The organism is Kitasatospora sp. SC0581 (genome assembly GCF_048159585.1).
GTDB lineage: Bacteria > Actinomycetota > Actinomycetes > Streptomycetales > Streptomycetaceae > Kitasatospora.
Genome location: NZ_JBLRWA010000001.1, coordinates 284,322 through 511,399 on the forward strand (window position 1 = coordinate 284,322; position 227,078 = coordinate 511,399).

193 protein-coding genes and 2 pseudogenes (2 of these 195 cut by a window edge) are annotated in these 227,078 nt (G+C 74.7%); 82 read left to right on the plus strand and 113 right to left on the minus strand.

Annotation, left to right across the window (positions count from 1 at the left end; genetic code table 11):
* From ACLWS4_RS01220 to ACLWS4_RS01235, 4 genes are all read right to left on the minus strand, one after another.
* Positions 1-896: the 5' portion of a pyridoxal phosphate-dependent decarboxylase family protein gene (locus ACLWS4_RS01220; RefSeq protein ID WP_234348391.1), read on the minus strand. 619 nt of this gene lie to the left of the window's left edge; only the first 896 of its 1,515 coding nucleotides appear in the window; its start codon is at positions 894-896; the stop codon falls past the left edge of the window.
* Positions 893-2,326, minus strand: coding sequence for a diaminobutyrate--2-oxoglutarate transaminase (locus ACLWS4_RS01225; protein ID WP_416873078.1), 1,434 nt, complete (start codon positions 2,324-2,326; stop codon positions 893-895). Before ACLWS4_RS01225 ends, ACLWS4_RS01220 begins: the two co-directional genes overlap by 4 nt.
* 222 nt (positions 2,327-2,548) lie before the next feature.
* Positions 2,549-3,280 (minus strand): response regulator, encoded by a 732-nt coding sequence (locus tag ACLWS4_RS01230; RefSeq protein WP_416873079.1) that lies wholly within the window; start codon positions 3,278-3,280, stop codon positions 2,549-2,551.
* Positions 3,277-5,073 carry an ATP-binding protein gene (locus ACLWS4_RS01235; RefSeq protein ID WP_416873080.1) on the minus strand — a complete coding sequence of 599 codons (1,797 nt, stop codon included), beginning with the start codon at positions 5,071-5,073 and terminating at the stop codon, positions 3,277-3,279. The genes ACLWS4_RS01230 and ACLWS4_RS01235 overlap by 4 nt, the downstream gene beginning before the upstream one ends.
* Before the next feature lie 224 nt (positions 5,074-5,297).
* On the opposite strand from ACLWS4_RS01235, the gene ACLWS4_RS01240 reads away from it, so the two are divergent.
* A complete protein-coding gene (locus ACLWS4_RS01240; RefSeq protein ID WP_416873081.1) occupies positions 5,298-6,749 on the plus strand; it encodes a cation:dicarboxylate symporter family transporter in 1,452 nt (483 codons plus the stop codon).
* A 135-nt stretch (positions 6,750-6,884) separates the two neighbouring features.
* On the opposite strand, the gene ACLWS4_RS01245 is transcribed toward ACLWS4_RS01240, so the two are convergent.
* Positions 6,885-7,895 (minus strand): hypothetical protein, encoded by a 1,011-nt coding sequence (locus ACLWS4_RS01245; RefSeq protein ID WP_416873082.1) that lies wholly within the window; start codon positions 7,893-7,895, stop codon positions 6,885-6,887.
* A 104-nt stretch (positions 7,896-7,999) separates the two neighbouring features.
* Entirely contained in the window at positions 8,000-8,572 is a 573-nt protein-coding gene (locus tag ACLWS4_RS01250; RefSeq protein WP_416873083.1) for an RNA polymerase sigma factor, read from the minus strand.
* A gap of 332 nt (positions 8,573-8,904) precedes the next feature.
* Between ACLWS4_RS01250 and ACLWS4_RS01255 the strand changes: the two genes are divergently transcribed.
* Positions 8,905-9,276, plus strand: a complete 372-nt coding sequence (locus ACLWS4_RS01255) for a hypothetical protein (protein WP_117491060.1) — start codon at positions 8,905-8,907, stop codon at positions 9,274-9,276.
* 145 nt (positions 9,277-9,421) lie between these two features.
* On the opposite strand, the gene ACLWS4_RS01260 is transcribed toward ACLWS4_RS01255, so the two are convergent.
* The 7 genes from ACLWS4_RS01260 to ACLWS4_RS01290 form a co-directional block, all read right to left on the minus strand.
* Positions 9,422-9,994: a GTP-binding protein gene (locus ACLWS4_RS01260; RefSeq protein ID WP_416873084.1), complete on the minus strand. Its 573-nt coding sequence runs from the start codon at positions 9,992-9,994 to the stop codon at positions 9,422-9,424.
* Between the two features lie 115 nt (positions 9,995-10,109).
* Positions 10,110-10,457, minus strand: a complete 348-nt coding sequence (locus tag ACLWS4_RS01265) for a DUF742 domain-containing protein (protein ID WP_049651866.1) — start codon at positions 10,455-10,457, stop codon at positions 10,110-10,112.
* Between the two features lie 125 nt (positions 10,458-10,582).
* Positions 10,583-10,993, minus strand: coding sequence for a roadblock/LC7 domain-containing protein (locus ACLWS4_RS01270; protein ID WP_375873391.1), 411 nt, complete (start codon positions 10,991-10,993; stop codon positions 10,583-10,585).
* Positions 10,990-13,935, minus strand: coding sequence for a nitrate- and nitrite sensing domain-containing protein (locus tag ACLWS4_RS01275; RefSeq protein WP_416873085.1), 2,946 nt, complete (start codon positions 13,933-13,935; stop codon positions 10,990-10,992). Before ACLWS4_RS01275 ends, ACLWS4_RS01270 begins: the two co-directional genes overlap by 4 nt.
* Positions 13,936-14,022: 87 nt before the next feature.
* Positions 14,023-14,916 carry an MHYT domain-containing protein gene (locus tag ACLWS4_RS01280; protein ID WP_117491058.1) on the minus strand — a complete coding sequence of 298 codons (894 nt, stop codon included), beginning with the start codon at positions 14,914-14,916 and terminating at the stop codon, positions 14,023-14,025.
* A gap of 339 nt (positions 14,917-15,255) precedes the next feature.
* Positions 15,256-16,662 (minus strand): cytochrome P450, encoded by a 1,407-nt coding sequence (locus tag ACLWS4_RS01285; protein WP_416873086.1) that lies wholly within the window; start codon positions 16,660-16,662, stop codon positions 15,256-15,258.
* Positions 16,663-16,785: 123 nt separating this feature from the next.
* Positions 16,786-17,853 (minus strand): RNA ligase (ATP), encoded by a 1,068-nt coding sequence (locus tag ACLWS4_RS01290; RefSeq protein ID WP_416873087.1) that lies wholly within the window; start codon positions 17,851-17,853, stop codon positions 16,786-16,788.
* Between the two features lie 363 nt (positions 17,854-18,216).
* On the opposite strand from ACLWS4_RS01290, the gene modA reads away from it, so the two are divergent.
* The 3 genes from modA (at position 18,217) to ACLWS4_RS01305 (ending at position 21,204) form a co-directional block, all read left to right on the plus strand.
* Positions 18,217-19,065: a molybdate ABC transporter substrate-binding protein gene (modA, locus tag ACLWS4_RS01295; RefSeq protein WP_416873088.1), complete on the plus strand. Its 849-nt coding sequence runs from the start codon at positions 18,217-18,219 to the stop codon at positions 19,063-19,065.
* Positions 19,066-19,157: 92 nt separating this feature from the next.
* Positions 19,158-20,003: an ABC transporter permease gene (locus ACLWS4_RS01300; RefSeq protein ID WP_416873290.1), complete on the plus strand. Its 846-nt coding sequence runs from the start codon at positions 19,158-19,160 to the stop codon at positions 20,001-20,003.
* Between the two features lie 124 nt (positions 20,004-20,127).
* The gene (locus ACLWS4_RS01305) at positions 20,128-21,204 is read left to right on the plus strand and encodes an ABC transporter ATP-binding protein (RefSeq protein WP_375873385.1); all 1,077 of its coding nucleotides are present in this window, start codon (positions 20,128-20,130) and stop codon (positions 21,202-21,204) included.
* A gap of 31 nt (positions 21,205-21,235) precedes the next feature.
* Here the strand turns inward: ACLWS4_RS01305 and ACLWS4_RS01310 are convergent, their stop codons facing one another.
* Together ACLWS4_RS01310 and ACLWS4_RS01315 are read right to left on the minus strand one after the other, a co-directional pair.
* Positions 21,236-21,895, minus strand: coding sequence for a response regulator (locus tag ACLWS4_RS01310; RefSeq protein WP_416873089.1), 660 nt, complete (start codon positions 21,893-21,895; stop codon positions 21,236-21,238).
* A gap of 44 nt (positions 21,896-21,939) precedes the next feature.
* Positions 21,940-23,256: a sensor histidine kinase gene (locus ACLWS4_RS01315; protein ID WP_416873090.1), complete on the minus strand. Its 1,317-nt coding sequence runs from the start codon at positions 23,254-23,256 to the stop codon at positions 21,940-21,942.
* Positions 23,257-23,454: 198 nt separating this feature from the next.
* Between ACLWS4_RS01315 and ACLWS4_RS01320 the strand changes: the two genes are divergently transcribed.
* From ACLWS4_RS01320 to ACLWS4_RS01330, 3 genes are read left to right on the plus strand one after another with little or no spacing between them, the layout of a single operon-like run.
* On the plus strand, positions 23,455-24,378 hold the full coding sequence (locus tag ACLWS4_RS01320; protein WP_416873091.1) for an ATP-binding cassette domain-containing protein: 924 nt from the start codon (positions 23,455-23,457) through the stop codon (positions 24,376-24,378).
* The gene (locus tag ACLWS4_RS01325; RefSeq protein ID WP_049649726.1) at positions 24,375-25,139 is read left to right on the plus strand and encodes an ABC transporter permease; all 765 of its coding nucleotides are present in this window, start codon (positions 24,375-24,377) and stop codon (positions 25,137-25,139) included. Before ACLWS4_RS01320 ends, ACLWS4_RS01325 begins: the two co-directional genes overlap by 4 nt.
* A gap of 30 nt (positions 25,140-25,169) precedes the next feature.
* Positions 25,170-25,913 carry a hypothetical protein gene (locus ACLWS4_RS01330; protein ID WP_375873381.1) on the plus strand — a complete coding sequence of 248 codons (744 nt, stop codon included), beginning with the start codon at positions 25,170-25,172 and terminating at the stop codon, positions 25,911-25,913.
* 129 nt (positions 25,914-26,042) lie between these two features.
* Here ACLWS4_RS01330 and ACLWS4_RS01335 read toward each other — a convergent pair whose 3' ends face one another.
* Together ACLWS4_RS01335 and ACLWS4_RS01340 are read right to left on the minus strand one after the other, a co-directional pair.
* On the minus strand, positions 26,043-26,741 hold the full coding sequence (locus tag ACLWS4_RS01335) for a peptidyl-tRNA hydrolase (protein ID WP_049649724.1): 699 nt from the start codon (positions 26,739-26,741) through the stop codon (positions 26,043-26,045).
* A 129-nt stretch (positions 26,742-26,870) separates the two neighbouring features.
* The gene (locus ACLWS4_RS01340; protein WP_143204631.1) at positions 26,871-27,800 is read right to left on the minus strand and encodes a hypothetical protein; all 930 of its coding nucleotides are present in this window, start codon (positions 27,798-27,800) and stop codon (positions 26,871-26,873) included.
* A gap of 125 nt (positions 27,801-27,925) precedes the next feature.
* On the opposite strand from ACLWS4_RS01340, the gene ACLWS4_RS01345 reads away from it, so the two are divergent.
* Both ACLWS4_RS01345 and ACLWS4_RS01350 read left to right on the plus strand, forming a co-directional pair.
* Positions 27,926-28,297 (plus strand): YbjQ family protein, encoded by a 372-nt coding sequence (locus tag ACLWS4_RS01345; RefSeq protein WP_049649739.1) that lies wholly within the window; start codon positions 27,926-27,928, stop codon positions 28,295-28,297.
* 66 nt (positions 28,298-28,363) lie between these two features.
* Positions 28,364-29,572 (plus strand): NAD(P)-binding domain-containing protein, encoded by a 1,209-nt coding sequence (locus ACLWS4_RS01350; protein ID WP_416873092.1) that lies wholly within the window; start codon positions 28,364-28,366, stop codon positions 29,570-29,572.
* Positions 29,573-29,611: 39 nt separating this feature from the next.
* Here ACLWS4_RS01350 and paaE read toward each other — a convergent pair whose 3' ends face one another.
* The 8 genes from paaE to ACLWS4_RS01390 form a co-directional block, all read right to left on the minus strand.
* Positions 29,612-30,790 (minus strand): 1,2-phenylacetyl-CoA epoxidase subunit PaaE, encoded by a 1,179-nt coding sequence (paaE, locus tag ACLWS4_RS01355; RefSeq protein ID WP_416873093.1) that lies wholly within the window; start codon positions 30,788-30,790, stop codon positions 29,612-29,614.
* Entirely contained in the window at positions 30,791-31,378 is a 588-nt protein-coding gene (gene paaD, locus ACLWS4_RS01360; RefSeq protein WP_416873291.1) for a 1,2-phenylacetyl-CoA epoxidase subunit PaaD, read from the minus strand. It abuts the gene before it with no gap.
* A 56-nt stretch (positions 31,379-31,434) separates the two neighbouring features.
* Complete coding sequence (gene paaC, locus ACLWS4_RS01365) at positions 31,435-32,358, minus strand: 1,2-phenylacetyl-CoA epoxidase subunit PaaC (RefSeq protein WP_416873094.1); 924 nt, start codon at positions 32,356-32,358, stop codon at positions 31,435-31,437.
* 13 nt (positions 32,359-32,371) lie between these two features.
* Positions 32,372-32,638 (minus strand): 1,2-phenylacetyl-CoA epoxidase subunit PaaB, encoded by a 267-nt coding sequence (gene paaB, locus ACLWS4_RS01370; RefSeq protein ID WP_220450137.1) that lies wholly within the window; start codon positions 32,636-32,638, stop codon positions 32,372-32,374.
* 83 nt (positions 32,639-32,721) lie between these two features.
* Positions 32,722-33,732 (minus strand): 1,2-phenylacetyl-CoA epoxidase subunit PaaA, encoded by a 1,011-nt coding sequence (gene paaA, locus ACLWS4_RS01375; protein ID WP_416873292.1) that lies wholly within the window; start codon positions 33,730-33,732, stop codon positions 32,722-32,724.
* A gap of 331 nt (positions 33,733-34,063) precedes the next feature.
* A complete protein-coding gene (locus ACLWS4_RS01380) occupies positions 34,064-35,344 on the minus strand; it encodes a M20 family metallopeptidase (RefSeq protein WP_416873095.1) in 1,281 nt (426 codons plus the stop codon).
* 1,263 nt (positions 35,345-36,607) lie between these two features.
* Positions 36,608-37,267, minus strand: a complete 660-nt coding sequence (locus ACLWS4_RS01385; RefSeq protein ID WP_049649719.1) for a response regulator — start codon at positions 37,265-37,267, stop codon at positions 36,608-36,610.
* Positions 37,264-38,766, minus strand: a complete 1,503-nt coding sequence (locus ACLWS4_RS01390; RefSeq protein ID WP_416873096.1) for a sensor histidine kinase — start codon at positions 38,764-38,766, stop codon at positions 37,264-37,266. Before ACLWS4_RS01390 ends, ACLWS4_RS01385 begins: the two co-directional genes overlap by 4 nt.
* Before the next feature lie 197 nt (positions 38,767-38,963).
* Here ACLWS4_RS01390 and ACLWS4_RS01395 point away from each other — a divergent pair, with 197 nt between their 5' ends.
* The 5 genes from ACLWS4_RS01395 (at position 38,964) to ACLWS4_RS01415 (ending at position 43,112) form a co-directional block, all read left to right on the plus strand.
* Positions 38,964-39,827: a class I SAM-dependent methyltransferase gene (locus tag ACLWS4_RS01395; RefSeq protein ID WP_416873097.1), complete on the plus strand. Its 864-nt coding sequence runs from the start codon at positions 38,964-38,966 to the stop codon at positions 39,825-39,827.
* Between the two features lie 49 nt (positions 39,828-39,876).
* Positions 39,877-40,179 (plus strand): GNAT family N-acetyltransferase, encoded by a 303-nt coding sequence (locus ACLWS4_RS01400; RefSeq protein ID WP_049649718.1) that lies wholly within the window; start codon positions 39,877-39,879, stop codon positions 40,177-40,179.
* Positions 40,180-40,419: 240 nt separating this feature from the next.
* Positions 40,420-41,433: an aldo/keto reductase gene (locus tag ACLWS4_RS01405; RefSeq protein WP_255357395.1), complete on the plus strand. Its 1,014-nt coding sequence runs from the start codon at positions 40,420-40,422 to the stop codon at positions 41,431-41,433.
* 60 nt (positions 41,434-41,493) lie between these two features.
* A complete protein-coding gene (locus ACLWS4_RS01410; protein ID WP_049649716.1) occupies positions 41,494-42,081 on the plus strand; it encodes a TetR family transcriptional regulator in 588 nt (195 codons plus the stop codon).
* A 107-nt stretch (positions 42,082-42,188) separates the two neighbouring features.
* Positions 42,189-43,112: an ADP-ribosylglycohydrolase family protein gene (locus ACLWS4_RS01415; protein ID WP_416873098.1), complete on the plus strand. Its 924-nt coding sequence runs from the start codon at positions 42,189-42,191 to the stop codon at positions 43,110-43,112.
* Between the two features lie 101 nt (positions 43,113-43,213).
* On the opposite strand, the gene ACLWS4_RS01420 is transcribed toward ACLWS4_RS01415, so the two are convergent.
* Both ACLWS4_RS01420 and ACLWS4_RS01425 read right to left on the minus strand, forming a co-directional pair.
* Positions 43,214-43,477, minus strand: a complete 264-nt coding sequence (locus ACLWS4_RS01420; protein WP_063780048.1) for a GlsB/YeaQ/YmgE family stress response membrane protein — start codon at positions 43,475-43,477, stop codon at positions 43,214-43,216.
* Positions 43,478-43,685: 208 nt separating this feature from the next.
* Complete coding sequence (locus ACLWS4_RS01425; RefSeq protein WP_117491020.1) at positions 43,686-43,952, minus strand: GlsB/YeaQ/YmgE family stress response membrane protein; 267 nt, start codon at positions 43,950-43,952, stop codon at positions 43,686-43,688.
* Positions 43,953-44,198: 246 nt separating this feature from the next.
* Here ACLWS4_RS01425 and ACLWS4_RS01430 point away from each other — a divergent pair, with 246 nt between their 5' ends.
* Positions 44,199-45,443 carry a glycosyltransferase gene (locus ACLWS4_RS01430; RefSeq protein WP_416873099.1) on the plus strand — a complete coding sequence of 415 codons (1,245 nt, stop codon included), beginning with the start codon at positions 44,199-44,201 and terminating at the stop codon, positions 45,441-45,443.
* Between the two features lie 65 nt (positions 45,444-45,508).
* Here the strand turns inward: ACLWS4_RS01430 and ACLWS4_RS01435 are convergent, their stop codons facing one another.
* From ACLWS4_RS01435 to ACLWS4_RS01450, 4 genes are all read right to left on the minus strand, one after another.
* Positions 45,509-47,065, minus strand: a complete 1,557-nt coding sequence (locus ACLWS4_RS01435) for an NCS1 family nucleobase:cation symporter-1 (protein WP_416873100.1) — start codon at positions 47,063-47,065, stop codon at positions 45,509-45,511.
* A gap of 63 nt (positions 47,066-47,128) precedes the next feature.
* Positions 47,129-48,142 carry a TIGR03842 family LLM class F420-dependent oxidoreductase gene (locus ACLWS4_RS01440; protein WP_416873101.1) on the minus strand — a complete coding sequence of 338 codons (1,014 nt, stop codon included), beginning with the start codon at positions 48,140-48,142 and terminating at the stop codon, positions 47,129-47,131.
* 193 nt (positions 48,143-48,335) lie between these two features.
* A complete protein-coding gene (hydA, locus tag ACLWS4_RS01445; RefSeq protein WP_416873102.1) occupies positions 48,336-49,784 on the minus strand; it encodes a dihydropyrimidinase in 1,449 nt (482 codons plus the stop codon).
* Between the two features lie 11 nt (positions 49,785-49,795).
* Positions 49,796-50,638: a nitrilase-related carbon-nitrogen hydrolase gene (locus ACLWS4_RS01450; RefSeq protein ID WP_380448988.1), complete on the minus strand. Its 843-nt coding sequence runs from the start codon at positions 50,636-50,638 to the stop codon at positions 49,796-49,798.
* Between the two features lie 430 nt (positions 50,639-51,068).
* Here ACLWS4_RS01450 and ACLWS4_RS01455 point away from each other — a divergent pair, with 430 nt between their 5' ends.
* The 10 genes from ACLWS4_RS01455 to ACLWS4_RS01500 all read left to right on the plus strand — a co-directional run bounded on the left by ACLWS4_RS01455 (position 51,069) and on the right by ACLWS4_RS01500 (position 62,775).
* Positions 51,069-54,197, plus strand: a complete 3,129-nt coding sequence (locus ACLWS4_RS01455) for a hypothetical protein (RefSeq protein WP_416873103.1) — start codon at positions 51,069-51,071, stop codon at positions 54,195-54,197.
* 145 nt (positions 54,198-54,342) lie between these two features.
* A complete protein-coding gene (locus ACLWS4_RS01460; RefSeq protein WP_107086570.1) occupies positions 54,343-54,420 on the plus strand; it encodes a putative leader peptide in 78 nt (25 codons plus the stop codon).
* 192 nt (positions 54,421-54,612) lie between these two features.
* Positions 54,613-55,203, plus strand: a complete 591-nt coding sequence (locus tag ACLWS4_RS01465) for a cysteine dioxygenase (RefSeq protein ID WP_387820191.1) — start codon at positions 54,613-54,615, stop codon at positions 55,201-55,203.
* Positions 55,197-55,583 (plus strand): rhodanese-like domain-containing protein, encoded by a 387-nt coding sequence (locus tag ACLWS4_RS01470; protein ID WP_049657033.1) that lies wholly within the window; start codon positions 55,197-55,199, stop codon positions 55,581-55,583. Before ACLWS4_RS01465 ends, ACLWS4_RS01470 begins: the two co-directional genes overlap by 7 nt.
* A gap of 215 nt (positions 55,584-55,798) precedes the next feature.
* Positions 55,799-57,013, plus strand: a complete 1,215-nt coding sequence (locus tag ACLWS4_RS01475; protein WP_416873104.1) for an ATP-binding cassette domain-containing protein — start codon at positions 55,799-55,801, stop codon at positions 57,011-57,013.
* A complete protein-coding gene (locus ACLWS4_RS01480) occupies positions 57,003-57,671 on the plus strand; it encodes an ABC transporter permease (protein WP_049657035.1) in 669 nt (222 codons plus the stop codon). The genes ACLWS4_RS01475 and ACLWS4_RS01480 overlap by 11 nt, the downstream gene beginning before the upstream one ends.
* Positions 57,668-58,345, plus strand: a complete 678-nt coding sequence (locus tag ACLWS4_RS01485) for an ABC transporter permease (protein ID WP_049657036.1) — start codon at positions 57,668-57,670, stop codon at positions 58,343-58,345. Before ACLWS4_RS01480 ends, ACLWS4_RS01485 begins: the two co-directional genes overlap by 4 nt.
* A 44-nt stretch (positions 58,346-58,389) precedes the next feature.
* Positions 58,390-59,337: an ABC transporter substrate-binding protein gene (locus tag ACLWS4_RS01490; RefSeq protein ID WP_416873105.1), complete on the plus strand. Its 948-nt coding sequence runs from the start codon at positions 58,390-58,392 to the stop codon at positions 59,335-59,337.
* 213 nt (positions 59,338-59,550) lie between these two features.
* On the plus strand, positions 59,551-60,126 hold the full coding sequence (locus tag ACLWS4_RS01495; protein ID WP_416873106.1) for a hypothetical protein: 576 nt from the start codon (positions 59,551-59,553) through the stop codon (positions 60,124-60,126).
* Positions 60,127-60,717: 591 nt separating this feature from the next.
* Positions 60,718-62,775: a glycosyl hydrolase family 18 protein gene (locus ACLWS4_RS01500; RefSeq protein ID WP_416873107.1), complete on the plus strand. Its 2,058-nt coding sequence runs from the start codon at positions 60,718-60,720 to the stop codon at positions 62,773-62,775.
* A 164-nt stretch (positions 62,776-62,939) separates the two neighbouring features.
* Here the strand turns inward: ACLWS4_RS01500 and ACLWS4_RS01505 are convergent, their stop codons facing one another.
* The 5 genes from ACLWS4_RS01505 to ACLWS4_RS01525 form a co-directional block, all read right to left on the minus strand.
* A complete protein-coding gene (locus tag ACLWS4_RS01505; RefSeq protein WP_416873108.1) occupies positions 62,940-64,241 on the minus strand; it encodes a multidrug effflux MFS transporter in 1,302 nt (433 codons plus the stop codon).
* 285 nt (positions 64,242-64,526) lie between these two features.
* Complete coding sequence (locus tag ACLWS4_RS01510; RefSeq protein WP_049657923.1) at positions 64,527-65,009, minus strand: hypothetical protein; 483 nt, start codon at positions 65,007-65,009, stop codon at positions 64,527-64,529.
* A gap of 414 nt (positions 65,010-65,423) precedes the next feature.
* Positions 65,424-66,302 carry an alkaline phosphatase family protein gene (locus ACLWS4_RS01515; protein ID WP_416873109.1) on the minus strand — a complete coding sequence of 293 codons (879 nt, stop codon included), beginning with the start codon at positions 66,300-66,302 and terminating at the stop codon, positions 65,424-65,426.
* A 318-nt stretch (positions 66,303-66,620) separates the two neighbouring features.
* Positions 66,621-66,998, minus strand: coding sequence for a hypothetical protein (locus ACLWS4_RS01520; RefSeq protein ID WP_049652263.1), 378 nt, complete (start codon positions 66,996-66,998; stop codon positions 66,621-66,623).
* A 75-nt stretch (positions 66,999-67,073) separates the two neighbouring features.
* Entirely contained in the window at positions 67,074-68,261 is a 1,188-nt protein-coding gene (locus ACLWS4_RS01525; protein ID WP_049652265.1) for an acyl-CoA dehydrogenase family protein, read from the minus strand.
* Positions 68,262-68,361: 100 nt separating this feature from the next.
* Between ACLWS4_RS01525 and ACLWS4_RS01530 the strand changes: the two genes are divergently transcribed.
* Together ACLWS4_RS01530 and ACLWS4_RS01535 are read left to right on the plus strand one after the other, a co-directional pair.
* A complete protein-coding gene (locus ACLWS4_RS01530; RefSeq protein WP_416873110.1) occupies positions 68,362-68,901 on the plus strand; it encodes a GNAT family N-acetyltransferase in 540 nt (179 codons plus the stop codon).
* A gap of 89 nt (positions 68,902-68,990) precedes the next feature.
* Positions 68,991-69,317, plus strand: coding sequence for a hypothetical protein (locus tag ACLWS4_RS01535; protein WP_416873111.1), 327 nt, complete (start codon positions 68,991-68,993; stop codon positions 69,315-69,317).
* A gap of 79 nt (positions 69,318-69,396) precedes the next feature.
* Here ACLWS4_RS01535 and ACLWS4_RS01540 read toward each other — a convergent pair whose 3' ends face one another.
* Both ACLWS4_RS01540 and ACLWS4_RS01545 read right to left on the minus strand, forming a co-directional pair.
* Entirely contained in the window at positions 69,397-69,705 is a 309-nt protein-coding gene (locus tag ACLWS4_RS01540) for an AzlD domain-containing protein (RefSeq protein WP_369808302.1), read from the minus strand.
* Positions 69,705-70,469 (minus strand): AzlC family ABC transporter permease, encoded by a 765-nt coding sequence (locus tag ACLWS4_RS01545; protein WP_416873112.1) that lies wholly within the window; start codon positions 70,467-70,469, stop codon positions 69,705-69,707. The genes ACLWS4_RS01540 and ACLWS4_RS01545 overlap by 1 nt, the downstream gene beginning before the upstream one ends.
* Positions 70,470-70,643: 174 nt before the next feature.
* Here ACLWS4_RS01545 and ACLWS4_RS01550 point away from each other — a divergent pair, with 174 nt between their 5' ends.
* A complete protein-coding gene (locus ACLWS4_RS01550; RefSeq protein WP_416873113.1) occupies positions 70,644-71,282 on the plus strand; it encodes a helix-turn-helix domain-containing protein in 639 nt (212 codons plus the stop codon).
* 33 nt (positions 71,283-71,315) lie between these two features.
* On the opposite strand, the gene ACLWS4_RS01555 is transcribed toward ACLWS4_RS01550, so the two are convergent.
* Positions 71,316-73,322 (minus strand): cholesterol oxidase substrate-binding domain-containing protein, encoded by a 2,007-nt coding sequence (locus tag ACLWS4_RS01555; protein WP_416873114.1) that lies wholly within the window; start codon positions 73,320-73,322, stop codon positions 71,316-71,318.
* 366 nt (positions 73,323-73,688) lie between these two features.
* Between ACLWS4_RS01555 and ACLWS4_RS01560 the strand changes: the two genes are divergently transcribed.
* Both ACLWS4_RS01560 and ACLWS4_RS01565 read left to right on the plus strand, forming a co-directional pair.
* A complete protein-coding gene (locus ACLWS4_RS01560) occupies positions 73,689-74,444 on the plus strand; it encodes a carbon-nitrogen hydrolase family protein (protein WP_416873115.1) in 756 nt (251 codons plus the stop codon).
* Positions 74,445-74,578: 134 nt separating this feature from the next.
* Positions 74,579-75,985, plus strand: coding sequence for a class II fumarate hydratase (locus ACLWS4_RS01565; protein WP_074004214.1), 1,407 nt, complete (start codon positions 74,579-74,581; stop codon positions 75,983-75,985).
* Positions 75,986-76,116: 131 nt separating this feature from the next.
* Here ACLWS4_RS01565 and ACLWS4_RS01570 read toward each other — a convergent pair whose 3' ends face one another.
* A complete protein-coding gene (locus tag ACLWS4_RS01570) occupies positions 76,117-76,590 on the minus strand; it encodes an SPW repeat protein (protein ID WP_310593178.1) in 474 nt (157 codons plus the stop codon).
* A 184-nt stretch (positions 76,591-76,774) separates the two neighbouring features.
* Here ACLWS4_RS01570 and ACLWS4_RS01575 point away from each other — a divergent pair, with 184 nt between their 5' ends.
* Both ACLWS4_RS01575 and ACLWS4_RS01580 read left to right on the plus strand, forming a co-directional pair.
* The gene (locus ACLWS4_RS01575; protein ID WP_049652276.1) at positions 76,775-77,323 is read left to right on the plus strand and encodes a PadR family transcriptional regulator; all 549 of its coding nucleotides are present in this window, start codon (positions 76,775-76,777) and stop codon (positions 77,321-77,323) included.
* Between the two features lie 91 nt (positions 77,324-77,414).
* Positions 77,415-79,130, plus strand: coding sequence for an acyl-CoA dehydrogenase family protein (locus ACLWS4_RS01580; RefSeq protein WP_416873116.1), 1,716 nt, complete (start codon positions 77,415-77,417; stop codon positions 79,128-79,130).
* Between the two features lie 116 nt (positions 79,131-79,246).
* On the opposite strand, the gene ACLWS4_RS01585 is transcribed toward ACLWS4_RS01580, so the two are convergent.
* The 4 genes from ACLWS4_RS01585 to ACLWS4_RS01600 all read right to left on the minus strand — a co-directional run bounded on the left by ACLWS4_RS01585 (position 79,247) and on the right by ACLWS4_RS01600 (position 81,720).
* Positions 79,247-79,957 carry a response regulator gene (locus ACLWS4_RS01585; RefSeq protein WP_234348413.1) on the minus strand — a complete coding sequence of 237 codons (711 nt, stop codon included), beginning with the start codon at positions 79,955-79,957 and terminating at the stop codon, positions 79,247-79,249.
* A gap of 239 nt (positions 79,958-80,196) precedes the next feature.
* Positions 80,197-80,862, minus strand: coding sequence for a hypothetical protein (locus ACLWS4_RS01590; RefSeq protein ID WP_416873117.1), 666 nt, complete (start codon positions 80,860-80,862; stop codon positions 80,197-80,199).
* Between the two features lie 46 nt (positions 80,863-80,908).
* Positions 80,909-81,319, minus strand: coding sequence for a hypothetical protein (locus tag ACLWS4_RS01595; RefSeq protein WP_074004210.1), 411 nt, complete (start codon positions 81,317-81,319; stop codon positions 80,909-80,911).
* A complete protein-coding gene (locus ACLWS4_RS01600; protein WP_416873118.1) occupies positions 81,316-81,720 on the minus strand; it encodes a hypothetical protein in 405 nt (134 codons plus the stop codon). Before ACLWS4_RS01600 ends, ACLWS4_RS01595 begins: the two co-directional genes overlap by 4 nt.
* Positions 81,721-82,084: 364 nt before the next feature.
* Between ACLWS4_RS01600 and ACLWS4_RS01605 the strand changes: the two genes are divergently transcribed.
* The 5 genes from ACLWS4_RS01605 (at position 82,085) to fahA (ending at position 88,364) form a co-directional block, all read left to right on the plus strand.
* Positions 82,085-83,449, plus strand: coding sequence for a phosphoribosyltransferase family protein (locus ACLWS4_RS01605; protein WP_416873119.1), 1,365 nt, complete (start codon positions 82,085-82,087; stop codon positions 83,447-83,449).
* 229 nt (positions 83,450-83,678) lie between these two features.
* The gene (hppD, locus tag ACLWS4_RS01610) at positions 83,679-84,893 is read left to right on the plus strand and encodes a 4-hydroxyphenylpyruvate dioxygenase (protein WP_049659944.1); all 1,215 of its coding nucleotides are present in this window, start codon (positions 83,679-83,681) and stop codon (positions 84,891-84,893) included.
* A gap of 140 nt (positions 84,894-85,033) precedes the next feature.
* Entirely contained in the window at positions 85,034-86,236 is a 1,203-nt protein-coding gene (locus tag ACLWS4_RS01615) for a homogentisate 1,2-dioxygenase (protein WP_049659946.1), read from the plus strand.
* Complete coding sequence (locus tag ACLWS4_RS01620) at positions 86,233-87,144, plus strand: hypothetical protein (protein ID WP_416873120.1); 912 nt, start codon at positions 86,233-86,235, stop codon at positions 87,142-87,144. Before ACLWS4_RS01615 ends, ACLWS4_RS01620 begins: the two co-directional genes overlap by 4 nt.
* Positions 87,141-88,364: a fumarylacetoacetase gene (gene fahA, locus ACLWS4_RS01625; protein ID WP_380775786.1), complete on the plus strand. Its 1,224-nt coding sequence runs from the start codon at positions 87,141-87,143 to the stop codon at positions 88,362-88,364. Before ACLWS4_RS01620 ends, fahA begins: the two co-directional genes overlap by 4 nt.
* A 90-nt stretch (positions 88,365-88,454) precedes the next feature.
* Here fahA and ACLWS4_RS01630 read toward each other — a convergent pair whose 3' ends face one another.
* Positions 88,455-89,225 (minus strand): SDR family oxidoreductase, encoded by a 771-nt coding sequence (locus ACLWS4_RS01630; protein WP_380737517.1) that lies wholly within the window; start codon positions 89,223-89,225, stop codon positions 88,455-88,457.
* 101 nt (positions 89,226-89,326) lie between these two features.
* Here ACLWS4_RS01630 and ACLWS4_RS01635 point away from each other — a divergent pair, with 101 nt between their 5' ends.
* The 5 genes from ACLWS4_RS01635 (at position 89,327) to ACLWS4_RS01655 (ending at position 95,821) form a co-directional block, all read left to right on the plus strand.
* Positions 89,327-89,980, plus strand: a complete 654-nt coding sequence (locus ACLWS4_RS01635) for a TetR/AcrR family transcriptional regulator (protein WP_049659275.1) — start codon at positions 89,327-89,329, stop codon at positions 89,978-89,980.
* A gap of 149 nt (positions 89,981-90,129) precedes the next feature.
* The gene (locus ACLWS4_RS01640) at positions 90,130-91,212 is read left to right on the plus strand and encodes an enoyl-CoA hydratase/isomerase family protein (RefSeq protein WP_416873121.1); all 1,083 of its coding nucleotides are present in this window, start codon (positions 90,130-90,132) and stop codon (positions 91,210-91,212) included.
* A 44-nt stretch (positions 91,213-91,256) separates the two neighbouring features.
* On the plus strand, positions 91,257-91,922 hold the full coding sequence (locus ACLWS4_RS01645) for a GntR family transcriptional regulator (protein WP_049652728.1): 666 nt from the start codon (positions 91,257-91,259) through the stop codon (positions 91,920-91,922).
* Between the two features lie 193 nt (positions 91,923-92,115).
* On the plus strand, positions 92,116-94,842 hold the full coding sequence (aceE, locus tag ACLWS4_RS01650; protein WP_416873122.1) for a pyruvate dehydrogenase (acetyl-transferring), homodimeric type: 2,727 nt from the start codon (positions 92,116-92,118) through the stop codon (positions 94,840-94,842).
* Between the two features lie 193 nt (positions 94,843-95,035).
* Positions 95,036-95,821, plus strand: coding sequence for an enoyl-CoA hydratase (locus ACLWS4_RS01655; protein WP_074004199.1), 786 nt, complete (start codon positions 95,036-95,038; stop codon positions 95,819-95,821).
* A 113-nt stretch (positions 95,822-95,934) separates the two neighbouring features.
* Here ACLWS4_RS01655 and ACLWS4_RS01660 read toward each other — a convergent pair whose 3' ends face one another.
* Positions 95,935-97,836 carry an NAD-binding protein gene (locus ACLWS4_RS01660; RefSeq protein WP_416873123.1) on the minus strand — a complete coding sequence of 634 codons (1,902 nt, stop codon included), beginning with the start codon at positions 97,834-97,836 and terminating at the stop codon, positions 95,935-95,937.
* Positions 97,837-98,009: 173 nt separating this feature from the next.
* Here ACLWS4_RS01660 and ACLWS4_RS01665 point away from each other — a divergent pair, with 173 nt between their 5' ends.
* On the plus strand, positions 98,010-98,609 hold the full coding sequence (locus ACLWS4_RS01665) for an HdeD family acid-resistance protein (RefSeq protein WP_416873124.1): 600 nt from the start codon (positions 98,010-98,012) through the stop codon (positions 98,607-98,609).
* Positions 98,610-98,694: 85 nt separating this feature from the next.
* Here the strand turns inward: ACLWS4_RS01665 and ACLWS4_RS01670 are convergent, their stop codons facing one another.
* The 3 genes from ACLWS4_RS01670 to ACLWS4_RS01680 are packed head-to-tail and all read right to left on the minus strand — an operon-like array spanning position 98,695 to position 101,504.
* Positions 98,695-99,330 (minus strand): DUF6461 domain-containing protein, encoded by a 636-nt coding sequence (locus ACLWS4_RS01670; protein WP_416873125.1) that lies wholly within the window; start codon positions 99,328-99,330, stop codon positions 98,695-98,697.
* 46 nt (positions 99,331-99,376) lie between these two features.
* Positions 99,377-100,852 carry a CoA transferase gene (locus ACLWS4_RS01675; RefSeq protein ID WP_416873126.1) on the minus strand — a complete coding sequence of 492 codons (1,476 nt, stop codon included), beginning with the start codon at positions 100,850-100,852 and terminating at the stop codon, positions 99,377-99,379.
* A gap of 22 nt (positions 100,853-100,874) precedes the next feature.
* Positions 100,875-101,504, minus strand: a complete 630-nt coding sequence (locus ACLWS4_RS01680) for a LysE family translocator (RefSeq protein WP_074004196.1) — start codon at positions 101,502-101,504, stop codon at positions 100,875-100,877.
* Positions 101,505-101,756: 252 nt separating this feature from the next.
* On the opposite strand from ACLWS4_RS01680, the gene ACLWS4_RS01685 reads away from it, so the two are divergent.
* Together ACLWS4_RS01685 and ACLWS4_RS01690 are read left to right on the plus strand one after the other, a co-directional pair.
* Positions 101,757-102,215: an Lrp/AsnC family transcriptional regulator gene (locus ACLWS4_RS01685; protein WP_049652743.1), complete on the plus strand. Its 459-nt coding sequence runs from the start codon at positions 101,757-101,759 to the stop codon at positions 102,213-102,215.
* Positions 102,216-102,273: 58 nt separating this feature from the next.
* Positions 102,274-102,981 (plus strand): N-acyl homoserine lactonase family protein, encoded by a 708-nt coding sequence (locus ACLWS4_RS01690; protein ID WP_388044697.1) that lies wholly within the window; start codon positions 102,274-102,276, stop codon positions 102,979-102,981.
* A gap of 100 nt (positions 102,982-103,081) precedes the next feature.
* Here ACLWS4_RS01690 and ACLWS4_RS01695 read toward each other — a convergent pair whose 3' ends face one another.
* Entirely contained in the window at positions 103,082-104,311 is a 1,230-nt protein-coding gene (locus ACLWS4_RS01695; RefSeq protein WP_074004426.1) for a cytochrome P450, read from the minus strand.
* A gap of 794 nt (positions 104,312-105,105) precedes the next feature.
* Here ACLWS4_RS01695 and ACLWS4_RS01700 point away from each other — a divergent pair.
* Positions 105,106-106,038, plus strand: coding sequence for a hypothetical protein (locus ACLWS4_RS01700; protein ID WP_416873127.1), 933 nt, complete (start codon positions 105,106-105,108; stop codon positions 106,036-106,038).
* 327 nt (positions 106,039-106,365) lie between these two features.
* Here ACLWS4_RS01700 and ACLWS4_RS01705 read toward each other — a convergent pair whose 3' ends face one another.
* Entirely contained in the window at positions 106,366-106,632 is a 267-nt protein-coding gene (locus tag ACLWS4_RS01705) for a zf-HC2 domain-containing protein (RefSeq protein WP_416873128.1), read from the minus strand.
* Between the two features lie 16 nt (positions 106,633-106,648).
* Between ACLWS4_RS01705 and ACLWS4_RS01710 the strand changes: the two genes are divergently transcribed.
* The 4 genes from ACLWS4_RS01710 to ACLWS4_RS01725 all read left to right on the plus strand — a co-directional run bounded on the left by ACLWS4_RS01710 (position 106,649) and on the right by ACLWS4_RS01725 (position 111,385).
* Positions 106,649-107,251, plus strand: a complete 603-nt coding sequence (locus ACLWS4_RS01710; RefSeq protein WP_074004192.1) for a sigma-70 family RNA polymerase sigma factor — start codon at positions 106,649-106,651, stop codon at positions 107,249-107,251.
* 259 nt (positions 107,252-107,510) lie between these two features.
* Positions 107,511-108,884 carry an MFS transporter gene (locus ACLWS4_RS01715; RefSeq protein ID WP_416873129.1) on the plus strand — a complete coding sequence of 458 codons (1,374 nt, stop codon included), beginning with the start codon at positions 107,511-107,513 and terminating at the stop codon, positions 108,882-108,884.
* Between the two features lie 85 nt (positions 108,885-108,969).
* Positions 108,970-110,301 carry a cytochrome P450 family protein gene (locus tag ACLWS4_RS01720; protein ID WP_416873130.1) on the plus strand — a complete coding sequence of 444 codons (1,332 nt, stop codon included), beginning with the start codon at positions 108,970-108,972 and terminating at the stop codon, positions 110,299-110,301.
* A 94-nt stretch (positions 110,302-110,395) separates the two neighbouring features.
* Complete coding sequence (locus ACLWS4_RS01725; protein ID WP_416873131.1) at positions 110,396-111,385, plus strand: L-tyrosine/L-tryptophan isonitrile synthase family protein; 990 nt, start codon at positions 110,396-110,398, stop codon at positions 111,383-111,385.
* 32 nt (positions 111,386-111,417) lie between these two features.
* Here ACLWS4_RS01725 and ACLWS4_RS01730 read toward each other — a convergent pair whose 3' ends face one another.
* The 3 genes from ACLWS4_RS01730 to ACLWS4_RS01740 are packed head-to-tail and all read right to left on the minus strand — an operon-like array spanning position 111,418 to position 114,413.
* Positions 111,418-112,224, minus strand: coding sequence for an ABC transporter ATP-binding protein (locus tag ACLWS4_RS01730; RefSeq protein WP_380775763.1), 807 nt, complete (start codon positions 112,222-112,224; stop codon positions 111,418-111,420).
* Positions 112,221-113,309: a FecCD family ABC transporter permease gene (locus tag ACLWS4_RS01735; protein ID WP_416873132.1), complete on the minus strand. Its 1,089-nt coding sequence runs from the start codon at positions 113,307-113,309 to the stop codon at positions 112,221-112,223. The genes ACLWS4_RS01730 and ACLWS4_RS01735 overlap by 4 nt, the downstream gene beginning before the upstream one ends.
* A gap of 3 nt (positions 113,310-113,312) precedes the next feature.
* Entirely contained in the window at positions 113,313-114,413 is a 1,101-nt protein-coding gene (locus ACLWS4_RS01740; RefSeq protein ID WP_416873133.1) for an ABC transporter substrate-binding protein, read from the minus strand.
* 260 nt (positions 114,414-114,673) lie between these two features.
* Between ACLWS4_RS01740 and ACLWS4_RS01745 the strand changes: the two genes are divergently transcribed.
* Positions 114,674-115,504 carry a helical backbone metal receptor gene (locus ACLWS4_RS01745; RefSeq protein ID WP_416873134.1) on the plus strand — a complete coding sequence of 277 codons (831 nt, stop codon included), beginning with the start codon at positions 114,674-114,676 and terminating at the stop codon, positions 115,502-115,504.
* A gap of 118 nt (positions 115,505-115,622) precedes the next feature.
* Here the strand turns inward: ACLWS4_RS01745 and ACLWS4_RS01750 are convergent, their stop codons facing one another.
* The 3 genes from ACLWS4_RS01750 to ACLWS4_RS01760 form a co-directional block, all read right to left on the minus strand.
* Positions 115,623-118,025, minus strand: a complete 2,403-nt coding sequence (locus tag ACLWS4_RS01750) for a hypothetical protein (RefSeq protein WP_416873135.1) — start codon at positions 118,023-118,025, stop codon at positions 115,623-115,625.
* A 330-nt stretch (positions 118,026-118,355) separates the two neighbouring features.
* On the minus strand, positions 118,356-119,942 hold the full coding sequence (locus tag ACLWS4_RS01755; protein ID WP_416873293.1) for a lipase maturation factor family protein: 1,587 nt from the start codon (positions 119,940-119,942) through the stop codon (positions 118,356-118,358).
* A 256-nt stretch (positions 119,943-120,198) separates the two neighbouring features.
* Positions 120,199-121,272, minus strand: a complete 1,074-nt coding sequence (locus ACLWS4_RS01760) for a GAF domain-containing protein (RefSeq protein WP_079272425.1) — start codon at positions 121,270-121,272, stop codon at positions 120,199-120,201.
* A gap of 467 nt (positions 121,273-121,739) precedes the next feature.
* On the opposite strand from ACLWS4_RS01760, the gene ACLWS4_RS01765 reads away from it, so the two are divergent.
* Together ACLWS4_RS01765 and ACLWS4_RS01770 are read left to right on the plus strand one after the other, a co-directional pair.
* Positions 121,740-123,017, plus strand: coding sequence for an acyl-CoA dehydrogenase family protein (locus ACLWS4_RS01765; protein ID WP_063780157.1), 1,278 nt, complete (start codon positions 121,740-121,742; stop codon positions 123,015-123,017).
* 489 nt (positions 123,018-123,506) lie between these two features.
* A complete protein-coding gene (locus ACLWS4_RS01770; protein ID WP_416873136.1) occupies positions 123,507-125,306 on the plus strand; it encodes a sensor histidine kinase in 1,800 nt (599 codons plus the stop codon).
* Between the two features lie 124 nt (positions 125,307-125,430).
* On the opposite strand, the gene ACLWS4_RS01775 is transcribed toward ACLWS4_RS01770, so the two are convergent.
* From ACLWS4_RS01775 to ACLWS4_RS01810, 8 genes are all read right to left on the minus strand, one after another.
* Positions 125,431-125,889 (minus strand): MarR family winged helix-turn-helix transcriptional regulator, encoded by a 459-nt coding sequence (locus ACLWS4_RS01775; RefSeq protein ID WP_049660429.1) that lies wholly within the window; start codon positions 125,887-125,889, stop codon positions 125,431-125,433.
* 325 nt (positions 125,890-126,214) lie between these two features.
* Positions 126,215-128,128, minus strand: coding sequence for a hypothetical protein (locus ACLWS4_RS01780; protein ID WP_416873137.1), 1,914 nt, complete (start codon positions 128,126-128,128; stop codon positions 126,215-126,217).
* On the minus strand, positions 128,125-131,730 hold the full coding sequence (locus ACLWS4_RS01785; protein ID WP_416873138.1) for a vWA domain-containing protein: 3,606 nt from the start codon (positions 131,728-131,730) through the stop codon (positions 128,125-128,127). The genes ACLWS4_RS01780 and ACLWS4_RS01785 overlap by 4 nt, the downstream gene beginning before the upstream one ends.
* Positions 131,731-131,734: 4 nt before the next feature.
* On the minus strand, positions 131,735-132,898 hold the full coding sequence (locus ACLWS4_RS01790) for an ATP-binding protein (RefSeq protein ID WP_049659767.1): 1,164 nt from the start codon (positions 132,896-132,898) through the stop codon (positions 131,735-131,737).
* A complete protein-coding gene (locus ACLWS4_RS01795; RefSeq protein WP_416873139.1) occupies positions 132,895-137,997 on the minus strand; it encodes a hypothetical protein in 5,103 nt (1,700 codons plus the stop codon). The genes ACLWS4_RS01790 and ACLWS4_RS01795 overlap by 4 nt, the downstream gene beginning before the upstream one ends.
* Complete coding sequence (locus ACLWS4_RS01800) at positions 137,994-138,851, minus strand: DUF4132 domain-containing protein (protein ID WP_049658519.1); 858 nt, start codon at positions 138,849-138,851, stop codon at positions 137,994-137,996. Before ACLWS4_RS01800 ends, ACLWS4_RS01795 begins: the two co-directional genes overlap by 4 nt.
* A 257-nt stretch (positions 138,852-139,108) precedes the next feature.
* Positions 139,109-139,891, minus strand: coding sequence for an ABC transporter ATP-binding protein (locus ACLWS4_RS01805; RefSeq protein ID WP_049658517.1), 783 nt, complete (start codon positions 139,889-139,891; stop codon positions 139,109-139,111).
* A gap of 27 nt (positions 139,892-139,918) precedes the next feature.
* Positions 139,919-140,947: an ABC transporter substrate-binding protein gene (locus ACLWS4_RS01810; protein WP_074004181.1), complete on the minus strand. Its 1,029-nt coding sequence runs from the start codon at positions 140,945-140,947 to the stop codon at positions 139,919-139,921.
* Between the two features lie 107 nt (positions 140,948-141,054).
* Here ACLWS4_RS01810 and fhuB point away from each other — a divergent pair, with 107 nt between their 5' ends.
* Together fhuB and fes are read left to right on the plus strand one after the other, a co-directional pair.
* Entirely contained in the window at positions 141,055-143,247 is a 2,193-nt protein-coding gene (gene fhuB / locus ACLWS4_RS01815) for a Fe(3+)-hydroxamate ABC transporter permease FhuB (protein ID WP_387966626.1), read from the plus strand.
* Positions 143,244-144,377 (plus strand): enterochelin esterase, encoded by a 1,134-nt coding sequence (gene fes / locus ACLWS4_RS01820; RefSeq protein WP_416873140.1) that lies wholly within the window; start codon positions 143,244-143,246, stop codon positions 144,375-144,377. Before fhuB ends, fes begins: the two co-directional genes overlap by 4 nt.
* 295 nt (positions 144,378-144,672) lie before the next feature.
* Here fes and ACLWS4_RS01825 read toward each other — a convergent pair whose 3' ends face one another.
* Genes ACLWS4_RS01825 through ACLWS4_RS01835 form a run of 3 tightly spaced genes read right to left on the minus strand, consistent with a single transcriptional unit; the run spans position 144,673 to position 153,586 of the window.
* A complete protein-coding gene (locus ACLWS4_RS01825; RefSeq protein WP_375874448.1) occupies positions 144,673-146,079 on the minus strand; it encodes a DHA2 family efflux MFS transporter permease subunit in 1,407 nt (468 codons plus the stop codon).
* A complete protein-coding gene (locus ACLWS4_RS01830; RefSeq protein WP_049656914.1) occupies positions 146,076-146,261 on the minus strand; it encodes an MbtH family protein in 186 nt (61 codons plus the stop codon). The genes ACLWS4_RS01825 and ACLWS4_RS01830 overlap by 4 nt, the downstream gene beginning before the upstream one ends.
* Positions 146,258-153,586, minus strand: a complete 7,329-nt coding sequence (locus ACLWS4_RS01835) for an amino acid adenylation domain-containing protein (RefSeq protein ID WP_416873141.1) — start codon at positions 153,584-153,586, stop codon at positions 146,258-146,260. Before ACLWS4_RS01835 ends, ACLWS4_RS01830 begins: the two co-directional genes overlap by 4 nt.
* 63 nt (positions 153,587-153,649) lie before the next feature.
* Here ACLWS4_RS01835 and ACLWS4_RS01840 point away from each other — a divergent pair, with 63 nt between their 5' ends.
* Complete coding sequence (locus ACLWS4_RS01840) at positions 153,650-154,936, plus strand: amidohydrolase (protein ID WP_416873142.1); 1,287 nt, start codon at positions 153,650-153,652, stop codon at positions 154,934-154,936.
* Positions 154,937-155,055: 119 nt separating this feature from the next.
* Here the strand turns inward: ACLWS4_RS01840 and ACLWS4_RS01845 are convergent, their stop codons facing one another.
* From ACLWS4_RS01845 to ACLWS4_RS01870, 6 genes and pseudogenes are all read right to left on the minus strand, one after another.
* Complete coding sequence (locus ACLWS4_RS01845) at positions 155,056-155,790, minus strand: AMP-binding protein (RefSeq protein WP_416873143.1); 735 nt, start codon at positions 155,788-155,790, stop codon at positions 155,056-155,058.
* A 119-nt stretch (positions 155,791-155,909) separates the two neighbouring features.
* The gene (locus ACLWS4_RS01850) at positions 155,910-156,143 is read right to left on the minus strand and encodes a phosphopantetheine-binding protein (RefSeq protein WP_416873144.1); all 234 of its coding nucleotides are present in this window, start codon (positions 156,141-156,143) and stop codon (positions 155,910-155,912) included.
* 116 nt (positions 156,144-156,259) lie between these two features.
* Positions 156,260-156,877, minus strand: a pseudogene (locus ACLWS4_RS01855) (isochorismatase family protein); the annotation flags it as partial.
* Between the two features lie 51 nt (positions 156,878-156,928).
* On the minus strand, positions 156,929-158,608 hold the full coding sequence (locus ACLWS4_RS01860) for a (2,3-dihydroxybenzoyl)adenylate synthase (protein ID WP_416873145.1): 1,680 nt from the start codon (positions 158,606-158,608) through the stop codon (positions 156,929-156,931).
* The gene (gene dhbC, locus ACLWS4_RS01865; protein WP_387820589.1) at positions 158,605-159,816 is read right to left on the minus strand and encodes an isochorismate synthase DhbC; all 1,212 of its coding nucleotides are present in this window, start codon (positions 159,814-159,816) and stop codon (positions 158,605-158,607) included. The genes ACLWS4_RS01860 and dhbC overlap by 4 nt, the downstream gene beginning before the upstream one ends.
* A 97-nt stretch (positions 159,817-159,913) precedes the next feature.
* Positions 159,914-160,729 carry a 2,3-dihydro-2,3-dihydroxybenzoate dehydrogenase gene (locus tag ACLWS4_RS01870; protein WP_375874454.1) on the minus strand — a complete coding sequence of 272 codons (816 nt, stop codon included), beginning with the start codon at positions 160,727-160,729 and terminating at the stop codon, positions 159,914-159,916.
* Between the two features lie 262 nt (positions 160,730-160,991).
* Here ACLWS4_RS01870 and pepN point away from each other — a divergent pair, with 262 nt between their 5' ends.
* Positions 160,992-163,481 (plus strand): aminopeptidase N, encoded by a 2,490-nt coding sequence (gene pepN, locus ACLWS4_RS01875; protein WP_416873146.1) that lies wholly within the window; start codon positions 160,992-160,994, stop codon positions 163,479-163,481.
* Between the two features lie 159 nt (positions 163,482-163,640).
* Here the strand turns inward: pepN and ACLWS4_RS01880 are convergent, their stop codons facing one another.
* Entirely contained in the window at positions 163,641-164,897 is a 1,257-nt protein-coding gene (locus ACLWS4_RS01880; protein ID WP_416873147.1) for a CapA family protein, read from the minus strand.
* A 344-nt stretch (positions 164,898-165,241) separates the two neighbouring features.
* On the opposite strand from ACLWS4_RS01880, the gene ACLWS4_RS01885 reads away from it, so the two are divergent.
* The 4 genes from ACLWS4_RS01885 to ACLWS4_RS01900 all read left to right on the plus strand — a co-directional run bounded on the left by ACLWS4_RS01885 (position 165,242) and on the right by ACLWS4_RS01900 (position 169,230).
* Complete coding sequence (locus tag ACLWS4_RS01885; RefSeq protein WP_063780131.1) at positions 165,242-166,030, plus strand: universal stress protein; 789 nt, start codon at positions 165,242-165,244, stop codon at positions 166,028-166,030.
* Between the two features lie 158 nt (positions 166,031-166,188).
* Entirely contained in the window at positions 166,189-167,409 is a 1,221-nt protein-coding gene (locus tag ACLWS4_RS01890) for a M48 family metallopeptidase (protein ID WP_117490767.1), read from the plus strand.
* A 30-nt stretch (positions 167,410-167,439) separates the two neighbouring features.
* Positions 167,440-167,862 carry a MarR family winged helix-turn-helix transcriptional regulator gene (locus ACLWS4_RS01895; RefSeq protein ID WP_049651037.1) on the plus strand — a complete coding sequence of 141 codons (423 nt, stop codon included), beginning with the start codon at positions 167,440-167,442 and terminating at the stop codon, positions 167,860-167,862.
* A gap of 231 nt (positions 167,863-168,093) precedes the next feature.
* Positions 168,094-169,230 (plus strand): PP2C family protein-serine/threonine phosphatase, encoded by a 1,137-nt coding sequence (locus tag ACLWS4_RS01900; RefSeq protein WP_049651038.1) that lies wholly within the window; start codon positions 168,094-168,096, stop codon positions 169,228-169,230.
* Positions 169,231-169,677: 447 nt separating this feature from the next.
* Here ACLWS4_RS01900 and ACLWS4_RS01905 read toward each other — a convergent pair whose 3' ends face one another.
* Positions 169,678-170,451, minus strand: a complete 774-nt coding sequence (locus ACLWS4_RS01905) for a GNAT family N-acetyltransferase (protein WP_049651039.1) — start codon at positions 170,449-170,451, stop codon at positions 169,678-169,680.
* Positions 170,452-170,674: 223 nt separating this feature from the next.
* Positions 170,675-171,037: pseudogene (locus ACLWS4_RS01910) on the minus strand (MerR family transcriptional regulator); the annotation flags it as partial.
* A 181-nt stretch (positions 171,038-171,218) separates the two neighbouring features.
* Between ACLWS4_RS01910 and ACLWS4_RS01915 the strand changes: the two are divergent.
* Complete coding sequence (locus ACLWS4_RS01915; RefSeq protein WP_416873148.1) at positions 171,219-172,097, plus strand: NAD(P)-binding domain-containing protein; 879 nt, start codon at positions 171,219-171,221, stop codon at positions 172,095-172,097.
* Between the two features lie 88 nt (positions 172,098-172,185).
* On the opposite strand, the gene ACLWS4_RS01920 is transcribed toward ACLWS4_RS01915, so the two are convergent.
* The 3 genes from ACLWS4_RS01920 to ACLWS4_RS01930 all read right to left on the minus strand — a co-directional run bounded on the left by ACLWS4_RS01920 (position 172,186) and on the right by ACLWS4_RS01930 (position 175,070).
* Complete coding sequence (locus ACLWS4_RS01920; protein ID WP_049651041.1) at positions 172,186-172,974, minus strand: SDR family NAD(P)-dependent oxidoreductase; 789 nt, start codon at positions 172,972-172,974, stop codon at positions 172,186-172,188.
* Between the two features lie 206 nt (positions 172,975-173,180).
* The gene (locus ACLWS4_RS01925; RefSeq protein ID WP_049651042.1) at positions 173,181-173,912 is read right to left on the minus strand and encodes an MIP family channel protein; all 732 of its coding nucleotides are present in this window, start codon (positions 173,910-173,912) and stop codon (positions 173,181-173,183) included.
* Between the two features lie 231 nt (positions 173,913-174,143).
* Complete coding sequence (locus ACLWS4_RS01930) at positions 174,144-175,070, minus strand: NADP-dependent oxidoreductase (RefSeq protein ID WP_416873149.1); 927 nt, start codon at positions 175,068-175,070, stop codon at positions 174,144-174,146.
* Between the two features lie 149 nt (positions 175,071-175,219).
* Between ACLWS4_RS01930 and ACLWS4_RS01935 the strand changes: the two genes are divergently transcribed.
* On the plus strand, positions 175,220-176,656 hold the full coding sequence (locus ACLWS4_RS01935) for a LuxR C-terminal-related transcriptional regulator (RefSeq protein WP_416873150.1): 1,437 nt from the start codon (positions 175,220-175,222) through the stop codon (positions 176,654-176,656).
* 31 nt (positions 176,657-176,687) lie between these two features.
* The gene (locus tag ACLWS4_RS01940) at positions 176,688-177,134 is read left to right on the plus strand and encodes a protein-tyrosine phosphatase family protein (RefSeq protein ID WP_074004169.1); all 447 of its coding nucleotides are present in this window, start codon (positions 176,688-176,690) and stop codon (positions 177,132-177,134) included.
* 139 nt (positions 177,135-177,273) lie between these two features.
* Here ACLWS4_RS01940 and ACLWS4_RS01945 read toward each other — a convergent pair whose 3' ends face one another.
* Positions 177,274-178,170 carry an NmrA/HSCARG family protein gene (locus ACLWS4_RS01945; protein ID WP_416873151.1) on the minus strand — a complete coding sequence of 299 codons (897 nt, stop codon included), beginning with the start codon at positions 178,168-178,170 and terminating at the stop codon, positions 177,274-177,276.
* Between the two features lie 68 nt (positions 178,171-178,238).
* On the opposite strand from ACLWS4_RS01945, the gene ACLWS4_RS01950 reads away from it, so the two are divergent.
* Positions 178,239-178,736, plus strand: coding sequence for a MarR family winged helix-turn-helix transcriptional regulator (locus tag ACLWS4_RS01950; protein WP_416873152.1), 498 nt, complete (start codon positions 178,239-178,241; stop codon positions 178,734-178,736).
* Positions 178,737-178,746: 10 nt separating this feature from the next.
* Here the strand turns inward: ACLWS4_RS01950 and ACLWS4_RS01955 are convergent, their stop codons facing one another.
* From ACLWS4_RS01955 to ACLWS4_RS02005, 11 genes are all read right to left on the minus strand, one after another.
* Positions 178,747-180,000, minus strand: a complete 1,254-nt coding sequence (locus tag ACLWS4_RS01955; protein WP_416873153.1) for a PQQ-binding-like beta-propeller repeat protein — start codon at positions 179,998-180,000, stop codon at positions 178,747-178,749.
* 81 nt (positions 180,001-180,081) lie between these two features.
* Entirely contained in the window at positions 180,082-181,080 is a 999-nt protein-coding gene (locus ACLWS4_RS01960) for an urease accessory protein UreD (RefSeq protein WP_416873154.1), read from the minus strand.
* The gene (gene ureG, locus ACLWS4_RS01965) at positions 181,077-181,697 is read right to left on the minus strand and encodes an urease accessory protein UreG (protein WP_049651049.1); all 621 of its coding nucleotides are present in this window, start codon (positions 181,695-181,697) and stop codon (positions 181,077-181,079) included. The genes ACLWS4_RS01960 and ureG overlap by 4 nt, the downstream gene beginning before the upstream one ends.
* 52 nt (positions 181,698-181,749) lie before the next feature.
* Entirely contained in the window at positions 181,750-182,475 is a 726-nt protein-coding gene (locus ACLWS4_RS01970) for an urease accessory protein UreF (protein ID WP_416873294.1), read from the minus strand.
* A gap of 44 nt (positions 182,476-182,519) precedes the next feature.
* Entirely contained in the window at positions 182,520-184,244 is a 1,725-nt protein-coding gene (gene ureC, locus ACLWS4_RS01975) for an urease subunit alpha (protein ID WP_416873155.1), read from the minus strand.
* Positions 184,244-184,681, minus strand: coding sequence for an urease subunit beta (locus ACLWS4_RS01980; protein ID WP_063780133.1), 438 nt, complete (start codon positions 184,679-184,681; stop codon positions 184,244-184,246). The genes ureC and ACLWS4_RS01980 overlap by 1 nt, the downstream gene beginning before the upstream one ends.
* Before the next feature lie 23 nt (positions 184,682-184,704).
* Positions 184,705-185,586 carry a cobalamin biosynthesis protein CbiX gene (locus tag ACLWS4_RS01985; protein ID WP_416873156.1) on the minus strand — a complete coding sequence of 294 codons (882 nt, stop codon included), beginning with the start codon at positions 185,584-185,586 and terminating at the stop codon, positions 184,705-184,707.
* A gap of 3 nt (positions 185,587-185,589) precedes the next feature.
* A complete protein-coding gene (locus ACLWS4_RS01990) occupies positions 185,590-185,895 on the minus strand; it encodes an urease subunit gamma (RefSeq protein WP_117490737.1) in 306 nt (101 codons plus the stop codon).
* Between the two features lie 113 nt (positions 185,896-186,008).
* Positions 186,009-186,947 carry an urea transporter gene (locus ACLWS4_RS01995; RefSeq protein ID WP_416873157.1) on the minus strand — a complete coding sequence of 313 codons (939 nt, stop codon included), beginning with the start codon at positions 186,945-186,947 and terminating at the stop codon, positions 186,009-186,011.
* A gap of 264 nt (positions 186,948-187,211) precedes the next feature.
* Positions 187,212-188,042 (minus strand): alpha/beta hydrolase, encoded by an 831-nt coding sequence (locus ACLWS4_RS02000; protein WP_416873158.1) that lies wholly within the window; start codon positions 188,040-188,042, stop codon positions 187,212-187,214.
* Between the two features lie 99 nt (positions 188,043-188,141).
* Complete coding sequence (locus tag ACLWS4_RS02005; protein WP_416873159.1) at positions 188,142-188,903, minus strand: alpha/beta fold hydrolase; 762 nt, start codon at positions 188,901-188,903, stop codon at positions 188,142-188,144.
* A 122-nt stretch (positions 188,904-189,025) separates the two neighbouring features.
* On the opposite strand from ACLWS4_RS02005, the gene ACLWS4_RS02010 reads away from it, so the two are divergent.
* Positions 189,026-189,559 (plus strand): SigE family RNA polymerase sigma factor, encoded by a 534-nt coding sequence (locus ACLWS4_RS02010; protein ID WP_074004160.1) that lies wholly within the window; start codon positions 189,026-189,028, stop codon positions 189,557-189,559.
* 8 nt (positions 189,560-189,567) lie between these two features.
* The gene (locus ACLWS4_RS02015; RefSeq protein ID WP_375874470.1) at positions 189,568-190,518 is read left to right on the plus strand and encodes a hypothetical protein; all 951 of its coding nucleotides are present in this window, start codon (positions 189,568-189,570) and stop codon (positions 190,516-190,518) included.
* A gap of 55 nt (positions 190,519-190,573) precedes the next feature.
* Here ACLWS4_RS02015 and ACLWS4_RS02020 read toward each other — a convergent pair whose 3' ends face one another.
* The gene (locus tag ACLWS4_RS02020; protein ID WP_416873160.1) at positions 190,574-191,794 is read right to left on the minus strand and encodes a glycosyltransferase; all 1,221 of its coding nucleotides are present in this window, start codon (positions 191,792-191,794) and stop codon (positions 190,574-190,576) included.
* A gap of 210 nt (positions 191,795-192,004) precedes the next feature.
* On the opposite strand from ACLWS4_RS02020, the gene ACLWS4_RS02025 reads away from it, so the two are divergent.
* Positions 192,005-192,808: a nucleotidyltransferase family protein gene (locus ACLWS4_RS02025; protein WP_416873161.1), complete on the plus strand. Its 804-nt coding sequence runs from the start codon at positions 192,005-192,007 to the stop codon at positions 192,806-192,808.
* A gap of 45 nt (positions 192,809-192,853) precedes the next feature.
* Here ACLWS4_RS02025 and ACLWS4_RS02030 read toward each other — a convergent pair whose 3' ends face one another.
* Positions 192,854-193,360 carry a hypothetical protein gene (locus ACLWS4_RS02030; RefSeq protein WP_416873162.1) on the minus strand — a complete coding sequence of 169 codons (507 nt, stop codon included), beginning with the start codon at positions 193,358-193,360 and terminating at the stop codon, positions 192,854-192,856.
* Between the two features lie 172 nt (positions 193,361-193,532).
* On the opposite strand from ACLWS4_RS02030, the gene ACLWS4_RS02035 reads away from it, so the two are divergent.
* The 3 genes from ACLWS4_RS02035 (at position 193,533) to ACLWS4_RS02045 (ending at position 196,092) form a co-directional block, all read left to right on the plus strand.
* Complete coding sequence (locus tag ACLWS4_RS02035) at positions 193,533-194,198, plus strand: DedA family protein (protein ID WP_049654396.1); 666 nt, start codon at positions 193,533-193,535, stop codon at positions 194,196-194,198.
* A 95-nt stretch (positions 194,199-194,293) separates the two neighbouring features.
* Positions 194,294-195,457, plus strand: coding sequence for a sensor histidine kinase (locus ACLWS4_RS02040; RefSeq protein ID WP_416873163.1), 1,164 nt, complete (start codon positions 194,294-194,296; stop codon positions 195,455-195,457).
* Complete coding sequence (locus tag ACLWS4_RS02045; RefSeq protein WP_049654400.1) at positions 195,448-196,092, plus strand: response regulator transcription factor; 645 nt, start codon at positions 195,448-195,450, stop codon at positions 196,090-196,092. Before ACLWS4_RS02040 ends, ACLWS4_RS02045 begins: the two co-directional genes overlap by 10 nt.
* 16 nt (positions 196,093-196,108) lie before the next feature.
* Here the strand turns inward: ACLWS4_RS02045 and ACLWS4_RS02050 are convergent, their stop codons facing one another.
* Together ACLWS4_RS02050 and ACLWS4_RS02055 are read right to left on the minus strand one after the other, a co-directional pair.
* On the minus strand, positions 196,109-197,935 hold the full coding sequence (locus tag ACLWS4_RS02050) for an ABC transporter ATP-binding protein (protein WP_053112194.1): 1,827 nt from the start codon (positions 197,933-197,935) through the stop codon (positions 196,109-196,111).
* A gap of 234 nt (positions 197,936-198,169) precedes the next feature.
* On the minus strand, positions 198,170-198,301 hold the full coding sequence (locus ACLWS4_RS02055; protein WP_255357445.1) for a hypothetical protein: 132 nt from the start codon (positions 198,299-198,301) through the stop codon (positions 198,170-198,172).
* Between the two features lie 879 nt (positions 198,302-199,180).
* Between ACLWS4_RS02055 and ACLWS4_RS02060 the strand changes: the two genes are divergently transcribed.
* The 5 genes from ACLWS4_RS02060 to ACLWS4_RS02080 all read left to right on the plus strand — a co-directional run bounded on the left by ACLWS4_RS02060 (position 199,181) and on the right by ACLWS4_RS02080 (position 205,044).
* Positions 199,181-202,111 (plus strand): nitrate- and nitrite sensing domain-containing protein, encoded by a 2,931-nt coding sequence (locus tag ACLWS4_RS02060; RefSeq protein WP_416873164.1) that lies wholly within the window; start codon positions 199,181-199,183, stop codon positions 202,109-202,111.
* Positions 202,111-202,584: a roadblock/LC7 domain-containing protein gene (locus ACLWS4_RS02065; protein ID WP_416873165.1), complete on the plus strand. Its 474-nt coding sequence runs from the start codon at positions 202,111-202,113 to the stop codon at positions 202,582-202,584. The genes ACLWS4_RS02060 and ACLWS4_RS02065 overlap by 1 nt, the downstream gene beginning before the upstream one ends.
* 5 nt (positions 202,585-202,589) lie before the next feature.
* Positions 202,590-203,177, plus strand: a complete 588-nt coding sequence (locus tag ACLWS4_RS02070; RefSeq protein ID WP_380740981.1) for a DUF742 domain-containing protein — start codon at positions 202,590-202,592, stop codon at positions 203,175-203,177.
* Positions 203,178-203,179: 2 nt separating this feature from the next.
* Complete coding sequence (locus tag ACLWS4_RS02075; protein WP_049654460.1) at positions 203,180-203,770, plus strand: GTP-binding protein; 591 nt, start codon at positions 203,180-203,182, stop codon at positions 203,768-203,770.
* A 140-nt stretch (positions 203,771-203,910) separates the two neighbouring features.
* On the plus strand, positions 203,911-205,044 hold the full coding sequence (locus ACLWS4_RS02080) for an FAD-dependent monooxygenase (protein ID WP_416873166.1): 1,134 nt from the start codon (positions 203,911-203,913) through the stop codon (positions 205,042-205,044).
* A gap of 12 nt (positions 205,045-205,056) precedes the next feature.
* Here ACLWS4_RS02080 and ACLWS4_RS02085 read toward each other — a convergent pair whose 3' ends face one another.
* From ACLWS4_RS02085 to ACLWS4_RS02105, 5 genes are all read right to left on the minus strand, one after another.
* A complete protein-coding gene (locus tag ACLWS4_RS02085) occupies positions 205,057-205,707 on the minus strand; it encodes a DUF4328 domain-containing protein (protein ID WP_416873167.1) in 651 nt (216 codons plus the stop codon).
* Between the two features lie 30 nt (positions 205,708-205,737).
* Positions 205,738-206,946, minus strand: coding sequence for a transferase (locus tag ACLWS4_RS02090; protein ID WP_416873168.1), 1,209 nt, complete (start codon positions 206,944-206,946; stop codon positions 205,738-205,740).
* A 172-nt stretch (positions 206,947-207,118) separates the two neighbouring features.
* Positions 207,119-207,937 carry a serine hydrolase gene (locus ACLWS4_RS02095; RefSeq protein ID WP_380779363.1) on the minus strand — a complete coding sequence of 273 codons (819 nt, stop codon included), beginning with the start codon at positions 207,935-207,937 and terminating at the stop codon, positions 207,119-207,121.
* 84 nt (positions 207,938-208,021) lie between these two features.
* Complete coding sequence (locus ACLWS4_RS02100; protein WP_117490708.1) at positions 208,022-208,678, minus strand: DUF1707 SHOCT-like domain-containing protein; 657 nt, start codon at positions 208,676-208,678, stop codon at positions 208,022-208,024.
* 126 nt (positions 208,679-208,804) lie between these two features.
* On the minus strand, positions 208,805-210,208 hold the full coding sequence (locus ACLWS4_RS02105) for a cytochrome P450 (protein ID WP_416873169.1): 1,404 nt from the start codon (positions 210,206-210,208) through the stop codon (positions 208,805-208,807).
* 300 nt (positions 210,209-210,508) lie between these two features.
* Here ACLWS4_RS02105 and ACLWS4_RS02110 point away from each other — a divergent pair, with 300 nt between their 5' ends.
* Positions 210,509-212,221, plus strand: coding sequence for a hypothetical protein (locus tag ACLWS4_RS02110; protein WP_416873170.1), 1,713 nt, complete (start codon positions 210,509-210,511; stop codon positions 212,219-212,221).
* Between the two features lie 120 nt (positions 212,222-212,341).
* Here ACLWS4_RS02110 and ACLWS4_RS02115 read toward each other — a convergent pair whose 3' ends face one another.
* Complete coding sequence (locus tag ACLWS4_RS02115) at positions 212,342-212,623, minus strand: hypothetical protein (protein ID WP_049654447.1); 282 nt, start codon at positions 212,621-212,623, stop codon at positions 212,342-212,344.
* A 229-nt stretch (positions 212,624-212,852) separates the two neighbouring features.
* On the minus strand, positions 212,853-213,458 hold the full coding sequence (locus ACLWS4_RS02120; protein ID WP_416873171.1) for a TetR/AcrR family transcriptional regulator: 606 nt from the start codon (positions 213,456-213,458) through the stop codon (positions 212,853-212,855).
* Positions 213,459-213,699: 241 nt separating this feature from the next.
* Between ACLWS4_RS02120 and ACLWS4_RS02125 the strand changes: the two genes are divergently transcribed.
* On the plus strand, positions 213,700-214,848 hold the full coding sequence (locus ACLWS4_RS02125) for an MFS transporter (protein WP_416873295.1): 1,149 nt from the start codon (positions 213,700-213,702) through the stop codon (positions 214,846-214,848).
* Positions 214,849-214,913: 65 nt separating this feature from the next.
* Positions 214,914-215,303, plus strand: coding sequence for a nuclear transport factor 2 family protein (locus ACLWS4_RS02130; RefSeq protein WP_049655217.1), 390 nt, complete (start codon positions 214,914-214,916; stop codon positions 215,301-215,303).
* A 512-nt stretch (positions 215,304-215,815) separates the two neighbouring features.
* Here ACLWS4_RS02130 and ACLWS4_RS02135 read toward each other — a convergent pair.
* The 5 genes from ACLWS4_RS02135 to ACLWS4_RS02155 form a co-directional block, all read right to left on the minus strand.
* Positions 215,816-216,835 carry a phosphotransferase gene (locus tag ACLWS4_RS02135; protein WP_416873172.1) on the minus strand — a complete coding sequence of 340 codons (1,020 nt, stop codon included), beginning with the start codon at positions 216,833-216,835 and terminating at the stop codon, positions 215,816-215,818.
* Positions 216,836-216,869: 34 nt separating this feature from the next.
* Positions 216,870-217,319: a nuclear transport factor 2 family protein gene (locus ACLWS4_RS02140; protein ID WP_375874486.1), complete on the minus strand. Its 450-nt coding sequence runs from the start codon at positions 217,317-217,319 to the stop codon at positions 216,870-216,872.
* A 146-nt stretch (positions 217,320-217,465) separates the two neighbouring features.
* Complete coding sequence (locus ACLWS4_RS02145; protein ID WP_416873173.1) at positions 217,466-218,233, minus strand: HAD hydrolase family protein; 768 nt, start codon at positions 218,231-218,233, stop codon at positions 217,466-217,468.
* Positions 218,234-218,310: 77 nt separating this feature from the next.
* Positions 218,311-218,883 (minus strand): hypothetical protein, encoded by a 573-nt coding sequence (locus ACLWS4_RS02150; RefSeq protein WP_416873174.1) that lies wholly within the window; start codon positions 218,881-218,883, stop codon positions 218,311-218,313.
* A 130-nt stretch (positions 218,884-219,013) separates the two neighbouring features.
* The gene (locus ACLWS4_RS02155) at positions 219,014-219,553 is read right to left on the minus strand and encodes a CGNR zinc finger domain-containing protein (protein WP_416873175.1); all 540 of its coding nucleotides are present in this window, start codon (positions 219,551-219,553) and stop codon (positions 219,014-219,016) included.
* Between the two features lie 26 nt (positions 219,554-219,579).
* Between ACLWS4_RS02155 and ACLWS4_RS02160 the strand changes: the two genes are divergently transcribed.
* Positions 219,580-220,947, plus strand: coding sequence for an MFS transporter (locus tag ACLWS4_RS02160; protein ID WP_416873176.1), 1,368 nt, complete (start codon positions 219,580-219,582; stop codon positions 220,945-220,947).
* Between the two features lie 9 nt (positions 220,948-220,956).
* Positions 220,957-221,922 carry a DUF2510 domain-containing protein gene (locus tag ACLWS4_RS02165; RefSeq protein WP_416873177.1) on the plus strand — a complete coding sequence of 322 codons (966 nt, stop codon included), beginning with the start codon at positions 220,957-220,959 and terminating at the stop codon, positions 221,920-221,922.
* Between the two features lie 204 nt (positions 221,923-222,126).
* Here ACLWS4_RS02165 and ACLWS4_RS02170 read toward each other — a convergent pair whose 3' ends face one another.
* From ACLWS4_RS02170 to ACLWS4_RS02190, 5 genes are all read right to left on the minus strand, one after another.
* The gene (locus ACLWS4_RS02170; protein ID WP_416873178.1) at positions 222,127-222,615 is read right to left on the minus strand and encodes a hypothetical protein; all 489 of its coding nucleotides are present in this window, start codon (positions 222,613-222,615) and stop codon (positions 222,127-222,129) included.
* Positions 222,612-223,157: a hypothetical protein gene (locus ACLWS4_RS02175; RefSeq protein WP_416873179.1), complete on the minus strand. Its 546-nt coding sequence runs from the start codon at positions 223,155-223,157 to the stop codon at positions 222,612-222,614. The genes ACLWS4_RS02170 and ACLWS4_RS02175 overlap by 4 nt, the downstream gene beginning before the upstream one ends.
* Positions 223,158-223,293: 136 nt before the next feature.
* On the minus strand, positions 223,294-224,844 hold the full coding sequence (locus tag ACLWS4_RS02180; protein WP_416873180.1) for a hypothetical protein: 1,551 nt from the start codon (positions 224,842-224,844) through the stop codon (positions 223,294-223,296).
* Between the two features lie 79 nt (positions 224,845-224,923).
* Positions 224,924-225,739, minus strand: a complete 816-nt coding sequence (locus ACLWS4_RS02185) for a leucyl/phenylalanyl-tRNA--protein transferase (RefSeq protein WP_416873181.1) — start codon at positions 225,737-225,739, stop codon at positions 224,924-224,926.
* Positions 225,736-227,078 carry the end of an amino acid adenylation domain-containing protein gene (locus ACLWS4_RS02190; protein WP_416873182.1) on the minus strand. 2,182 nt of this gene lie beyond the right edge of the window, so only the last 1,343 of its 3,525 coding nucleotides appear in the window; its start codon lies beyond the right edge, outside the window; its stop codon occupies positions 225,736-225,738. The genes ACLWS4_RS02185 and ACLWS4_RS02190 overlap by 4 nt, the downstream gene beginning before the upstream one ends.

The following is a 227,078-nucleotide window of genomic DNA, read 5'->3' on the forward strand; positions in this document are numbered from 1 at the left end:
GGGGCGAGCCGGTCGGAGAGCAGCGCCCCACCGCCGTACGCGGCGTCCACGTGCAGCCAGGCGCCGTAGCGTCCGGCGAGGTCGGCGGCGGCGGAGAGCGGGTCGACGGCTCCGGTGTCGGTGGTGCCCGCGGTGGCGACCACGGCGATCGGGGTCCGTCCGGCCCAGCTGGCCTCGGCCATCGCCCGTTCCAGTTCGTCCTCCCGCATCCGCAGCCCGCGGTCGACCGCGACGGGGATGACGGCCCGCTCGCCGAGGCCGAGCAGGGCGGCGGCGCGCTGGACGGAGAAGTGCGCGGCCTCGGAGGCGAGGATGCAGGGCCGGACGCCGGCCGGGATGCCGTCGAGCTCCACGATGCCGTCGAGCTTCTGGTCCCGCGCCAGCATGAGCCCCATGAGGTTGGACTCGGTGCCGCCGGAGGTGAGGACGCCGGCGGCGCGCTGCGGGTCGTAGCCGACGAGCCCGGCGATCTCGGCGAGCAGCGTGCTCTCCAGGGCGGTGGCGGCGGGGGCCTGGTCCCAGGAGTCCTGGGAGGGGTTGAGGGCGCTGACCGCGAGGTCCGCCGCGGCGGCGACGGCCAGCGGCGGGCAGTGCAGGTGCGCGGCGCAGGCCGGGTCCGCGGGGTCGGCGGCGCCGTAGGCGAGCAGTTGGGTGAGCCGGGCGAGCGCGCCGGGTCCGTCGTCGGTGGCCAGGGCCTCGTCGACGAGTGCGGCGATCTCGGCCGGGCTGCCCGCCGGCACCGGTCCGGAGCGCATGGCGGCGCCCGTCTCCAGGGAGTCGAGGACGGTGGCCAGCAGCGGTCCGAGCGCGCCAGGACCGGCCGCGCCGCCCGCCAGGGCGTCGGTGGCGGCGCCGTCCCGGGGGAGCCCGACGGGGCCGGATCCGGGCCCGCTCACCGGTTGCCCCGCACCGTCGGCGCGCCCGCCGAACCATTCGCCGAACCGCCCGTCAGCCCGCCCGTGGACGCCGCCGCGATCGCCTCCGCCAGCCGCTCCAGCACCGCCGCCACCTGCTCGTCGGTGATGGTGAGCGGCGGGAGCAGTCGCAGCACCGCGTCGTGGCGCCCGCCGAGCTCGACGATCAGCCCCCGCGCCAGGCACGCCTCCCGGACCCGCACCGCGAGCGCCGGGTCGGCCGGCCGGGCGCCGCACGCGTCGGGCTCGGCCGCCGGGTCGACCAGTTCGACCCCGAGCATCAGCCCCCGGCCGCGCACGTCGCCGATCACCGGCAGTTCGGCCGCGAGTTCGCGCAGCCGGGCCGCCATCCGCTCGCCGACGACGGCGGCCCGCTCGACCAGCCCGTTCGCCGCGACGTGGCGCAGCGTCGCGGCCCCGGCGGCCATGGCGAGGGTGTTGCCGCGGAAGGTGCCGGTGTGGGCGCCGGGCCGCCAGCCGTCGTAGTCCTCGCGGTAGACGACGACGGCGAGCGGCAGGCTGCCGCCGATGGCCTTGGAGAGGACCATCGCGTCCGGGACGATGCCGCTGTGCTCGATCGCCCACATCGCGCCGGTGCGGCCGACTCCGGTCTGCACCTCGTCGACGATCAGCGGGATGCCGCGCTCGGCGGTGATCCGGCGCATCGCGCGCAGCCAGCCGTCGGGCGCGGGGACGACCCCGCCCTCGCCCTGGACGGCTTCCAGGATCATCGCGGCGGGCGCGACCACACCGCCCGAGGGGTCGTCCAGCAGCCGCTCCACGTAGGTCGCGGCGAGGTCCGCGCCCGCCTCGCCGCCGACCCCGAACGGGCAGCGGTAGCCGTACGGGTAGGGCAGCCGGGCGACCTCGCCGCCGCTCGGCAGCGGCTCCTTGACCGCGACGTTGCCGGTGAGCGCGAGGGCGCCGGCGGTCATGCCGTGGTAGGCGCCGGTGAAGGCGAGCGCGCCGGAGCGGCCGGTGGCGGTCTGCATCAGCTTGAGCGCGGCCTCGACGGCGTCCGTCCCGGCCGGTCCGCAGAAGTGCACCCGGGCGCGGGCGGCGAACTCGGCGGGCAGGCTCTCGAAGAGCGCGCTGGTGAAGTCGTCCTTCTCGGCGGTGGCGAGGTCGAGCAGGTGCAGCGGGGCGCCGCTGTCGAGGGTGCGGCGGATCGCCTCCAGCACCACCGGGTGGTTGTGGCCGAGGGCGAGCGTGCCGGCGCCGGAGAGGCAGTCCAGGTAGCGCCGCCCGTCGGCGCCCTCGACGGTCATGCCGTGGGCGCGGACCGGGACGATCGGGAAGGAGCGGGCGTATGTTCTGGCTGCGGACTCGCGGACGCGCTGACGGCGCAGGATGGCTTCACCGGCGGCCGGGGCTCCGGAGGCGGCCTGGACGGGTACGGCAGCGAGCGACACGAGAAACCCCCAGGGGAAGTTAGGTAAGCCTAACTTTACTGCCCTTGACCTGGCTGAATGCCCTCGGGGTCCCAGAACCACCCGAGTGAGTGAACCTCCCCCGGTTCCTCCAACGAGCCCCGCGCGGAAAGGTCACGGCCCGGCCCGCACCGGCCGAACCCGACGGTCGGGCCCCGCCCCGCAGGTCCGGTGCCTCAGACCCGGCTCCTCGGGCCCCGCCCCTCAGGCCCGGTGCCGCCACCGGTAGCAGAGCTCCGGCCGCCCGACGCTCCCGTACTGCGGCTCCCGCATCGCGCACCCGGTCTCCACCAGGTGCTCCAGGTAGCGCCGCGCGGTGATCCGGGAGACCCCGGCCGCCGCGCCCGCGGCCGCCGCCGACAACCCGGTGGCCGCCTCGCGCAGGACCGAGGCGACGGTGTCCAGGGTGGGCGCGCTCAGCCCCTTGGGCAGGGTGCTGCGCTCCGGCGTACGGAGCAGGGCGAACGCCTGGTCGACCTCCTCCTGCCCGGTCGCCTCCCCGCTGCGCCCGAGGCTGTCGCGGTAGCGGGCGTAGCGCTCCAGCCGGTCGTGCAGGGCGGCCGCGCTGAACGGCTTCAGCAGGTACTGCACGACGCCCGCGGAGACCGCCTGCCGGACCATCGCGAGGTCGCGGGCCGAGGTCACCGCGATGACGTCGGTGCTGTGGCCGGCCGCGCGCAGCGTACGGCAGAGCTGGAGCCCGTGGCCGTCCGGCAGGTAGAGGTCGAGCAGGGTGAGGTCGACGGGCGTCCCGGCGGCGCGGGCCCGGTCCAGGAAGCGCAGCGCGTCGGCGCAGCTGTGGACCGTCCCGGCGGCGTGGAAGCCGGGCTCCCGCCGGACGTAGAGGGTGTGCGCGGCGGCGGCCACCGGGTCGTCCTCGACCACCAGGACGGAGATCCCCGCCCCGGCGGCGGCTGTGTGGGCGGTGCCGTTCACGCCAGGGCCCCTTCCCGCTCCCGACCGCCCGGCCGTCCGGCCAGCGGCAGCCGCACCGTGAGCACCGCGCCGCGCTCCCGTCCGACCTCGACGGTGCCGCCGTTGCGCCGGGCGGTCTGGGCGACCAGCGCCAGCCCGAGCCCGTGCCCGTGCCCGTGCCCGTCCTGCTTGGTGCTCCAGCCCCGCCGGAAGACGTCCTCGACCGCGCCCGGGTCGATCCCCGCGCCGGTGTCGGCGACCCGCAGCAGCAGGCAGTCGCCGGGCACCCCTGCGCCGTCACCGCCATCGCCGTCATCGCCGCCGTCGCGACCTTCGCCGTCGCCGCCGGTGCAGTCCCGACCGCCGCAGTCCCGACCGCCGGCGATCCGCGCCGTGACGGTGACCTCCGGCGGGACGGGGCTCTCGGCCGCGCCGGCGATGGCGGCGTCCACGGCGTTGTCGATCAGGTTGCCGAGGACGGTGATCAGGTCCCGCGCGGAGAGGCCGGGCGGCAGCACCCCGTCGTCGATCCGGCTGTCCTCGGTGAGCGTCAACTCCACGCCCCGTTCGGCGGCTTGGGCGGCCTTGCCGAGCAGCAGCGCGGCCAGCACCGGCTCGCCCACCGCCGCGACCACCCGGTCGGTGAGCTGCTGGGCGAGTTCGAGCTCTGCGGTGGCGAACTCCACCGCCTGTTCGTGGCGGCCGAGTTCGATCAGCGAGACCACCGCGTGCAACCGGTTGGCGGCTTCGTGAGCCTGCGCGCCGAGCGCCTCGGTGAAGCACCGCACCGAGTCCAACTCCCAGCTGAGCGCCTGGAGTTCGGTGTGGTCCCGAAGGGTCACCACCCGGCCGAGGCCGGGGCCGGTGCCGATGGTGGAGGTGTTCAGCACCACGACGCGCTCGGCGGTCAGGTGCACCTCGTCCCGGACGGGCTCCTCCCCCAGCACGGCCGCCACCAGCGCCTCCGGCAGGCCCAGTTCCACCACCGGTCGACCATCCAGGTCGCCGGTCAGACCGAGCAGTTCACGGGCGGCGTCGTTGCACAGCACCACCCGGTGCGAGCGGTCCAGCAGGACCAGTCCCTCGCGCACCGCGTGCAGGGTCGCCTGGTGGTACTCGTAGAGGTGGCTCAGCTGGTCCGGCCCCATCCCGTGGGTGTGCCGCCGCAGCCGGGAGTTGGCGAGGTAGGTGCCGACGCCGCCGACCGCGAGCGCGGCGACCGCCACCCCGACCAGGGCGAGCAGCGGACCGCTCAGCTGCGCGGAGATCGACTCCACCGTGAGGCCCGCGCTGACCAGCGCGACCACCCGGTGCCGCTCGTCCCACACCGGGGCGACCACCCGCACGGACGGGCCGAGCGTGCCGGTGTACGTCTCGCTGCGGGTCTGCCCGGCGAGCGCCCAGTCGATGTGCCCCAGGTAGGTCCGGCCGATCTGCTCGGGCAGCGGGTGGGTCCAGCGCACGCCGTCGGTGTCCATGACGGTGATGAAGGAGACCCCGGTGTCGGCCCGCACCTGCTCGACGTACGGCTGGAGCGCCGCGGTCGGGTCGGGGGCGCCGACGGCGGCCCGGACGGACGGCGAGTCGGCGACGGCGTGCGCGACCGCGGTGACCTGGCGACGGGCGGCGTCCTCGGCGCGGTCGGCGGTGAAGAGGTACGCGAGCACCGCGCCACCGGCCACCACGGCGGCGACGATCACCACCTGGACGACGAACAGCTGCCCGGCCAGGCTGCGGACCAGCCGCCGGGGACCGCGGCCCGTCGGCCGGTGCGAACGGCGGCGCGGGGCGGTGGGGGCGGTGCGCTCGGACATGCCTGCCAGTGTGCACCACGCCCCCGGGCGCCCCCGAGGGCCGTCCGGCCCGCACCGTTCGCGGGCCAGGCCTCCGGGCCGGACAGCCGGGTCGGACATCCGGGCCGCCCGCGCCGTTCATGAACTCTATGAACGCAAACGTGACCTCCGTCACCTCGGAGCCCATAGTCAGAGCGGCCCATCCCCCCGGGGGCCACCAGGACTGCACGGCAAGGGAGCCGCAGATGTCGATCACTGGAGCCGCCGCGGCGGCGGGACCCAGACGCAAGGACCGGACCCACTACCTCTACATCGCCGTGATCGCCGCGGTGGTCGCGGGTGTGGTGGTCGGCCTGGCCGCCCCCGGTTTCGCCGTGGAGCTGAAGCCGATCGGCACGGGCTTCGTCAACCTGATCAAGATGATGATCAGCCCGGTGATCTTCTGCACCATCGTCCTGGGCATCGGCTCGGTGACCAAGGCCGCGAAGGTCGGCAAGGTCGGCGGCCTCGCCCTCGGCTACTTCCTCGCCATGTCGACCGTCGCGCTGGCCATCGGCATGGTCGTCGGCAACCTGCTGGAGCCCGGCGGCGGCCTGCACCTGACCGCCGCGCTCGCCAAGTCCGGCCACGCCCAGGCGGCCGCCGGCGGCGCCCAGTCGACCGCCGACTTCCTGCTCGGGATGATCCCCGAGACGCTGTTCTCCGCCCTGACCCAGGGCAAGGTGCTCCAGACCCTGCTGGTCGCCCTGCTCACCGGCTTCGCCCTCCAGGCGATGGGCCCGGCCGGCGCGCCGGTGCTGCGCGGCATCGAGCACGTGCAGCGGCTGGTCTTCCGGGTCATGTCGATGATCATGTGGGTCGCGCCGGTCGGCGCCTTCGGTGCGATGGCCGCCGTGGTCGGCGCCACCGGCACCGCCGCACTGAAGAGCCTGGCCGTCATCATGATCGGCTTCTACGTCACCTGCGTGCTCTTCGTCGTCGTGGTGCTGGGCACGCTGCTGCGCCTGGTCGCCGGGGTCAACGTGTTCGCGCTGCTGAAGTACCTCGGCCGCGAGTTCCTGCTGATCCTCTCCACCTCCTCCTCCGAGAGCGCGCTGCCCCGCCTGATCGCCAAGATGGAGCACCTGGGCGTCAGCCGCCCGGTCGTCGGCATCACCGTGCCGACCGGCTACAGCTTCAACCTCGACGGCACCGCCATCTACCTGACCATGTCGTCGATCTTCATCTCCGAGGCGATGGACAAGCCGATGTCGCTCGGCGAACAGCTCTCGCTGCTGGTCTTCATGGTGATCGCGAGCAAGGGCGCGGCCGGGGTCACCGGCGCCGGCCTGGCCACCCTCGCGGGCGGGCTCCAGTCGCACAAGCCCGCGCTGGTGGACGGGGTCGGCCTGATCGTCGGCATCGACCGCTTCATGTCGGAGGCCCGCGCGCTCACCAACTTCGCGGGCAACGCCGTCGCGACCGTGCTGATCGGGCACTGGACCGGCGAGATCGACGCCGAGCGCGCCCGGCGGGTGCTGGCCGGTGAGCTGCCGTTCGACGAGCTGACGCTGGTCGACTCCCACGGTGCGACCTCCGGTCCCGCCGCGTCGGACGGCTCCACGGCCGACGCCTCCGAGGCCGCTCCCGAGACCGCCCCCGAGGCTGTCCCCACCCGGGGCACCGCCACCCAGGGCGCGGCCACCGCCGGGGTCTGACCCCGGCAGCGACCCCCGCACTCCCCCGGTCCGGCGCCCCCACCAACCCCCGGAAACGGCGCCGGACCGGGGGTCCTCGTTTTCCCGTCCGGCCGACGGTCCCGGTCGGGCCCGGACAGGTACCCGGCCCGCTCGTCACAGGTCCTGCGAGCCGCTGACCACCCAGGACACCCCGCCGGCCGGGTCCTCCAGCACGACGTGCAGATGGTGCAGCCCGGCCGACGGCTCCTGCCAGGTGAAACAGCGCATCCGGTCCACCAGCGCGTTCACCTCGCCCCGGTCCACCCCGCCTGCCCCGTCCGGACCGTCCAGGCCGTCCAGGCCGTCCGCCCCGGCCATCGCGGCCAGCGCCCGCCACAGCCCCAGCCTCCCGTGCGCGCAGCCCTGCGCCCGCTCCAGGGCGGCGGACCGCACCAGCGCCGGGTAGACGAGCGCGAACGGCAGGTACCCGCCGACCACCCGCCGGTCGCGGGCCAGCAGGGCGGCCGCCGCCGGGGCCTGGCCGCGGACGCAGGCCGTCTCCGCCCACGGCGCGAGCGCGCCCAGCCCCTCCAGGGCCCGGGTGACCGGCGGCCCGTCCGGCCGTCCGGCCGACCGCGCCACCGGCGGCAGCTCCACCTCGCCCAGGCCCTCCCGGCTGGCCGGCAGGGTCAGCAGCGCACTGCGCGCGCCCCCGCCGGGCAGGTACTCGCGTACCCGGGCCGCCTCGTCCCAGCCCGCCGCCTCCCACGGCTCCAGGCGCAGCGGCACGCCCTCCAGGTCGGGCTCGGCCCCGTACGAGAGGTCCTCGCCGAGCAGCGCCCGGGTGTGCGCGACCAGCCGTCGCACCGGGACCGGACCGAGCAGCGGGGCCAGCCGCAGCCAGGAGTGCCGGGTCGCCAGCACCTCCCAGAGCGGGCCGGCGTCGTGGTCGGCCACTCCGGCGGACGTCCCCGCGCCGCCGTCCCGGTCGAACAGCCGGACGGCCAGCTCGGGCGGCGCCGCGTAGGCGATCAGGTGGCCGAGCGGCGCCGTCAGCACGGCCGCGGCCTCCTCGCCCGCCTCCGCCACGGCGGCCGCGCGGCCCTGCCGGTAGGCGGCGAGCAGCTCGGGCCAGCGGCCGTCCTCGGCCAGTGCGCGCAGGCGGCCGTGCTGGTGGATGATCACGATTCGCAGGGTACGGGCCGGGGCGGCGCATCAGCTGACTTGCCGTCAGCTCGGTGCGTCGGGGCGGCGCTCGTACGCCCGCCGCCCCGCGCACCGCCACACCCTCAGCTCCGCTCGTGCTCCCGCTCGCGCTCCTGTTCGCACCCCCGCTCCTGCTCGCGTTCGCCCCCCGCCTCCCGCTCGCGTTCGCGTTCCCGCTGGAGGACGGCGCGCAGTCGGCCGTGGGCGCGGCGCCGGGTGACGGCCAGTGTGCTGCGGTGCAGCCCGAGCAATTCGGCGGCCTCGTCGACGCTGTAGCCGTCGAGGTCCACCAGCGCCACCGCGCGGGCCTGCTTGACGGTCAGGAAGCCCAGCAGGCGGACCACCTCCCAGCGCGCCTGCAACTCGGCCATCCCGCCGGACCGGGGGTCGGACTCCCCCCGATCCCGCTCGACGGCGTCGCCCACCTCCGGCACCTCGGGCATCGACACCCGCCGGCGCTCCCGGCGCCACTGGTCGCGCAGGATGTTCACCATCGTGGTGAACGCGTAGGCGTACGGCTGCGGATGACCGAGGAAGCGCTCCGGCCGGCGGGCGATCCGCAGGTACGCCTCGTGGACGACGTCCCCGGCGCCGACCGGACCGCCGGCGAGGGAGGCCGCCGCAAGCTGGAGTCTGGGCAGGAGATCCGTGAACACCCGGTTGAATTCGGCCGATTGACCGCTACTCCCACTCGGACCGAAGCCCTCTTCCCGTCCGCCGCCCGCATTTCGACCGCTGCAATCCACCATGCCGCTCTCCCCGGAAATCGGCACCCCGAGCACCCGGTCCGCCCTGGCCACAGGGGTCTTGAGCCGACCGAATGACTTGTGACACAGGTCACATCATAGTTCGTCGTCTCACTGTGCGCAGTCATTCGTGTGCACCATGTCACCAACCGCACAGGAAGCGGGACTTCACCTCCGCGCGGACACCCCGGCGACCGGGGACGGCTCCGCCCGACGAGAACCCCTGAGCAAGGAGAACCACCGTGCGAGGTTGCATCGCCAGGAAGATCGCCACGTTCGGGCTGGCCGCCACGGCCGCCCTCGGCGTGCTCGGGACCACCGCCCTGCCGGCCGCCGCGGCGACGGTCCGGACCCAGGCCATCACCCCCGAGACCGACACGGACTGGAACACCGTCGAGACCGCGACCTACCGCTGCGTCATCACCGCCGACTACGGCTGGCGCTGGGAGGGGACCTGCAACGTCTACTCCGGACGACTGCGCACCATCACCTACTGTGCCGACGGCTCGTCGAGCACCGGCCTGTGGATCGGCGCGCGGCCGCAGGCCTGGGCGGTCTGGGGCAACTGCCCCGGGTCCAGCTGGACCCGGATCGTGTTCCAGTGGCACAGCTGAACCGCCGGACCCGGAACCGCTGAGAGTCGACGGGTGACAGATGACAGCTGACAGATTTCGAAATCTGTCAGCTGTCATCTGTTAGTTGTGAGTTGTCAGCTGTCATCCGCACGCCGTCCGCCCGCCGACACCTCCCGCCGCCGCCTCAGCCCACCGGAGAGACGTCCGCGAGCAGCCGGGCGGCGTGCACCCGGCCCGCGTGCTCGACCAGGTTGATCAGCACCTCCTTGCCCGAGGCCCGGTGGCGCGCATCGCACAACAGCACCGGCGTACCCGCGTCCAGGTCCAGCGCGCGGGCGACCTCCTCCGGCCTGAACTCCCGTGTCCCGGCGAAACGGTTCACCGCGACCACGAAGGGGATGCCCCGGTGCTCGAAGAAGTCGACGGCCGGGAAGCAGTCGGTCAGCCGGCGGGTGTCGGCGAGCACCACCGCACCGAGCGCCCCCTGGGCCAGCTCGTCCCAGAGGAACCAGAACCGGTCCTGCCCCGGGGTGCCGAACAGGTAGACCGCCAGCCCGTCGCGGATGGTGATCCGACCGAAGTCCATCGCCACCGTGGTCGTCGACTTCCGCTCCACGCCGTCGAGGTCGTCCACCTCCCGCCCGGCCTCGGTCAGTCGCTCCTCGGTGCGCAGCGGCCGGATCTCGCTGACCGCACCGACCAGCGTCGTCTTGCCGACCCCGAAGCCGCCCGCCACCAGGATCTTGAGCGCCAGCACGGCGTCGTCGGGATCATCGGCATCGAACGGGTCCGACCCGCCGTACGGACCGGACCGGCCGTACGGATCGGACGGGGCGGACGATACCGACGGATCAGGCAGGTCGGACGGGTGGTCAGAGTGCACGGAGTCCACGGATGACCTCCTGGAGGATGCGCTCGTCGGGGAGCAGGGCGGGCGGGACGGGACGGCGGACCCGGATGAGCCCGGCCGCCAGCAGGTCGCCGAGCAGCACCCGCACGACGCCCACCGGCAGGTCGAGCTCGGCGGCCAGCTCGGCCACGGACAGCGGGGTGCCCCGGCACAGCGCGAGGATGCGCGCCTGTTCCGGGCCGACCGGCGGCTCGGGCGCGTCCGGTACGAGCGCCGGGTCGGGGAGTTCGGCGACCACCACGGCGATCAGGTCGAAGCGCTGCTCCCCGGCCCCGGTGCGCCCCCTGGTCATCGCGTACGGGCGGACCAGCGGCCCGGCGTCGTCGTCGTACCAGCGGGCCCGGTGGGCGGCCGCGAGCGGATTGCGGGGGTGACCGTCGGGTTCGGCCCTCGGGTGCTCGGGATGTCGCCCCCGGGACGGGTGGGGCACCGGAGTCACCGGCCGCCCACCGTCCGCGGCGGGGTGCTCAGGTGCTCCCCGACCCGGCGGACCAGCCTGGCCATCTCGTAGGCGACCAGGCCGAGGTCGGCCCGGGCCGTGGTGAACACGGCGAGGCAGGTGCCCTCCCCGGCCGCCGCGACCAGCAGGTAGCCGCCCTCCAACTCGACCATGGTCTGGCGGACTTCACCCGCGCCGAAGTGCCGGCCGGCGCCCTTGGCCAGGCTGTGGAAGCCGGAGGCGACGGCCGCCAGATGCTCCCCGTCCTCCCGCGCCAGACCGGCCGAGGTGCCCATGGCCAGGCCGTCGGCGGAGAGCATCACGGCGAAGCGGAGCTCGGGGGCGCGCTGGACCAGCTCGTCGAGGAGCCAGTTCAGCTCCCCCGCGCGGTGGGTGGTGGCGATCACGGACGCTCTCCTTCGGGTCGGGACGGGGGTTGGGGGTGGCGCGCCCGCGGCGGCCGCGGAGCGTCGGCGGGCTGCCCGTCCCGCCGACCCTCCGGGTGCAGACCGCGCGCCCATCCGTTCTGGAAGGCCGACATCGTCGCCCGCGCCTCCTCCGGGCTGCGGCCCGCAGCGCCGAAGCCGTCGCCGGACCCGGGGCCGGCCGAGGCCACGGCTGCAGTGGCGGCGGCCGTACGACGACTGTGCGCGGTCGGACGGGCCGGGCCCTCGCGCAGCTGCGGTGCGAGGCTCGCCTGGCGGGTCCGGCGCGGCAACTCCTCGGGGCCCGAATCGACTTGGGGACCGTCCGGTCGTTGACTGTCCGGACGTTGACTGTCCGGACGGGGACCGCGCGAGCCTGGTCCGGGCACCGGCTCCGAACGGCGTTCCGTACGGTACGGCTCCGCGCCGTACGGCTGCGACGGCCCGGACTGCGGACGGGCGGCCGCACCCGCGCCCCCGTCCGCAGCCGGACCGGCCACCCGGGCACCGGAGGCCCGGTAGGGGGTACGGCGCACCGGCCCGGGGTCACTGCCCCGGGCACCGAACGGCAGCAGCGCCCCACCCTCCGGCGGCGGCCCACCCGCCGCCGGAAGCCCGTCACTTGCCCTGTCCCGCGGGTGCTCCCGGCGCCTCGGATCGCCGCTCAGGGCGCCGCCCGGGACACCGCTGGGACCGCCCGTCGGCTCCCCCGCGTGACCGTGCACCGGCGTGAACTCCCGCTCCGGGCCACCGTGCTGTGCCCGCTCGGCGAACACCGGCTCCGTCGGCCCCGCCCCAACCGCCACGCCGCCCGGCGCCGCCGCGCGCGGCAGGGGCGGCACTGGCTCGAAGCCGTACCGCGCCTCCTCCGCCCCCACCTCCGCCTCCACTTCGGCCGTATCGTCGGCCGTCTCGTCGGCCAGCAGCGTGGTCGGCAGCAGGACCACCGCCGTGGTGCCGCCGTACGCGGAGGTCACCAGCGAGACCTTGACGTCCTGCCGCCGGGCGAGCCGGCTGACCACGAACAGGCCGAGCCGGTCGCTGTCGAAGAGGTCGCTCTGCTCGGCGGCGGCGATCCGGCGGTTGGCCGAGGCCAGCACCTCCGGCCCCATGCCGAGGCCGCGGTCCTCGATCTCCAACGCGAAGCCGTTGCCGACCCGTTCGCCCCGGATGTGCACCCGGGTGTGCGGCGGGGAGAACCCGGTGGCGTTCTCGACGAGTTCGGCCACCAGGTGGGTGAGGTCGGCGACGGCGTGGCCGACCACCGCGGCCCGTGGCAGCGGGTGGACCTCGACCCGGGCGTACTCCTCGACCTCCGAGACGGCCGCGCGCACCACGTCCACCAGCGGGACGGGCCGACGCCAGCCCCGCCCGGGAGCGGCCCCGGAGAGGATGATCAGGCCCTCGGCGTGGCGGCGCATCCGGGTGGTGAGGTGGTCCAAGCGGAACAGGTCGGCCAGCTCGGACGGGTCGTCGGTGCGGCGCTCCATCGCGTCCAGCAGGGTGAGTTGGCGGTGCACCAGGACCTGGCTGCGGCGCGCGAGGTTGACGAACACACCGGAGACCCCGGAGAGCACCTCGGCCCGCTCGACCGCCGCCGTCACGGCCGCCCGCTGGACGGTGCCCAGCGCCCGCTGCACCTGGCCGATCTCGTCGCCCCGCCCCACCGGCCGGGGCGCCTCGGCCTCGATGTCCACCTCCTCCCCCGCACGCAACTTCCGTATGGTCGCCGGAAGTTTGCGCCCGGCCAGCTCAAGTGCCGAGTTGCGCAGGCCGATCAGATCGGTGACCAGCCCGCGCCCGATCTGCACCGAGATCACCAACGAGGCCACCACGCCGACCAGTCCGAGCAGCACCGCCATCCCCGCCGGGGTGAACAGGCCCAGGGCGTACGGGTCCTGGCGCTCGGCGGCGAGCCGTCCGGCCTGGTCCTCGACGGTCCGCAGGCCGCCGGCCACATTGCCCGCGACCATCGCCCACCGGTCGGCCGGCACCGCCGCGACCGCCGTCCGGCCGTCGGCGGCCGTCCGCACCCTGTCCTCGTACCCGGCCAGCTCGCGGTGGTCCTGGCCACCGGTGACGGCGAGCAGCGCCGCCCGGTCGGCGGGGCGCAGCTCGGCGGCGGCGCCCCGCTCGAACTCGCGCCGGGCGAAGGCCGCGCCGGCGAACTCCCGCAGCTGGTCGTCGCCGAGCCCGCCGGACAGCTGGGCGGCGCGCAGCAGGGCGTCCTCCCGGGCGAGCAGTTCCCGGGACCGGGCCAGCTCCAGCAGCACCCGCGCGTCGGCGGCCACCTGGCGGTCCTGGAGCGGCGCGACGGCACCGGCGGCGGCGAGCGCCCGGTCCACCGCCTCGCCGTACGCGGCGTACGCCTCGGGCCAGCCGACGCTCCTGGCCAGGACCCGGTCGCGCAGGACGGGCAGGGCAGCGAGGGAGCCGCCGAGCGCGTCCAGCCGGGCGGCCGCGTCCCCACCCAGGCCCTGGGCGTCGGCACGGTTGTAGCCCCGGTCGGGGCGGCGGGGGTCCGGGAACAGCGGAGTGAGCGCCCGGTCGGTGGCCGCCGCCGCCTCGCGCAGGGCGCTCTCCCGGACGGCGCTGGGGGCGGCCACCGGGGCGGCCAGCAGCTGACCGACGGCCGTGCGTTCGGCTTGCAGCCCGGCGACCGTCTCCGCGACCGGCGTGAGCAGCGTGCGCTGGGCGTCGCGCTGGCGCATCAGGCCCCAGACGCCCTGGGCGGTGGTGACGGTGGCGAACCCCCACAGGGCAATGACGGAGACGACCGGAACCATCAGCAGGGCGATGATCCGGGCGCGGACGGTCCGGGGGCGCAGGCCGCGCAGCCACGGGCCGGGCCGCGGTGGACGGGCGGGCGGCCCGGCATGGGCACCCCGACGGGCACCGGGGGCGGTACCGCGGTCTTCTCGCATGGGTGAGGAGCCTTTCGGGCAGGGAGAGGCTGGAGGACGGAGGCAGGTGGCCGGGGGCAGGCGGGCGGGGGCTGGAGGGGGCGCGGCTCAGGCGGCGCGGCCGTGCCGTTCGCCGTCGCGCCCCTCGCCGCCGCGCCGCCCGGCCTCGGCCGGGGCGAGCTCCTGCCGGGCGGGCTCGGGGTACGGGGACTCGGGGTACGGGGGCCCGGCAGGCAGCTCCTCGGTGGCCAACTCGCCGGCCTCCCGGTAGCCGGCCCGTTCCTGGGCGGTCGGCGAGAGCGCGACGAAGGCCGAGGCGAGGAAGAGGAACGAGCCGAGGCCGACGGCGAGCGGGAAGACGAACTCCATCGGGCTGACCCCGCCGAGGCCGGTCCGGGTCGGTTCCAACCGGACGTGGACGGCGGCCATGCCGGTGTAGTGCATGCAGCTGACGGCGAGGCCCATGGCCATCGCGGCGGCCGCGGCCGCGTACACGTTGCGGATGGTGACGGCGGCCCAGAGCGCGGCGGTGGCGGCGCCGACCGCGACCAGCACGGACAGCGCGACCGTCCCGGCGTCGTAGTGCAGCCCGCCGTGCATCCGGAGGGCGGCCATGCCCAGGTAGTGCATCGCGGCGACGCCGAGACCGGTGGTGACGCCGCCGGACAGCAGGGAGAGGCCGCGGTGCCGGCCGTAGCAGACCACGGTCAGGCCGAGACCGGTGACCAGCACCGCGACCACGAGGCTGAGGACGGTCAGCGGCACGTTGTAGCGCAGCTCGGTGCCGTCGACGGTGAAGCCGAACATGGCGACGAAGTGCATGGTCCAGATCCCGGAGCCGATCGCGGCGGCGGCCGTGACCAGCCAGTTCCGCCGGGCCGGGCCGCTCGCGGCCAGCCCGCGCAGCGTGCAGCGCAGCCCGAGGGCCGCGCCGGCACAGGCCATCAGGTACGAGAGGGCGGGGGTCAGCCAGCCGAAGCTGAGGTGGTTGATGGTGCCCATGGGACCTCCGGTCGACCGGTCGGGCCCGGAGGCGGTACGCGGTGCGCCCGGGCTCCCCGGGCCGGGCGGACTGCATACGAAGGCATATGCCAACCGCATGTGCGCTTCCGGCCTGGGGTGCGTGGGACGCTATCGAGGGGCCGGAATCGGTCAGACAAAGATCTGAAAAGCTGCCCGCGAGGCCCGGGTGATGTGTTCGAATGCTCCGGTCGTCTGCCCAGCGGACGGCGCACAGATGACAACAGACAGATAACAGAGTTTGAAATCTGTCATCTGTCCGCTGTCCGCTGTCTGTTGTTCGTTGTTCGCTGTTCGTTGTTCGCTGAACCCCGTCAGCCGTCAGCCGTCAGCCGTCACCCGGATCCGCATCGGGCTCGCCGCCCGCAGCGTGATCCCCTGGGCGAGCGCCACCCTCCGGTCCACCGCCTCCACCTCGAAGTCCCGCAGCAGCACCCCCAGCGCCAGCACCGCCTCCAGCATCGAGAAGTGCTGCCCGATGCAGGCCCGCGGCCCGCCCCCGAACGGGAACCAGGCGTAGCGGTGCCGGGCCCGCTCCGCCTCCGGCAGGAACCGGTCCGGGTCGAAGCGCTCCGGATCCTCCCAGTGGTCCGGGTGCCGGTGGGTGACCAGCGGCGCGACGACGACCTGTGCCCCCGCCGGGATCACGTACCCGTCGATGACGGTCTCCTCGACCGCCCGCCGCCCGCCCAGGGCCGCCGACGGATAGAGCCGCATCGCCTCCTTCAGCACCCGGGTGATGTACGGGAGCGCGTCCAGGTCCGCCGCCGTCGGCGCGCGCCCGGCCAGGACGGTCCGCGCCTCCTGGCGGGCGAGCCGCCGCTGCTCGGGGTGCTTGGCCAGCAGGTGCAGCGCGAAGGCCAGCGCGGTGGCCGTGGTCTCGTGCCCGGCGAGCAGGAACACCAGGACCTGGTCCCGGAGTTCGGCCGGGTCCAGCCGCTCGCCGTGGTCGTCGCGGGCCCGGCCGAGCAGGGTGAGCAGGTCGTCCGCGCCCTCGTCTCCGCCGCCCCGCGCGGCCCGTTCGGCGATGATCCGGTCGCAGACCCCGTACAGCGCCCGCTGGGCCTCGGCACCGCGCCGGTTGGCCGGCGTCGGCCAGGTGCGCGGGAGGCGGACCGGGGCGTAGCCGCGCTCCTTCACGTACTCGCCGAGCACCGGGAAGCTGCGGTGGACCACCGCTATCGCCTCCTCCACGTCGGCGCCGAAGAGGATGCGCGCGACCGCCCGCAGCGCGAACCGGGACGTCTCGTCCGCCGCGTCCACCACCCCGCCGGGCACCGCCCGCCACCGCTCGGCGAGCGACTGCGCCTCCTGCGCGAGCGCGTCCGCGTAGCCGTCCACCCGGCGCCGGGTGAACAGCGGCTGCACCATTCGGCGTTGGCGCTGGTACTCGGCGTCCTGGCTGGTCAGCAGCCCGTTGCCGACGCTGCTCCGGAGCTCGTCGTAGAACGGGTCCTCCTTGCGGAAGTTGGCCGCCTCGCCCGCCAGCACCTGGCGGACGCCCTCCGGCGAGAACACCCCGTAGAAGTCGGCCCGCAGCCCGGGCGGCCCGGCCTGGAAGCGCACCACGTCGCCGTGGTCGCGGCGGGCCGCGAGGTAGCTGCGCAGCGGGCGGCGGGTGAGGTCGAACAGCGATCCGACCAGCGGGTTCCCGGCCGGCACGGGTATCGCGGAGGTGGGGGCGGGCACGAGGCCGGGGTCGGGAACGGGGAGGACTTCGGTGGCCATCGGCACTCCTTCTGTACGGGGACTCGCCCGCCGCCTCTACCGACGGGCGGTCAGCACCGAGAGGAGCCGCACCCGGACCGGTCGGCCGGGCCGACCTGCCCGGCCACCGGATCCGGGCCCGTCTCACTCGTACTCGGTGCCCCCCTTGCGGGTCAGGTAAGCCTCGCTGACCACCTTGGCGATCGCCCGCCCGCCGAGCACCGGGCTCCAGCGCTCGGTGACCGGCCGCATCACCACGCCCTCGCGCAGGTGCAGTTCACGCCCGGAGACGGTCTCCCGGCCCCGGGCGAACCCCAGCACGGTCTCCGGATCGAACGGTCCGCGCCATAGCTCGGGCACCAACGGCAGTTCCCCGTCCAGCAGTTCGGCTGCCGAAAGCCAGTTCAGCTGCCCGTCCACGAGGGCCGACACGTCGAACGCGGCGTATCCGGGCCGCTCGGTGCGCGCCGAGGCGCCGTAGCCCAGGTCCTGCACGCCCTCACCGAAGACCTCGCCGAAGATGCCGACCCGCTCGGCCCCGAGGCGCTCCGCCAACCGGGCCGCCACCGCCGGGATGTCGTACGCGCGCACCGCCCGCCAGTAGAGGTTGCGCGCGTCCTCGGCCAGCGCCAGCCCCTGCGCACCGATGCCCTTGGACGACACCCGCACCTCGCCGGTGACGGCGGTGTACGTGACCAGGCAGCAGCTGCCGTGCAGCTTCTCGGTCAGCACGACCGGCTCGCCCGGCGCGAAGGCCTCGGGGTAGCGCTTGAGGTTCTCGATGTCCACCCAGGGCAGCAGGTCCGGCGCGCTGACCACGTCACCGCTCATCGACGTCGGCACCGGCGGCTGCCACTTGACGACCCCGAGCAGCTCGGCGAAGTCCTCGCCGCGCTCGGCCGCGGCGGCCAGGTCGGTGCCGGCGAGCGCGGCGGGCCAGCAGACGACGCCCTGGGACAGCTCGCCGCGCAGCCGCACCGCCTTCACCCGGTTCGCCCGGGCGCCGGCCAGCTTGCCGGTCAGGCCCAGCTCTGCGATCAACTCATCCGGGAGGACGGACTGTTCGGGGATGTAGACGGCGTGGTCCCCGGTCCGGTACGCGCCTTTCGCGACCACCGCCCGGTAGAGGCCGACCTGGGCGAGCTCCAGGGCATCGGCGTTCGGGTGCTCCAGGATGACCAGCTTCTCGGCGGTGACGCGCAGCGTGGACATGGACGGACTCCTCCCCTTGGTTCGGCCCCGGCCGTGTGTCCAACCGGCCCGGCCGTGCGTACGGACGGCGACCACTCTGGCCGTTCGACCACCCACGGCGCGACGCAATTACCACACGCCGCTCGCCAGCGCCCCCACCGGCCCACCGTCCCCACCGGCCTGACCGCCTCACCGTCCTCACCGCGCCCCGCGAGTCCCGGTTGAGCCATCCCACAGCAGCCCCGAGACCCGCCCGGCCCCCAGCTGTGCGAACCGACAGGGGATTTATCGCTCGCATATGCGGCACTATGATCGCCGTAATGGCCGCACCTGCGGCTCGTCCCTCGCGCCCCTCCCGGCGCGCACCCTGGAGGGGAAGCACCGATGAGCACCCGTACGCCCACCGCCCGCAGGCTCGCCGTCGCCACCGCCGCGGTCCTCGTCCTCGGGCTCGGAGTCAGCGCCTGCGGCAGCGACGGCGGCAAGTCCTCCGGTTCCTCGGCCTCTTCGAGCACCTCCGCGAACGCCTCCGCCGCGGGCAGCAGCGTCCCGAAGGCCTCCGGCACCATCACCGTCTTCGCCGCCGCCTCGCTCAAGGAGACCTTCACCGAGCTCGGCAAGAAGTTCGAGGCCGCCAACCCGGGCGCCAAGGTCACCTTCAACTTCGGCGGCAGCTCCAGCCTCGCCACCAGCATCAACTCCGGTGCCCCGGCGGACGTGTTCGCCGCCGCCAGCCCGGCCACCATGAAGACCGTGACGGACGCGGGCGGCGCCAACGGGCAGCCGACGACCTTCGTCCGGAACACGCTCACCATCGCCGTCCCCAAGGGCAACCCCAAGCACATCGCGGGCCTCAAGGACCTCACCGCCTCCGGCGTGAAGGTCGCGCTGTGCGCGAAGGAGGTGCCGTGCGGCGCCGCCGCCCAGACCGCGCTCAAGGCGGCGGGCGTCGACCTCACCCCGGTCACCCTGGAGCAGGACGTCAAGGGCGCGCTCACCAAGGTCGAACTCGGCGAGGTCGACGCGTCCCTGGTGTACCGGACCGATGTGCAGGCCGATGCTGCGAAGATCGACGGCGTGGACTTCCCCGAGGCCGACAAGGCCGTGAACGACTACCCGATCGCCGCGCTCGCCAAGGCACCGAACAAGGACGGCGCCGCCGCCTTCGTCGCGTACGTCCAGTCGCCCGAGGCCAAGCAGGTGCTGACCGCGGCGGGCTTCCAGGCACCGTGAGCGAGCGCACCACCGGCCCCGGGGACGGCTCCGGACGCGACTCCGGTCGGAACCGCACCGTCGGCGGCGGCGCGGCGGAAGCCGAGAAGGCCCTGCCGCGCCGCGACCCACGAAACCGCGACCCACGAAGTCGCGCCCCGCGAAACCGACGCCCGCGGACGCACCGCGCCCCGGTCGCCCTGCTGCTCCCGGCGCTGCTCGGGTTGGCGTTCCTGGTCCTGCCGCTGGTCGGCCTGCTGATCCGGGCGCCCTGGAGCGACCTGTCCGAGCAGCTCACCAGCACCGCCGTCTGGGACGCGCTGCGCCTGTCGCTGATCAGCGCGACCGCGGCCACCGCCGTGTCGCTGGTCCTGGGCGTCCCGCTGGCCTGGCTGCTCGCCCGCACCGAGCTGCCGGGCCGGCGGGTGATCCGGGCGCTGGTCACCCTGCCGCTGGTGCTGCCGCCGGTGGTCGGCGGTGTGGCGCTGCTGCTGGTGCTCGGGCGGCGCGGCATCGTCGGCTCCTGGCTGGACTCGGCCTTCGGCATCACGCTGCCGTTCACCACCACCGGGGTCGTGATCGCCGAGGCGTTCGTGGCGATGCCGTTCCTGGTGATCAGCGTCGAGGGCGCGCTGCGGGCCGCCGACCCCCGCTACGAGGAGGCCGCCGCGACCCTGGGCGCCTCGCGACTGACCGCGTTCCGGCGGGTCACCCTGCCGCTGATCGCGCCGGGGATCGCCGCCGGGGCCGTCCTGGCCTGGGCCCGGGCGCTCGGCGAGTTCGGTGCGACGATCACCTTCGCGGGCAACTTCCCGGGCCGCACCCAGACCATGCCGCTGGCCGTCTACCTGGCCATGGAGTCGGACCCACAGGCGGCGATCGCGCTGTCGCTGGTGCTGCTGGTGGTCTCCGTCGCCGTCCTGGTCGGCCTGCGCGACCGCTGGCTGTCGACGCCGTGACCCCGCCCGCCCGCGCCGTCCCGACCACCCGCACCATCCCGAGCGCACGCACCCTCCCCTCCCCACCTGCCATCCCGGACACGCTGAACGCAGCAGACGCACTGGACACCTGGACGCCGCCCCGATGAGCACCGAAAGCCGCCCCGGCCCCGCCCTGGACGCCCGCCTGCGGGTCGAGCGCGCCGCGTTCGCCCTCGACCTCGCGCTGACCGCCGCCCCCGGCGAGGTGGTGGCGCTGCTCGGCCCCAACGGCGCCGGGAAGTCCACCGCCCTGCGCGCCCTCGCCGGGCTGCTCCCGCTCACCGGCGGCCACCTGCGCCTGGACGGCCGCCTCCTGGAGGACCCGGCGCAGCGCGTGCACACCCCGGCCGAGGAGCGGCCGGTCGGCGTGGTGTTCCAGGACTACCTGCTGTTCCCGCACCTGAGCGCGCTCGACAACGTCGCCTTCGGCCCGCGCTGCCAGGGCCGCCCCAAGCGGGAGGCACGGGCCGAGGCGGCCGACTGGCTGGAGCGGATGGGCCTGGCCGACCACGCCACAGTCCGCCCCGGCCGGCTCTCCGGCGGCCAGGCCCAGCGGGTGGCGCTCGCCCGAGCCCTCGCCGTACGCCCCCGGCTGCTCCTGCTGGACGAGCCGCTGGCCGCCCTGGACGCCCGCACCCGGCTCGACGTACGCGCCCAACTTCGGCGCCATCTGGCGGAGTTCGAGGCAGTGGCGGTGCTGGTGACGCACGACCCGCTGGACGCCATGGTGCTGGCCGACCGACTGGTGGTGATCGAGGACGGGCACGAGGTGCAGTCCGGCAGCCCGGCGGAGGTCGCCCGGCGCCCGCGCACCGACTACATCGCCAGGCTGGTCGGACTGAACCTGTACCAGGGCCGGGCCGAGGGCTCCCGGGTCACGCTCCCGGACGGCACGGTGCTGGCCACCACCGAGGAGCTGGACGGTCCGGCCTTCGTCGCCTTCCCGCCCTCCGCCGTGACGCTGTACCGGGAGCGTCCGCGGACCAGCGCGCGCAACCTCTGGCAGGCCGAGGTCACCGGGCTCGACCTGCACGGCGACCAGGTCCGCGTCGAACTCGCCGGCGACCTGCCGATGGCCGCCGACCTGACCCCGGCCGCCGTCGCGGAGCTGGAGCTGGCGCCCGGCGTCGCGGTCTGGGCCTCGGTCAAGGCCGCCCAGACCCACGCCTACCCGGCCTGAGTGGCCCTTTCTGACGCATCGTCAGACCGCGTCACTCCGAGGGCTCGACGAACCCCGACTCGTACGCCGCGATCACCGCCTGGGTGCGGTCCCGCGCCCCCAGCTTCGCCAGCACGCTGCTGACGTGCGTCTTCACCGTCTGCACGCCGAGGAACAGCCGCTCGGCGATCTCCCCGTTGCTCAGGCCCCGCGCGACCAGCCGCAGCACCTCCGCCTCGCGCCCGGTCAGCGCCGCCCGCTCCATGGCGGCCCGGGCGGTCGGGTTGCCGTGCCCGGCCGCCAGCCGGCGGATCGCGGCCGGGAACAGCAGCGACTCGCCCGCCGCCACCAGCCGTACCGCGTGGGCGATCTCGGCCGGGCGGGTGCGCTTGAGCAGGAAGCCGTCGGCGCCCGCGCGCAACGCCTGGTAGACGTAGTCGTCGTTCTCGAAGGTGGTCACGACCAGGATCCTCGGCGGACGCTCCCCCGGTGCACCGGGGCGCAGCAGCTCGCGGGTGGCCGCCAAGCCGTCCAGCACGGGCATCCGGACGTCCATCAGCACCACGTGCGGGCGCAGCGTGCGGGCCAGCGCAACCGCTTCCGCGCCGTCGGCCGCCTCGCCGACCACCCGCAGGTCCCCCTGCGCCTCCAGGACGGCCCGCAGGCCGGCCCGGACCAGTTCCTCGTCGTCGGCGAGCAGGATCTCCGTCATCCCCGCGGCTCCTCCGGCCGGGCCTCGCGTCACAGGATCGTTCGTCACGAGCCCAAGCGTAGGGGCAGCCGGACGGTCAGCACCCACTCCCCTCCGCCCTCCTGCGACACCCCCGCCGCCGCCTCCCCGCCGAGCAACGTGGCGCGCTCGCGGATGCCGCGCAGCCCCTTGCCGCCCTTGTGCGTCGCGCCCCGGCCCGCACCGCCCGCCGGAGGCCGTGCCGAACCGGCCGGACCGGCAGGCCCGGCCGCGCCGACCGCCGAACGCCCGGCGCCGGGCAGCCGGTTGGCACAGCGCAGCTCCAACTGCCCTTCCCGTACGGCGATCCGGATGTCGACCGGTTCGCCTGGCGCGTACTTGAGCGCGTTGGTGACACCCTCCTGGACGATCCGGTACGACTCGCGGGAGAGCACCCCGGGCAGCGTGCCGGGGGGCACCTCCATCCGCGCCTCCACCGGGCTGCCGGCCGCCCGGGCGGTGTCGAACAGCGCGGGCAGCTGGTCGATCCCGGGCTGTTCGGTGGCCACGCCGTTCGCCCCGGCCGGGGTCTCGCGCAGCAGCACGAGGGTGCGTTCGAGGTCCTCCATGGCCTGTCGGCCGGTCTCCTCGATGACTTCGAGCGCCTTGGCGACGAAGGCCGGGTCCCCGACCTCGCGCGCCGCGCCCGCCTGAAGGACCGTCACCGTCAGTGCGTGGCCGATCGAATCGTGCAACTCCCGGGCCAACCGGTTGCGTTCCAGCAGGCGTTCGGCCCGCAGCTCCACCTCCGCCAGCCGCTCGGTCGGAGACGGGCCCAACAGCCGTACGGCCATGGCGAGTTGGAGGCGCCCGGCGAGGACCAGGAACCAGCCGAAACCGAGTACCAGCAGCGGGGCGAACGGGAGGTACCAGAGCGCGTCCGGACCGGTCAGCCGGTCGTAGCACGCGACGGAGCCGAAGGAGAGCACGAACCCGGCCACCGAGCCGAGCGCGACCCGGCCGATCAGCCAGCCCGCCGTCCGCCGCCGGTCGGCCCAGGTGCGGGAGGGCTCGGCGGCGATGTCCTCCTCACGGTCGGGCACCAGCAGCAGCCGCGCCTGCACCCCCTCCGCCCGCCGAGCCGCCGGGATGAGCGCGAGCGCCGCGAGCAGCACGCAGTCCACCAGTACGCTCGCCGTGAGGATCTCGCCGAGGCCCTTCCGGTACGTCCCCGGATAGATCATCAGCACCACGCCCGCGAAGATCCACCCCACCAGCAGGTGCAGCAGCCGCGCGTACGTGACACCGGCCGCCAGCGGCGCGACGAGCCTGGACACCGCACTTCCCGGCACGGAGCCTCCGGACACCGCGCTCGCGCTCCTCAGCGCTGCGATCTTGGACATTGCGCCATCCTGCCAGGTCGCCCCCGGCCCCCGGATCCCGCGCCGGTCGCCCGCGTCCTCCCTCCTGGGAGGGAGGCGGCTCCCCGCCCCGGCGGGATCCGCCGCACCGGCCCGCTCCGGTCGAATGGAGCCACCGACCGGGGCAGCGACAGCGGGCACCGGCGGAGACCACCGACGACGAGACGAGGGGAGCGGGCCGTGATCGAGATCCAGGGCCTGACCAAGGAGTACGACGGCCGGCGCGTCGTCGACGACCTGACCTTCGAGGTCCGACCCGGCGTGGTGACCGGCTTCCTCGGCCCGAACGGCGCCGGCAAGAGCACCACCATGCGCCTGGTCCTCGGCCTCGACCGGCCGACCGCCGGACACGCCCTGGTCGACGGCCGCCCGTACGCCGAACTCCCCGCCCCGCTGCGGACGGTGGGCGCACTGCTGGACGCCCAGGCGATGCACGGCGGCCGGACCGCGCACGGCCACCTGCGCTGGCTCGCCGCAAGCAACGGGCTGCCGGCCCGCCGGGTCGACGAGGTGCTCGGCCAGGTCGGCCTGGCGGACGCGGCCGGACGGCGGATCCGGGGCTTCTCGCTCGGCATGCGCCAGCGCCTCGGGGTGGCCGCCGCCCTGCTCGGCGACCCGCCGGTGCTGCTGCTGGACGAACCCGTCAACGGCCTGGACCCGGAGGGCATCCGCTGGATCCGCACCCTGCTGCGCGACCTGGCCGCCGAAGGCCGGGCGGTGCTGGTCTCCTCCCACCTGATGACCGAAATGGCGCTCACCGCCGACCACTTGGTGGTGATCGGGCGCGGGAGACTGCTCGCCGACGCCGCCACCTCCGAGTTCATCGACCGCCACGGCCGGACCCGGATCAGGGTCCGCGCCGTCGCCCCCCCCAAGCTCGCCGCCCTGCTCGGCGGCCCCGGCCACGACCACGGACTCGACGCCACCGAAGTCGACGGCGGCGCCTGGGAGGTGAGCGGCGCCGAACCCGAGCGGATCGCCGCGCTCGCCGCCGCCAACGGGGTGGTGCTGTACGAGATCGCCATCCAACAAGACTCGCTGGAAGAGGCGTTCATGCGGATGACCGCCGACAGCGTCGAGTACCGCGCGGAGGCCTCCGCATGACCACACCGGTTGCCGGCTCCGCGCACGTCCTGCACGTCCTGCGCGCCGAGCGGATCAAGCTCACCACCCTCCGCTCGCTCTGGATCACCCCGCTGCTCGCCCTGCTGCTGACCGCCGGGGTCACCACGGCCATCGGCGCGGCCATCGGCGGCAAGGACCACAGCATCACCGACGACCCGAGCGTCGGGGTCTTCTACGGGCTCAACTTCGGCCAGGCGGCCCTTGCCTGCTTCGGCATCCTGCTGATCGGGCAGGAGTTCAACACCCGCATGATCAACGTGTCGCTCACCGCCGTCCCGCGCCGCAACCGGCTGTACGGCGCCAAGTTGGCGCTCGGCGCGCTCGTCGGCCTCGCCGTCGGCGCCGTCGGCACGGCGGGTGCCTTCGCCGGCTACGCGGCCACCGCCCCGGGCGCCTGGGACGGGCCGGCCCTCCTGCGCAGCGCCGTCGCCGGCGTGCTCTACCAGACGCTGCTGGTGGTGCTCTGCCTCGGAGCGACCGCGCTGCTGGGCAACCTCACCGCCGCCATGGGACTGCTGGTGCCGACCGTTTTCCTGCTCTCGCCACTGCTCGGCGGAGTGCCCGGGATCCGCCGGGTCGTCCAGTTCCTGCCCGACCGGGCCGGCCAGTACGCCCTGCGGTACGCCGACGACCCGCAGGTCGCGTACGGGCACTGGACCGGGCTGCTAATCATGGCGCTCTGGACGGCGCTGGCGGCGTACGGCGGCCTGCGCGCGCTGCGCCGCATCGGCGCCAAGTGACCTCGGACGAACGGGAAACGAGAGAAAACCATGAGCACGCTCGCCGGCGCCCTGCGCGCCGAACGCGTCAAGTTCACCACCCTGCCCTCGCAGTGGGCGGCCCCGCTGGTCGCCCTGGCACTGACCGTCGGCGTCACGGCCGCCGTCAGCGCCGCCTACGGGGCGAAGGACCACACGCCCGCCCCGGACCCGGCCAACGGGATCTTCTACGGGCTGCTCTTCGGCCACGTCGCGGTGGCCTGCCTCGGCATCCTGCTGATCGGGCAGGAGTTCAACACCCGCATGATCGGCACCTCGCTCACCGCCGTCCCCCGGCGCGGGCGGCTGTACGGCGCCAAGCTCGCGCTCGGCGCCGGGCTGGGCCTGCTGCTCGGCCTGGCCTCGACGGCGGGCTCGTTCCTGGCCGTCGGCACCACCGTCGGCCTGGACCTCTCCACCCCGGGCCTGGCCCGCAGCTTCCTGGCCGGCGTGCTGTACCACCCGATGATGGTGCTGCTCTGCCTCGGACTGACCGCGATGCTGGGCAACTTCAGCGCCGCGCTCGGCCTGCTGACCCCGATGGTGTTCCTGGGCACCACCTGGCTGGCCGCCATCCCCGGTGTCCGGGAACTCGGCCAGTTCCTGCCCGACCGGGCCGGCCTCTACGCGACGCGCACCCAGACCGAACCGGGCATCCACTACGGCCACTGGACCGGGCTGCTGATCATGGCGCTCTGGACGGCCCTGGCGGCCTACGGCGGACTCCGGGCGATGCGGCGGTACCAGCACAGCTGACGGACGACAGCCGACAGCAAACTGCGAACAGATGACAGATGACAGATGACAGATTTCGAAATCTGTCATCTGTTCGCTGTCGTCTGTTAGCTGTTCGCCGTCGGCTGTCCGCTGTCGTCTGTCAGCCCGTCACCGCAGCGCCGGGTGCTCCGCGATCACCGTGCAGCTCCCGGGCGCGATCTCGGTGAAGCCCGCGTCCTGGACCACCGGCAGCCCGCTGCGGACGAGCTCCTCCCACGCCTCCGGCGAGGCGGTCCGGACCGCGAGCGCGAAGCCGGCCTCGGCCCACTCCTTGCGCTGCGCCTCGTCCAGCCGCCACCACGCGAGCTGGGCGGCGTGCCCGGTCTGCGCCATCGTCTTGCCCGCGCTCATCTCCAGCTCGGGGTTGAGCCACAGCACCGGCAGCCCCGGCTCGGGCGCGCCGACCTCGGCCGTCTCCTCGAGGTCCGTCCCGGACACCTGGAGCTTGGCGAGTTCCTTCGGCCAGCCGTCCAGCGGGACCGGCGGGAACACCCGCACCTCGGCCTCCCGCCCGTGCACCGTGACGCCCGGCAGCTCACCGGCCCGGCGCCACTCCCCGCCCCGGGCCCGCCGGACCACCTTGCGGATCCGGGCGTCCTCCCAGGCCTCGACCCGCTCCGCCCACTCGCCGCCCGCCTCGGTCACCCGAGGGTCGGCGAGCAGGGTGAGCACCGCCCGCGCCGAGGTCTCCAGCGCGTCCGTCCGGCCCGGCGGAGTGGCCCGCTCCAGCCGGACGACCAGCGGCAGCACGTACTGCGGCCGCTCGTCGCGGTCCTCGCGCGACGGGGCGTCGCCGGGGTCGGCCACCGGAGCGGGGGCCGGGGTAAGGGGAGTCGGGGCGTCGGAAGGAGAAGTCACCCGTCCAGGATGCCAGCCCCGCCCCGACCGACTCGGCCCGCCCCGTCCGCCCCGGTGGTCACTCCGGCACTCGCGCCGTCAGCGCCGGTAGCCGCGCTGCGGGTCCCGCTCCTCCGCGTCCTCGTACATCAGGAACCAGCCCTCCGGGTGGGTGGCCGCGAGCAGCATCTCGGTGCGCTGCTCCGCCGCAAGCTCCGGATCGCCCTCGTCCGGCCCGTAGACCCCGAACAGCTCGTCCTGGCAGCCGTCCCAGTCGTAGTCGTACAGGTCGGCCGGGAGGTCGCCCATCATGTCCGCCACCGACTCGGGTTGCGCACCGAGCAGCGCCCGGGCGTCCACCAGGGCCATCCGCAGCGCGATGTCCTCGGCCAGGCAGCGCGGCAGCGGCCACTCGCCGAGCGCGAGGTCGTCGGCGAGGTCGTCGAAGGCCCGGGCCATCGCGCGGCGCCAGCCCCGGTGCATCCGCCAGGTGCGTTCGGGAAGCCGGGCGAAGACCGTCCAGTCCACGTCATCGCTGTCGGCGACCGCCTCGTCCCCGTGCTCGTCGAGGTCGTCGTACGCGGCGTCGGCCAGGCCGATCAGCTGGGCGTGGAGCAGGCAGGCCGTGCGCGGGGTGAGCGTCCAGTCCGCGCCCGCGCCGCCCTCCTCCTCGTCGCCCTCCAGCGGGAACAGGTCGGCGAAGTCCGGTGTGAAGTCCTCCGTGACGCTGATCTCCAGCGTGCCGCCGATCGCCTCCACCCCGGGGATGGCGGCCACCAGCCGGTCCGGATGCAGCAGCGCGCCGAGCGCCGCGTTGGCGTCCTCGGCGACCTCGCGCAGCAGTTCGCGGCGCTGCCCGGCCGGGTCGACGCCCCCGAAGTCCAGCTCCTCGACGGCCCTGATCGCGGCCGCGCGCAGGGCCGGCCAGTCGGTGATCCGCAGGCCCAGCACTACCGTCGCCTCGATCTCCTGCGCGCCGGAGTCCTCCGCCGCGCCCGGCCCCTGTGGATGATCACTTCGCTCGCCCATGGGGCTAACGGTACGGCCTTTCGGTCGCCCGATCACCGGTCCGGACCAGCTTCCGGGAGCCTTCTCGGCCACCGCCCGGCCCCGCCGCTGTCACTCGGACGCAGGAGTTTGGCAGGATGAGCCGCATGGCTGACATCAACGAGTACGGCGGCGGGCAGGGCCCGAACGCCGACGTCCTGGTCGTGACCACCAACGACATCCCCGGTTACCGGGTCGACCACGTGATCGGCGAGGTCTTCGGGCTGACCGTCCGCAGCCGCCACGTCGGCAGCCAGATCGGTGCCGGTCTGAAGTCACTGGTCGGCGGCGAGCTGCGCGGTCTGACGAAGACCCTGGTCGAGAGCCGCAACGAGGCGATGCAGCGGCTGATCGAGCAGACCAAGGCGCGCGGCGGCAACGCCGTCCTGATGATGCGCTTCGACGTCACGGAGGCGGCCGCCGTGGGTACCGAGGTCTGCGCCTACGGCACCGCCGCGGTCATCTCCCCGGTCTCCTGACGTTCCTCCTGTGACATTCCCCTCCTGACCGGGGAACACCCGCCGACCCCCCGATGTTTCCCGGGCGTGACTGTTTACGGTGCAACGAACAGCGTTCCGGAACGGGTGGACGTCCTGGTGGTGGGCGCCGGACAGGCAGGTCTGTCCGCCGCCTACCACCTGCACCGCCGCGGCTTCGCCCGTCACCGGACGGGCCTCGACGGCGGCTTCGTCGTCCTCGACGCCAACGCCGTCCCCGGCGGTGCCTGGGCGTACCGCTCGCCGTCCCTGCGGATGGCCACCGTGCACGGCGTCCACGACCTCCCGGACGCCGAACTCCCGCCGCCGGACCCTGACGCCCCCGCGCGCGAGGTGGTGCCGGAGTACTTCACGGCGTACGAGGCGCAGCACGCGCTCCCGGTCGTACGCCCGGTCGCGGTGCGCGCCGTACGCGCCGAGTCCGAGCGCCCGGACTCCCGGCTGCTGGTCGAGACCGACCGCGGCACCTGGTCCACCCGCGCGCTGATCAACGCCACCGGCACCTGGACCCGCCCGTTCCTCCCGCACTACCCGGGCCGCTTCGCGGGCCGCCAGCTGCACTACGCCGAGTACCGCGGCCCCGAGGAGTTCACGGGCAAGCGGGTGCTGGTGGTGGGCGGCGGCGCCTCGGCGGTCCAGGTGCTGTCGGAGGTCGCCGCGGTCGGCGAGACGGTGTGGGTCACCCGCTCCGAGCCCGTCTACCACGACGGGCCGTTCACCCCCGAGTACGGGCGCGCGGTGGTCGCCAAGGTCGAGGAGCGGGTCCGGCAGGGGCTGCCGCCACGCAGCGTGGTGAGCGTGACCGGGCTCGGCCCGTCCGTCGCCTACCGGCGCGCCGAGGAACTGGGCGCGCTGCACCGCCGACCGATGTTCGACCGCCTGACCGAGCACGGGGTCGCCTGGGGCGACGAGGAGCTGACCGTGGACGCGATCGTCTGGGCGACCGGCTTCCGGCCCGAGGTCGGGCACCTCGCTCCGCTCGGGCTGCGCTCCCCCGGCGGCGGCATCGCGCTCACCGGCACCCGGGCCACCGCCGACCCCCGCGTCCACCTGGTCGGCTACGGCCCGTCCGCCAGCACCGTCGGCGCCAACCGGGCCGGGCGGGCGGCCGTCAACGACCTCGTCAAGCTGCTCGGGGACCCGGCGCCCGGGCGGCCGACGATCACCGGCCCGACGGTCGCGAGCCCGACGATCTCCGGCCCGAGGGTAGGGAGCCCGGAGCCCGGTGACCCGGTCATGGAGCCCGCCACCGTCTGAGGCTCCGCGATCGTGGTCCGGTCGGCGGTGGTGGCCCGCTCAGCGGTCGTAGTCCACGGTCACCCGGTCGGTGACCGGGCGGGCCTGGCAGGTGAGGACGTAGCCGGCGGCCAGCTCCTTCTCCTCCAGCGCGAAGTTGCGGCGCATCTCCACCTCGCCCTCGGTGACCAGGGCGCGGCAGGTGCCGCACACTCCGCCCTTGCAGGCGAACGGCAGGTCGGGGCGGGAGCGCTGGGCGCCGTCCAGGATCGAGCGGTCGCGCGGGAGGCAGAGCGTGCTGCCGCGGCCGTCGAGGACGACGGTGACCTCGCTCCGCGGGCCCGACACGCCGTCGGCGGAGCCGTCGGACGAGCCGTCCGTCCGGTCCCAGTCCTCGTCGCGCTCCGGGAGCGGCTCGTCCTCGGCGTGGAACAGCTCCTGGTGCACCCGCTCGCCCGGCACGTCCAGCTCGGCGAGCAGGTCCTTCGCCCCCACGACCATGCCGAACGGGCCGCACAGCCACCAGTGCCCGACGCTTCCTACGTCCACCAGCGCCGCCAGCAGCGCGCGTACCCGCTCCGGGTCCAGCCGGCCGCTGAGCAGTTCGGCGTCCCTGGTCTCCCGGGAGAGCACGTGGACCAGCTGGAAGCGGTCGAGGTAGCGGTCCTTCAGGTCGGCCAGCTCGTCCGCGAACATCACGCTGTCACTGCGCCGGTTGCCGTAGAGCAGGGTGACGGTGGAGCTGTGGTCGGCCGCGAGCACGGAGCCGGCGATCGACAGCATCGGTGTGATCCCGGAGCCGGCCGCGAGCAGCACGTGGTCGGCCGGGACGCCGAGCTCGGGGGTGAACAGGCCGGACGGCGTCAGCACCTCCACCTCCTCGCCCGGCTTCGCCTCGCGCACCAGCCAGCGTGAGAACAGCCCGCCGGGCACCTCCCGGACGGCGATCCGCAGCGGCCCGCCGACCGGGGCGCAGATCGAGTACGAGCGGCGCTCGTCGGTGCCGTCCACCAGCTTGCGCAGGGTCAGGGTCTGCCCGGGGCGGAAGGCGTACTCCTCCGCCAGCCCGACCGGCACCGCGAAGGTCACCGCGACGGCGTCCTCGCAGAGCCGCTCGACCCGGTCGATCCGCAGCCGGTGGAACGTCGGGCGGCGAGCGGGGCGGATGCCGGTCCCCTCGGCGTCGGGGGCGGACCCGGCGGCGGAGGACGCGGGAGCGGCGGAGGAAGCGGCGGGCATTCAGATCTCCTTGACGCGTTCGAACGGCTCGCGGCAGGCCCGGCAGCGCCAGAGCGCCTTGCAGGCGGTGGAACCGAAGCGGGACAGCTCCTCCGTGTCGGCGTCGCCGCAGCGCGGGCACGGCACGGGGGGCGCGGCGGCGGTCCTCGGCGCTGCCAGAGTGGTGGGCGCGGTCGCGGTTCCGGTGCGGGTGGGGCCGAGGGTGAGCGCCACCGGTCCGGCCGCGGCGACGGCGGCGGTCGGGCGCGGCGGGGCGATGCCCGCCTCGGCGAGCTTGCGACGGCCCTCGGCGGTGATCAGGTCGGTGGACCACGGCGGGTCCAACCGCAGCCGCACCCGGACGTCCGGGTACCCGGCCGCGCGCAGCCGACGGTCCACGTCGGCGGCCATCTCGGCGACGGCGGGGCAGCCCGAGTAGGTCGGGGTCAGCCAGGCGGTCACCGTGCCGCTGCCGCCGTCCACCCCGACCTCGGCGAGGACGCCCAGGTCGGCCAGGGTGAGCATGGGCAGCTCCGGGTCCGGCACAGCCGCGGCGACCGCCCAGGCCAGCTCGCGGGCCGTCGGGTCCGCGGTGCCCGTCCCGACCATCCCGCCCGTCGGCTCCGCGGTGCCCGTCGGCCCCGGGCCCGTCACGACGTCGCCGGTCACCACGTCGCCCCCGGGTGGGCGCGGGCCAGCACCTGGAACTCGGCGAGCAGCGGGCCGAGCGCCTCGGTGTGCACACCGTCCCGGCCGGCCAGGCCGAGGACGGTGGCCAGCGGCGGTACGTCCGGCACGGTCAGCCCGGCCTCGGCGAGAACGGCGCCGAGCGAGCGCAGCACCGGTTCGCGCAGGGCCGCCGGGTCGACGCCCGCCCGCAGCTCCACCGGGTGCGCCGTGAACAGCTCCTCCAGCAGCGGCCAGACCGCGTCCACCCCGGCCTGCATCCGCCCGGCGGAGTACGGCGTGCCGTCGCCCAGGCGCAGGGTCCAGGCGGTGGCGTACTCCCGGTGGTAGGCCAGCTCCTTGACGCCCCGGGCGGCGACCGCGGCCAGCACCGGGTCGGGGTGCGCGCTCAGCGCCTCGTAGAGGGCGCCGCGCGCGGTGGCGAACAGCAGCAGCCGGGCGATCGAGTAGGCGAAGTCGCCGTTCGGGGCCTCCACCAGGCGGACGTTGCGGAACTCGTGCTCCTCCCGCCAGTACGCCAGGTCGTCCTCGGTGCGGCCGGTGCCGTCCGCCTGACCGGCCCGGGTGAGCAGCAGGCGGGCCTGGCCGAGCAGGTCGAGGCCCAGGTTGGCCAGCGCGACCTCCTCCTCCAGCTCGGGCGCCCGGGTGCACCACTCGATCAGCCGCTGCGCGAGGACCAGGGCATCGTCGCCCAGCATCTGGCAGTAGGCGGCGAGGTCGGCGCCGTCCAGACCGGGGGGCAGCGCGGTGTCCACGCCGAGCAGGGGATCGGCGAAGCCCGTCCCGTACGCCCAGCGGCCCTCGCCCTCGGGGCCGGGGGCGGCGTCGGCGAGGCTGAGGTAGACGTGGTCGTCCTGGCCGGTGCCGGCGGTGGAGGTGGTGGAGGTGGTGTGGTCGTGCACGGTGGCTCCCCCGTCAGATGTGCGGGACATCCTCGGGGATGTCGTAGAAGGTCGGGTGGCGGTAGACCTTGTCGCCGCTGGGCTCGAAGAACGGGTCGCGCTCGTCCGGGGTGGAGGCGGTGATCGCGTCCGAGCGGACCACCCAGAGGCTCACGCCCTCGTTGCGGCGGGTGTAGAGGTCGCGGGCGGCGAGCAGGGCCATCCGGTCGTCGGCGGCGTGCAGCGAGCCGACGTGGACGTGGTTCAGCCCGCGCCGGGGACGCACGAACACCTCGTACAGCGGCCAGCCGGCCTTGGAGCCGGCTTTGGAACCGGCCTCGGGCCCGGCCTCGGACCCGGACGGGGAGCCAAGCTGGGGGTCGGTCACTTTCCGTTCTCCTGTTCGGTCACATCGGTGGCTTCGGTGGCTTCGGTGGCTTCCGTGGGCCCGGCGGCCTCGGCCGCGCGCTTGGCCGCGTAGGCGACGGCCGCCTCGCGCACCCAGGCACCGTCCTCGTGGGCGGTGCGGCGGCGTTCGACCCGCTGGGCGTTGCAGGGGCCCTGGCCGTGGATGACCCTGGTCAGCTCGGACCAGTCCGGCTCGCCGAAGTCCCAGCCACCGCGCTCCTCGTTCCAGCGCAGCTCGGGGTCCGGGAGGGTGACGCCCAGGTGCTCGGCCTGCGGGACGGTCATGTCGACGAAGCGCCGGCGCAGCTCGTCGTTGCTGTGCCGCTTGATCCGCCAGGCCATCGAGCGGGCGGTGTTCGGCGAGTCGGCGTCCGAGGGGCCGAACATCATCAGCGACGGCCACCACCAGCGGTCCACCGCGTCCTGGACCATCCGGCGCTGGGCCTCGGTGCCGCGCATCAGCGTCATCAGGAGCTCGTAGCCCTGGCGCTGGTGGAAGGACTCCTCCTTGCAGATCCGCACCATCGCGCGGGCGTACGGACCGTAGCTGCAGCGGCAGAGCGGGACCTGGTTGCAGATCGCGGCGCCGTCCACCAGCCAGCCGATCACGCCGACGTCGGCGAAGGTGAGAGTCGGGTAGTTGAAGATCGAGGAGTACTTCTGGCGGCCGGAGATCAGCTTCTCGGTGAGCTCGGCGCGGTCGACGCCCAGGGTCTCGGCGGCGGCGTAGAGGTAGAGGCCGTGGCCGGCCTCGTCCTGGGCCTTGGCGAGCAGGATGGCCTTGCGGCGCAGGGACGGGGCCCGGGTCAGCCAGTTGCCCTCGGGCTGCATGCCGATGATCTCGGAGTGGGCGTGCTGGGCGATCTGGCGGATCAGGGTGGCCCGGTAGGCGTCGGGCATCCAGTCCCTGGGCTCGATCCGCTGCTCGGCGGCGACGACCGCCTCGAACCGGTCCTCCAGCGTCTGCGCGGGGACCGTCTCGGCCACCTCTGCTGTCACCACAGTCCCCTCTCGTCTCCTGCCCGGAGGCCGCCTGGAGCATCGGCCAACCGACTGACCGTTCGGTCGGTACCATTCTGCGCGGAGGGGCTGAGGGATGGCAAGGTGCGCAACAGATAACAGCTGACAGATTCTGAAATCTGTCAGCTGTTATCCGTCGGCTGTCTTCTGTTCTCTGTTCGCTGCTCTATGTTCGCTGCTCTACGTCCGCCGTCCGCCGGCCGCTGTCCGCTGTCCGCCGTTCTACGTTCGCCGCCACCGACTGCCGGGGGCCGGCGACCGGCGACCGGCTCCCGGCCGTCAGCGGCTCACCACCGGCTCAGCCCTCCGCGCGGTCGCGCAGTCGCGGCAGCGGCACCGCGAGCAGCGCCGCCAGCAGGGCGATCCGGGGAGCGATCTGGTCGACCCGGATGTGCTCGTGCCGGGCGTGGGCCCCGGCGCCCACCGCGCCGAAGCCGTCCAGGGTCGGAAGCCCGCGCGAGCCCGGCAGGTTGGTGTCCCCCGCCCCGCCCGCCGGAGCGCCATCCAACTGCTGCCCGAGCACCGCGGCGAGCGAACGCACGTGCCGCAACAGCGGGTTGCCGGTCCGCTCGGGCCAGGCCGGACGGCTGGACAGCACCTCCGTACGGACCCGGGCGCCCGGACGCAGCGCGGTGAGCCGGGCGAGGTTGTCCAGCGTACGGCGCTGCGCCTCGACCGTGGCGAAGCGCAGCCCCAGCTCGGCCTCGGCCCGGCCGGCGACCACGTTGGCGCGCGAACCACCGCTGATCCGACCGGCGTTGAGCTCGGTGCCGGGCTGACCGGCGAGGTCGCGCACCAGCACGAGTTGGTCCACCAGCTCGTCGACCGCGGACACCCCGTCGTGGGCGTCGTTGCCCGCGTGCGCCTCGCGGCCGGTCACGGTGAGCCGCACCCGGGTGCTGCCGCGCCGCGCGGTCTTCAACCGACCGTCGGGGTGCGGCGGTTCGAGGCCCAGGACCGCGGCGGCTCCGCGCAGCTGGCGCTCGACCAGGCGGCGTCCGTCGGGGCTGCCCACCTCCTCGTCGGAGACCACGACCAGGCGGACGGTCCGGTGCGGGCGCTCACCCAGGTCCGCGAGCAGCGACAACGCCCCCTCCAGGATGGCGAGTCCGCCCTTCATGTCGACCACGCCGGGCCCGGTGAGCCGACCGTCCTCCTCAGTCACCGGCCAGTCCGCGAGGGTGCCGACCGGCCACACGGTGTCGTGGTGCCCGACGATCAGCAGGTGCGGCAGGGACTCGTCCCGACCCTCCCACTCCAGTACGAGGTGGTCGCCGGCCGGTCCGGGTTCACGCCGGGCGGTGGCACCGGTGGCACAGAAGCCGGCCGCCAACTCCTCGGCGAGCGCGTCGAGTCTGGGGGCGTCCCCACTGGGCGACTCGATCCGCGCCAGGTCGACGCAGCGACGCCGGACGGCCCCGGCGAGGGTGCGGGCCCGGGTGCTGAGCGCCTGCGGCACACCGGGCAGCGCCGTGGTGACGGCGGCGGCCCCGTGGGAGGCGGTGGCGGCCGGGCCCGTCGCGGGCTTCGCGACGACGTTATTCGCCACGACGTTCTTCGTCACGGGGCTCTTCGTCACGGGGCTCTTCGTCACGGGGCTCTTCGCCGCCGCGGTCTTCGCGACGACCGGTTTGGTGAGGGCTGATTTCGTGAGGGCTGACTTGGCGGCTGCGGTCGTGGTGACGGCCACCTTGGCCACGACGGTCTTCGCGGCACCGGACGCGGCCGCAGTGGCCTGGACCGAAGCGGCGGGAAGCGCAGGGGCCGAGACCGTAGTGCCCGGATCCGCAGCGGCAGTTGCGGTGCCGGCGGCGGTGCCGTTGGTGGTGGTAGCGGTGGCTGCGGCGGTAGCGGCGGCGGCGGTCGCAGTGGCCGTGGCGGCGGCAAGGGCCTCACCGTCGGTGGCGGCCGGGACGGCGACCGACGTCGGGGCGGGTTCCGCGGCGGCGCCCGGTGCGGCGGGCGACCCGACGATCTGGGGACTCAACGCTCGCCTCCGCGGCCGCCGCCGGTATACAGCGGCCGTGCCGGCCGACCGCTCCCGCCCGGGTACCAGGCCCGGCCGGACCGCACCGGCCGACCGGGATGATGAGCGGCCCACCGAATCGGCCTGTCTGGCCCAAGTACGGTGGAACGGTTGGGCGGCGTGCTTGGCATGTGCGTCCTCCTCGCTCGATCCGGTGGCCCCGGTCCGCCCGGAGCCCCGTGGACGGCGGCTTCGTGGCGGTGGGCGCAGTGGCCGGACCGCCGCAGGGAAGCCGAGATGTGAGCCTAGAAGAACCGTTCGGTTTCCTGCGAGGTGGCCCTGTTCCCAGCGTGCCGGTACCGGGCCCCGCTTCGGACAACACCCGTCCGCTTTCGGCGCGGGCGCTCGGCGCGCGGGCCTGGATCGGCGCGCGGACGCGGTCGCCGGATCGCGCCCATCTCCACCATGGACCCGCCGCCCGAGTTCGGCAGCGCAAACGGCCAAGGCACGGCATTTCCACGCCGGATGGGTGACAGCGGCTCAGCACGCGATACGAACCGGGAGCACGCGGCGGCTCATGGAAGCCCGCTTCGACGTCCGCCCCGACTCCGGAGGAACGTCCCGGGAACGCCCGGGTGAACACCGGCCGATGCCGTGCCCCGATGTGCCCCACCGAGCCCCGCCGAGCCCCGCCGAGCCCCGACGTGCTTCGGCTGCAACCCGTGGCACGACGGGGCGGCACCCCGGAACAGCGGGACAGCGCCCGGATATGCGCGTGCGCGAACGTTCGCGACCGTACCCGCGGGTGCACGACCGATCGGCACCCGGGCACCCCGGCACCCGAACCCGGGCCCGGCCGATCCCAGCCGTCCGTCCTCAGCCGCCGTCGCCCATCAGCCCGGCGTCGCGTGCGAGCAGCGCCGCCTGGACCCGGTTGGCGACTCCGAGCCCGGTCAGGATCCGACTGACGTGTGCCTTGACCGTGCTCTCGCGCATCCCGAGCACACCGGCGATCTCGGCATTGGAGAGCCCGTCGGCGAGTTCGCGCAGTACGTCCGTCTCCCGCGGGGTGAGTCCGGCGGCCCGGCTGCGGGCGGCCACCGACCGGGGCGCCCCGACCCGGTGGTAGCGGTCGATCAGCCGCCGAGCGGCCGCCGGGTGCAGCATCCCCTGGCCGCCGGCGACGACATGGACGGCCCGGGCGATCTCCGCGGGCGGGGTGTCCTTCAGCAGGAAGCCGTCCGCCCCGGCCGCGAGCGCCTGGTACACGTACTCGTCCAGGTCGAAGGTGGTGAGGGCGATGACCCGCGGACCGTCGGGGAGTTCGCGCAGCCGCCGGGTGGCGGCGATCCCGTCGAGCCGGGGCATCCGGATGTCCATCAGCGCGACGTCGATCCGCCGACCGGCGGCGAGCTCGACGGCCTGCAGCCCATCGGCGGCCTCGGCGACCACGGTGAGCTCCGGGTCCTGGGCCAGGAGGTCGACCAGGCCGAGACGGACCAGCGCGTCGTCGTCGACCACCATTGTTCGGATCATGCGGCGTCCTTCGGCTGCGGCTTCGGTTCCTGCTCAACGTGCTTCGCCCGCGTCGGTTGCGTCGCTTGCGTCGATTGGTTCGGCTGCGTCGGTTCCTCCGGTTCCTCCGGTTGCTTCGGTGGCTCCGACTGCTTCACTCCTCGCGCCCCCTGCGCCCCTTCCTGCGATTGCCGCGCCCCTGGCGTCCCCTTCCCCCGCTCCGGCCGCGGCGACGCCCGCCCGGGGTGCGCCACCGCACGCGCCGACTGTGGATCCGGACCGTCGCCACGGAGCCGGGCGGAAGCCTCGTCCGGCACCGCCTGCGGCGGGCGGTCCGGCGCGGGTAACCGGGCGGAGAGCCGGAAGCCGCCGCCACCGTCCGGACCGGCGTCGAAGTGGCCGCCGAGGGCGCCGACCCGTTCGGCCAGCCCCACCAGCCCGTACCCACCACCGGTGCCCGGCCCGCCCAACGGCGCCTCGCCCGGGCCGTTGCGGACCTCGACCGTCGTCGCCGGCGCCCCGTAGCCGACCCGGACGGTGACGGGCGCAGCGTGCGCGTGCTTGCGGGCGTTGGTCAGCGCCTCCTGCACCAGCCGGTGCACGGCCAGCCGGTGGGTGGTCGGGATGGTCTCCGGCTCCCCGGAGAGGGTGAGTTCGACCCGTTGGCCGGCCTGGGTCGCCTCGCCGACGAGCTCGGTGAGGTCGCGCAGCGCGGGCGCCGGGACGCGCCCGGCCTCGACGGGCACGGACGGCTCGCCTCCCGTGGCGGGCGGGGCCGACGGGTCGGCCCGCAGCGCGCCCAGGACGTCGCGCAGGTCGTCGAGCGACCGGGCGGCGGTGGTGCGCAGCAGTTCGAGGCGGTGGGTGAGCCGGTCGGGGTCGTCGGCGACGGTGCCGGCCCTGGCCTGGTCGCGCAACACCCCGGCGTGCAGGACCAGGAGGCTGAGCCGATGGGCCAGCACGTCGTGCATCTCCCGGGCGATCCGGGCCCGTTCGGCGGACCGGGCCTGCTCGGCGCGCAGCTCGCGCTCGCGGCGCAGCGCGTCGACCTGCTCGTGCAGGGTGCGGATCAGCACCCGTCTGCCCCGCAGCCACAGGCCGACCGCCATCGTGGCGGCCTGGACCAGGAGTTGGGACCCGGCGGTACCCGCCCGGCCGACCAGTGAGTCCACACCCACCGCACTGGCCACCGCGATGACCGAGCCGCCCGCCATCGCCAGGCCCGGCCGGCCGAGGTAGGCGAGGTGGAAGACGCTGAACAGGCCGGGGACGGCCCGGTTGAACAGCCCGCCCGTGAGCACCGGCAGCACGGCCGAGGCCACCGGGTGGCGGCGGGCGAAGAAGAGCGAGACCGCGGCGAGCGCGGCGACGACCGTGCGCGGCAGGCGCAGCGGACCGTCGGTCTGCGTCCACTGGGCGAAGGCCTCCTCGATGGTCAGGCCGAGCAGGCCGAGCAGCAGCAACGTGTCCGTCCCGGCCCGGTGGTCCGGCCCGTACCAGCCGAGCACACTCCGGCGCATGGTGCTCCTCCTTTCCGCTCTCCTCGGCCCGAAAGCCTTCCGTACGTCCACCCTTGGGCACCTCGGGCTCGATGCTAGGGGCGCTCGGCCGCGGAGCGCCTCTGTCTTCCGGGTAACCGCACCCTCGACTTTCGTCGGGGGTCGGCGCCGCTGACCGGCCGATTCGCGGCGGCTCCGCCCTGCCTAGCGTCGACGGCATGACCAACGAACGGCTCCACCACCGTCCGGACTCCCCTTCTCCCCTGTACAGTTCACCCGCCGGTGGCGACCACCTGCTGTTCCTCGCCGAGGCCCTGCGCACCTTCCACGACACCGGCGCGCTGGCCCCGAGCGGCCCGGAGCTGGTGAACGCGCTGGTGGTACCGGTCACCAGCCGCCCGAACCGTCCGATCTCGGTGCTGGAGGTCGGCGCCGGCACCGGCGTGGTCACCCGCCGACTGGCCCAAGTGCTGCGCCCGGGCGACCGGTTGCACGTCGTCGAGGCCAACCCGCGGTTCGCCGAACGGCTGCGGGAGGACCCGGTCCTCGCCGCACGCCACCCCGGGGTCGGCCTGCGACTGTCCGCCTGCCGGGTCGAGGAGCTGCCGGAGTGCCGTCGACCGGCGCTGGAAGGGGCCCGGGCGGAGGACCGCGGGCAGCGGTACGACGTGATCGTGTCCGGGCTGCCGTTCACCAACTTCGAGCCCGCACAGGTGCGCGACATCCTCGACCTCTACCTGCGGCTGCTGGCGCCCGGCGGCGAGCTGACGTACTTCGGGTACCTCGGCACGACGACGGCGCGCAGCCTCACCTCCGGCCCCCGCCGGGGCGCCCGCCACCGGGCGGTGGTCCGGCTGCTGCGGCGGTTCGAGCAGGCGTACGGGCTGGGCGAGCGCACGGTGTGGCGCAATGTGCCGCCCGCCCGCGCCTGCCTGCTGCGGTCGCCGGGCGGCCGCGAGACCTGGGCACCGGCCGGGAGCCCCGCCGTCGAGCCCGCGGTCGAACCGGCGCCCCCGAGCACGACGACCACGACGGACACGGCAACCGGATCGGCGGGCGGGGCGGCCCCGGTCCCCCGATGATGGACCGGGGCCGGGCCCGGCTCCGACTCTCCCGCAGTGAGGAGCCGCGATGACCATCTCGGTACGTGACGTGGAAGCCCGGAACCGCTTCGAGGCCTGGGAGGACGGCAAGCCGGCGGGCTTCGCCGAGTACCTGCGCAGCGACCAGCTGGTGGTCTATCCGCACACCGTGGTCGAGCCCGCCTTCGAGGGCCGGGGCATCGGCAGCGCGCTGGCCCGCGCCGCCCTGGACGACGCCCGCGCCCGCGGCCTGTCCGTGCTGGCCACCTGCCCCTTCATCAAGGGCTGGATGCTCCGCCACCCCGAGTACACCGACCTCGCGTACGAGAACCGGAGCCGGGTCGCCGACTGATGTCGGCTTCGGTGCGGGCGTCTGTCTCCATGCCGCAGTCGCCCGCCCGTCCGACCGACCGCATGTCCGCCCGCCCGTCCGCCCGTCCGCCGAACAAATGACAGTCGACAGATTTCAACTTTCAGATAACAGACGACAGCGAACAGATTTTGAAATCTGTTCGCCGTCGTGTCACAGTGAGACCCGGGTCACCCTGCTCCTGCCCCTTCCGGCACCGCACCCGCCCCCTTGGAGTCACCCGTGTCCTCCCACACCCGCCCCGCCCGGCGCACCCTCGGCACCACCGGACCGGTCACCTCGGCCCTCGGCCTCGGCTGCATGGGCATGTCCGACCTGTACGGCCCGGCCGACGAGGCCGAGAGCATCGCCACCATCCACGCCGCCCTCGACGCCGGGGTCACCCTCCTCGACACCGGCGACTTCTACGGCATGGGCCACAACGAGCTGCTGATCCACGAGGCGCTGCGCGGCCGCGACCGCGAGAGCGTGCAGATCAGCGTGAAGTTCGGCGCCCAGCGCGGCCCCGACGGCCAGTGGCTCGGCTACGACGCGAGCCCCGCCGCCACCAAGACGGCGCTCGCCTACACCCTGCGCCGCCTCCGCACCGACCACGTCGACGTCTACCGCCCGGCCCGCCTGGACCCGGGCGTCCCGGTCGAGGAGACCGTCGGCGCCATCGCCGACCTGGTGCAGGCCGGCTACGTCCGCCACATCGGGCTCTCCGAGGTCGGCGCCGACACCCTGCGCCGGGCCGCCGCCGTCCACCCGATCAGCGACCTCCAGATCGAGTACTCGCTGCTCTCCCGCTCGATCGAGGCCGCCGTCCTGCCCGCCGCCCGCGAGCTCGGCATCGGCATCACCGCGTACGGCGTGCTCTCCCGCGGCCTGCTCGGCGGCCACTGGGACCGGGAACGGGCCCTCGCCGGGACCGACTTCCGCAGCCACAGCCCGCGCTTCCAGGGCGAGAACCTGGCCCACAACCTGGCACTGGTCGAGGCCCTGCGCGAGATCGCCGTCGCACGGGGCGCCACCGTCGCCCAGGTCGCCATCGCCTGGGTGGCCTCCCGCGGTCAGGACGTCGTCCCGCTGGTCGGGGCCCGCCGCCGGGACCGCCTGACCGAGGCCCTCGGCGCCCTCGACGTCGCGCTGACCGAGGCCGACCTCGCCGCCGTCGAGGCCGCCGTACCCGCCGGCTCCGCCGCCGGTGACCGGTACGCTGCCGCACAGATGGCCCACCTGGACAGCGAGCGCTGACCGCACCACCGGCGCCATCGCCGCACGACCCGACCGCACGACCTAAGGACGGACCTCCCCGTGACCACGGACACCACACTCACCGCCGAGCAGATCCTGAGCGCGGCGGAGGATGTCCTCCGGCGGTTCGGCCCGGCCAAGGCCACCGTCGTGGACGTCGCCCGCATCCTCGGCGTCAGCCACAGCAGCGTCTACCGCCACTTCCCCAGCAAGGCCGCGCTGCGCGAAGCGGTCACCCAGCGCTGGCTCGACCAGGCGCACCACGAGCTGTCGACCGTCTCCAACGAGGGCGGCCCCGCCTCCGAGCGGCTGCAGCGGTGGCTGACGGCGCTGTTCACGGCCAAGCGGAAGAAGGCGCTGGACGACCCGGAGCTGTTCGCCACCTACATGGTGCTGGTCGAGGAGAACAGCGGCCTGGTGGACACCCACGTCGACACCCTGGTCGACCAGATCTCGCGGATGGTGGCGGAGGGCATCGAGACCAAGGAATTCAAGCTCGCCCACATCCGCAACACCGCCCGCGCCGTCTTCGACGCGACCGGCCCCTTCCACGACCCGGCCTACGCGTCCACCTGGTCCACCCCCGACGTCGACGACCGGTTCGACGCCGTCTGGAAGCTCGTCCTCGGTGGCCTGAAGGCGAAGTGACGAACCGTCAGCAAATGTGGCGCCGGCGAGCGGAGGAATAACCGCTCGCCGGCGCCCCGCCCGTCCGGCAGACTGCCGCACACAGTTGATCTCACACGGAGGATGACATGCGTGCGGCCCGCCCGGTCCTGGACAGCCTGGAAGGACTCGCCCTCGGCGACGCCTTCGGCGACCGGTGGTTCTCGGTCCCGCTGGACGAGGCGCCCGCCGCGCTCGCCGCCCGGCTGGTCCGGCCCGCGCCCTGGCACTGGACCGACGACACCGCCATGGCGCTCGTGCTGGTCCGCCACCTGCTCGACGCGGGCGAGGTCCGACCGGACGCGCTCGCCCGGGAGTTCGCCGCCGAGTACGCCCGCGAGTACGGGCGCAAGTACGGCCCGTCGATGCACCGGGTCCTGCGCGGGATCGGCGCCGGCGGGGACTGGCGCGCCATCACCTCGGCCCAGTTCGAAGGCCAGGGCTCGCACGGGAACGGCGCCGCGATGCGGGTCGCGCCGCTGGGCGCCTGGTTCGCCGAGGACCTCGACGCGGTGGTCCGGCAGGCCGAACTGCAGGCGCTCACCACCCACTTCCACCCGGAGGCTGTCGCCGGTGCGGTGGCGGTCGCGCTCGCGGCTGCGCTGGCGGTCCGCAGCCGGGGCGGAAACCCGCCCGGCCGGGCCGAGTTGCTGACCGAGATCGCCGGACGGCTGCCGGACAGCGAGGTCCGCTCCGGGCTCCGGATCGCCGCCCGGATGCCCGAGCACACCAGCGTCCGGCACGCCGCCACCGTGCTCGGCTCGGGAGCGCTGATCTCCGCCGCGGACACAGTGCCGTTCGCCCTCTGGTCCGCGGCCGGGCACCTGGACTCGCTGCCGGAGACCGTCTGGAACACCCTGGAGGGCTGGGGCGACAAGGACACCGCCTGCGCCATCGCCGCCGGTGTGACCGCCGCCCGGACCGGGCTCGCGGACGTGCCGCCCGGTTGGCTCGCCGCGCGCGAGCCGCTTCCGGGCTGGGTCGCCGAGGCGTCCCGGACCGCCGACCGGTAACCGGGCGGTGCCGGGTGCTGACCGCCCGGCTTCAAAGCCCGGCGGTCAGCACCGAACCATCAGCGCCGAGCCATCAGCATCGAGCCGTCAGCACCAGATGGTCAGCGCCGGGCGAGGAAGCGGAGCACCTTGTAGCCGAAGAGCAGGACCATGGCGCCGCCGATCGCCGACACCCAGGTCGTGACGTCGAGGAAGCTCACCTTCACCGTCCCGTGCATCCAGTGCGAGACGATCCAGGTGCCGATGTAGGAGCCGGTGATGCCGATCAGGGTGCTGCCGATCAGGCCGCGCTCCCCCCTCGACATCGCCATCCTGGCCAGTGTCCCCGACACCAGGCCCAGCACGATCCACGCCATCCAGCTCATCCGCCGCCCCTTGCGTCATCGGTGTGGCGACCCCGTCGAGCCCCCGGGTCCCGTTCGGAAGGACGTACGAGGGCCTCGCACCGTTCCAGCACCGGCAAGGACCGGTTCGAACCGGCCATCCGGGCGCCGTCGTACCGGTCGGCGGAACTCCCCTCCCCCGGCACGCCCCGCCGTCTCCCGGACGCCGGGGCCGCACCGAACCATTCCGTCAGCGGCGCGAGTTGCCGAACAGCAGCCGGTAGGCGATCAGCAGCACCAGGGCGCCGCCGATCGCCGACACCCAGGTCGCCGCGTCGAAGAAGTGCGCGGAGATCGAGCGGTGCATGAAGTGCGATGCGATCCAGCCGCCGACGAAGGAGCCGGCGATGCCGATCAGGGTGGTCACGATCAGGCCGCCCGGGTCCTTCCCCGGCAGCAGCAGCTTGGCCAGCGCACCGGCCAGCAGGCCCAGCACGATCCACGCGACGATGCTCATCCGGCATCCCTTCCCGTCCAAGGCGCGACGGCCCCGTCCCGTCCGCTCTGCCCGCAAGGACGCCACCGCCCGCCGCCCGGTTCCGCCACCCGCGTCGGCCGCCCCGGTCGGCCACCCGCGCAGCACCGTCCGAACCCGGCGGACGAACCCAGCGGACGGGACCGGCCGACGACACCGGCCGCCCAGGCCGGACCGCCCGCGCGTGGCGCCCTTCCCGCGCGCCGCCCGCGCCGAAATACTGCGGCCATGCGCATCCTGATCGCCACCGCCGGCTCCCGGGGCGACGTGGCCCCCTTCACCGGGCTCGGCGTCCGGCTGCGGGCGGCCGGGCATCAGGTGGCCGTCGCCACCCACGACACCTTCGCCGAGTCGGTACGGGCCGCCGGGCTGGAGTTCCGCCCACTGCCGGTCGACCCGCGCACCGAACTCGCCTCCGCCGAGGGCCGGCGCCTGCTGCGGGCCGGCAGCGGACCGGGCGCCGTCCTGCAACTCCTGCGGCTCGGCCGGAGGTTCATGCCCGCACTCGGCGACGGCATCGCCGACGCCACGGCGCTCGGGACCGACCTGCTGCTGACCACCAGCACCACCAGCGCACTCGGCCAGGTAGCCGCCGAGGCGGCCGGCATCCCCAGCATCGGGCTGTACCTCCAACCCCTCGCCCCCACCCGGGAGTTCGCGCCCGCCGTCACCGGCACCCGATCGCTCGGCCGGTCCGGCAACCTGCTGGCGGGACACGCCGTCCAGGCCGCGACCGACCAGCTGTTCGTCCCGGCCGTCCGCGGGCTGCGCCGTCGGCTCGGCCTGCCGCCGCTCGGCATCGCCCGGGCCCGCCGCAACCACCCCGTCCTGCACGGCTTCTCGCCACTGGTGGTGCCCCGACCCGCCGACTGGCGCCCCCGACTGGAGGTGGCGGGCTACTGGTGGCCGGCCGACCGGCCGGACTGGCAGCCCCCGGCCCGGCTGCTCGACTTCCTGGCCGCCGGGCCGCCGCCGGTCTTCGTCGGCTTCGGCAGCCTGGTCGTCCCCGACGCCGAGCGGCTGACCGCGACCGTCCTCGCCGCCGCCCGCGCCGCCCGGGTGCGCCTCCTGCTCCAGTCGGGGTGGAGCAGACTGGCCGCCGAGGACTCGGACTCCGTCCTGACCGTCGGCGACACCCCGCACGAATGGCTCTTCCCCCGCACCGCCGCCGTGGTCCACCACGCGGGTGCCGGCACCACGGCCGCCGCCCTCCGCTCCGGGACCCCCGCCGTCCCCGTGCCCGCCCAGCTCGACGCACCGTTCTGGTCCGCCCGACTGGCCCGGCTCGGCGTCTCCCCCGGCCCCGTCCCCCTGCGCGGCCTCACCCCCGCCCGCCTCGCCACCTCCCTCCGCCTGACGCTCGACGACCCCCGCTACCGCACCCGCGCCCGAGCCGTCGCCACCGCCCTGGCCGCCGAGGACGGCGCGGCCAAGGTCCTCGCCGCCGTCGAACGGGTTTCAGCGAACAGCTGACAGCTGACAACTTTCGAAATCTGTCAGCTGTTCGCTGTCGCCCGTCAGTCGTTCGCCCTCTCCCGTCAGCCCTCCCTCTCCTCCCCGCTCCCCCTCCCGAACACCCCGCTCAGCCCCAGGTACACCACGGCCGCCGCCGTCAGCCCGACGGCCCAGCCGTAGTCGGCGAGCGGCTTGAGGACGGGGATCAGGCCGTCCGCCGGGAAGGGGCCCTGCTTCGCACCGTCGGCGTCGACGGTGGAGTACGAGCCGCCGACGGCCAGCACGCCGCCCACCAGCAGCGCCGTCACGGCCCGCCAGTTCCAGCCGGCCGCATACCAGTACGCCCCGCCCGGGCGGTACAGCTCGGCGAGCCGGAGGCGGGTGCGGCGCAGGGCCCAGTAGTCGGCGATCAGCACTCCGCCGACCGTGCCGAGCAGCCCGCCGACCACACCGAGCCAGGTGAAGATGTACACGTGCGGGTCGGAGATCAGCCGCCACGGGAGGATCACGATCCCGACCACCCCCGTGATCAGCGCCCCGGTCCGGAAGGTGACGAAGCGGGGCAGCAGGTTGGCGAGGTCGTACGCGGGCGACACCACATTGGCGGCGATGTTCACCGACAGCGTCGCGACCAGCACGGTCAGCAGCGCGAACAGGATGCCGACCGGGTTCTCCATCTTGGCGGCCAGCTGGATCGGGTCCCACACCGGGGCCCCGTAGACCGCCTCGGAGCCCGAGGTGACCAGCACGGACAGGAATGCGAAGAGCGTCATCGTGGTCGGCAGGCCGAGCGCCTGCCCGCGTATCTGGGCCCGCTGGCTGCCGCCGAAGCGGGTGAAGTCGGGGATGTTCAGCGAGAGGGTGGACCAGAACCCGATCATGCCCATCAGCGCGGGGAAGAAGACCTTCCAGAAGCCGCCGCCCCACCCCAGTCTGGACGGCTGGTCGAGCAGCGGCCCGAGCCCGCCCGCCTTGACGGTGATCCACACCAGCAGCGCGAGCGCGCCGACGATGACGAACGGCGCCGCCCAGTTCTCGAACCGCCGCAGCGCCTCCATCCCCCGCGCGATGATGGCCATCTCGATCAGCCAGAACAGCAGGAACGAGAGCCACTGCGTCCACGGGTAGCCGCCGAACTCACCGGCCGTGCGCCAGGATTCGCCGAACAGCTTGCCCGCCAGCAGGAAGATGCCCTCGCCGCCGATCCAGGTCTGGATCCCGAACCAGGCGCAGGCCACCGCCGCCCGCAGCAGGGCGGGCAGGTTGGCGCCGCGCAGCCCGAAGGCGGCCCGGGCGAAGACCGGGAACGGGATGCCGTACTTGGTGCCGGCGTGCCCGGTGAGCAGCATCGGGACCAGCACGAGGAGGTTGGCGAGCGCGATCGTCAGCACCGCCTGCTTCCAGTCCATGCCGAGCGTGACCAGGCCCGAAGCCAGGGTCCAGGACGGGATGTTGTGGGCCATGCCGACCCAGAGTGCGAGGAAGTTGTACGTGGTCCAGGTACGCCGTGCCACCGGGACCGGCCGCAGGTCGTCGCTGGTGAAGCCGTTGGGAGGCAAGTCCCCGGCGGCCGGGTCGAGTTCAACCCGGCCGTCGGGGTGGTGCCACTGTCTGCCGTCACTGGTCGCGGTTCCGGGCATGGGCAACTCCCGTCCGCCGCGGGCGGATCCGCGGCTGAGCTCGGGTGGGGGCGCCGGGCGGGGTCACAGGTGCGGGATGACGTCCGTCCCGTACGCGTCGATGGTGGTCTCGATGGCGTCGTGCATGGCGTAGACGGCGAACTGGTCGACGCCGAGCGAGCGGAGCTCCGCCAGTCGGGCCCGCTGCGCCTCCACCGGGCCGATCAGGCAGAAGCGGTCGATGATCCCGTCCGGGACGAAGGCCGTGTCCGGGTTCCCGGCCCGCCCGTGGTGGCTGTAGTCGTAGCCCTGCCGGTCCTTGATGTAGTCGGTGAGCGCCTCCGGTACCAGGTCGGAGTGCTCGCCGTAGTGGCTGACCAGGTCGGCGACGTGGTTGCCGACCATCCCGCCGAACCAGCGGCACTGCTCCCGGGCGTGGGCGAGCGCCTCGGGCGAGTCGTCGGCGGTGACGTAGGCCGGGGCAGCGACGCAGATGGTGATCGACTCCGGATCCCGGCCGGCCTCGACGGCGGCGGCCCGCACCGCCTTGACCATGAACTCGGTGAGGTAGGGGTCTGCCAACTGCAGGATGAAGCCGTCGGCCTGACGCCCGGTCAGGTTCAACGCCTTCGGCCCGTACGCCCCCATCCAGATCGGCAGGGAGGCGCCGGCGCGGACCCACGGCAGGTGCATCTCACTGCCGTCCACCTCGGCGGTGCGCCCCTCGGCCAACTCCTTGATGGCGCGCATGGCTTCGGAGAGCCGGGCGAGGGTGGCGGGGCTCCGCCCGGCGACCCGCATGGCGGAGTCGCCGCGGCCGATGCCGCAGACGGTCCGGTTGCCGTACATGTCGTTGAGGGTGGCGAACGTGGAGGCGGTCACCTCCCAGGTGCGGGTGGAGGGGTTGGTGACCATCGGGCCGACGGTCATCCGCTCCGTCTCGGCGAGGATCCGGCTGTAGATGACGAAGGGCTCCTGCCACAGCACGCAGGAGTCGAAGGTCCAGCCGTGGCTGAACCCGGCCCGCTCGGCGCGGATCATCCGGTCGATGAGCAGCCGGGCGGGCGGGTCGGTCTGGAGGACGAGGCCGATGTCCATGAGGGGCTCCAGGTAAGGGTTTTGACCGCCGCCACCCGGCCGTCGACCGGATCGGTCGCCCCGGTCGAAGGGCCGGGCCGGCAGCCGGGCGGGCGGGCGGGCGGGCGGGCGACCGGACGGCCGGCAGACCGGGCGGCGGCGGGTGGACGTCGAGGAACGGGAGGAACGGGAGGGGCGGGAATCGGGAGAGGGATCAGACCAGGTACTGGCAGGTGTCCCGGCGCAGGAAGGTGCCGTGGCCGGCCCGGCCGCGCCAGTCGCCGTCGTCCAGCACGACGGTGCCGCGCGACACCACCGTCCGCACCCGGCCGGTGAGTCGACGGCCCTCGTAGGCCGAGTAGTCCACGTTCATGTGGTGGGTCGCGGCGGAGACGGTCTGCACCGCGGTGGGGTCGTAGACCACCAGGTCAGCGTCGGCACCCGGGGCGATGGTGCCCTTGCGCGGGTGCAGGCCGAACATCCGGGCCGGGGTGGTGCAGGCGATCTCGACCCAGCGGCGCCGGCTGATGTGCCCGTCCACCACGGCCTGGTGGAGCAGGTCCATCCGGTTCTCGACGCCCGGCAGGCCGTTGGGGATCTTCGAGAAGTCGCCCCGGCCCAGCTCCTTCTGGCCGACGAAGCAGAACGGGCAGTGGTCGGTGGAGACCACCTGGAGGTCGTTGGTGCGCAGCCCGCGCCAGAGCGCCTCCTGGTGCTCGCGCGGTCTGAGCGGCGTGCTGCACACGTACTTGGCGCCCTCGAAGCCGTCGGCGCCCTCCTCGGCGAGGTTGTCGGTGGAGAGGAAGAGGTACTGCGGGCAGGTCTCGCCGAAGACGTTGAGGCCGGCGTCCCGGGCCCCGACGAGTTCGGCGAGCGCGGCGGCTGCGGAGACGTGCACCACGTAGAGCGGGCTGCCGGCCACCTGGGCGAGCTTGATCGCCCGGTGGGTGGCCTCGGCCTCCAGCAGTTCGCGCCGGACCTCGCCGTGGTAGCGGGGTGCGGTCCTCCCGGCGGCGAGCGCCTGTTCGACCAGGATGTCGATGGCGATGCCGTTCTCCGCGTGCATCATGATCAGCCCGCCGTTGGCGGCGCCGCGCTGCATGGCCCGCAGGATGCGGCCGTCGTCGCTGTAGAAAACGCCGGGGTAGGCCATGAAGAGCTTGAAGGAGGTGGACTCGCCGGAGTCCACGAGGGTGTCCATCTCCTTGAGCACGGCGTCGTTGACGTCGGAGACGATGGTGTGGAAGGCGTAGTCGATCGCGCAGTTGCCCTCGGCCTTGGCGTGCCAGGTGTCCAGGCCCTCGCGCAGCGAGCCGCCGACCGACTGGACGGCGAAGTCCACGATGGTGGTGGTGCCGCCCCAGGCCGCGGCGCGGGTGCCGGTCTCGAAGGTGTCGGAGGCCGCGGTGCCGCCGAACGGCAGCTCCATGTGGGTGTGGGCGTCGACCCCGCCCGGGATGACGTAGTGGCCGGTGGCGTCGATGACGGTGTCGGCGGTCCAGGCCTCGGCGGCGGAGCCGCCGGTGGTGGCCAGGGCGGCGACGCGCTCGCCCTCGATCAGGACGTCGGCGTGGAGTTCCTCGGTGGCGGTGATGACGAGGCCGCCGCGGACGACGGTGCGCTGGTGCGGGTCGCGGGTGGCCCTCACGTCGTTGGTGGTCATCGCGCTGCTCCTCAGGCCTCGGCGAGCGGCCCGTAGGCGTCGGGCCGGCGGTCCCGGTAGAACGCCCACTGCTGGCGGACCTGTTCGATCAGGCCGAGGTCGAGGTCGCGGACGACGAGTTCCTCCTCCTTGTCGGAGGCGACGTCGCCGACGAACTGCCCGCGCGGGTCGACGAAGTAGGAGGTGCCGTAGAAGTCGTTGTCGCCGTACTCCTCGGTGCCGACGCGGTTGATCGCGGCGACGAAGTACTCGTTGGCGACGGCGGCGGCGGGCTGTTCGAGCTGCCAGAGGTAGGCGGACAGGCCGCGGCTGGTGGCGGAGGGGTTGTAGACGATCTGCGCGCCGGCCAGGCCCAGGGCGCGCCAGCCCTCGGGGAAGTGGCGGTCGTAGCAGATGTACACGCCGACCTTGCCGACGGCGGTGTCGAACACGGGCCAGCCGAGGTTGCCGGGCTTGAAGTAGTACTTCTCCCAGAAGCCCTTGACCTGCGGGATGTGGTGCTTGCGGTACTTGCCGAGGTAGCTGCCGTCGGCGTCGATGACGGCGGCGGTGTTGTAGTAGACGCCGGCCTGTTCCTCCTCGTAGACCGGGACGACCATCACCAGCCCGAGCTCGCGGGCGAGCTCCCGCATCCGGCGCACGGTCGGGCCGTCGGGGACGGCCTCGGCCCAGCGGTAGTGCTCGGCTTCCTGGACCTGACAGAAGTACGGGGAGTTGAAGACCTCCTGGAAGCCGATGATCTTCGCTCCCTGGGCGGCGGCCTCGCGGGCGTACCGCTCGTGGAGCGCGATCATGCTCTCCTGGTCACCCGTCCAGCGGGTCTGGACGAGCGCGGCCCGGACGATCTGCGACATGGTTACCTCCGCAACTCCGCGGCCCGGCCGTGCGGTCGGGCCCGCGGTCTGAGGGTTGACGGGGCGGGTCTCGCCTGCGGGTCCGCTCGGGAAACCGCAGGGTCTACGTGCGTAGAAAGCGATCTGTAGACGGTAGGCCCGGCCTCGGTGGCCTGACAATACGTCGGTGGAAACGCGTCTGGGGTGATCTTGTTGCGCGGACACGCGGATGGTCCCGGGTGGGATGAAAAGCTGATCTACCCCACGCGTCGCCTTCTTACTCGTTCGAGTGAAACCGGACACCCTGGGTGCGCAATCGGCGATGGTGGGGTAAGACCCGCGTGGACATCGCGGTGGATCACTACGGATCGTCAGTCATCGGTGGTTTCCTACGAGTTCAGCGTCCCGGTCACGGGGGATCGGGGCGGCCAAGCGGGGGGTGACGATGGTGGTGGCGGATTCCGCGACGGAGACGGCGGCGGCGAAGGAAGCGGCGGAGGCGACGGGTACGGCAGATAGCGCGGCGGGCGGAGGCCCGGCGGCGCGGCCGCCCGCCCTGCCCGCCTGGGCCGGCCTGCTGCTCGCCCTCGGCGCCCTGCTGCCGGTCCTCCTCGGCGGGCTGCTGTTCCGTCATCAGGCGCCGCGCGTACGGGACGTCGCCCTCCAGCTCGCCGGTTCCCGTGCGGCCGCCGAGGCCGTGGTCGGCGGCCGTGCCGCGGACCACCTGGCCGCGCTGCGCGCCGACGGCTGGCTGATCGGCGGCTACGGGCTGACGTTGCTCGCCGCCGCGCTGCTCGGCGGGTACGTGCTCGGGCCGGCCCGACGGCGGCTGTCGGCCGTCGCGGTCGGCGGCGCCGGGCTGCTCGCGGCCTGCTGCGACCTGGGCGAGGACGCGCTGCTGCGCGCCGGGCTGGACGGCCTCCACCCAGGTGCGGGCGGTTCCGACACCCCCTTCGCCGTCGCCACCGCGCTCGCCACCGTCAAGTGGCTGCTGCTCCTGCCCGCCGGGGTGCTCGCGGCGGGCATCCTGCTGGTGACCGCCACCCGCGCGGTGCGCGGGCTCCGGCCGTCGCGGGCGGGCGCGAAGGCCCGCGGCACCGACTCCCCCGACCGTCCGGCGCTGATCCCGCCCTGGCCGATCGCCGCCCGGCGCGGCGCCACGGCACCCGCCGCCGAAGCGCCGGACGCCCCGAACACGCCCGTCCGGCACGCCCACTGGCGCGACGCCGCCCGGGTGCCGCCCGGCCGCGAACCCGCCGAACTCGGCTTCTGCGCCTCCGGCGGCGGCATCCGCTCCGCCTGCGTCACCCTCGGCGCGCTCCAGTCGCTGCGGCCGTGGCTGAAACGGGCCCGCTACCTGGTCTCCGTCTCGGGCGGCGGCTACACCGTCGGCGCGCTCCAGCTCGCGCTCAGCGACTCCGCGCCCGGCAGCCCGGTGCGCGCCGTCTCGGGTCTGACGGCCGACACCGTGATGGAGCCCGGGTCCCCCGAGGAGGACCACCTCCGCCGGCACGGCAAGTACATCGCCGACGGCGCGGGCGAATGGCTGGTCGCCCTCGGGACGCTGCTGCGCGGGGTGCTGTCCGCCCTCACCCTGCTGCTGGCCGCCGTCCTGACGCTCGGCCTCGGGCTCAGCCGCTTCTACCGGGCCGTGCCGCTCACCGACCTGAGCCGCCTGGCGGCGGCCGGGCTGCGCCACGCCGGCGCCGTACCGGGGCCGTTGGAGCTCCGGGCACCGGCGCTCGCCGCCTTCGGCCTCCTGCTGGCCTCGGCCACCGGGTGCTGGCTGCTCTGGCTGCTGGCCTTCCCCTCGCTCGGCTGGCAGGCGCTGCTGCCACGGGCGCTGCGCAGGGCCAATCTCGGCCTGCTCGCCCTGGCCGCCCTGCTGGCCGTCGGGGTGCTGGTGGTACCGGGGCTGGCCTGGGGCGCGGTGCGGCTCCAGCAGGCGCTGGCGGCGGGGCCGCAGCTCACCGGCGCGGGGCTCGGCCTGACCGTGGCACTCAGCTACCTGGCGCTGCTGCTCGGCATACTCTGGCGCGACCGCCGGACACCCGGTCGGGGTGCCACCACACCGGGCGCGGCGGGCCGGCCCCGTGTCAGCGGCGCCAGCCTCCCGCAGACCCTCGTGGTCTGCTCCGCCCTCCTGGCGCTGACGGCGGGTGCGCTGCTGGCCCTCGGCTGGGCGGTCGCCACCGGCTACGCCTGGCCGACGGCCGTCCAGGTGCTGCTGCCCCTGGTGCTCGGCGCGGTCGGGCTGAACCTCGACCAGACCTGGGTGAGCCTGCACCCGTTCTACCGGCTGCGGCTGGCCTCGGCATTCGCGGTCCGGCGGGCCACCGAGGGCGGCCGGTCGGTGGCCCGCCCGTACCACTTCTTCCGGGAGCAGACGTGGCTGAGCCACTACGGCGCCCGGCACCCCGACTTCCCTCAGGTGATCTTCTCGGCGGCGGCCAACCTGTCGGGCAACTCCCGTACTCCACCGGGCCGTCCGGCGGCCTCCTTCTCGCTCTCCTACGACTACGTGGGCGGCCCGGACATCGGGTACGCGCGCACCGACCTGCTGGAGCGGCGCACCAGTGCGCACATCGCCCGGGACCTCACCGTGCAGTCGGCGATGGCCGTCTCCGGCGCGGCCTTCTCCTCCGCGATGGGGCGGGAATCCCGCGTCTACCAGCGGCTGTTCGCGGTGACCAACGCCCGCCTCGGGACGTGGCTGCCCAACCCGGCGGTGCTCGGCCCCGACTGGTCCGGTCCGCCGGACTGGCGCCGCCCCGCGCAGCCCGCCGTCCGCCGCCTCCCGTACCAACTGCGGGAGCTGATCGGGCGGTTCCCGCCCGACGACCGCTTCCTGCTCACCACCGACGGCGGCCACTACGAGAACCTCGGGCTGGTCGAGCTGCTGCGGCACCGGGTGCGGACGGTGGTCTGCATCGACGCCAGCGGCGACGCGGGGTACGCCACCAACCTGGCCGCCGCGATCACCCTGGCCCGCGAGGAGCTGGGCGTCGCCATCACCCTGCACGAGCCCGAGCTGCTGATCCCGGGCACCGCCGCCGACCGGCCCGCCGAGGGTGACGACGCGGACGGCCGCACGGACGACGGCGTGCAGGGCCGCGCGGGCCGCCGGCCGCCGCTGCGCGGGCTCGCGGCGCAGCTCTCCGCCCGGCTCTCGGCCCGGGCGGTGGTCACCGGGGACATCCGCTACCCGGACCTGGACGAGGGGCCCGGGGCCGTCCGGCACGGCCGGCTGATCCTCCTCCAGGCGGTACTGACCCCCGGGATGCCGTACGAGCTGCACGCCTACGCGATGGCGAACCGGGCCTTCCCGAACGACCGCACCAGCGACCAGTGGTTCGACCACCAGCAGTTCGACGCCTACCAGACGCTCGGCCGCCACCTGGGAGAACAGGCCGCGCCGCTGATCGAGCAGGCACTGGCCGACCAGGCGAGGGCCGACCAGACACCGGCCGGACCGGCCCCGGGCCCCACCGGGTCGGTGCCCGCACAGCCGACGCGCGACACCGACCCGGCACCGTCCGCCACGGCTCCCCCGCCACCGCGCCGCCCGGCCGAGGAGTAGCCGGGAGGCGACCGACGGATGCTCGCAGGGTGCTCGGCGAGCGGGCGACGGGTAGCCGACCGGTCCGTCGGTCGCCGGGAACGGACGGCGGCGGACGGTCGGCCCGGCTTGACTTCCTCCGCTTCGCTCGGGAAAGATCCGGCGCATGGACTCCGGCGCCACTCTGGTATGCCGCCTGCACGTCGATCTGCGACGCCAGGCGAGTTCCATCTGTGCCTGTTGACCTTGTTCTCCCCCGCCGGTCCCGCTCTGTGACGTCTGCCAGGGCCCGCGCCGCGCACCCGCACCCGCAGTCCTGACCCCGCCCAGCCCCGGCGCACCCTTGCGTGCCGGGCCGCCCCGTCGGCCCGCGCCCTCCACCGCCGGACACCGGGCGCTTTCCACCGACGTTCCCGCCGCACCCGAGGACGCCCTCATGACTCTGAGCCCGAGCCCGAGCATCAGCCCCGAAACCCAGCCGACCGTAAACCCCGACAACACCCGCCCCGCCGCCGCAAGCCCCACGAGCACCCCCGAGCCACCACCGACGCCGCCCGCCGGGGGCACCCCCGCGCCGCTCACCCCCAGCACCCTGCGGACCATCGTCCGCGAACTGGCCGAGCGGCCCGAGGAGTGGATCCACCACGTCCGCCTCTCCACCGAGGAGCGCTGGTACCGGCGGCTGGCCGCGGACGACGACCACGAGGTGTGGCTGATCAGCTGGCTGCCCGGCCAGTCCACCGGCTTCCACGACCACGGCGGCTCGCGCGGCGCCTTCGCCGTCGCCCTCGGCGAGTTGGAGGAGCTGTCCCTCGGCGGGCCCGAACAGGGCCTGCTGATCCGCCGGATCCCGGCCGGCACCGCCCGCGCCTTCGGCCCCGAGTACGTGCACGACGTGCGCAACACCGCCGTCGGCCCCGCCGTCACCCTGCACGCCTACTCGCCGCCGCTGAGTTCGATGGCGCACTACGACCTGCGGGCCGGCGGGCTCGTCCGCACCTCCGAGGAAGGACCTGAACAGTGGTGACCACGATCGACGACCTGGTGGAGCGGGCCCGGGAGGGCGTCCACCGACCGCGCGCCCGCGAGGCGTACCAGGCCCAGCTGGACGGCGCGCTGCTGGTGGACATCCGTCCGGCGGCGCAGCGGGCGGCCGAGGGGGAGATCCCCGGCTCGCTGATCATCGAGCGCAACGTGCTGGAGTGGCGGCTCGATCCGACGGGCAGTCACCGGATTCCCGAGGCCTCGGGCTACGACGTCGAGGTGGTCGTGGTCTGCTCCGAGGGCTACGCCTCCAGCCTGGCCGCGGCCTCCCTGCGCGAGCTGGGACTGCACCGGGCGACCGACCTGGACGGCGGTTTCGTCGGCTGGGCGGCCGCCGGCCTGCCGACCCGTCAGGGCGGCTGAGCCTGCGGTCGCACCGCGTGCCGGGGCGGTAAATCAGGGACAGGAGATGATGCAGGTCATAGTGTGATCAGAGTTTCCGCTGGTCCAAAGCCGGGCAACCACGCGGGCGGAAGTACGCCCGGGCGCTTGAAACCGCCGCCACCGAACGACCCTGACCGAACGACCGAACGACCCAGGCGCCGCCTTTCCGGGGCGCCCTGACGAGGAAACTCCACGTGATCAGATTCGAGGGCGCGGGAATGCGCCACCCCGACGGCACCATCGCCGTCGAGGGACTGGACCTGGAGGTCCCGACCGGTCGGATAACCGTCCTGGTCGGACCGTCCGGCTGCGGGAAGACCACCCTGCTGCGCATGGTCAACCGGATGGTCGAGCCCACTTCGGGCCGGGTCCTGCTGGACGACACGGACGTCGCGAAGCTGGAACCCGCCAAGCTGCGCCGCGGCATCGGGTACGTGATCCAGCAGGCCGGGCTCTTCCCGCACCGCAAGGTGATCGACAACATCGCCACCGTCCCCTACCTGCTCGGCTGGGACCGGAAGAAGGCCCGCGCCCGCGCCGCCGAACTGCTCGAACTGGTCGGGCTCGCGCCCGAGACCGCCAAGCGGTACCCGTTCCAGCTGTCCGGCGGCCAGCAGCAGCGGGTCGGCGTGGCGCGCGCGCTGGCCGCCGACCCGCCGGTGCTGCTGATGGACGAGCCGTTCAGCGCGGTCGACCCGGTGGTGCGGGCCGGGCTCCAGGAGGAGCTGCTGCGGCTCCAGTCCGAGCTGCACAAGACGGTGCTGTTCGTCACCCACGACATCGAGGAGGCCGTCCGGCTCGGCGACCAGGTGGTGGTGCTGCGCGAACACGGCCGGATCGCCCAACTGGCCGACCCGCACACCCTGCTCACCACCCCCGCCGACGAGGGCGTGGCCGCCTTCCTCGGGCGCGACCGGGGCCTGCGCGGCCTCGCCCTGCGCCCCGCGAGCGGCGTCCGGATCCGCCCGGTGGGCGACGGACTCCGGTACGGCGGCTGGGAGTTGGCCCTGGACGACGGGCGCCGCCCGATCGGCTGGATCGACCGCGACGCCGTCACCGCCGAGCTGCACCCGGCGGCCGCCTTCCGCCCGGACGCCGACACCCTGCGCACGGCGCTGGACGCCGCCGTCCTCTCCCCCGCCGGGGTCGCGGTCGCGCTGGACGCCGAGGGCCGGGTCACCGGCACCGCGAGCCGCGAGGCCGTCCTCGCCGCCCTGCGGCCCGACGCCTCCGGCCCGCTGGCCGCCGGTCCGCCTGCCACTGGTCCGTCTGCCACCGGTTCGCCGGCCGCTGATGCGCCCGTCCGCACCGACAAGCCCCCGGCCGCCGGCGGCCACCCGGGCGGGGCATCCGACCCGGACGGAACGGGCGGCACGGGCAGCACGGACGGAGCCGACGGTGGACGATGAACCGATCGTCCGCTGGTACTGGATCGGCGACCACCTCGGCTACCTGGGCCACCTGCTCGCCGACCATGCCGTGATCGCCCTCGTCCCCGTGCTCATCGGCCTGCTGCTGGCCGTCCCGCTCGGCCTGGCCTGCGCCCGCTACCCCCGGCTGTACCAGCCGCTCTCCGCCGTGTTCAACATCGTCTACGCGCTGCCCTCGCTGGCCGTGTTCGTGGTGCTGATCCCGTACACCGGCCTCGCCACCCAGGCGACGGTGATGATCCCGCTCACCTTCTACGCCCTCGCCGTGCTGCTGCCGACCACCGTGGACGGGCTGCGCGCCGTCCCGGACTCCGTCCGGCAGGCCGCCACCGCGATGGGGTACGGGCCGTGGCACCGGCTGACCTCGGTCGAGCTGCCCGCCGCCGTGCCGTACCTGATCGCCGGACTGCGGGTCGCGGCGGTGTCCAGCATCTCGCTGGCCAGCGTCGGCGCGCTGGTCGGTCGCGGCGGGCTCGGCTACCTGTTCGTCGACGGCTTCCAGCGCACCTTCCCGACCCCGATCCTGGCCGGCATCGTGCTGATCGCCGTCCTCGCGCTGGCCGTCGACCTGGTGCTGGTGGCCGCCCGGCGGCTGCTCGCGCCCTGGGCCGTCCGGGAGAAGGGAGCGGGCTCGTGAACTGGCTGAACTGGCTGAGCGACTTCTTCACCGACCCGGACCACCTCAGCGGGCCGGACTCGATCGTGCACCGGGTCTCCGAGCACCTGCTGCTCTCCGGCGCGGCCTTGCTGTTCGCGGCGCTGCTCGCCGTCCCGCTCGGGCTGCTGATCGGCTACACCGGGCGCGGCGTCACCGTGGTGACCGCGCTCGCGGGCGCCGCCCGCGCCCTGCCCACCCTCGGCCTGGTGACGCTGGCGGTGCTGCTCGCCGGGGTCGGCGACACCGCCGTACTGGTCCCGCTGGTCGCGCTCGCCGCGCCGCCGCTGCTGGTGGCCGCCGTCGAGGGGGTGCGCGGCACCGACCCGGACGTCCGGGACGCGGCGCGCGGCATCGGGCTGACCCACCCCCAGGTGCTGTGGCAGGTCTGCCTGCCCTCGGCCGCCCCGACCCTGCTGGCGGGCTTCCGCACCGCGACCGTGCAGGTGATCGCGACCGCCACGGTGGCCGCCTACGTCGGGCTGGGCGGCCTCGGCCGCTACGTCATCGACGGGCTGGCGACCCGCAAGTACGCCGTGACCGTGGGTGGCGCGCTGCTGGTGGTCCTGCTCGCGGTCGTCGCCCAGCTGTTCTTCGCCCTGCTCGCCCGGTTCGCGCTCCCGCCCGGGGTGCGCGCCCAGCAGCGGCCCCGCTGACTCCGTTCCCCCTCCCCTCCCGTTCCGGAAGGACATCTGTCACCATGTCGACAATCAACCGAAGCCGCCGCGTCGCCGCCCTCGGCACCCTCGGCACCCTCGCCGCGCTCACCCTCGGCGCCACCGCCTGCGGTTCCTCCGGCGGCAACCCGCTCGACGGGGGTTCGAGCGCCTCGGCCACCACGGGAGGCGCGGGCGGGTCCGGCTCGACCGTGGTGGTCGGCTCGGCCAACTTCCCGGAGAACGTCCTGCTCGGGTCGATCTACTCGCAGGCGCTCAAGGCCAAGGGCGTGAAGGTCCAGGAGAAGTTCAACATCGGCAGCCGCGAGGTGCTCTACGGGCAGTTGCAGAGCGGCAACCTCACCGTCCTGCCGGAGTACAACGGCTCGCTGCTCGCCTACCTGGACGCCAAGTCCACCGCCGTCACCACCCAGGACGTGAACGCGGAGCTCGCCAAGACGCTGCCCGCCACGCTGGGCATCCTCGAGTCCTCCCCGGCCGAGGACAAGGACTCGCTCAGCGTCACCCAGGAGACGGCCGACAAGGACAACCTCAAGACCATCGCCGACCTCGCCGCCAAGGCCGGCGAGTACACCATCGGCGGGCCGCCGGAGTTCAAGAGCCGCCGCGAGCAGCAGCTCAAGGACGTCTACGGGCTGACCTTCAAGGAGTGGAAGCCCACCGGCGACGCCACCGCGAACGCGCTCAAGGACGGCAGCATCCAGGTCGGCAACGTGTTCACCACCGACCCGAAGATCGTCCAGTACAAGCTGGTCCCGCTGGCCGACCCGAAGAACATCTTCGGCTCCCAGAACGTCACCCCGCTGGTCAACAAGGCGGGCGTGGACGCGACCGCGACGGCGGCGCTCAACGCGGTGTCGGCCAAGCTCGACACGGCCGGGCTGGTGGCGCTGATGAAGCGAGTGTCGGTGGACAAGGAGGACCCGTCGGCGGTCGCCAAGGACTGGCTGAAGTCCAACGGCCTCGGCTGACGGCGATTCGGCCCGGCGGCCGTGGAGCGTGAACGCGGCGGCCCGGAGGAAGCTCCTCCGGGCCGCCGTCCGCCGTTCCGGAGGCACCGTCCCGGGGCTTTCCGGGTGCGCTCGCGTGTGCGCTCACAGGTGCGTTCCAGGTGCTCTCCAGGTGCTTTCCGGCCACTGAAGGGACCTTCCCTTCTGCGGCGCGAACATGACAGTCTGGGCGCCATGCGCACTCGTCTCCTCGCCGCCACCCTCACGGCACTCGCCGCGGTGAGCCTCGCTGCCTGCTCCAGCTCCGGATCGGACTCGGGCAAGGCCACCTCCGCGGCCGGCTCCCCCACCGCCCCCGCCGCCTCGGCCACCGCGCCCTCCGACGCCGCCACGCCCGCGGCGACGACGCCCGCGGCCCCCGGGTCCGACCCGGCCGCCCCCACGGCCGGCGGCGGCACCGGCGCGCCCGCCCCTGACGCCGGCGCCTCGGGAGCCCCCGCACCGTCCAAGCCCGCGCCGCCCGCCGACGCCGGACTGCCCGCCAAGCCGGGCACCGACGTGACGGCCAAGCTCGTCTCCGCGCTGGACGCGATCGACCCAGCGATCGTCGGCGGCAAGCCGGACCAGGCCATGGACCGGGCGCGCAACCAGTGCCAGTCGATGTACCAGTTCCCCAAGGACAAGCAGAAGCTGGCGGACCTGGCCAACCAGCGCTTCACCTCCGCCGACCACCCGCAGGGCTTCGGGCCGGACACCGCCACGAAGATCAACGACGCGCTGCTCGCCACGCTCTGCCCGCCGTCCCGCTGACCTGCCGATCCGCTGGTCCGCTGGTCCGCAGCACCATGATCCGCCCGGTGTCCTGAGCGCCGGGCTGCCGTGGCCGCGCCCCTTTCCGGGTGCGCGGCCACGGTCTTCTCGTTTCCGGTGCCCCCACCGCCGCCCGGCGTCGCCCCCTCACCGCCGCCCGGAGCGTCCGACGCCCTCCCCCCGGCGGGCCCCACCGGCGGCCCACCCGTCCCGACGCCGGTCCGCCACCCTTCCGTCGCGCGGGCCGTGTGCTGACGAACTGTTAGGACTCTTGACAGACCAGTGGTCTAGTCCAAACATAAGCATGTCGATCCGACCGGGATGCACTGTGGGGGTGTGACCACCGGCGGCTGAGGCACTGCCATGCCCTGCCATGCTCCGCTCCACCCCCGCTCCGTACGGCGCGCGCTTCCGCACGCCGCCCGCGTCCACGCGAGTCGGTGGGCCTTCGCACGCCCGCACTCCCCCGCACTTCCCCGTACTCCCGGTTCCGACCCGGTCCCGGGGCCGCCGCCGACCCCACACGGCCGCCCCACCCGGACCGACCGCACCTCCCCAACGTCCTGCCCCACCAAGTCTGTTGGAGAATCCATGCGCCTCCGCCGAACAGTCCAGGCCGTGTTGACGGCCTGCGCCACGCTGGCCGCCTCGGCCGGCCTGGTCGCCGCCGGGACGAGCTCCGCCCAGGCCGCCACCCCGCTCCCCAGCCGGGTCTTCGCCCCCTACTTCGAGTCCTGGACCGGCCAGAGCCCGGCCCAGCTGGCCGCGCAGTCCGGTGCCAAGCACCTGACCATGGCGTTCCTCCAGGCCGCCACCAAGGGCTCCTGCACGCCGTACTGGAACGGCGACACCTCCAAGCCGGTGTCCTCCTCCACGTTCGGTGCGGACATCGCGACCATCCGCGCCAACGGCGGGGACGTGATCCCGTCCTTCGGCGGCTACACCGCCGACAACACCGGCACCGAGATCGCCGACAGCTGCACCGACGTCAACCAGATCGCGGCCGCCTTCCAGAACGTGATCACCACCTACGACGTCAGCCGGATCGACCTCGACATCGAGGACAACTCGCTGACCAACACCGCCGGGATCGACCGCCGCAACAAGGCCATCAAGCTCGTGCAGGACTGGGCCGCCGCCAACGGGCGGAACATCCAGTTCTCCTACACGCTGCCCACCACCACCTCCGGGCTGGCCAGCAGCGGTCTCGCGGTGCTGAAGAACGCGGTCAGCAACAACGCGCGGATCGATGTCGTCAACATGATGACCTTCGACTACTACGACAACGCCGCCCACGACATGGCGGCCGACACCCAGACCTCCGCGCAAGGCCTCTACAACCAGCTCGCCAAGCTCTACCCGTCCAAGACCCCCGCCCAGCTGTGGGGTTCGATCGGGATCACCGAGATGATCGGTGTCGACGACTTCGGTCCGGCCGAGACCTTCACCCTGGCCAACGCCACCACCGTGTACAACTGGGCGGTCTCCAAGGGCATCAACACGCTGTCCTTCTGGGCTCTCCAGCGCGACAACGGCGGCTGCCCGGGCACGGCCGGCAACGACAACTGCTCCGGGATCGCCCAGAACACCTGGGACTTCACCCACGTCTTCGCGCCGTTCACCAGCGGCTCGACGGTGAGCAACGACTTCTCGGTGTCGGCCAGCCCGAACTCCGCCACGGTCGCGGCCGGTTCATCCACCTCGGCCACCATCGCGACGGCCGTGACGGCGGGCTCCGCGCAGAGCGTCAACCTCACGGTCAGCGGCGCCCCGGCCGGCGTCACCGCCACCGTCACCCCCGGCAGCGTCACCGCCGGCAACAGCGCCACGCTGAACATCTCCACCACCTCCTCGGTGACGCCCGGGAGTTACCCGATCACGGTCACCGGCTCGGCGGCCTCCGGCAGCCACACCGGCACCTTCACCCTGACCGTCACCGGCACCCAGCCCGGCAATGACTTCTCGGTCGCCGTGAACCCGAACTCCGGTACGGTCGCTGCTGGTTCGTCCGTCTCGGCGACCATCTCGACGGCGGTCACCGCCGGCTCGGCGCAGAACCTCAACCTCGCGGTCGTCAGCCAGCCCGTCCCCGGCATCACCGCCACCATCACCCCCGGCAGCGTCACCGCCGGCAACAGCGCCACCCTGAACATCTCCACCAGCTCGGCCGTGACTCCGGGCACCTACCCGCTGGGCATCAGCGCCACCGGGGCCTCCGGCAACCACATCGCGTCCTACACGCTGACCGTCACCGGGACCACGCCGACCACCGGCCTGGTCAACGGCGACCTGGAGAGCGGCAGCCTGGCCCCGTGGACCTGCCAGAGCGGCGGCGCCGTGGTCTCCACCCCGGTCCACTCCGGCACCAAGGCCCTCCAGGCCGCGGCCACCGCCGCCCAGACCGGCGAGTGCGCGCAGACCGTCACGCTGAAGCCCAACACCAGCTACACCCTGAGCGGTTGGGTGCAGGGCAACTACGCCTACATCGGTGTCAACGGCGGCGCCACCGCCAGCGCGTGGGCCAACTCCTCCGGCTGGACCAAGGTGTCCGTCCCCTTCACCACCGGCGCCAACGGCACCGTCTCCGTGTACCTGCACGGCTGGTACGGCCAGGGCAACGTGTACGGGGATGACTTCTCCATCGCCTGAGGCCGCCCTGGGTGGTGAATGACGATTGACGAGTAACGGATAACGGATGACAGCTGACAGATTTCAACATCTGTCAGCTGTCATCTGTCTTCTGTTCGCTGTTACCCGTTCGCTGTCATCCGTCCGCCGTCAGTCGTCCGGCCGCGACCTGCCGCCCGTTCCCGTCAGCCCTCCACCGCCGCCCGCATCCGCTCCGGTCGGCACAGCGCCAGGTAGACCACCGTCGCGAGCACCCCGCAGACCAGGACCACCAGCGCCAGCAGCACCGCCGACGGCTGACCGCCGAGGCTGCTCAGCGGCGCGACCACCGCGGCGCACAGGAAGTTGCCCGTCCCGAGCAGCGCCGACGCCGTACCCGCCACCTGCGGCTCGACCAGGCCGAGCGCCTGGGCGGCGGTGTTCGGCAGCAGCACGCCCAGGCTGCCCATCATCACGAACAGCGGCGGGCAGAACCCGGCCAGCCCGAAGTCCCACACCGTGGTCAGCAGCACCAGCGCCACCCCGGCGGCGACCGCCGCCGCGAGGCTGCCCAGCATCAGCACCCGCTGCGTGAAGCGCGGCGCCAGCACGCGCCCGTTCACCTGGGTCATCACCACGATCGCGAACGAGTTCAGCCCGAACAGCAGGCTGTAGGTCTGCGGCGAGACCTGGTACACGTGCTGGAGCACCGTCGACGACCCGCTGATGTAGCCGAACAGCGCCCCGAAGGCGAGGGAGCTGGTCAGCGCCAGCCCGAGGAACGGCAGGTTGCCCAGCAGCCGTCCCATCGTCCGCAGGGTCGCGCCCACCCCGCCGCGGTCCCGGGTCTCCGGCGGCAGCGTCTCGCGCAGCACCCCGAACGAGACCAGGGTGAGCAGCAGCCCGAGCGCCGTCAGCACACCGAAGGTGCCGCGCCACGAGGTGAACCGCATCAGCTGCGCGCCGATGATCGGCGCGAGGATCGGCGCCAGCCCGGATATCAGGGCGATCGAGGCGAGGAAGCGCAGCAGCGCGACGCCTTGGAAGCGGTCCCGGGAGACGGCGCGTCCGATCACCAGCCCGGCGGACCCGGCCGCGCCCTGGACGAAGCGGGCCGCGATCAGCACGGCCAGGTTCGGCGCGAACACGCACACCACGCTGGACAGGGTGTAGAGGACGAGCCCGGCGAGCAGCGGCACCCGGCGCCCGTAGCGGTCGCTGAGCGGCCCGAAGAGCAGCTGCCCGGCGGCGACCCCGAACATCGAGAAGGTCAGGGTGAGCTGGACGGCGGCCGGCTGGGCGACCAGGTCGTCGGCGATCGCGGGCAGGCCCGGCAGGTAGAGGTCGGTGGTGAGCGGACCGAGCGCGGTGAGGCCGCCGAGGGCGGCGATCACGGCCCAGCCGGGACGGGTCTGGCCGGTGGCGGGTGCGGCGACGGATGCGGGGGCGGCGGTGGTGGCGGCAGCGGTCGACGTGTCGTCGGTGGGGCCGACGGTCGGGCCGGGCATGGTTCTCCTTACGGACGGGCGACGTGGGGTTCGTTCGCGCTCCGTCCTACCGCAGCACGGTCCGGTTCCGACAGCGGGGGTACGTGCTGTCCGGCTGCGGGGGTGCGCCGGGCGGATCGCCGGGCGCCCGTTTCCGGCCCGCACACGGCGACGGCCCGCCCGCACCTTCCGGTGCCCGGCGGGCCGTTCCGTTCCCCGGTCGCGGCGACCAGGAGTGCTCAGAGGTGTTCAGGGGTGTTCAGGGATTCCCGGGAATGGTCAGGAGTACTCGGGTGCCCGCCGGACTCAACGCTTGGCGACGTGCTCGGCGCGCAGCGCCGCCTGCACCGCCGCGCCGTCCTGCCACGCGTAGAGCTGGTTGCCGGTCAGCGCCACGTTGTAGTACCCGCAGGTGCCGATGACCTTGGTCGCGACGCCCTCGGGGAACCAGCCGGCCTTGAGCGACTCCGGCACCGGGTGCGCGCTCTTGCCCGGCTGCCCGGCGGTGCAGCCGACGGGCAGCCGCTCCTCCGGGAGGGTGGCGCGCAGCAGGCGGTCGTCGCCCCTGGTGGACATCAGGTACTTCACCCCGGAGGCGTTGTCGGGCAGCCAGGTCGGCATCGACCGGCGGTCGGCCTTGGCCTGGGTGCCGGTCTCGTACGAGCCCTGTTGCTGGTGGTGCTCGTCGTACCAGTCGGACACCCGCGGGCCGATTGCCACGGCCGCCACGGCGACGGCCATGCCGGTACCAGCGACTCCCAGCGCGACCTTGCTCACGATGCCCTTCATGCCCGGCTGTCCTCTCCGTGTCGTGACCGGTGCGGCCGTCGCCGACCGCTCGTCTCCGCCGCCGGCGGCCGCTCAGGTCCGCGTCGCCGGCCCGGTCGGCGTGCTCCACCGTCCGGTGCAACCATCGTGGCCCGTCCCGACCCGTCGGATCGTCACCACCAGGTCGCGATCTTGTCTCCAACCCACGGGGTACCTTCTCCACCTTCAGGCGTATGTCCTTCGGCAGGGACCCTGAGGCCCGCAGGTCCGGGGCCCCGCGGACTCGGAGGCATGCCGCTCCGGCGCCCAGGCCGGCACGCCCGGGTCGAGCGCGGCCCGAGCCCCGGTCGAGCCTCGCTCAAGCCCGGCGCCGCCGCAGCCCGGCCTGCTGCACCCGGGGGCACCGGTACCCCCGGATCGCGGACCGCCCGTCGCTCAGACCGCCGCCGGTACCGGCCTGGCCAGCGGGAACGGGCGGCCGTCGAGGGTCCAGTGCGGGTCGATCGGGCGCAGCAGGGAGGCGTACACCTGCGCGGCGACGTCCGGGTGGCGGATCTCGCCGGTGGGCGGGCCGGCCGGGATGCCGTGCCCGGCGCAGGCGACCCAGGCTGTCCGCTCCTCGACCGTACGGCCGCCGTGGCCGCCGGCGTCCACGTGCCCGTGGTCGGTGACGACGATGACCGTCCACTGCTCCTCGGCGTAGGTCGCCCGGCCGCGGACCGCGTCGAGGAGGCGGCCGAGGCGCTCGTCGGCGGTGCGCATGGACGCCCGGTACTCGTCGCCGCAGCCCAGGAAGTGGGCGGTCTCGTCGACGGCGCCGAGGTAGACGAAGGAGGCCTCGGGGTCGGCGGCGCCGAGGACGTGGACGGCCTCCTGGACGACCTCCTCGTCCACCGCCTCCCAGGCCTCGGGGGTGTCCTCGGCGGGGGCCACGTAGGAGAGCCGGCCGGGGGCGCGGAACAGCGGGCCGCCGGACTCGTTGATCATCAGCGGGTCCCAGCCGGCCGCGACGAAGGTGCGGCGCCGGTCGCCCCGGGCGAGGCGGGTGGCAAAGTCGGGGAACACGTCGAGCCGGTTGCCGCCCAGGTGGTTGCCCCAGACCCCGTGCTTGGCGGGCTCGACCCCGGTCACGATGGTGGTCCAGCACGGCCCGGACATGGTGGGCGTGCCGTCCGCGACGGTGACCGGCACCAGGAACCCGGCCGCGGCGACCTCCTCCAGGCGCGGCATCGGCACCTGCGCCAGGTAGTCGTGGCGGACACCGTCGATCCCGACGACGAGCACGCGGGGGCGGGGCCACTGGGCAGCGGACATGGGGCGTTCCTTTCGGTCGTGCGCACCCGGCCGCGCCCGCCGAGGGCGCCGCCGACCGCGCCATGCTCCACCGACCGCCGTACCGGTCGGCGTCACCTCATCGAACGCCGGGTGTCCACGAGGTGTCGGAAGAGCGCCGGGAAGCCGCCGGGGCGGTCCGCGGCCGACGGGGACCGTACGGAACGGGCCGCCCCGCCGACCGTGCCGACGCCGCGGGCTCCGGGCGGCGGGCTCCGGGCGACTGGGCGGCAGGCGGGGAGGCGACAGATCGGCGCTACGGACGGCGGGGCAGGTCGGGGCTGCCGGCGGCGGGGCGGGTCACGACTGCGGGCGGAACTCGTGGACCACCTCGATGCGGCCGACGATGTGCCGGTTGAACTCGGCCAACTCCTCGGCGGGCACCCAGAGTTCGAGGATCGTCCGGCCGCCCGCCCGCTGGACGGGGTAGCGGGCGAGGAAGGCGGTGTCGACCTCGAAGCGGGTGACGTAGCCGACGCCGGAGGCGGGCACGTTCCAGTCCCGGGCGATCCGGATCGCGTAGTCCTCGTTGAGGACGGGGTAGAAGATCGGCTGCTCGGGCAGGCGGGGCGGCCAGGCGCGCCGGTCGGCGGCCTCGACCAGGGCCAGCTCCTCCGGGCCGGTGGGGCGCCAGAGGGTGGTGGTCGGGGGCCGCGTCGGGACGTACTGGCTGGTCATGGCAGGGACGGTAGCCGGGCCGCGACGGGCCCGGCCACCGGTTTTCCCGGGCCGGGAAGGGCGGGCGGCGGCCCGTCAGCGGTAGGCGGACTCGCCGGTGATGGCCTCGCCGAGGACCAGGGTGTGGATCTCACTGGTGCCCTCGTAGGTGAGCACCGACTCCAGGTTGTTGGCGTGCCGCAGCACCGGGTACTCGGTGGTGATGCCATTGGCGCCGAGGACGGTCCGGGCGCTGCGGGCGATCTCCAGCGCGGTGCGGACGTTGTTGAGCTTGCCGAAGCTGATGTGCGGCGGGCGGGCCGCGCCCTGCTCCTTGAGCCGGCCGATCCGCAGCGCGACCAGGTAGGCCTTCTCGACCTCCAGCATCATCTCGACCAGCTTCTGCTGGGTCAGCTGGAAGCCCGCGATCGGGCGGTCGAACTGGATCCGGCTCTTGGCGTAGTCCAGGGCGGCGGTGTAGCAGTCGCGGGCGGCTCCGACGGTGCCCCAGAGGATGCCGTAGCGGGCCTCGTTGAGGGAGGAGAGCGGGCCGCGCAGGCCGACCACCCCGGGCAGCACGGCGTCGGCGGGCAGCACCACCTCGTCGAAGGCCAGCTCGCTGGTGACGGAGGCCCGCAGTGAGAGCTTGCCGTGCACGTCGGTGGCGGTCAGGCCGCGGGTGCCGCGCTCGACCAGGAAGCCGCGCACGCCCTCCTCGGTCTGCGCCCAGACCACGGCGACGTCGGCGATGCTGCCGTTGGTGATCCACATCTTGCTGCCGGACAGCACCCAGTCACCGCCCTCACCGCCCTTGCGCACCGCCCGGGTCCGCATGTTGGCGGGGTCGGAGCCGAAGTCCGGCTCGGTGAGGCCGAAGCAGCCGATCAGTTCACCGGCGGCCATGCCGGGCAGCCAGCGCTGCTTCTGCTCCTCGGAGCCGAAGGCGTGGATCGAGCGCATGGCGAGCGAGCCCTGGACGGAGACGAAGCTGCGCAGCCCGGAGTCGGCCGCCTCCAGCTCCATGCAGGCCACCCCGTACGCCACCGCGTCGGCGCCCGCGCAGCCGTAGCCGTCGAGGTGCATGCCGAGCACGCCCAGGGCGCCGAGCTCGGGGGCCAGCTCGCGGACCGGGAAGACCCCGCGCTCGAACCAGTCGCCGATGTGCGGGCGGATGTGCTCCTCGGTGAACCGGCGGACGGTGTCGCGGATCAGCCGCTCCTCGTCCGAGAGCAGGTCGCCGACGGCGAGCAGGTCGGACGGGTCGATCCGGGTCGGCTTCGTCATCGAAGCTCCTTGTACTCTCGGCGGAATACCAGCGGAATACCGGCGAGTATCGCGCACCCGGCCGAGCGGTGGGCGGGCGCGAACGAGTGAGGATGGCGACATGTCCGACGGTGCGTACATGATCGGCGAGGTGACGGCCCAGGAGCTGGACGACTCGGCGGAGGAGTTCGCCGGGCTCCTGGTGGAGACCGTGCACGGCGGCGCCTCGATCGGGTTCCTCGCCCCGCTGGCGCCCGCCGAGGCCAGGACGTGGTGGCGGGCGCTCGGCCCGGACCTCGCGGCCGGCCGGCTGGTGCTGTGGACCGCCCGGAACCGGGCCGACGGACGGCTGGCCGGCACGGTGCAGCTGCGGCCCGCCACCACCGCGAACGGCCGCCACCGGGGCGAGGTGGCCAAGCTGATGGTGCACCCCGCCGATCGCGGGCACCGGCTGGCGGGACGGCTGCTGACGGCCCTGGAAGAACGGGCGGTGGAGCTGGGCATCCGGCTGCTGGTACTGGACACCGAGACCGGGAGCCCGGCGGAGCGGCTCTACGAGGGGGCGGGCTGGACCCGGGTCGGCTCGGTGCCGGACTTCGCGGCCGACCCGGCGGGCGTGCTCCGGCCGACCACCATCTTCTTCAAGTCGCCGACGCGCTGACGGGTCGACGGCCCGAGCGGGCGAAGCGGGCCGGGCGGGCCGGGCGGGCCGGGGGAACACGACGGATCGGAACGGAACGGGAGCAGGGCATGGCACGTTGGGCGCTGATCGTGGAGGAGACGGTGGGCACCGGGCACGACCGGACCTGGGGCAGCAAGGTGCTCGCCGAGGTCGAGGGCAGCCGCGAGGAGGCCGTCGAGGAGCTGAAGCGACTCGTCCCCTCCTACACCCCGCAGCACCCGTTCAACAGCCGGCGGCGGACGCTGCTCCGCGACGGGGACACCTACCTGCTGGTCTCGCAGGGGAGCATGCGCGACTACCACTGCGTGTTCAAGGTGTGGGAGCTGCTGTGGGACAGCGAGCGGCCGGAGGTCCAGGCGGAGCGCCTAGCCGAGGGGGACGCGGAGGACGGGTGACGGAGGGCGGGTGACAGCGAACAGATGACAGCCGACAGATAACAGATAACAGATTTCAAACTCTGTCAGCTGTCAGTCGTCACCCCACCCCGCAGAGCCGCAGCACCGCCGTCGTCGCCGCACCGGCGACCACCACCACCGGGAACGGTGCCCGGCGCAGCGCGAGCACCCCTGCGGCCAGCACGCCCGCCGGGCGGGCCCACCCCGCGAAGCCGTGCCCCTGGGTCAGCGCGCCGGTCGCGACCAGGGCCACGAGCAGCACTGTCGCCGCGACGGCCAGCAGGTGCCGCAGTCGCTCCGAGAGGGCAAGCCGGCCGGCGAGCAGCGGCCCGGCGAGCCGGTAGGCGTACGTTCCGGCCGCGAGCAGCAGAACGGCGTACAGCGGCATCATCGAACCGTCTCCTTCTCGCTCTTCACGGCACTCTCCCCGCCCACCGCGTTCTCCACGTTCTGCTCGTCCGCAGCACTCCGGGCCGCCTCCCCCGCCGCCGGCCGTCCGGCGAACAGCAGCCCGACGAGGGCCAGCAGCACCGGCAGCCCGGCCGGGACGAACGGCGTGGCGGCGACCGCGACCACCGCTCCCACCAGCGCCGCCGCACGGATGCGGCGGTCCACGAGCGAGGGCAGGACGAGGGCGAGCAGCACCGCCGGGAAGGCGGCGTCCAGGCCGAGCGCGTCCGTGTCGCCGATCAGCCCGCCCGCGAGCGCGCCGAGCAGCACCGAGACGTTCCAGACCACGAACAGCGCGATCCCGCAGAGCCAGTACACGGCGCGGCGCCGGCGCGGCTCGTTCTGCTGCAGGGCGAAGGCGGCGGTCTCGTCGGTGAGCAGCTGCGCGCCCAGCAAGCGCCGCCACCAGGGGCCGTCGAGCACGTCGGCCACGGTGAAGCCGAAGGGCAGCAGCCGGGCGTTGAGCACCAGCCCGGTGGCGACCGCGGCGAGGGCACCGCCGCCGGAGAGCACCACGCCGACCGCCGCGAACTGGGAGCCGCCCGCGAACACCAGGACGGAGAGGGCGACCGGCACCCAGAGCGGCAGACCGGCGGAGACGCTGATCGCGCCGAAGGAGGCGCCGACGAGGGCATCGGCCAGGCAGACCAGAGCGACGTCCCGGAGGGTGGCGCGCTCCAGTGTTCGGAGTAGCGAACGCATGTCCATTAGAGTGAACCGCTCCAGCCTCGTTCGTCAAGGCGAACAGGCGGACCGATCTGGCGAACGATGGCCGACGCGGTCGGTACGGTCGGCGCGACCGACCGTGGCAGCATGAACGGCGGCATCGGCCGCACCGGGAGCCGTGGACGTGGAAGGGGCCAGGAGGAAGCGTGAGTGGCGAGCATGAGTGACCAGACCACCCCGGCCACGGGCCCCGACGGCGGCACCGGCAACCGCCCCGGCGGCGGCAGCGGCAACGGGAACGGCACCGAGCTGATCGGCCAGATCGCCGCCTCGATCCGGCGCGAGCGCGAGCGCAGCGGCCTGTCGATGGCCGAGCTGGCCCGGCGTGCGGGCATCGCCAAGTCCACCCTGTCCCAGCTGGAGTCGGGTGCGGGCAACCCCAGCGTGGAGACGCTCTGGGCACTCGGGGTCGCGCTGAACGTGCCGTTCAGCCGGCTGGTCGACCCGCCGCGCCCGGTGGTCAAGGTGATCCGGGCCGGCGAGGGCCCGGTGACCCACTCCGAGCGTGCCGACTACGCCGCCACCGTGCTCTCCTCCTGCCCGCCCAACGCCCGGCGCGACATCTACCGGATCGAGGCGCAGCCGGGCGAGACCAGGGCCTCCGACCCGCACATGCCCGGCACCGTCGAGCACGTGCTGATCGGTGCCGGGCGGGCGCTGGTCGGGCCGACGGAGGCGCCGGTGGAACTGGGCCCGGGCGACTACGTGAGCTACCCGGGCGACGCTCCGCACGTGTTCCGCGCCCTGGCCCCGGACACCCTCGCGGTGATCGTCATGGAACACATCTGACGACCAGTCAGCATTCCCCCTTACGGGCACGGACTACTTCAACAGCCCGTCCAGGAAGGGGTTTCCGAACACCCGGTGCGGGTCGTGGCGGTCCAGGACGGCGACCGCCTCGTCCCAGCCGGGTCCGCCGCCGGCCCGCAGACTGTCGGGGATGGCCCGGCCGATCATGTCCGGGTCGGACCAGGCGGCGGCGTCGGTGTAGGCCCAGCCCTTGGACCACTCGACCCGCAGGCCCGCCCGGGTGCCGTCGAAGGTGCGCAGCAGCCACTGCTCCAACTCCCGGGCGAAGCGCTCCAGTCCGGGGGTGCCGGGGAAGGCCAGGACGTCCAGCCAGACCGCCGTGTCCCACTCGGGACGGTCGGCGCGCGGGCGCAGTGCGGACAGCAGCGGGGGCCGGGCGCCGGGGACGCCGGAGGCGGCCGGGTCGTCCAGGCCGGTGACCCGGATCTCCACCGCGCCGTTCACCGGGAACTCTCCCCGGGCCTGGTAGGCGGCGAGCAACTCCCGGTAGTAGGCAGCGAATTCGCTCACCACCCACTGGAGGTCGGCGCGCTTGGTGAGGATCGCGTAGCCGTTGGCGGTGACCCGCAGGGTGGTCGGGCGGACGTACTGGAGCAGGGCGCGGGAAGGGCCCCAGAGGTCGGAGTGCAGTCCGCCGGCGAGCAGGTGGGTGAGCACCTCGCCGCTGAGCAGCCGGCGCAGCAGGTCGCCGGAGAGCAGGATGTCCGTGATGTCGCCGGTGAGCCCCACCTTCGCGACCAGGTACTGGAGTTGGCCGAACAGCGGGGCCGATGCCCAGGCGCCGGCGACGATCTCCCCGGCGAGCCGGGCGACCGGCTCCGGAATGCTGTCCGAGAAGGGGTAGTTGTAGGGGCGGTCGACGGAGAGGGAGCCGAGCGGCTTGTTCGGGGTGACGCTCCAGGTCTTGAGCCAGGGGTACTCGGTGTAGGCGAACCAGATCGCCTCGACCCGGCCGTCGCGGTCCACGAACTCGGCGAGCGTGCGCGGGCCGCTCCCGCCGCCGAGGACGCCGCCCAGCACTCCCCCGAGCACTCCGCCGAGCCCGCCGCCGGTCCCGGTGCCGCTGCCGCTGCCCGGGCGGGCGAAGAGCTCGCTCGCCGGGATGTCGAGCCGGCTGACGCAGCGCAACGGGCGGTCGGCACCGGCCCGCAGCACCACCTCGGTGAGGAAGGCGCGGCCCAGGTGCACCAGGAAGGCGGCGCTGTCGGCCTCGGAGCGGTCGAAGGTGCGCAGCGTGTAGCGGCCGGTGGCCGGGTCGAGGACGACGGCGGTGAGCCGGACGACCTGGTTGCTGACCGAGCCGTAGCCGTGCCCCTCCGGCCGCGCCTCCCCGACCGCCGTGGTGGCGGTGCCGTGGCCGCCGATGGCGAGCACGCCGCCGACAGTGAGCTCGCCGGGGGCCGGGCAGGCGGTCAGGCCCAGGCCGCGCTGGGCCAGGTGCGCGAGCAGGGCCTCCATGGTGGCGCCGGTCTGCACCCGGACGGTGCCGGGCGAGTCGGCGCTGATGGCGGTGAGGTACCGGCTGGTGTCCACGAGCAGGACCCGGGCGCTCTCCGGGGTCCCGGCGGCGACGGTGAGCGGCGCCCAGGTGTGCCGGTAGCCGGAGGCGCGCAGCCGCCAGCCGTTGGCGTGCGCCCAGTCCGCGAGGGCCGGGACCTCCTCGGGGGTGCGCGGCGCGCAGGTCCACAGCTGGTCGGTGCGGATCTCGCCGGACCAGTTCTGGAAGACCCGCTGGTAGAGCTCGGTGCCGGCGGGCAGCCCGGGCGGTACGGGCCCGGCGGCCTCGGCGCTGTCCGGGCCGACGGTGCCGCGCAGCAGCCAGGCCGCGCCGCCGAGCACCGCCGACGCGCCCAGCAGCTGTCGGCGGGTGAGGCCGTCGGTGGTGCTCCTCCGCGGGCCCGCCGGGGCCGCCGGGGCCGTCGACGAGGCTCTCACCGGGGCCTGCGCCCGGGCGCCCGCGGAGGCCTCCGTCGGGGCGTCCGCAGCGGCGTCCACCTGGGCGTTCATGCGGGTATTCATGGGGGTCATCCCCTCCGGTGTCGCCCCGTCACCCGTTCCGCCCCTCGGGCCGTGTCCTGTGGTCATCCGTCCGTCCGCCCCTTCGCGCTGGTCCCCCCGGGCCGAGCTGCGGCGATCCGGGTCCGGCCGGAATCCGCCCGGCCCGGTCTGGAGCGTATGGAGGGGCGTACGGCCGTTTGAAGCACCCGCCGGGGATCTCACTCCTTCGAGTGAGATCGGTCCGATCCGCCCCGGGAACCCCGTCCACCTGCACAGCTCCTCGTCCGGACTCTGTTGCCCGGCTCCTCGGCGGGCGCATAGGTTGATCGCGATCACCCCACCCCGCCCGCCGGAGGCCCCGCCATACCCTCGTCCGCGAACCCGCCCGTGCCCGCGCGTCCCGTGCCCGGGCCGCTGACGGTCGCCGTCGCCCAGCCCGTCTGCGCCGCCGCCGGCCGTCCGGACACCGTGTCCGAGAACGTGGCCCTGCACGCCGAGGCGGTACGGGAGGCGGGCACCCGGCTGGTGGTGTTCCCCGAGCTGTCGCTGACCGGCTACGACCTGGCCGCACCGGCCGTCGACCCGGCGGACGCCCGGCTCGCACCGCTGGTGGCGGCCTGCGCCGCGGCCGGCGCCGTCGCCCTGGTCGGGGCGCCGGTGGTCGAGGCCGACGGGCGCGAGTCCATCGCCACGCTGGCGGTCACCGGGGAGGGCGCCGAGGTCGTCTACCGGAAGATGCGCCTGCACGGCGCCGAGGTCGAGCGCTTCACCCCGGGCGGGAAGCCCGTCGTCCTGGAGCTGGACGGTCTGCGGCTCGGCCTCGCCGTCTGCGCGGACGCCGCCGACCCGACGCACGCCGAGGAGACCGCCGCGCTCGGCATCGACGCCTACGTCGCCTCCACCCTCTACGGGCCCGGCGCCGCCCAGGCCGAGCGCCGGGACGGCCACGTCCGCGACCGGGCCGCCGCCCACGGGGTGTGGTGCGTGCTCGCGACCTGCGCCGGGGCCACCGGCGAGTACCCGGACAGCTCGGGCGGCTCCGGCGTCTGGGCCCCGGGCGGCGGCCTCGTCGCCCAGGCCGGTACCGCCCCGGGCGAGCTGGTCCGCGCCGAGGTGGCCCGTACCGGCCTGCCTCGGCAGTAGGCGCCGGGCCCGAACCGGGACCAGAACCGGAACCGGGTCACCCCCACCGGAAATACCCGGGCCCCGCTCGCGGCTGTGGTGATCGGAGATCCGTTCCGGGCCCGGTCGGGCCCGTACAGGAGGTGCAGCGCGCGATGGGTGGCCAGCAGGAGAAGCCGCAGGAGTACCGGATCGAGCACGACTCGATGGGCGAGGTCCGGGTACCGGCCGACGCGAAGTGGCAGGCGCAGACGCAGCGGGCGGTGGAGAACTTCCCGGTGTCCGGTCAGCGGCTGGAGCGGGCGCACATCGCCGCGCTGGCCCGGATCAAGGCGGCAGCCGCCCGGGTGAACGCCCGGCTCGGGGTGCTGGACGAGGAGACGGCGGAGGCGATCGCGGCGGCGGCCGAGGAGGTCGCGGAGGGGCGCTGGGACGACCAGTTCCCGGTGGACGTGTTCCAGACCGGCTCGGGCACCTCGTCCAACATGAACACCAACGAGGTGATCGCGACCCTGGCCGGGGAGCGGCTGGGCCGGCCGGTCCACCCGAACGACCACGTCAACGCCAGCCAGTCGTCCAACGACGTCTTCCCGTCCTCGATCCACATCGCCGCCACCGGCGCCGTCACCCACGACCTGGTCCCGGCTCTGGAGCACCTCGCGGAGGCGTTGGAGCGCAAGGCCGCCGAGTTCGCCCGGGTGGTCAAGTCGGGCCGCACCCACCTGATGGACGCCACGCCCGTCACGCTCGGCCAGGAGTTCGGCGGCTACGCGGCGCAGGTACGGCACGGGCGGGAGCGGCTGCTGGCCACCCTCCCCCGGGTGGCCGAACTCCCGCTCGGCGGCACGGCGGTGGGCACCGGGATCAACACCCCGCCCGGCTTCCCGGAGGCCGTCATCGCGGAGGTCGCCCGCGCCACCGACCTGCCGCTGACGGAGGCCAGGAACCACTTCGAGGCGCAGGGCGCGCGGGACGCCCTGGTCGAACTGAGCGGTCAACTGCGCACGGTGGCGGTCGGGTTCACGAAGATCGCGAACGACCTGCGGTGGATGGGCTCCGGTCCGCGCACCGGGCTCGGCGAGATCAACCTGCCGGACCTCCAGCCGGGTTCGTCGATCATGCCGGGCAAGGTGAACCCGGTGCTGCCCGAGGTCGTGCTGATGGTCGCCGCCCAGGTGGTGGGCAACGACGCGACGGTCACCCTGGCGGGCGCGAGCGGCAACTTCGAGCTGAACGTGATGCTCCCGGTGCTCGCCCGCAACGTCCTGGAGTCGGTGCGGCTGCTCGCCAACAGCGCCCGGCTGCTGGCCGACCGGACGGTGGACGGCATCACCGCCAACGTCGAACGAGCCCGGGAGTACGCGGAGTCCTCACCCTCGGTGGTGACCCCGCTGAACCGCTACATCGGGTACGAGGAGGCCGCGAAGGTCGCCAAGCAGGCGCTGGCCGAACGCAAGACGATCCGTCAGGTGGTGCTGGAGCGCGGCTACGTCGAACAGGGCAGGCTCACCGTGGAGCAGCTGGACGAGGCGCTGGACGTGCTGCGGATGACGCACCCCTAGCGGGCCGGGCCGGCCGGCGGCTGTGACACGGCTTGGTCCCGGTCGCCGGCCTCGCCTTCGCCGGAGGACGCGCGCCGGGGCGCGGCGGGCGGTTGCGCCCTACGCGCCCCGGTCACGGGCTGCGGGGAAGATCAGCCCTTGGCGCGACCGGCCCGGCCGCGCCGCATCGATGCTCCGTTCGACGTCATGGTCGCCATCGAGATCGCCGCGAGGCCGAGCAGGAACATCACGGCGCCCACGATGACGCAGGTCACGATGTTCTTGCCGTGCGCGACGGACCCGGAGACGACCCACGGGGAGATGATCGTCCAGGCACCGAGCGCGGCGGCCGCCCAGGCCCGCGCGTGGGTGCGTTCGTAGGCCGACCCGTAGCCGGCCATCAGAGCCGTGTAGGCCAGCCCGACGATCAGGCAGGTCACGGTCAGGGTGTTGTACGCGGTGAAGCCGACGATCCACGGCGATGCCGCCAGGAAGAGGCCGGCCAGGACGGCCAGGGCCTCGATGCCCTGAGCGCGGGGGGTCGAGGTGACCCGCTCGTAGCGTTCGCGCAGTTCGACGATGTCCGGATGGTGCTCCATGCCCGTCGTCGGGATATGGGTTGCCACCGATACCACCTCCTGTGGTCGGAACCGGTAAGGCGCTTGCCCCGTACCCATTCTGGCTCTTATCCAACGATTTGCACCCAATAGTCCGGAATAACCGATAACCATCGGATCACGCCGGTGACCTGCGTCTCAACGTCCGGGTCGCCATTGCCTATGCAACTCGTTGCATAGCAGGATGCGGGCCATGGCACTGGAGCACGCGATCCTCGTCTCACTGCTGGAGCAGCCCGGCTCCGGCTACGAGCTGGCCCGGCGCTTCGACCGCTCGATCGGGCGCTTCTGGACCGCCACCCACCAGCAGATCTACCGGGTGCTGCGGCGGATGGAGACGGACGGCTGGGTGGCCGCGCAGGAGGTCAGCCAGGACGGACGCCCGGACAAGAAGGTCTACTCGGCGGCCGAGGCCGGACGGGCCGCGCTGGCCGGCTGGCTGCGCGAACCGGTCGAACCGGAGACCGTCCGGCACGAGCTCGCGGTCAAGATCCGGGCCGCCGCCTTCGACGACCCGGCCGCACTGATCTCCGAGGTCGAACGGCACCGCGAGGGCCATGCCGCCCTGCTCGCCCGCTACCTGCACGGCGAGCAGCGGGACTTCCCCGACGCCACCGCGCTCGACGCGGGGCAGCAGCTGCAGCACGTGGTGCTGCGCGGCGGCATCGAGTACGAGCGGATGACCCTCGCCTGGCTCGACGACGTGCTCGCCACCCTGCGCCGCCTCTCCTCCGCCGGCTGACGGCGGACCGCCGACGACCGGCGGACGGCGGGCGACGCCCGGTCCCTGCCGCCCGCCCCTCCTCACACCCTCGACCCCCGGGAGCCCCTCGATGCTCTTCAACCCGCGCAACTACGACCCCGCACAGTTCGACGAGCCGACCCGCCGGCTGCTGCGCGCGACGGTGGACTGGTTCGAGTCCCGCGGCAAGAAGGCGCTGATCGACACCTACATCGACCGCAGCTGGTACGCCGACTTCCTGGACTTCGCCGCGCAGGAGGGCCTGTTCGCGGAGTTCCTGACCCCCGCCTCGGCCGACCCCGACAAGCGCTGGGACACCGCCCGCATCGCCGAGCTGAACGAGATCCTCGGCTTCTACGGCCTCGGCTACTGGTACACCTGGCAGGTCACCATCCTGGGCCTGGGCCCGGTCTGGCAGAGCGGGAACGAGGCCGTCCGCGCCCGCGCCGCCAAGCTGCTGGCCGAGGGCCACGTGATGGCCTTCGGCCTCTCCGAGCGCACCCACGGCGCGGACATCTACTCCACCGACATGATCCTCACCCCGGACGGCGAGGGCGGCTTCACCGCGACCGGCTCCAAGTACTACATCGGCAACGGCAACGTGGCCGGCCTGGTCTCGGTGTTCGGCCGCCGCTCGGACGTCGAGGGCCCGGAGGGCTACGTCTTCTTCGCCGCCGACAGCCGCCACGACACGTACCACCTGGTCAAGAACGTGGTGAACGCGCAGATGTACGTCAGCGAGTTCCGCCTGGAGGACTACCCGGTGCGCGCCGAGGACGTGCTGCACACCGGCCAGGCCGCCTTCGACGCCGCGCTCAACACCGTCAACGTCGGCAAGTTCAACCTCTGCACCGCCTCGATCGGCATCTGCGAGCACGCGATGTACGAGGCCGTCACGCACGCCCACAACCGGGTGCTGTACGGCAAGCGGGTCACCGACTTCCCGCACGTCAAGCGGGAGTTGACCGACGCCTACGTCCGCCTGGTGGCGATGAAGCTGTTCAGCGCGCGGGCCGTGGACTACTTCCGCACCGCCTCCCCCGAGGACCGCCGCTACCTGCTGTTCAACCCGATGACCAAGATGAAGGTCACCACCGAGGGCGAGAAGGTCATCGACCTGATGTGGGACGTCATCGCCGCCAAGGGCTTCGAGGCGGACACCTACTTCGACAAGGCCGCGAAGGACATCCGCGGCCTGCCGAAGCTGGAGGGCACCGTCCACGTCAACCTGGCGCTGATCCTCAAGTTCATGGGCAACTACCTGTTCGCCCCGGCCGACTACGCCCCGGTGCCGAGCCGCCTGGACGCCGCCGACGACGACTTCCTGTTCCGGCAGGGCCCGGCCCGCGGCCTCGGCGCGATCCGCTTCCACGACTGGCGCGCCGCCTACGACCGCCACGCCGCGCTGCCCAACGTCGCCCGCTTCCGCGAGCAGGCCGACGGCTTCTGCGCGCTGCTGCTCGAGAACGCGCCGAGCAAGGAGCAGCAGGCCGACCTGGACTTCCTGCTGGAGATCGGCCAGCTGTTCGCGCTGATCGTCTACGGCCAGCTGGTGCTGGAGCAGGCCGAGTTGACCGGTCTGACCGCCTCCGAGGACGGCGGCGACGTGCTGGACCGGATCTTCGACGCGCTGGTCCGCGACTTCTCCGCGCACGCCACCGAGCTGCACGGCAAGGCCTCGGCCACCGAGGAGCAGGCCGCCTGGGCGCTGACGAACGTGCGCCGCCCGGTCGCGGACCCGGCGCGGGACGCGCGGGTGTGGGAGCGGGTCGAGGCGCTCTCCGGCGCGTACGAGATGCGGCCGTAGGGCGGAGCGGCAGGACTCCGGGGGTGCCGGTCGGCGGGCCGGCACCCCCGGTTCACTTCTCCGGCCCACCGCCCGCGTTCACCTTCCCCGTCCGCTCCTCGGTTCACCGCTCCGGTTCACCGCTCCGGGGAAGTCCGGCCGTCGCCGAGGCCCATGTCGCGGGCCCGGGCGACCGCCTCGGCGCGCGTGGCGACGTGCAGCTTCTCGAAGATGTGGGTGATGTGGTTGCGGACGGTCTTCTCCGCGACCACCAGCTCCCGGGCGATCCGCCGGTTGTCCAGCCCGCGCGCGACCAGGCCCAGCACCTCGGCCTCGCGGGCGGTGAGTTCGGGGAAGAGCTGCCCCGCCTCCCGCATCCTCGCCCCGGCCAGCAGGGCGGTGATCCTCCCAGCCACCTCGCCGCCGAACACCGCGCCGCCCGTCGCGACCGTCCGCACGGCGTGCAGCACCTCCTCCCGCCCGGCCCCCTTGACCAGGTAGCCGCGCGCGCCCGCCTGGAGGGCGGCGAGCAGGTTCCCGTCGTCGTCCGACATGGTCAGCATCAGCACCGGCGGCGGCGCCTCCCGGGTGGCGAGCTGCCGGACGGCCTCCAGTCCGGAGCCGTCGGGCAGCGAGAGGTCCATGATCACCACGTCGGGGTGGTGCCGGGCGACCGCCCCCGGAACGTCGGCGACCCGCTCGGCCTCGGCGACCACGAGGACGCCCTCGGCGCTCTCCAGTGCCGCCTTGAGCCCCTCCCGGAACAGGGGGTGGTCGTCGACGATCAGCACACGGACGGGCGGGTCTCCGGCCGGGTCCGCGGGTTCCACCGGCTGTTCTTCATCCACCCGGCCGACACTATCAGCGGCGATCGCGTGACTTTCCGTGACGTGCGCGTGAAGCCCTCCGCGTGTCGGCCCGCCGCCCGCCGCACCCGACGGCGACGGACGGGCGGCGGGCGGGCGGGCGGCGGGCGGGCGGGCGGCGGGCGGGCGGGCGGATAACAGATGACAGTCGACAGCTGACAGATTTTGAACTCTGTCAGCTGTCGACTGTCATCTCACCGCGGCCTCGCGGCCTCGCGCCCTCACCCCTGCGGATCGGCCTGCCCCGAGCGCATGGGCCTGCTGTCCCACTCCGGCCCCAGGGCGGCGCCGGGGGTCCCGACGCGGCCCAGGACGGCGGTGACCGGTCCGCGGCGGCCGGCCCGGAGGCCGTACCGCTCCCCCGCCCGGACGTAGACCAAGTCGCCGGGGAGCAGCGGCACTTCACCGAGCTCGCCGAGGAAGGAGGAGGCTCCGGAGAGGACCACCAGGAAGGCGTCGGCGGCCCGGTCCGCGTACGGTCCGCAGACACCGACCGGGTCGAGCCGTACGGCGCCCACCTCCACCTGCCGCCAGCTCGGGGCGGGCGCGGAGCCCGACCGCTGGGCCGGGATGACGGCCCGGGGCGGGGTGGGACGGACGGTGAGCACTGCGGTCGGCGCGCCGCGGACGGCGGTGAGCCGGTAGGAGGTGCCGGGCCGGTGGTGCAGCGCCTCGCCCGGGGAGAGGATCCGGCCGGCCGCGAGCAGCCGACCGGAGAGCACCACGGTCACCGATTCGACGGATTCGTAAGGGAGTTGCTCGACCCGGACGCCCGGCGGCAGCGCCTCGACGGTGAGTCCGGCGCGGACGGCCGGCCGCTGCTCGGGGTCGATCAGCCGCTGGAACGCGGGTGCGGTGCGGGGGACGGCAGCGGGGACGAGTATCACGAGGGGTCTCCTCGGATCGAGGACTGGCAGGACCCGTCGGGGCCGGTCAGGGCCGGTCGCGGCGGGTGGCTCGGCGGCGGGCCGGGGCGGCCCGGGCGCCGGCGGTGTGCCGGGGGACGGCGAGGGTCAGGCAGAGCAGTTCCGCGCCGAGCGGTCCGGCTTCGAGGTGCAGCGTGCGGCCGCGGTGGGCCATCAGCAGGTCCCCAACGGATGCCAAGTGGTCGGTCTCGTCGGAGAGTTGCCCGACGACGGCGGCTCCGCGCAGCACGTGCAGGACGGTCTCGGTGTCGGGCCGGCCCGCGAGCACGTGGTGGGCTCCGGGGCTCAGCCGCAGGTGGTCGAAGGTCTCGCAGGCGCTGGCGAGCATCGGGCGCCGGGCGAGGGAGCGGATCCGTACCCGCTCGCCGTTCGGGCCGATGACGACCATGGCCGCGCCGGTGTCGGTGGTGACGATCACCTGGGGTCACCTTCTTCGGAGGAGGGCGGGACGGCGAGGACGGCGTGGAAGTACTCCAGTCCGGCCGTGCCGGCGGTCAGCACGGTCCGCGAGCCGAGCGGCAGCACGATCGCGGTGCCCTCGACCAGCGGCAGGCCGACCTCGGCACGCTCCGGATGGTCCTGGCGGTCCTGGCGGTCCTGGTGGTCCGGCTGGTTCGGGTGCACGGCGCCATCGGGCAGTTCGGCGAGACCGGAGCCGGCGGTGACGTAGAGCGCGTGCTCGACGCCGTCGGCGGCCACCTCGGTGCGCCGGCCCGGGTCGAGCCGTCGCAGGCCGACGCCGCGCAGCGGCCCGGCGAGCAGGCGGCCGGGGTCGACGGCGCCTCGGCGGCGCAGGTCGGTGATCACGGTGCCCGACATGACGGGCGCTCCTTCCGGTCGCGGGCGGGCGCTGCGGTCCGCCTCTGTGATCCACCGTGCGCCGCCCGTTGTCCCGGCCACACGGGGGTGTCGTCCCGTCCGGCTCCCAGCCCGCTCCCATCCGGGATCCCGGCCCCGTCCCGGCCGGATCCCGCTCCGGTCCCGCCCCGGTCGCGCCAGGGTCCTGCCCTGCTCCCGCCCTGGTCGCACCCTGGTCGCGCCCCCGGTCCGGCCGCGGCTCCTGATCCCGCGCACCGCCCTCCGCACGCACCCCGGGAACCCCGTCCGCGCGCACCCCGGGAGCCCCGTCCGCGACCGCCCCGAGCCGCCCGGAACGACGTACGGTGGAACCGGAGGCCGTGTCATGCACGTCACCGGAACCCACTTCACCCGCTTCGCCGACCGCACCGAGGCGGGCCGTCGGCTGGCCGCCCGGCTCGGCCACCTGGCCGGCCCCGACACCGTGATCGTGGCGCTGCCGAGGGGCGGCGTGCCGGTGGCCGCCGAGGTCGCCGCGGCGCTCGGCGCACCGCTGGACATCTGCGTGATCCGCAAGCTCGGCGTGCCGTACCAGCCCGAGCTGGGCATGGGGGCGATCGGCGAGGACGGCGTCCGGGTGCTGAACGAGCAGGTGATCCGGTTCTCCTCGGTCACGGACGGCCAACTGGCCGAGGTGGAACGGCGCGAGCGCACCGAGCTGGCGCGCCGGGCCCGCCGATACCGGGGTGACCGGCCGCCCGCCGACCTGCGCGGACGGACGGTGGTCGTGGTGGACGACGGCATCGCCACCGGGTCCACCGCCCGGGCGGCCTGCCGGATCGTCCGGGAGCGCGGCGCGGCGCGGGTGGTGCTCGCGGTGCCGGTCGCGCCCGCGGACTGGGCCGAGCGTCTCGACGAGGTCGCCGACGAACTGGTCTGCGTCGACACGCCGTCCCCGTTCTACGCGATCGGCGAGTTCTACGCCGACTTCTCGCAGACCGAGGACGAGGAGGTGCTGCGGCTGCTGGCCGAGGCCGCCGCCGGCGACCAACCCGGGGCCTCCACCGGGGTCGACCGGGAGCTGCCGCTGCCCGTCGCCGGGGTCCGCCTCGCGGGCCGGCTGACCGTCCCGGTCGGCGCGCGCGGGGTCGTCGTCTTCGCGCACGGCAGCGGCAGCGGCCGGCACAGCCCGCGCAACCGGCACGTCGCCGAGTACCTGAACCGCACCGGGCTGGCCACGCTGCTGTTCGACCTGCTCACCGAGGCCGAGGAGCCCGACCGGCGGAACGTGTTCGACGTGGCATTGCTGGGCGGCCGGCTGACGGCCGTCGCCCGGCGGCTGGGCCCGGCGGAGGGCGGCCCGGACGCCACCGTGCCCGAGACCCGGGGCCTGCCGCTCGGCCTGTTCGGTGCCAGCACCGGCGCCGCGGCCGCGCTGCACACCGCCGCCGAACTGGGCCCGGCGGTGCGTGCCGTGGTCTCCCGGGGCGGCCGCCCGGACCTCGCCGCGCCCGACACCCTGGCCCGGGTCCGCACCCCGACGCTGCTCGTCGTCGGGTCGCTGGACCCCACCGTGCTCGACCTCAACCGGCGGGCCCGGAGCCGACTGCGCTGCGAGACCGGGCTCGCGGTGGTGCCGCACGCGAGCCACCTGTTCGAGGAGCCGGGGACCCTGGACCGGGTCGCCGAGCTGGCCGCGGACTGGTTCCTCCGCCACCTCCCGCGCCCCGTCGGCCCCGGGAGCGCGTGACCGTCCCATTGCGCAGACTTCGTGCTTCACCCCCGGTGAGCAGCGCATTTTGCGCAGCTGACAGCGGGAATTTCTGATCAGCTTGTACACATTGAGCAGTCAAAATCCGACCTGTTGCCCAACCACCCCGACAGGAGCAAGCTCTCCGCAACCACACCGCCCACCCGTTCGGTGCGGTCGCGATCCAGCGGAAGCCTCGACGGCGAGGCCCGAAGTGGAGGAACGAGCGATGACCCCGCAGTCCCACGCCCTTGAGTTGACCCCCGAGGAGCGCGAGGCCGGTCTTGACGCCGACCAGCTGCGCCGCCTCGTCGGCCTCGTCGAGCACGACGCCGCCGCCGACCCCTTCCCGGTGACGGCCCAGGACGCGGTCGTCTTCGTGGTCGGCAACGCCACCCAGACGGCGCAGTTCTACCAGGTCGTCTTCGGCATGGAGCTGGTCGCCTACTCCGGCCCGGAGACCGGCCGCCGCGACCGCAAGGCGTACGTGCTCCGCTCCGGCTCCTGCCGCTTCGTGATCAAGGGCGGCGTCCAGCCGGACAGCCCGCTGCTGGACCACCACCGCCGCCACGGCGACGGCGTCGTCGACCTCGCCCTGGAGGTCCCGGACGTCGACAAGTGCATCGAGCACGCCCGCGCGACCGGCGCCACCGTGCTGGAGGAGCCGAACGACGTCTCGGACGAGAACGGCACCGTGCGCCGCGCGGCCATCGCCACCTACGGCGAGACCCGCCACACCCTGATCGACCGCTCCCGCTACCACGGCCCGTACCTGCCGGGCTACGTCGTCGCGGAGAGCCGGGTCACCCATCCGGAGGGCTCGCCCAAGCGCCTCTTCCAGGCCCTCGACCACGCCGTCGGCAACGTCGAACTGGGCCGGATGGACGAGTGGGTGGCGTTCTACAACCGCGTCATGGGCTTCGTGAACATGGCCGAGTTCGTCGGCGACGACATCGCCACCGACTACTCCGCGCTGATGTCCAAGGTCGTCGCCAGCGGCAACCACCGGGTGAAGTTCCCGCTCAACGAGCCGGCCATCGCCAAGAAGAAGTCCCAGATCGACGAGTACCTGGAGTTCTACACCGGCCCCGGCTGCCAGCACATGGCGCTCGCCACCAACGACATCCTCACCACCGTGGACGTGCTGCGGGCGCGCGGCGTGGAGTTCCTCTCCACCCCGGACTCCTACTACGACGACCCGGAGCTGCGCGCGCGGATCGGCAAGGTCCGGGTGCCGGTCGAGGAGCTGAAGAAGCGCGGCATCCTGGTCGACCGCGACGAGGACGGCTACCTGCTGCAGATCTTCACCAAGCCGATCGGCGACCGCCCCACCGTCTTCTACGAGTTCATCGAGCGGCACGGTTCGCTCGGCTTCGGCAAGGGCAACTTCAAGGCGCTCTTCGAGTCCATCGAGCGCGAGCAGGACCGACGCGGCAACCTGTGAGCGTCCGAGGGCTCTGACGGACCCTGACGAGCTCTGTAGAAGCCCGGACGGACCCTGACAAGGGCCTGTCCGGGCCCTGACAGACTCTGGCAGGCTCTGACGAACGGATCTCTGCCGAACGGTCGAGGAGGACCACGGAGATGGCGTACTACCGGCAGCTGGGAAGCATCCCGCCCAAGCGGCACACCCAGCACCGCACCCCCGAAGGCGGGCTGTACTACGAGGAGTTGATGGGCGAGGAGGGGTTCTCCTCGGACTCCTCACTGCTCTACCACCGGGGCATCCCCTCGGCGGTGGTCAACGCGGTGCCGTGGGAGCTGCCGGACCAGTCCACGGTGCCCAACCACCCCCTCCTCCCCCGCCACCTCAAGCTGCACGAGCTGTTCGCGGACCAGGACTGGAAGTCCGCGGACGTCGTCGGCAGCCGCCGGCTCGTCCTCGGCAACGGCGACGTACGGATCTCGTACGTCGCCGCCGGGGCCCCGAGCGAGCTCTACCGCAACGGGCTCGGCGACGAGTGCGTGTACGTGGAGTCCGGCTCCGGCACGGTCGAGACGGTGTTCGGCTCGATCGAGGTCGGGCAGGGCGACTACGTGGTCATCCCGCGTGCCACCACCCACCGTTGGGTGCCGGCCGGGGACGAGCCGCTGCGCGCGTACTGCATCGAGGCGAACAGCCACATCACCCCGGTCAAGCGCTACCTGTCCAAGTACGGGCAGCTGCTGGAGCACGCGCCGTACTGCGAGCGGGACTTCCGCGGACCGGTCGGCCCGCTGGTCGTGGACGCCCCCGGGGACGTCGACGTACTGGTCAAGCACCGCGGCCCGAACGGGATCGCGGGCACCCGCTACACCGTGCCGCACCACCCGTTCGACGTGGTCGGCTGGGACGGCTGCCTGTACCCGTACGCGTTCAACATCAAGGACTTCGAGCCGATCACCGGCCGGATCCACCAGCCGCCGCCGGCCCACCAGGTCTTCGAGGGCAACGGCTTCGTGATCTGCAACTTCGTCCCGCGCAAGGTGGACTACCACCCGCTGGCGATCCCGGTGCCGTACTACCACGCCAACGTGGACAGCGACGAGGTCATGTTCTACTGCGGCGGCGACTACGCGGCCCGCAAGGGCTCCGGCATCGGCCAGGGCTCGATCTCGCTGCACCCGGGCGGGCACACCCACGGGCCGCAGCCGGGGGCGTACGAGCGCAGCATCGGCGCGGAGTTCTTCGACGAGCTGGCCGTCATGGTGGACACCTTCCGCCCGCTGGAGCTCGGCGAGGGCGGCCGGGCCACTGAGGACGCCAACTACGCCTGGACCTGGGCCGGTCGGGGGCCCGGGCGATGAACGCGCTGCCTTCGGGGGGTGTGATCCCCGAGCTGTTCCGCGGACTGTTCGACGACGCGGCGGTGTTCCCGCCCGGGAACCTGCCGGTCGCCGAGGCGGTGCCCGCGCACCGGGCGCACCGCGCGGCCTGGTACGCCGAGGCGGTCGGGCCCTTCCTCTGCGGGGCCGGCCGACTGGGCGAGCTGGCCGCGGCGGTCTCGGCCGGCGCGGTTCCGGGCGCCGCGGAGGCGGACGACTCGGTGGTGGCGGGCGACCGGCCGCTCAAGGTCGGGCTGGTGCTGCCGGGGGGCAGCACCGAGCTCGCCCCGGCGCTCGCCGCCGCCGCGCCGTTCGAGCTGGCCGGCGTCGAGCTGGCCACCCGGGACGCCGCCGAGGCGGTGGCCGCGCTGGACCGGCTGCTGCCCCCGGACGTCCCCGCCGCCGTCGAACTCCCGCGCGAACTGCTGCGCGGGGACGGGCTGGACGCCGTCCTGGACGTGCTGGTGGACAGCCCGTACCGGGCGAAGTTCCGCACCGGCGGGCTGGTCGCCGAGGCCTTCCCGGACGAGGATGAACTGGCCGCCTTCCTCACCGGCTGCGCGCAGCGCGGACTGCCGTACAAGTGCACGGCCGGGCTGCACAACGCCGTCCGGCACACCGACCCGGAGACCGGCTTCGAGCACCACGGCTTCCTGAACGTGCTGCTGGCCGCGCAGGAGACCGACCGGGCCGCCGCGGCGGCGGTGCTGGCGGAACGCGACGGCGAGGTGCTGGCCAAGGCGGCACGCGCACTGACGGACCGTCAGATCGTGGTGATCCGCAACTCGTTCACCGCGTTCGGCACCTGTAGCATCGCCGAGCCCCTGGGTGACCTGGCCGCGCTCGGCCTGCTGTCGTCGCCCAGTCCACTGCACCAGGAGGACCGTTGAGCACCACCCCCAGCAGCTGGCTCGCCAGCGCCCAGGACTCGCCGTTCGGCGTGCACAACCTGCCGTACGGCGTCTTCACCGCCGCCGACCAGCCCGGGCGGCGCCGGATCGGCGTGCGCGTCGGGGACTTCGTGCTGGACGCCGGGGCAGCCGCCCGCGCGGCCGGAGCGCCGTCGGTGCTGCTGGACGCGGACTCGCTCAACCCGCTGATGGCGGCGGGGCGCCCGGTCTGGAGCCGGGTGCGGGCGGACCTCACCACCTGGCTCACCGACGAGTCCTTCCGCGAGGCCCTGTCGCCGGCGCTGCTGCCGGCCGACGAGGTGGAGCTGCACCTGCCGTTCGAGGTCGCCGACTACGTCGACTTCTACGCCTCCGAGCACCACGCCACCAACCTGGGCCGGATCTTCCGCCCGGGCTCAGAGCCGCTCACCCCCAACTGGAAGCACCTGCCGATCGGTTACCACGGGCGGGCGGGCACGGTCGTGGTCTCCGGCACGCCGGTGGTGCGGCCGTCCGGGCAGCGCAAGGCGCCCGCCGACGCCGCGCCGACCTTCGGGCCGTCCCGCCGGCTCGACATCGAGGCCGAGGTCGGCTTCGTCGTCGGCACGCCGTCGGAGCTGGGCCGGCCGGTCGCGCTGGACGACTTCCGCGAGCACGTGTTCGGCGTCTGCCTGCTCAACGACTGGTCGGCGCGCGACATCCAGGCCTGGGAGTACGTGCCGCTCGGCCCGTTCCTCGGCAAGTCCTTCGCGACCTCCATCTCGCCGTGGATCGTGCCGCTGGACGCCCTGGAGCACGCCCGGGTCACGCCGCCGGAGCGCGACGTCGAGCCGCTGGCGTACCTGGACGACCGGGGCGGCGAGCCGTGGGGCCTGGACCTGGCGATGGAGGTCCGGCTGAACGGGCACCAGGTCTCCCGGCCGCCGTTCGCCACCATGTACTGGACGGCACAGCAGCAGCTGACCCACATGACGGTCAACGGCGCCTCGCTGCGCACCGGCGACCTGTTCGCCTCGGGGACGGTCAGCGGGCCGGAGCGGGACACCCGGGGCGCGCTGATCGAGCTGACCTGGAACGGCGAGGAGCCGCTGAAGCTTCCGGACGGGACGACCCGGACGTTCCTCGAGGACGGCGACGAGGTGACCATCACCGCCACGGCGCCCGGGCCGGACGGCGCCGTGATCGGGTTCGGCGAGGTCACCGGGCGCGTGCGGGGCTGAGGGCCCACGACCGACGGATAACAGATAACAGCTGACAGATTTCATCATCTGTTAGCTGTTATCTGCCAGCCCACCGCCGGCGGCTCCCGCCTACAGCCGCGAGCCGCCGGTGGCGTCGACCACGCGCCCCGTCATCCACCGCGCGTCGTCCGAGGCGATGAAGGCGACGACGTCCGCGATGTCCTCCGGCGCCCCGACCCGGCCGAGCGCGGCGACCGAGGCCGCCCAGGCCCGCGCCTCCGGATCACCCAGGAACTCCGCATTGAGGTCGGTGTCGATGATCCCGGGCGCCACGGAGTTGACGGTGATCCCGCGCGGCCCGAGCTGCTGGGCGAGGTTGAGCGAGAAGGTGTCCAGCGCGCCCTTGGTGGCGCCGTAGGCCATGATCTCCGGCATGGCGAGCCGGGCCAGGCCGCTGGAGATGTTGATGATCCGGCCGCCGTCACGCAGTCGCTCCAGCCCGTGCTTGACGATGAAGAACGGTGCGCGGACGTTGACCGCGAAGACCTCGTCGAACTCCTCCTCGGTCAGGCCGGCGAGGTCGGAGCTGCGCCCGATCCCGGCGTTGTTCACGATGATGTCGACACCCCCGGCCGGCGCGTACTCGCCTATCCGCGCGTCGAAGGCCTCCCACAGCGCGACGGCGTCGCCGTGCCGCCCGAGCGCGGCGGGCAGCGCGAAGGCCCGCCCGCCGTCCGCCCGAATGCCCGCCACCACCTCCTCCGCCGCCACCGCATCGCGGGCGTAGCCGACGGCGACGGTGGCGCCGTCCCGCCCGAGCCGGCGGGCGATGGCCCGGCCGATCCCCCTGCTGCCCCCCGTGACCAGTGCCGTCTTGCCCTGAAGCCTGTCCGCGCCCATGTCCGAGCCCCCTCCTGCTTGCACTCAGCGTATTTCTTGAGCGATCGCTCAAGAAATACGCTAGCACACACTTCTTGAGTGAGTGCTCTAAAATTCAGCGCATGACAGAGGCGCACGCGGCGACAACGGCATCCCCGGACGGGCCCACCGGCCCGCCGCGCACTCCCCGTCGCGGACGCCCGCCGGCCTTCGACCGCGCCGAGGCCCTGGCCGCAGCCACCCGGCTGTTCTGGCAGCACGGCTACGAGGCCACCTCCGTCACCGACCTCACCACCGCCATGGGCATCCGCCCCGGCAGCCTGTACGCGGCCTTCGGTGACAAGCGGTCGCTGTTCGAGGAGGTGGTCCGCCAGTACGGCCACTCCCCCGCCGGCGAGTTCGCGGCCGTCGCGTTGGCGGAGGAGCCCACCGCGTACGGCGCCTTCGCCCGCATCCTGCGCGAGGCCGCCGCCGTCTACGCCGACCCGTCGCATCCGGCCGGCTGCCTGGTGATCTCCGCCGCCACCAATGTGACCCCGCAGGACGCCGTCATCCAGGACCAGCTGCGCGAGCGACGCAACGGGAACCTGCGCACCTTCGAGGAGCGGCTGCGCCGGGCACAGCAGGACGGCGAACTGCCGCCGGAGGCCGACCCGAAGGGGCTGGCCGGCTACTTCGGTGCGGTACTCCAGGGCATGTCCCAGCAGGCCCGCGACGGCGCCACCCCCGCCGACCTGGCCCGCACCGCCGAACTCGCCCTGCGCGCCTGGCCGTAGCGCCTCCCGCGCACCCGCGGAGCGCCCCTGGAGCGCCCGTCGGAAACATGATCGCCGGGCGAGTGATCACAACGGGCGCCCGCCCCGGTACGGTGGACGGTGGGAATCACCATCGCCGACGACAGCACCGAGGAACGGGAGCGGGCCCGATGAACGCAGAGGTGGCGGAGGTCCAGGCGTTCCTGGACGGCGGCGTCGGACGGCTCGTGCTGAACCGCCCGCGGGCGCTCAACTCGCTGACCCACGTCATGGTCACCGCCCTGCGCGCCACCCTGGACGGCTGGGCCGCGGACGACCGGATACGCGCCGTCGTGCTGACCGGCGCGGGCGAGCGCGGCCTGTGCGCGGGCGGCGACATCCGCGCGATGCACGACGACGCCAAGGCGGGCGGGGCCGGCACCCGGGCGTTCTTCCGCGACGAGTACCGGCTGAACGCGCTGATCGCCCGCTACCCGAAGCCGTACGTCGCGGTCATGGACGGCATCACCATGGGCGGCGGCGTCGGCGTGTCCGCCCACGGCGCGGTGCGGATCGTCACCGAGCGGTCCACCGTCGCGATGCCCGAGACCCGGATCGGGATCGCCCCGGACGTCGGCGGCAGTCGGCTGCTCGCCCACGCCCCGGGCGAGTTGGGCACCCACCTCGGGCTCAGCGCGGCCTCGATGGGCCCGGGCGACGCCCTGCTGTGCGGGTTCGCGGACCACTTCGTGCCCTCGCGGCGCATCCCGGACCTGCTCGACGCCCTGGGCCGGAGCACCGCCACGGCGCCCGACACCACCACCGCCGTCGCCTCCGCCGTCGCGGCCGTCGTCGCCGCGCACGCCGAGCCCGCGCCGCCCGCCGCACTGGCCGCCCAGCGCCCCTGGATCGACGCCTGCTACGCGGCCGACACGGTCGAGGAGATCGTCGACCGGCTGCTGAACTCCGGTGTCCCGGAGGCGAAGGAGGCCGCCGAGGCCGTCCTGGCGAACTCCCCCACCGCCGTGAAGACCACCCTGGCCGCGCTGCGCCGCGCCCGTACGCTCCCCTCGCTGGAGGCCGTGCTCGACCAGGAGTACCGGATCTCCTGCGCCGCGCTGGAGGGCCACGACATGGTCGAGGGCGTCCGCGCGCAGGTGATCGACAAGGACCGCAACCCCCGCTGGAAGCCCGGCACGCTCGCCGAGGTGACGGAGGCGGACGTCGCCCGCTTCCTCGCCCCGCGCGAGGGCGACGAACTGGGCCTGGCCTGAGCCCCACCCCCTTCCCCACTTTCACGGCACACCTGGAGCCCGCCATGAACCACCCGGTCCCGCCGCCGACCCCGGCCGGGGGCACCGACCCGCTGTCCCGGGTGCCGCTGGGCGAGCAGGTGCGCGGGCTGCTGCTGGAGGGCCTGCTGAACGGCCGCTGGCAGCCCGGGGACCGGATCGTCGAGCGGCGCCTGGCCGCCGAGTTGAACGTCAGCCAGGCGCCGGTCCGCGAGGCGCTGCGCGCGCTCCAGACCCTCGGGCTGCTCGACGCCGAACCCAACCGGGGCGTGCGGGTGCGCGAGATCGGCCCGGCCGAGCTGCGCGAGGTCTACCAGGTGCGGGCCGCGCTGGAGCGGCTGGCCGCCGAGTCGGCGGTGGTCCGGCTGGCCGGGGACACCACAGCGCTGGAGCGGCACGCCGAGCGGATGGCGGCGGCCGCGGCGGCGGGCGACGCCCTCGGCCAGGCCCGGCACGGGGTGGCCTTCCACCGCGAGATCGTCGCCGCCTCCGGCAACGGGACGCTGCTGCGGGCCTGGGAGGGCCTCGGGGTCGAGGTGTGGACGGTGCTGTCGCTGCACCGGGTCCGGCCGGAGCTGCACGAGAACGCCGCCGACCACCGGCCGCTGATCGAGGCCTTCCGGCGGCAGGACCCGGCGGTCGGCCGGCTGCTGGCCGAGCACGTCCTGGAGTACGCCCGGCACTCCGACTGAGCCGCTCGGGCCGGGGTTGCCCTTCCCCATAAAGTTCGCATAGAGATGATCGATCATCGCTCAAACTACCCGCCAGTAGCGGTTGACGGGCCACCCGATCACTCTCTACCGTCCAAATAGTTCCATGGAGAGAAATGCTATTCCGCATCCTGGAATAAGCACCCTGAAGCGCACCGGTAAAGGGGAACCACCCGTGTCCCAGCTCGACCAGCTTCCCGACCACGACCCCGAGGAGATCGCGGAGTGGCGCGCGTCCCTCGACGCCGCCCGCGACTTCGGCGGACCGAACCGCGCCGCCCACCTGCTGCGCCGCCTCGTCGAGCACGCCGAGCTGCAGCGGCTCGACGTCCCTCCGCTGCTGGACACCCCGTACGTCAACACCATCCCCACCGCCGCCGAACCGGAGTTCCCCGGCGACGAGGAGACGGAGCGCCGGATCACCGCCTGGAACCGCTGGAACGCCGCCGCCATGGTGACCAGGGGCAACCACCGCGGCGGCCTGGGCGGGCACATGGCCACCTACGCCTCCGCCGCCTGGCTGTACGAGGTCGGCTTCCAGCACTTCTTCCGCGGCAAGGAGGCCGACGGCTCCGGCGACCAGCTGTATGTGCAGGGCCACGCCGCCCCCGGCGTCTACGCCCGCGCGTTCCTGGAGGGCCGGGTCTCCGAGGCCCAGCTGGACCGCTTCCGCCAGGAGGCCGGCGGCGACGGCCTGCCCTCCTACCCGCACCCGCGCCGGCTGCCCTGGTTCTGGGAGTTCCCGACCGTCTCGATGGGCCTCGGGCCGCTCTCCGCGATCCACCAGGCCCGGTTCAACCGCTACCTGACCGCGCGCGGGATCAAGGACACCTCCGGCTCGCACGTGTGGGCCTTCCTCGGCGACGGCGAGATGGACGAGCCCGAGTCCACCGCCGCGCTCGCGCTGGCCGCCCGGGAGGGCCTGGACAACCTCACCTTCGTCGTCAACTGCAACCTGCAGCGCCTGGACGGGCCGGTGCGCGGCAACGGCAAGATCGTGCAGGAGCTGGAACGCCGCTTCCGCGCGGCCGGCTGGAACGTGGTCAAGTCGCTGTGGGGCGAGGCCTGGGACGAGCTGCTGGCCCGCGACACCACGGGCGCACTGGTCCGCCGGCTCGGCGAGGTGCCGGACGGACAGTTCCAGACCTACGCCGCCTCGGACGCCGGGTACGTCCGCGAGCACCTCTTCCACAGCTCGCCCGAACTGCGGGCGCTCGCCGACACCGTGGACGACCGGCGGCTGATCGAGACGGTCGCCACCTCCCGGGGCGGCCACGAGCCGCGCAAGGTGTACGCGGCCTACCGCGCGGCGCTGGAACACCGGGGCGCGCCCACCGTGGTGCTGGTGCAGACCGTCAAGGGCTGGACGCTCGGCCCCGGCTTCGAGTCCCGCAATGCCAACCACCAGATGAAGAAGCTCTCCGGAGCCGAGTTCCGGGCCATGCGCGACCTGCTCGAACTCCCCATTCCGGACGCCGCGTTGAACGACCCGCTGCCCCCGTACGCGCACCCCGGCCCGGACTCGCCGGAGGCCCGCTACCTGCGCGAGCGCCGCGCCGCACTGGGCGGGCCGGCGCCCGCCCGCAGGGTGCGCTTCACACCGCTGCCCACCCCGCCGGCGAAGCCCTTCGAGACGCTGTTCAAGGGCTCCGGCAGCCAGGAGATCGCCACCACCATGGCCTTCGTCCGGCTGGTCAAGGACCTGCTGCGGGACAAGGCGACCGGCCACCGCTGGGTGCCGATCGTCCCGGACGAGGCGCGCACCTTCGGCATGGAGTCGCTCTTCCCGACCGCCGGGATCTACTCCCCGCTCGGGCAGACCTACGACCCGGTCGACCGCGACCAGCTGCTCCACTACAAGGAGTCGACGACCGGCCAGATCCTCAACGAGGGCATCACCGAAGCCGGTTCGATGGCCTCGCTGACCGCCGCCGCGACCTCGTACGCGACCCACGGCGAGCCGGTCGTCCCGTTCTACATCTTCTACTCGATGTTCGGCTGGCAGCGCACCGCCGACCAGATGTGGGCGATGGCCGACCAGTTGGGCCGCGGCTTCCTGGTCGGCGCCACCGCCGGCCGCACCACCATGACCGGCGAGGGCCTCCAACACGCCGACGGCCACTCCCAGTTGATCGCCTCCACCAACCCGGCCGCGCTCTCCTACGACCCGGCGTTCGGCTACGAGGTGGCCGTGATCGTCCGCGAGGGCCTGCGCCGGATGTACGGCGGCAGCGAGCAACACCCGCACGGCGAAGACGTGTTCTACTACCTCACCGTCTACAACGAGCCGCTGGTGCAGCCCGCGCTCCCGGACGGCGAGGAGGTCGTGGACGGCATCCTGCGCGGCCTCTACCGCTACCGCACGGCGGACGCCGCCGCGTCGTCCGCCACCCCGGCCGTCGACCTGCCCGCCGACCCGCCGCGGCTCCAACTGCTCGCCTCCGGCACCGCCGTGCAGTGGGCCCTGACGGCGCAGCGGCTGCTCGGCGAGGAGTGGGGCGTGGCGGCCGACGTCTGGTCCGCACCCTCCTGGACGGAGCTGCGCCGCGAGGCGCTGGACTGCGACGCGGCCAACCTGGCGCAGGCCGCGGCCGGTACCAGCGCGGCGGCCCGCGTCCCGTACGTGACCAGGGCGCTGGCCGGGGCACCCGGGCCGGTGCTGGCGGTCAGCGACTGGATGCGCGCGGTGCCGGACCAGATCCGCCCGTGGGTGGAGCAGGACTGGACCTCGCTGGGCACCGACGGCTTCGGCCTCTCGGACAGCCGGGCGGCGGCGCGGCGGCACTTCGGGGTGGACGCCGAGTCGGTGACGGTCGCGGCGCTGGCCGCGCTGGCCCGCCGCGGCGAGGTGAAGGCGGAGACCGTACGGCAGGCGGCGGAGCGCTACGGCGTCCGTTTCTGACCGGCCCGGCGTCCGTCCGGCCGGCACTCCGTCCCGGCGCCGCCTCCGTCCCGTCGCCCGTGCCGCCGCCTCCGTCCCCTGGTGACCGGCGTCTCGCATACCAAGACTGGCGCGAGGCGGGGCGCGTCGTAGATCGTTGGGTGGTCAGGGCGCGCCCACGGGCGCCGAGCAGCGGAAATGGGAGTCGACGGCGATGACCGAGACCGAGACCTACGAGACGATCCTGGTCGAGCGCAAGGGCCGGGTGGGGCTGATCACGCTCAACCGGCCCAAGGCGCTCAACGCGCTGAACACCCAGCTGATGAACGAGGTGGTCGCCGCCGCGACCGCCTTCGACCGGGACCCGGAGATCGGCTGTCTGGTGATCACCGGCTCGGAGAAGGCCTTCGCGGCCGGCGCCGACATCAAGGAGATGCAGGGCAACCGGTTCCCGGACGTCTACCTGGACGACTGGCTGGGCCCGTGGGACCGGCTCGGCGCCCTGCGCAAGCCGGTGATCGCGGCCGTGGCCGGGTTCGCGCTGGGCGGCGGCTGCGAGCTGGCCATGCTGTGCGACGTCCTGCTGGCGGCGGACACCGCGAAGTTCGGGCAGCCGGAGATCAAGCTCGGCGTCATCCCGGGCATCGGCGGCTCGCAGCGGCTGACCCGGGCGGTCGGCAAGGCGAAGGCCATGGAGCTGTGCCTGACCGGTCGGATGATGGGCGCCGAGGAGGCCGAGCGGGCCGGACTGGTCTCCCGGATCGTCCCCGCCGACCAGCTGCTGTCCGAGGCGCTGGCCACCGCCGAGACGATCGCGGCGATGTCCGCCCCGGCCGCGATCATGATGAAGGAGAGCGTCAACCGCGCCTTCGAGACGACGCTCGCCGAGGGCGTCCGCTTCGAGCGCCGGCTCTTCCACGCGGCCTTCGCCACGGCGGACCAGAAGGAGGGCATGACGGCCTTCGCCGAGAAGCGCCCGCCGGAGTTCCAGAACCGCTGACGGCCGAGGACGGCTGACAACTGACGGCCGACGGATAACAGCTGACAGATTTCAGATTTCAGATGTTGAAATCTGAAATCTGTCAGCTGAACCCTGTCCGAGGACAGCCCCGCTCAGCCCTGCTCCTCCACCGCCACCGTGTTCAGCCGGGCGAGCCCGCTGCGGGTGGCGGCGACCACGATCTGGTCGCCCGGGGCCAGCCGCCGGGTGCGGTCGGGGAAGTTCCACTGCAGCTGCCCGCCGTGGGCGAAGCGCACCGCGATCACCCGGACGCCGCCCGGGTCCTCCAGGTCGTGCCGGTTCAGCCCGATCAGCCCGCTGCCGTCCTCCACCGTCAGCTCGGCGATCAGCAGCACGTGCCGGAGCACCGACAGCGTCCCGCGCACCTCGCGCCCCATCAGCGCCGCCGCGAAGGCGGGCGCGGCCAGGTAGGACACCGACCGGGAGGCCGCGTTGTCCAGCGTCTTGTAGAAGTGACTCGCGAAGTCGTCCTCGAACAGCCGCACCACCACCCGGACCTCGGGATTCCCGTGGCGCGCCTCCAGGGCCGCCTCCAGGTTGGTGGCGTCGTCCCCGCTGACCGCGACCAGCGCCCTGCTGTGCTTCAGCCGGGCCCGGCGCAGCTGCTGTTCGAACGGGCCGTCGCCCATCACCACCGGGATCCCCAGTGCCCGTACGGCGGCGATGCCGCGCGCCTGCGGGTCCCGCTCCATGCAGACCACCGGCACGCCCATGGTGTGCAGCTGGGTCGCGACCCGGGTGCCGACGTTGCCGAGGCCGACGACGATCACGTGGTCCCGGGTGCCCGCCCCGGGGTTGCGCGGCTGCCCGCGCCGCCCGGAGCCCAGCACCTCGACCGCGATCGCGGTGGCGACCGGCGCGAAGGTGATCCCGCAGATGGTGATCACCACCTGCGCGACCCGCTGCCAGAACCCGCCGGTGCCCGCCCCCGTCCCGGCGGCGACGTCGGAGAGCTGGTCCGGCTGGGCGGCGCCGGCCAGGTCGAGCAGCGCGATGTAGACGGTCCAGCCGAAGTTCCGGTTGAGGTACCAGAGCACGCCGAAGGCCAGCAGCACCGCCGCGAGGGCGGTGAGCAGCACCAGGCGCATCCGGGCGCTGGTGAAGAAGCGCATGGTGTCGAGCAGCCGCCAGCGCAGCCGTCTCATCCAGTCGATCGGTTCCCGGGGCTCGATCCGCAGCACCTGGAGCGCCGCCCGGCCGCCCGGCTCCCCCTCCGGGGCGGGGCCGGGCGAAGGCTCCTCACCGGCCGGCGGCGTCGGCCCGGCCGAAGGCTCCCGGTCGGCCGCCGGCGTTGGTTCGGCCGACGGCGCCGGTTCGGGCCGTACGCCACCGGGGCGGATCGGCCCCTGGTCGCCGAACTCGGCGGCGAGCCGGACGAATTCGGCCGAGTCGCCCTGCTGCTCGGGCAGCAGCCGGATCCTGCCGAGGTCCTGCCGGTCGATCTGGTCGGCGACCACGCAGATCCGGTCGGAGGTGATGTCGTCGTCGAACGCGATGTGCAGGTAACGCCCCTCGATCTCCACCGAGTTGGGCCGCCCGAGCGCCGCGGAGGCGAAGGCCGGGGCGGCGGTGGCGGAGCCGGAGAGCGCGGCACCGTTCCTGAGCAGCCGTTCGATGTTCTCGCCGAGCCGCTGGTTGAACATCCGGAACACGATGCGGATGTCCGGGTTGTGGTTCTGCGCGCTGAGCGCGGCGTGGATGTTCTCCTGGTCGCTCCCCTCGACCAGGGCGAGGCCGCGCGCGGTGCCGATGGACACCGCGCGCAGCGCCTCCTCGGTGACGCTGGTGTACTCCACGACCGCCGCCACGCCGGAGAGTTGCTCGATCTGCGGCGCGTGGTCGCGGGTCCGGTCGGCGACCAGGACGACGACCGGCACCTCGTAGTGCTCGACGAGTTCCAGGACCAGTCGGTGTGCCAGCGCGTTGCCCCCGCAGACGATGTAGTGCTGGCTGATCGGCTCGACCGGAGGGGTCCCCCACCCTTCAGAAGTCATACCGACGGATGGTATCGACGGCAAGTGTCCGGAAGGTGACGTTCCGGCGACCGCGGCGAATCCCTCGAACGGCCGTATCCGACGCGCGGTCCGGCCGTGGCGCGGAGAGGCTGGGGTTCGTTCCCTGCCCGTCAGCCGGCCGCCCCGGCGTCAGCCCCGAGGAGTACGCCACCGTGGCCCCTCCGATCATCACCCCCGACGGCGCCCCGGTCCAGGGTCCGCTCGGACTGCTCGCCAAGGCCGCCTGGCAGGTCCTGCTGGTCGCCGGACTCGCCTCGCTCGCCCTCGGGATCGTGGTCTTCGCCTGGCCCCGGGAGACGCTCCTGGTGGTGGGCGTGCTGTTCGGCCTCTACCTGCTGGTGATCGGCATCGTGCAGCTGATCGCCGCGTTCGGCACCCACTCCACCACCGCGCTGCGGGTGCTGGCCTTCATCAGCGGCGCGATCTGCGTGCTGCTGGGACTGCTCTGCTTCCGCAGTGCGGTGCAGTCGCTGCTGCTGCTCGCGCTCTGGATCGGGATCGGCTGGCTGTTCCGCGGCATCACCCAGCTCGCCGCCGCGATCTCCGACCCGATGATGCCCGCCCGGGGCTGGCAGGCCTTCGCGGGCGTGGCCAACACCCTGGCCGGTGTGCTGCTGATGGTGTGGCCGGTCGGGTCGATCACCGCGCTGGCCGTACTGTCCGGGTGCTGGCTGGTGATCCTGGGCCTGGTCGAGATCGTGACGGCGCTCCAGGTCCGCAGCCGGGCCAAGCAGATCCCGTCCGGGGTCTGACAACAGCCGTCCGGTGCACCGAGGCCGCGTCCCGCCGGGGCGCGGCCTCAGCGCTGGGCGGAACGGCTCACGGACGCGGAGCGGCTCACGGACGCGGGGCGTAGCCGATCCGGAAGGTCGCGGCCTCCAGCCGTTCCGGGTCGAGCCGGACGTCGGTCAGCCGCTCGGCGAGCGCGAACGCGGCTTCGCCGCACAGGTCGTACGCCTCCGTCTCCAGCTCGAAGCCGCAGGCGGTCAGCAGCTCGGGGATGCCGGGCGCCTCGGCGTCCGTACCGTCCCGCTGGTCGGGGAAGAGCGGCTCGAAGTGCAGCCGCTGGATGCCGTGCTCCCACCAGTGGAAGTGGTCGGCCCCCAGGGCGTTGCGGTAGTGCGAGACCAGCCGGGTGCCCTCGGCGAGCCGGAGGATCTCCGCGTCCAGGATGCCGAGGTAGCCGAAGGGCTCCACCGCGAGCGCCCAGCCGTCGAGTTCGGTGACGGCGACGAGCAGCCGGTCCTCGGCGGGGTCGAACAGCTCCCTGGCCTCGGCGTCGGCCCCGTTCGTGTAGGAGCTCCAGCGGGCCACCACCTCCTCCAGCCCGACGGCACCCGTCCCCGGCAGGGCGTTGAAGCGGCGCAGCAGTTCACCGGCCTCGAGCCCCTGCACCTGGGTGAGGCAGCAGGCCTCACCCAGGACGGGGTAGCGCCGGGTGAACCAGGTGTAGTCCGTGGCGTGTGCGGTCATGACGGCGATGCTGCCAGACGCCTCGGACAGCGCCCGCCCGAGGCCGTCAGAGCCAGACCGGCTCGTCCGTTCCCCAACGCCCCGGCGGGCGCGACCAGTCGGCGGGCGCCCCCTCGTACCCGATCGGCGGCAGGGCGTGGCGCAGCCGCCCGTACGGGGAGTCGACCTCGGCCAGCCGGCGGGCGGGGTCGTAGGGCTCGGACGGGCCTCCCCGCGGCGTCTCCGGTTCGATGCCGTGCAGCAGCCAGGAGGCCGTGCCGGCGAGGGAGAAGCGCAGGTGGCGGCCGCCGGGCCGGCGGGTGCGCTGGTCGGTGAGGGAGCGCAGCACGGCGGCGGCGATGAGGTAGCCGGTGCCGTGGTCGAGGGCCTGGGCGGGCAGCACGCCGGGGCGGCCGCCGGTGGCGGATCCGGTCTCGGGGGCGGCCTCGTGGGCGGCGATGCCGACACCCGCCTGGACCAGGCTGTCGAAGCCGCGCCGCCCGGCCCAGGGGCCGGTCCAGCCCCAGGCGCAGAGCTGGGCGAGGATCAGGTCCGGGCGACGGGCGAACAGCGCGTCGGGGCCGAGGCCGTGGGCGTCGAGGGAGCCGGGGCGGTACGCGGAGACGACGACGTCGGCGGTGGCGAGCAGGCCGTCGAAGACGGCGCGGTCGGCGGGCTCGGCGAGGTCGAGGCGGGTGGAGCGCTTGCCGAAGCCGGTGTCGGCGTGGGCGTCGTCGGCCTCGGGCAGCCGGGGCGAGTCGACCCGCAGGACGTCGGCGCCGAGCAGGGCGAGGGTACGGGTGGCCACCGGTCCGGCGATCACCCGGCTCAGGTCGAGGACCCGGATCCCGGCGGCGGGCCGGTCCACCGGGGCCTGGCCGAGCGGGCGGACCGGCGCGGTTCCGGCGGCGGCGCCGACCTCCAGGTGCTCCACGAGGGGGTGCACGGCGCTGCTCACCGGCACGACGGCCACCGCGAGCGCTCCCGCCGCGTACGCACGCTCCTGGATCCGCTCGGCCGGCAGCCTGCCGAGCACCTCGGCGAGCTGCTCGGGCCCGGCGTCCGCGGCGAGGCCGAGGGCGGAGAGCAGCCGGGTCCGGTGGTGCGGGTAGTTGGCGTGGGTGCGCACCCAGCCGTCGGCGGTGCGCCAGAAGCCGGAGTGCGGGGCGAAGTTGACGGGCGCGCGGCCGTCGACCGTCAGGTACCGCTCACTGACGAAGGCGGTGGCGACGGCCCCCTGGTCCACCCGGACGGCGGGGACGAACGCGGCCAGGGGAGCCGAGCCTCCGGCGCGGTGGGACGCGAGCTCGGCGGCGGCCAGTGAACAGACCGCCACGGTGGCCCGGGCGAGCCGGCGCACCGGCAGCCCGGAGGGCAGGACGTCCTCCGGGCCGTGGAAGGTCACCCGCTCCAGCAGCTCGGGCGGTCCGCCGAGAGCGGCCCAGGCGTGGGCGGTCGGGCGGTCGACGGCTCCGGCGGCTGCCGCCGTTCCGGTGGTTCCAGTGGCCGCGGTGGTTCCTTCTGGCAACGGGCGCTCGGTCATGCCCGGCATTGTGCTCCCGTTCTCAGGCGCTCGCTGTGACGCCCGCCACCAGCATCAACAGCACCGCCGAGACCATGGTCATCCGGCGGGCCGCCTGCGGGGTGCCGCCGAACCGGCCGCCGAGCCGCCCACTGGCGTACGCGACCAGCCCGTACACCACCGCGCAGGCCAGCACGTTGAGCGAGCCGAGCGCGAGCACCTGGCCGCCGACCGGCAGGGCGGCGTCCGGGTCGACGAACTGCGGCACCAGGGACAGGTAGAGCAGCAGCCCCTTGGGGTTGAGCAGCGCGGTCAGCATGCTCTGGCGCAGCACCGTCGCGGTGGGCTGCGGCTTGGGCGCGGCGAGGGCGGCGGCGCCCCCGCTCTTGCGCAGCGCCAGCAGCATCATGACGGCCAGCACCAGCAGGTACGCGGCGCCGGTGAGGCGCAGCACGGGCAGGGCGGCCGGGACGGCGCGCAGCGCGGCGGCCAGTCCGGCGCTGGAGAGCAGCGTGTGGACGGCGTACCCGGCGCAGACCCCGCCGACCGCGATCAGCGCGGCACGGCGTCCCTGGCCGAGGCCGCGGGCGGCGATGTAGAGCCAGTCGGGGCCCGGGGTGCAGACCAGCAGGAGGTCGACTCCGAGGAAGAGGAGGAGGGCGTGGGTGTCCATGGGCGTGGGCGTGGCCTGTCGTGCTCGTCGCGGTGTGGGCCCGGCGGATCGGCCGGGGGTCGTTCCGGCGGGTCGGCCGGAGGTTGTTCCAGCGGGTCGGCCGGAGGTTGTTCCAGCGGCCTGCCGGGGTGCCCCGGGGATCTGCCGGAGTGACCCGGCAGCGGGTTCGGTCACTGAAGGTAGCCGGATCGGGCTGGCACGCGATGGCGACTTCGTGCAGGTCGGAGCCGCGTTTTGGCAGAATGTTGCGCCATGGACCGAATCGACCGCAGAATCCTCCGCGAGCTCCAGCAGGACGGGCGCCTGACCAATGCCGAGCTGGCCTCCCGGGTGGACCTCACCCCGTCCCCCTGCCTGCGCCGGGTGCGTCAACTGGAGCAGGACGGTGTGATCCGCGGCTACCGGGCGGTGCTGGACGGAGCGGCGGTCGGGCGCGGGTTCCAGCCCTTCGTGACGATCACCATGCGTCACGAGGACCAGGTGACGGTCGCCGAGTTCGAGCGCCGGGTGGCCGAGCTGCCGGAGGTGGTGGAGGCCCACCGGCTGTTCGGCGAACCCGACTACCTGCTGCGGATCGCGGTGGCCGACATCGCCGCGTACGAACGCTTCATCACCGACGTGCTCTCCGGCCTGCCGGGCATCGCGCAGGTCAACTCGCACCTGACAATGAAGCAGGTGAAGGCCGACCGGGGGTTGCCGGTCGGCGGGTAGGGTGCGAACGGGGGGCCCGCGCGGCCGCCCGTACGGGGGCAGAGCGACGCACTGCGACATGGGGGCTGAATTGCACGTGATCCGCCGTCTCGACCTGGGGTACTTCGTCCGACCGGCCACCGAAGTGGGCGGCCCGGAGCCGCGCGTGGAACCGGTGCTCGCGTACCTGGTCCGGCGTCCGGAGGGGCTGCTGCTGTTCGACACCGGGATCGGTGGCGGCGAACCGGAGACCGAGGCGCACTACCGCCCGGTCCGCCGCCCGCTGCCGGAGGCGCTCGCGGCGGCCGGGGTCGCCGTCGCCGACATCGACCTGGTGGTCAACTGCCACCTCCACTTCGACCACTGCGGCGGCAACCCGCTGTTCGCCGGCACGCCCGTCCTGGTCCAGACGGAGGAGCTGGCCACCGCCCGGCGCGGCGGGTACACCATCGACGCGCTGGTCGACTTCCCCGGCGCCGAGTACCGCGAACTCGACGGCGAGGCCGAGGTCTGGCCGGGCGTCCGGGTGCTGCCCACCCCCGGCCACACCGGGGGCCACCAGTCGCTGCTGGTGGACCGCCCGGGCGGCGGGCCGGTCCTGCTGGCCGGGCAGGCCTACGACTTCGCCTCCGAGTACGGGCAGGCGGTGCTCGCCCGGCGGGCGGTGCGCGAGGGCGTGGCCCCGCCGCTGCCCGGGTACCGGGCCTGGCTCGACCGGGTGGCCGAGCACGGGCCGCACCGGGTGCTGTTCGCGCACGACAACGCGGTCTGGGAGCCGGCCGAGTAGCCGCCGGAGCCCCGGCTGTCCGGAGGGGACCGGTCGCTCAGGAGGTCCGGGGCGTCCGGGGCGGCCTGGACACCTAGGGCGGCCGGGGCGCTCAGGAGGCTCAGAAGGTGAAGCGCAGCGAGCGGACCCGGTGGTCGAAGCTGGACGGGACGAGCTGCGGCTCGCCGACCGACCGCGCCTCGGGAAGGCGGGTGAACAGCTCGCGGAACAGCGTCGTCATCTCCTGCCGGGCCAGGTGCGCGCCGAGGCAGTAGTGCGGACCGCCGCCGCCGAAGCCGAGGTGGGCGTTGGGCGTGCGGGTGATGTCGAAGACGTCGGGGTCGGGGAAGACCTCCTCGTCGCGGTTGGCCGAGCCGTAGAACAGCGCGACCTTCTCCCCCGCGCGCAGCAGCGGGCCGCCGGAGCCGCCCAGCTCGTGGTCGACGGCGAGGGTCCGGTTGAACTGGATGATCGGCGTGGCGTGGCGGACCATCTCGTCCACCGCGCCGCCGAGCCGTCCGTCGAGGTCCTCGAGCAGCAGGGCGCGCTGCTCGGGGTGGACGGTCAGCAGGTGCAGGCCGTGGGCCAGCGCGTTGCGGGTGGTCTCGACCCCGGCGACCAGCAGCAGGCTGAAGAAGGCGCCCAGCTCGCGTCCGGTGAGCCGGCGGCCGTCCACGTCGGCGGTGACCAGCGCGGAGATCAGGTCCTCCTCCGGCCGGCGACGGCGACGGCGGCCGATCCCGGCGACGATGCCCTGCATCCGGGCGAGCGCCCGCAGCCCGCGCCCCGGCACCCGCAGCCGGCGGCGCAGCGGCCGGGCCACACCGATGTCCTCGGAGGTGCGGTTGACCAGGTCGAGGATGGTGCGGCGCGGCCGCTCCGGGATGCCCATCATGGTGCAGATCACCTGGAACGGGAGCTCGGCGGCGACCGCGGTCACGAAGTCCTCCGGCCGCTCCCGCTCGATCCGGTCGACCAGCTCGGTGCTGATCCGCCGGACGTCCTCCTCGACCCGGTCGAGCAGCCGCGGGGTGAACGCCCGCGAGACGATCCGGCGCAGCTGGGCGTGGCGGGGGTCGTCCAGGTTGACCATCGAGTCGCCGAACAGCAGCCGGACCCAGCGGGCCGGGACGGGGGTGGTCACACCGGGGCCGCTGAGGAAGACGGCGGGGGTGCGGCTGGCCTCGACCACGTCGGCGTGACGGACCAGGGCGTGGAAGCCGCGACCGGTGGCGCGGTCGCCGAAGAACACCGGACCGGGGCGGCGGCGCAGCTCGGCGAAGGCGGCGGCGCGGTCGGGGGCGGGCAGCTGCCAGAAGCCGGGGTCCGCGAGGTCGACGGACGCGGGCAGGGCGGCGGGCTCGGTCGGCTTCGCGGGCTCGGCCGGGGTGGCGGCCTCGGCCGACTCCGCTGCTTCAGCCGGGGTGGCGGGGTCAGCCTCGTCGGCGGGCTCGGTGGATCCGGGTGGGTCGGCCTGCTCTGCGGCCTCGGCCGGTTCAGCGGTTCCGGCCGCCTCCGCGGCTTCGGTCGGCTCTTCGGCTTCGGCCCGCTCCGCGGCTTCGGCTGGTCCGGCGACGTCGGCCGACTCGGCGGCTTCGGCCGGTCCGGCAGCTTCCTCAGCCTTGGCCGACTCCTCTGCTTCATCCGGCTCGACGGCTTCGGCCGGTTCGACAGCTCCGGCCTGCTCGACAGCTCCGGCCGGGGCGGCGGCTTCGGCCGGGGCGGCGGCTTCGGCCTGCTCGCCGAGTTCCTCGGCTTCGACTTCAACCACGGCCGTCGCCTGTTTCCGGCCTGTCGCCTGCTGCGGGACGGTCGGCTCCGTGGGGGCAGCGGACTTGGCATTGTCGGCAATGGGCGCCGAGGTATCCGTCGGGGTCTCCAAGGCCGGACCTCCCTGCTTCTGAACAGCGTCGTCCCGATACGCACCGTACGGGGTGGTGCACATTAAGTGAGCAATGGGGTACGTGCTGTCAAACCGCCCCGATGGTCCTACGAGCCGTTGTTCGGTTCGTCGCGTCGGGTCGGCGGACCGAACCGGGTGGTGATCCGGCGGGCTCCGGGGGCCGGCGGCCGGGCATGGTCTCACGGCACAGAACCGGCCATGACCGGAGGGTGCGCTACGGGCCGGGCAGGGCGGGTGCGACGATGAGTGCCATCGTGATGACCGACCGGATCCGCCTGCTGCGCGCCGTGGTCTTCGCCGCGCTGTGCGTGGCGATGGCCGCCACCGCGCACGTCGCCATGGCCGGATCCGGAGTCTCTCCGACGGTGCTGGCCGGCGGGTTCGGGGCGGTCCTCGGGCTGACCTGGCTGCTCGCCGGGAAGCGGCGCGGACTCGGGGTGATCAGCCTCTGGATGGTCGTGGCGCAGACCGCGCTGCACCAGTTGTTCGAACAGGCCGCGGCGTTCTCCCGAGGGGGCGGCGGCCTCGGCCGGCTCGCCACCACGGACTGGGCCGCCCTCCTGCTCTGCAACCCCGACCGGGCGCCCGGCGGGCTCTCCCCGGTCGAACTGGCGCGGATGGCGGGCATCGACCCGGACGTCCCGCCGGCCACCGGCAGTCTGCGGCCGGCGGCCGGGACGCACCACGGGGGCTCGGGCGCGACCGCCGTGGACGCGGGCCTGCCCGGGATGACCGGGATGCCCGACGGACCGCACATGATGCCCGACGGCGCGTTGCACGGCGGCGGGTCGTACGGCGGCGGGTCGTACGGCACGGCGCAGGACCTGGTGAGCGCACCGGCGCAAGGACCGGCGCACGACATGGCGCACGGGATGTCCCACGGCATGTCACCGGGAATGGCCGCCGCCCACGTGCTCGCCGCGCTGGCGTGCGCGCTCCTGCTCTGGCGCGGCGACGCGGCGCTGGTCCGGCTCTTCGAGCTGCTCGGTGCGCTCGGCGCGGTGGTCGCGGGCGCGCTCCTGCTCCCGCTGCTGGCGCTGTTCGCGCGCCCCTTCGGCTACCGGGCCCCGGCACCGCCCCGCCCGGCCGACGACCGGGCCCGGCCGCCCCGGTCGGTGCTGCTGACGCATGCCGTGGTCCGGCGCGGGCCGCCGGCGTTCGCCCTCGCCTGCTGACGCGCCCGCCGCTGCTCCTCCCCGCCCGGCCACCTCCGGCCACCGGGACCCCGCGACGGGCAGGTCGCCCTGCCGTACGGCCGCGCCCCGCGCCGTCGTGCCGTCAGGGTGCGGGCCCGCGTCCGCCGCCGCGCCTCCCCAGGGCCGGCGTGCCGCGCGGCTGCCCATGGACGCCGACGGTGCCGCCCTGCGCGGTGCCGCTCCCCGCCTTCCCCTCGGGACCTTCCCATGCCTGACTTCGACGGCGCACCGGCTCCGGCCGGCGCCACCGTCCCGCCGTTCCCGCTCCCCCGGACGCGCCCGCCCCGCCGGGCACGCCCACCGCGCCTAGCGCTCGACGGACCGCAGTCCGTCCGGAGCACGGCCTTCGGGGCCGCCCTCGCCCAGCCGGGCCAGCAGCCGGGCCGACCACTCGGGCGAGGGCCCGTCGGTGGCGCCCGCCCGCACCCGGCCGTGCAGCTGCTCGGCCCTGGCCAGCCACTCCTGGCAGCCGGCGCAGCGCGCGACGTGCTTGTCCAGCCGTACCTCCGGCAGACCGCTCGGTTCGCCGTCGAGCCGGGCGGACAGAGCGGTACGGAACTGCGCGCATCTCATACGACCATCGTCCCGCATGGCCGTGTCGCCGGGACCGGCCGGGCAGGGGGCCGCCGTGGATGACGAGCAGCTCACCGCACTGGCGCTGACCGCCCGCTCCGGACGGGCGGCCGACGTCGAGGCCTTCGTCCGGGCGACCCAGCGGGACGTCTGGCGCTTCGTCGCCCACCTGACCGACGTGCAGTCCGCCGACGACCTCGCACAGGAGACCTTCCTGCGCGCACTGCGCGGCCTGCCCGCGTTCGCGGGGCGCTCCTCCGCCCGCACCTGGCTGCTGTCGATCGCCCGGCGGACGGTGATCGACCGGTACCGAATGGCCGCCGCCCGACCGCGCTGCGCGGCCCTGCCGGACTGGCAGGAGGCGGCGGAGCGGCAGGGCGGCGCACCGACGGCCGGGTTCGAGGACGGCGTCGCGCTCGGCGACCTGCTCGACCGGGTGCCCGCCCAGCGGCGCGAGGCCTTCGTGCTGACGCAGGTGGTCGGCCTGAGCTACGCCGAGGCGGCCGAGGTCGCCGGTTGCCCCGTCGGGACCGTCCGCTCCCGGGTCGCCCGGGCGCGGGAGGAGCTGGTGGCACGCCTGCGCGCCGCCGAGGCCGGGGAGCTCGCGACCGCCTGCTGAGCGGTGGGCGGGCGGCGGGCAGCGGGCAGCGGCGGACAACCGACAGCGAACAGATAACAGATTTCGAAATCTGTTATCTGTTCGCTGAAAGCTGTCGTCTGTCAGCTGTCCGTTGTCCGCTGCCAGCCGTCAGCTTCCGGCTATCGAGAAGAAATCCCCCAAGTGTTCGGAACCGGAGCCCCCTCGCCACCGACTGCTGTACCGGACCCCGCCGCCGAGGCGGCGTCCGATCCAGCAGCACGGGAGACGGAGGGACTTCATGACGGCGCAACCAAACCCGACCGCCTCATCTCTGGCGGAGCGTCAGCAACAACCGGCGGACCGCTGGAGCCTGGTCGTCGCCGCCGGACTGCTGTCCTTCGTCGCGATGCTCGACATGAACGTGGTCAACCTCGCACTCACCGACATCTCGGCCGGCCTGCACGTCTCCCCCGGGGTCGCCCAGTGGGCTGTCCTCGGGTACCAACTCCCGCTCGTCGCCCTGCTGTTGCCCGCCGGGCGCTGGCTGGACCAGGTCGGCACCCGCTCGGCCCTGCTGCTCGCGGTCGGCTGCTTCGCCCTGTGCAGCGTGCTGGCCGCCTGCGCCCCCTGGGCCGGTTGGCTGATCGCGGCCCGGCTGTTCCAGGGCGCCTTCGGGGCCGTGCTCTTCGTCCTGATGCCGGTGCTCGCCGCGACCTCCGTCCGGCCCGAGCTGCGCGGCCGGGCGATGAGCGTGCCCGCGACGCTCGGTCCGCTCGGCGCCGTCACCGGGCCGGTGATCGGCGGTCTGCTGCTGGACCACCTGGGCTGGCGGGCGATCTTCCTGGTGAAGCTGCCGGTCTGCCTGGCCGCCGTGCTGATCGTGCGGCGCCACGCCCCGCGCCGCGGCGGACTGCGGCCGCCCGACCGGTCCTCGCTCGGCGACGCCGCGCTGATCGGCGCCGCCGTGGCCGCCGTCCTGCTCGGGCTCACCCTGGCCCCGAAGTCCGCGCTGTGGCTGCTGCTCGTCCTGCCCGCCGTTCCGCTGGTGCTGCTCTGGCTGCGCCGCCCGGGCGGCCGACCGGTGGCCGAGGTGCTGCGGGCCGCCGGGACCGCCGGGGTCAACGCCTCCGTGCTGGCGCTCGCCGCCGGCTTCGCGGCCTGCCACTACCTGCTCGCCCAGCACCTGCGCGGCCCTCGGGGCGAGAGCGCCACGGCCACCGCGCTCACCATGCTGGCGTTCCCGCTCGGCATGGTGCTGGCCGGCCGGGTCGGCGGCCGGCTGGCCGACCGCTGGGGCGCCCGCCCGACCGCGCTCACCGGCGCCGCCGTCACCACCCTCGGCCTGGCCCTGCTCGTCCCGCTGGACACCGGCTGGTCCGCCCCCGAGATCGCCGCGCGGCTCGCCCTCGCCGGTGCCGGGATGGGCCTCAACGGCGGCCCCACCCAGGCCCTGGTGATGTCCGCCTCCCCACCCGGGAAGCTCGCCACCGCCGGCTCCGCCGTCCAACTCGCCCGCAGCCTCGGCTTCGCGCTCGGCCCGGCCCTCGCGACCGCCACCGCCCTGGCCGGGGCCCGCGACACCACCGGGACCCGGGCCGGAATCGCCCTGGCCGCCCTCGTCGCGGCCACCGCCGTCGCGCTGCTCGCCCTGCACCGCCGCCCCAGGCCCTGACCGCCCCACCCCGCACTGCACCGCACCGCACCGCACCCGCCCGAGCGCACCCCACCACCCCCTCCCCACCGAAGGACCTCCTCAGATGACCGACACGATCCCCGACCCGGCCGCCACCGACGACGCCCCGCGCTGCCCGTACGGGTACGACCGGCTGCCCTCCCCCGTCCCGCTGTACGGTCCGGAGTACAAGCGCGACCCGTACCCGCTCTACCAGCGGATGCGCGAGGCCGGGCCGGTGCACCGGGTGGAGTTCCCCAGCGGCATCCACGCCTGGCTGGTCACCGGCTACCGGGCCGCCCACGCGGCCCTCAACGACCCCCGCCTCGGGAAGAACCACAGCCTCGGCAACGACAACTGGCGCCGGCTCGCGTCGATCATGCCCGAGCCCCAGCACTCGCAGCTCCAGGTCCACCTGCTCCACCAGGACCCGCCCAAGCACACCTCGATGCGCCGGCTCGTGCTCGACGCCTTCGCCCCGCGCCGGGTGGAGTCGCTGCGCCCCCGGTTCCAGGAGCTAGCCGACGCCCTGGTGGACGAGCTGCCGGAGTCCGGCGGCGCGGACCTGGTGGCCGGCTTCGCGGCCCACTACCCCTTCCGGGTGCTCGCCGAAGTCATCGGCCTTCCGCCCGAGTTGGCGGACCGCTTCGACCGGGACTGGGGCAAGGTGGTCCAGCCGGTCGGCCCGCAGGACCCCGGCCGCCCGGCGTACGAGGCCCGGCTGCGCGGCCTCCAGACGTACATCGCCGACGTCGTCGCCCGTAAGCGCGCCGACTGCCGGGAACCCGGTTGGGCGGCGCAGGAGGACCTGCTGGGCCGGCTCGTCGCCGCCCATGACGCGGGCGAGTTGAGCCGCGCGGAGCTGGACTCGATGGTGTTCCAGCTGCTGGTCGCCGGGCAGGAGCCGGTCACCAACCAGATCACCACCATGCTGGTCACCCTGCTGCGCCGCCCCGAGCAGCTCGCCCGGCTGCGCGAGGGCGTCGACGAGCCCGGCCGGCTCGCCCGGGCGGTGGAGGAACTGCTGCGCCACGACGCCGCGTTCGAGCTCACCACCTGGCGGTTCTTCGCCGAGGACAGCGACCTGTTCGGCACCACCGTCCCGGCCGGCGACTCGGTGATCGTCTCGCTCTGCGCCGCCAACCGCGACGACGCGCAGTTCCCCGAGCCCGACCGGCTCGACCTCGACCGCACGCCCAACGCCCACCTGGCCTTCGGCCACGGCATCCACTACTGCCCCGGCGCCGCGCTGGCCCGGGCCGAACTCCAGGTCGCCCTCGCCACCCTGCTCACCCGGCTGCCCGGGCTGCGTCCGGCCGAGGCGCCCGGCGACGGCCTGGCGGACCTGGCCTGGGTCCCCGCCGTCCTGGCCCGCGGGGTGAACCGGCTGCCGGTCGCCTACGACCACCGCCGCTGACCCCCGGGCGCACCGCGCCCCGACTCCGACCGTCCGGCTCCGACCGCCCGGAGCCCGAAACCCGTACCGCACCGCCTTTCGTGGAGGACCCACCATGCCGCCCGTCGGCACCGCCCCTGCCGTCATCACCCCCGACGCCCTCACCACTGCCACCACCGCCCCCGACACCGGCACCACCGCCGCCGCCCTCGCCGCCCGCGTCCTCGGCCTGCTGCTGCCGCACCGCCGCGCCGCGGACCCGGAGTTCGACGCCCGCCCGGAGCACTTCCCGCTCCAGCTGGCGCAGTTGGCGGACTTCATCGCCGCCGGCGAACCGATCGTCCTGACCCTGCCCGGCTTCCCCTGCAAGTCGCCGAACCCCGCGAAGGTGCTCGGCCACCTGCCCGACGAGGGCGAACGGCTGTCGCTGACCTTCCTCGACGGCCTGTGCGCCGAGATCGGCCGCCTGCACGCGCCCGGTGCGCGCATCCTGATCTGCTCGGACGGGCACATCTTCGGCGACCTGATCAACGTCCCGGACGACCACATAGACGCCTACTCGGACGCCCTGACCGCCATGATCGCCCGCGAGGGCCTAGCCCACCTCGACACCTTCGACCTGCGGGCCGTCCTCGGCGACCTCCCGTACGACGAGAAGCGCGCCCGGGTGCACGCCCGGTACGCGCCGAGCGTCGAGGAGCTGCGCGAACAGGTGCTGACCGAGGAGGAGACCCTGCGGCTCTACCGGGGCATCACCCGCTTCCTCACCGAGGACACCGTCGGCTTCACCGGCACCCGCTCCGCCCTCCAGCGGGAGTGCCGCCGCCGCGCCTACGGCGTGATCCAGCGCAGCCGCGCCTGGGGCGAGTTGATCGCCGAACACCACCCGCGCGCCGTCCGGCTCTCCATCCACCCGCAGCCGGCCGGGGCGTCCAAGTTCGGCATCCGGCTGCTGGCGGCGGCCGACTCCTGGACCACCCCCTGGCACTCCACCGTTCTCCACCGCGCCGACGGCCGGCGGGAGTTGCTGCGCAGCGACGAGGCCGCCCGGCTCGGCCGACTGGTCCTGCGGGACGGCCGGCCGAGCCACTACGAGTCCCGCTAGGCCGCGGCCCCGTACGGGAAGGGACGGAACACCTAGCGCCCCGGCACGGCGGCCTCCGCCGCAGCCGGGGCCGGGGCACGGTGGTCGAAGGCGATCAACGGGTCGCCGGTGAGCGGGTGTTCGACCACCGCGGCCCGCACCCCGAAGACCTCGGCCAGCAGCTCGGCGGTCAGCACCTCGCGCGGCGTCCCGGAGGCCACCAGGGCGCCGCGGTGCAGGACGTGCAGCCGGTCGCAGACCGAGGCGGCGGCGTTGAGGTCGTGCAGGGCCACCAGGGTGGTGCGGCGCTGCTCCCGGAGCAGGGCGAGCAGTTCGACCTGGTGCCGGACGTCCAGGTGGTTGGTCGGCTCGTCCAGCACCAGGACGTCCGGCTGCTGGGCGAGCGCCCGGGCCAGCAGCACCCGTTGCCGCTCCCCGCCGGACAGTTGGGCGAACCGGCGGTCGGCGGCCCCGGCCATGCCGACCCGGGCCAGCGCCTCGGCGGTGATCCGGCGGTCCTCGGCGTCGTCGGCCGCGAAGGCCCGCTTGTAGGGCGTGCGGCCCATCGCGACCACCTCGCGGACGCTCAACTCGAAGTCCCCGCCGCGCTCCTGGGGCAGCGCCCCGATGTGCCGGGCGGACTCGGCGGGCCGTAGCTCCGCCAGGTCCCGCCCGGCCAGCAGCACCCGCCCGGCGCTGGGCCGCAGGTGCCGGTAGACGGTGCGCAGCAGGCTGGACTTGCCGCTACCGTTGGGTCCGACCAGTCCGGCGATCTCCCCCTCCTCGGCGATCAGGTTGGCCCCGGCCAGCACCGTCCGGCCGGCCAGGGCGACACTCAGGTCCTCGACGGCGATCCTCAACTGCGCTCCAGTCGTCGGTCCAGCAGGTAGAGCAGGGTGGGGGCGCCGAGGACGGCGGTGACCACGCCGATCGGCAGTTCCTGGCCGTCCAGGGCGGTGCGGGCCACCGTGTCGACGACGACCAGCAGCAGCGCCCCGGTGAGCGCGGACAGCGGCAGCAGCCGCCGGTGGTCGGCGCCGACCAGCAGCCGGCACACGTGCGGCACCATCAGCCCGACGAAGCCGATCGCCCCGGAGACGGCGACCAGCACCCCGGTGAGCACACTGGTGACGACGAAGACCTCGCGGCGCAGCCGGGCGACGTCCACACCGAGCCCGGCGGCCGTCTCGTCGCCCATCAGCATCGCGTTGAGCCCCCGGGCGCGGGCCTGGAGCAGGGCCAGTCCGAGCACCACCGCGACGGCCGGGACGGCGAGTTGGGCCCAGACGGCGCCGCCGAGGCTGCCCATCAGCCAGAACAGCACGCCCCTGGTCTGCTGCTCGTCGCGGGTCTGCAGGACCAGGTAGCTGGTGATGCCGCCGAGGAACTGGGCGATGCCGATGCCCGCGAGGACCAGGCGCAGCGGGGAGAAGCCGCCACCGCGCCGGGCCATCAGCCAGACCAGCGAGAACGCGGCGAGCGCGCCGGCGAACGCCGCCAGGGAGACGGTGAGGCCGAGCGCGCTGCCGAAGGAGAGCTGGAGCCCGAGGGTGGTGCCGAGGACGATCGCGGCGACCGCACCGAGCGAGGCCCCGGAGGAGATGCCGAGCAGGTACGGGTCGGCGAGCGGGTTGCGGACCAGGGCCTGCACGGCGGTGCCGACCAGGCCGAGCCCGGCGCCCACCACGGCCGCCAACAGGGCACGGGGAACGCGCAGTTGCCAGACGATGAGATCACGGGTGCCTGGCTCCGGGGCCTGACCGGTGAGCCGGCGGGCGACCACCGACCAGACCTCGGCGGCCGGGACGTCCACCGAGCCGAGCGAGACGGCGGCGGTCAGCGCGAGCACCAGGGCGACGACGAGGACGGCGGCCAGCGGCCCGGCCCGCAGGATGCGGGCCGGGCGGACTTCGCCGCGCTCCTTCCGAGCGGTGGCCGACGTCACCGGCTACTGCCCGTTCTTGGCGAGGTCGGGGGCCTTGACGAGGTCAGGGTGGACGGTCGCGGCGATCTGCCGGACGGCGTCGGCGTTGCGCACCCCCGCGATGGTCGTCACCTCGGAGCCGAGCCGGACGAAGTGCCCCTCCTGGACGGCCTTCAGGCCCTGGGTCGCGGGAAAGCCCTTCAGGAAGGCCTCGGCCTCGTCGAAGGCCTTGCGGGTGGCCTCCTCGCTGCCCCGGTTGCGCACGGCCAGCTGGATCCAGTCCGGGTTCTTGGCGACCACGTCCTCCCAGGAGCCGGGCTTGAAGTCGGCGTCGCAGTCGGCGAACACGTTGCGCGCCCCGGCCTGGGTGATCACGGCGTTGGCGACCTGCCGGCCGCAGACCGCCACCGGCTGCTTGGTGCCGGCGTCGAAGTCGAAGACGAAGTAGCTCGGCCGCTGCCCCTCCGGCACGGCGGCGAGCGCGGCGCGGACCTCGCCGAGCTGCTTCTCCATCCCCGCGACCAGCTCCTCCGCCCGCGCGGCCGTGCCGGTGACGGCGCCGAGCCGGCGGACGTCCTCCTCGATCCCGGCCAGGTCGGTGCGCGGCGCCTTGGCGGCCTTCGGCGTCCCGGCGCAGGCGGTGGAGAGCAGGTACACGTGCTGGATGCCGGCCGCCGCGTACTCCTCCTCGCTCGGCCCGGTGGCGCCGCCGCCCATCATCGGCATCGCGCCGAAGGTGTCCACGTAGAGGTCGGCGCCGGAGCCGAGGAGCTTCTCCTTGGGGATGCTCTTGTCCCCGAGCACCGGCACCTTGGCGCCCTGCTCGGCGAGCGCCGCGGGCAGGGTGCCCTTGCCGGGCGGGAAGCCGGTGCCGATCACCCTTTCCCCCGCACCGAGTCGGAGCAGCAGCTCCAGGCTGGAGGCGTTGCTGGTGACGATCCTGCCGGGCGCCTTGGCGATGGTGGTCTCCTTGCCCGCGCAGTCGGCGACCGTGACGGGGAAGCCACCGCCGGCGTCGGGCCGGACGGTGACGGAGGCGCTCGACCCGCCCCCGGTCCCGCTTCCGCAGGCCGTGGCGAACAGGGCGACGGCGGCCGCGATTCCGCAGACGACACGAGGGCGCATGACAACTCTCCTGGTCGGTGATGGTGCTCGGTGACGGTCCCGGGTGACCGGGCTCGGCCCTGGCACCGGGTGGTCGTACTGAGGGCCCGTGCTGCGGACCCGGACCAGGTAGTCGGACGGCCCGGGCGATGGGTTCCCGGCGGTTGGTCTCCGGCGATGCGCGGCCGGCAACGGGTTCCCGGCAGTGGGTCTCCGGTGCCGCGCGCGGCCGGTCGTCGTCCGCACGCCCCCTCGCCGGGGGCCGGACGTAGGCTGACCGGATGGCCGACCCCACCGCCCCGCGCGACGACCTCGACCTCCCCGTCCGGCTCGGACCGCGCCCGCCCCGCCGGGTGGTCTCGCTGGTGCCGTCACTGACCGAGGCGGTCGCCGCCACCGCACCCGGCCTGCTGGTCGGCGCCACCGACTGGTGCAGCCACCCCGCCGACCTGTCCGTCACCCGGATCGGCGGCACCAAGAACCCGGACGTCCCGCGCATCCTCGCGCTCGCGCCCGACCTCGTCCTCGCCAACGACGAGGAGAACCGGCGCCCCGACCTGGACGCGCTGCGGGCGGCCGGCGTCCCGGTCTGGGTCACCGACATCCGCACCCTGGACGACGCCTTCCGCTCCCTGCACCGGCTGCTGACCACCGCCTGCGGGCTGCCCCGGCCCGCCTGGCTGGACGAGGCGGAGGCCGCCTGGGCCTCCGTCGGGAGCGGCGGCGCGCCCCCGGAGGCCGACGGCCCCCGGACCGTCGTCCCGATCTGGCGCCGCCCGTGGATGGTCCTCGGCCGCGACACCTTCGCCGGGGACCTGCTGCGCCGCCTGGGCCTGCGGCTCGTCCACGCCGACCACCCCGAGCGCTACCCGGCCGTTCCACTGCCAGAACTGCTCGCCTGCCGCCCGGAGTTGGTGGTCCTGCCGGACGAGCCGTACCGCTTCACCGCCGAGGACGGCCCGGAGGCGTTCCCGGGCACACCGGCGGCACTGGTCAGCGGACGGCACCTGACCTGGTACGGACCGTCGCTGGTGACCGCCCCGGCCGTACTGCGGCACGCCCTCGACCACCCCCTCGGTCCGGGCGGTCCGGGCAGTCCGGACGCCTCGTAGGACGACCGCCCGTGACACCTGGGGACCGGCGTACGTCGCCGCAGGGCGCCCCGGAACACGACAGGGCCCGGGACGCGTGCTCGCGTCCCGGGCCCTCGGCCTGTGTGGCCGTACGTCGTCAGCCGCGCGCGGCGGCCACGGCGGCGCCCAGCGCCTCCTTGATCCGGGGGCCGAGACGGGCGAAACCCAGCTCCTTCATGGCCGCCCGCAGCAGCTCCTCATCGGTCCGCTCGGCACCGTCGCCGTCCACCCACCGCACGACGGCGAGCAGCTCGTCGGCGGAGTAGGCGGTCACGGGGCGGCCGGGCGTGAAGTCCGGCTTCGCGGGACGGGCGTCGGCCTCGGGCTCGGCGATGGGCGCCTCGACGGCGGCGACGGGCTCGGGCTCAGCTTCGACGACCGGCTCCTCGGCAGCGGAGACGGGCTCGGGCTCGACGGCAGGCTCCTCGACCGCGACCGCAGGCGCCTCCACGGCAGCCTCGGGCTCGGCCACCGGCTCCGCCACCTCTTCGGCCACAGCCTCGGCCTCGGCGACGGGCTCCTCGACAACGCTCTCGGGCTCGGCCTCAACCACAGCCTCGGCCTCAACCGCAGGAACGGCGGCCGGCTCCTCGACGGCGGGCTCCGCCACAACGGCCTCGGCCTCGGCCTCGGCCTCGACCACAGGGTCGACCTCGGCCTCGACCGTCTCCGCCTCAACGGCAGTCGCGGTGGCCGACTCCTCGGCGGCGGGCTCCACCACAACGGCCTCGACGACCACCTCGACCGTAGCCTCAGCGACGACCGCCTCGACCTCAACCGCAGGCTCATCAGCCTCCACGGCCGACGCCTCGACAGCGGGCTCCACCGCAACGGCCTCGGGCTCGGCCTCGACAACCGGCTCGGCCACAACCTCGGCCTCGACGGCAATCTCAGCGGCCTCGACAACCGGCTCCTCGACCGCGACCGCGGTCTCCTTGACCTCGACGGCCTCGGCGACCGGGGCAGCCTCCGGCTCCGTGTCCGCCGTCGTCTCGTCCGCGGCCGCGGCCTCGGCCAGGGCGGCGGTCGCGGCGGCCACCAGGTCGTCGGCTGCCGGGGAGGGCGCCGGGAGGGAGACCACAGCGGCCGGGGTCTCCTCCTCGGCCTGCGCCGCCGCCGGCTCGTCGTCAGCGGCAACCGCGTCCGATGCCGGTTCGGCCTCGATCTCGACCTCGGCCTTGGTCTCGGTCTCGGTCTCGGTCTCTTCCTTGGTCTCGGCCTCAGCCTCGGCCACCGCAGTCGCAGTCGCCGCAGCGGTCTCCTCGGCGTCCTCCACCGGAGCCGTCACCGCGGCCGGGGCCTCTTCCACGAGCCCGTCCCGCTGTCCGCCGGCCAGCGCCTGCAGGGCAGCCGCCTCGGCGTCGGCCCGGTCGGTCGGCTCCTCGGTCCCGGGCTCCTCGACCGCAGCCTCCTCCGTACCGGTCGCACCGTCGATGTCGACAGCGGCATCGGCCTCGGCCTCGGCCTCGGCCTCGACCACAGCACCGGCAGCGTCGTCGGCACCCGGCTCCTCGACCGGCGCCGCCTCGACAGCAGCGGCGCTCTTCTCCGCCAGCCCGTCCCGCTGCCCGCTCGCCAGCGCCTGGCGGGCCGTGTACGCGGCCTCGGCGGCGCGGCGGTCGGCCTTGGCGGTGGCGAGTTCGGCGAGCAGGTCGGCGAGGCCGGCCTCCTCGAGTCCGGCGCGCAGGCCGCGGATGGTGGGCAGGCGGTAGAGGGTGCCCTCGTCGGCGGCGAGGCGCTCGACCAGGTCGATCAGCTCGGCGAAGGGCAGCCCGTCGAGGTCGTGGTCGGGCAGCAGGCGGGCGAGGCCGCGCAGGCCGGTGTTGATCGTCTCGAAGGCCTGGGCGGTGCGGTCGACCAGGGCGCCGTCGGTGGGCACGCGCGGGAGGGTGCCGGCCGGGGCGAGCGCGGCCCAGGCGCGGCGCTCGATCTCGGCGGAGGTGAGGGCCTCGTGCAGGTCCTCGCGGCGGATGCGGCGGTCGGTGGCGAGCGCGACGGCCTGCTTGCGCAGCGAGCGGCCGCGCAGCCAGGAGAGCTTGACGCCGTTCTCGCGGCGCCAGGTGCTGTCGGCGGTGGCGGCGGCGAGGGCGCCGAGGTCGGCGTCGTACGCGGCGGGGAAGAGGGCCGCGGAGGTGCGGTGCACCCGCTGGAGCATCTCGACCAGCAGCGCGGTCTTGGCGACGGTGTCGGGCTCGTCCAGCTTGGTGTCGGCGGCGAGGGAGAGGACGGCCTCCCAGGTCTGCTGGAGGTCGCTGCCGCGCAGTTCGGCGAGGGCCGTGGAGGCCGCGCGGGCGTCCTCGGGGGTGGCGACGGTGTCGACGGCCGCGTACCAGGCGTGGCTCTCGGCGGTGAGCGTGAAGGCCCCGAGCTCGGCGTAGCGGCCGAGGTCCTCGCGGAGGTCGGGCTCCGCGGCGGCGTCCTGGGGGTCCTTGACGTCTGCGGCGTCGGCGACGTCCGCCGGGTCGGCTGCGTCGGCGTTGCGCGAGTGAAGCACTGTCATGTGAGGTCCGGTTCTGGGCGTCGACGGCGGGGCTGGCGGCGAGGGGGCGGCGGACCGGGTGCGCGGGGTCGCCCCTGGGGCGGGGCTAGGGGGCGCGCGGTCGGGCTGCCGGTGTGGACGCCCAGAATACGGGTGCCCGTTCGAGCCTTGCACGCACCCACCGCCCGGACGGGCGGGTGTCGTGTGCCATACCGCCCGCCTGGCCGCCACTCGGGCGGTCCGACCGGGTGGTCCGGAGCCGCTCCGGAGCTGGTCCGGAGCTGGTCCGGAAGTGGCCCGGCATTGGTCCGGACGGGTGTCTCCGCTGCTCACGCTCCACACCGCCGGCCCTCATCCCGCGTCCTCCCGCCGCTCTCCGCCGGACGGCCCGGGCCGCCTGTCCGGCCGCTTGTCCCGTCGCCTGCCGGGCCGCCGGAACCGCTCCAGCGGCACCTCCCGTACGCCGCGTCCCCGTGCCGGCCCCCGTCGGCCGAGCGGCGGCCGGTACCCGGCCCGGCCGACGGCGTGCAGATCGACCGGAGCGAGGTACTCGCCGAGCGCGGTGCGGTGCCACCACGCGCCGGTTTCCCGCAGTTCGCGCCAATCGGTGAACCGGTAGAGGTAGAGGGTCGCCCGGACGTGGGTCGGCGGGGCGTCCGGGAACGGGTTGTGGCGCAGCAGGCGCAGGGTGGCCCGGTCGCCGGACAGCAGGCGGGTGACGAAGGGCAGGAACCAGGGGCGGGCGTAGGCGGGCGAGATGCCGGCGAACCACATCAGCCAGTCGAGCCGCAGGTGGTAGGGCGCGAACTGGCGCGGGAGCCGACGGACATCGCCCGGCTTGCCCTTGAAGCCGTACTCGCGCCAGACGGTGTGCGGGGCGAGCACGGCCTCGTCGGTGCCCTCGACCACCACCTCCTGGCGGAGCCGGTTGACGCTGCCGAAGGCGCCGTAGGTGTTGACGAGGTGGAGCCGGTTGAAGGAGCGGTTCATGGCCTGGGCGCGGGAGAGCATGTTGCGCACCGGCCAGTAGCTGAGCACCACGACGGTGGTGGTCAACGCGATCACGAGCGCCTCGTACCAGAGCGGCGCGCCGGGGTACGCGCGGGCGTGGACGGGCAGGCCCAGGCGGGTCGGCTGCACGGCGGCGAGGACGAGGACGATGGTCAGCCAGTTGAGCCAGGCGAAGTTGCCGGAGGCGACCAGCCAGAACTGGGTGACGAGGACGGCGCAGGCCGCGTAGCTCGCGATCGGCTGCGGCAGCAGCAGGCCCACCGGTACGACGAGTTGGACGAAATGATTGGCAGCGGCCTCCACGCGGTGGACCGGGGCGGGCAGGTGGTGGAAGAACCAGCTGAGCGGTCCGGGCATCGGCTGGGTCTCGTGATGGAACCGGAGGCAGGTCAGGTCCCGCCAGCAGCTGTCGCCGCGCAGCTTGATCAGTCCGGCGCCGAACTCGACCCGGAAGACCAGCCAACGCATCAACCACAGCACCAGGGTGGGCGGGGCGGTGTCGGCGTTGCCCAGAAAGGCCGCGAGGAAGCCGGCTTCGAGCAGCAGGGACTCCCAGCCGAAGGAGTACCAGGTCTGCCCGACGTTGACGATGGAGAGGTAGAGGACCCAGAGCACCGCCCACAGCAGGACGGACGCCCAGAGCGGGACGGCGTCGGCGAGCCCGCCCACCACCGCGGCGGCGAGGGCTGCGCCGCTCCAGGCGACGGCGGCGAAGAACCGGTCGCTGTAGTGGAGGTGGAACAGGCCGGGGGATCGGCGGAACGGGACCCTGGCGGTGAACCGGGGCACCGGCAGCATGCCGTCGGCGCCGATCAGGGCGCGGAACTGCGCGGCGGCGGCCAGGAATCCGATCAGGTAGAGGGCGGCGAGCAGGCGTTGGACGAGCAGCCGGCTCAGCCAGTAGTCGGGGGCGGCGAACCAGTCCATGCGGCCCATGCCTACCACCCGGCACCCCGGGCGCGGGCCCGGTCGGGGCGGCGGAGCGGGGACGGTTCACCCGCTCGGCCCGGCGGAATCCCGGGGGGGGGATCCTGTGGGCATCCCGGCGAACCCCCGATACCGGACGGGCCCGGGCGGTACCGCGCCGACACCATCGGCACCGCACCGACACCGTGGCGGGGTCCTCTCCACGGGGGTGAGAGGCGCCCCGCCACGGCGGTGGGCGGTCCGCACCGGCCGGGGTTCAGCCGGGCAGGACGGGACCGGCCTCGCCCGCGATGGCCGAGCGTCCGGGCACGGAGCCGCCGCTCTGCTGGAGCCGGTCGACGAGCAGGGCGGCCAGCGTGCCGAGTTCCTCCTCGGTGCGGGACTGGGCGGTGATGTCCATGCCGACGGTGAGGACGCCGTTGATCCGGCCGGTGAGCGCGGCCCGCAGCGGGGTGCAGGTGAAGCTGAAGACCTGCCGGCCGCGCTGGGCGTCCGGGCGGGCGGCCTGCATCCGGACGTTGTCGAGGACGGCGGTGCGACCGGTGCGGTACGCCTCCACGACGGTCTGTTCGAGGCCCGCCGCGCCGAGCTGCGGGTACGCGGCGCCGATCGTCCCGTACGCCGTCGGCGCGCCGAAGGTGTCGGCGTGCTGGGCGTTGGCGTAGCGGATCTCCTGGCCCGGGCCCTCGGTGAGCAGGATGGGGTACGGCGAGCCGTCGAAGGCGGCGAACATCTCCTGGCGCTGGGCGAGCAGGCTGTCGCGCAGCCGGATCTCGGAGAGCAGCGCCTCGGCGAGGTGCTGGATGTCGCGCAGCCGCTCGCGCCCCCACTGCCGGGGTTCCCGGTCGAGCACGCAGACGGTGCCGATGACGGTGTTGGTGTCGTCGACGAGCGGGGCACCGAGGTAGGCGCGGACGCCGAGTTCGTCCACCACCGGGTTCCCCGCGAACCGGGGGTAGGCGAGGATGTCGTCGAGGGCGAGGGGGGAGCGCTGGGCGACCACGTGCGGGCAGAAGCCGTGGCTCAGCGGCATCTCGCGGGTGGGAAGGTCGAAGGCGATGCCGCGTTCCGCCCAGGACGATCCGTCCTCGGCCGCGGCGTCGGCCGAACTTGGCGGAATGTAGAGCCCCCGGAACATCTGGCGTTCGTCGTTGATGAAGTTGACCATCGCGATGGGAGCGCGCGTGATACTGGCTGCCAGGTGGGCGAAGCGGTCGAAGGCCTCGTCCGCGGACGGGTCGTTGAGCCCAAGGCCGCGCAGCCTGCGGGTTCGCGCGGACTCCCCGGAGGCACCCGGGAACTGGCCTTGAGTGCTCATCACATCTGTCATGGCGCACATGTAACCAGACATCAGAACGCCCGGGCGGGTCCGATCGACCGTTCTTCAGTCCTGCCGATGTCCTTCCGGAGTCCTTCCGGCGCCCGGCCGGAGCCGCACCGGAGCCTTGCCGATGGCTCGTCAAAACCGCATGTGGACGACCGGTCGACGGACCGTCACGGAAGCGAAGATCGATTCCCGCCCGGCGCCCGGACGAAACCCCTCCCGGCGGGGACGGGCCGAATCGCGCCAATCCAAGATCGACTCTGGGATGCCCCGGTACCCCATACAACAATGAGCCCTGCCGAAGACACGGACGGTTCCCGTCACCGGGACACCGCCCGGTGACGCATGCGCCGATCGCACCGGGGCGACCGGCCGACACCCCCGCACACCCACCGCCCCCCGTAGGGGTCGCCGGAGCGGCATCGACGGCACGGACGGAGGCACGGCACCACACGTATCGAGAGGACCGGAGCATGGCGATGGACTACTTCACCGACGACCGTCACGAGGGCCTTCGCGCCGAGGTCCGTGACTTCGCGGAGAAGGAGGTGCGTCCGCGGGTGGCCAGGATGGAGGCCGAGCGGACGATCGAGGTCGAGCTGGCCAGGGAGATCGCCCGGCAGGGCTGGATCGGCGTGACGATTCCCCGGGAGTTCGGCGGCCTCGGGCTGGGGCACGTCGCCAAGACCGTGATCATCGAGGAGCTGGCCCGGGTCAGCGGGGCCGCGGGCTCGATCGCGCAGGCCTCCCAGCTGGGCGTGGCCAAGGTCCTCCACTACGGCTCCCAGGCCCAACGCCGCACGTGGCTGCCGAAGTTCGCCTCCGGAGAGTGCCTGCCGACCATCGCCGTCACCGAGCCGGAGTCCGGCGGGCACGTGCTCGGGATGACCGGCACCGCGGTCCGCGACGGCGACGAGTACGTGCTCAACGGCCGCAAGTGGTTCGTCGGCAACTCCCACATCGGGGACGTGCACGGCGTGGTGCTGCGCACCGGCCAGGGCAGCCGGGGCCTGTCCGCCTTCCTGGTCGAGAGCGACCGCCCCGGGTTCCGGACCGGCTCCCCCGGCTCCCAGAGCGGGCTGCACGGCTTCAGCTTCGGCGAGATCATCCTGGAGGACTGCCGCATCCCGGCCGGAAACCGGCTCGGCCGGGAGGGGCGGGGACTGGACGTCGCCTACTCCTCCTCCACCCTCTACGGCCGGATCAACCTCGCCGCCGTCGCGCTCGGCATCCACACCGCGATCGTCGAGGACACCGTCCGGTTCGCCGAGGGGCGCGTCCTGTACGGTCGGCCGATCAACCAACTCCCGAACATCATGCTCAAGTTGGGTGAGATGCAGTCCCGGCTGATGACCGCCAGGCTCGCCGCCTACCACGCCTCCCACCTGCTCGACCACGGCCGCGCCTGCGACGCCGAGCTGATGAACGCCAAGCTCATCAACACCGAGTACGCGCTGGACTCCGCGCGCAACGCCATGGAGATCCACGCCGCCCGCGGCCTCCAGCCCGAGTTCCGTATCGAGCGCTACCTGCGGGACGCCACCCACGTCTACCCGCCGGCCGGCACCTCGGACGTCCAGCGGCTGCGGCTCGGGCAGTTCGCCTCGGGCACCTACGGCAAGCAGTGGTCGGCGGAGCTGTCCGAGCTGACCAGCTGGCCCTGGAGCGAACTCGCCGCCCAGCGGGAGGCCCACGTGGAGAAGCCGCCAGGCCTGGGCGGACGGGTGCTGCCGATGCCGCTGGCGGGCTGAGATCCCGCCCGCCGCGGCGCGACTTGACCTGTTCCTGTCGCATCCTTGCCGTGGCCGTCCCCGACCTCCGAGGACCGTCGGCCCGACCGGACCGAGGGCCGTGAGCTGCGGCTTCGTGCCGGCGGAGCGTCCGGCGCGGGCACCGTCGCGAGGCCATCGGCCTTGTGCGCAGAGCCAGTTGATATTGCGCCGACCGCACCACGGGCTGATAGCGTTCCGTGCCGTCGGCGGCCGTGCTGCACCCCGCCGGACCGGTGACACCACGTCACCGGCTCCGACGGATCCCGGCCCCGGCTCCCTGCGACCCGGCCGCGCCGTACGGGTCGGCCCGCCGCTCGGACCCACCGGTCCGAACCGGCGCGCCGGTCCCGCGGCCAGGCCCCACGACCCGGTTCCAGGACCGGGTTCCACGACCCGGCCCCGCGGCCGGGTTCGACGGCCGGGTTCCACGACCCGGCCCCGCGACTCGGCCCTGCAGCAAGGAATCAGATGCCAGGCATACCGGCCCCCCGCACCGGCCACCGCGCCGGGCGGTCCGGCTCGCTCCGCAGCCCGCTCCTCGCCGCCGTGCTGGTCCCCAGCCTGGGCCTCGCCGCCGCTTGGAGCTACGCCGCCTACCTGCTGCGCGACTCCGGCCAGCGCACCGCGCTGCTGGCCGGCAGCGCGGTCGTCGCCGCGGTGGTGCTGATCAGCCTGGTCCGCGGCATCCGGACCGCCTGGGCGCTGTCCGCGCGGCTGTCCGAACTGCGGGCCGACACCATGGCGCTCGCCGAGCAGGAGATCCCCGAGGTGGTCGGGCGGCTGCGCGCCGGGGAGCAGGTGCCCGCCCCGGCCGCCTGGACACCCTCCCGACGGACCGGCGACGACGTCCAGCAGGCCTCGGAGGGCCTCGCCGCCGTCCGGCAGGCCGCGGTCGCCGCCATCGTCCACCAGGCCCAGGGCCGCGAGGGGACGAAGAAGGTCTTCCTCAACATCGCCCGGCGCACCCAGATCCTGATCCACCGGCAGATCAGCATGCTGGACGCGCTGGAACGCGAGCACGAGGACCCGGAACTGCTGCGCGAACTGTTCGCGGTCGACCACCTGGCCACCCGGATGCGGCGCAACGCCGAGAACCTCGTCATCCTCGGCGGCGACCTCCCCGCCCGGCGCTGGCGCAACGCCGTACCCGTGGTCAACGTGCTGCGCAGCGCCGTCTCGGAGACCGAGAGCTACTCCCGGGTCGTCGTCCGGGGCGTGCCGCGCGTCTCGCTCGGCGGGCAGGCCGTCGCCGACGTCATCCACCTGGTCGCCGAACTGATCGAGAACGGCACCACCTTCTCCCCGCCGTACACCCAGGTGCAGATCTCCGCGAAGGAGGTGCCCGAGGGCCTGGCCGTCGAGGTCGAGGACCGCGGACTCGGCATGACCGAGACGGAGTACCAGCGCCTCAACGCGTACCTGGCCGACCCTCCCGACCTGGACGTCTCCGCGCTCGGCGACGACCTGCGGCTCGGCCTGTTCGTCGTCGCGCACCTGGCCGCCCGGCACGACGTCCGGGTCACCCTGCACCCGTCCCCGTACGGCGGCACCCGGGCCGCGGTGCTGGTGCCCTCGGCGCTGCTGGAGCAGGCCGCGCAGTCGGCCGCGGTGTCCGGGCTGCCCTCGGGGGCCCGGATCACCCGGGCTCCTGTGACCGACGTGGGGGCAGAAGCGGGGGCGGGGGCGGACGCTGGGGCGGGGGTCGGGGGCGGCTCCGGGTCCGAAGCCCTCGGGCAGGAGCCGCCGGGTGCGACGGCCACAGGGCACGGTGGGCTGCCGGGCGGGAGCCAGGCGGGCCCGGGACCGTTCGGCGCCCCGGGGGCCCCGGCCGTCCCCTACGGCGCGGACGGCGCCGGGGCGGCTGCCGGGACGGGCGCCGGGACGGGCGCCGCCGGGGTCGGCGGTGCCGAGGCGCCCGCCAACGGAGGCCTGGCCGTCGGCGCCGAGATCCCCGGACTGCCCGGCGCCGTGGTCGTGCCCCGGCCCGTGCTGCCGCGCATGTACGACCTGTCGGGCGGCCCCGCGGTGGACCAGCGCCGCCCGGCACCACTGCCCGACGACGGCTCGGACGGTGCGCCGCACGCCCAAGCGGCCGTGCCGCAACGGGCCCGGGACGCCGGCCCGGCCGGGCAGCTCGGCCCGGCGACGCCCGTGTACGGGGCGCAACACCCCGCACCGTCCGCCCCTTCCGCCCCTTCCGCCCCTTCCGCCCCGCGGCGGGCCTCTGCGGACTCCCCCACCGTCCGGGAGGCCGAGGAGCGGCGGTGACGCCCCTTCGACCTGCGCCGCGACCGCCCGGCGCTGTGCGTGGTCAAGGTGCTGCCGGACGATCCGGGCCGGGCGGACCGCTTCCGTGGGCGGCCCGCCTCGGTCTCAGCCGTCGGTGCGGGGCTCAGGCGTTGGCGTGGACCGGGTGGAGTTCGGCGAGCGACCCGACCAGCGGGGCCAGCTCCGGGACCTCGGTGGCCTCGGCCAGCGTCGCCTCCAGGGCGGCGTCGTGCACCGGGCGAGCCGCCGTCAGCAGGTCGCGGCCTTCGGGCGTCAGCTCGGTGTAGATGCCGCGCCGGTCGTCCGCGCAGAGGAACCGGCCGAGCAGGCCCCGGTCCTCCAGGCGGCTCACCAGCCGGGTGGTCGCACTGCTGCTCAGCGCCGCCGCGCGGGCCAGCTGCTGCATCCGCATGTGCCAGCCGTCCTGGCGGGAGAGCGCCTCCAGCACCGTGTACTCGACCACCGAGAGCTTGAACTCGGCCTGGAGCGCCTTCTCCAGCGCGGTGTCGATCATGCCGTGCAGCGCGGCGAGCGTCCGCCAGCCGCGGGCCCGGATCTCGGCCGCATCGTCGCGGATTCCCATGACGCCTACCCTTCCGTCGCGCTGCTCGTGCCGTGTGCCGGACGCGGCCCCGTGTGAGGTCTCTCGTCCGGGGTCTCGTACGAGGTTTCGTCCCGTGTCTTCCTGTGACAAGTATGCCATTTGGCGCGGAATATCGGACTGTGCAAATAGTTCGGCTTATACCCCCGCCGGTTCCCCGTCGAGGGCCTCCGCTCCGGGCCGTCAGCCGCCGCGACGGCGGGGCGGAGGCCGTCCTGCGGTGAGCGACCGGACCCCGCACGAGGGTCCGGCCCGCCCGCCGCCCGGGGCGTCGAAGGACACCACGGGGCCGCACACGACCGGCTCCTCACCCCTCCCCGGACCAGACCGACGCGCACAGCGCCGTGGCCAGTTCCTCGGTGTAGGAGGCCGCGGTCAGCCAGGCGGTGCCGAAATCCTCGTGGTCGTCGGTGACGATCCGGCCGAAGACGTCGCGCTTCTGGTTGGCGGCGGAGGCCCGCAGGCCGTCGAGGAGTTCGGCGGCGGTGGCCAGCCCGGCGGCGCGCAGCAGACCGCGGTCGGCCGCCGCCGAGGCCTCGCTCGGGGCGAGGGCGTGCCGACCGGTGGTGACCGTCTGCTCGACCCGGCGGCCGAGCACGTGGACGGGCGGGCCGTACAGCGCCGGGGCAGTCGATCCGTCCGCCGGCTCCTCCGCCGACCCGTCCGCCGACTCGCCGACCGTGGCGGAGGCCGTCGCGGACGCGGCGAGGTCGGCGGTCTGGAGGCGTTCGAGGCCGAGGTTGACCCGGCCCGCCCGGTCCGCGGACAGGGCGAGCGGGTCGGGGGCGGCCGGGGGCGTACCGATCGCGAGCAGGCGCAGCTCCGGACGGTCCGCGCGCTCCAGCCGCCCGATCACCCGCAGTCGCAGGCCGGGGGCGGTGGCGAGCAGCGCGAGGTTCGCCCGGAACGGCAGGTCGGGGTGCTCGTGCGCCGGGCGCAGGACGATCACCGGACCGCCCTGCGCACCGCTCGCCGTGCAGCGCGCCAGCAGTTGCGGTGCACCGCCCGGGCCGGGGGCCGTACCCAGCAGGGTGACGTCCAGGAAGAGCAGGTCGCTCCCGGCCGGGCGGCTCTCGTACGGCAGTTCCTGCGCCGCGAGTGCCCGGGCCACCTGGGCGGAGGCCGGTTCCGACCAGAGCCGGGCGGCCGGCTCCGCCGTCCATGCCGCGCCCGTCGCCCGCACCGCCCGGACCGAGGCCCCGGCGCCCAGCCGACCACCACCGGACCTGGTCGCACCCTGGACGGCCAGCCCGGCGCGGCTGAACTCGCGGTGGCTGAGCGCGGCGTCGCCCAACCGGACCGTCCGGTTGCCCGCCCCGACCGCCTGTGGGGCGGCGGCCGCCGCGTCGTCGTGCGGCATCACCTCGGCGATCGTGCTGAGACGCCCGTCGGCGTCCACCGCCCAGCTGACGGCACCGGCATGGGTGGCCGTCAGCACCGGCTCGGCGAACAGGCCGTAGAGCCTCAGACCGCCCTCCTCCCGGTAGGCCTGGCGCGCGGTGCCGCGCAGCTCGGCGACCGGGGCGGTGCCGGTGGCCAGGGCGGTGGTGAGGCCGAGGAGTTCGCGCAGGCCCGCGACCAGGTCCACCAGGCGGTGGTCGGGCGCGCCGGAGCGCGCCGCCCGGACCCTGGTCGCGACGGTGACGGCCGCCGCGGCCGGGCGGTGCAGGCCCGCGAGGCGCGCCCGGTGGGCGGCGCGCAGCAGTTCGGCCTGGGAGACGGCGCCCGCCCCGCTCACCCCGGCGGCCAGGACGGCGGCCGCGGCCCGGTGGAGGTGGCGGACGGCGGCGAGTTCGACGGCGGTGAGCGGGTCGCCGACGATCGGGTCGGCGGCCGGCCGGCCGGCCGGCTCCCCTGGCGCGCCGTCCGTGTCACTCCTGGGCTCGGGCTCCCGCTCGGGCTCCGGCCCCGGCTCGGCCTCGGCGAGCGGGCAGAGGGTGACCGCCGCGGCCCGGTGCACGCAGGCCGGGGCGAGCAGGCAGCCGCAGCGGACGCCGGCCTCCGCCGCGACCACCCCGCCCGGGGCGTGCAGCACGAGCACCGTCTCCTCGTCCACCTCCACCCGCCACTCGTCGCCCTCCCGGGCCACCGGTCGCTCCGCCAGCTTCGCCGCCGCGCCGTCCAGCCGCTTCTGCAACCGGGCGCTCAGCCCGGCCACCACCTCGGCGACCACCTCGGGCCGCACGCCCGGCCAGTCGCTCGTCCGCGCCGTCACGCTCATCGCACCTTCTCCCCCACCCAGCGGGCCAGTTCCAGCGGGCTCAACGCCGCCACGGGCATTCCGGCCGCGACCAGTTGGCCCGCGACCGCCTTCGAGTAGCGGGCCGTCCCGGTGTCGTCCAGCGCCGCGCAGCCGAGCAGGTGCACGCCGGAGTCCACCAGGGCCCGGGTCTGGGCCAGCAGCCCGCCGACCGGCCCGCCCTCCTCGAAGTCGCTGACCACCGCGACCAGCGTGCGGGACGGCACCGTCACCAGCTCCCGCGCGTAGCGCAGCCCGCTCGCGATGCTGGTGCCGCCGCCGACGCTCACCTCCAGCAGCAGGCCCAGCGGATCGTCCACCCGCTCCGTGAGGTCCAGGACCTCGGTGGAGAAGGCGACGAAGTGGGTGCTCAGGGAGGGCACCCCGGCCAGGATCGAGGCCGTCAGCGCGGCCCACACCGTGGAGGCCTCCATCGACCCGGAGACGTCCACGACCAGGATCAGCCGCCAGTCGTTGGCCTGCCGCGCCCTGGTCCGGAAGACCGGGCGCTCGGGCACGATCAGGGTGCCGCCGTCCGGCGCGGGGCGGGCGGTGGCCAGGTTGGCCCGGATGGTCCGGTCGAGGTCCAGCCCGCCGCCCGGGCGGCGGGACGGGCGCGGCACGACGATCCCGGTCAGGGCCGGGCGCAGCCGGGTGGCCAGCTCCCGGCTCAGTTCGTCCACCAGGCGCCGCACCAGCGGGCGCAGCCGGGCCACCCGGGCCTCGGGCAGACCGCCCGCGTGGTCCAGCACGGTGCGCAGCAGTTCGACGGACGGGCGGACGGCGGACGGGTCGATCGTCTCCAGGACGTCGGTACGGCCCTGGGCGACGGCCGCGGCCAGCACCTCCTCGCGCACGCCGGGGCCGAACAGCGACTCCAGTTCCTCGGCCCACTCCCGCACACCGGGGTACGGGGCCTCGCGGCCGCCCTTGCCGCCCCGGCTGTCCAGGCCCGGGCCGGAGCCCTCGCCGTGGCCGCCGCCGTACAACTCGTCCAGGGCGGTGGCGAGTCGGGCACCGCGACCGGTCAGGCCGCCGCTGCCGGGGCGGCCGAGGAGCAGCCGCCAACGCTCGGCGGGGGCGAGGGTACGGGCGGGGTCGGGGACGGGAACGGGAACGGGGTCGGAGGCAGGCGGCGGGGCCGCGGGCGATGGTGCAACGGCCGCGGGCTGCGCGGGCGTTGCGGGCAGGAGGCCGCGACGGACGAGCGCCGCACGCGCCGCGAGGTCCGCGCGCACCCAGCCGGCGAGCACAGCGGGGCCGGCCTCCTCGGGCAGGGCGGCGAGCCGGGCGCCCAGACGCTCCTCGACCAGGGCCAGCAGCCGGTCCCGGGCGGCCGGGCTGAGCGTGTCGAACCCGCCGCGCAGCGCGGGCAGCCGGTCCAGGAAGGCGTCGTCGGGCAGCGAGGTGACCCGCTCCAGCAGCGGTTCCAGTGCCTGCGGTGCGGAGTCGAACAGCCCCTCCGCGGCCGTCAGCAGGCCGACCAGCGCCCGCCCGAGCGCCTGTCGCGCCTCCGGAGCGGTCGCGCCGTCCACCCACGAGGCGGCCCGGCCGCCCAGCACCTCGGCCGGCTCCTGGCCGAGCAGCACCCGCACCGCGCCGGCCGCGCCCCGCACCAGCGGGCTCCCCTGCTCGGCGAGTCCGGCCAGCACGTACGCCAGCCGCACCCCGCCGAGCCGGTCCGCCCGCCGTACCAGCTCCACCAGCGCCCGCGCGTCCTGCGGATCGTCCGACCCGCCCAGGCCCTCCAACTGCCGCACGGCGGCCACGGTGAGCACCTCCCCGGCCGCGACGAGCACGGGCGGGCCGGCCACGGGGGCGCCGGCCACGGGCGTGCCGTCGTCTGCGGCGACGGGGCCTTCCTCCGCTCCCGCCGGGGTGTGGCCGGGGAAGTGGCCCGCGGTCAGGCGGTCGAGGAGGGCGAGGGCGTCGAGGAGGTCGGGGAGGGTGGCGGAGGCGGGGAGGAGGGTGGTGAGTTGGGTGAGACGGGCCTCGGTGAGGGCGGGGAGGGCGCAGGAGGCGGCGCCGGCGAGGCCGTCGATGATCTCGCGCGGGGTCGGCTGGTCGGTGAGGCGGGCACGCAGGGCGCCTTCGGCGGCCTGGGCGGGGGTGACGCCGCGGGTGCCGGCGACGGTGAGCATGGCGGCGCTTGCGGGCGTCCAGTGCAGGCGCCATCGGGTGCCGAGGGTCTCGGTGCCGCCGGCACCGGTGGTGGCGACGGGCTCGCCGTAGGGGATCTCGCAGGCGGTGAGGCGGTGCAGGAGGATCTCGCGGCGGCGGTCGAGGCCGCTGCGCAGCGGGTCGAGGCGCAGGTCGCGCGGGCCGGGGTCGCCGGGGCCGGGGAGGCCGAGGTCGGCGAGGAGGGTCTCGACGGCGGGGGCGAGTCCGCTGCGCGGGGCGGCGGGGGTCGGGCGGCCGGTGCGGGTGCCGACCAGGACCTGTTCGAGGGCGCGGGCGACGGCCCGGCCGCGGCCGAGGGGTTCGCCCTGGGCGAGGACGGTCTGCACCGCTTCGACGAGTTCGCCGCGGCCGGGGGCGGCGTGGCCGCGCAGCCGGGCGAGGTCGCCGGCCAGCCGGACGATCTCGCGGGCGTCGGCCGGGCCGCTGGGGTGGTCCTGGGCGCGCAGGGCCGCGCAGATCCGGACGGCGGTGGTGGTGAGCGCCTCGGCGAGGCGTTCCGGGTCGCCGCCGGCGTCGAGGACGGTGTGCTGCCACTCCGGGTCGCGGATGCCCGCCGGGTAGCCGGAGCGGGCGTCGAGCAGCGGGTAGGTGTACGGGATCAGGGACAGGACGTGCCCGGGGTCGTCCGGGTGCGGCGGCTCCTCGATGGCGAGGGGACCGCCGAGCAGGGCGGGGGCGTGGAAGGCGCCGATCACGGCGGCGACCCGGCGCCCGCCGGCCGAGGCGGCCTGGATGCGGGACCGCATCCAGGCCTCGCGGCGCAGGTCGTACGGGTCGACGCCGGGGCCGGTCTCGGCGTCCCGGCGCAGCGCCCAGCCGACCAGCAGGGCGGCGCGCCGGACGGCCTCGGGGGTGGAGCCGGGGGCGGCCGTCTCGACCAGGCGGTCCCACAGGTCCTCGTCGGAGTCCCGGCCGGTGAGGCGATGGCGCAGCGCGTCGGCGACGCCGGGTGCGTCCGGGATCCGATCGGCGCGCCCGCGCTCCGCCGTGCGGGCGGCGCGGTGGGCGAGCGGGAGGTCGCAGGCGACGGCCTCCACCCCGTTGCGCCGGGCCCAGCGCAGGGCGGCGAGCTCCGGGGAGAAGTCGGCGAACGGGTAGAAGGCGGGCCCGGCCGCCTCCTCGGGCCCGGCCGGGGCCGCCGCGAGGGCGACCGGGGCCCGGGTGGCCTCGTCGGCGAGCGGGCCGAGCCAGGGCTGGAACTCGGCGGGCAGCTCGACCAGGACGACGTCCGGCCGGGCGGCGTCGAGCAGCGCGGGGACCACCGCGCTGAGGGACGGCGCGTGGTGGCGCACGCCGATCAGGTAGGGGCCGGGGCGACCGGTGCCGGCGGCGGCCAGCCGGTCGGCCTCGGCCCGGACCGCCTGGTCCGCGTCGTCTGGGCGGGTGGTCTCCGCGCTGCTCATCGGATCAGGCCTCCAGTGCCGGGCGGAGGTCCCACAGGGTGCGCCAGGTGGCGGCGCCCTGCTCGGCGCGACGGCGGACCGGGCCGTCCCAGTAGCCGAGCAGCCGGGCCGCGTCGGACGGCTCGTCCTTGCGGACCACGCCGAGGAGCTGGCCGGGCAGCCGGCCGAGCAGGTCCCCGCCGTCGGGCAGGTAGGCGGCGCTGACGCCGAGCGCGGTGGCGACGGAGACCGCCTCGGCGGTGCTCATCACGGTGGACGGGCGTTCGACGTCCCAGCCTTCGGTGGACCGGCCGCTGCGCAAGTCCCGGAAGGCCGTGACCAGGGCCTCCAGGACGGCGTCGTCCACCGCGTAGGCGGCGCCGGCCCGGGCCACGGCGGCGGTGGACTGGCGGCGGACCAGGTCGACCTCGGCGGCGAGGCTGCCGATCGGGCCGACCGTCTCGAAGTTGAACCGCCGCTTGAGCGCCGCGGACATCTCGCTGACGCCCTTGTCCCGCAGGTTGGCGGTGGCGATCAGGGTGAAGCCGGCCGCGGCGTGCAGTTGGCCGTCCGGGGTGCCGGCCAGTTCGGGGACGGCGATGCGCCGCTCCGAGAGCAGCGAGACCAGCGCGTCCTGCACCTCGGGCAGGCAGCGGGTGACCTCCTCGACCCGGGCGACCGCGCCGGTGGTCATCGCGGTGAGCACCGGCGAGGGCACGAGGGCCTCCCGGCTGGGCCCCTTGGCGAGCAGCAGGGCGTAGTTCCAGCCGTACTTGAGCTGGTCCTCGGTGGTGCCGGCGGTGCCCTGGACGGTGAGCGCGCTGCTGCCGCAGACGGCGGCGGCGAGCAGCTCGGAGAGCATGGACTTGGCGGTGCCGGGCTCGCCGACGAGCAGCAGGCCGCGCTCCCCGGCGAGGGTGACGACGCAGCGTTCGACCAGGGCGCGCTCGCCGACGAACTTCGGCTCGATGACCAGGCCCTTGCGCCCGGCCTTGAGCTTCTCGCCGCCGCTGCCCATCACGAAGGTGACCACGGCGCGCGGGGTCAGGAGCCAGCCGGGCGGGCGCGGGCCGCTGTCGTGGGCGGCCAGGAACTCCAGTTCGGCGGCGTACTTCTCCTCGGGCGGGACGGTCTGCCGGTCGGCCGCGGCGGGGGCGGCGGCGCCCTTGGTGGTCTCGGTGGCGGTCATCGGCGGGCCTTCCTGCGCTTGCCGGTCTGGAGCTCTTCGTATCCGGGGGCGTCGCCGTCGACGGTCCGCTGCCAGGCCCGGGCGAACAGCTCGGGGACGGGCAGGGGGACCAGCGCGGGCCGGTGGGTGGGCAGTTCGTAGAGGGCGGCCTTCCATGTCTCGGCGGGCAGGGCGGGCGACTTGGCCTCCTGCCAGCCGCCGGGCAGGAAGAGGCTGCGGCCGGCCCGGGAGCGCTTGGCCTCCAGCACCAGGCCGCTGGCGGCGAGTTCGGCGCGGGCCTTCTTCAGCCGGGCGGGCTTCCAGCCCGTCCAGCGGGCGGCGTTGCGGTCGGTCGGGTCGGGCAGGGCGAGCAGTTGGAGGTAGAGCGTGGCCGCGTCCTCGCCCAGGCCGTGGGTGCGGGACACCTCGGCGACCAGCTCGGGGACGGACAGCAGCGGGTTCTGCAGCCAGGCCGGGCCCTCGCCGGGGGCCGGCACCGAGGCGGCGGAGGCGGCCAGTTGCTCCGGCTCGCCGCGCAGCACGGCTTCGATGGCGCCCCGCTCGGCGGAGAACCAGTAGCTGCTGGAAAGCCCGTCGAGCAGTTCGAGCAGTGGGTCGTCCGGGCCGGTGAGGGCGGCCGGGCGCAGCCAGATCCGCTCGTAGTCCTCGTGGTACGGCGTCAGGACGAGCGCCGGGCCGCAGTGGACCAGGCCGTCCCGGTCGGCCCCGCCCTCGGCGGGCAGGCCGAAGTGGGTGCGCAGGACGGCGGCCAGCGAGGCGCCCTTGACGGTGCGCACCAGGTCGAGGTCAAGCAGCAGCTCCGGGTCGGCGAGGCGGTCGCGCAGCGCGGCGGCGGCGGTGGGCAGCAGCGGGCGCAGCGGGCTGTCGGCGGGCAGGTGGTAGGCGAGCCAGCGCAGCGCGGCGATGGTGGAGCCGAGCGCGCCGGTCTCGGGGACGGCGGACTCGTCCTCGGGCGTCAGCCGCTGGCCGACCCCGTCCACCTCGGTGAACCGGAAGCCGGTGCGGCCGGCCAGCCACGGGGTGTGGGCGGGGTTGAGCACCGCCTCGACGGTGTCGATGGACACGCCCTGGACGGTGGCCAGGGCCTCCTCGGGGAGGGTGACGAGCCGTCCGAAGCGCCGGATCCACTCCTCGGCGCCGGCGGCGATGTCGGGGCCCTCGGTCCACAAGGTCTTCGGGTCGGCGGGCAGCAGGGCGCCCCAGACGGCGGCGAGGCCGTTGTGGTCGTGCCCGCGCAGCCAGGCCCGGGCGGCCTTGAACTCGGCGGCCTTGAGGCCGAGTTCGGTGGGCGCGGAGATGTCCGTCCAGTACAGCAGGCCGGACGGCGGGCTGAGCAGCAGGGCGGAGCGGGCGGTGCCGATGCCGGTGAGCTCGTTGAAGGCCTCCGCCCTGGCCGCGTCCCGGGGGACGAATCCGTGCAGCGCGGCGACCCTCCAGAACTTGGCGACCCAGGCGGCGTCGACCAGTTCCTCGGTGCCGCGCTCCTCGAGGGTGGTGAAGTGCGCGACGGGGCCGAACTCCCCGCTCGGGTCGTGGTCGACGGCGAGCCAGTGCACCCAGCCGTCGGCGACCTGGCGCTGGTGGCCGATGATGACGACGGTGCGCCCGCCGTGCCGCAGCACCTCGCCCTCGCGGGGCGTGACCGGCCGGGGGCCGGTGGCGTTCGGGGCCGGCGGCACCTGCTCGGCGAGGACGATCTCGCGCAGGGTGGCGCCGCGGTCGGCCAGCGGGCCCCTGGTCAGCTCACCGAGCAGCAGGACCAGCGAGGAGCGGTGGGCGGACTCGGTGAACGGCGAGGCCACCGCGTAGGCCAGCGCGTGGATCCGGCCGAGCAGTTGGAGCCAGCCGTAACTGACGCTGCCGTTGTGCAGGGTGACGGTGGCGGGGCTGGTCCAGCCCTCGCCCTCGGCGGCGGGCGGGGCGGCCAGCACGGCGGTGACGGCGCGCAGGTTGTTGAGCACCCGGCAGCGCTCCTCGGAGCCCCAGTTGTTGCCGAAGCCGCCGATCTCGGGCAGCACGGCGCGCACGGCGTCGCGCAGTTCGTGGTCGCGTCCGTGGTCGGGCCGCCACTCGGCGTTCTTCGCCTTGCCGGGGCGCTCGGCCTCCGGCTGCGGGACGAACCGGGCGACCCGGTCCAGCAGGTCGGCGGCGGTACGGGCGAGCCCGGCGACGCCGGCCAGCAGCCGCGGGTGGGCGATGCCGGGCAGGATCGCGCCGACCTCCGGGACGGGCAGGGTGCGCGAGGTCCGCCGGGCGAGCGGGCGGCGCACGCCCTGGACGGTGAGCCAGCACCGCTCGCCGTCCGGGACGGGTTCGGTGTCGACCGGCCAGGCGGCGTCGACCAGCCGGGCGGCCTGCTCGACGGTGACGGCGCGCAGTGCCTCCGAGCCCGCCTCGTCGCGCGGGCGCAGGGCGTGCCAGTGCGGGTAGGGCGGGATGAGCGGGGTGCCGGCGGCGGAGAGTTCGCCGGAGCGGCCGGGGCGCAGGTCGACGGTGCGGTCGGCCTGGCCGGTGAGGTCGGGCAGGTTGAGCGAGAAGTGCTCGCCGGAGGTGTGGCTGACCACCGGGGCGGCCGCGCCGGGCAGGGCGAGCCGGGCCACCGGGACGGTGTCCGTCCGGTGACCGGCCAGCGGCAGCTCGATGCGGTGGCCGTCGGCCGTGAAGGTGGTGACGGCCTTGCCGGGCTCCGTCCTGACCCAGTTGCCGAGCACGGTGCCGTCGGTGCCGAGCGGGGTCCGCTCCAGGCCGGGCTGGAGCGGCAGCAGCCAGGTGCTGCGCTGGACCAGCCGGCCGGCGTGGGCGGTGGCGGCGATCACCGGCGGTTCGGCGGTGCGCCCCAGGGTGCCGGTGGCCGGGTCGAGTTCGCGCAGGACGGCCTCGCCCTCGGTGGTGCGGCGCATCGTCCAGTAGCCGGTGCCGTCGCCGAGGACGGGGTGCTCGTGGGGCATCCGGGTGTCGCCGGCGTGCAGCGGGCGCTCGCCGGTGGTGCGGCCGCCGCCGGGCAGTTGGAGGGAGGGCGCCTCGGGCTCGCGGTCGCGGTAGTAGTAGCCGGCGATGGTCTCGCCCTCCAGCTCGAACCGCTCGTCCGGGCGGCTGGACCAGTACGCGAGCTGCTTGCCTTCCTCGGACCAGACGACCAGCAGTTCGCCGTCGACGAAGCGCAGCCTGGTCCGGTTGCGCTCGTGCGACGGCCGCTCGGGCAGCCGCAGGGTGTGCTCCAGCACGATGCCCTGCGGGCCGACCACGACGGCCCGGTCGAGGCGGGCGAGGATCAGGTGCGGCCAGGCGTCCTCGATGAGCAGGTCGCTCAGGCCGGCGCCGGCCAGGCTGGGGACGGGGTGCTGCGGGGCGTCGTCGGCGGGCGGGTCGGCGAGCTTGCCGAGCGCCTCCTCCAGGGCGGGCCAGCCGAGTTCGTCCAGGATTCCGGCCCGGAGGGCGTCGGTGAGCAGCGCGGTGACGTCGAGGGCGGCGATCCGCTCGGCGACGGCCGGGGCGACCGTCCGGATGGCGGTGTGGTACTGGCCGATCGACCGGACCAGGTCGGCGGCGCTGGCCAGGCCGCGGGCGGCGGTCAGCTCCTCGGCGCGCTCCTCGGCCCACTCCGCGAACAGCTCGTTCAGCAGCGGCACGGCGGGGGCCTGGCGCCGGACGGCCGTCTCCCAGGCGGGCGGGGTGGCCCGGCGCAGCAGCGGCCGGTAGCGCTCGTCGGCGCCGACGGCGGTGAGGGCGGAGCTGTCGGGGCCGCTCTGCGCCGCCCAGTCGCGCAGGTCGAAGCCGAGGCCGCCGGGCGGGTCGGCCACCGGCACGCCCGCGGCCAGCAGCAGGTCCAGCAGGTCGATCCGGGTGTGGCTGGCGCGGATGCCGGTGTGGAGGTCCACCGGGACGGCGTCGGCCTTCAGCCGCTCGACCATCCGGCCGACCAGCGCGAGGGTGGCCGGGCAGCTGGGGCGGTTGCGCCAGCCGCGGCCGTGGTGGTGGCACCAGCGCTGGAGCCAGGCGGCGGCGGGCTCGGCGCCCTCGGCGCGGGGGCCGGTGAGCAGTTCCTCGGCGCCGGTCTCGGCGAGCACCGCCAGCCAGGCGGTGTCGTGCGGGGCCGGGTCGGCGGAGGCCGGGTCGGGCAGCAGTTCCAGCAGTCGGGTGCGGACCGCCGTGTCGTCGCGGCCGAGCTCGACCAGCGCGCCGTGCCAGGACTTCCAGAACGCGGCGGGCGCCCGGTTGACCGCCGGGGAGTCCAGCAGCTCGGCGAGCAGCGCCCGTTCGTGCTCGGTGCGGTCCAGTCCGGCGGCCTTGATCAGGGCGCGGGCGTCCTCGGCGATCCCGGCGTACGGGGCCATGCCGGCCGCGGAGCGCTCGGTGCACAGCTGGCGGAAGCGCTGCCAGGCGGTCAGCGGGTCGAGCCGCTGGGCGAGCTCCTTGACGTACTGGCGCAGCGACTTGACGGTGAGCGCGCCGGCCAGGGCGAACTCCAGGAAGACGGCGCGCAGCCGCTCCTCGTCCACCGTCAGGCCGTGGGTGCGCTCGGCCTCGCGGGCCTTGCCGAACCAGGCGGCGGCGTAGGTCTGGTTGCCGTGGCCGAGGAAGATCCGGCCGACCTCCTCGCAGAAGGTGGGCAGGAAGTGCGGGACGGCGCGGCCGAGGCGGGTGGCGAGCTCGTCGAAGCCGTCCTTGGCGGCGCCGGGCTTGGAGGCGGCCTGGCGGGCGATCCGCTCCAGCTCCTTGACCAGGGCGAGCGCGTGGTGGCCGTTGGCCGGGTCGTGGACCAGTGCCCAGGCGGGGAAGCCGAGCGCCTCCTGGCGGACCTGGCCGACCTCGGCGGCCCCGGCCTCCGGCGCCAGGCCGAGGAAGTCGAGGGCGAGGTCCTCGGCCGGGCCGAGCGCGCCGGGGACGAGCCGGACGATCCGGCGGCCGTCGAGCGCGGGGTGGGTGTAGGTGCGGGCGGTGAGCACGTCGGCGGCGCTGTCGGGGCGGCCGGCGTCGGGCAGGGTGCCGGACGGGAGCACGGCCCCGGCGTCGAGCAGTTCCTCGGGCGTCGCGGCGCGGTCGGCGCCGTTGCCGCCCGGGTTGGTGGTGGTGGTCGTGGTCAGGCCGGTGGCGGTCATGCGGCTTCCTCCCCCTGGATCGTGCGGCCGGCGTACAGGGCGGCGGCCATCCGCATGCCCTCGGACCAGGCGACCGGTCCGACCTCGGTGAGCGGCAGGGCCCGGCCGTCCGGGCCGGCCCAGCTGAGCGCGCCCGTCTCGCACGCGTCGTACTCGTAGTAGTCGCCGACCCAGACCCGGGCCTCGACGGTGCGCCCGCCCTCGGTGACCGACTGGACGGCGGAGCCGCCGCGGACCCGGCAGCCGAGCCGGTTGCAGCGCCCGACCAGTTCGCGCAGCTCCCGGTAGCGGCCGCCGGCGTAGGTGGTGACCTCGGTGCCGGCCGACCCGTCGGCCGGCCGGTGCCAGACCTCGCGGTAGAGCTGCTGGACGCGCTGGGAGACGCCGAGCTCGACGGCGAACTCGCGCAGCTCGTCGAGGTCTTCGAGCAGGACGGGGTGCGGTATCAGCACCTCGCCGTCGGTGAGGCGCACGGTGTCGCCGTCCAGGTCGACCAGGCCGAGGCCGCGCTCGGCGTCGGCGCCGCGCAGGAAGCCGGCCACGGAGCCGTCCACGGCGGTGACCACGAGGTCCTTCAGGACGCCCTGCCAGGCCTCGTCCGGCCACACGGCGGTGAGCACCGCGGCGGGCACCGGCAGCGAGCGGACCATCCAGCGCTCGACGTCCTCCAGGCAGCCCCGCTCGTGCGCGGCCAGCCACTCGGCGAGCTGCTTGAGCTGGACGACCACGCGGTCGTCACCGAGCTTCGACGGCAGGGACTTGAGGTCTCGGCCCGCCGCGTTGCGGCACGCCACCCTGCCCTCCCCGTCGAGCGCCACGCGGTACCCTCCCGCGTCCGTCTCCACCCATGCCACGGCCGTACTCCTCCCACCGGGAAACACCTGTCGATCGCCTGCTGACCAGCGATGCGAGGAACGTAGCGAGGCCCACTGACAATGCGACGGGCGGGGTGAACTCCGGCCGTGACATGCAGACTTCAAACCACTCGAACGGGTGATCGAAGAGACGAAAAAGGCGGGGCGGCTGCCCCCACGCAGCCGCCCCGCCCGTCCCCCGGCCCCGGCGGCCCCCTCCGTCCCGGCGACCCGACGACCCCTCGGCCCCCGCCCCGTCAGCCCAGCGGCGCCCGGGGCACGATGACCGGCGCGCCGTCGCCCGGCGCCGCGAGCACATGGCTGTCGATGTCGTACAGCGCCCGCACCAGCGGAGCGTCCACCACCTCGCGCGGCGGCCCGCAGGCCACCACCGCGCCGTCCCGCAGCGCGACCAGCAGGTCCGCGTACCGGGCGGCCGCCGCGAGGTCGTGCAGCACCATGACCACCGTCCGCCCGCCCGCCGCGACCCGGCGGACCAGCTCCAGCACCTCCACCGCGTGCCCGAGGTCGAGCGCGCTGGTCGGCTCGTCGAGCAGCACCACCGGGGTGTCCTGGGCGAGCACCATGGCCAGCCAGCAGCGCTGGCGCTGACCGCCGGAGAGCCGGTCGAGCCGGCGGTCGGCCAGCTCCTCCACGCCGGTGGCGCGCAGGGCCTCGGCGGTCAGCCGCTCGTCCTCCGCCGACCACTGCCGGAAGAGCCCCTGGTGCGGGTGGCGGCCGTAGCGGACGAGTCCGGCGACGGTCACCGCCTCCGGGGCCTGCGGGCTCTGCGGCAGCAGCGCGACCCGGTGGGCGGCCTGGCGCGGGCGCAGCCGCCACACGTCCTCGCCACCGACCAGGACCCGCCCGCCGTCCGGCCGGTGCAGCCGCGCGACGGAGCGCAGCAGGGTGGACTTCCCGCAGCCGTTCGGCCCGACCACCGCCACCACCCGGCCGGCCGGGACGGTGAGGTCGACGCCGCCGAGCACCGGGCGCCCCGGCCCGTAGCCGGCGCTGAGTCCCTGGATCGTCAACTCCATGGCAGCTCCCCCTCGACCGGCGCCCGCTCAGCTGCCGCCGAGCGCCTTGGCGAGGTCGCCGATGACGACGTCAGCGGCGAGCGGGCCGCCCCGGGTGGACCAGACCGAGCCGTCCACGGTGACGGCGTGGTTGTTCTTCACCGCGCCCAGCTCCTGGTACGCGGGCTTGGACTGGACGTCCTTGAGCGCGGTCTTGCCGTCGTCGGTCAGGGTGGAGAGGAACAGCCAGTCGCCGTCGATCTCGTTGAGCTTCTCCAGGCTGAGCGCCGGGCTGTGGGCGTTGCCGTCCTTGTCCTGCGCGGCCGGGCGGGTCAGGCCCATGTCCAGGGCGACGCCGCTGGCGAACTGCTTCTTCTCCATCCAGCTCGGGCCGGTGGGGTTCCAGCGGACGATGGAGACGGCGGCGCCCTTGTTCTTGCCGAGCTCGCCGCCCGCCTTGGCGGCCTTGGCCTCGTAGTCGCCGATCACCTTGTTGGCCTGGTCGAGCTTGTTGACGGCGTTGCCGATGCCCCGGAAGGCGAGCTTCCAGTCGTCGGTGGGCGCCATGGTGACCAGCGTGGCGGGGGTGATCTCGCGCAGCTGCTTGAGCACCTGCTCGTCCTGCATGTCGCCGGCCAGGATCAGGTCGGGCTTGGCGGCGATCACCTTGTCCATCACGGGCTGGAGCAGGTTCCCGACCACCGGGACGCCCTGCACCTTGTCCTTGAGGTACGCGGGCGGCTCGGCCAGCCCCTGGCCGTTGGTGATGCCGGCCGGCTTGACGCCGAGGGCGAGCACCGCGTCCAGGTCCTCCTGGGTGAGGGTGACGATCCGCTTGGGCTCGGCGGGGACCTCGACGGCCTTGCCGGTGGCGTCCTTGACGGTGCGCTTGCCGGTGTCGCCGCCCTTGCCGCCGCCCGCCGCGTCGGCCGCCGGGGAGGCGGCCGCGGACGAACCCGAGGAGGAGGAGCCGGAGGAGCCGCAGCCGGTGAGCAGGAGCGCGGCCGCCCCGGTGACGGCCAGCGCCTGGGCCGCACGGCGGCGGACGGGGCTGAGCGGGCGACGGGCGAACGGCATGGGTGCCTCCGGGCAACGGTGGTACGGGAGTTGAGCAGCGTCCGGGTCGTTCGGCGGGGCGGAGGGGCCCCGTGGGACGGACTCGACCATTAGGTTAGCCTTACCTTATGACATTGTCGCAAGCCGGCGTCACCAAGGCGCCCCCCGCCACCGCGCCGGAGCCCCGACGGCCCGGGGGCCGCCCGGAGGGGCCCGGGGGCCGCCCGGAGGGCACCCGCCCCACCTGGCCGGCCGTCACGGCGGCGGTGGTGCTCCTGCTCGCCCTGGCCGCGCTCTCGCTGTCGGTCGGCGCCGGCGAGGTCGGCCCCGGCCGGGTGCTGGACTACCTGCTGAACCACGACGGCGCCCGCGCCGACGGCCGACTGGCCCTGGTCGTCGGCGACCTGCGACTGCCGCGCACCCTCACCGCGCTGCTGGTCGGCGCGGCGCTCGGCGTCGCCGGGGCGCAGCTGCAGTCCGTCACCCGCAACCCGCTGGCCGAGACCGGCCTGCTCGGCGTCAACGCCGGCGCCTCGCTGGGCGTCGTGCTCGGCATCGCCGTACTCGGCGTCCAGAGCTCCTACGGCTACCTCGCCTTCGCCTTCGGCGGCGCCGTGCTCGCCAGCGCGCTGGTGCTGCTGATCGCGGGCAGCCGGGGCGGCGGCTCGCCGATGAGGCTGGTGCTGGGCGGCTCCGCGGTCGGCGCCACCTTCGGCGGGCTCACCGGTGTGCTGATCGTCAACTCGCCCGAGGCCTACGACCGCTACCGGGTCTGGGTGCTCGGCTCACTGGCCGGGGTGGAGGGCTGGAGCACACTCGCCCGGCTCACCCCCGTCCTCGGCGCCGGCTTCCTGCTCGCCGCGCTCACCACCCGGCCGCTCACCGCCCTGGCGCTCGGCGACGACCTGGCCCGCGGCCTCGGCCACCGCCCCGGCGCCACCCGGGCCGCGGTCGCCGTCGCGGTCACCCTGCTGACCGCCTCCGCGGTCGCCATGGCCGGGCCGGTGTCCTTCCTCGGCCTGCTGGCCGGCTTCCTCGCCCGGTCCCTCGCCGGTCCGCGGATCGGCCGACTGACCCTGCTCGCCGGACTGTTCGGCGCGGCCGTGCTGACCGGCGCCGACGTGCTGGCCCGGGTGGTGGCCAGGCCGTACGAGGCGCCGGTGTCGGTGATCGTCGCCCTCGTCGGCGCCCCGGCCCTGATCGCCATCGTCCGCTCCCGGCGCTCCGCCGCGCTCGCCCTCAGCGACCCGGCCGAGGCCACCCCGCCGGCCGGACGGCGGGCCGAACCGCCCGCCCCGAAGCCTGACCTGGCACTGCGGTACGGCGCCTGGTCGCTGCTGCTCCCCCGCCGGGCGCTGGCCGCCTCGTTCGGCCTGGCCGCCGCCCTGCTCGCCGCCGTCGTGGTCGCCGCCCACGCCGGGCAGAGCGAACTCGACCTCGGCCGCACCTTCCAGGCCGTGTTCGGCTACGGGGACCGCCTCGACGTGCTGCTGGTGCAGAAGTTCCGGCTCGGCCGGATCGTCGCCGCCCTCGCCGCCGGGGCCGCGCTCGGCCTGGCCGGCTGCCTGACCCAGACCCTCGCCCGCAACCGCCTGGCCACCCCCGAACTCCTCGGCGTCAACGACGGCGCGACCGCGGCCGTGCTGATCTCGGCCACCGCCTCCGGCACCTTCGGCGCCTGGTGGGCCGGACCGCTCGGCGCGCTGGCCGCCGTCCTGGTGGTCACCCTGGTCTCCGGCGGGCTCGGCGCGCGCGGCTACCGGGTGCTGGTCGTCGGCCTCGCGATGTCCGCGCTGGCCTCGGCGGTGATCCAGGTCGCGCTGGCCCGCCGCTCGCTCAACTCGGCCGGATCGCTGTACGTTTGGACCTCCGGCAGCCTCAACGGACGGGATCTCGCGATCGCCACGCCCGTCCTGGTCGGGCTGGCCGTACTGGTGCCGCTCGCCCTGGTGGCGGCCCGGCGCCTGGCGGTGCTGCGCTTCGACGACAGCGTCGCCTCGGCGCTCGGCGTCGACCCGGGCCGGGTGCGGCTCGCCTGCCTGCTGCTGGCCGTCGCCCTGGCCGGACTGGCGGTCGGCGTCTGCGGGCCGGTCGGCTTCGTGGCACTGGCCGCGCCGGTGGTCGCCGGGCGGCTGGCCGGACCCGCACGGGTGCCGGTGCTCGGCTCGGCCCTCACCGGCGCCCTGCTCGTCGTCCTCGCGGACACCCTGGGACGGGTGCTGCTCGGCGGGGTGGAGATCCCCGTCGGCATCGTCACCACCGTCCTCGGCGGCCCGTTCCTGCTCTGGGTGCTGCTCAGCCGCAAGGGCAGCCCCGCGTGACCACCTCTGGAGAACCCACCGTGGAAGCCCCGCCCGTCGTCGCCCTCGACCCCGACGACCCCGCCTACCGCCTGGTCACCTTCACCCACCGGGAGGCCGACTGCGACGGCGTGCTCGCCCTGCTGCACACCGTCACCGACAAGGACCGCCACGCCGGGGACCTGACACCGCACCTGATGGAGCGTCAGGCCGACGGAAGCTGGTCGATCACCTACCGGCTGCGCGAGGACCACCGCGCCTCCTACCAGCTGTACCCCTTCCGGGGCGAGGCCCCCGGCACCACCCGCGCCGACTGGCTGCGCGTCCTGGACCGGGCCCGCCCCGACCCGTACGACACCGAACCCCGGCTGCCCGCCCGCGACGGCCGGCACCCCTCCTCGGTGCTCAGCCTGCCCGCCGCGCCCGCGCAACCGTACGTGGCGCGGCGCGAGGGCGTGCCGCGCGGGCGGACCGTCGCGCACACGGCGGCCGGCCGGCGGGTGGACGTCCACCTCCCGGCCGGGCACCGCGCGGACGGCGGACCGTACCCGGTCGCGGTGCTGCTGGACGGCGAGATGTGGGGCGGGGTGCTGTCCGTCGGCGACACCCTCGACAACCTGGCGGCGGACGGCGCGATCCCGCCGACCGTCGCCCTGCTCGTGCACACCATGGGCCCGCAGCGGCCGGACGACCTGAGCTGCAACCCGGCCTTCGTCGACCTCCTCGCCGACCGCCTCCTCCCCTGGGCCGCAACGGAGTTCGGCGCGAGCGCCGACCCCGCCGACACCGTGGTCGCGGGCCAGAGCGCGGGCGGCCTCACCGCCGCCTACGCGGCCTACCGCCGCCCGGAGCGCTTCGGCAACGCGCTCTCCCAGTCCGGCTCCTTCTGGTGGCCCGACGAGACGGAGTTCGACGTCGGCAGCGAGTGGCTGACCCGCCGCCTCGCCGCCGAACAGCGGCGCCCGGCCCGCTTCTGGATCGAGGTCGGGCTCCAGGAGTGGATGCTGCTCGCCCAGAACCGCCACCTGCGCGACGTCCTCACCGCCCGCGGCTACGACCTCGCCTACCGCGAGTTCAACGGCGGCCACGACTACGCCTGTTGGCGCGGCGGCCTGGCCGACGGGCTCGCCCACCTGCTCGGCGGCCGGTGACCTGCGGACCAGCCGGTCCGCGGGCGGTCGGCGGCGATCGGGGACCTCACCCCTGATCGCCGCCGGCGGTCGCGGTCGGGATCCGGGAACGGCGTCACCGTCTTCTTCCGGGGTCCACGATCGGGTAGAGCGGGAAGCCCATCCGCGGGTCGTCGCGGATGGGCTTCCCGCTCGAGTCGTTGTCGGGGTCGGTCGGCGGGTCGATCCGGCACGGTGGCGTTGCTCCCGTGCCCGGCGCGGTGGTCGTCCGCCGGGCCGCACGACGCGGCCGGGCGGACGACCACCACCTGAGGGCTCAGTCCTCCGGCGGCGGGCCCGGGGCGTCGACCGGGAGGCGGACGGCCAGGAGGGCGCCGGCGGCGACCAGGGCCGCCGTGAGCCCGAGGGCGAGCCGGTACGGTCCGGCGCCCGCGCCGTCGCCGAACGCGCCGATGAGGGCCGCGGTGGCGGCGATGCCGAGGGCGCCGCCGAGGGTGCGCAGGATGGTGAACAGGCCCATCGCACGGCCCATCGCGGGCGGCGGGACGTCGGCGAAGCCGGCGATCTGGACGGTGAGCACGGCGGTGCCCAGCACCAGTCCGACGGCGAACATCAACGCCCGTACGGCCCACGGGTTCTCCGCGAAGCCGAGCGCGGCCAGCACGGCCGCCGCCAGCAGCAACCCGGGCAGGGCCAGCCGGCGCGGGCCGAGGCGGGGCAGCAGGCGGTCCACCACCTGCGAGGCGGCCATCAGGCCGATGGCCTCCGGGAAGACGCTCAGCCCGGCGTCCAGGGCGGTGGCGCCGCGCGCCGCCTGGTAGAGCAGCGGCAGCACGAACAGGGCGCCCATCAGCCCGGCCGAGGTCAGCAGGGCCAGCCAGCTCGCCGTGCCGAAGGTGCGGTCGGCGAGCAGCCGCAGATCCACCAGGGGCTCGGCGGTGCGCAGTTGGTGCCGTACGGCGGCGCCCAGCAGGACCAGGCCGAGCAGTCCGCCGAGGGCCACGCCCGGGGAGGTCCAGCCGTGCGCCGGACCGAAGCCGAGGGCGTAGGTGAGCAGGCCGAGGCCGGGGGTGGCGAGCAGGAACCCGGTGGTGTCGAAGCGGCCGGCCGGGGGCTCCTGTTCGCCGCGCAGGCCGATCAGCCCGATCAGCACGGCGGCCGCGCCGATCGGCACGTTGACCAGGAACAGCCAGTGCCAGGAGAGGTGTTCGGTGAGGAAGCCGCCGAGCGGCGGCCCGAGGGCGGGCATCAGCGCGGTCGGGACGATCAGGATGCGGCCCAGGCCTGCCCGCTCGTGCGGGGCGAAGGCCCGGAACAGCAGGGTCATCCCGACCGGTGTGAGCAGCCCGCCGGCCACGCCCTGGACGGCCCGGGCGGCGGACAGCGTGCCCAGGCCGGGCGCCGCCGCGCAGAGCGCGGAGGCGAGGGTGAAGGCGGCGAGCGAGCCGAGGAAGACCCGCTTGACGCCGTACCGGTCGCCGAGCCAGCCGGCCACCGGCAGCCCGAGGGCGAGGCCGACCAGGAAGGCGGTCTCCACGGCGTTCGCCGCCGAGACCGGGCGGCCGAAGTCCTCGGCGATGCTGAACAGCGCCGGGTTGACGATGGTCGAGTCCAGGCCGTTCATGCACATCGCGGCCGTGTAGACGACCACCACCGCGGCGCGCCCCGCGAGCAGGGGGCGCGCCGGGGCCTGGACCGCCGGAGGGGTTGCCGGAGGGGTCACAGCGTGGTCCAGTGCGCGGTGATCCACTCCAGGGCGGCCGGCCGCTCGCAGGGGCCGTGGGCGACGGTCCAACCGGCCGGGACGGCGGCGAAGGCGGGCCACAGGGAGTGCTGTCCCTCGGCGTTGACGAGCGCGAGGAACTCGCCGTCGGCGTCGAAGGGGTTGGCGGGGGCGTCACTCATCGGTGGTCTTCTCCATCGTCGGTCGTCTTGTCGGACTGCTTGTCGGACTGCTTGAGGTGGTCGGCGATCACGCTCGCGATGTGCGCGATCGGCTCGGGCAGGGTCATGTCCTTGTGGGAACAGGCCACGTCGGTGTTGGCGATCCGGCCGGACACGTACGGCGTCCACAGCTCGGGCACCAGGGTGTCGTCGATGGTGTCGACGGTGGCGCGGAAGAACAGCACGTCGCCGTCGAAGCGGCGGTGGTCGTAGCCGCGCACCAGGTGGTTGGTGTTGAGGTAGATCCGGTTCAGCGCGGCCACGGTGCTCTCGTCCAGCCCGGCGAGCGGGCTGCCCTCGCGGCGCAACAGCGCGGTGACGGCGCCGAGTTCGAGCGGCAGGCCGTCGAGGTCCTCGGGCCCGAAGCCGCCCATGGTGAGCAGCGCCTCCAGCGCCTCGGCCTGGTCGGGGACGGGCAGCTCGCGGAAGCCCTCGGCGGGGTAGGCGTCCAGGATGGCGAGCAACTCGACCTGCTGGCCCAGCTCCTGGAGCCGGACGGCCACCGCGTGCGCGATGATCCCGCCGGTGGACCAGCCGAGCAGCCGATACGGGCCCTCCGGCTGGACCTCGCGCAGCCGGTCGGCGTAGTGCGCGGCCAGCTCCTCCAGCGTTTCCGGGAGCGGGAGTTCGGCGGTGGCGGCACCGACGCCCTGGGCCTGGAGGCCGTAGATCGGCACCTCGCCGGGCAGGTTGCGGATCAGGCCGGTGTAGCACCAGCTGAGGCCGCCGGCCGGGTGGACGGCGAACAGCGGGCGCTGCCGGCCGGGGGCGACGGGCCGCAGCGGCAGCAGCACGTCCAGGGCGTCGGCGCCGGGCGCGCCCGCCGCGAGGGCGGCGTCCAGGGCGGCCACGGTGGACGCCTGGAACAGCGCGCCGATGCCGACCTCCAGTCCGAGCACCTCGCGGATCCGCCCGGCGAGCCGCACGACCAGCAGCGAGTGCCCGCCGAGTGCGAAGAAGTCGTCCTCGACGCCGACCGAGGCCACGCCCAGCACCTCGGCGAACAGTTCGCACAGCTGCTGCTCGCGCGGGGTGCGCGGCGGGCGGCCGGCGCCTGCGGCGGGGGCCTCGGGGGCGGGCAGGGCGCGGCGGTCGAGCTTGCCGTTGGCGGTCAGCGGGAGGCGGTCGAGCAGGACGACGGCGGAGGGCACCATGTGGGCGGGCAGTTCGGCGGCGGCGTGGGCGCGCAGCTCGTCCGGGGTGGCGGTGCCGAGCGGTCCCACGGCGCCGACCGGCGCGACCGCGTAGCCGACCAGCCGCTTGTCCCCCGGCACGTCCTCCCGCACCACCACGGCGGCGTCGGCGACGGCCGGGTGGGCGGCCAGCACGGCCTCGATCTCGCCGAGTTCGATCCGGAAGCCGCGCAGCTTGACCTGCTGGTCGGCGCGGCCGAAGTACTCCAGGACGCCGTCGGCGCGGCGCCGGGCGAGGTCCCCGGAGCGGTACATCCGGGTGCCGCGCTCGCCGAACAGCGCGGCGTACGGGTCGGCGACGAAGCGGGTGGCGGACAGCTCGGGGCGGCCGAGGTAGCCGCGGGCCAGGCCCGCCCCGGCCACGTACATCTCGCCGGTGACGCCGGGCGGGACGGGCTGGAGGTGCTGGTCGAGGACGTAGACCCGCAGGTCGGGGATGTTGACGCCGATGGTGCTGCTGCTCCCGGCGGCGGCGCTCGCCCGGTCCAGGGCGATGTACGAGACGTGCACGGTGGTCTCGGTGATGCCGTACATGTTGACCAGCGTGGGCGCGTCCTCGGCGTGCCGGTCGTACCAGTCGTCCAGCCGGGCGAGTTCGAGCGCCTCGCCGCCGAACACCACGTAGCGCAGGGCGAGTTCGCTGCCGGGGCGGTCCCGGTCGGCGGCGCTGAGCTGGTAGAAGGCGGACGGCGTCTGGTTGAGCACGGTGACCCGCTCGCGGGCGAGCAGGTCCAGGAAGGCCGCCGGGTCGCGGCTGACCAGGTGCGGGACGACGACCAGTCGGCCGCCGTGCAGCAGGGCGCCCCACAGCTCCCAGACCGAGAAGTCGAAGGCGTAGGAGTGGAACAGCGTCCACACGTCCTCGGCGCCGAAGCCGAACCAGTGGTCGGTGGCGCCGAACAGCCGGACCACGTTGCGGTGGGTGACCGGCACGCCCTTGGGCCGGCCGGTGGAGCCGGAGGTGTAGATGACGTACGCGGTGTCCTCGGCGCGCAGCGGGCGGGTGCGCTCGTGCTGCTCCAGCGGGACGGCCGGGAAGGCGGCGGACTCCGGCCCGTCGACCAGGAGTTGCCGCACCTCGTGGGCGGGCAGCCGGGGCGCGGTGGCGCGGTCGGTGAGCAGGGCGGCCGGGGTGGCGTCGGCCAGCATGTAGGCGAGCCGGTCGGCCGGGTAGTCGGGGTCGAGCGGCAGGTAGGCGGCGCCGGACTTGGCCACCGCCAGCAGGGCGACGACGAGTTCGAGCGAGCGCGGCAGAGCGAGCGCGACGATGGTGCCGGGACCGATGCCCTCGGCGGCCAGCAGCCGGGCCAACCGGTCCGAGCGGGCCGCGAGTTCGGTGTAGTCGAGCTGCTCGTCCCGGTAGCCCACCGCCACGGCGTGCGGATGGGCGGCGGCGGCCGCCTCGAACAGCTCGGGCAGGGTGGCGTCCGAAGACGTGTCCACCGACGGGCCGTTCCACTCGACCAGGGCGCGCCGCCGCTCCTCCTCGCTGATCAGCGGCAGCAGGCCGATCGGGGTGTCGGGGGCGCTCGCGGCGGCGGTGAGCAGCCGGGTCAGGCGCTCCCCGAGGGCGGCCACGGTGGCGTCGTCGAAGAGGTCGGTGCGGTACTCCAGGAAGCCGCCGATGCCGCCGCCGGGCAGTTCCCCGGCGTTCAGGGTGAGGTCGAACTTGGCGGTGCCGCTGGGGATCGCGGCGATGTCGGCGGTGAGGCCGCCGCCCAGGGCGGTCCGCTCGTCCGGGCGGCTCTGCCAGGCGAGCATCACCTGGAACAGCGGGTGGCGGGCGAGCGAGCGGGCCGGGTTGAGCTCCTCGACCAGGCGGTCGAAGGGCAGTTCGGCGTGCTCGTGCGCGGCGAGCACGGTGCCGCGGACCCGGGCCAGCAGCTCGCGGAAGGTCGGGTCGCCGGACGTGTCGGTGCGCAGCACCACCGAGTTGACGAAGTAGCCGACCAGTGCGGCGGTCTCCTCGTCCTCCCGGCCGGCCACCGGGGTGCCGACCGGGATGTCGGTGCCGGCGCCGTGCCGGGTGAGCAGGGCGGCGAGCCCGGCCTGGACGGCCATGAAGACGGTGCTGTCGGCGGCCCGGGCGAGCCCGGCCAGGGCGGTGTGCGCCTCGGCGCCGAGCGCGAAGGGCACGGTGGCCCCCTGGTGGCCGGCGACGGCCGGACGGGGGCGGTCGAGCGGGAGCTCCAGCTGGTCGGGCAGTCCGGCGAGCGCGGCGCGCCAGTGCTCCACCTGCCGGACGGCGAGCGGGCTGGGCGCGTCGGCGGTGCCGAGCCGCTCCCGCTGCCAGGCCGCGTGGTCGGCGAACTGGACGGCGAGTTCCGGCAGTTCCGGTTCCCGACCGGCGGTCCGGGCGCCGTAGGCGACGGCCAGGTCGCGCAGCAGCGGGGTGGTGGAGGCGCCGTCGCCCGCGATGTGGTGGAGCAGCAGGAGCAGGGTGTGCCGCTCGGGGCCGTCGGTGAACAGGCTCGCGCGCAGCGGCGGTTCGGCGGTCAGGTCGAAGGCGTACCGGACTTCATCGCCCAGCTCTCCGGTGCTCCCGTGGAGTTCGGGCCGGAACTCGGAGAGGATGCGCTGGTACGGCGTGCCGTCCGGCTCCTCCCCGTAGACGGTGCGCAGGACCTCGTGCCGGGCGACGAGATCGCCGAGCGCGAGGCCGAGGGCGTGCCGGTCGAGCGGGCCGGTGAGGGTGAGCGCCAGCGGGATGTTGTAGGTGGGGCTGGGGCCTTCGAGGCGGTGCAGGAACCAGAGCCCGCGCTGGGCGGGCGAGAGCGGCATCCGCTCGGTGCGCGGCACGGGCACCAGGGTGGGGCGGTGCTCGGGCTCCGCCGGGTCGAACAGGGCGGCCTGGTCGAGCAGTTCGACGAGGCCGGCCGGGGTCGGCTGCCGGAACACGTCGGCGAAGCCGACCGGGGCGGCGAAGGTCTCGCGCAGCCGGGCGGCGAGGCGGCCGGCGAGCAGCGAGTGGCCGCCGAGGTCGAAGAAGGAGGCCTCCCGGCCGGGTGCCTGCGGCAGGCCGAGGACCTCGGCGAACAGGCCGCAGACCAGTTCCTCCCGGGGCGTGGCCGCCGCAGTGCCCTCGGTGGCCGCGGCGGGCTCGGGCAGGGCCCGGTGGTCGAGCTTGTCGTGGGCGGTGCGCGGCAGTTCGTCCAGCAGCAGGACGGCCGCCGGGACCATGTGCGCGGGCAGCCGGGCGGCGAGCGCGGCGCGCAGCCCGTCCGGATCGGGCGCGCTGCCGCTCTCCGGGACGGCGTAGCCGAGCAGGCGCTTGCCCTGCGGGCCGGGGCGGGCGATCACCACGGCCTGGGCGACGCCCGGGAGTTCGGCGAGGACGGCGGCGATCTCGCCGGGCTCGATCCGGAAGCCGCGGATCTTCACCTGGTCGTCGGCCCGGCCGAGGAACTCCAGGGTGTTGTCGGGGCGGCGCCGGGCGAGGTCGCCGGTGCGGTACATCCGGCTGCCGGGCGGGCCGAAGGGGTCGGCGAGGAAGCGTTCGGCGGTGAGGTCGGGGCGGCCGAGGTAGCCGCGGGCCAGGCAGGCGCCGGCCACGTACAGCTCGCCGGTGACGCCGTCGGGCGCGGGGCGCAGCGAGCCGTCCAGGACGTAGGCACGGGAGCCGCGCACCACCCGGCCGCGCGGGGCGCCGTCCGGGCCCGGGGTCCAGGCATAGGCGTCGACGGTGGTCTCGGTCGGGCCGTAGAGGTCGACCGGGTGCAGGCCGGGGACGGCGGCCAAGCGCTGCCAGAGGGCGGGCGGGGTGGCCTCGCCGCCGACCACGAGGACGGACGGGCGGTGCCGGCCCTCGTCCAGGATGCCTTCGGCGATCAGGACTTCGAGGTAGGAGGGGGTGAGGTCGAGGTAGTCGACGCGCTCGCGGTCGAGGTGGGCGGCGAGCGCGGCCGGGTCGCGGTAGGTGGCGTCGTCCAGCAGGTGGAGCTCGTGGCCGTGGACCATCCAGAGCACCGGGTCCCAGGAGGCGTCGAAGGCGAACGAGGCGCTGTGGGCGACGCGCAGCCGGTCCCGGCCGGCGCGGCGCAGGGCGGGGGCGACATGGTCCTCGCCGAGGCCGGCGTGCAGGTTGGCCAGCGAGGCGTGGGTGACCACCACCCCCTTGGGGCGGCCGGTGGAGCCCGAGGTGTGCAACACGTAGGCGGGCTGGCCGAGTCGGGGCGCGGGCGGGGCGGTGTCGGGCTCGCCGGCCACGTCCTGCGGGCGGACGACGGGCAGGCCGGCGGGCAGGCCGAGCCCGGCGAGGGCCTCGGCGGTGCCGATCGCGCAGACCGGGCGGGCGTCGGCCAGCACGGCGGCGAGGCGCCGCTCGGGGTGGGCGAGGTCGAGGGAGACGCAGGCGCCGCCCGCCTTGAGGACGGCGAGCATCGCCACCAGGGTGTCGGTGCCGCGCGGCAGGGCGATCGCGACCGGTGCGCCGTCCTTGACGCCGAGGGCGGTCAGCCGGTGGGCGAGCCGGTTGGCGGCGGCGTCGAGCTGCCGGTAGGTCAGCGCGGCCGCGCCGGAGCGGACGGCGACGGCCTCCGGCGTGCGGGCGGCCTGGGCGGCGAACAGCTCGGGCACGGTCCGCTCGACCGGCGGCTCGGTACGGCCTTCGGTGGCGCGGCGCAGGCCGTCCGGGTCGAGCAGGTCGATCCGGGCGACGGGCGTCCGGGGGTCGGCGAGCAGCAGGTCGGCGAGGGCGTCGAGGTAGCGCAGCAGGCCGTCGCGGTGGGCGGCGAGGGAGGCGGCCCCGTAGCGGGCCGGGTCGGCGTCGATGACCAGGCGCAGCGCGCCGTCCGGGCCGGGCGAGACGTTCAGGGCGAGGTCGTCGACCGGGCCGGCGGCGAGGTTGCGGACGGTGCCGGGCAGGCCGGCCAGGTCGAGGTCGCTCTCGAAGGCCTTGATGTTGACCATCGGGCCGAACAGGGCGCGGCGGTCGCCGGTGCGGCCGAGGTCGCGGCGCAGCTCCTCCAGCGGGTAGCGCTGGTGGCGGCGGACGGCGCGCAGTTCGCGGACCACGGTGCGCAGCAGGGCCTCGGCGCTGTCGGCGGGGCGGACGGCGAGGCGCAGCGGAAGCACGTTGGCGGCGGCGACGGGGGTGCGCAGGGCGGCCGGGCCGCGGCGGTTGGCGAGCGGCAGGCCGAGGACGACGTCCTGGGTGCCGGTCAGGCGGTGCAGGTAGCCGGCCGCGGCGGCGAGGAGCAGCTCGGCCCAGGTGGCGCGGACGGCCTCGGCGGCGCGCTCCAGGCGGTCGCGGGTGCCGGCGGGCAGCTCGGCGGTGAGGCGGATCGATGCGCCGGACGCGCCGGCTTCGCGAGACGCGCCGGGCTCGGGGGAAGCGCCGACCTCGGGAGACGCGCCGGGCTCGGGGGTGCCCGGGAGGGTGGCCGGGGTGTCGGCGTCGGCCATCCGGGCCGACCAGTGGGCGCGGTCGGCCCCGTACTGCGCGCTCTCGCGGTAGGCGGCCTCCTCGGCGGCGGCCTCGGCGAGTCCGGCGAAGGGGTTCGGCGCGGGTTCGGTGCCGGTGACGAGGGCGGTGTAGAGGGCGGAGACCCGGTCACCGAGGAGGGTCAACGCGTAGGCGTCGACGGCGAGGTGGTGGATGCGGCGGTACCAGAGCCGGCGGTCCCCGGTGAGCCGGATGAGCGCGTGGGTGAACAGCGGGCCCTCGGCGAGGTCGGCCGGGCGGGCGAGGTCGGCGCGCATCCAGGCCTCGGCCTCGGCGGCCGGGTCTTCGGCGGCGCGCAGGTCCAGGCGGTGCAGCGGCCAGTGGCGGCCGGGGCTCAGCCGTTGGCGGGGCGTGCCGTCCGGGTCGGTGACGACGACGGCGCTCAGCACCTGGGCCTCCTCCACCGCCTGCCGCAGCGCCTGTTCGAACCGCTCGTCGTCGAGCGGGCCGGTGATCTCGACGGCGTCGCCGGTGTTGTAGACCGGACTGTCGGGGTCGAGGGCCTGGGCGTACCAGATGGCGGCCTGGGCGGCGAGCAGGGGGACGTCGGCGGCCTGACCGTCGACGGTCCGGCTGTGGGCGGCCCGACTGTCGGCGATCTGGCTGTCGACGGTCTGACTGTCGGCGATCTGGGTTTCGACGGCAGGCATGGGGTGGAGAGCTCCTCGGGGGATCCGGAACGCCTTACTTAGGTTAGCCTAATCTAAGTTCATATGATCTGGTCAACGGCCCCGCAGGGTCGGGCCCCTGACACCCCGGAGACGCCACCCGTGCCCCAGACCGAACCGCTGCCGCAGAGCGCCGAACCAACCGGACCAACCGGGCCCACCGGACCCAGCGCCGCCAAGCGGGCCGTGCGCGAGCGCGTCCTCGCCCTGCGGGCGGAACTCCTCGCGCTCAGCCACCGCATCCACGCCCACCCCGAGACCGCCTTCGAGGAGCACCTGGCGGCTGCCTGGTGCTCCGAACTGCTGCGCGCGCACGGCTACTCGGTCACCGCGCCCGCCCACGGCCTGGCCACCGCCTTCGACGCACGCCTCGGCAGCGGGCCGGTCACCGTCGCGCTGGTCTGCGAGTACGACGCCCTGCCCGGACTCGGCCACGCCTGCGGGCACAACCTGATCGCCGCCGCCGGGATCGGCGCGGCGCTCGGGCTCGCCCCGTACGCGGACGAACTCGGGCTCACCGTACGGGTGATCGGCGCGCCGGCCGAGGAGCGCGGGGCGGGCAAGGCCGTGCTGCTGGAGGCCGGGGCGTTCGACGGAGTGGACGCGGCGATGATGGTCCACCCCTGCCCCGTCGAGGTCGCCGACTTCCGCTCCTTCGCCCTCGGCACGCTCTCCGTCCGCTACACCGGGCGCGCCGCCCACCCGAGCCTCGACCCGCACCGGGGGCGCAACGCCGCCGACGCGCTCACCGTCGCCCAGGTCGCGATCGGGCTGCTGCGCCAGCACCTCCCGCCGCAGTGGCGGGTGCACGGCATCACCACGGCGGCCGGCACGGCGCCGAACCTGATCCCGGACAGCGCGAGCGCCGAATACGAGATCCGGGCCTCGGCGGCCGAGGACCTCGCCGAACTGCGCTCCCGGGTCGAGGACTGCTTCCGCGCCGGGGCGCTCGCCACCGGCTGCGAGGTGGAACTGACCCGACCCGAACCGGACTACCTGGACATGCGCTCCGACCCCCGGCTGCTGACGCTGTGGCGGGCCAACGCGGCGGCGCTCGGCCGGCCGGAACCGGTCGAGAGCGGACCCTTCGCCTGTACGGACATGGGGAACGTGTCGCACGCGGTGCCGTCGATCCATCCGGTGCTGGACATCACCGGCGGCGCCTGCGCCCCGCACGAGGAGGCGTTCGCCGAGGCGGCGCTGGGCGCGGAGGCGGAGCGGGCGGTGCTGGACGGCGCGGTGGCGATGGCGTGGACGGCGGCGGACCTGGCGGCGGATCTTGCGGCGGAGTCGGCGGAGTCGGCGGAGTCGGCGGCAGCGACGAACGAATGACGGCCGACAACTTTCAGCGAACAGATAACGAAATCTGTTCGCTGAAAGTTGTCATCTGTCATCTGTTACCCGTCGACCGTCTTCCGTCAGCCGTCGCCCCCCCGGCACCCGGGTCCCGCTCACCCGCCGAGCAGCACCCCGGGCGCCACCCGCACCGCCGTCACGCCCAACTCCCGCACCAGCGCCCCGACCTCGCCCTCCTGCCACGGGTCGGCGAGCACCACGGCGGCGCCGGTCCGCAGCGGCCACAGGTACTCCCAGAGCGGCAGGCCCAGCTGCAGCACCCGGTCGCCCGGCCCGAGCGGGTGGGCCGCCTGGAGCTCGCGCACCCGGCGGTCCGCCTCGGCGTGGGTGAGCCGGACGGCGCTCGGGCGCCCGCCCGGGCCGTACCCGACGCAGAGCAGATGGTGCGGGGTGAGCGCCCGGGGCGGGTCGGTGGGCAGCTCGCCCTCCGTCTCCAGCCCGGCCAGCGCCCCCGGCACCCCCTCCCCCAGCACGCAGACCGGAGCGTTCTCCGCGAGCAGCCGCTCGCGCCGCCCGGGCGTGTCCGACGGGTCCAGCGGAAGGTACGCCGCACCCGACTTCGCCACCGCCAGCAGCGCCGTCACCAGCTCCGCCGGACGGCGGAGCGCCGCCAGGCCGACCACCGCACCCGGGCGGGCCCCACGGGCGGCCAGGGCGCGCGCCAGCCGGTTGGCCGAGGCGTTCAACTCCCGGTAGCCGACGGTCTCCCCGCCCGCGAGCACCAGCGCCGGCGCGTCCGGTGTCCGCGCCGCCTGCGCCTCGACCGGCCCCACCGCGGTGGTGGCCGGGTACCGCACCGTCCGGCGCGGCAGCGGAGGCAGTTCGGGCACCTCGGGCAGCACCGCCCCGCGGGCCGCGTCCCGGCCCCCGTCCCGAACCGGCTCCCGAACCGGATCCCGGAGCGGATCCCGGACCGGGCCCCGCAGCGCCTCGCCCACCCCCGCCGCCATCACGCCGCGCCCAGCAGCTCGGCCCAGGCCTCGATCGCCGGGCGCTCCGCGAGCTGGACGAACGCCACCTCGGCGCCTTCCTCCTGCCAGCGCCCGGCGAGGGTCATCAGCCGGATGGAGTCCAGCCCCCAGTCGACCAGGTTCTCGTCCAGCGGGATCTCCGCCGGGTCCTCGCCGAGCAGGTCGGCGACCTCGACCCGGATCCGCTCCACCGTGAAGCCCGTACCCGTCACTTGCCGCCCACCCCTTCGAGCACGTCGACGCCTGCGGCGTCCAAGCCGGCCGTGGCGTCCAGGCCGGCCACGGCATCCAGGCCGGCCGCCGCTGCGGCCGGAGCCATCGCCCCGAGCACGGTCTCCGCCGTGGCGACCATCCCGCAGCGCCCGGCCACCCAGGCCAGCGCACCGCGGTGCTCCGCCGGGCCGAAGTCGGCGACCGCGTCGGCCACCACGAAGGCCTGCACGTCCCGCATCCAGGCGTCGCAGGCGGTCGCCTGCACCCCGATGTGCGCGTACACGCCGGTGATCACCAGCTGGTCCCGCCCCTGCTCGCGCAGCAGCTGCTCCAACTCGGTGCGCACGAAGGCGCTGTACTTCCACTTGGTGAGCACGGTGTCGCCCGGCGCCGGGGCGACGGCGTCGGCGATCGCGGTGGCCCGCGGGTCGGCCGGGATGCCCGGGCCCCAGAAGTCCTGCTGCAGCCCGCGCTCGGCCGGGCTCTGTCCGCCGAGCTGCGCCGAGTACACGACGGGCACGCCGGCGGCACGCGCGGCCTCCGCCAACGCCTCGACGTTGCCGAGGAGTTCGGTCACCGGCGCGGCCTCGGCGTCGAAGGCGTCCAGGAAGTGGTTCTGCAGGTCGTGCACCAGCAGGACGGCGCGCGCCGGGTCGACCGTCCAGGAGACCCGGTTGGCGGGCAGTTCCTCGGCGGCGGGCATGGGATAGCGGGGAATGCGGGGCAGGCCCACGGTGGTGTTCCTTAGCTAGATGTGGCGAGGTGGCGACAAAGGACGGAGGCGTCAGCCGGTGGTCAGCGAGGCCGCGATCGCGGCCCGCAGCTCCTTCTTGCTGACCTTCCCGATCCCGGTGGCCGGGAAGGCGGCGACGAACTCGACCCGGTCCGGCACCTTGTACTCGGCGAGCCCGCGCTGTCGCACGAACCGCTTCAACTCAACGCTCTTCGGGGGCTGTTCACGACTCTCGGCGCGCAGCACCACATACGCGCAGGTGCGCTCGCCCAGGTACGGGTCGGGCATCGACACCACCGCCGCGTCGTGCACCGCGGGGTGCGCGAGCAGGTGGTTCTCGATCTCCTCGGCGGCGACCTTCTCCCCGCCCCGGTTGATCTGGTCCTTGGCCCGTCCCTCGACCACCAGGTGGCCGGTGGGGGTGCGCCGGACCAGGTCCCCGGTGCGGTAGAAGCCGTCCGCCGTGAAGGAGTCGGCGTTGTGCCCGGGCGCGTTCCAGTAGCCGCGGATGGTGTACGGGCCGCGCGTGAGCAGGTGTCCGGTGGCGCCGTCGGGCAGGTCCCGGTCCTGGTCGTCCACGACCCGGACCTCGTCGTCGGGCGAGATCGGCCGGCCCTGGGTGGTGGTGACCAGCTCCTCCGGGTCGTCCAGCCGGGTGTAGTTGACCAGGCCCTCGGCCATCCCGAACACCTGCTGGAGCGTGCAGCCCAGCACCGGGCGCACCCTCCGGGCCGCCTCCTCGCTGAACTTGGCGCCGCCGACCAGCAGCACCTCCAGGCTCTCGTAGCCGCGGGCGCCGCGCTCGGCGGCGTCCAGCCAGAGCAGCGCGAGCGGCGGCACCAGCCCGGTGATGGTCACGCCCTCGCGCTCGATCAGCGGGAAGGCCGTCTCGGGGGCGGGCTGCGGGCAGAGCACCACCCGGCCGCCGGCGTACAGCGTGCCGAGCGAACCCGGCGAACTGAGCGGGAAGTTGTGGGCGGCGGGCAGCACGCACAGGTACACGCTGTCCGGGTCCTGGCCGCACAGCTCGACCGAGCCGCGCAGCGAGTAGATGTAGTCGTCGTGGGTGCGCGGGATCAGCTTCGGCACGCCGGTGCTGCCGCCGGAGAGCTGGAGGAAGGCGACGTCCTCGGGACCGGGCTCCCCGCCGAAGGCCTCCGGGCCGGGCCCGTCGCAGGGCACGTCCGCGAGCCGGACGTGCTCCCCCGGGTCCTCGCCGGCCACCAGCACCAGCCGCAGCGCGGGGTTCTCCGTCCGTACCCGGCTGGCGAGTTCGCGGTAGTCGAAGCCGCCCTCGACGGCGGGCACCACGTACGCCGCCGCCCCGGTGAAGGAGCAGAAGTACCCGATCTCGGCGTACCGGTGGGCGGGCAGCGCGAAGACCGGCAGCGCGCCGATCCGGAACAGCGCGAACACGACCTCGAAGAACTCGGCGGCGTTGGGCAGTTGGACCACCACCCGGTCCCCGGCCCGGATGCCCCGGGCGAGCAGTCCGGCGGCCATCCGGTCGGCCCGGCGGTCGAGTTCGGCGTACGTCCAGCGCCGCTCGGTCGCCGCCACGCCGTGGCCGCCCGGGTCGACGACGGCGGTGCGCCCGCCGTGCTCGGCGGCGCGCTCGCGCAGCATCCGCCCGAAGGTCTCGCCGCGCCAGTACCCGGCGGCCCGGTAGCGCTCGGCGAACTCGGCGGGGTACGGGGTGAAGCCCGCCCGGGCCGTCTCCAGCGGCGTCACCGGGCCACCCCCGCGGCGTCCAGGAAGGTGCGGAACTTGGCACTGGTCTCGGCGAGTTCGGCCTCCGGCCGGGACTGCTCGACCACGCCGGCACCGGCGTACACCCGCAGCGTCCGCCCCTCCGCCTCGGCGCAGCGGATGGTGACCACCCACTCGCCGTCGCCGGTCGCGTCCTCCCAGCCGACCATGCCGGTGTAGAGGCCGCGGTCGAAGGGCTCGACCTCGCCGATCACCCGGCGGGCGACGTCCGTCGGCGTGCCGCAGACCGCCGGGGTGGGGTGCAGCGCGCAGGCCAGTTCGAGGGCGGAGACCGCCGGGTCGGCCAGCTCGCCGCGGATCGTGGTGGCCAGGTGCCACATCGCGGCCGTCCGTACCAGGGTGGGCCGTTCGGGCACCTCCAGGGTGCGGCAGTACGGCGCCAGCGCCTCGCGGATGGCGTCCACCACGACGGCGTGCTCGTGCAGGTCCTTGGGCGACTCCAGCAGCGCGGCGGCGCGCCGGACGTCCTCGCCGAGGTCCTCGCTGCGCGGTACGGAGCCGGCCAGCGGGTTGGCCAGCACGGCCGTTCCCCGCCGGGAGAGCAGGAGTTCGGGGCTGGCGCCGACCAGGGTGCGGCCGCCGCCGGACGGGACGGCGAAGGTGTAGCCGCCCGGGTCGCGGCGGGCCAGCCGCTGCAGGATGGCGGGCAGGTCGAGCGGCTGTTCGGCGCTCAGCTCCAGCGTCCTGGCCAGCACCACCTTGCTCAACTCCCCGCCGCGCAGCCGCTCGACGGCCGCCGCGACGCCCGCGCCGTACGCCTCGGGCGCGGGCACCGGGTCGATCCGCCAGTCGGCCTGCTCGGCCGGCGGCGCGGGCAGGGCGATCAGCGGGTCGTCGCGCAGCGCCCCGGCGGTGCGGACCCGGGCGGGGACGGCGAGTTCGACCCGGCTGTCCCGGTCGAACGCCACCGCGCCGACCACCAGCGGCCGTTCGACACCGGAGCGGCCCGCCTCGGCCAGCGTCTCGGCGACCCGCACCGGCAGCGGCCGCCCGTCCTGCGGCACCCGGGCGTGCACCCCGGAGCCGAGCAGGGTGCGGGTCGGCGAGGCGAAGAACGCCTCGTCGGAGCCGGCCCGGTACTGGCCGAGCAGTCCGCTGGCCGCGCCGATGACGGCGTGGTCCTGGCCCTCGGCGAGGGCGGTCGCCGGGGCGTCGGGCCCGGCGGGTATCGGCCCGGCGGGGGCGTGGTGCACCGTGGTCACGGCGGTTTCTCCAGTCTGGGACGGTTCTTCGGGGGGGGTGGGAGGAGGACCGGCGGCGTTCCGCTCAGGCGCGCAGGGTCGCGCCGCCGTCGACGTACAGGTCGTGCATGGTGATGTGCCGCGCCCGGTCGGAGGCCAGGAACACCACGGCCTCCGCGATGTCGGCGGGCGCGGCGATCCGCCCGAGCGGGATGCCGACCCGCCAGGCGCCCAGGTCGCCCTCGATCACCCGGCGTTCGGCCGCCTCGGCGTCCTCGCCCCACAGCGCGCGCTGCATCGCGGTGTCGGTCGAGCCGGGCGACACCACGTTGCACCGCACCCCGGACCGGGCGAGTTCCAGCCCCAGGCAGCGGGTGAACATGGTGGCCGCCGCCTTGGACGCCGCGTAGGCGGCCATCCCGGCGCGCGGCACCCCGGCGGCGTTGGAACCGACGGTCACGACCGCTCCGCGTCCGCGATCCGCCATCCGGCGGCCGACGGCGCGGCTGGTGTGGAAGACGCCGGTGGTGTTGACGGCGAAGGTGTCCGCCCAGTCCCCGTCGGTGAGTTCGACGACCGGGGCGGTGCGCAGGATTCCCGCGACGTTGACCAGCACGCCGATCGGTCCGAGCCGGCTCTCGATCGACTCCACGGTGCTGTCGACCGCCCGGGCGTCCGAGACGTCCAGCGCGTAGGGACGCACGGACGGCAGTTCGGCCGCCAGCGCGTCGATCCCGCCGGGATCGCGGTCCACCGCCGCGACGACGGCTCCCTCGGCCACCAGCGCCCGCACCACGGCCGCGCCGATGCCCTGCCCGGCCCCGGTGACCATCGCGACGGCACCGGCGAATTCGGACTGTTGCTGCACAGGACATCCCCTCCGACCAGCAAGATTAGGCAAGCCTAACCTAACACAGCTGTTCGCCTGTGCCGAGCGCCTGTACGAATCCCGCTGCTTCGCCGTCAACTCGCTCCGGACGCACGGAGGCCGTCCGCCCCGGACGATCCGGCGGCCCCGGTCTCCTTCCGGCACCGAAGAACCGGCACCGAGAAGCGGGCATCGAAGAGCGGGTGCCAAAAGGCCGGCACCGAAAAGCCGGCACCGAAAAACGGGTGCCGAAAAGCGGGTGCCGCCCACCCATGGATGAAGCAGCATGAGCCGTATGTCTGATACCTCAGTACTCACCCGGGCCGAGGCCGTCGAGCGCCACCACCTGCTCGACGTCCGCACCGTCCGCCTCGACCTCGACCTGACCCGCGGTCGGGAGGTCTTCGGCTCCACCACGGTGATCCGCTTCGGCTGCACCACCCCGGGCGCCGGGACCTACGTGGACGTCAAACCGGCCGCGCTCCGCCGGGTGGTGCTGAACGGCCGCGAACTGGACGTCGCCGCGCTGCGCGCCGGGCGCTTCCCGCTGACCGGCCTGGCGGCCGACAACGAGCTCACCGTCGAGGCCGACATGGCCTACTCGCACACCGGCGAGGGCATGCACCGCTTCACCGACCCGGCCGACGGCGAGGACTACGTCTACACCCAGTCCTTCCTCGACGACGGCCCGCGGGTGTTCGCGTCCTTCGACCAGCCCGACCTCAAGGCGCGGTACACGGTGTCCGTCACCGCGCCGCGGCAGTGGACCGTGGTCGGCAACGGCGTGGGCCGCCAGGTCACGCCCGGGCGCTGGGAGTTCGCGCCCACCCCGGCAATCAGCAGCTACCTGGTCTCCGTGGTGGCCGGCCCGCTGCACTCGGTGCGCGCCGAGCACGACGGGATCCCGCTCGGCCTGCACTGCCGCCGCTCGCTCGCCGCCCACCTGGACGCCGACGCCCCCGAGCTGCTGGAGGTCACCCGGCAGGGCTTCGACCACTACCACCGGGTCTTCCGGCACCGCTACCCCTTCGACAGCTACGACCAGTGCTTCGTGCCGGAGTTCAACGCCGGCGCGATGGAGAACCCGGGCTGCGTCACACTGCGCGACGAGTTCGTGTTCCGCTCCGCCGTGGACGACACCAGGCGCGAGGAACGCGCCCTGGTGGTGGTGCACGAGATGGCGCACATGTGGTTCGGCGACCTGGTCACCATGAACTGGTGGGACGACCTGTGGCTGAACGAGTCCTTCGCCGAGTACATGGCCTACAGCGTCACCGCCTCCTCCACCCGCTTCACCAGCGCCTGGACCGGCTTCGCCGCCAACCGCAAGACCTGGGGCTACGACGCCGACCAGCGCCCCTCCACCCACCCGGTGGCACCCGGCACGGTGGACGACACCGCCCAGGCGCTGCAGAACTTCGACGGCATCTCCTACGCCAAGGGCGCCGCCGCGCTGCGCCAGCTGGTCGCCTGGCTCGGCGAGGAGGCCTTCCTGGCCGGCGTCAACGACTACTTCGACGAGCACGCCTTCGGCAACGCCACCCTCGACGACCTGCTCCGTGCCCTGGCCGCGACCAGCGGCCGCGACGTCCACGGCTGGGCCGACCGCTGGCTGCGCACCACCGGCGTGGACACCCTGCGGCTGACCGACGGCCGGATCGAGCACACCTCGGCCGACGGCGGGCCGCGCCCGCACCAGCTGACCGTGGGCCACTACCGGCGCACCACCGAGGGCGCCCTGGAGCTGGCCGACCGCGTGCCGCTCGACCTGGCGGCCGACGGCACCGCGGCGGTGAAGGCCGACGCCGAGCTGACCCTGCTCAACGACACCGACCTCAGCTTCGTCAAGATCCGTCTCGACCCCGGCTCCTGGCGGACCGTGCGCTCCTCACTCGGCGCCGTGCCCGAGGAGCTGGCCCGGGCCGTGCTCTGGAGCGCCGCCCGGGACGAGGTGCGCGACGGGGAGCTGGCGCCCGGCGAGTACCTGGAGCTGGTCGCCGCCCACCTGCCCGGCGAGACCTCGGTGCACCTGGTCGACGCGGTGCTCTCCTTCGCCCGCGACTTCGTGGTGGACTGCGCCGTGCCGCCGACCGCACGGCCGGCGGCACTGGCCGTCCTGAACGAGGTCTGCCGCACCCTGCTGCGCCGCACCGAGGACGAAACGGACCGCACCGGGCTGCGCCTGGTGGCCGCGCGCGGCGTGATCGGCACCGCCGCCGGCGAGGCGCAGGCCGCCGAGCTGCGCGACTGGCTGGCGGCCGGCACCGTGCCCGGCGGGCCGGTGCTCGACCCGGACCTGCGCTGGCAGCTGCTGCTGCGGCTGTGCGTGCTCGGCGCGGCGGGCGAGCCGGAGATCGCCGCCGAACTCGCCGCCGACCCCAGCGACACCAGCGAGAAGGGCGCCGCCCGCTGCCGCGCCGCACTGCCCGACCCGGAGGCCAAGGAGGCCGCCTGGCAGGCGCTGTTCCACGGCGAGCTCTCCAACTACCTGGCCGCCGCCACCGCCAGGGGCCTGTGGCAGCCCGAGCAGGCCGAGCTGCTGGACGGGCTGACCGCCCGCTACTTCGAGGAGCTGGGGTCGGCCGCCGCCCGCCGCGGCCCCGCACTGGCCCGGGTGCTCGCCACCACGGGCTTCCCCGCCTTCGCCGCCACCGAACGGACGGTACGGGCGGCCGAGGCCTGCCTGGCCGACCCGGAGCTCACCGCGGCGACCCGGCGCGGACTGGTGGACCAGCTGGACACCCTGCGCCGCGCCGTCCGGGCACGGGCGCGGGCCGAGCGGTAGCACCCCCGGCGGGCGGTAGGCGGCGGCGTGGCCCGGGTGGTCGCGCCGCCGTCTCGTGCTGTCCCGTGCCGCCGCACCGCGACGCCGCGCCCTGGTCCGACAGGGCCCGTCCTCTGGCAAGGCCCGCAGGACGTATCCCGGGCGCCGGTCGACCGGACCCTAGCGCGGTGCGGCGGGGGTCGTCGGAGCCTTCGCGGGAGCCGTCGAGGACTTCCCGGGAGCCGTGGAGGCGGGGGCCGTCGGGGCGGTGGGGGCCGTCGCGGGGGTGCCGGGGGTGCCGGGGGCGCCCGGGGCGGCGGGCGCCGGGGAGAGGCCGGTGCAGCCGCGCAGGCCGTCGCGGCGCTTGAGGGCGGCCTCGGCGGTGGCGCCGGTGACCGGCTCCGGGATGCCCTTGTCGTCGATGGTGGCCGGGGTGAAGGCCTCGCCGGTCACCTTCCCGTCGGCGGTGAGGGTGAGGGTGGTGACACCGGTCTCGTTGGAGTTGGCGTAGTTCGAGGTGCCGTACCAGAGGAAGTTGCCGAAGCCGTACCCGATGTAGGTGTCGCCGAGCATGCCCGAGCCGACCATGGTGTGCGCGTGGGTGCCGACCACGGCGGTGGCTCCGGCGGTGGCGAGCTTCTTCGCGATGGTGGTCTGCGGACCGGTCGGGCAGGCCTTGCCCTCGTCGCCCCAGTGCAGGTAGACGAGCACCACCGGGGCCTGCTGCTTCGCCGTCTCCACCGCCTTGACCAGCGCCGGGACGTCCAGCGCCGAGGCGATGCCCGGCTTGCTCGCGCCGGCCCGCCACTTCTGGTTGGTGAGGTCCTCGACCTGGCTGGCGGCGACCACCGCGACCTTCACCCCGCGCACGGTGGTGACGTACGGGGCGTACGCCTCCTTGGCGTTGCGCCCGACGCCGACCACCGGGATCGGCGAGGAGTCCTTGGCGGCGAGGGTGTCGGTGAGGCCGTCGGCGCCGAAGTCCACGGCGTGGTTGTTGGCCATCGAGACGACGTCGACGCCCGAGTCCTTGAGCACCGACAGCGCCTTGGGCGAGGTGCGGAAGGTGTACGTCTTCGGCTCCGGGGCGCCGCGCCCGGTGATCGCGGTCTCCAGGTTGAGGACCGACAGGTCGGCGTCGGCGAGGGTGCGGGAGATCGGGCCGAGCGCAGGCTCGGGCGGCTTGACCGCCAGCCGGGCCTCGGTGCGGCCCTCGAAGTGGACGTCCCCGGCGAAGGCGACGGTGATGGTGCCGTCGGGCCGGGGCGGGGCGCTCTTGCCCGGGGCCGTGCCGGAGGGCGAGCCGCCCGGCGCCGAGGACTCGCCCGGCGGGACGGGGGCGGCGGAGGCCGGGGCCGGGGCGGGGTCGTCCGGCCCGCAGGCGGTGACGGCGGTCAGTCCGGCGAACAGCGCGACGGCGGCCGCGGCACGGCGCATGAGTGGATCCCCCCGAGGATGATGCGAGAACGATCAGCGTACGCCACCGAATCACCACCGCTCGGACCCGAGCTCGCAACATTCCGGCCACAAAAGGGCACGGCGCGGCGGCCCCGACCGGGCGCCGACGGCCGCTCCCCGGACGGCGCGCCCGGCCCACCTGGCCGACCCGTCCCAACCGCCCACCCGACCGGGCCACCGCGTCCCTGGCGCGGAGGCGGGCGGGCGCGCAGCGTGGTGTGGAGGGGGCGAGTACGGGGGAAGCGCGTGCGAGGGGAGCCCGTGCAGGGGAGCGCGCGCGTAGGGGGGCGAGTCCCGCACCGAAGGCCCGGAGGTGTGACGTGATGGGCAGCAATCAGCTCTCCTCCGCGGGTGACGTCTCCCCCGCGGGCGGCGGCCGCGCCTCCCCCGCCCGGGAGCGCCGGATCGTGGTCGGGATCGACGGCTCCCCGCCGTCGAAGGCGGCCCTGCGCTGGGCGGTCGGCCAGGCCGTGCTCACCGGGGCGACGGTGCACGCGGTGGCGGCCTGGGAGTACCCCTCGCTGTACGGGTGGTTCGCGCCGATGGTGGACGACGGCTTCGAACGGATCGCCCGCCGGACGCTGAGCGCCGAGATCAACGAGGTCCTCGGCCCGGACCGCCCGGTGGACGTCCGGGAGAGCCTGGTGCTGGGCCACGCCGCCGAGGTGCTGCTGGAGGCCGCCGAGGGGGCCGACCTGCTGGTGCTGGGCAGTCGCGGCCGGGGCACCTTCGCCCGGACCCTGCTCGGCTCGGTGTCCACCCGGTGCGCGGTGCACGGGGTCTGCCCGGTGGTGATCGTCCGCGCCGACGGGACGGCCTCCCCCGCGGCCACCGCCCTCGGGGTCGAACAGCTGGCACCCGGGGCCGTGCGCACCAAGGACTGGCAGCTCAGCCTGCACGTGGTCGAGGACGAGGACACCACCCGGGTGCACGCCGTGCTGGACGCCGACGGCAACGTGCTGCACAGCGACACCCGCTCCCGCCGCAACCCGCGCGACGCCCCGGCCCCGGCGGTCGGCGACGAGTTCGCGGTCGGCCGCGCCCTGGTGGACCTCGGCCACCAGCTGCTGCGCGCCGGCGTCCACGGCGCCACCGGGACCACGGAGGAGTGAACAACCCGGCCGGGGGTGGGAACCGGGCCGTGGCGTGAGCGGCGAGCGGCCGGGTACGCCATGCTGAATCACCGCTGAACCGCCGCACCCCGTTACCCCCGTCCCTCCCCGACCCGATCATCCCCTCCCCGCCCCGACCGGAAGAGCCGCTCCCCGCCATGGACACCACGCCAGCCTCCGAGGCCCCCACCCCGGAGGCCGCCCCGGACTTCACCCCCGACGAGCGCGCCCGGGGCCGGGCACTGCGCCGCGCCCAGCTGCCGTGGGCGCTGGGCGGGCGGCTGGCGGGCCTGGCGCTCACCCTGCTGCTCGGCCTCACCCCGGTCGGCGCCGCCGTGGTGACCGCCGTCGGCGGCTGGTTCGGCGGCTCACGGACGGCCGGGGTGCTGGCCGGAGCGGCAGCCCTGGTGCTGCTCGGCCAGGCGCTGCAGCTGCCGTTCGGCGCCGGGGCGCGGACCGTCCGGGTCCGGTACGGGCTGGTGACCCAGGGCTGGGCCGGGTGGGCGTTGGACGCCGTACGCGGCCTCGCGCTCACCCTCGTCCTCGTCCTCCCGCTCGCGCTCGGGCTGTTCGCGCTGACCGCCTGGTCGCCGCAGCGCTGGTGGCTGCCGGGGGCGGGCGCGGCGGCGCTGCTGACGGTGGCGCTCTCCTTCCTCCATCCGCTGCTGATCGAGCCGGTGTTCAACCGCTTCTCCCCGATGCCCCCGGGGGAGCTGCGCACCGCGCTGCTGGCGCTGGCCGAGCGGGACGGCGTCCGGGTGCGGGACGTCCTGGTCGCGGACGCCTCCCGCCGCACCACCGCGCTCAACGCGTACGTCTCCGGGTTCGGGGCGACCCGCCGGATCGTCGCGTACGACACCCTGCTGACCACCGCCGAGCCGCGCGAGGTGGAGCTGGTGGTCGCGCACGAGCTGGGCCACGTCAAGCACCGGGACGTGCCGGTGGGTACCGCGCTGGGCGCGGTCGGTGCGGCCGTCGCGGTGGCCGTCCTCGGCCTGCTCGCCACCTGGCGGCCGCTGCTGGACGCCGCCGGGGCGACGGACGCGGCGGACCCCCGGGCGCTGCCGCTGCTGGCGGCACTGGCGGCGCTGCTGGGCGCGCTGTCGGGGCCGGCGCAGTGTGCGGTGAGCCGTCGGATCGAGGCCAGGGCGGACCGGCACGCGCTCGAACTGACCGGGGACGTCGAGCAGTTCGTGGCGATGCAGCGCAGACTGGCCGTGGCGAACGTCTCCGATGTCGACCCGCCGAGGGTGCTTGAGCTACTGTTCGCCACTCACCCGAGTGCGACCAGCCGGATCGCCGCCGCCCGCGCCTGGCAGGCCGCACCGGAACGGCGGGCGCCGGAGCGGGGCGCGATCCCGGGCACATCTGTTGTATAGTGCAACAAATATCGAGGAGATAGGAACGCCGTGCCCGGCCGCCAGTCGTCCATCGAGACCATCCAGCGCGAGCTGACCGCCTTCGCCCGCCGCGCCCGGCACAAGGCCTCCCAGCTGCACCCCGACCTCTCGCTGGTCACCTACAGCATCCTCGACCTGATCACCGAGCGCGGCGGCTGCCGGGCCGCCGACGTGGCCGCGTACTTCATGCTCGACAAGTCCACCGTCAGCCGCCAGGTCACCGCCCTGGAGAAGCTCGGCCTGCTGGCCCGCGAGACCGACCCGGACGACCAGCGCGGCCAGATCCTGCGCGCCACCGAGGCGGGGCTCACCCTGCTGCGGGACGCCAACGAGCAGCGTCGGCTCTCCTTCACCGCGCGCTTCACCGACTGGTCCGACGAGGACGTCGCCCGCTTCGCCGACTACCTGGCCCGCTACGGCCAGGAGGGCTGACCGGGCACCGCAGGGAGCGGGCGGAGCCCTGCCGGGAGGCGTGAGCCGAGCGCTGGCGGGAATCAGGAACCGAACGCTGCCGGGGAGTGAGCCCGGCCGCTCCGGGTGCGCCCCGGCACCCCCACGGTGTACAGAGGAGGAGTGCCCCTCCGGCAGCGTCCCGATGCGCCGCACCCGCCGCCCGCGCCGCATCCCCCCGACCGCCGCCGCGCCTGGCGGCCCGACCGCCGGGTGCTGACGGCGCTCACGCTCGCGCTGATCGTGCTGATCACCGTCGTCGACATCGTCTCCCCGCCGGACGTCCACCTCGGCCCGCTGCTGATCGTCGCCCCCGCCCTCACCGCCTCCTTCGCCGGCCCCCGGGCCACCGCCGGGGTCGCCGCGCTCGCGTTCGCCGCGCTGACCGTCATCGGCGCCGTCCGGGACGGCCTGACCAGCGCGAACATCGAGACCCAGCTCAGCGCGCAGCTGATCGTCTCGGCGCTGATCGTCGGCCTGCGGGTGCTGCGCGAACGGCACGAGCGCGAACTGGCCCGGGTGCGCTCGGTGTCCGAGGCCGCCCAGCGGGTGCTGCTGCGCCCGCTGCCGGAGCGGATCGGACCACTCCACCTGGCCTCCGTCTACCTGGCCGCCGAGGCCGAGGCGCAGGTCGGCGGCGACCTGTACGCGGCCGCCCGCACCGCCACCGGCACCCGGCTGCTGGTCGGCGACGTGCGCGGCAAGGGCCTCTCCTCGCTCGGCGACGCGGCCCTGCTGCTCGGCGCCTTCCGCGCCGCCGCCCACCTGCACGCCGAACTGCCCGACCTGGCCGCCTACCTGGACGGCAGCGTCAGCTGGGACCTCGCCCAGCTCGCCGAACAGTCCCGGCGGGACCGGTGGGAGCGGCGCGAGCGGCAGGCGCTCTCCGCACTGCCCTTCCCCCCGCCCGAGGAACCCCCGGAGGAGAGCGGCGACTCCGGCGAGTCGTTCATCACCGCCGTGCTGCTCGACATCCCCGACGACGGCTCCCCGGTGCGCCTGATCGACTGCGGCCACCCTCCCCCGCTGCTGCTGCACCCCGACGGCATCACCGCCCTCGCCGCCCGCCAACCGTCCCCGCCGCTGGGCCTCGGCGAGCTCGCGCCGACGCGGTACGAGACGGAGACCTTCCCGTTCCGGCCCGGCGACCGGCTGCTGATCTACACCGACGGCGTGATCGAGGCCCGCGACGCCCAGCGGCGCTTCTACCCGCTCACCGAACGCGTCACCGCCTGGCGTGCCGAACACCCCGCCGCCCTGCTCCACCACCTGCGCCGCGACCTGCTCGCCCACGTCGGCGGCCGACTGAACGACGACGCGGCCATGGTCGTGGTCGAGCGGCTGCCGTGAGGGCGGCCGACGAGCGCCCCGTGACGATCGTCCTCGGAACGACGGCGGGCAGCCCTGTCGGATTGCCTTCTCCCGGCCCTCGTCGGGCCGGCCGCGGTGCCTCGGGCACGGCTCCCGGCCTGATCGCCTCCGGGCGTGTACGAGGCCGAGGCCGAAGCCGAAGCCCAGGCCGAGGAGGGCGGGCACGGCAGCCGTCGCGGCGAGGGCGCGCGGGTGGCGGAGGTCGAACATGCCGGGGCTCCTTCCCGGGGCCCGGACGGCCCCGCTCGTGGTGCCCCAACGATGACCCCGGCCACCCCTCCCGCACATGTACCGAACGGCACATCCTGAGCAGCGGCACCCCCACGTCCCCCTGCCGATCGGCAGGGGACACCGGCCGCGTCCACACGGTGGGAAGGAATTCTCCCCACCCGTACCCGTACCCGTACCCGCGGCCCCCGGCAGGCCCTACGGCTGGCGGACGTACGGGGTCGTCGTGCTCACCCAGGCGAAGCCGAGGCGCTGCAGGATCGGCCGGCTCTGGTCGCTCGCGTCGACCTGGAGGTACTCGTAGCCGAGCTCGGCCGCGAGGCGGGCGCGGTGGGCGATGAGGGCGCGGTAGATGCCCCGGCCGCGCCAGTCGGGTGCGGTGCCGCCGCCCCAGAGGCCGGCGAACCCGGTCCCCGGGATCAGCTCCATCCTGGCGCCGCTGACCGGGCGGTCGCCGGCCATCGCGACGACCATGCTGACCGTCCCGACGCCGTGCCGCAGGTGGTCGAGCAGCCGCTCGCGCAGACGGGGGTTCTCGGCGCCGAAGGCCTGTGTGTGGGCGTCCATCAGCAGGTCCACCCCGGCCGGGTCGGTCACCGGGAGCAGCCGGACGCCCTCGGGCAGGGCGGCCTCGGCGGGCAGGTCCGCGATCCGGGCGAGCATCAGCGCCTCGTCCGGCTCCGGGGTGAAACCGGCCGCCAGCAGGCGGGCGCCGAGGTCGGCGGGGCGGTCGTGGGAGTAGGCCTTCCACTCGAACTCCAGCCCCAGTCCGGCGAAGTGGCGCACCTGCGCGGCGATCGCCGCGTCCGCCCCGGCCTCGTCCAGCCCGGACCAGACCACGCCGTTCCAGCTGTGCTCCGAGCCCACCTGCCGGACCACCGCACCGTCGCGCTCGACGCGGCAGCCGGGATCGGGCGGCGTGTTGCGCCGGATCCGGTCGTCGAACAGGGCAAGCATGTCGTCATGATCCATCCGCTCACTCCAGCACGGTCCGCGAGCGCGCACCATCGAGTTTCCGCGCCACCGGCTGCGGGCGGCGCCCCCCGGTCGGCTCCGGGCGGCGCTCCCCGTCCTGCCGCGGGCGACGGCCCCCGGCCTGCTCACGCTCCCCGTCCTGCCGCGGGCGACGGCCACCGGTCTGCTCACGCTCCCCGGCCGACCGGCGGTCCGCCGCCCGGAGCCGGCCGGACCGGATCGCCTCGCTCGGCGCCTCCGCGCCCATGATGGCGTCCAACAGGCCGCGCGCTTCGGCGAGTTCGTCCATCTGCCGGGTGATCCGGGCGCGTTCCCGGGCCAGACCGTCGAGCAGTTCCGGGCAGGTCGGGCCGGGAGGGCGCTGCCCCGGGCCCGGCAGGCCCTGGAGGATCTCGGCGATCACGGCGCTGTTGAGGCCGGCCGCGAGCAGGGTGCGGATCCCGCGGACGGTGTCGACGTCCGGCTCTCCGTACTCTCGGTAGCCGCTGGGGCGGCGCTCGGGCGTGAGCAGCCCCTGCTCCTCGTAGTAGCGCAGCGCGCGCGGGGTGGCCCCGGTGCGCCGGGCGAGCTCTCCGATCCGCATCGCGGACACCTCCTCGACGGACCGTTCACCGCAGGACGCCACCGAGGTTCTCCACCGAAGCCCCCGTGACATTCCGCCGCGCCCCTCCGCCTTGACTCTGCCGTCGGCGTGAAGGTCTAGCGTAACCGCCATGCCGAACGAACGATCTTCCTCAACCTCCCCTGCCCGCACCGCCGTTGCCATGCTGGGCCTGGGTCCGATGGGCCGGGCGCTGGCCGGGGCGCTGCTGGCCGCCGGCCATCCGGTCACCGTGTGGAACCGCACGCCGGGCCGGGACGCCGAACCGCTCGCCCTCGGCGCGCGGTCGGCCGCGAGCCCCGCCGAGGCGGTGACGGGCTCCACCGAAGGAGCCACGGGCCCCGCCGAGGCCGGCGCCCCGCTCGCCCTGCTCTGCGTCCGCGACCAGCCGGCCGCCCGCGCCGTACTGGAGGCCACCGGGGCGGCACTGCGCGGCCGGACCGTCGTCAACGCCACCTCGACCGCGCCGGGCGACGCGCGGGCGAACGCCGCCGACGCCGAGGCCCGGGGCTACCGCCTCCTGAACGCCGCGGTCCTCACCCCCACCCCGACCATCGGCCGCCCGGAGGGCACCGTCCTGCTGAGCGGCGACGCCGAGGTCTTCGCCGCCCACGAGGCGACGCTGCGGGCGCTGGGCACCGTACGCCACGTGGGCGCGGACCCGGGCCGGGCGGCGGCCTTCGACGCGGCCCTGCTCGACCTGTTCTGGACCACCGTGCACGGCTGCCTGCACGCCCTCGCGCTGGCCCGCGCCGAGGGCATCAGCGGCGCCGAACTCGCGCCGTACGCCCAGGGGTTGCCGCGCCTGCTGCCGCCGCTGATCGACCGCTTCGCGCAGCGCGCGGACGACCGCCGGCATCCGGGCGACCACAGCAGCCTCGCCTCCGCCGAGGCCGGGCTGGCGCACGTCGCGCACACCGCCCGGGCGCGCGGCCTGGACACCTCCGTCCTGGACGCGGCGCTCGCCGTCACCCGGCGGGCGGTCGGGGCCGGGCACGGGTCGGACGGGGTGTCCGCCCTGGTCGACCTGCTCGCCGGATAGCCGGGCAGCCGGGTAACCGGGCAGCCGGGTAACCGGACAACCGAGCAGCCGGGAACCGGGCAGCCGGACACCCCGCCGACCGGGCCCGCTACTGCGCCAGGTACCCGCCATCCACCGGCAGCACGACCCCGGTGACGAAGGACGCGTCGTCGGAGGCGAGGAAGAGGACGGCCGCCGCGACCTCGGCCGGGTCGCCGAGCCGCCCCATCGGGTGCAGCTTCTCGATCGCCCCGAGGTACTCGGTGCCGCCGGGCTCGTCGTACAGCCGGGCGACCCGCTCGGTGGTGATGGTGCCGGGGGCGACGGCGTTGACCCGGATGCCGCGGTCGGCCCATTCGACGGCGAGGTGCTTGGTCAGGCCGGAGGCGACGAACTTGGCGGGCCCGTACACCGCCTGGCCGCGCTGGCCTGCCTCGCCGGAGATGGAGGAGAGGCAGACGATCGAGCCGCCGGGCCGGTCCTGCGCGGTCATCGCCTCGATCGCGTACTTGCAGGTGAGGAACATGCCGCGGCCGTCCACCGCCATCACGTGGTCCCAGTCCTCGGCGGTGGCCTCGGTGATCTCCATCAGCGGGATGATCCCGGCGTTGGCCACCAGCACGTCCAACCGCCCGTGCCGCTCGACGGCGGCGGCCACCAGCCGGCGCGCGTCCTCGTCCCGGGCCACGTCGCCGACCACCGTGCTGACGGCGTCCGGGAACCGCTCGGCCAGCCGGTCCAGCCCGGCCTCGTCCACGTCGAAGGCGACCACCGACGCGCCCTCCCGGACGAAGCGTTCGGCGACGGCCCGTCCGATACCACTGGCCGCACCCGTCACCGCACAGGAGCGGCCGGCCAGCCGCCCGCCCGCGGGGCTCCCCGCGTTCTCAGTCACCATGGCGCGACTCTACCCAGCGGGCGGCCACGCGTCGGGCGCCTTCGGCCGGTCCGCCGGATCCGGCCGGTCGGCGGCTCAAAAGCGGCCCGGAGCGGGACCGGGGGGCGGAGCGGAGAGAAGCAGGAGCCGGCAGAAGGCCACCGACGACAGCGGCGGCCGGGACCGTCGGTACGGTCCCGGCCGCCGCGCCGGCTCGACGGCGGGTACTACACCCGCGCGTCCGTCGCCAGGGCCTCCGCCACCGGAAGGTTGGGCTGCGGGTGGGTCAGCAGGTGCACGCCCGCCGCCAGCGCGCCGCCGACCAGCGGGGCGAGCAGGAACAGCCACAGCTGCGACAGCGCGTCGCCGCCCGCGAACAGCGCCGGGCCGAGGCTGCGCGCCGGGTTGACCGAGGTGCCGGTGAGCGGGATGCCGACCAGGTGGACGACCACCAGCGCGAGGCCGATCGGCAGCCCGTCGAAGCCGACCGCGGCCAGCCGGTGGGTGACCGCCAGGACGACGTACACCAGCAGGAAGGTGAGGATGACCTCGGTCAGGAACGCGCCGCCGGCGTTGATGTGCATCTGGGAGCGCTCGCCCCAGCCGTTGGTGCCGAGCTTGCCGTGGGTCTCGAGCCCCGGTATCTGCTTCGCCAGCAGCAGGACGAGCCCCGCACCCGCGATGCCACCGAGCAGCTGCGCCACCCAGTACGACACCGCCGTGCGCCCGTCGATCCGGCGGGCCAGCAGGAAGCCGAGCGTCACCGCCGGGTTGACGTGGCAGCCGGAGATCGGGCCGAGCGCGTACGCGAGCGCCAGCAGCACGAAGCCGAACGCGAACGCGATGCCCACCGGACCGATCGCCACCCCCGCGAGCACCGCCGCACCCACTGCCAGCAGCACCAGCAGCAGGGTCCCGAGGAACTCGCCGATCACCGCCCGCCTGTCCGTTCCACCCATGCGCCTGGTCCTCCTGACCGTCAGGGCAGGCGGTCCGGTGCCGCCCACGTCCGGCCAACCCTGGTCGACCGTTCGAGGGACCGCATGTCGGCCGGACGGCGTAGCGCCGTGTTTACGGCGCGTCCGCCTGCCGAATTACTCCGAACGGATGAAACCGTACGGAAATGGCGCAGCCAATGCAAAACGGAAGCAAAACGGGCAGACAGGGACAGGGCGGGCGCCGTGTGCCTGTCAGACCGTCAGCACGATCTTGCCGCGCAGGTGCCCGCCCTCACTGACCCGCTGCGCCTCGGCCGCCTCCGCCAGCGGGAACACCCGGTGCAGCGGCAGCCGCAGGGTGCCCGCCTCGTGCAGGGCCAGCGCGGCCGCGTAGGCGCTCGTGTAGTAGGGCTCGACGCCCTCGGCGCCACCGGTGAACCGGACGCCGTGCTCCTGCGCGCCCTGGATGTCGGCGATCGTCAGCACCCGGTCCGCGCCACCCACCAGCTCGATCGACAGCGGCAGCACCCCGCGCCCGGCCGCGTCCAGCACCCGGTCCACCCCGCCCGGGGCGGCGGCCCGCACCCGCTCGGCCAGGCCCTCCCCGTACGTCACCGGGATCGCGCCGAGCTCGCGCAGGTGGTCGTGGTTCGACTCGCTCGCGGTGCCGACCACGGTGATCCCACGGGCCCGGGCGAACTGGAGCAGCACGGTGCCCACCCCGCCGGCCGCACCGTGCATCAGCAGGGTCTCGCCGGGCCGCACGCCCAGGACGGCGAGGGCGCGCTCGGACGTCTCGGCCGCCGTCGGGATCGCGGCGGCCTCCGTCCAGCCCAGGGTGGCGGGCTTGTGGGCCAGCATCGCCGCGTCCACCAGCGCCCGCTCCGCGTAGCCGCCGCCCATCAGGGCTCCGAACACCTCGTCGCCGGGGGCGAAGCCGCGCACCTCGGCGCCGACGGCCTCCACCACGCCGGACACCTCGAAGCCCGGAACGTAGGGGAAGGAGACCGGGAAGAACCCGGCCAGCTCGCCGGTGCGCAGCTTGTGGTCCAGCGGGTTGACGCCCACCGCGCGGACCGCGACCCGCACCTGGCCGGGGCCCGGGGCGGGCAGTTCGATGTCGATCGGGCGCAGCACGTCCGCGCCGCCGAACTCGGGGAAGGCGATCGCCTTGGTCATGGGAAGGTCCTTCGGTTCCAGGGGAGTTGTTGCCTCCGACGTCTTCCATCCTGCGACCGGGGCAACGGCGGCCCAGCCAGTCCTTCGGACGGTTCGACCTGTCCGAACGGCCAGGCGGGCCCGGCGGCGCCCGAACTAGGCTGGACCGCATGGACACCACTGAGCCGCCCGGAACCGCCACGCGCACGCGCACGGACGGGGCGGGCACGGGCGATCCGCGCGCGGACGTGACGCACACGGACGGGACGCACACGGACGGGACCTGGCGCGACCGCTGGAGCCGCCCCGAGGACGCGCTCGCACGGGCCGTCGAGGTGCTGCGCGCCCCCCGGCCGGACCTCCTGCTGCGCCTGTCCGACGTGCTCGGCACCCTCGTCCCGCACACGGCGCTCGCGCAGCTCAGCGGCGTCTGCACGTTCAACCCCTCCCACAGCTACGGCCCGCCCGAACTCACCGCCGCCATCAGCACGCTGGACCTGTCCCGGCTGGCCGAACAGGCGGCCGCGACCACCTCCGCCGGCCGCCCCTGGCAGGGCGAGGCCGAACTCGCCGGACAGTCCCGGCCGGTCGTCGTCGTCACGACCACGCCGGGCAACGACAGCGGCGCCGTCCTCGTCCTCGTCCGGGCGGGCACCGAACCGGTCGCCCCCGGGGCACTCGCCGTCCTGCAACAGCTGTGGGACCTGGTCATCGCCCACTCCGACCACCGCGCCACCGACGCCGCCCCCACCCAGACCGCCGCCTCCCGCGCCTCCGCCAACGCCCGCGCCCGCGCCATCGCCGAGTTCACCGGCACCCACAGCGCCGCGCTCACCGCGATCCTGGCCCCACTGCGCTCGACCGGCCTGGACGACGCCACCGCCCGCCGCAACGCCACCGAACTGGCCGTCACCGCCCTGCTCGACCTGCGCCAGGGCGCCGAACTCGACCGCGCCCTCAGCGAGGAACCCGCCGACGCCGCCTTCGCCCGACTCGTGCGCGAACTGCGCCCGCTGCTGCGGCACACCCGGGTCCACCTCGACGTCGCACCCCCACCGGAAGCCGACCGCTCCGTCCCGGCCGACGCCGCCCACACCGCCCGCGACGCCGTCCGGGTGGCCGTCCTGCTGATGCTGGAACAGGAGAAGCCGACCCGGCTGCACGTCAGCTGGCAGCTCACCGCCGACGGCCAACTGCGCGCCGTCGTACGCGGCGACGGCCTCGGCCTGCTCACCGCCGACGCCCTCACCGTCCACCGCACCGCCGACCGCATCACCGCCCTCGGTGGACGCCACGGCGTCGAGGCCATCCCCGGCTGGGGCACCACCGTGACCGTCGACCTCCCGCTCGCCCTGCCCGAACCCGCCCTCGCCACCGACCCCCTCGACGGCCTCCAACCGCGCGAACTCGAGGTCCTCGACCAGCTCGCGCGGGGCCGCCGCAACCGGGACATCGCGGCGGCGCTCCACATCAGCGAGTCGACGGTGAAGTTCCACGTCGCCAACATCCTCGCCAAACTCGACGTCTCCTCCCGCGGCGAAGCCGCCGCCCTGGCCCACCGCGCCGGACTGCCCCGCGGCCCGGTCGGACTGCACGCGGCATCCTGAACACCCCTCCCCCACCTGAGGAATAGCCGACATGACCGACCCCACCACCCCGGGCCCGACCACCTGGGACCCGACCACCCCCGGGCTCCTGCGCCTGCCCTCCGGCCGCCTCCTGCGCGGCCGCGGCCTCAGCAAGCCCCTGCCGCCCGGCCCCCGACCCGACTTCGGCCTCTACCTGTTGGGCCGCCCGCCACACGTCGACTGGCCCAGCCGCTGGGTACGCTGGCCCGACTTCCGCCTCCCCACCGACCGCACGGACGCCACCGACGCCTTCCGCGAAGCCTGGGAACGCTCCGCCACCCAACGCGTCGAACTCGCCTGCGCCGGCGGCCGGGGCCGCACGGGCACCGCGCTCGCCTGCATCGCCGTCCTGGACGGCGTCCCGGCCGCCGAAGCGGTGGCGTACGTGCGGGAGCACTACAGCCGGCACGCCGTCGAAACACCGTGGCAGCGCAAGTTCGTGGAGCGGCTGGCCTAGATCGGGTGGGTAGCGTTCCAAGGATCTCGACCGCCAATCAGGTCACGGGCGGAACCGTCAACGGCGACGTGTACCAGGCTGGAACGATCAACCTGATCAAGGTCTCAGCACCCAAGGTCACTGCGGGCGCCTGAAGCCCTCACAGGTCCCAGGTGCGGGCCGCTGCCCAGGTCTCCAGGGGCTGCCAGTCGATGGTGGGGTGTTCGGCGTGCAGGGCGGCGGTGTCGATGGTGAGGCCGGGGGCCTGGAAGTGGCGGAACATCGTGGCGAGGTCCTCGGAGTGGGCCGCCACGACCGAGAGCGGCACCTGTTCGAAGCGGATGGGGCGGCCGCTGGCGGCGCTGATCGCGGCGGCGATCTGCTCGCCGGTGCGCCACTGGGAGGCGATGTCGATGCGGCGGCCCGCGTAGGCGTCAGGCCTGGCCAGGACGTGGGCGGCGAAGGTGCCGATGGTGTCGGCGGCGATCACGGGGAGTGGGACGCCGGGGGGCATGGGAAGGTGGAAGACGCCGTCGCGGAGGGACTGGAGGGTCCAGTCGTTGGCGTAGTTCTCCATGAAGGCGGCCGGGCCGAGGACGGTCCAGGGCAGGCTGAGGCCGGCCAGGCGCTGTTCGATGCGGTGCTTGCTGTCGAAGTGCGGGATGCCGGTGGAGCGGTCGGCGTTCGTGGCCGAGGTGAAGACGACGTGCCGGACGCTTCCGACTGCCCGGGCGGCGTCCACCAGGGCGGTGGCCTGGCGGACTTCGACACCGAGGTCGGTGCCGAACGGGGTGGACATCGCGAACAGTGCGCCGGTGCCGTCGAGGGCGGTGGCGAGCGAGGCCGGGTCGTCGAAGTCGGCGCGGGCCGGTTCGGCGCCGAGTGCTGCGAGCTGGGTGGCGGCGGGCGAGCCGGGGTTCCGGGTGAGGGCGCGGACGGGGCGGCCGGCGCGGAGCAGGGCGCGGGCGGTGGCGCCGCCCTGGGCGCCGGTGGCGCCGGTGACGGCGACGGGGAGGAGGCGGGCACGGGGGGCTGCGGACTCAGTTACCTGCGTCATGCAGACAACATAGGGAAAGATCTCTGCGTGGCGCAAATAATTATCGGGCAGCCGGTTACCCTTCCCCCATGACGACGACCCGCGACGAACTGATGGCCCGGCTGTGGCCGGTCTCGCGCCGCTACCTGGCCTCGTACGTGCTGTTCAACCAGGCCGTCGCCGACCATTTGGGCATGCACCCGACCGACGTCCAGTGCCTCAACCTGCTCACCCTGGAGGACGGGCCGGTCACCACCGGCCGGATCGCCGAACTCACCGGGCTGACCAGCGGCTCGGCCACCCGGCTGGTCGACCGCCTGGAGAAGGCCGGGCTGGTCGCCCGGCAGCGGGACCAGGCCGACCGCCGCCGGGTGCTGGTCGCGGTCCTCCCCGAGGCGCTGGAGCGCTTCGGGGAGGTGTGGCGCGAGCTGTCCACCGACTGGGCGGCCGTCTTCGCCGAGGACAGCGAAGCCGAACTCGCCTTCCTCCTGCGGCACATGAACCGCACCGTCGAGCTCAGCCACCGCCAGGTCGCCCGCCTGGCGGCCATGGAACCGGGCGAGCCGGGCGGGACGGGCCGCTCCTGAACCCGCCCGGTCAGGCCGACGGCGGCGCCGGCAGGGCGCCCAGCGCGAGAACGCCGCCTGGGCCGCCCCGGTAGACGGTCCCACCAGCGGCGGCCAGCGAGATCCGGCCGACCTCCTCCGAATCGTCCTGCCAGCGCATCCCGCCCGTCGACGGGTCGAACGCCCACAGCCGGCCGTCCCCCGACCAGGCGTAGACGCCGTCCTCGGTGGCGACCATGGCAGGGGTCCCGCCCTTCCGACCGGCGAAGGTGTTGGCCTTCCAGACCCAGTCGCCGGTCGTCGTGTCCAACCCGAACAGACGGTCCCCGCCGCCCATGTAGACGGTCCGACCGGCAGCCGACAGAGGGCAGCTCAGCTCCCCGTGCTGGACGGACGCCCAGAGCTGCGCGCCGGTCGCCGGGTCCAGCGCGGCGACGATCGTGGAGGCCATCGTCTCCGGGGGCGAGGAGACCAGCAGGGCGTCCCGGTGGACGGTCAGTGGGCCGCTGACGACGAGGTCGCGCTCCCAGAGGCGCTCACCGGTGCGGGCGTCCAGCGCCAGGAGCCCCCTCGGCCTCCCCGCCGTGTACACGGTGCCGCCGTCGAGGGCCAGAGCGGCCGAGACGCCCGCCGGGCCGGTCCAGCGCGGCGCACCGGTGGCCAGGTCGTAGCAGCGCACCGAGCTTCCGTACACCGCGAACACGCTGCCGCCGCCGACGGCGGGGCCTTGCCGCCACCCGCCCTCGGACCAGTCCGGCAGGGCGGCCTCCCAGCGCTGCTCTCCCGACGCCGCGTCCAGGACCCGCAGACGGGTGTCGGTGGCCACGCACACCACGCCGTCCCCGGCGGCCGACGGCCAGCCGCCCGGGGCAGCGGCGGCGTCGGGTGTGCCGACCGTACGGCTCCAGCGGACCGCACCGGTACGCGGGTCGAGGGCGCGCACGCAGCCGTCGAAGCCGGAGGCGTAGAGGCCCTGTCGGCGGTCGGCGGACAGCACGAGCCGCCCGCTCGCGGCGGTCGTCCGCCAGAGTCGCGGGCCGTGGGAGCTCTTTCGGCGGGCCCACTCGTTGACGCCGGCGGCGGCCGCGAGGGCGCCCAGGGCGGCGGCGCCCGTCAGCAGCCGCCGGCGGTTGACCAGGCGCCGGGCCGGTGGCGTCGGCACACCGTCCGGCGCGGCTTCCCGCACGTCCTCCGGTACGTCCTCCGGTACCGCATCGGGCGCCACGTCCGGCACCGCCTCGCGCGCCTCGTCCGGCACGGCGTCCCGTCTCGCATCGTCGTTCACGCCAGACAGGACCGCGCACCCGGCCCCAGGGTTGTGCCGGATCCGGAAGAAGATCACGACCGGCGGCGCCGGCCGACGGCCCTACGTCTTCCGCAGCTCCGGCGCCGGCACCCCGATCAGCAGCCGCCGGACCGCGTCCCAGGCCGCGCGCAGGGCGGCGGCGCAGGCCCGGGTGTCGGAGCCGAGCAGCCGCAGCCAGGCACCGCTGTCCTGCGGCAGCACGCTGACCCCGTAGAGCAGTTCGCCGTACTCCTGGCCGCAGCCGGCCACCGCCTCGTGCAGGACGTCCGCGATCCGGGCCGCCGGGGCGAGCGGGCTGAGGACGTACAGGCTGGACATCACGTCGTGCCCGGCCAGCACCGCCGGCCCGGTGACCCCGGCACCCCTACCGTCCCCTCCGCCTCCGCCTCCACCCGGCGAGGGCTCCAGCCGCACGGTGTCCAGTGCCACCAATTCACCACCTGGGCGCCGCACTTCGAGGTCCGAGGCGAACACCCGGTAGGCGTTGCGCTCGCCCCGGGCGAGGCGGCCGGCCAGGACGGTCTCGCCCGCCAGCACGGTCGCGTCCGGGTCGACGGTGAGGACGGTCCGCTGGTAGAGGCGCGAGTCGACGAAGGGGATCACCGGCTCGGGCAGGTACTCGACGTAGGCGCGCGGCCCGGCCGTCAGGTTGACCAGTTGCGTCGCGTAGTCGTGCTCCATCCGGTAGACCTTGGTGGCGGCCTGGGTGGTCAGGTGGACCGCCGTGTCGGCGCCGCAGTGCAGGTCGGTGCGGAGCCGGTCGGCCTGGAGGATGCCGCCGCCGGTGGACATCAGGAAGGTGACGGCGAGGTCGGGGCGGGCCGGGTCGAAGTAGAGCGGGCGCATGATCTGCAGCGGCGACTTCTGGTAGTGGCCGGTGAGTTCGGTGCGTCCGCCGACCCGCTCGAAGGCCAGCTCCAGCAGCCCGACCTTGCCGGGACGCCCGACCGCGAGGGTGTCGGGCGTCCCGGCGTGGCGGCGGACCTCGTACGGGACGCGGGCCGGCTCGTAGTGCCGGGGGTCGAGCCGGGGCACCGCCGCAGCCGGGGAGGCTGTCACGCCGGGACCTTGCGGAAGGTCTCCAGGAAGGTCGCGATCTCCTCCAGCCCCTCCCCCGTCAGGCAGTTGGTGAGCACCACCGGTCCGCCCTCGCGCACCCGGTGGGCGTCGGACTCCATCACCCCGAGGTCGGCGCGGACGTACTGGGCGATGTCGATCTTGTTGATGACCAGCAGGTCCGACTCGGTGATGCCCGGGCCGCGCTTGCGGGGCATCTTCTCGCCCTCGGCGGTGTCGAGGACGAAGAGGAAGAGGTCGACCAGCACCGGGCTGAAGGTCAGCGTGAGGTTGTCGCCGCCGGACTCGTACAGCAGGGTGTCGACGTCCGGGAAGCGTTCCAGCATCTCGGCGCCGGCCGCGAGGTTCATCGTCGGGTCGTCCCGTACGGCGGTGTGCGGGCAGGCGCCGGTCTCCACGCCGACGACCCGCTCGGGGTCCAGCATCCCGGCCAGGGTGCGCCGCACGTGCTGGGCATCCTCCTGGGTGTAGATGTCGTTGGTGATGACCGCCGGGCGGTGGCCGCGGGCGATCAGCACCGGGACGAGCGCCTCGATCAGCGCCGTCTTGCCGGAGCCCACCGGTCCGCCGATGCCCACGCGGAGCACGTTCTCGGTCAACTCTCCTCCTTCTGTCGGTCGTTCTTCTGTGGCGCACGTTCGCATCGGGCGGTCAGCTCATGAACAGCCGGGCCTCCGCCCGCTCGTGCCGCCCGGACATGGCGTCCGCGACCGGCACGCAGCCGCCGAGGTCCGCCAAGTCCCGTTCCAGGGCGGCGGATACGACCTCCCGGATCACCGGGGAGGCCGCCCGCAGCACCACCTGCGCCTTGCGGTGGTCGGTCAGCCGGAGCCTCAGCGCCGCGCCGACGAAGCTGGTGCAGAACGCGAACAGGTCGCTGGTGACGGCCTGTTGGACCGGGACGCCGGCCGAGGCGTACGCCACCCCGGCCGCCACCGCCTGGCAGCCGGGGGCCCGCTTCTCCGCGACCAGCGCGGCGTACCGCTCCAGCGGCTCGCCGCCCACCGACTCCCGGGCGATGTCCAGGAGTTGGCGACCGGTCCGGGTGGCGGCCAGGCGCAGCTCGCGGTTGAGCCTGGTGGCGTGCAGCCGCTGGTCGGTCTCGGCGAGCAGCTCCCAGTCGCCCGCCGTGGCCGCCCGGTGGGCCAGGACCAGGGCCGTGGCGTCGGACGGCCCGACGCCGTGCCGCAGCAGGTCGGCGAGCAGCCCGGGCAGGGTGTCCGGGGTGACGGCCTTGGCCTGGGCGTAGCCCTCCAGCCCGTGCGAGAGGGTGTAGAAGCCGCTGGGGAAGGCCGAGTCGGTCAGCTGGAGGCAGACCAGCAGGGCGTCCAGGCCGTCCAGGCCGTCCGGATCCCCCAGGCCGTCCACAGCGGCCAGGCCGCCCGTGGCATCCAGGCCCGGCCGCGTCTCGGTGACGGGGCTCACGCGAGGTAGAACAGGTGGTTGAGCGGCAGCTCGCGGGCCGGTTCGATGGTGGCGGGCTCGCCGTCCAGGGTGACCTTGTACGTCTCCGGGTCGACCGCGATCTTCGGCAGCGCGTCGTTGCGCACCATGTGCTGCTTGCCGACCGTACGGCAGCACCGCACCGGCAGCACCCGGCTCTCCAGGCCGAGTTGGGCCGGAACCCCGAGGTCGACGGCGGCCTGCGACATGAAGGACACCCGGGTGGCCTGCTTCGCCCGCCCGTACTGGCCGAACATCGGGCGGTAGTAGACCGGTTGGGGGGTGGGCAGCGAGGCGTTCGGGTCGCCCATCAGCGCCCAGTTGATCACGCCGCCCTTGATGACCATCTTCGGCTTGGCGGCGAAGGAGTTGATCGGCCAGAGCACGATGTCGGCGAGCTTGCCGGGCTCCAGCGAGCCGATGTGGTCGGCGGTGCCGGAGGCGACGGCGGGGTTGATGGTGAGCTTGGCGAGGTAGCGCAGGACGCGGGCGTTGTCGTTGCGCTCGCTGTCGCCGGCCAGCTTGCCGCGCTGCTCCTTGCAGTGGTGGGCGGTCTGGAAGGCCCGGGTGAAGGACTCGCCGATCCGGCCCATCGCCTGCGAGTCGGAGGAGAAGATCGAGATGACGCCCTCGTCGTGCAGCACGGTCTCGGCGGCGATGGTCTCGGCGCGGACCCGGGAGTCGGCGAAGGAGACGTCCTCGGGGATGTTGTGGCTGAGGTGGTGGCAGACCATCACCATGTCCAGCAGCTCGTCCACCGAGTTGACGGTGTAGGGCAGCGTCGGATTGGTCGAGGACGGCAGCACGTTGGGCTCGCCGGCGATCCGCATGATGTCGGGGGCGTGGCCGCCGCCGGCGCCCTCGGTGTGGAAGGTGTGGATGGTGCGGCCGTCGATCGCGGACAGGGTGTCCTCGAAGTAGCCGGACTCGTTGAGGGTGTCGGTGTGGATGGCCACCTGCACGTCGTACTCGTCGGCGACGCTCAGCGCGCTGTCGATCGCGGCCGGGGTGCTGCCCCAGTCCTCGTGCACCTTGAGGCCGCACACGCCCGCCTCGACCTGCTCGCGCAGCGCGCCGGGCAGCGAGCCGTTGCCCTTGCCCAGCAGGCCGACGTTGACCGGCAGGTCCTCGACGGCCTGGTACATCCGGTGGATGTTCCACGGGCCGGGGGTGCAGGTGGTGCCGTTGGTGCCGTCGGAGGGGCCGGTGCCGCCGCCGATCAGGGTGGTGATGCCGTTGCTCAGCGCCTCCTGCACCTGCTGCGGGGCGATGAAGTGGATGTGGGTGTCGATGCCGCCGGCGGTGGCGATCAGGTGCTCGCCGGAGATCACCTCGGTGCCGGGGCCGATCACCAGCCGCGGGTGCACGCCGCTCTGGGTGTGCGGGTTGCCCGCCTTGCCGACCGCGACGATCAGGCCGTCCTTGACGCCGATGTCGCCCTTGACCACGCCGAGCACCGCGTCCATGACGACCACGTTGGTGATGACCAGGTCGAGGGCGCCCTGGAGGGAGGTCGCGGCCGGGTCCTGGGCCATCCCGTCGCGGATGCCCTTGCCGCCGCCGTAGACGGCCTCGTCGCCGTAGTGGCCCTGGTTGAAGTCCTGTTCGACCTCGACCAGGAGGTTGGTGTCGGCGAGGTGGAAGCGGTCGCCGACGGTGGGGCCGAAGAGGTCGGTGTACTGCCTGCGGGAGAGGATGGCCATCAGCGGTCGCCTTCCGGGTGGGTCTCCGTGTGGAAGTCCCGGGGCCGGTCTTCCTTGTGGTCGAGGTTGGTGCCCTTGAAGCCGAGGGCGATGGCCCGGTCGACGGCGCGGGCGCGGGTGGCGGGGGCGGTGATGCCGCCGTCCACGAGGTTGGCGAAGCCGACCAGGCGGCGGTGGCCGCCGAACTCGGCGAGCGTGACGTCCTTGGTGTCGCCCGGCTCGAACCGGACGGCGGTGCCGGCCGGGATGTCCAGGTGCTTGCCGAAGGCGGCGTTGCGGTCGAAGTCGAGGGCGCGGTTGGCCTCGAAGAAGTGGTAGTGGGATCCGACCTGGATCGCCCGGTCACCGGTGTTGCTGACCGTGACGGTGGCCTTGGCGCGGCCGGCGTTGATCTCCACCGGGTCGTCGCCGTACAGGTACGCGGCGCCACCAGACATGGCTGGCCTTCCTCTCTGCCGGGTCAGTGGGGGGTGTGTGCGGGTTCGTGGGTGTGGCTGGGGTGGTGCGGGTGGGGAGCATCGCCGTGCTGGTGCCCGCCCGGCGCGTGGCCGTGCTGGTGCCCGCCCGGCCCGTGGCCGTGACCGTGGCCCTGCTCCCCCGGCCCGTGGCTGTGCGCGTAGCCGTGCCCGTGCTCGGCGTCGAGGCCGGCCAGGATGCCGTCCTCCCCGTGCCCGAGCAGGTGCAGCGCCGCCGCCGTCCGGGCCGCGACCACCCCGGCGACGGCGGAGGGCCGCAGCAGTGGGCCGCCGTCCCGTACGCCGGGCAGCGCGGTGCGCAGGGCCGGCCCGAAGGAGGCCGGAACGGCCGTCACCTCGCGGGCGCCGAGCAGCCGGCAGCGTTCGGCGCCCTCGGCCGGGTCCGGGTCGCCGCCGTCGAAGGCGACTTCGACCCACCGGTGCCGCCCGTACTGGCGGGCGAGGCGGGCGATCCGGAACAGTTCGGCGTCCTCGAAGGGGCCGGCCGCCGGGGCGGTGACCAGCACCGCGCCGTCGGGGGCGGGGCCGGCGGCGGCGCGCAGCCAGCCGATCAGGTGGTCGGCGGCTCCGAAGGGCGCGGTCAGGGCGAGCCGTCCGCGGCCCTCCGCGGCGGCCAGCCAGCGCAGCGCCCGGGCGGTGTCGGCGACGAGCTTCGGGTCGCGGCCGAGCGTCATCGGTACGACGCACACCGGCCCGTCGCCCGCCGCGGCGAGCGCGGACCGGACGGCCTCGGTGAGCGGACGGCCCGCGGGGGCCGCGGCGTGCACGGTGGACTCGCGGGCCGCCAGCGCCGCGAGGTCCCGGCCGCCGTCGCTCTCGTGGCCGCCGGCCAGCACCACGGTGGCGGCGGCATGGGACCGGGTCATCACTCAGGCACCCACCGGGTCGTGGCAGGAGACCAGCTTGGTCCCGTCCACGAACGCCGCCTCGACCTGGAGCAGCGGGAGCATCTCGCGCACGCCCGGCATGACGTCCTCGCCGCCGACGACCTGCTTGCCGATCTCCATGCACTCGGCGACGGTGCGGCCGTCCCGGGCGCCCTCCATGATCGCCTCGCTGATCAGCGCGCAGGCCTCGCTGTAGTTCAGCTTGACGCCGCGGTCCCGGCGTTTGCGGGCCAGATCGGCGACGACGTAGATGTACAGCTTGTCGATCTCACGCGGCGAGAGATTCACGGGTATCACTCTTCCTTTCCGAGAATCCGATGGAATGCAGAAAGATGCTCAAGGGGCTTCGGTGAGCCCGGGGTTCTCGACATCAGATGAATTCGGCTGCGCCGGACGCGGAATCAAGTCCGGCGCAGGCGCGGGACGGCCGGCACCGCCGCCAGGAACAGCAGTGTGGTCAGGACGAACGGCCAGGTGAAGGCGTGACCGCCGAAGGGCGCGGAGACCGCGCCGAGCGCCGGCGTGAGCACGGTCGCGCCGGCCGCACCGACCAGGGCGTACGCCGCGCTCCAGGCGTCGGGCGCCAGGAACACCCCGCACAGCGCGAGGGCGACCAGGACGCCGCTGTACCCGAGCAGGCCCTGCCCGACCGCCTCGCCGGGGGCGCCGAACACCCAGGCCGTGAGCAGCCCGGTGGCGCTCCCCGCGCAGGCCATCAGGCCCGCGAGCCGGCTCGCCGCGAACAGCCCGGCCAGGAACAGCAGTCCGACGTACCACTGCGGCATGAAGAAGATCTGACCGATGTTCGCGAAGAACCCGTGCCAGAGCTGGTCCCAGCTCAGCCCGGTCGGCCCGTCGGCCGGGACGGGCAGCGCGGCGGGTGCGCCCGCGCCCTGCCACAGTCGCCGGAAGCCGGGGGCGGCCGCCGTGACGGCCGTCGCGACCAGGCAGAACGGCGCGGTCAGCGCGGGCAGCCGCCAGGTGGCGAGCAGCGCCCCGAGCCCCGCCGTGACCACCACGGCGACGGCGGACCCGAGGGCCGCCACCGCGACCGTCGCCGGGTGCCCGGCACCCAGGAAGACGGCGCAACTCAGCGCCACCAGGCAGCCGTTGTACCCGTGCAGCCCCGCCCCGACGGTCTCCCGGTCGAGCCCGAGCCCGTACGCGACGGCGGTGGAGACGGCGCTGCCGAGCAGTCCGTAGAGGCCGTACCGCCAGTCGGCGGCGAACAGTGCGGCCACGAAGAAGAGTCCGCAGACGACGGACGGCATGAAATCGACCTGCGCGACGCCGCGCAGGACCTCCGCGACCACCCTGGCGGATATCGGACGAGTCGCCACCGAGGCGCTCTCCCCACCCTGTTGCAAACCCATGCTGCGCACCAATTTTCCGGTACGGCCGGCCTGCCTGAATGTCGGCCCCGGCGATTCCTCCGGAACCGTACTCCTATGGTTTGCGAAGTCCAGGGGGTACGGGGTGTTATGCCAAATCCACGAAGGGTGACCATCGGGCCGCTGAGCTGCAACAATCTGTTGAAGTCACGGCCCGTCGGGTTCGTTGCAGGGAGAAATCCTTTGCGAAGTTTTACTGACGGTTGGCATCGGCTATGCCGGGGCCGCGCTCACTCCCGCCCGGATCAGATGCCGCGCCAGGAACCGTTCCGACGACTCCAGTTCGGGCTCCGGCACCTCCAGGTGGCCCCCGGGGTTGGCGTGCAGCGTCTTCTCCCGCGAGCCCAGCGCGCCGAACAGCGCCAGCGCCCCCTCGCGCGGGACCAGCGCGTCGTCCCACTGGAGGAGGAACTCCACCGGCACGCCGACCCGCCCCGCCGCCTCCGCCTGCGACGCGTGCCCCGTCAGCCCGAACACCGCCACGGCGACGCGCGGTTCGGCCGCCGCCAGCGGGATGCCGATCGCGCTCCCCAGCGACAACCCCCAGTACCCGACCGGCCCGAGGCCCTCCGCCTGTCCGGGGTCCTCCACCCGACCGGGGCGCTCCGCCTGTCCGGGGCCCTCTGTCCGACCGGTGCGCTCCGCCTCGCCGCTCAGCGCGTCCAGCACCGCCACCCACTCCGGCACCGCCCGCTCCGCGAGCGCCGCCGTGTGCCGCGCCACCCAGGCGCTGACCGGCCGGCCCGCCGCGATCAACTCCCCGATCTCGGTGGCGAACCGCTCGTCCTGGGCGCTGCGCGTGCGCTCCCCGTGCCCCGGCGCGTCCAGCGCCACCGCCGCGAACCCGTGCCGCCGCACGAACCGCCGGGCCCGGTCCACCAGTCCCGGACCCAGCTTGTGCTGGCCACCGCCGTGCCCCAGCAGCACCAACGGCCGCCCGCCGAGGGGCGATCCGTCCGGCTGCCAGAGCACTCCGGGCGCGCCGTCGAGGGTGAAGTGGCGCTGCGTCACGCCGTCCGCGCTGGATTCCGTGGTGAAGTGCACCCCGTCATCATGGCTCCCGACACACGTTCGGGTCCGGCCTTTCCCTCGACGGGCTGCCCCGCGACGGGCTCACCGCCGTCGCCACCGCACGGCTCGCCGCTACCGCGCGGCCTGGCCGTCCTCGTGGAGGAAGGCGAGCAGCAGGGCGGTGGTGTCGGCCGGGCGCTCCAGGCTGGGGAGGTGGCCGGCCCAGGGGAGCTCCTGGTGCCGGGCGTCGGGGAGGAGGGCGGGGAGGGCGGCGGCGATGTCCCGGAAGTCCGGGAAGTCGTGGGCGCCGGACACGGCCAGGGTGGGGGCGGTGATCCGGCCGAGGTCGACGTCCTCGCGGTCGGAGCCGACCGTCGCCGTCATCTGGACGTCGAAGGCGTGGCGCTGCATCCGGCGGACGTGCGCGCGGGTCCGCTCGTCGGCCTCCGGGCCGAGCCAGGACTCGACGTTCAGCTCGACGGCCTCGTCGATCCGCCCGGCCTCGATCAGCTCGTCCTCGCGCCCGCCGAAGGCGCGCAGGGTGTCGCTGGGCTGGTGTCCGGGCATGCCCGCGCCGAGCAGGGCCAGCCTGGTGACCGCCTCGGGGCGCAGCGCGGCCGCCGTCAGGGCGATCCGGCCACCGTAGGAGGCGCCGACCAGGGCGGCGGTCCCGATGCCCAGGTGGTCGAGCAGGGCCAGGACGTCCCCGGCGTCGCTGTACGGGGCGTCCGCGAGCGGCGTGTCGCCGAAGCCGCGGAAGTCGCAGCGGACCACCCGGTGTCCGGCGTCGACCAGCGGCTGCCACTGCGCGTCCCACATCCGCCGGTCGCACACCGAGGAGTGCAGCAGCACCACGGCGGGCCCACTGCCCGCTACGTCATGAGAAATGATCATTCGGCGGATCGTAGTGTCCCCGCCGCTGTTCCCCAAGCGATTTGAAGCCGCCGCGGTCACAGGTAAGCGCTTTCGACCGCCCCCGGGCTCTGGACGGGTGAAGGAGGTGCTCGGAGGTGCTCATGGGAGAAGCGAAAGACGATCGGGACGACGGGTTCCAGGCGTTCATCGTCACGGTCTGGCCGCGCCTGGTACGGACGGCGTACCTGCTGGCCGGCGAGCAGTACGCGGCCGAGGACCTGGTGCAGTCGGCCGCCGAGAAGGCCTGCGCGGCCTGGTCGAAGGTGCGCCGGGCCGACGATCCGTACGCCTATGTGCGGCGGATCCTGGTCAACCAGCACGCCCGCCGCTGGCGCCGCCGGGCGCCGGAGCTGCTGGTGGACGCGGTGCCGGACGCGGCGGGGGTGGAGGACGGCTACGCCCGCTCCGACCAGCGCGGGGCCCTGCTGGCCGCGCTGGCCACCCTGCCGCCGCGCCAGCGCGAGGCGGTGGTGCTGCGGCACTGGGAGGACCTGAGCGACAGCCAGACGGCGGCCGCCATGGGGTGCTCGGTGGGCGCGGTGCGCAGCCACGCGGCGAAGGGCATCGCGCGGCTGCGGCAGGTCACGGCACTGGTGGGACTCAAGGACACGACGCACATCGGAGGAGCGGCATGAGGGGCGGCATGGACCGGGAACCGGACGGGGTGGGCGGGGACGACGGCACGGACCTGTGGGTGGGGCTCGGCCTCGCCGAGGCGGCGGCCGGCGCGCGGATCGGCCCGGCGCCGGTGACGGACATCCTGGCGGGGGGCCGCCGGCTGCGGCACCGCCGCCGTACGGTGGTCGGCGCGGCGGCGCTGGCCGCCGCGGTGGCGCTGACCGGCGGGGCGCTGGCGCAGCTGCGGCCGGGCCCGGCGCCCGCCCACGGGATCGGTCCGGCCGGCGTCGGCGCCGCGCCCACGCCCACGCTCACGGTGGCGAACACCCCCGGGCTGGGCACCCCCCTCCCGCCGAACGGGACCGCCCCGGCCTTCCGCAACCCGCTGACCCCGGTCCGGGTGCTGCTCGGCCAGGGCCTGACCCCGGACGGCAAGCAGTGGCAGCTGTGGGAGGCGCTGTGGCCGGAGGCCCCCCGGGAGCGGGCGTTCGAGCAGGCGACGGCGGTGTGGGAGGAGCGCAGCAGGTACGACTCGGAGATCTCCAAGCCGACGGAGGAGTACGTCCAGCGGTACTGGCAGCCGGACTGCGACGTCACCAACGTCTACTTCACGGTGGACGGGGTGCGGCTCAGCCATGACTCCGACGGCGCCCAGGCGGCCCCGGGCAAGGTCGACCCGCGCAACCGGACCGTCTTCGGCGGCGGCCTGGTCGGCCACCGGGGCAAGGGCGACACCGTGGCCCCGCTGGACGTGGTGCTGCTCTCGATCGGACCGGACGTCGGCCGGGTGGTGGTGACCTGGGCGGACGGCAGCACCACGGAGCCGACGCCCGTCACCGTGGCCGACTCCCCGATCCGCGAGCTGGTGGTGGCCCGCCCGGGGACGATGCGGGCGAAGTCCTGGCAGTTCTTCGACAAGGACGGCAACAAGCTCCCGGACGCCGGTGCCAAGTACCTGACCGAACCGGCCTCCTGAGCCCGGGGCAGGCGCGGGACGTCGGCCGGGCCGACTTCCCGCGCCCCTGTCCCCCTCAGCCGAGCAGCAGCTTCGCGGCGGCCGTCGCACCGTCCGTGCGGACCCGGGCCGAGAGGGCGGCGGCGCGCTCCCGGGTGGCGGGCGCGAGGGCCCGGCGCAGGGCGGCGGCGAGGGACACGGTGGTCGGGGTCGGGCCGTCGTGGGCGGCGCCGATGCCCAACTCCGCCACCCGCGCGGCCCAGTACGGCTGGTCCACCATCTGCGGGACCAGCACCTGGGGCACCCCGGCCCGGGCGGCCGTGGTGGTGGTGCCCGCGCCGCCGTGGTGGACGACGGCGGCCACCTTCGGGAACAGCGCCTGCTGGTTGACCTCGCCGACCGCGAAGCAGTCCTCGGCCCCGTCCACCTCCGCCAGTCGGGCCCAGCCGCGGCCGAGCAGCACCCGGCGACCCTGTGCCCGGACCGCCTCGACGGCGACCCGGGCGGCGCCCGCCGGGTCGCGCAGCGGCATGCTGCCGAAGCCGACGTACACCGGCGCCTCGCCGGCCGCCAGGAAGGCCGACAGGTCGGCGGGCAGCGGGCGTTCGTCCGGCAGGATCCACGCGCCGGTCTGCACCGCCTCGGGCCAGGCCGCGTCCGCCTCGGCGGGCCGCGGCCACGGGTCGAGCAGCGGGTCGGTGGCCAGCCACGGCCGGCCGGTGAGGACGTGGTCCCGGACGTTGTCGGCCTCGGGCAGTCCGACCGCCGCCCGGCGGGAGTTGACCGCGTCGCCGAACAGCGCGTTCATCGTCCCGATGTTGAGCTCCCACAGCTCCCGGGGGTCGGTCGCCTCCGGCGGGTAGGGCAGCATCGGGTACTCGAACGGCCGGTGGTGCGGGGAGGGCAGCACGGTCGGCTGGAGGGCCACGTACACGAAGCGGGCGCCCAGTTGCTCGGCCGCCGCCTGTGCGCCGGCCGCCGCCGGGAACAGCCCGGTGGCCAGCACCGCGCCGCCCGGCTCGGCCGCCGCGAGCACCGCCGCGTGGAACTGCTCGACCAGCCGGGCGGCGCGCGCGGGCAGGTCCCCGGGCTTCGGCGGCGGCCCGCTGACCAGCGCGCGCACCGACTGCCCGACCGGCACCGGCTCGACTCCGGCCTCGACCAGCCGCGCCGAGAACTCCACGTCCGGCGGCGCGCAGACCCGCACCTCGGCGCCGAGTTCCCTCAGCCGCACCGCCAGCGCGGCCATCGGCTCGACGTCCCCGCGCGACCCGTACGTCGACAACACCACTCGCACTTCGTGACTCCCCGTTTCGCGGATCTGCTTCCGTGCTTCGCGGACCGGCGTCCTCGAAGCGGTGATTCTGCGTCACCACCGGGGCCTTGCGGCAAGGCCCCCCGTGCGCTGTACGTTGAGAGTGGCGAGGAGTGGGTACGCCTCCGCGGACGCCAGCACCGCACCGGAAATTCCCGGGCGGACACCGCTTCTCCTGCCAGAATCTCCTTCATGCGCGCGATCATCGAGGACATGGCCGGTCAACTCGCCCGTGTGCCGGGCGTGGTGGGAGTGATGCTCGGCGGGAGCCGGGCACGGGGCGAGGAGCGGCCGGAGTCGGACTGGGACCTCGGGGTGTACTACCGGGGCGGCCCCGACCTCGACGCGCTGCGGGCGCTCGCCGGGCCGGAGACCGAGGTGGCCGGCCCGGGCGGCTGGGGCCCGTGGGTCAACGGCGGGGCGTGGCTGCGGGTCGACGGCGTCGCCGTGGACTGGATCCTGCGGGACCTCGACCGGGTCGGACGGGTGTGGGCGGACTGCCGCGCGGGCCGCTACGAGGTGGGGACGCAGGCCGGCCACCCGCTCGGCTTCTGGTCGCCCTGCTACCCGGGCGAGGTCGCCCTCGGGCAGCCGTTGGCCGACCCCACCGGGGAGTTGACGCGGCTCAAGCGGCAGACCGCCGACTACCCGGAACCGCTGCGCGGGGCCCTCACCGCGGCCACCTGGGAGGCCGGCTTCCTGCTCGACACCGCCACGAAGAGCGCCGTCCGCGCCGACGCCCTGCACGTCTCGCTCTGCCTGTCGCACGCCGTCGGCATCCTGGTCCAGGCCCTGTTCGCCCACCACCGCCGCTGGTGCCTGAACGAGAAGGGCGCGCTGGCCGTAGCCGGTCGACTACCGGACGCCCCACCGTACTTCGGCCGGCGCGCGCACGGCCTGCTCGCCGAGCCCGGCGGGTCGGCGGCGGAGCTGACGGCCACCGTCGCCCGGGCGCGGGAGCTGACCAGGGAGACCGTGGCCGCACTGAACCGCTGAGCCGCCGAACACCTGATCGCCAACCGCCCGGCGGGCGAGGCGCGTTCAGCCCCGGTGCCAGGAGGCGGCGTTCCGGTGGTCGGCCGCCGACGCCACCTCGACGGCCGCCGCCCTCATCTCCCGCTCCCAGTCCCGCGTCACCTCGACCGGCCACGTGTCGACGCAGCCCGGGCAGCAGACCTGGTCGACCAGCTCCGCGAGCCGCCGCTCCGCCCCGGTCGTGCGCTCGTCGATCCGGGACCAGAGCGCGGCGACGGCCTCAACCGGCGTGATCTCCCCGGACACCAGCCGGGCCGCGGTGTGGTGCAGGAGGCTGCGCTGGACGAAGCCGTCGTCCGGCACCGGCAGGCCCAGCTCCGCCATCGCCTGCCACAGCAGCTCCGTCAGCTCGACCGGGGGCTCGCCCCGGCCCGGCCGCCCCGCGAGGTCGCAGAGCGCGGGCGAGTCCCCGCCGATGCCCGCCGCCAGCAGCCCGGCGGCGGCCATCGGCAGGTCCTCGGGGAAGACCAGTCCGGCGGAATGCTGCCAGGCCAGGGTGAATGCGTCGTCCATGGCGCCATCCTGACAAAGCGGCCACGCCAGCCGCCACCGGATTCTCCGCCCCTGCGGAAAACCACAGGGCGTTCGCCGGAAACCCGCATACCGGCGCTGACCTGCGGTTCCTAGCGTGGAGGGCAGAGCCGGGCGCACCAGGCGCCGGCACCGCGACCACCCTGGAGCCCGCATGCCGCACACCGTCCTCGCCATCGCCCAGCAGCCCGCCGACGGCTTCGCCGGCTGGGCGGCCGACCTGGTCGACACCCTGGGCGGCCCCGGGGCCGGCCTGGCGATCGCGCTGGAGAACCTGTTCCCGCCGCTGCCCAGCGAGGTGATCCTGCCGCTGACGGGCTTCGCCGCCGGGCAGGGCGTGATCAGCCTCGCCTCCGCGCTGACCTGGACGACCCTCGGCTCGGTCGCCGGGGCCGTCGTCCTCTACTGGCTGGGCGCCCTGTTCGGCCGGGAGCGGATGCACGCGATCTGGGCCCGGCTGCCGCTGGTCAAGGCCTCCGACCTGGAGCGCACCGAGGCCTGGTTCGCCCGGCACGGGACGAAGGCGGTGCTGCTGGGCCGGATGGTGCCGATCTTCCGCAGCCTGATCTCCGTTCCGGCCGGGGTCGAGCGGATGCCGCTGCCCGCGTTCGTCATGCTGACCACGATCGGCAGCCTGGTGTGGAACAGCGTGCTGGTGATGGCCGGGTTCCTCCTCGGGGACCGCTGGGACACGGTGGAGACGTACGTCGGCCTGTTCTCCAAGGCGGTCCTGGTGGTGGTCGCGGTGGCCGTGGCCGGGTACGTCGTGATGCGCTGGCGCGGGCGCAACAGCGCCGCCCAGCACCGCCGCGCCCGGTGACCGGCCCGGCCGGACCCACCGGCCCCGATGGCCCTGATGGCCCCGAACACCCCACCGCCTCCGCAGGCCCGGCCCGCCCCGTAAGCTCGGACCCCGTGCAGGGGGATGCAGCGGACGCCACGTCATGGCCGCGCCGGGCCACCGGAGTTCTGCTCGGCTGCCCGAGCGCCGCGCTCTCCGCGCTGTACCTCCTCCTCGCGGCCGCCGTCCTCGGCCCGTTCCTGCTCTGGCCGCGCACCCGCCCGTACGCGGTGCCGGGCCTGCTGTCCGGGGTGCGCCGGCTGGCCGCCCTGGAGCGGGCCCGGCGCAGCGCCTTCTTCGGCGACCGCTTCCCCCACCAGTACCGGGCGGACGACCGCCGGGTGCTGCGCTACCTGGCGGTGCGCAGCGGCGGCGGGCTGGTCGCCGGGGTGGTGCTGGGGCTGCTGGGCTTCGGGCTGGCGCTGGCCGTCCTGCTGGTCGGCGGGGTGCTGCGCGGCTCGCTGGGCTGGGAGGAGCTGGCGACCCAGGTGCTGCTCGGCGGGGTGCTGCTCTTCCTGGCCGTGCAGGGCCTGTTCTCGCTGGCCGCGCTGGACGCCCGGACCGCCCGGGAGTGCTTCGGGCCGTCCGAGGCCGAGGTGCTGCGCCGCCGGATCGCCGAACTCGCCGACAGCCGGGCCGCGGTGGTGCAGGCCGTGGACGCCGAGCGGCGGCGGATCGAGCGGGATCTGCACGACGGCGTGCAGCAGCGGGTGGTCGCGCTGGCGATGCTGATCGGCCGGGCGCGGCGCGGCCTGGACCGCCACCAGGACCCGGAGCGGACGGAGGCGCTGCTGCGCCAGGCGCACCGGGAGGCGCAGGGGGTGCTGACCGAGCTGCGCGAGGTGGCCTGGCGGGCGTACCCGTCGGCGCTGGACACCCTGGGCCTGGAGGAGGCGCTGGGCGGGGTGGCCGAGCGGTGCGCCGTCCCGTTGCGGCTCCGCTACGAGGTGGCCGGCCCGCTGCCCGAACCCGTCCGGACCGCGGCCTACTTCGTGGTGTCGGAGTGCGTCACCAACGCGGCCAAGCACTCCGCCGCCTCGGCGGTCTCGGCCCTGGTCGAGCGGACCGCCGGCGTGCTCACCGTACGGGTCGAGGACGACGGCACCGGCGGCGCGGACCCGGCGGGCAGCGGCCTGACCGGCCTGCGCGGGCGGGTCGCCGCACTGGACGGTACCCTCCACGTCCACAGCCCCGCCGGGGGCCCGACCGTCATCACCGCGGAGCTGCCATGCGCGTGACCCTCGCCGAGGACTCGACCCTGCTGCGCGAGGGCCTGGTCCGGCTGCTCGCCGAGGAGGGGCACGAGGTGCTGGCCGCGGTCGGCGACGCGGCGGCGCTGACGGCGGCGGTGGCGGAACGGCCGCCGGACGTCGTGGTGGTGGACATCCGGATGCCGCCGACCCACACCGACGAGGGGCTGCGGGCGGCGGTGGAGATCCGCGAGCGCTGGCCGGAGGTGGGCGTGCTGGTGCTCTCCCAGCACATCGAACGCGGGTACGCGGCCCGGCTGTTGGACGCGGGCGCGGAGCGGGTCGGCTACCTGCTGAAGGACCGGGTGGCGGAGGTCGACGAGTTCCTGGACGCCCTGGTGCGGGTCGCGGCGGGCGGCGCGGTGATCGACCCGGAGGTGGTGCGCCAACTGGTGGTGCGCACCACCCGCACCGACCCGCTGGCCCGGCTCACCCCGCGTGAGCGCAGCGTCCTGGAGGCGCTCGCCCAGGGCTGGACCAACGCCGCCATCGCGCAGCGGCTGCACGTCTCGATGAGCGCGGTGGAGAAGAACCTCAACGCCGTCTTCGACAAGCTGGACCTGCCCCGCACCACCGACTACAACCGCCGCATCCTGGCCGTCCTGCACTACCTCGGCGCGTAGCCTCCGCGCCGTCGGCTCAGGGCTTCCGCGGCTCCCGGCCGCGCAACGCGTCGACCGGGCTGGCGTCCGGGCGGCTGTCCGGACCGGCGGCCGGCCCCGCGGTGTCCGGCGGCCGGAGGGTGAGGACGCGGTCGGCGAGGGGCAGCAGCGCCCGGTCGTGGGTGATCAGGACGGTGGTGCGCCCGGTCATCAGGCGGCGCAGCGCGGGGACGAACTGCTCGACGGTGTGCGGGTCCAGCCCGGTGGTGGGTTCGTCCAGGACCAGCACGGGGGTGTCCCGCAGGAAGGCGCGGGCGATGGCGACGCGCTGGCTCTGGCCGCCGGAGAGCTGGAAGCCGTCGGCGCCGATCACCGTGCGGTAGCCGTCCGGCAGCGCGGTGACGAAGTCGTGGGCGCCGGCGTTGCGGGCGGCGCGTTCGATGGCGGCGGGCGGGGCGTCGGGGCGGCCGTAGGCGATGTTGTCGGCGATGGTCGCGCGGAACAGCGGGGCCTGCTGGGGCAGCAGGGTGACGGCCTGGCGCAGCGAGACGAGGGTGAGGTCGCGCAGGTCCTGGCCGTCGAGGCGGACGGTGCCGGCCTGCGGGTCGAGGAAGCGGACGAGGAGCTTGGCGAGGGTGGACTTGCCGCTGCCGCTGGGCCCGACGAGGGCCAGGGTCTCGCCGGGGAGCAGGTCGAGGTCCAGGTCGGTGAGGACGGGCGGCCCGGGGGTCCCGGTGGCGCCGGGGTAGCCGGCCCGGACGCCCTGGAGGGTGACCCGGCCCTGGACCGGGCCGGTGTCGCGGGCGGTGGGGCGTTCGCGCACCGGGCTGGTGAGGTCGTGCAGTTCCAGCACGCGTTCGCCCGAGGCGCAGGCCGTGCCGGCCAGCGGGACGAGGGCGGCGAGCTGCTGGGCGGGCTCGAACAGCTGGGCCATGAAGGCGGCGAAGGCGAGCAGGCCGCCGAGGCTGAGCTGCCCGTGGATGACCTCCAGCGCGCCGACGCCCACCACCGTGAGCCCGGCCAGCAGTTGCAGCACGCCGAGGAAGGGCTGGTAGAGGTCGGCGACCCGGGCGGCGGAGAGTTCGGCGTCGAGCAGGGCCTTGCCCTCCCGGTGGACCCGTTCGACCTCGCGGCTCTCCTGGCCGCAGGTCCGGGTGACGGTGGCGTTGCGCAGGGACTCCTCCAGCAGCGCGGTGACGCCGCCCGCGCGGCGCTGGACCTGCCGTTCCCGGCGCCGGATGCGGCGCCCGAACAGGCTGGTGGAGAGGACGAACAGCGGGGCGGCCAGCAGCGCGGCCACGGTGAGCGGCCAGCTCAGGTAGAAGGCGGCTCCGGTGAACAGCAGCAGGCTGACCGCGGCCACGGCGCCCTCGACCAGTCCGGTGGCCACCATCTGCTCGATCTCGGCGATGTCGAAGGTGAGCCGTGCCACCAGGTCGCCGCGCCAGCGGGTCTCCAGGGTGTCGGGCGGCAGGGTGTGCAGGTGGGCGAGGGTGTCGGTGCGCAGCCGCAGCATGTAGCGCTCGGCAGTCCTGGTGCTGGTGTAGGTGCCGCCGTAGGTGAACAGCGCGGCGGCCACGGACGCGCCGAGCATGAGGGCGGCGAGCAGCCAGAAGTCGGCGAAGTGCCGGGGCACCAGGACGTCGTCGATCAGGTCCTTGAACAGCCAGACGGAGACGACCTCGCCGAAGGCGCCGAGGACGAGCAGGACCGCGCTCACCGGGAGCCAGCGCACGTCGGGGCGCACCCACGGCCAGAACCGGCGCATCAGCTCCCGCAGCGGGACGACGGGCGGGTCCGTCACCGGCCCCGGGTCGTCGTCGTCCCGCGCCGCCCGGTCGCCCGGGGGCGTCACTTCGCGCATGGCCACGACCCGTTGCTCTCGGAGACGTCGTTCCGGTGTCCGGAAACGACCTTTCGGGGTCCGGATCCGCCGTTTCCGAGGTGGGGACCCGTCATCCGGGGCCCCGTCGTCCGGGCCCCGTCGTCCGGGACGCGTCACCCTCCGCGTGGCGGCGGTGCCGGCCCCAGGGTGAGGGGCCGGCGGTGGTACCGCCGGCCCCTGTGATGGCGCTAGTCGGGACTGTTGTGCGCAGTCCTAGCCGAAATCACCGTCACCACATGCCGAAACGGCGACGGTGGTTTCCACGACGGTTGCGGCCACGATCACGATCACGCCCACGACCACGGTCACGGTCACGGCCGTAACCACCGCCTCTGTCTCCTCCACGGCCGAAGTAACTCATCACGGCTTCTCTCTCTCGTTGCGTCGGCGCTCCTGGCGCCCGCCGAGACCTGCACCGGCGGCGCGGTCCCGGGGACCTGGAGGCCGTTGCCCGTGGTCGGACCGTTCCGGCGGCCTGTCGGCGACGCCCGGTCCGATCCGTCCCACTCCTCCAGTATCCGCCCACCGAGCGTGTTCGCAGCTCCAGAGCCGTACGGACTTCGCGACGACCGGCCGCCACCGTGGAGGGTGTCCCGCCCGTCACGTTCGGCGACTCCCGGTACGTCATCGGAACGGCGGCTCCCACGGAGGGCGTCCGCGGCCGTGTGCCGGGTAGGCTGACCGTGGTACGCGAGTCCTCAGGGAACCTGACAAATGGGCCGGATGGCCGCCCTCCACGCCCTCCCCCTCGCCGGACGGGCCGCCACGCGGCCGGAGGGGCGGATCCGGGCCGGGCGGTGGCCCGGCGGGCGTGCCGAGCGGGTCCCGGCGGGGCGTCACACAGTTTTCACACCCCGGCCATCCGTCGGCCGCGCGTCTCGTTGACACTGTGTCGGGCGAGTCCGGAAGGGCCTGCTCCGCATACGGACGGTCAACGAATGAATGACATTGTGTCCGCTCCGTGTGCAAGCACAGCCCAGGCAGCAAACGGGTTTTCACTCTAATCACACGGTATGACTAGTATCGCTTCGTCAAAAAACCGTGCCCGGACGGCCCGCCCCTCACCGGCCGGCCGCCAGCCCCAAGGAGTCAGCTCTGCGCGCGCGTGCGAATCGGCGGCCCCCGACGCCGAAGGGCCCCCGCAGGCGTCCACGCCTGTCCCTGCGGACGGCGCTGCTCGTCCTGGCCGTCGTCCCCAGCATCGCCCTGGTCGCCCTCTGGGCCGTGACCAGCGGTGAGACGGTCTTCGACTTCCAGCGGCAGGGCGCTCAGGCCCTGCTCGCCCAGAAGGCCGGACAACCGTCCAACATCGTCTACTACAACCTCCAGGAGGAGCGCCGGCTCAGCGCCGAGGCGCTCGCCCGGCCCGGCTCCAACGCCGACCAGCTGCGCCACCAGCGCCAGCTGACCGACGACGCCGTGCGGCAGTTCCAGACCCTCTCCGGGGAGACCGCCGACAACGCGCCCGAAGAGGTGCGCACCGCCGTCACCGAGGCACGCCAGGCGATGGGCAAGCTGGTCGAGCAGCGCGCCAACGTCGACCGCGGCTCCGTCGACCAGCAGACGGTCTACACGTACTACACCGACCTGATCGCGGTGGACCTGCGGCTGTTCACCGCGCTCAGCCGCGTGGACACCGGCGAGGTCACCTGGATCTCCAAGACCCTCGTCAACGCCTTCTGGGCCAAGGAGATGCTGGCCCGGGAGGATGCCATCCTGGCCCGCGGCTGGCCCAGCGGCCGGCTGAGCACCGCCGACTACCAGGCCGTCCAGCAGGCCATCGGCGCCCAGGACCACCTGCTCAACGTCCAGGTGCTGCCGTACATCCCGGACACCGAGGTCCAGGGCTGGCACGACCTGATGAACGGCCCGGCCTGGCAGGCCAAGGCCGCCGTCGAGCAGCAGCTGACCAGGCCCACCGCCGCCGACGCCAACGGCACCGTCAAACTGCCGGCCGCCCAGGACCAGTGGCGCCAGGCCCTCGACCAGCTCAACCCGCCGCTGGTCAAGGCGATCGAGGCCCGTACCAGCGCCATCGTCGAGGTCGGCAAGGGCGCCATCATGGGCCTGCTGACCCGCGTGGTGCTGACCGCCGTCGTCGGCCTGATCACCGTCGTCGCGGTGATCATCGTCTCCTGGCGGCTCAGCCGCTCGCTGCGCCGCCGCATCAAGGACCTGCACACCCAGGCCGAGGAGATGCAGCGCACCCTGCCCGAGGTGGTCGACCGCCTCGGCCGCGGCGAGCAGGTGGACGTCGAGGCCGAGACCCGCACCATCACGGACGGCCCGCACGGCAACGGCACCGACGAGCTGGCCCGGCTCGGCCAGGCCCTCAACCTGGCCCGCTCCGCCGCCCTGGAGTCCGCCGTCGGCCAGGCCGAGCAGCACCGCGGCTTCGAGCGGCTGCTCCAGCGCATCGCCCGCCGCACCCAGCTGCTGATCGGCCGCCAGCTGCGCAAGCTGGACGAGCTGGAGCGCAAGCACGACGACCCGGAGGTCCTGGAGGGCCTCTTCGACCTCGACCACCTCACCGCCCGCCTGCGCCGCTACGAGGAGAACCTCGTCATCATGGCCGGCGGCCAGCCGCAGCGGCGCTGGCGCAAGCCCGTCCCGCTGCTGGACGTGCTGCGCGCCGCGCAGGGCGAGGTGCAGGACTACCGGCGGATCTCGATCGACATCGAGGGCGACCCCTGGCTCTCCGAGCGGGCCGTCGGCCCGGTGGCGCACGTACTCGCCGAGCTGATGGAGAACGCCACCACCTTCTCCAAGCCGCCCACGCCGGTCGAGGTGCGCGCCGCCGTGGTCGGCCGCGGGCTCGCGATCGAGATCGAGGACCGGGGCCTCGGCATGGACCCGGAGCAGTACGACGCGGCCAACGAGCTGATGAGCCGCCCGCCGCGCACCGACGTGCTGGCCCGGGCCGACGACATCCGCCTCGGCTTCCACGTGGTCTCCCGGCTGGCCGCCCTGCACGGGCTGCGGATCGAGTTCCGCCCGTCCGCCTTCGGCGGCACCCGGGCGGTCGTGCTCGTCCCCGACGAGCTGGTCCTGGAGGGCGACACCGGGCTGCCGGACGGCGCCGGCGGCACGGCCACCGAGCCGATCCCGCTGGTGCGCCGCTCGCGCCGGGCCGTCCGCTCGGCCTCCGACGAGACGCCCGTCCCGGTGCCGGCCGGTCCGCCGGTCGCGCCGGTGGACTCCTTCACGCAGGGCGACCACACCCCGCAGGCGGCCCCGGTGCCGCTGTCCCCGGCGGAGGCCGGGACGTGGCCGGGACCGGACGCGGGACCGGCGGCGGGATGGGGCGCGGCACCGGAGGCCACGCTCCAGGAGGTCCCGCTGCCCGCGGCCCCGTTCCAGCCGACGGTCGTCCAGCCGCTGCCGTCGGACCCGGACGCCCCGGCCGTCCTCCCGGCGGCTCCGTTCGAGGCGGAGTGGCCCGAGCAGCCGTACCAGGCCGAGCAGCCGTTCCAGGCCGGGCAGGCGTACCCGGCGGAGCAGCCGTACCCGTCCGGGCAGCCCTTCGGATCGGAGCCGTCGTACGACGCTGAACCGTCCACCGGCCCCGTGCCGTCGTACGGAGTGGAGCAGCCCGCCACGGCTGCCCGGCCCGCCCACCAGCCGGAGCAGCCGATCGAGCACACCTCCCCGGCCGACCCGGCGCCCGCCCAGGACGCCCCGGCCTACCCGGACATCGCCTACGCCCGGGTCACCGAGGCCGAGGCCCCGTACGCCGACGAGCAGTACCGCCCGGCCGACCACTACCGGCTGGCCGAGCGGCGCCAGCCCCGCGAGTACCGGACCTCGGTGCCGTTCAGCCCGGCCCAGGCCGGCCAGCCCCCGCTGCCGCAGCGCGTCCGGCAGGCCAGCCTGGCGGCCGAGCTGCGGGTGCCCCCGCCGGCCCAGCCGCAGTGGGTCGAGCGGCCCGCCGCGGACACCCCGCCCGCGGGCCCGTTCCAGCGCACCGAGCGCCCGGTACGGCGCTCGGGTGCGGCGATCGGCGCCTTCCAGCGGCAGTCCCGCGCCGCCCGGGCCCAGGACAGCGGCGAGCACCGCCTGCCCGCCACCCCGCCGGAGCCCTCCCCCGCCCCCGCGCCCGCCCCCTGGGCCCTTCCGGCCGCGGACCCCCGAACCACACGAACGGATGAGCAGTGATGAACCGCACGATCGCCACCCACCAGGACCTGGACTGGCTGCTGGACGGACTCGTCGACTCGGTGCCCGGGACCAGGAACGCCGTCCTGCTCTCCGACGACGGTCTCGTGGTCAGCCACTCCCGCACCATCGAGCGGGCCGACGCCGAGCGCCTGGCCGCCGTCGCCACCGGCCAGCAGAGCCTGGCCCGCGGGGTCGGGGCGCTGTTCGACGGCGGCCCGGTGCACCAGGTGATCGTCGAGCTCGCCGAGTGCTGGCTGTTCGTCATCGCCGCCGCCCAGGGCACCCACCTGGCCGTGGTCGCCTCCCAGGAGGTGGACGCCGAGGTGATGTCCGTCGCGATGCACACCCTGGTGCAGCAGGTCGGCCAGAAGCTCACCACCCCGGTCCGCCACGAGGAGGCCCCCGGCGCCCCCGGCGCCCCCGCCGCCCCGGCCTCCTTCGACGCCTTCGCCGCCCGGAACCGGGGCTGACCAGGGTGGAACCGTACGGGAACGACGCCTGGGGGGACGGCCGCGACGACGGCCGGCAGGCCGACCCGCGACCCGGTCCGGCCTCCGGTTCGCAGCCCGGCCCGCCGTCCGGCTCTCCGTCCGGCCCGCCCTCGGGCCGGCAGTCCGGCTGGGACGACTCCTGGCGGCGCGGCACCGTGCCGCACTGGAGCGAGCTGGAGGACGACGCGGAGGAGGAGACGGGCAGCATGGTGCGCCCGTACACGATCACCCGCGGCCGGACCGCGCCCGAGCGCGACGACCTCACCCTCATCACCGTGCTCACCACGGTCGAGGAGGAGGCCGACGCCGCCCTGGCACGGGGCAGCCGCGCCGGTGCCCGCGGCCTCCAGCCCGAACACCGGCTGATCCTCGAACGCTGCCGGCGCCCGATCGCCGTCGCCGAGGTGTCGGCGGGCCTGGACCTCCCGGTCTCGGTCACCAAGATCCTGCTGGGCGACCTGGTCGCCCAGGGCCTGCTGAAGGCCCGGGCACCGCTGTCGGTGGCCCGGGCCGCCGGCGGCGTGGACCTCGGCCTGCTCACGGCCGTACGCGAAGGACTCCGGAGACTCTGAACATGGCAACCCCCCACTCCGCCACCGACGCCCCCGCCGCCCCGGCCGCCGTCAAGATCCTGATCGCGGGCGGCTTCGGCGTGGGCAAGACCACCCTGGTCGGCTCGGTCAGCGAGGTCGCCCCGCTGCGCACCGAGGAGTACCTGACCCGGGCCAGCGTCGGCGTCGACGACCTGGCCGGCGTCGACCAGAAGACCACCACCACCGTCGCCCTCGACTTCGGCCGGATCACGGTCAGCCCCGAGCTGGTCGTCTACCTGTTCGGCACGCCCGGCCAGGAGCGCTTCTGGTTCATGTGGAACGACCTGGTCAACGGCGCCCTCGGCGGGATCGTCATCGCCGACACCCGCCGGCTGGAGACCAGCTTCGCCTCCATCGACTTCTTCGAGAGCCGGGGCATCCCGTTCGTGGTCGCGATCAACTGCTTCCACAACACCAACACCCGCACCCCCGACGAGATCCGCGCCGCGCTCGACCTCGACCCGCAGGTGCCGATGCTGCTCGGGGACGTGCGCGAGCGCGCCTTCGGGCGGGACCTGCTGCTCGCCCTGGTCGACCACCTGATGGAGCTCGCCGCCGCACCCGTCGGCTGAACCGGCCCCGGCCGGACCGGCATCCCGGCCGACCCTTCGCCTCGACCGCCGTGCCCGCTCGGCCGGACCGGCTCCGGCCGGGCCCCGCACCGCCCCCGCACCCCCGCACCTCCTGTGAACTTCCTTTCGGAGCCCCCCTCATGAACAGACCCCTGCGCGTCCTCGTCAACGGCGGCGGCATCGGCGGCCTCACCCTCGCGACCGCCCTCGCCACGCGCGGCCACCAGGTCGACGTCGCCGAGCTGCGCGAGCAGTTGGAGGCCCTCGGCGTCGGCATCATCCAGCCGTCCAACGCCCTGCACGTGATGCGCGAGATCGGCGTCCTGGACGACTGCCTCGCCGCCGGCTTCGAGTGGGAGGTGCTGACCATCTGCGACCCGGCCGGCGCCACCCTCGCGAAGATCCCGCAGCCCCGGATGGGCGACGCCCCCTCCAACAACGGCATCCCGCGCCCCGCGCTGGCCCGCGTCCTCGCCGACGCCGCCGTCAAGGCGGGCGCCACCCTCCGCTTCGGCACCACCATCGGCACCCTGCGCGAGGACGCCCACGGCATCGAGGCCGCCCTCACCGACGGGCAGGTCGCCCGCTACGACCTGGTCGTCGGCTTCGACGGCATCGGCTCGCCGCTGCGCCGCCACCTGTACGGCGAGAAGTACGCCCCCGAGTACACCGGCTTCGCCAACTGGCGTGTGACCGTCCCGCGTTCGCCCGAGGTGCGGGGCGTGGTGATGTCCTCCGGCAACCTGAACGCGAAGGCGCTGCTCACCCCGATCAGCGCGGAGCAGATGTACCTGGGCTCGGTCTTCGCCGAAGCCGAGGACTTCCGCCCCGACCCGGAGCGCGCCCACGAGCAGCTGCGCGAGCGGCTGGCCGGCTTCGGCGGCCCGATCGCCGAGGCGCTGGCGCAGATCACCGACCCGGCCGCCGTGGTCTACTCGCGGATCTCCCAGGTCACCGTCGAGGAGCCCTGGCACGTCGGCCGGATCGTCCTGGCCGGCGACGCCGCCCACGCCTCCACCCCGCACCTCGCCCAGGGCGCCGCGATGGCCGTCGAGGACGCGCTCGTGCTCGCCCAGAGCCTGGACGCGGAGGACACCGTCCCGGCCGCCCTCACCGCCTGGGAGGCCCGCCGCCGCCCGCGCGCCATGTGGGTCCAGACCCTGTCCCGGGCCGTCCTCAAGCAGGAGACGGGCACCGCGACCACGCCGGAGGAGGACGAGCTGCTCAAGGTCGGCATCCCCGGCGCGGCGCACGTCCTCGTGCAGCCGTACTGACGGCCGGCGGATTCAGCGGCGCGCTTCGGCGCGCCGCTGGGTCTGCCAGGTACTGACGCGGTGGATGACATGGAGGATGATCGCTCCGGCGACCACGTCGAGCACCGCGCTGGTGGTGGACAGGGTCACGAGCCGGCGCAGGTCGTCGACCGTATCGAACTCGTCCTTGAGCAGGTTCACGTACCCGTTGCCCACGTAGGTTCCGACCAGCAGCGCTCCCCACCACACGGCGAGCCGCGCCCGGGGAGCCGGCCGCCCGGGCGCACTCGCCTTCCAGACGTCCGAGACGACCTGGTACGGCACCCAGAGGTTCGCCACCGGGGTGATCCAGCCCGCGAGCACCCAGGCCCGCGCCCGGCGCTGGCTGCCCGGGCCGCCCAGCGCCTCGGCGTTGAGCCGGGCCCGCCACATCCACACGGCGAACACCGCGTAGACCGGGACGAGCAACAGGAACCACCGCGGCCCCCTGACGGAGTCCCAGAAGTCGGCGGCCGCCGTGAACTCCGCCTCCGTCGCCCTGCCCGCGAAGGCGTCCTGGACGACCAGGTAGACGCGCCAGTCGGCCGCGGCGAGCAGTATGTCCCCCGCCACCATCGCGAGGATCAGCAGCGACGCCGCGGCACCCCATCCGACCACGGCCCTGTGCTGCTTCGACCTGTCCATGCTTCCCCCTCTTCCTGTCGGGTCACCGATTCACCACAGACCGGCCAGCTGCAGCACCCGGTAGCCGAGCCAGCCCGGCAGGGTCAGCGCGACGGCCAACCCCACGCCCGTCAAGTCCGCCTTCCTCGTCGCGAGTTGGGCCCGCCAGGTCATCGTCCGCCGGGGCCGCCACCCGGTGGCCGCCAGGGCCGTCCGGATGGCGTGGGCCAGGTGCACCGTGGGCGTCTGCGGCGTGGTGAGGCCCACCCGCTCCATCCACGCCCACGGTCCCTTGCGTTCCACCACCGGGATCACCCGGGGCGTCCAGTGGCCGTCGAAGGCGATCACGGCGCCGATCCAGTGCTCACCCGTGACCGCCTCCCTCGGCAGCACCGGGGTGGGCAGGCCCTCGTTCAACTGGTCGGCCAGCTCGGACAGTCCGCGCGGGGCCAGCAGGACGAGCTTCCCCGGCGGCTGGGTGGCCCGCGCCTCGCCGATCTCCCAGCGCAGCCCCTCGCCCTTCCCCAGGCGCAGGACGATCAGCTGGGACAGGTCCATCAGCCGCCGCACGGTGCCCTGCCAGTCGTCGAGCGGCAGGTAGAACCGGGCCGCGCCCAGGAGGGGCAGGGGTTCCCCCGGCCGCCCCACCGCGATCACCGGTCCGACGGCGCCCAGCGCGGCGGCGAACTGCTCCTCCCGGCTGTGGAGGTTGATCTCCGCCCCGTCGTCCACCCGGGCGGCGGTCGCGTCGTCGTCGAAGCTGCGCAGGTAGAGCACCGGCCTGCGCCCGTCCCGCAACAGGGCCTGGGCCGCCCCGCGGGCGGCGAGCGGGCGGGTGCGGCGCAGGATCAGCAGTCCCGCCGCCCCGGCCGCCACTCCGCCGACCAGCACCCCGAACGACACCGTCAGGCCCATGCCCTCGCCCCGCTCCGAGACGGCGACGGCAGCGGTGCCGCCCCCGAACAGCAGGTACCCGGCGCCGTTGGCGATCCGGACGGCCCGCCGCCACCGTGGCTGTCGCGCGCCGAAGCGGTCGACGAGTCCGACGAGTTCGGCGACCCCGGACCGGCGCCGGTGCCGCAGCCACAGGGCGGGCCCGAGCAGTGCCAGGGCGATCGCCCCGCACCAGAGCGCACCGGCCCTGCTGGCCTCGACATCCACCCCCGTGCCGACGTTGACCAGCAGGTGCAACGCCACGTAGGCGGCCACGACCGCAGTCGCCGTGATCCACCGGGCGAACATCCGTAGACGGGACGACATTCTCAGCCCACCCCCGACCGCTTGAGCAGGACGCCTCAATCGGATACCGCAACCGACCGATCATCATGCGCGCACGATCGGTTACGGTTTGGCGCCGAACACCAGAACGGGGGCGGTCCGCAGCCCGACGGGGAGCGCGGCGAACCCACCGGCCGCGCGGGGCCGGTACGGATCAGCCCGCCGAGCGGAGCGGCGCAGGACCGGCCGAGGGCACCGGGCGGGTCACCGGCGCCGGGCGGCTGATCTGGTCCCGGCGGTCCCACACCGCCTTGGAGACGCGGGCGAGCAGGCGGGCCGCCGGGTCGGTGCGGTCCGTGCCGTCGGCGAGCGGGCCGGTGTAGCAGACGGCGATCAGGTAGGGCGGGCAGTCGGCCGGCTGGACGAGGCCGACGCCGAGCCGGGCGCCTGGGACCCAGCCGTTCTTGAAGGCGATCCGGGTGTTGGAGGGGAGGCCGGCGGCCAGGTCCACCCGGAACTCGTTGCACTCGAGGAGGGCGAGGAGTTCGGGCTCCCCGGCGAGCGAGCGCAGCAGCCGGACCAGGTCGCGGGCCGTCACCCGGTTGTGCACGCCCTGGGCGCGCGCCGCGTAGTCCTCGATCCCGCGCGGGGTGGAGCTGTGGGTGGCACCGGCGCGGCGCCACACCTCGGTGACGGCCTGCTGGGTGGTGCGGGCCAGGCAGATGTTGGTGGCCAGGTTGGAGGAGTGGGTGATCATCCGCTCGGCGAGCAGCCGGAGCGGCACGTGGGTGCCGACCAGTTCCCAGGGCAGCGGATCGCTGTCCCAGTCCGGGTCGTTGCCGAACTCGCCGCCCACGACGGACTCGAAGCGGTTCACCACCGGCACCTCGGCGTCGAGGTTCGCCCCGCCGCGGCAGAGCGCGGCGAGCACCGCGACCTTCATCGTGCTGGCGGCGTCGTGAAGTTCGTCCGGATTGTGGACGAACACCGGCTCCGCTTTTCCCGCCCAGGGGGCGACCACCACAGAGAGCATGGAGGAAGGGTAGGGGAGGTCGGGGCCGGAGCTCGACGGTTGCGGCGTACGACACGAAACCGCCTCCGCCGCCATGACGGACCGTCAGTCGCCGGGCGGCAGGGCCAGGGGCTTCCTGAGCAGCCACTGTCCGGCCGTCCTCCGGGGCCGGCGCACGACCACGCGGCCGTGGCGCTTCCTGCCGACCAGTTCGATCCGCAGCGTGACCGGCGCACCGTGGTCCGGCGCCCGGCGGTTCCTGATCCGGCTGAACTCCAGGGCCAGGCCGTCGGCGTCGACCACGATGCCCGGCCCGGTGATCAGGGTCAGGGTCTTGCCCTCCATGTCCAGGTCGATCTGCAGGGTGTCCTGCGTGATCACCGCCTCGGTGAAGTCGAGCGTCACGTCGCACCACTCCACGAAGAGCTCCAGGCGGCGCGGCACCACCCAGCGCCCCTCCCGCCTGACCCGGCTCCACCGCTGGTCGATCGTCAGGACGTCCTTGACCTCCGCCACCACCCCGCCGGGGGCGAGCGACACGGGCGGCAGGTCGGTGGTGAGTCCGGCCAGGTCGCCGATCGTCCGCGCGGACAGGGCGGCCTCCAGGCGCTCGTCCAGCTCCTCCGAGGTCAGCCGGCCGTCGCCCGCCGCGATGCGCAGCAGCTCGGCCACCCGGTCCCGGTCGGCGTGGGAGGCCCGCATCGCGGACTCCTGGCCGCGGGCGGCCTGCTTCCCTGCGGCGGGCACGATCTCTCCCGGCATACTTCCCGTCCTGAACTCGGCGATGGTCTTCGCGCGTTGGGGTCAGCGGCGCGGACAGGAACTCACGATATATCGCGATAGGGTTTCCCGCCAGACCGGTTCGGCCGACCTGTTCGACGGGCCTGTTCAGCGGGCGGGCTCGCCCGCCGCAGCCCGCGGCTCGACCAGCATGCGGATGTCGTCGGCGGCCCAGAGCACGAACCGCTCGACCGGGACCACCCGGTGGCCCGGCTCCGGCCGGAAGCGCAGCCGCTTGAGCAGCACGGCCAGCAGCACCTGGGCCTCCACCACGGCCAGGCCCTCCCCCTCGCAGGCGCGCGGCCCCAGTCCGAACGGGATCCAGGCCAGCCGGGGCCGCCCCGCCGACTCCTCGGGGGTGAACCGCTCGGGCCGGAACCGCTCCGGCTCGGGCCAGTACGCGGGGTTCAGGTGGACGGCCCGGATCGGGAGGAAGACCACCGCCCCGGCGGGGACGACGTACCCGCCGACGGCCAGCGGCCCGGTGGTCAGCCGGGCGCCGTACGGGCCGGGCGGGTACCGGCGCAGGGACTCGCGCAGGACCATCCCCAGGTACGGCAACCGGCGCAGGTCGGCGTGGTCGGGCACCGGGCGGTCGCCGAGGACGCGGTCGAGCTCCTCGGTGACGCGCGCGGCCGCCGCCGGGTGGGCGGCGAGCAGGTGCAGGGTCCAGGAGACGGCGACGCCCGTGGTGTGGTGGGCGGCCAGCATCACCGCGAGGACGGTGTCGCGGATCCGCGCGGGGCTCTCCCCGGCCTCGACGAGGGCGCCGATCAGGTCGCTGCGGTCCCCACCGCTGCCGCCCCCACCGCTGCGGTCCCCACCGCTCCGGCCGCCGGGGTGGCCCCGGTGGTGCGCGGCGATCACCCGGTCGACCGTCGCCCGCAGTCGGGCGAGCGCCCGGGCGGCCCGTTCGGCGCGCTGCTCCGGGGGCTGCTCGGACGGCACCCGGTAGAGGCGCTCCAACTGGTCGGTGAGCACCGCCTCGAAGGCCTCGACCACACCCTCCGGGTCCTCGATCCCCCCGTCCGGGTCGGCCGTCCCGCCGTCCAGGGCGTAGCCGCAGATCATCCGGAGCGAGAGCCCGGTGAGTTCCCGCTGGAGCTCGACGGCCTGACCGGCGGGCAGGGCGGCCCAGCGGTCGGCGAGCCCGGCCGCCAGGGCGGTGAAGCGGGCGAAGTGCCGTTCGTGCGAGGGCCGTCCGGCGAGGACGGTGAGCAGCAGCCGGCGCCACGGGCCGTGCTCCCCGGCCGGGAGCACCTGGAGGTTGCCCGCCTCGAACAGCGGGTCCAGGAACGAGAACAGCCCCGGCGGGCGCTCATCGAGGTGGGCCACGGCCTCCAGCAGCACCGGGTCGGCGATCGACACCGCGGTCTCGGCCCCCGGCAGTTGGAACCGCACGACGGGCCCGTACTCGGCGTGCAGCCACAGCTGGTAGTCGTGCAACCCGCCCGCCCGCGCGATGGCGCCCACCCCGCCGTCCGCTCTCGGCTCGGGACCGGGGATCTGCATCGGACCTCCTGGGGTGCCTTCCGGGGATCGTTCCGCGGTGCCTTTGTACGAACCGGGGCCTTCCCGTGTTTTCCGACTCCGTACCCCGGACCGCGCAAATGCGGCGTCAATTCCTAAATCATCCATGGGACGTAAATCGCCCACGGGTCGAACGCCCCGTCGAGTGACCGTCGAACGCCCCGGAAAAACCCGGTCCCATGACCTGCGCACGACCTGTACGCTGAACACACATTCGAACTGTGTCGAATCCGTTCGGCATTTGATGAAACTGTGGGGGAATCGGTGCGCAATCGCCGACTTGTGGTTCTCGCTGCCCTCGTGGCGGCCGGTGTCGGTCTCACCTCGTCCGGAATCGCCCAGGCGGCCGCTCCCGCCGCGGCACCCTCCTCGCCCGCCTCCGGCGTCGCCGGCCTCGACGCGACGAAGAAGCTCCCGGGCAAGACCTTCAACAGCTCCGCCGACCGCACGGTCGTCTCGTCGAAGGCCGGCGAGCGGGCGGCGGCCCCGACGCAGGGTGCGCCCGCGCAGGACGCGCCCGCCCAGAACGCACCCGCCGCACAGAGCGCCGCGAACCTCGGCGTCGACCTGGAGGCCTCGGCCTTCAGCGCTCACGGCTTCAGCCTCAAGACCACGCTCTCGTCCAGCGAGACCACCACGGGCAACCTCACCATCTCCTGGGGCGACGGGACCACGAGCTCCTACCCCGTCGCCCTCACCGCCGGCGTCGCCAACCCGCACGTCGACATCCACCAGTACAAGACCGTCGGCGCGTTCGACATCACGGTCACGCTCACGAGCGGGACGGTGGTCGCCAAGAACCAGGTCCAGGTCGTCACCGCCGGCGCCGAGTTCACGCCGCACACCCCCACCCGCCTACTGGACACCCGGGAGGGCATCGGCGCCGCCAAGGCCAAGGTCCCCGCCCGCGGCACCGTGGCCCTGAAGATCGACGGCGCCGCCCAGATCCCGGCCGGGGTCGCCGCGGTGGTCCTCAACGTCACCGTCACCAACACCTCGGGCTCCGGCCACATCTCGGTGGCGCCCAGCCAGGACCTGGCCCAGAACGCCACGACGTCGAGCCTCAACTTCGTCCCCGGCCAGACCGTTCCGAACCTGGTGGTCGCCTCGGTCGGTCCGGACGGCTACGTGTACCTGTTCAACTCGGACTGGGCCCCGGTCGACCTGCTCGCCGACGTCACCGGCTACTTCACGCCCACCACCGCCAGCGGCTACAAGTCGGTGCCGCAGACCCGCATCGTCGACACCCGTGAGGGCATCGGCACGGCCCAGGGCAAGGTCCCCGCGACGTCGGGCTTCGACGTCGCCGTCGCCGGCCGCAACGGGGTGCCGTCGGGCGTCACCGCCGTGGCGCTCAACCTGACGGTCACCAACCCGCAGGCGGACGGCCACCTGATCGCCTACCCGACCGGGCAGGCCGTCCCGACCACCTCCAACGTGAACTTCACCGCCGGCCAGACGGTGGCCAACGCGGTGATCGTGCCGGTCGGCCAGGACGGCAAGATCACCGTCCGCAACGGCAGCTGGCTCCCGACGGACGCGGTGGTCGACGTGGTCGGCTACTACAGCCCCGCCAGCCGGTCCGCCCTGGTCCCGCTCGTGTCGCCGGAGCGCGTCCTCGACACCCGCGAGACCACCCCCGACCGGACGGGCGCCCCGATGCCGGGCCGCAGCTTCTTCGCGCTGGGGATGGAGGGCGACACCACCTCCCCGCAGGTCGAGGGCTGGGTGCTGAACACCACCGTCACCAACACCGCCGGGGCCGGCTTCCTCTCGGTCGACACCGACCCGAACTACTGGTCCGCCTACCGGAACGGCACCGCGGTCGTCCCGCAGCGCCCGGTCTCCTCGACGCTGAACTGGACGGCCGGCGCGACCGTCCCGAACCTCGCGCAGACCCCGGGCGGCAAGGGCGGCATCATCGACTTCTGGAACCAGAGCTGGTCGGACGCCGACCTGCTGGTCGACCTGCTCGGCTTCTACCAGTCGAACTGACCCACCGGACGACGTGAGGGCCGGGGCGGTGTTCCGTACGGAGCACCGCCCCGGCCCCTTTCCGTCGCGCGGCCGGCGGGCCGGCCCCAGTTGACGACGTACCTCAGTTGACGACGTACCTCAGTTGACGAAGTAGCTGAACCCGACCGTCGCCGCGGTCATCCCGGCTGCCACCTCCCGCGTCACCGTCCCCTGACAGTTCGGCGCGGAATACACGTCGACCGTCACGTTCGTGAGGTTCTCGACGACCACCGGCGACACGGTCGGGTAGCACCCCCGCGCCGGATTCTGGTGCGTCACACCGTTCACCACCAGAACCCCCGTAGCCGCCTGTGCGGGCACGGCGAGTGCGAGCACTCCGGCGGCGGCCAGCATCCCGACCGCGGCAATCCGACGACGCATGACTGTTCTCCCTTCCGAGGGCGCACATCGGTTACGGCACCCTTCCGGGCCATGAATTCCCCCACCGCCCTGTCCATGTCAGAAATCCCGCCGCAAATCCCCCGAACCGAGGACAATGCCCGGCGCGGCATTCACCCGCGGTCCGCCGGGAGTGGAAAGTCGGACCCGCCGACTTTCCGCGTCCTTCCACGCTCTTCCGCAAAGGACGGGACGACCGCATGGCGGGGGGTTACAGCTGCTCGGGGAGCCCGCCTCCGACGGTCGGCAGCGCCCGGACGGCGTCGGCGATCTCGGCGCGCAGCCCGTCGAGGGTGTGGTCCGGGCCGAGGATCATGCGGCGGAGCTGGGGCATGGCGAGGCTCCAGCCGACCATGCCGAGCGTGAGGAACAGCCGCGCGCGGGCGTCGTCGCCGTCATCGCCGCTGTCGCCGTCGTCGCCGCTGCCCGCGGGCCGCGCCGCCCGGATCTTGTCCTGGTAGTGGCGGGTCCGGTCCGCTTCCCCCGGAACGGGCTCGTCGCCGAGTTCGAGGGCCTCCCAGAGCAGCAGCCGCAGGGCCTCCGGGTGGTCGCGGTGGTAGTCGAAGAGCCGCTCGGCGTACGCCGCCAGGTCCTCGTCGCCGGGCGGGACGGCCTGGGCGAGGTCGGCCATGAGGCGCTCCAGGACGGCGGCGAAGAGCCTGTTCTTGTCGCCGAAGTAGTCGTAGATCGCCCGCTTGTTGGCCTGGGCCTGGGCGGCGATGCGGTCCACGCGGGCGCCGGCCACGCCGTACGCGGCGAATTCGGTGGCCGCCGCCGTGAGGATCCGCTCTTTGGTTGCCGTCGAGTCGTACGCCATGGGCCGATGGTAACGAACCGGTTCGTTTGACGATCCCGCGGCGGTCTGGCACGCTCACGGCGAGCATTCGAACCATCTAGTTCGTTCGGTTGGAGTCATGATGCCCCGGATCGATCCGGCTGTCCTGCCCGAGCCCGAGCCACCCGCGGCCCCCGCGCCACCCGGGCCCACACCGCCCGCGACGACGCCACCGGACCCTGTGCCCCGGCCCGCCGCCACGGGCCGGCGGCTGCCCCTGGTGATGGCGCTGGCCTGCGGCGTCAGCGTGGCCAACGTCTACTTCCCGCAGGCCCTCACTCCGCTCGTCGCCGACGGCCTCGGCATCGCACCGGGCACCGCGGCGAACCTCGCCACGGTCACCCAACTCGGCTACGCCACAGGGATCTTCCTGCTGGTCCCGCTCGGCGACCGGCTCCCCCGCCGCCCGCTGATCACCGTGCTCCTGGTCGTGACGGCCTGCGCGCTGCTGGCCGCCGGGCTCGCCCCGGCCGCCGGCCCGCTGGTCGCGGCCGGCGCGGTCGTCGGCCTCGCCACGGTGGTCCCCCAGCTGCTCCTCCCGCTGGCCGCCGGCCTGGTCGCATCCGACCGGCGCGGCGCCGTGATCGGCACCCTCCAGGGCGGCCTGATCGGCGGCATCCTGCTGGCCCGCACCTTCGGCGGCGTCCTCGGCGAACAGCTCGGCTGGCGCGCCCCCTACCTGGCCGCCGCCGCCCTCACCGCGCTGCTCGCACTCGCCCTCGGCCTGGCCCTGCCCGCCACCCCGCCCGCCGTCCGCGACCGGTACCCGGCCCTGCTCGCCGACACCGTCCGGCTGCTGCGCACCGAACCCGCCCTGCGCCGCTCCGCACTCGGCCAGGCCGCGCTCTTCGGCGGCTTCAGCGCCACCTGGACCGCGCTCGCCCTGCTGCTCACCGGCCCGCCCTACCGGCTCGGCGCCCAGGCCCTCGGCCTGCTGGCCCTGATCGGGGCGGCGAGCATGTTCTGCGCCCCGGCCGCCGGCCGCCGGGTCGACCGGCACGGCCCGGACCGGGTCAACGCCTGGTGCACCGGCGCCACCCTCGCCGCGGCCGCGGTACTCGCCGCCGGCGGCACCGGCGGCGCGACGGGCCTCGTCGCGCTGGCCGCCGGCCTCCTGCTGCTGGACCTGGCCGTGCAGTGCGGCCAAGTCGCCAACCAGGCCCGGATCTTCGCACTGCGCCCGGAGGCCCGCAGCCGGCTGAACACCGCCTACATGACCTGCTCGTTCCTCGGCGGCAGCGCCGGCTCCTGGCTCGGCATCCGCCTCCACGCCCAGCTCGGCTGGCCGGGGGTGTGCGGCCTCGTCGCGCTCACCGCGGCCGCCGCCCTGGCCGCCCTGCGGACCGGGGTCAGGGCCGGGGCCGGTCGCTGAGCCGCTTCCAACCGCTTCCACCAGACCACCACGTCACCGCATCACCACATCCCGAAGGAGTTCCCATGACGTTCCCGGCCATGCCGCCCGCCGTCCTCCAGTTCTTCCGCGCCTCCCAGGAAGGCGACGCCGACGCCTGGGCGGGGTCCTTCGCCGAGGACGGCGTCTTCCACGACCCGGTCGGCGCGCCGCCGATCACCGGTCGCCCCGCGATCCACGCCTTCATCTCCTCCGTCCTGCCCGGGTTCCGCCCCTTCCTCGGGCTGACGCCGCTGGAGGCGCACACCGTCGGCAGCCACGTCGCCGTCTCCTGGCGGGGCGCGGCCGTGGCCCTGGACGGCAAACCGGTCAACTGGTCCGGCATCAACGTCTACGAGCTGGACGACACCGGCCTCATCCGCGAGGCCCGGGCGTACTTCAACAGCGCCGTCTTCCAGGCCCAGCTCACCGGCTGACCGTCCGGGGCGGACCTGATCGCGGCCGCCCCGCGATCAGGTCCGCCCCGGGAGGCCGTCCAGCCGGCCTCGCGCCGCCGGATCCGCTTCGCCCGCGCCCACGTACAGGGCATGTTCCCGGGTCTGCCCCACCGGCCCGCCTCCCACGACACTCCCGGCGCTCGGCACCGGCCGGACGAGCCGGCTACAGCCGCTCGCGCTCGCGCTGGTTCCGGGACTTGAAGCCGCACCTGCTCTGCGGCCCGGCCTGCCCGCCCGCCCGCCCGCCCGCCCGCCCGCCCGCCCGCGACCGTCCTACCGCAGCCTCACGCCATGGCCCGGCAAGCATTCCCTGAAGTCCTGATCGAGTCCGTCAAGCGCCGACTCGGCCCCGAACAGCACAGCGGCCGCACCGTCGCCCGCCCACTGATCGCCTACGACCACTGCCCGAATCGGACCTACTCGTCCAGGCCCGCCTCGGCGAGAGCGGTCCGGGGGTCGGTGGTCCACGGGCTCATCCGCCCCACCCGGCCTCAGTCGCCGAGCAGGCGCAGGGCCTGGCGCAGGTTGTGCTCGGCGATGGCGGCCATCGCCTCGCGGGCCGGGAAGGGCCCGTCGAGCAGGCGCAGCGGTCCCGCCGTCAGCGAGAGGCGCTGGGCCAGTGCGTAGAGGGCGAGCCGGTCCTCGTCGAGGCCGTCCGCCGCCAGCGGCCGGTAGTCGGCCCGGGGCAGGCGGATCCGCAGGAAGACGTGCTCCCACTCGACGTCGAAGTACATCGTGCCCTCGATGTCGATCAGCACCGGGCGGCCGTCCGCGTCCACCAGCACGTGGTCGGGCCCGAGTTCGCCGTGCACCACCGGGTACTCGGCGCGCGGGCGCACCGCTGCCGCCAGGGCCCGCAGCCGGTCCGCGCACCGGTCCCGGGCTTCCGCGATCCGGGGGTCGCGCGCGGCCGCCTCGGCGAGGTCGCGCAGCGCGCGGTCCAGCACGACGCCCTCGCACGACGGCCCGTGCGACGCTCCTCCCCCGTCGACCACCGCCACCTTCCCGTAGCGGGGCGCCCGGTGGCCGCGCATGGCGCCCAGTGCCTCGCCGAGCCGGGCCAGGACCGGGGCGGCGGCGTGCGGGTCGCGGGCGAGCAGCTTCTCCAGGCTCTCGCCGGGGACGTCCTCGACGATCGCGAGGTCGGCCGTGCGGTCGGCCGCGGGAGCGGCCGTGCCCGGGGCACTCCCGCCGTCCCGGTGCGTGGCGCGCTCGACGAACCGGAGCGCCGGGACCCGGACGCCGAGCGCGTCCAGCCGCGTGTGCGCGGCCTCGAACAGGTCGAGTCCGAGGCCGGGCGAGAACGGGTCGGCGAGGTCGTCGTCGCCCTCGGCCGCCGGCCAGTAGTTCTCGGTCCGGTCCCAGCGGTAGGCGATCGCCGTCGTCCCGTCGTCCATCCGCAGGCGGTAGACGCCCTTCTTGCTGCCGCCCGCCAGCCGCTCGACCGCTTCCAGCCGCCGCCCGCCGCCCAGCGCGGCCCGCGCCGCACCCGCCAACCGTTCCCGCACCACTGCCCCGCCCCTCGTCGTCCCGGTCGGCGGCACCCTACCGCCGCAGGTGGCGGCTCACGTCGCCGACCAGGGTGATCCGCACCCGCCGCTCGGCGAACCGCCACCGCCCGTCCTCCCCGCGCGCGAAGCGGTCGTGGTACCGGCCCCCGGCGATGGCCTGCAGCGGAAGCCCGGGCAGTGCCTGCAGCACGGTGACGTAGGAGCGGGCGACCGCCGTCCCCGCCGGCTCGTCGACCTCGACCGCCACGTTGGTGGTGACGTGCTGGGTCCGCGGTGTCCCGTCGGCGTGGATGATCACCGTCTCCCGGAACATCGCCTCGATCGCCTCGCCGCCGCGCACCGGCTCGCCGCTGCCGACGAAGACGGCGTCGGCGAGCAGGGCGCCGAGGCCCGCGAAGTCGCCGTCGTCCACGAGTTCGGCGTAGCGCGCGATCAGGTTCTCGATCGCCCGGTGGCTCGGCACCGGATCGACGGGCGCGGTCATGGTCTCCCCCGGGGCCGGACGGCGGTCATCTCCCCTGATGTTCCCACGCCTTGATCGGGCGTCGGGTCCCGATGGGGCACGGCGGCGGCGACCACGGGAAGCACCCGGCAGCTCGCCGTGCCCGCGTGGCGAGCGGCGTCCGGCGACTACCGGACGGATGCCTCGGCCAGGCGGGAGATCTCGGCGGCGACGGCCTCCGGTTCGGCGGCGACGGTGACGCGGGCGACGCCGTCCAGGCCCGGGTGGCCGCCGACCCGGACGGAGTGCCGCGCGTTGCGCAGCAGGTCGAGGTCGTTGATGTCGTTGCCGAAGGCGTTGTAGGCGTCGATCCCCAGCGAGGTCAGCGCCTCCCACTTGTTGGTGGTGCCCGGGGCGAAGTCGATGATCGCCTCGTCGAGGTGGTGGTTGACGGTCATCCCGAGCGCGCGGCCGGCCTCGGCGAGGGCCGCCAGGTCGGTCGCGTCGACGACCAGGAACTTGACGACGGCGGGGAGTTCGGCGAGCTCGACCCGGCGGGCGAGGCCGCCCTGGTCGACCCGGCCGCGGATCGGGTGGTCGGCCGGGCCGGTGTAGGCGTAGTCCCACGGGCCGTCGGCGAGGTAGCCGGCCCGGAACCGCTCGACCTCGGCCAGCAGCCGCCCGAGCTCACCGGCCTCGAACGCGGCCCGCGCCCGCACCTGTCCGTCGACGGAGACCAGGCTGCCGTTCCCGCCGATCAGCGTGGCGGTGGGGAAGGCCCCGTCGAGGACGGGCAGGAGGTCGCGCACCGGCCGGGCGGAGGCGAAGACCAGCTGGTGGCCCGCCCGCTCGCAGGCGTCGAGGGCGGCGAGGATCCGACTGTCGATCGTCCGCCCGTCGAAGCAGAGCGTGCCGTCGATGTCGAAGACCGTGGTGCGGGCGCTGGAGGAGATCATAAGACGATGCTATCCAGCCGGTGCCGTACACGATCCACCACCGGTCCCGCCCGGGAACGCCCCCACGAGCCGGGCCCCTACTGGTAGTCGTCCATCAGCTCGCGGTCCACCGTCATGGCGGCCCGGTCCAGGGCCGGCAGGCCCAGGTGCTCGCAGATCAGCGCGGTGAGCCGCTGCTCGTGGTCCGGGCTCTCGGCGAACTCGCCCCCGATGCCCAGCCCGGCCGCCGTGACGAGGGGGGCCAGCGCGTTGGGCCAGCGCTCCCCGACGCGCTCGGCGCCCTCGTAGTCGACGCACGAGGAGATCCGGCCGTCCCGGTAGTGGTACGCCTTGGGGTCGTGGGCCTTGACGATGCAGGGGTTGGGCACGAACACCACCAGTTCGGCGCCCTCGGGGCAGAGCCCGCGGTAGTCGATGTCGTCGTAGTCGTTGCGGGACGGGTTGAGCATGGGGTGCACGATCACGCCCCACTCGCCGGGCGCCGGCTCCTCGCCCCGGGCGAAGGGCGGACGGTGCCGCGCGGTCAGCCCGTCGGCCACCGCGGCCCGGGTGGTTCCCCGGAAGTACACCAGGACGGTCTCGTCCTCTCCGTAGCCCTGTCCTTCCAGCCAGTCGATGGGGCCCCGGTGGATCCAGTCGTAGTCGGTCATGATCGACACCGTAGCCCTCGGCACCGACACGGGCGCCGGGACGGCCTTCGGGCGGCCCTCGGAGCGGCCCTCGGAGCGGCCGGAGTGGGAAGTCGGCCCGGCCGACTTCCTGCTCCCGAGGCCGGGACGGTCACGCGCGGGCCGGGCCGTTCGCCGGCCGCGCCGCGCGGCGGTGGCGGCGGACGGCGTCGCGGTTGGCGCAGCGCTGGGTGCAGTAGCGCTTGCGGCCGGTCCGGGTGGTGTCGGCGAAGACGGTGGCGCACTCGGCGACGGCGCACCGGCCGAGCCGGTGCATGCCGCGGCCCACCAGGTGGAAGGCGGTGCCGACGGCGATCAGGGTGGACAGCACGGCGCCGAACGACTGGTGGTCGTCGCGGTAGTGGAGGTGCCAGCCGCCCGTGTGGTCGGTCAGCCGGGGGTGGGCGGCGTCGGCGGCGAGCATCCGGTTGAGCCGCTCGGCCCGTTCGCGGTCGTCGGCCGCGTCGACCACCGACTCCCAGGTGTCCAGCAGGGCCAGGATGCGCGCCAGGTCCGCCGGCCGGACCGGCCCGTCGACCACCAGCCCGGCCGCGCGGCAGCGGTCCGCCAGTTCCTCGGCGGTCCCGGGGCGCCGGTTGGCCAGGGCCGCGGCCAGGTGCACGGCGCTCTCGCCGTAAGGGTTGAGGTGCATAAGACCATGACAGCAGGCTGCTGGGCATGCGTCAGCACACCGACACCGGAAAGCCTTCCGCACCGGCGACTTCCACCTCACCGACTTCCGATCCGACGACTTCCGCACCGGCGGCTCCCGGGGACACCGCCCGCCCGATCCGGTACCGCTGGGTGGTCCTGGCCGTCGCCACCGTCACCCAGGCCGCCTCCGGCTTCTTCGTCCAGGGCATCGGGGCGATGGCCGTCCCCCTGCAGCACGCGCTGTCCCTCAGCACCAGCCAACTCGGCCTGCTCCTGTCGGCCTCCCAACTGGTGCCGCTGGTCGGCCTGTTGGTGGCCGGCGAGCTGCTGGACCGGTACAACGAGCGCTGGGTCGTCGGCCTCGGCGCCGCCGTGGTCGCCGCGGCCCTGCTCCTCGGCAGCCTGGCGCAGGGGTACGCCTCCCTGCTGGCCGTCCTGCTGGTCGTCGGCGCCGGGTACAGCACCGTGCAGCCGGGCGGCAGCAAATCGGTGGCCTCCTGGTTCGACCCGGCCCAGCGGGGGCTGGCCATGGGCGTCCGCCAGGCCGGACTGCCGCTGGGCGGGGCGCTCGCCGCCGCCGTACTGCCGCTGGTGGCCGTGGCGTACGGGTGGCGGGCGGCACTGGTGGTCGGCGGGCTGGTCGCGTTCCTGGGCGCCGGGCTCTTCACGGCCCTCTACCGGCGCCCGCCGACCGCCCCGCCGGTACGCCCCGCTCCCGCCCCGGCTCGCGGCAATACCCCGGGCCCCGTGGCACCGACGGCCTCCGTCCGCGCCCGGCTGCGGATCCTCCGTGAACCGGCCATGGCCAGGCTCCTGTTCTCCGGCCTGGCCCTGGTCTCGGTGCACAGCGGCATCGGCGTGCTCGGCGCCCTGTACCTCCACGACGTGACGGCCCTCGGCCCCGGCGCCGGCGCCGCCGTCCTGGTGGCGGTCCAGGTCGCGGGGGCGGTCGGCCGGATCGCGCTGGCGGCCTGGAGCGACCGGAGCCGCGCCGGGCGGTACCGGCCCGTCCTGTTCTGCCTGGCCGCGGTGGTGGCCGGGCTGGTGGTCCTGACGACGCCGGCGGGCCGGTCCCCCGCCGCGGCCGCCGTCCTGTTCACCTGGCTCGGCTTCTTCGGGATCGGCTGGTACGGCCCCTGGGTGGCCCACCTGGCGGAGTCGGCGCCACCGGGCCGGACCGGCTTCGCCCTCGGCCTGGTCATGGCGGTCAACCAGGTGGCCGTCGTCGTGGTCCCGCCCGCCCTCGGGCTGCTCCGCGACACCACCCACGGCTTCACCGCCACCTGGGCGGCCCTCGCCGCGACCACGGCCGTGACCCTCGCGGCCACCGCCCGCCGGGGTGCCGGCGGGCGCGGCACCCCTCCCCGGCCCGGGCGGCACACCGCCGGGTAGCGTACGGCCGTGAACAACGAGACGCCTCCCGGGTGGTACCCGGTCCCCGGCCCGGACGGCGCCCCGGGCCACGAGCGCTGGTGGGACGGCAACGCCTGGACCGGCGACGTCCGGCCGGCCCAGGGCGCCTACGGCTACCCGGGCCAGGAGGCGTACCCGGCGCAGCAGGCGTACCCGGCCTACCCGGTTCACCCGTCCCAGCAGGCCTACCCCGGCGCGGGCTACGGACAGCCCGGCCCCGGCTACCCGCCCCCGGCCCCGACTCCCAAGCGGGTCAAGCCCGGCGTGCTCATCAGCATCGCGGTCGGCGTCCTGGCGATCGGCGGCAGCGTCGCCGGGATCGCGCTCAGCCACGGCGGCGACCCGGCGGCGGACCCGACCACCGACCCCACCGTCCCCGTCACCAGCAGCACCGGCCCGACGACCAGCCCCACCCCCGCCCCGAAGCCGTCCACGCCCAAGCCCGCCCCGGTCCTCCGGAGCACCGTCGCGAACAAGCAGCACTCGATCACCCTGCCGCTGTTCGAGGGCTGGGAGGTCTCCGCGACCGACACCCCGCAGTGGTCGGTCTACCTCGGCAGCGGCCGCTACACCTGCGCGAACGGCAAGGCGTGCATCCGCGGCCGGTTCTCGGTGGAGAAGAACACCGTCCAGGGCGACACCCCCAAGGCCGCCGCCGACGCCGCCATGCCGACGGTCGCCAAGCAGATCTTCAGCGGGATGGCCTCGCAGACCGACTACGGCTCGGGCACCATCACCGTGGCCGGCGTGGCCGGGTACGCGACCCGCTGGCACATCACCAACACCGACGGCACCCAGGGCTTCGTCCTGCTGGCCGCCCTCCCCGCCAAGGGCGGCGGCTACGTGGTCTTCGACGGCGGCGTGGACGAGGACCCGGCCGCCCCGGACGTCTCGGTGCTCGACCAGATCCTCCTGGGCGTCAAGAAGGACGACACCCCGACCAGCGGCACCTGACACACCGCTCCGGGGCGCCGCCGGCCGCCCGGTTCCACCGCCGTGGGGCCAGGCCGCCGCAGCGTTCGGCGCAGGGCCGACAGCCATCCTCGTCCAGGGCCGCCGAAGCGTGGGCCCACTCGGGCACCGGCGCACCGGAACCCACGACAGCCATCCGCCACGGCGGACGCCACAGGACCACCCGACGCGGGCACCCGCCCCCGGCTACGCCGGTTGGTCGCCCGGGAGTTGGTCCGGCAGCGAGGACGGCGGGAGGGGGCGCGGGCGGGCGGTGGGGCTGTCGCTGCGGCGCAGGACGAAGACCACCGGCAGGGCGATCAGGCTGGGCCCGGCGAGCAGGCCGGCCAGCCACTGGCGGCCGTCGAGGCCGACGAGCACCGAGCCGACGAGCATCCCGGCGGCGAGCACGAAGCCGGCCACCAGGCCGCCGACGTAGAGCTGGTGGGCGCGCTGGTCGCGGCGTTCCCGGGCCGCGATCCGGGCGCGCTCGGTCGCGTGCTCCTCCTTGAGGCGGACCGTTTCGAGGGACGCCCGGTGGCGCTCCCTGGCCGTCTCCCGGGTGTGCTCTCGCTGGAGTTCCAGTTCGAGGTGCTCCAGGGCCACCCGCAGGTGCTCGGGCGGGAGTTGGGCCCACTGGGTGGCGATCTCCAGGGCCGTCGGGCGGCGGAGGCGGCCTTCCTCGGGGGTGGTCACCGGTCGTCACCTCGGGGTGCGGGGGCGGACTGGTCGGGGCCGTGGGCGGAGCCCGGCGGCGGGCCGAGGCGGAGGAACAGCCGCTCCAGGCCCGTGGCGACGGTCTCGGCGGCCGCCGGGGTCAGCGGGTCCTGGGCGTACTCGTGCAGGGGACGGTAGCGGGAGGCGGCACCGCTCCCGACGATCACCAGGTCGTCGTCCCGCCCGGTGGAGTCGATCCGCCCCGGGAGGACGGCGCTTCCGGCGACGGGGCCCTTGACGACCGGCGGGCCGGCCGGGTCCCCCATCTCCCAGGCCACCGAACTCTCCGGCAGCGGGGCCGCCCGGCCGGGCGCCCGCCCGGCCGCGGAGCGGGGCGCCCCCCACGAGGCGACATCCCCTCCCCGCCCGGCCCCGCTCCCCCGCCGCCGCGGCCACAGGACCGCCAGCAGCACCAGCACGGCCGGCCCCGCCGGTACGGCCGCCCACCAGCCGATCCCGGTGGCGGCGTACAGCGTCAGCGACACCGCCCACACCAGGGCGACCGAAACGCCGTAGGCCACCTGTCTGTTCCGCATCCCGCCCCCGCACCCCCTCCGACCGGTTCGAACTCAGGCCCGAGCTTCGACCCGAGCCTACCCACGACGTGGGCCCCTCGACCGGACAACCCGGTCGAGGGGCCCACGAAGTGACGTCGGATCAGCTGTGCTGCGGCGCGGGCAGCGTCGCCGATCCCCCGAGCAGCGGCCACTCCCGGTGGAAGGGCGGCAGCGGCAGCTTGCCCTCGATGATCGGGGTGCCGAAGACCTTCAGGTGAGCGAGCAGCGAGCCGTTCAGGTCGACGCCGCCGACCAGCGACCAACTGCCCTGCACCTGAGGCGGGTTGCCGGAGGAGTCGGCGACCAGCGAGCCCTCGGCCTGGGCGCGCAGGTAGGGGGCGACGGTGGCCTCCACGCCGACGGTGTCGTACAGGCCGAGGCTGATCTCGGCGCCGAGCGCGGCCCGCACGCCCGCCTTGCCGTTGAGCCGCACGTGCACCGGGGTGACCTTGGTCTCGGCGCTGGTGACCGGGGTCCAGCCCTTGCCGCCGGTGTAGTCGGCGCGGACCGCCCAGGTGCCGGTGGCGTCCTGCTCCGCCTCCAGGTGAACCTGGCCGTCCGCGCTGACCTCCAGGTAGCACGTGAGGCCGAGGTTGACGACCACCGGCAGGCCGGCGACCGTCAGCACCGGGCTGGCCTGCAGCTTGGCGAAGGGCACCCGGATGGGCGCCGCGCCGGTGCTGCGGGCGGCGTCGCCGGTGACCTTCCACTGCGCGTGGGCGCCGAGGTCGAAGCCGATCGAGGCGGTGCGCGGACTGCCGGCCGCGGCGCCGTGGTAGGCGAAGTGGACGGCCGGGTGGAGCTGGAGCGAGCCGGAGGCGTCGAGGCTGGCGCCGTCGGGCAGCGGGACGGGGGCCTTGAGGTTCACCTCCAGGGTGCCGGAGGCGTCGGCCTGGACGCCGTTGCCGGTCAGGCCGGCGGTGGCCTTGAGGTCCTTGACCAGCGGGGTCACCGTGATGCCGTGCGGGTCGACGGGGACGTTGCCGTCGGCCTCGGTGCCGCCGAGGAGTTCGGCCAGGGTGGCCGGGCGGGTGGTCAGGGCGAGCGTGTTGCCCGCGCCGGGGCGGACGCCGGTGACGGCGACCAGTGCGCCCTGCGGTGCGGCGGCGGTGGGCGGGCTGGCGATCAGCTGCCCGGGCTGGACGGCGGCGGCCGCGCTGGGGGCGGCGCTCGGCACGGCGCTGGGAGAAGCGCCAGGAGCGGTGCCGGGGGCGGCAGTTGGCGAGGTCGGGGCCGTGGCGCCCGGCCCCGTCGCCGACAGCACCGCCGTCCCGCCCGCCGGGTCGTACGCCGTCAGCTGGAGGTTCTTCGTCGCCGCCGTGACCGCGCCACCGTCCCTGCCGGGGCTGCCGATCGCGGCCTGCTGGTCGCCGGCGGGCGCGGCGGTGACGGGCGCCTTGCCCGGGGTCGGACGGCCGGTGGCGGGACTGGCCGCTCTGGCGTGCGGGGTGGCACCGGCGGGCCGGGCGGCGGCGGCCGGGCTGCCCCCGGCGGCGGTCGCGGCCGGGTCGGCGACGGTGGCGGCGGCCGGTTCGGCACCGGCCTGGGTGGCGCCGGGGTCGGTCGGCCCGCACGCGGTGGCCCCGGCGAGGATGAGGGTGAGGGTGAGGACGGCGGGGCCGGAGGCCCTGCCTATGGAACTTTTGAACACGCGGCGTCATGTTACTGACGAGGAATAAGTTTGTCGAAGACAGGCCAAAAAAGCCAGCTCGATCATGTTTAACCGCAGGTCAGTGGAGGCGTGCCGATCCTCCCAGCCGCGCCGCCGGCAGCGGCGCCCCGTCCGGGACCACAGCGGAGGCCCCACCCCCGCCCGACAGCTCCGCGAGGTACCGCGAGCGCGCCATCGGCTCGGCCCCGAGGCTCCGCACGTGCGGCCCGTCCCACTGGGCGTCGAGCAGCCGCCCGCCCGCCGCGCCGAACCGCGCCCCGAGGTCGGCGACGGCGACCCGGGCGGCGTCCGGGCGGCGGTGGAACATCGAGTCCAGGCTCAGCACCGGCCCGACCGCGATCCCGAACACCCCGCCGATCAGCTCCTCCCCCTCCCACACCTCCCCGCTGTGCGCCGCCCCCAGCTCGTGCAGCCGCACCAGCACCTCCGCCAACTCCTCGGTGAGCCAAGCCGGTTGACGTCCCTCGGCGCACGCCGCCAGCACCCGCCCGAAGGCCCGGTCCGCGCTCGTCCACCACGTGGACCGGTTGCGCAGCCGCCGCGCCAGCCGGCTCCCGAGCCGGACGCCGTCGGGCGCGATCACCGGCCGGGGGTCGGGCGACCACCAGGCGAGCGCGTACGGGTCCGCCCCGCCGGGCAGCAGGGCCACCTCCCCCGCCTCGACGTCGTCCCCGTACACCGCCTCGTTGTACGCGCTCGCGTACACGTCCGCCGCCGGCAGCGGGAACAGCCCGCGCCGGTACGCCGCCAGCAGCCCGCCGGGGCCGAGCGCGCCCAGCGACCCGCCGAAGGCCACCGGGCCGTCGCCGGGCCCGTGCCGCACGTCCAGCGCGCCGAGCACATCCAGTGCTTCGAGCGCCTCGGAGGGGCTCACGGCGACGCCGCCCGCAGGAAGCCCTCCCGCTCCAGCCCCGCCAGGTAGTGGTCGATCAACCCCGCCTCCACCGGCGGCAGTTCGATCCCGCTCCCGGCCAGCGCCGCGTCCGCGTTCGCCCGCTCGAACAGCGGGAACGTCGGCCGGAAGTACATCTCGCTGACCGACAGCTCCGACCCCGGCGCGCGGTCCACGAACAGCGGGACGAACGGCGCGATCGGGTGCGTCGGGTTCCCGGCGGCGAACCGGACCAGCCGCCGCACCCAGTCCCCGTACGGCAGCGGGGCGATCCGGTGGCCGCGCACCCGCAGCCGCTCGGCGAGGTCGGCGAGGGTGCCCGGGCGCGGGGAGGTGAGGTGGTAGACCTCGCCGGCGGCGGGTGCGTGGGCGGCGATGTGCGCGACGGCCCGGGCGAAGCGGTCGGCGGGGACGAAGTCGAGCAGCAGCCGCACGTCCGGGTAGGTCCCACTGTCGGCCACGTAGGCGATCAGCGCGCACAATTCCGTGCCGGTGTTCATCGCCCCGGACGCGAGGTCCCCGGTGACGTCGTTGGTGCGCAGCACGGTGACGGGCAGCCCGGCGGCGGCCGCGTTGTGCAGCAGCTGTTCGGCGACCCACTTGCTCTCGACGTAGCCGACGCCGAGCCGTTCGGGGTGGGCGAGCGGGGTGCGCTCGGTGACCTTCGGGACGCCGGCCGCGCCGAAGCCGGCCAGCACGGCGAGGGTGGAGAGGTAGTGCACGGGGATGCCCCGGCTGTGCCCGGCGAGCCGGACGACCTCCCGGGTGCCGCCGACGTTGGCGCCACGCAACTGGTGGTACGGGTAGAGGAAGTTGACCTGTCCGCCGAGATGGTGGATCGCGTCCAGGTGCCCGGCCAACCAGTCGAACCGACGGTCCGTCAGGCCGAGCTTCGGCCGGGTGAGGTCGCCGACCAGCGGCACCACCCGCCGGTCGGCGAGGTCCTGCCGCAGGAAGCGCTGCCGGGCCGCCCGCAGCCGTTCCAGCGCGTGTTCCTCGTCGGGCGCGCGGACCAGGCAGTGGATGCGCGCCCGGGTGGTGGCGAGCAGCGCGTGCAGCAGGTGGGCGCCGCAGAAGCCGGTGGCGCCGGTGAGCAGGATCTCGGCGGGTTCGGCGCGGGAGGGCGCCGGACTCCAGGACTGCCGGAGGTCCTCGGTGAGCCGGGCCTCCGCGAACCAGTCGACCGCGGCGTCCCGTACGGCCCCGGCGGGGGTGTCCCCGCGCGCCGCCGACAGCGCCGCCGCGAAGGCGCGCAGGACGGGCTCGCGCAGCAGCGCCCGGGTGAGCGTGCGCACCTGCCCGACGTCGACGCCGAGCAGGA

Excerpts from the sequence above, each read along its gene's own strand:
- ACLWS4_RS01235 (WP_416873080.1), bottom strand. The coding sequence starts at position 5,073 with ATGTCCGAGCGCACCGCCCCCACCGCCCCGCGCCGCCGTTCGCACCGG.
- ACLWS4_RS01240 (WP_416873081.1), top strand. The coding sequence starts at position 5,298 with ATGTCGATCACTGGAGCCGCCGCGGCGGCGGGACCCAGACGCAAGGAC.
- ACLWS4_RS01275 (WP_416873085.1), bottom strand. The coding sequence starts at position 13,935 with ATGCGAGAAGACCGCGGTACCGCCCCCGGTGCCCGTCGGGGTGCCCAT.
- ACLWS4_RS01280 (WP_117491058.1), bottom strand. The coding sequence starts at position 14,916 with ATGGGCACCATCAACCACCTCAGCTTCGGCTGGCTGACCCCCGCCCTC.
- ACLWS4_RS01285 (WP_416873086.1), bottom strand. The coding sequence starts at position 16,662 with ATGGCCACCGAAGTCCTCCCCGTTCCCGACCCCGGCCTCGTGCCCGCC.
- ACLWS4_RS01290 (WP_416873087.1), bottom strand. The coding sequence starts at position 17,853 with ATGTCCACGCTGCGCGTCACCGCCGAGAAGCTGGTCATCCTGGAGCAC.
- modA (WP_416873088.1), top strand. The coding sequence starts at position 18,217 with ATGAGCACCCGTACGCCCACCGCCCGCAGGCTCGCCGTCGCCACCGCC.
- ACLWS4_RS01305 (WP_375873385.1), top strand. The coding sequence starts at position 20,128 with ATGAGCACCGAAAGCCGCCCCGGCCCCGCCCTGGACGCCCGCCTGCGG.
- ACLWS4_RS01310 (WP_416873089.1), bottom strand. The coding sequence starts at position 21,895 with ATGACGGAGATCCTGCTCGCCGACGACGAGGAACTGGTCCGGGCCGGC.
- ACLWS4_RS01315 (WP_416873090.1), bottom strand. The coding sequence starts at position 23,256 with ATGTCCAAGATCGCAGCGCTGAGGAGCGCGAGCGCGGTGTCCGGAGGC.
- ACLWS4_RS01325 (WP_049649726.1), top strand. The coding sequence starts at position 24,375 with ATGACCACACCGGTTGCCGGCTCCGCGCACGTCCTGCACGTCCTGCGC.
- ACLWS4_RS01330 (WP_375873381.1), top strand. The coding sequence starts at position 25,170 with ATGAGCACGCTCGCCGGCGCCCTGCGCGCCGAACGCGTCAAGTTCACC.
- ACLWS4_RS01340 (WP_143204631.1), bottom strand. The coding sequence starts at position 27,800 with ATGGGCGAGCGAAGTGATCATCCACAGGGGCCGGGCGCGGCGGAGGAC.
- ACLWS4_RS01345 (WP_049649739.1), top strand. The coding sequence starts at position 27,926 with ATGGCTGACATCAACGAGTACGGCGGCGGGCAGGGCCCGAACGCCGAC.
- paaE (WP_416873093.1), bottom strand. The coding sequence starts at position 30,790 with ATGCCCGCCGCTTCCTCCGCCGCTCCCGCGTCCTCCGCCGCCGGGTCC.
- paaD (WP_416873291.1), bottom strand. The coding sequence starts at position 31,378 with ATGGTCGGGACGGGCACCGCGGACCCGACGGCCCGCGAGCTGGCCTGG.
- ACLWS4_RS01385 (WP_049649719.1), bottom strand. The coding sequence starts at position 37,267 with ATGATCCGAACAATGGTGGTCGACGACGACGCGCTGGTCCGTCTCGGC.
- ACLWS4_RS01390 (WP_416873096.1), bottom strand. The coding sequence starts at position 38,766 with ATGCGCCGGAGTGTGCTCGGCTGGTACGGGCCGGACCACCGGGCCGGG.
- ACLWS4_RS01395 (WP_416873097.1), top strand. The coding sequence starts at position 38,964 with ATGACCAACGAACGGCTCCACCACCGTCCGGACTCCCCTTCTCCCCTG.
- ACLWS4_RS01400 (WP_049649718.1), top strand. The coding sequence starts at position 39,877 with ATGACCATCTCGGTACGTGACGTGGAAGCCCGGAACCGCTTCGAGGCC.
- ACLWS4_RS01415 (WP_416873098.1), top strand. The coding sequence starts at position 42,189 with ATGCGTGCGGCCCGCCCGGTCCTGGACAGCCTGGAAGGACTCGCCCTC.
- ACLWS4_RS01420 (WP_063780048.1), bottom strand. The coding sequence starts at position 43,477 with ATGAGCTGGATGGCGTGGATCGTGCTGGGCCTGGTGTCGGGGACACTG.
- ACLWS4_RS01425 (WP_117491020.1), bottom strand. The coding sequence starts at position 43,952 with ATGAGCATCGTCGCGTGGATCGTGCTGGGCCTGCTGGCCGGTGCGCTG.
- ACLWS4_RS01430 (WP_416873099.1), top strand. The coding sequence starts at position 44,199 with ATGCGCATCCTGATCGCCACCGCCGGCTCCCGGGGCGACGTGGCCCCC.
- ACLWS4_RS01435 (WP_416873100.1), bottom strand. The coding sequence starts at position 47,065 with ATGCCCGGAACCGCGACCAGTGACGGCAGACAGTGGCACCACCCCGAC.
- ACLWS4_RS01440 (WP_416873101.1), bottom strand. The coding sequence starts at position 48,142 with ATGGACATCGGCCTCGTCCTCCAGACCGACCCGCCCGCCCGGCTGCTC.
- hydA (WP_416873102.1), bottom strand. The coding sequence starts at position 49,784 with ATGACCACCAACGACGTGAGGGCCACCCGCGACCCGCACCAGCGCACC.
- ACLWS4_RS01450 (WP_380448988.1), bottom strand. The coding sequence starts at position 50,638 with ATGTCGCAGATCGTCCGGGCCGCGCTCGTCCAGACCCGCTGGACGGGT.
- ACLWS4_RS01460 (WP_107086570.1), top strand. The coding sequence starts at position 54,343 with ATGGACTCCGGCGCCACTCTGGTATGCCGCCTGCACGTCGATCTGCGA.
- ACLWS4_RS01465 (WP_387820191.1), top strand. The coding sequence starts at position 54,613 with ATGACTCTGAGCCCGAGCCCGAGCATCAGCCCCGAAACCCAGCCGACC.
- ACLWS4_RS01490 (WP_416873105.1), top strand. The coding sequence starts at position 58,390 with ATGTCGACAATCAACCGAAGCCGCCGCGTCGCCGCCCTCGGCACCCTC.
- ACLWS4_RS01495 (WP_416873106.1), top strand. The coding sequence starts at position 59,551 with ATGCGCACTCGTCTCCTCGCCGCCACCCTCACGGCACTCGCCGCGGTG.
- ACLWS4_RS01500 (WP_416873107.1), top strand. The coding sequence starts at position 60,718 with ATGCGCCTCCGCCGAACAGTCCAGGCCGTGTTGACGGCCTGCGCCACG.
- ACLWS4_RS01505 (WP_416873108.1), bottom strand. The coding sequence starts at position 64,241 with ATGCCCGGCCCGACCGTCGGCCCCACCGACGACACGTCGACCGCTGCC.
- ACLWS4_RS01510 (WP_049657923.1), bottom strand. The coding sequence starts at position 65,009 with ATGAAGGGCATCGTGAGCAAGGTCGCGCTGGGAGTCGCTGGTACCGGC.
- ACLWS4_RS01515 (WP_416873109.1), bottom strand. The coding sequence starts at position 66,302 with ATGTCCGCTGCCCAGTGGCCCCGCCCCCGCGTGCTCGTCGTCGGGATC.
- ACLWS4_RS01520 (WP_049652263.1), bottom strand. The coding sequence starts at position 66,998 with ATGACCAGCCAGTACGTCCCGACGCGGCCCCCGACCACCACCCTCTGG.
- ACLWS4_RS01525 (WP_049652265.1), bottom strand. The coding sequence starts at position 68,261 with ATGACGAAGCCGACCCGGATCGACCCGTCCGACCTGCTCGCCGTCGGC.
- ACLWS4_RS01530 (WP_416873110.1), top strand. The coding sequence starts at position 68,362 with ATGTCCGACGGTGCGTACATGATCGGCGAGGTGACGGCCCAGGAGCTG.
- ACLWS4_RS01535 (WP_416873111.1), top strand. The coding sequence starts at position 68,991 with ATGGCACGTTGGGCGCTGATCGTGGAGGAGACGGTGGGCACCGGGCAC.
- ACLWS4_RS01540 (WP_369808302.1), bottom strand. The coding sequence starts at position 69,705 with ATGCCGCTGTACGCCGTTCTGCTGCTCGCGGCCGGAACGTACGCCTAC.
- ACLWS4_RS01545 (WP_416873112.1), bottom strand. The coding sequence starts at position 70,469 with ATGCGTTCGCTACTCCGAACACTGGAGCGCGCCACCCTCCGGGACGTC.
- ACLWS4_RS01555 (WP_416873114.1), bottom strand. The coding sequence starts at position 73,322 with ATGAATACCCGCATGAACGCCCAGGTGGACGCCGCTGCGGACGCCCCG.
- ACLWS4_RS01565 (WP_074004214.1), top strand. The coding sequence starts at position 74,579 with ATGGGTGGCCAGCAGGAGAAGCCGCAGGAGTACCGGATCGAGCACGAC.
- ACLWS4_RS01575 (WP_049652276.1), top strand. The coding sequence starts at position 76,775 with ATGGCACTGGAGCACGCGATCCTCGTCTCACTGCTGGAGCAGCCCGGC.
- ACLWS4_RS01580 (WP_416873116.1), top strand. The coding sequence starts at position 77,415 with ATGCTCTTCAACCCGCGCAACTACGACCCCGCACAGTTCGACGAGCCG.
- ACLWS4_RS01600 (WP_416873118.1), bottom strand. The coding sequence starts at position 81,720 with ATGTCGGGCACCGTGATCACCGACCTGCGCCGCCGAGGCGCCGTCGAC.
- ACLWS4_RS01605 (WP_416873119.1), top strand. The coding sequence starts at position 82,085 with ATGCACGTCACCGGAACCCACTTCACCCGCTTCGCCGACCGCACCGAG.
- hppD (WP_049659944.1), top strand. The coding sequence starts at position 83,679 with ATGACCCCGCAGTCCCACGCCCTTGAGTTGACCCCCGAGGAGCGCGAG.
- ACLWS4_RS01615 (WP_049659946.1), top strand. The coding sequence starts at position 85,034 with ATGGCGTACTACCGGCAGCTGGGAAGCATCCCGCCCAAGCGGCACACC.
- ACLWS4_RS01620 (WP_416873120.1), top strand. The coding sequence starts at position 86,233 with ATGAACGCGCTGCCTTCGGGGGGTGTGATCCCCGAGCTGTTCCGCGGA.
- ACLWS4_RS01630 (WP_380737517.1), bottom strand. The coding sequence starts at position 89,225 with ATGGGCGCGGACAGGCTTCAGGGCAAGACGGCACTGGTCACGGGGGGC.
- ACLWS4_RS01635 (WP_049659275.1), top strand. The coding sequence starts at position 89,327 with ATGACAGAGGCGCACGCGGCGACAACGGCATCCCCGGACGGGCCCACC.
- ACLWS4_RS01640 (WP_416873121.1), top strand. The coding sequence starts at position 90,130 with ATGAACGCAGAGGTGGCGGAGGTCCAGGCGTTCCTGGACGGCGGCGTC.
- ACLWS4_RS01645 (WP_049652728.1), top strand. The coding sequence starts at position 91,257 with ATGAACCACCCGGTCCCGCCGCCGACCCCGGCCGGGGGCACCGACCCG.
- ACLWS4_RS01655 (WP_074004199.1), top strand. The coding sequence starts at position 95,036 with ATGACCGAGACCGAGACCTACGAGACGATCCTGGTCGAGCGCAAGGGC.
- ACLWS4_RS01660 (WP_416873123.1), bottom strand. The coding sequence starts at position 97,836 with ATGACTTCTGAAGGGTGGGGGACCCCTCCGGTCGAGCCGATCAGCCAG.
- ACLWS4_RS01670 (WP_416873125.1), bottom strand. The coding sequence starts at position 99,330 with ATGACCGCACACGCCACGGACTACACCTGGTTCACCCGGCGCTACCCC.
- ACLWS4_RS01675 (WP_416873126.1), bottom strand. The coding sequence starts at position 100,852 with ATGACCGAGCGCCCGTTGCCAGAAGGAACCACCGCGGCCACTGGAACC.
- ACLWS4_RS01680 (WP_074004196.1), bottom strand. The coding sequence starts at position 101,504 with ATGGACACCCACGCCCTCCTCCTCTTCCTCGGAGTCGACCTCCTGCTG.
- ACLWS4_RS01685 (WP_049652743.1), top strand. The coding sequence starts at position 101,757 with ATGGACCGAATCGACCGCAGAATCCTCCGCGAGCTCCAGCAGGACGGG.
- ACLWS4_RS01690 (WP_388044697.1), top strand. The coding sequence starts at position 102,274 with ATGGGGGCTGAATTGCACGTGATCCGCCGTCTCGACCTGGGGTACTTC.
- ACLWS4_RS01700 (WP_416873127.1), top strand. The coding sequence starts at position 105,106 with ATGAGTGCCATCGTGATGACCGACCGGATCCGCCTGCTGCGCGCCGTG.
- ACLWS4_RS01705 (WP_416873128.1), bottom strand. The coding sequence starts at position 106,632 with ATGAGATGCGCGCAGTTCCGTACCGCTCTGTCCGCCCGGCTCGACGGC.
- ACLWS4_RS01710 (WP_074004192.1), top strand. The coding sequence starts at position 106,649 with ATGGCCGTGTCGCCGGGACCGGCCGGGCAGGGGGCCGCCGTGGATGAC.
- ACLWS4_RS01715 (WP_416873129.1), top strand. The coding sequence starts at position 107,511 with ATGACGGCGCAACCAAACCCGACCGCCTCATCTCTGGCGGAGCGTCAG.
- ACLWS4_RS01720 (WP_416873130.1), top strand. The coding sequence starts at position 108,970 with ATGACCGACACGATCCCCGACCCGGCCGCCACCGACGACGCCCCGCGC.
- ACLWS4_RS01725 (WP_416873131.1), top strand. The coding sequence starts at position 110,396 with ATGCCGCCCGTCGGCACCGCCCCTGCCGTCATCACCCCCGACGCCCTC.
- ACLWS4_RS01740 (WP_416873133.1), bottom strand. The coding sequence starts at position 114,413 with ATGCGCCCTCGTGTCGTCTGCGGAATCGCGGCCGCCGTCGCCCTGTTC.
- ACLWS4_RS01745 (WP_416873134.1), top strand. The coding sequence starts at position 114,674 with ATGGCCGACCCCACCGCCCCGCGCGACGACCTCGACCTCCCCGTCCGG.
- ACLWS4_RS01750 (WP_416873135.1), bottom strand. The coding sequence starts at position 118,025 with ATGACAGTGCTTCACTCGCGCAACGCCGACGCAGCCGACCCGGCGGAC.
- ACLWS4_RS01755 (WP_416873293.1), bottom strand. The coding sequence starts at position 119,942 with ATGGACTGGTTCGCCGCCCCCGACTACTGGCTGAGCCGGCTGCTCGTC.
- ACLWS4_RS01760 (WP_079272425.1), bottom strand. The coding sequence starts at position 121,272 with ATGACAGATGTGATGAGCACTCAAGGCCAGTTCCCGGGTGCCTCCGGG.
- ACLWS4_RS01765 (WP_063780157.1), top strand. The coding sequence starts at position 121,740 with ATGGCGATGGACTACTTCACCGACGACCGTCACGAGGGCCTTCGCGCC.
- ACLWS4_RS01770 (WP_416873136.1), top strand. The coding sequence starts at position 123,507 with ATGCCAGGCATACCGGCCCCCCGCACCGGCCACCGCGCCGGGCGGTCC.
- ACLWS4_RS01775 (WP_049660429.1), bottom strand. The coding sequence starts at position 125,889 with ATGGGAATCCGCGACGATGCGGCCGAGATCCGGGCCCGCGGCTGGCGG.
- ACLWS4_RS01780 (WP_416873137.1), bottom strand. The coding sequence starts at position 128,128 with ATGAGCGTGACGGCGCGGACGAGCGACTGGCCGGGCGTGCGGCCCGAG.
- ACLWS4_RS01785 (WP_416873138.1), bottom strand. The coding sequence starts at position 131,730 with ATGAGCAGCGCGGAGACCACCCGCCCAGACGACGCGGACCAGGCGGTC.
- ACLWS4_RS01790 (WP_049659767.1), bottom strand. The coding sequence starts at position 132,898 with ATGACCGCCACCGAGACCACCAAGGGCGCCGCCGCCCCCGCCGCGGCC.
- ACLWS4_RS01795 (WP_416873139.1), bottom strand. The coding sequence starts at position 137,997 with ATGACCGCCACCGGCCTGACCACGACCACCACCACCAACCCGGGCGGC.
- ACLWS4_RS01805 (WP_049658517.1), bottom strand. The coding sequence starts at position 139,891 with ATGGAGTTGACGATCCAGGGACTCAGCGCCGGCTACGGGCCGGGGCGC.
- ACLWS4_RS01810 (WP_074004181.1), bottom strand. The coding sequence starts at position 140,947 with ATGCCGTTCGCCCGTCGCCCGCTCAGCCCCGTCCGCCGCCGTGCGGCC.
- fhuB (WP_387966626.1), top strand. The coding sequence starts at position 141,055 with ATGACATTGTCGCAAGCCGGCGTCACCAAGGCGCCCCCCGCCACCGCG.
- ACLWS4_RS01830 (WP_049656914.1), bottom strand. The coding sequence starts at position 146,261 with ATGAGTGACGCCCCCGCCAACCCCTTCGACGCCGACGGCGAGTTCCTC.
- ACLWS4_RS01835 (WP_416873141.1), bottom strand. The coding sequence starts at position 153,586 with ATGCCTGCCGTCGAAACCCAGATCGCCGACAGTCAGACCGTCGACAGC.
- ACLWS4_RS01840 (WP_416873142.1), top strand. The coding sequence starts at position 153,650 with ATGATCTGGTCAACGGCCCCGCAGGGTCGGGCCCCTGACACCCCGGAG.
- pepN (WP_416873146.1), top strand. The coding sequence starts at position 160,992 with ATGTCTGATACCTCAGTACTCACCCGGGCCGAGGCCGTCGAGCGCCAC.
- ACLWS4_RS01880 (WP_416873147.1), bottom strand. The coding sequence starts at position 164,897 with ATGCGCCGTGCCGCGGCCGCCGTCGCGCTGTTCGCCGGACTGACCGCC.
- ACLWS4_RS01885 (WP_063780131.1), top strand. The coding sequence starts at position 165,242 with ATGGGCAGCAATCAGCTCTCCTCCGCGGGTGACGTCTCCCCCGCGGGC.
- ACLWS4_RS01890 (WP_117490767.1), top strand. The coding sequence starts at position 166,189 with ATGGACACCACGCCAGCCTCCGAGGCCCCCACCCCGGAGGCCGCCCCG.
- ACLWS4_RS01905 (WP_049651039.1), bottom strand. The coding sequence starts at position 170,451 with ATGGATCATGACGACATGCTTGCCCTGTTCGACGACCGGATCCGGCGC.
- ACLWS4_RS01915 (WP_416873148.1), top strand. The coding sequence starts at position 171,219 with ATGCTGGGCCTGGGTCCGATGGGCCGGGCGCTGGCCGGGGCGCTGCTG.
- ACLWS4_RS01920 (WP_049651041.1), bottom strand. The coding sequence starts at position 172,974 with ATGGTGACTGAGAACGCGGGGAGCCCCGCGGGCGGGCGGCTGGCCGGC.
- ACLWS4_RS01925 (WP_049651042.1), bottom strand. The coding sequence starts at position 173,912 with ATGGGTGGAACGGACAGGCGGGCGGTGATCGGCGAGTTCCTCGGGACC.
- ACLWS4_RS01930 (WP_416873149.1), bottom strand. The coding sequence starts at position 175,070 with ATGACCAAGGCGATCGCCTTCCCCGAGTTCGGCGGCGCGGACGTGCTG.
- ACLWS4_RS01935 (WP_416873150.1), top strand. The coding sequence starts at position 175,220 with ATGGACACCACTGAGCCGCCCGGAACCGCCACGCGCACGCGCACGGAC.
- ACLWS4_RS01940 (WP_074004169.1), top strand. The coding sequence starts at position 176,688 with ATGACCGACCCCACCACCCCGGGCCCGACCACCTGGGACCCGACCACC.
- ACLWS4_RS01945 (WP_416873151.1), bottom strand. The coding sequence starts at position 178,170 with ATGACGCAGGTAACTGAGTCCGCAGCCCCCCGTGCCCGCCTCCTCCCC.
- ACLWS4_RS01950 (WP_416873152.1), top strand. The coding sequence starts at position 178,239 with ATGACGACGACCCGCGACGAACTGATGGCCCGGCTGTGGCCGGTCTCG.
- ureC (WP_416873155.1), bottom strand. The coding sequence starts at position 184,244 with ATGGCCATCCTCTCCCGCAGGCAGTACACCGACCTCTTCGGCCCCACC.
- ACLWS4_RS01980 (WP_063780133.1), bottom strand. The coding sequence starts at position 184,681 with ATGTCTGGTGGCGCCGCGTACCTGTACGGCGACGACCCGGTGGAGATC.
- ACLWS4_RS01985 (WP_416873156.1), bottom strand. The coding sequence starts at position 185,586 with ATGACCCGGTCCCATGCCGCCGCCACCGTGGTGCTGGCCGGCGGCCAC.
- ACLWS4_RS02005 (WP_416873159.1), bottom strand. The coding sequence starts at position 188,903 with ATGATCATTTCTCATGACGTAGCGGGCAGTGGGCCCGCCGTGGTGCTG.
- ACLWS4_RS02010 (WP_074004160.1), top strand. The coding sequence starts at position 189,026 with ATGGGAGAAGCGAAAGACGATCGGGACGACGGGTTCCAGGCGTTCATC.
- ACLWS4_RS02015 (WP_375874470.1), top strand. The coding sequence starts at position 189,568 with ATGGACCGGGAACCGGACGGGGTGGGCGGGGACGACGGCACGGACCTG.
- ACLWS4_RS02025 (WP_416873161.1), top strand. The coding sequence starts at position 192,005 with ATGCGCGCGATCATCGAGGACATGGCCGGTCAACTCGCCCGTGTGCCG.
- ACLWS4_RS02030 (WP_416873162.1), bottom strand. The coding sequence starts at position 193,360 with ATGGACGACGCATTCACCCTGGCCTGGCAGCATTCCGCCGGACTGGTC.
- ACLWS4_RS02035 (WP_049654396.1), top strand. The coding sequence starts at position 193,533 with ATGCCGCACACCGTCCTCGCCATCGCCCAGCAGCCCGCCGACGGCTTC.
- ACLWS4_RS02045 (WP_049654400.1), top strand. The coding sequence starts at position 195,448 with ATGCGCGTGACCCTCGCCGAGGACTCGACCCTGCTGCGCGAGGGCCTG.
- ACLWS4_RS02050 (WP_053112194.1), bottom strand. The coding sequence starts at position 197,935 with ATGCGCGAAGTGACGCCCCCGGGCGACCGGGCGGCGCGGGACGACGAC.
- ACLWS4_RS02065 (WP_416873165.1), top strand. The coding sequence starts at position 202,111 with ATGAACCGCACGATCGCCACCCACCAGGACCTGGACTGGCTGCTGGAC.
- ACLWS4_RS02075 (WP_049654460.1), top strand. The coding sequence starts at position 203,180 with ATGGCAACCCCCCACTCCGCCACCGACGCCCCCGCCGCCCCGGCCGCC.
- ACLWS4_RS02080 (WP_416873166.1), top strand. The coding sequence starts at position 203,911 with ATGAACAGACCCCTGCGCGTCCTCGTCAACGGCGGCGGCATCGGCGGC.
- ACLWS4_RS02085 (WP_416873167.1), bottom strand. The coding sequence starts at position 205,707 with ATGGACAGGTCGAAGCAGCACAGGGCCGTGGTCGGATGGGGTGCCGCG.
- ACLWS4_RS02090 (WP_416873168.1), bottom strand. The coding sequence starts at position 206,946 with ATGTCGTCCCGTCTACGGATGTTCGCCCGGTGGATCACGGCGACTGCG.
- ACLWS4_RS02095 (WP_380779363.1), bottom strand. The coding sequence starts at position 207,937 with ATGCTCTCTGTGGTGGTCGCCCCCTGGGCGGGAAAAGCGGAGCCGGTG.
- ACLWS4_RS02100 (WP_117490708.1), bottom strand. The coding sequence starts at position 208,678 with ATGCCGGGAGAGATCGTGCCCGCCGCAGGGAAGCAGGCCGCCCGCGGC.
- ACLWS4_RS02105 (WP_416873169.1), bottom strand. The coding sequence starts at position 210,208 with ATGCAGATCCCCGGTCCCGAGCCGAGAGCGGACGGCGGGGTGGGCGCC.
- ACLWS4_RS02115 (WP_049654447.1), bottom strand. The coding sequence starts at position 212,623 with ATGCGTCGTCGGATTGCCGCGGTCGGGATGCTGGCCGCCGCCGGAGTG.
- ACLWS4_RS02120 (WP_416873171.1), bottom strand. The coding sequence starts at position 213,458 with ATGGCGTACGACTCGACGGCAACCAAAGAGCGGATCCTCACGGCGGCG.
- ACLWS4_RS02125 (WP_416873295.1), top strand. The coding sequence starts at position 213,700 with ATGGCGCTGGCCTGCGGCGTCAGCGTGGCCAACGTCTACTTCCCGCAG.
- ACLWS4_RS02130 (WP_049655217.1), top strand. The coding sequence starts at position 214,914 with ATGACGTTCCCGGCCATGCCGCCCGCCGTCCTCCAGTTCTTCCGCGCC.
- ACLWS4_RS02140 (WP_375874486.1), bottom strand. The coding sequence starts at position 217,319 with ATGACCGCGCCCGTCGATCCGGTGCCGAGCCACCGGGCGATCGAGAAC.
- ACLWS4_RS02145 (WP_416873173.1), bottom strand. The coding sequence starts at position 218,233 with ATGATCTCCTCCAGCGCCCGCACCACGGTCTTCGACATCGACGGCACG.
- ACLWS4_RS02150 (WP_416873174.1), bottom strand. The coding sequence starts at position 218,883 with ATGACCGACTACGACTGGATCCACCGGGGCCCCATCGACTGGCTGGAA.
- ACLWS4_RS02155 (WP_416873175.1), bottom strand. The coding sequence starts at position 219,553 with ATGCACCTCAACCCTTACGGCGAGAGCGCCGTGCACCTGGCCGCGGCC.
- ACLWS4_RS02160 (WP_416873176.1), top strand. The coding sequence starts at position 219,580 with ATGCGTCAGCACACCGACACCGGAAAGCCTTCCGCACCGGCGACTTCC.